215 protein-coding genes, 2 tRNA genes, 1 other RNA gene, 2 pseudogenes and 1 riboswitch (1 of these 221 only partly in view) are annotated in these 230686 nt (G+C 49.4%); of the genes and pseudogenes, 168 read left to right on the top strand and 52 right to left on the bottom strand.

Going from position 1 to position 230686, the window contains the following annotated elements; genetic code table 11:
• The 4 genes from M2277_RS03050 to M2277_RS03035 all read left to right on the top strand — a co-directional run.
• Nucleotides 1-554 carry the 3' portion of a TRAP transporter substrate-binding protein gene (locus M2277_RS03050; RefSeq protein ID WP_006211867.1) on the top strand. It extends 433 nt beyond the left edge of the window, so 554 of the gene's 987 nt are visible here — the last part of the coding sequence; the start codon falls outside the window, past its left edge; the stop codon is at nt 552-554.
• A 29-nt stretch (nt 555-583) separates the two neighbouring features.
• Nucleotides 584-1084: a TRAP transporter small permease gene (locus M2277_RS03045; protein WP_006211866.1), complete on the top strand. Its 501-nt coding sequence runs from the start codon at nt 584-586 to the stop codon at nt 1082-1084.
• Entirely contained in the window at nt 1084-2364 is a 1281-nt protein-coding gene (locus M2277_RS03040) for a TRAP transporter large permease (RefSeq protein WP_006211865.1), read from the top strand. The genes M2277_RS03045 and M2277_RS03040 overlap by 1 nt, the downstream gene beginning before the upstream one ends.
• A 90-nt stretch (nt 2365-2454) precedes the next feature.
• A complete protein-coding gene (locus M2277_RS03035) occupies nt 2455-3114 on the top strand; it encodes a class II aldolase/adducin family protein (protein WP_036641482.1) in 660 nt (219 codons plus the stop codon).
• 232 nt (nt 3115-3346) lie between these two features.
• Here the strand turns inward: M2277_RS03035 and M2277_RS03030 are convergent, their stop codons facing one another.
• The gene (locus M2277_RS03030; RefSeq protein WP_006211863.1) at nt 3347-3535 is read right to left on the bottom strand and encodes an HXXEE domain-containing protein; all 189 of its coding nucleotides are present in this window, start codon (nt 3533-3535) and stop codon (nt 3347-3349) included.
• 304 nt (nt 3536-3839) lie between these two features.
• Here M2277_RS03030 and M2277_RS03025 point away from each other — a divergent pair, with 304 nt between their 5' ends.
• The 4 genes from M2277_RS03025 to M2277_RS03010 all read left to right on the top strand — a co-directional run bounded on the left by M2277_RS03025 (nt 3840) and on the right by M2277_RS03010 (nt 8044).
• The gene (locus tag M2277_RS03025; RefSeq protein WP_063480261.1) at nt 3840-4766 is read left to right on the top strand and encodes a carbohydrate ABC transporter permease; all 927 of its coding nucleotides are present in this window, start codon (nt 3840-3842) and stop codon (nt 4764-4766) included.
• Entirely contained in the window at nt 4763-5587 is an 825-nt protein-coding gene (locus M2277_RS03020; protein ID WP_006211861.1) for a carbohydrate ABC transporter permease, read from the top strand. The genes M2277_RS03025 and M2277_RS03020 overlap by 4 nt, the downstream gene beginning before the upstream one ends.
• A gap of 76 nt (nt 5588-5663) precedes the next feature.
• Complete coding sequence (locus M2277_RS03015) at nt 5664-7025, top strand: ABC transporter substrate-binding protein (RefSeq protein ID WP_481857760.1); 1362 nt, start codon at nt 5664-5666, stop codon at nt 7023-7025.
• 125 nt (nt 7026-7150) lie between these two features.
• The gene (locus tag M2277_RS03010; RefSeq protein ID WP_280754097.1) at nt 7151-8044 is read left to right on the top strand and encodes a DUF4097 family beta strand repeat-containing protein; all 894 of its coding nucleotides are present in this window, start codon (nt 7151-7153) and stop codon (nt 8042-8044) included.
• A 125-nt stretch (nt 8045-8169) separates the two neighbouring features.
• On the opposite strand, the gene M2277_RS03005 is transcribed toward M2277_RS03010, so the two are convergent.
• A complete protein-coding gene (locus M2277_RS03005) occupies nt 8170-8871 on the bottom strand; it encodes a MerR family transcriptional regulator (protein WP_063480258.1) in 702 nt (233 codons plus the stop codon).
• Between the two features lie 303 nt (nt 8872-9174).
• Here M2277_RS03005 and uvrA point away from each other — a divergent pair, with 303 nt between their 5' ends.
• The 15 genes from uvrA (at nt 9175) to M2277_RS02930 (ending at nt 31337) form a co-directional block, all read left to right on the top strand.
• A complete protein-coding gene (uvrA, locus tag M2277_RS03000; protein WP_280754096.1) occupies nt 9175-11676 on the top strand; it encodes an excinuclease ABC subunit UvrA in 2502 nt (833 codons plus the stop codon).
• Nucleotides 11677-11706: 30 nt separating this feature from the next.
• Nucleotides 11707-13473, top strand: coding sequence for an ABC transporter ATP-binding protein (locus tag M2277_RS02995; protein WP_280754094.1), 1767 nt, complete (start codon nt 11707-11709; stop codon nt 13471-13473).
• Nucleotides 13474-13637: 164 nt separating this feature from the next.
• Entirely contained in the window at nt 13638-14027 is a 390-nt protein-coding gene (locus M2277_RS02990; RefSeq protein ID WP_280754093.1) for a tautomerase family protein, read from the top strand.
• Between the two features lie 506 nt (nt 14028-14533).
• Nucleotides 14534-15436: a LysR family transcriptional regulator gene (locus tag M2277_RS02985; protein WP_036641496.1), complete on the top strand. Its 903-nt coding sequence runs from the start codon at nt 14534-14536 to the stop codon at nt 15434-15436.
• Nucleotides 15437-15809: 373 nt separating this feature from the next.
• Nucleotides 15810-17000, top strand: coding sequence for a glycine C-acetyltransferase (locus tag M2277_RS02980; RefSeq protein ID WP_063480255.1), 1191 nt, complete (start codon nt 15810-15812; stop codon nt 16998-17000).
• A gap of 18 nt (nt 17001-17018) precedes the next feature.
• On the top strand, nt 17019-17987 hold the full coding sequence (locus tag M2277_RS02975) for an NAD-dependent epimerase/dehydratase family protein (protein WP_063480254.1): 969 nt from the start codon (nt 17019-17021) through the stop codon (nt 17985-17987).
• Between the two features lie 33 nt (nt 17988-18020).
• On the top strand, nt 18021-18590 hold the full coding sequence (locus tag M2277_RS02970; protein WP_006211849.1) for a helix-turn-helix domain-containing protein: 570 nt from the start codon (nt 18021-18023) through the stop codon (nt 18588-18590).
• A 1949-nt stretch (nt 18591-20539) separates the two neighbouring features.
• Entirely contained in the window at nt 20540-21187 is a 648-nt protein-coding gene (locus M2277_RS02965; protein ID WP_006211778.1) for a TetR/AcrR family transcriptional regulator, read from the top strand.
• A gap of 9 nt (nt 21188-21196) precedes the next feature.
• Nucleotides 21197-21715 carry a DUF4188 domain-containing protein gene (locus M2277_RS02960; RefSeq protein WP_280754092.1) on the top strand — a complete coding sequence of 173 codons (519 nt, stop codon included), beginning with the start codon at nt 21197-21199 and terminating at the stop codon, nt 21713-21715.
• A 229-nt stretch (nt 21716-21944) separates the two neighbouring features.
• Nucleotides 21945-24203 (top strand): helix-turn-helix domain-containing protein, encoded by a 2259-nt coding sequence (locus M2277_RS02955; protein ID WP_280754091.1) that lies wholly within the window; start codon nt 21945-21947, stop codon nt 24201-24203.
• A 243-nt stretch (nt 24204-24446) separates the two neighbouring features.
• Entirely contained in the window at nt 24447-25415 is a 969-nt protein-coding gene (locus M2277_RS02950) for an ABC transporter permease (protein WP_280754090.1), read from the top strand.
• Nucleotides 25416-25425: 10 nt separating this feature from the next.
• Nucleotides 25426-26322, top strand: coding sequence for a carbohydrate ABC transporter permease (locus M2277_RS02945; RefSeq protein ID WP_280754089.1), 897 nt, complete (start codon nt 25426-25428; stop codon nt 26320-26322).
• Nucleotides 26323-26469: 147 nt separating this feature from the next.
• Nucleotides 26470-28098 (top strand): ABC transporter substrate-binding protein, encoded by a 1629-nt coding sequence (locus tag M2277_RS02940; protein ID WP_280754088.1) that lies wholly within the window; start codon nt 26470-26472, stop codon nt 28096-28098.
• Nucleotides 28099-28120: 22 nt separating this feature from the next.
• Nucleotides 28121-29545, top strand: a complete 1425-nt coding sequence (locus tag M2277_RS02935; RefSeq protein ID WP_036641519.1) for an alpha-L-fucosidase — start codon at nt 28121-28123, stop codon at nt 29543-29545.
• Between the two features lie 127 nt (nt 29546-29672).
• Complete coding sequence (locus tag M2277_RS02930; RefSeq protein WP_280754087.1) at nt 29673-31337, top strand: DUF4091 domain-containing protein; 1665 nt, start codon at nt 29673-29675, stop codon at nt 31335-31337.
• Nucleotides 31338-31430: 93 nt separating this feature from the next.
• Here M2277_RS02930 and M2277_RS02925 read toward each other — a convergent pair whose 3' ends face one another.
• Nucleotides 31431-32717, bottom strand: a complete 1287-nt coding sequence (locus M2277_RS02925; RefSeq protein ID WP_280754086.1) for an acyl-CoA thioesterase/bile acid-CoA:amino acid N-acyltransferase family protein — start codon at nt 32715-32717, stop codon at nt 31431-31433.
• Between the two features lie 197 nt (nt 32718-32914).
• On the opposite strand from M2277_RS02925, the gene M2277_RS02920 reads away from it, so the two are divergent.
• From M2277_RS02920 to M2277_RS02910, 3 genes are read left to right on the top strand one after another with little or no spacing between them, the layout of a single operon-like run.
• On the top strand, nt 32915-34372 hold the full coding sequence (locus M2277_RS02920; protein ID WP_280754085.1) for an aminotransferase-like domain-containing protein: 1458 nt from the start codon (nt 32915-32917) through the stop codon (nt 34370-34372).
• A gap of 48 nt (nt 34373-34420) precedes the next feature.
• Nucleotides 34421-35419, top strand: a complete 999-nt coding sequence (locus M2277_RS02915) for a D-alanine--D-alanine ligase (RefSeq protein ID WP_063480247.1) — start codon at nt 34421-34423, stop codon at nt 35417-35419.
• Nucleotides 35346-36554: an aminotransferase class I/II-fold pyridoxal phosphate-dependent enzyme gene (locus M2277_RS02910; RefSeq protein ID WP_148246758.1), complete on the top strand. Its 1209-nt coding sequence runs from the start codon at nt 35346-35348 to the stop codon at nt 36552-36554. Before M2277_RS02915 ends, M2277_RS02910 begins: the two co-directional genes overlap by 74 nt.
• Here the strand turns inward: M2277_RS02910 and M2277_RS02905 are convergent.
• Nucleotides 36540-37445 (bottom strand): AraC family transcriptional regulator, encoded by a 906-nt coding sequence (locus M2277_RS02905; RefSeq protein ID WP_036641525.1) that lies wholly within the window; start codon nt 37443-37445, stop codon nt 36540-36542. The genes M2277_RS02910 and M2277_RS02905 overlap by 15 nt on opposite strands.
• Before the next feature lie 258 nt (nt 37446-37703).
• On the opposite strand from M2277_RS02905, the gene M2277_RS02900 reads away from it, so the two are divergent.
• A complete protein-coding gene (locus M2277_RS02900; protein WP_006211765.1) occupies nt 37704-38591 on the top strand; it encodes a sugar phosphate isomerase/epimerase family protein in 888 nt (295 codons plus the stop codon).
• A gap of 24 nt (nt 38592-38615) precedes the next feature.
• Complete coding sequence (locus M2277_RS02895; RefSeq protein ID WP_036641528.1) at nt 38616-39647, top strand: Gfo/Idh/MocA family protein; 1032 nt, start codon at nt 38616-38618, stop codon at nt 39645-39647.
• A gap of 148 nt (nt 39648-39795) precedes the next feature.
• Here the strand turns inward: M2277_RS02895 and M2277_RS02890 are convergent, their stop codons facing one another.
• From M2277_RS02890 to M2277_RS02880, 3 genes are read right to left on the bottom strand one after another with little or no spacing between them, the layout of a single operon-like run.
• Complete coding sequence (locus M2277_RS02890; RefSeq protein WP_006211763.1) at nt 39796-40692, bottom strand: sugar phosphate isomerase/epimerase family protein; 897 nt, start codon at nt 40690-40692, stop codon at nt 39796-39798.
• A 38-nt stretch (nt 40693-40730) separates the two neighbouring features.
• Entirely contained in the window at nt 40731-41588 is an 858-nt protein-coding gene (locus tag M2277_RS02885) for a sugar phosphate isomerase/epimerase family protein (RefSeq protein ID WP_036641529.1), read from the bottom strand.
• The gene (locus M2277_RS02880; protein ID WP_006211761.1) at nt 41585-42643 is read right to left on the bottom strand and encodes a Gfo/Idh/MocA family protein; all 1059 of its coding nucleotides are present in this window, start codon (nt 42641-42643) and stop codon (nt 41585-41587) included. The genes M2277_RS02885 and M2277_RS02880 overlap by 4 nt, the downstream gene beginning before the upstream one ends.
• 126 nt (nt 42644-42769) lie before the next feature.
• Between M2277_RS02880 and M2277_RS02875 the strand changes: the two genes are divergently transcribed.
• The 5 genes from M2277_RS02875 (at nt 42770) to M2277_RS02855 (ending at nt 48181) form a co-directional block, all read left to right on the top strand.
• Nucleotides 42770-43627, top strand: coding sequence for a helix-turn-helix domain-containing protein (locus M2277_RS02875; protein WP_036641530.1), 858 nt, complete (start codon nt 42770-42772; stop codon nt 43625-43627).
• A gap of 214 nt (nt 43628-43841) precedes the next feature.
• Nucleotides 43842-45605 carry a glycerol-3-phosphate dehydrogenase/oxidase gene (locus M2277_RS02870; RefSeq protein WP_006211759.1) on the top strand — a complete coding sequence of 588 codons (1764 nt, stop codon included), beginning with the start codon at nt 43842-43844 and terminating at the stop codon, nt 45603-45605.
• Between the two features lie 335 nt (nt 45606-45940).
• Nucleotides 45941-46753: an HAD-IIA family hydrolase gene (locus M2277_RS02865; RefSeq protein WP_006211758.1), complete on the top strand. Its 813-nt coding sequence runs from the start codon at nt 45941-45943 to the stop codon at nt 46751-46753.
• 66 nt (nt 46754-46819) lie between these two features.
• Nucleotides 46820-47425, top strand: a complete 606-nt coding sequence (locus M2277_RS02860; RefSeq protein WP_036641597.1) for a glycerol-3-phosphate responsive antiterminator — start codon at nt 46820-46822, stop codon at nt 47423-47425.
• A 42-nt stretch (nt 47426-47467) separates the two neighbouring features.
• Nucleotides 47468-48181 (top strand): MgtC/SapB family protein, encoded by a 714-nt coding sequence (locus M2277_RS02855; RefSeq protein ID WP_006211755.1) that lies wholly within the window; start codon nt 47468-47470, stop codon nt 48179-48181.
• Between the two features lie 103 nt (nt 48182-48284).
• Here M2277_RS02855 and M2277_RS02850 read toward each other — a convergent pair whose 3' ends face one another.
• Nucleotides 48285-48968 (bottom strand): lysoplasmalogenase, encoded by a 684-nt coding sequence (locus tag M2277_RS02850; protein ID WP_063480241.1) that lies wholly within the window; start codon nt 48966-48968, stop codon nt 48285-48287.
• A gap of 144 nt (nt 48969-49112) precedes the next feature.
• On the opposite strand from M2277_RS02850, the gene M2277_RS02845 reads away from it, so the two are divergent.
• From M2277_RS02845 to M2277_RS02835, 3 genes are read left to right on the top strand one after another with little or no spacing between them, the layout of a single operon-like run.
• On the top strand, nt 49113-50804 hold the full coding sequence (locus tag M2277_RS02845; RefSeq protein WP_063480528.1) for a spore germination protein: 1692 nt from the start codon (nt 49113-49115) through the stop codon (nt 50802-50804).
• A gap of 15 nt (nt 50805-50819) precedes the next feature.
• Nucleotides 50820-52034, top strand: a complete 1215-nt coding sequence (locus M2277_RS02840; RefSeq protein WP_280754083.1) for a Ger(x)C family spore germination protein — start codon at nt 50820-50822, stop codon at nt 52032-52034.
• A gap of 17 nt (nt 52035-52051) precedes the next feature.
• Nucleotides 52052-53200 carry a GerAB/ArcD/ProY family transporter gene (locus M2277_RS02835; protein ID WP_148246761.1) on the top strand — a complete coding sequence of 383 codons (1149 nt, stop codon included), beginning with the start codon at nt 52052-52054 and terminating at the stop codon, nt 53198-53200.
• A 22-nt stretch (nt 53201-53222) separates the two neighbouring features.
• On the opposite strand, the gene M2277_RS02830 is transcribed toward M2277_RS02835, so the two are convergent.
• Nucleotides 53223-53459 carry a YczF family membrane protein gene (locus M2277_RS02830; RefSeq protein ID WP_006211749.1) on the bottom strand — a complete coding sequence of 79 codons (237 nt, stop codon included), beginning with the start codon at nt 53457-53459 and terminating at the stop codon, nt 53223-53225.
• 285 nt (nt 53460-53744) lie between these two features.
• Here M2277_RS02830 and M2277_RS02825 point away from each other — a divergent pair.
• Both M2277_RS02825 and M2277_RS02820 read left to right on the top strand, forming a co-directional pair.
• Nucleotides 53745-53828 (top strand) — tRNA-Leu (locus tag M2277_RS02825).
• A gap of 202 nt (nt 53829-54030) precedes the next feature.
• Nucleotides 54031-54729 carry a WD40/YVTN/BNR-like repeat-containing protein gene (locus tag M2277_RS02820; RefSeq protein WP_063480237.1) on the top strand — a complete coding sequence of 233 codons (699 nt, stop codon included), beginning with the start codon at nt 54031-54033 and terminating at the stop codon, nt 54727-54729.
• Between the two features lie 144 nt (nt 54730-54873).
• On the opposite strand, the gene M2277_RS02815 is transcribed toward M2277_RS02820, so the two are convergent.
• A complete protein-coding gene (locus M2277_RS02815; protein ID WP_006211747.1) occupies nt 54874-55065 on the bottom strand; it encodes a hypothetical protein in 192 nt (63 codons plus the stop codon).
• Nucleotides 55066-55235: 170 nt separating this feature from the next.
• On the bottom strand, nt 55236-55838 hold the full coding sequence (locus tag M2277_RS02810) for a helix-turn-helix domain-containing protein (RefSeq protein WP_036641533.1): 603 nt from the start codon (nt 55836-55838) through the stop codon (nt 55236-55238).
• Nucleotides 55839-56123: 285 nt separating this feature from the next.
• Nucleotides 56124-56223: riboswitch (purine riboswitch) on the top strand.
• Nucleotides 56224-56297: 74 nt separating this feature from the next.
• On the opposite strand from M2277_RS02810, the gene M2277_RS02805 reads away from it, so the two are divergent.
• The 5 genes from M2277_RS02805 (at nt 56298) to M2277_RS02785 (ending at nt 59808) form a co-directional block, all read left to right on the top strand.
• On the top strand, nt 56298-57734 hold the full coding sequence (locus tag M2277_RS02805; RefSeq protein ID WP_036641534.1) for an NAD(P)/FAD-dependent oxidoreductase: 1437 nt from the start codon (nt 56298-56300) through the stop codon (nt 57732-57734).
• Between the two features lie 207 nt (nt 57735-57941).
• The gene (locus M2277_RS02800) at nt 57942-58229 is read left to right on the top strand and encodes a Dabb family protein (protein WP_006211743.1); all 288 of its coding nucleotides are present in this window, start codon (nt 57942-57944) and stop codon (nt 58227-58229) included.
• Nucleotides 58230-58274: 45 nt separating this feature from the next.
• On the top strand, nt 58275-58697 hold the full coding sequence (locus tag M2277_RS02795) for a DUF86 domain-containing protein (protein ID WP_036641536.1): 423 nt from the start codon (nt 58275-58277) through the stop codon (nt 58695-58697).
• Nucleotides 58698-58974: 277 nt separating this feature from the next.
• Complete coding sequence (locus M2277_RS02790) at nt 58975-59427, top strand: DUF948 domain-containing protein (protein WP_280754082.1); 453 nt, start codon at nt 58975-58977, stop codon at nt 59425-59427.
• Nucleotides 59428-59442: 15 nt separating this feature from the next.
• Nucleotides 59443-59808: a YtxH domain-containing protein gene (locus M2277_RS02785; RefSeq protein WP_006211740.1), complete on the top strand. Its 366-nt coding sequence runs from the start codon at nt 59443-59445 to the stop codon at nt 59806-59808.
• 123 nt (nt 59809-59931) lie between these two features.
• Here M2277_RS02785 and M2277_RS02780 read toward each other — a convergent pair whose 3' ends face one another.
• Complete coding sequence (locus tag M2277_RS02780; protein ID WP_052649307.1) at nt 59932-61059, bottom strand: nitric oxide synthase oxygenase; 1128 nt, start codon at nt 61057-61059, stop codon at nt 59932-59934.
• 199 nt (nt 61060-61258) lie between these two features.
• Here M2277_RS02780 and racE point away from each other — a divergent pair, with 199 nt between their 5' ends.
• The 9 genes from racE (at nt 61259) to M2277_RS02735 (ending at nt 67488) form a co-directional block, all read left to right on the top strand.
• Nucleotides 61259-62065 carry a glutamate racemase gene (gene racE / locus M2277_RS02775; RefSeq protein WP_006211738.1) on the top strand — a complete coding sequence of 269 codons (807 nt, stop codon included), beginning with the start codon at nt 61259-61261 and terminating at the stop codon, nt 62063-62065.
• Between the two features lie 186 nt (nt 62066-62251).
• Nucleotides 62252-63454: a M14 family metallopeptidase gene (locus M2277_RS02770; RefSeq protein WP_152825515.1), complete on the top strand. Its 1203-nt coding sequence runs from the start codon at nt 62252-62254 to the stop codon at nt 63452-63454.
• A gap of 201 nt (nt 63455-63655) precedes the next feature.
• On the top strand, nt 63656-63901 hold the full coding sequence (locus M2277_RS02765) for a hypothetical protein (protein WP_006211736.1): 246 nt from the start codon (nt 63656-63658) through the stop codon (nt 63899-63901).
• Between the two features lie 131 nt (nt 63902-64032).
• Nucleotides 64033-64335 carry a hypothetical protein gene (locus tag M2277_RS02760; protein WP_006211735.1) on the top strand — a complete coding sequence of 101 codons (303 nt, stop codon included), beginning with the start codon at nt 64033-64035 and terminating at the stop codon, nt 64333-64335.
• A 30-nt stretch (nt 64336-64365) separates the two neighbouring features.
• A complete protein-coding gene (locus tag M2277_RS02755) occupies nt 64366-64587 on the top strand; it encodes a YuzB family protein (protein WP_006211734.1) in 222 nt (73 codons plus the stop codon).
• 124 nt (nt 64588-64711) lie between these two features.
• A complete protein-coding gene (locus M2277_RS02750; protein WP_006211733.1) occupies nt 64712-64978 on the top strand; it encodes a hypothetical protein in 267 nt (88 codons plus the stop codon).
• A 136-nt stretch (nt 64979-65114) separates the two neighbouring features.
• Nucleotides 65115-65480 carry a PadR family transcriptional regulator gene (locus M2277_RS02745; protein WP_051449253.1) on the top strand — a complete coding sequence of 122 codons (366 nt, stop codon included), beginning with the start codon at nt 65115-65117 and terminating at the stop codon, nt 65478-65480.
• Nucleotides 65477-66031 carry a hypothetical protein gene (locus M2277_RS02740; RefSeq protein WP_280754081.1) on the top strand — a complete coding sequence of 185 codons (555 nt, stop codon included), beginning with the start codon at nt 65477-65479 and terminating at the stop codon, nt 66029-66031. Before M2277_RS02745 ends, M2277_RS02740 begins: the two co-directional genes overlap by 4 nt.
• Nucleotides 66028-67488 (top strand): serine hydrolase domain-containing protein, encoded by a 1461-nt coding sequence (locus M2277_RS02735; RefSeq protein WP_280754080.1) that lies wholly within the window; start codon nt 66028-66030, stop codon nt 67486-67488. The genes M2277_RS02740 and M2277_RS02735 overlap by 4 nt, the downstream gene beginning before the upstream one ends.
• Before the next feature lie 350 nt (nt 67489-67838).
• Here M2277_RS02735 and M2277_RS02730 read toward each other — a convergent pair whose 3' ends face one another.
• Both M2277_RS02730 and M2277_RS02725 read right to left on the bottom strand, forming a co-directional pair.
• Entirely contained in the window at nt 67839-69824 is a 1986-nt protein-coding gene (locus M2277_RS02730; protein WP_280754079.1) for an LTA synthase family protein, read from the bottom strand.
• Nucleotides 69825-69943: 119 nt separating this feature from the next.
• Entirely contained in the window at nt 69944-71092 is a 1149-nt protein-coding gene (locus M2277_RS02725; RefSeq protein WP_006211727.1) for a THUMP domain-containing class I SAM-dependent RNA methyltransferase, read from the bottom strand.
• Nucleotides 71093-71254: 162 nt separating this feature from the next.
• Here M2277_RS02725 and M2277_RS02720 point away from each other — a divergent pair, with 162 nt between their 5' ends.
• Complete coding sequence (locus M2277_RS02720; protein WP_280754078.1) at nt 71255-71887, top strand: O-methyltransferase; 633 nt, start codon at nt 71255-71257, stop codon at nt 71885-71887.
• A gap of 317 nt (nt 71888-72204) precedes the next feature.
• Here M2277_RS02720 and M2277_RS02715 read toward each other — a convergent pair whose 3' ends face one another.
• Complete coding sequence (locus tag M2277_RS02715) at nt 72205-73416, bottom strand: MFS transporter (protein ID WP_006211725.1); 1212 nt, start codon at nt 73414-73416, stop codon at nt 72205-72207.
• A gap of 236 nt (nt 73417-73652) precedes the next feature.
• On the opposite strand from M2277_RS02715, the gene hemE reads away from it, so the two are divergent.
• The 7 genes from hemE to M2277_RS02680 all read left to right on the top strand — a co-directional run bounded on the left by hemE (nt 73653) and on the right by M2277_RS02680 (nt 81447).
• Nucleotides 73653-74711, top strand: coding sequence for a uroporphyrinogen decarboxylase (gene hemE, locus M2277_RS02710; protein ID WP_036641552.1), 1059 nt, complete (start codon nt 73653-73655; stop codon nt 74709-74711).
• A gap of 35 nt (nt 74712-74746) precedes the next feature.
• A complete protein-coding gene (gene hemH / locus M2277_RS02705) occupies nt 74747-75688 on the top strand; it encodes a ferrochelatase (RefSeq protein WP_063480229.1) in 942 nt (313 codons plus the stop codon).
• A 149-nt stretch (nt 75689-75837) separates the two neighbouring features.
• On the top strand, nt 75838-77154 hold the full coding sequence (locus M2277_RS02700; protein WP_280754077.1) for a CapA family protein: 1317 nt from the start codon (nt 75838-75840) through the stop codon (nt 77152-77154).
• 38 nt (nt 77155-77192) lie between these two features.
• Complete coding sequence (locus M2277_RS02695; RefSeq protein ID WP_006211721.1) at nt 77193-77966, top strand: glycerophosphodiester phosphodiesterase; 774 nt, start codon at nt 77193-77195, stop codon at nt 77964-77966.
• A 3-nt stretch (nt 77967-77969) separates the two neighbouring features.
• On the top strand, nt 77970-78593 hold the full coding sequence (locus M2277_RS02690) for a fumarylacetoacetate hydrolase family protein (RefSeq protein ID WP_006211720.1): 624 nt from the start codon (nt 77970-77972) through the stop codon (nt 78591-78593).
• Nucleotides 78594-78623: 30 nt separating this feature from the next.
• Entirely contained in the window at nt 78624-79430 is an 807-nt protein-coding gene (locus M2277_RS02685; RefSeq protein WP_076150979.1) for a DUF92 domain-containing protein, read from the top strand.
• 61 nt (nt 79431-79491) lie between these two features.
• A complete protein-coding gene (locus tag M2277_RS02680; RefSeq protein ID WP_280754076.1) occupies nt 79492-81447 on the top strand; it encodes an ABC-F family ATP-binding cassette domain-containing protein in 1956 nt (651 codons plus the stop codon).
• A gap of 81 nt (nt 81448-81528) precedes the next feature.
• Here M2277_RS02680 and M2277_RS02675 read toward each other — a convergent pair whose 3' ends face one another.
• The 5 genes from M2277_RS02675 to M2277_RS02655 all read right to left on the bottom strand — a co-directional run bounded on the left by M2277_RS02675 (nt 81529) and on the right by M2277_RS02655 (nt 85468).
• Nucleotides 81529-82566, bottom strand: coding sequence for a M42 family metallopeptidase (locus M2277_RS02675; RefSeq protein ID WP_063480226.1), 1038 nt, complete (start codon nt 82564-82566; stop codon nt 81529-81531).
• 55 nt (nt 82567-82621) lie between these two features.
• Nucleotides 82622-82951, bottom strand: coding sequence for a LapA family protein (locus tag M2277_RS02670; protein ID WP_006211716.1), 330 nt, complete (start codon nt 82949-82951; stop codon nt 82622-82624).
• A gap of 106 nt (nt 82952-83057) precedes the next feature.
• Complete coding sequence (pepF, locus tag M2277_RS02665; protein ID WP_063480225.1) at nt 83058-84848, bottom strand: oligoendopeptidase F; 1791 nt, start codon at nt 84846-84848, stop codon at nt 83058-83060.
• A gap of 202 nt (nt 84849-85050) precedes the next feature.
• On the bottom strand, nt 85051-85233 hold the full coding sequence (locus M2277_RS02660; RefSeq protein WP_006211713.1) for a hypothetical protein: 183 nt from the start codon (nt 85231-85233) through the stop codon (nt 85051-85053).
• A 1-nt stretch (nt 85234) separates the two neighbouring features.
• Nucleotides 85235-85468, bottom strand: coding sequence for a hypothetical protein (locus M2277_RS02655; protein ID WP_006211712.1), 234 nt, complete (start codon nt 85466-85468; stop codon nt 85235-85237).
• Nucleotides 85469-85664: 196 nt separating this feature from the next.
• Between M2277_RS02655 and M2277_RS02650 the strand changes: the two genes are divergently transcribed.
• Nucleotides 85665-85862 (top strand): cold shock domain-containing protein, encoded by a 198-nt coding sequence (locus M2277_RS02650; RefSeq protein ID WP_006211711.1) that lies wholly within the window; start codon nt 85665-85667, stop codon nt 85860-85862.
• 194 nt (nt 85863-86056) lie between these two features.
• Here M2277_RS02650 and M2277_RS02645 read toward each other — a convergent pair whose 3' ends face one another.
• Entirely contained in the window at nt 86057-87247 is a 1191-nt protein-coding gene (locus tag M2277_RS02645) for an MFS transporter (protein WP_036641570.1), read from the bottom strand.
• Between the two features lie 241 nt (nt 87248-87488).
• Between M2277_RS02645 and M2277_RS02640 the strand changes: the two genes are divergently transcribed.
• Both M2277_RS02640 and pfkA read left to right on the top strand, forming a co-directional pair.
• A complete protein-coding gene (locus tag M2277_RS02640; RefSeq protein ID WP_036641571.1) occupies nt 87489-88571 on the top strand; it encodes a tetraprenyl-beta-curcumene synthase family protein in 1083 nt (360 codons plus the stop codon).
• A 22-nt stretch (nt 88572-88593) separates the two neighbouring features.
• Nucleotides 88594-89565, top strand: a complete 972-nt coding sequence (pfkA, locus tag M2277_RS02635) for a 6-phosphofructokinase (RefSeq protein WP_036641573.1) — start codon at nt 88594-88596, stop codon at nt 89563-89565.
• A gap of 82 nt (nt 89566-89647) precedes the next feature.
• On the opposite strand, the gene M2277_RS02630 is transcribed toward pfkA, so the two are convergent.
• From M2277_RS02630 to M2277_RS02615, 4 genes are all read right to left on the bottom strand, one after another.
• On the bottom strand, nt 89648-91027 hold the full coding sequence (locus M2277_RS02630) for an MATE family efflux transporter (protein ID WP_280754075.1): 1380 nt from the start codon (nt 91025-91027) through the stop codon (nt 89648-89650).
• A gap of 281 nt (nt 91028-91308) precedes the next feature.
• Nucleotides 91309-92493, bottom strand: coding sequence for a putative glycoside hydrolase (locus M2277_RS02625; RefSeq protein ID WP_006211705.1), 1185 nt, complete (start codon nt 92491-92493; stop codon nt 91309-91311).
• A gap of 319 nt (nt 92494-92812) precedes the next feature.
• Complete coding sequence (locus M2277_RS02620) at nt 92813-93007, bottom strand: hypothetical protein (RefSeq protein WP_006211704.1); 195 nt, start codon at nt 93005-93007, stop codon at nt 92813-92815.
• 173 nt (nt 93008-93180) lie between these two features.
• On the bottom strand, nt 93181-94002 hold the full coding sequence (locus tag M2277_RS02615; RefSeq protein ID WP_063480221.1) for a YitT family protein: 822 nt from the start codon (nt 94000-94002) through the stop codon (nt 93181-93183).
• Nucleotides 94003-94288: 286 nt separating this feature from the next.
• Here M2277_RS02615 and cshA point away from each other — a divergent pair, with 286 nt between their 5' ends.
• The gene (gene cshA / locus M2277_RS02610) at nt 94289-95914 is read left to right on the top strand and encodes a degradosome RNA helicase CshA (protein ID WP_081742797.1); all 1626 of its coding nucleotides are present in this window, start codon (nt 94289-94291) and stop codon (nt 95912-95914) included.
• Between the two features lie 193 nt (nt 95915-96107).
• Here the strand turns inward: cshA and M2277_RS02605 are convergent, their stop codons facing one another.
• Nucleotides 96108-96212 carry a hypothetical protein gene (locus M2277_RS02605; protein WP_006211701.1) on the bottom strand — a complete coding sequence of 35 codons (105 nt, stop codon included), beginning with the start codon at nt 96210-96212 and terminating at the stop codon, nt 96108-96110.
• A gap of 186 nt (nt 96213-96398) precedes the next feature.
• Here M2277_RS02605 and M2277_RS02600 point away from each other — a divergent pair, with 186 nt between their 5' ends.
• The 3 genes from M2277_RS02600 (at nt 96399) to M2277_RS02590 (ending at nt 97974) form a co-directional block, all read left to right on the top strand.
• A complete protein-coding gene (locus tag M2277_RS02600; RefSeq protein ID WP_036641578.1) occupies nt 96399-97199 on the top strand; it encodes a YesL family protein in 801 nt (266 codons plus the stop codon).
• 45 nt (nt 97200-97244) lie between these two features.
• Nucleotides 97245-97436: non-coding RNA, 6S RNA (ssrS, locus tag M2277_RS02595), on the top strand.
• 145 nt (nt 97437-97581) lie between these two features.
• Nucleotides 97582-97974 carry a DUF1499 domain-containing protein gene (locus M2277_RS02590; protein ID WP_006211699.1) on the top strand — a complete coding sequence of 131 codons (393 nt, stop codon included), beginning with the start codon at nt 97582-97584 and terminating at the stop codon, nt 97972-97974.
• A gap of 74 nt (nt 97975-98048) precedes the next feature.
• Here the strand turns inward: M2277_RS02590 and tpx are convergent, their stop codons facing one another.
• The gene (tpx, locus tag M2277_RS02585; protein WP_006211698.1) at nt 98049-98567 is read right to left on the bottom strand and encodes a thiol peroxidase; all 519 of its coding nucleotides are present in this window, start codon (nt 98565-98567) and stop codon (nt 98049-98051) included.
• Between the two features lie 120 nt (nt 98568-98687).
• Here tpx and M2277_RS02580 point away from each other — a divergent pair, with 120 nt between their 5' ends.
• Both M2277_RS02580 and gltC read left to right on the top strand, forming a co-directional pair.
• The gene (locus M2277_RS02580; protein WP_006211696.1) at nt 98688-99302 is read left to right on the top strand and encodes a rhomboid family intramembrane serine protease; all 615 of its coding nucleotides are present in this window, start codon (nt 98688-98690) and stop codon (nt 99300-99302) included.
• A gap of 91 nt (nt 99303-99393) precedes the next feature.
• Nucleotides 99394-100329 (top strand): glutamate biosynthesis transcriptional regulator GltC, encoded by a 936-nt coding sequence (gene gltC / locus M2277_RS02575; RefSeq protein WP_006211695.1) that lies wholly within the window; start codon nt 99394-99396, stop codon nt 100327-100329.
• Between the two features lie 116 nt (nt 100330-100445).
• On the opposite strand, the gene M2277_RS02570 is transcribed toward gltC, so the two are convergent.
• Both M2277_RS02570 and M2277_RS02565 read right to left on the bottom strand, forming a co-directional pair.
• Nucleotides 100446-101126 carry a zinc metallopeptidase gene (locus M2277_RS02570; RefSeq protein WP_006211694.1) on the bottom strand — a complete coding sequence of 227 codons (681 nt, stop codon included), beginning with the start codon at nt 101124-101126 and terminating at the stop codon, nt 100446-100448.
• A 42-nt stretch (nt 101127-101168) separates the two neighbouring features.
• On the bottom strand, nt 101169-101621 hold the full coding sequence (locus M2277_RS02565; RefSeq protein WP_006211693.1) for a MerR family transcriptional regulator: 453 nt from the start codon (nt 101619-101621) through the stop codon (nt 101169-101171).
• 323 nt (nt 101622-101944) lie between these two features.
• Here M2277_RS02565 and M2277_RS02560 point away from each other — a divergent pair, with 323 nt between their 5' ends.
• From M2277_RS02560 to M2277_RS02550, 3 genes are read left to right on the top strand one after another with little or no spacing between them, the layout of a single operon-like run.
• Nucleotides 101945-103384, top strand: coding sequence for an ammonium transporter (locus tag M2277_RS02560; RefSeq protein ID WP_280754074.1), 1440 nt, complete (start codon nt 101945-101947; stop codon nt 103382-103384).
• A 48-nt stretch (nt 103385-103432) separates the two neighbouring features.
• Nucleotides 103433-104512, top strand: coding sequence for a DUF294 nucleotidyltransferase-like domain-containing protein (locus tag M2277_RS02555; RefSeq protein ID WP_280754073.1), 1080 nt, complete (start codon nt 103433-103435; stop codon nt 104510-104512).
• A complete protein-coding gene (locus tag M2277_RS02550) occupies nt 104509-105249 on the top strand; it encodes a 3'-5' exonuclease (RefSeq protein ID WP_006211690.1) in 741 nt (246 codons plus the stop codon). Before M2277_RS02555 ends, M2277_RS02550 begins: the two co-directional genes overlap by 4 nt.
• Before the next feature lie 14 nt (nt 105250-105263).
• Here the strand turns inward: M2277_RS02550 and M2277_RS02545 are convergent, their stop codons facing one another.
• Nucleotides 105264-105797, bottom strand: coding sequence for a M67 family metallopeptidase (locus tag M2277_RS02545; RefSeq protein ID WP_280754072.1), 534 nt, complete (start codon nt 105795-105797; stop codon nt 105264-105266).
• A gap of 103 nt (nt 105798-105900) precedes the next feature.
• Here M2277_RS02545 and M2277_RS02540 point away from each other — a divergent pair, with 103 nt between their 5' ends.
• Entirely contained in the window at nt 105901-106452 is a 552-nt protein-coding gene (locus tag M2277_RS02540) for a TlpA family protein disulfide reductase (RefSeq protein ID WP_006211688.1), read from the top strand.
• An 80-nt stretch (nt 106453-106532) separates the two neighbouring features.
• Here the strand turns inward: M2277_RS02540 and cimA are convergent, their stop codons facing one another.
• The gene (gene cimA, locus M2277_RS02535) at nt 106533-108149 is read right to left on the bottom strand and encodes a citramalate synthase (protein ID WP_006211687.1); all 1617 of its coding nucleotides are present in this window, start codon (nt 108147-108149) and stop codon (nt 106533-106535) included.
• 237 nt (nt 108150-108386) lie between these two features.
• Here cimA and M2277_RS02530 point away from each other — a divergent pair, with 237 nt between their 5' ends.
• The 4 genes from M2277_RS02530 to M2277_RS02515 all read left to right on the top strand — a co-directional run bounded on the left by M2277_RS02530 (nt 108387) and on the right by M2277_RS02515 (nt 112582).
• Entirely contained in the window at nt 108387-109223 is an 837-nt protein-coding gene (locus M2277_RS02530; protein WP_280754071.1) for an MBL fold metallo-hydrolase, read from the top strand.
• Between the two features lie 35 nt (nt 109224-109258).
• The gene (locus M2277_RS02525) at nt 109259-110602 is read left to right on the top strand and encodes a DNA polymerase IV (RefSeq protein WP_280754070.1); all 1344 of its coding nucleotides are present in this window, start codon (nt 109259-109261) and stop codon (nt 110600-110602) included.
• Nucleotides 110603-110775: 173 nt separating this feature from the next.
• On the top strand, nt 110776-111015 hold the full coding sequence (locus M2277_RS02520; RefSeq protein ID WP_006211684.1) for a ferredoxin: 240 nt from the start codon (nt 110776-110778) through the stop codon (nt 111013-111015).
• Between the two features lie 169 nt (nt 111016-111184).
• Nucleotides 111185-112582, top strand: coding sequence for a L,D-transpeptidase (locus tag M2277_RS02515; RefSeq protein ID WP_280754069.1), 1398 nt, complete (start codon nt 111185-111187; stop codon nt 112580-112582).
• Here M2277_RS02515 and M2277_RS02510 read toward each other — a convergent pair.
• Nucleotides 112579-112716 (bottom strand): hypothetical protein, encoded by a 138-nt coding sequence (locus M2277_RS02510; RefSeq protein ID WP_006211682.1) that lies wholly within the window; start codon nt 112714-112716, stop codon nt 112579-112581. The two genes, M2277_RS02515 and M2277_RS02510, sit on opposite strands and share 4 nt — an antisense overlap.
• 195 nt (nt 112717-112911) lie before the next feature.
• Between M2277_RS02510 and M2277_RS02505 the strand changes: the two genes are divergently transcribed.
• The 3 genes from M2277_RS02505 to M2277_RS02495 are packed head-to-tail and all read left to right on the top strand — an operon-like array spanning nt 112912 to nt 115278.
• Nucleotides 112912-114006, top strand: coding sequence for a quinone-dependent dihydroorotate dehydrogenase (locus M2277_RS02505; protein WP_280754301.1), 1095 nt, complete (start codon nt 112912-112914; stop codon nt 114004-114006).
• Nucleotides 114007-114032: 26 nt separating this feature from the next.
• A complete protein-coding gene (gene yjbM, locus M2277_RS02500; RefSeq protein WP_006211680.1) occupies nt 114033-114845 on the top strand; it encodes a GTP diphosphokinase in 813 nt (270 codons plus the stop codon).
• Nucleotides 114835-115278, top strand: a complete 444-nt coding sequence (locus M2277_RS02495) for a DUF309 domain-containing protein (protein ID WP_280754068.1) — start codon at nt 114835-114837, stop codon at nt 115276-115278. Before yjbM ends, M2277_RS02495 begins: the two co-directional genes overlap by 11 nt.
• Nucleotides 115279-115373: 95 nt before the next feature.
• Here M2277_RS02495 and M2277_RS02490 read toward each other — a convergent pair whose 3' ends face one another.
• Complete coding sequence (locus M2277_RS02490; protein ID WP_006211678.1) at nt 115374-115829, bottom strand: PCYCGC motif-containing (lipo)protein; 456 nt, start codon at nt 115827-115829, stop codon at nt 115374-115376.
• On the bottom strand, nt 115826-116353 hold the full coding sequence (locus M2277_RS02485) for a thioredoxin family protein (protein ID WP_006211677.1): 528 nt from the start codon (nt 116351-116353) through the stop codon (nt 115826-115828). The genes M2277_RS02490 and M2277_RS02485 overlap by 4 nt, the downstream gene beginning before the upstream one ends.
• 159 nt (nt 116354-116512) lie before the next feature.
• Here M2277_RS02485 and M2277_RS02480 point away from each other — a divergent pair, with 159 nt between their 5' ends.
• The 16 genes and pseudogenes from M2277_RS02480 to M2277_RS02405 all read left to right on the top strand — a co-directional run bounded on the left by M2277_RS02480 (nt 116513) and on the right by M2277_RS02405 (nt 140090).
• On the top strand, nt 116513-118117 hold the full coding sequence (locus M2277_RS02480; protein WP_280754067.1) for an RsmB/NOP family class I SAM-dependent RNA methyltransferase: 1605 nt from the start codon (nt 116513-116515) through the stop codon (nt 118115-118117).
• On the top strand, nt 118114-118875 hold the full coding sequence (locus tag M2277_RS02475; RefSeq protein ID WP_148246779.1) for a pseudouridine synthase: 762 nt from the start codon (nt 118114-118116) through the stop codon (nt 118873-118875). Before M2277_RS02480 ends, M2277_RS02475 begins: the two co-directional genes overlap by 4 nt.
• A gap of 31 nt (nt 118876-118906) precedes the next feature.
• Nucleotides 118907-119707 (top strand): Cof-type HAD-IIB family hydrolase, encoded by an 801-nt coding sequence (locus M2277_RS02470; protein ID WP_006211674.1) that lies wholly within the window; start codon nt 118907-118909, stop codon nt 119705-119707.
• Nucleotides 119708-119954: 247 nt separating this feature from the next.
• Nucleotides 119955-121172 (top strand): AraC family transcriptional regulator, encoded by a 1218-nt coding sequence (locus M2277_RS02465; protein ID WP_280754066.1) that lies wholly within the window; start codon nt 119955-119957, stop codon nt 121170-121172.
• Between the two features lie 48 nt (nt 121173-121220).
• Nucleotides 121221-122291 (top strand): ABC transporter substrate-binding protein, encoded by a 1071-nt coding sequence (locus tag M2277_RS02460; protein ID WP_280754065.1) that lies wholly within the window; start codon nt 121221-121223, stop codon nt 122289-122291.
• A 10-nt stretch (nt 122292-122301) separates the two neighbouring features.
• Nucleotides 122302-123144, top strand: a complete 843-nt coding sequence (locus tag M2277_RS02455) for an alpha/beta hydrolase (protein ID WP_280754064.1) — start codon at nt 122302-122304, stop codon at nt 123142-123144.
• 13 nt (nt 123145-123157) lie between these two features.
• Nucleotides 123158-123943, top strand: coding sequence for a 2,3-dihydro-2,3-dihydroxybenzoate dehydrogenase (locus M2277_RS02450; protein WP_280754063.1), 786 nt, complete (start codon nt 123158-123160; stop codon nt 123941-123943).
• 67 nt (nt 123944-124010) lie between these two features.
• Nucleotides 124011-125255 (top strand): isochorismate synthase DhbC, encoded by a 1245-nt coding sequence (dhbC, locus tag M2277_RS02445; protein WP_280754062.1) that lies wholly within the window; start codon nt 124011-124013, stop codon nt 125253-125255.
• Nucleotides 125256-125258: 3 nt separating this feature from the next.
• Nucleotides 125259-126911 carry a (2,3-dihydroxybenzoyl)adenylate synthase gene (locus M2277_RS02440; protein WP_280754061.1) on the top strand — a complete coding sequence of 551 codons (1653 nt, stop codon included), beginning with the start codon at nt 125259-125261 and terminating at the stop codon, nt 126909-126911.
• 20 nt (nt 126912-126931) lie between these two features.
• Nucleotides 126932-127909, top strand: a complete 978-nt coding sequence (locus M2277_RS02435) for an isochorismatase family protein (RefSeq protein ID WP_280754060.1) — start codon at nt 126932-126934, stop codon at nt 127907-127909.
• A 15-nt stretch (nt 127910-127924) separates the two neighbouring features.
• Nucleotides 127925-135157 (top strand): non-ribosomal peptide synthetase, encoded by a 7233-nt coding sequence (locus M2277_RS02430; RefSeq protein WP_280754059.1) that lies wholly within the window; start codon nt 127925-127927, stop codon nt 135155-135157.
• Entirely contained in the window at nt 135141-135368 is a 228-nt protein-coding gene (locus tag M2277_RS02425) for an MbtH family protein (protein ID WP_006211666.1), read from the top strand. The genes M2277_RS02430 and M2277_RS02425 overlap by 17 nt, the downstream gene beginning before the upstream one ends.
• A complete protein-coding gene (locus tag M2277_RS02420) occupies nt 135365-136816 on the top strand; it encodes an MDR family MFS transporter (protein ID WP_280754058.1) in 1452 nt (483 codons plus the stop codon). Before M2277_RS02425 ends, M2277_RS02420 begins: the two co-directional genes overlap by 4 nt.
• Before the next feature lie 675 nt (nt 136817-137491).
• Nucleotides 137492-138438 (top strand): annotated as a pseudogene (locus tag M2277_RS02415) (ring-cleaving dioxygenase).
• Nucleotides 138439-138453: 15 nt separating this feature from the next.
• The gene (locus M2277_RS02410; protein WP_280754057.1) at nt 138454-139527 is read left to right on the top strand and encodes an LLM class flavin-dependent oxidoreductase; all 1074 of its coding nucleotides are present in this window, start codon (nt 138454-138456) and stop codon (nt 139525-139527) included.
• Nucleotides 139524-140090, top strand: a complete 567-nt coding sequence (locus M2277_RS02405) for an NADPH-dependent FMN reductase (protein ID WP_148246790.1) — start codon at nt 139524-139526, stop codon at nt 140088-140090. Before M2277_RS02410 ends, M2277_RS02405 begins: the two co-directional genes overlap by 4 nt.
• Nucleotides 140091-140259: 169 nt before the next feature.
• Here M2277_RS02405 and M2277_RS02400 read toward each other — a convergent pair whose 3' ends face one another.
• Together M2277_RS02400 and M2277_RS02395 are read right to left on the bottom strand one after the other, a co-directional pair.
• Entirely contained in the window at nt 140260-141645 is a 1386-nt protein-coding gene (locus M2277_RS02400) for an RsmF rRNA methyltransferase first C-terminal domain-containing protein (RefSeq protein WP_280754056.1), read from the bottom strand.
• 195 nt (nt 141646-141840) lie between these two features.
• Nucleotides 141841-143004: a GGDEF domain-containing protein gene (locus M2277_RS02395; protein ID WP_280754055.1), complete on the bottom strand. Its 1164-nt coding sequence runs from the start codon at nt 143002-143004 to the stop codon at nt 141841-141843.
• 108 nt (nt 143005-143112) lie between these two features.
• Between M2277_RS02395 and M2277_RS02390 the strand changes: the two genes are divergently transcribed.
• From M2277_RS02390 to M2277_RS02380, 3 genes are read left to right on the top strand one after another with little or no spacing between them, the layout of a single operon-like run.
• On the top strand, nt 143113-144249 hold the full coding sequence (locus tag M2277_RS02390; RefSeq protein ID WP_040680853.1) for a glycosyltransferase family 4 protein: 1137 nt from the start codon (nt 143113-143115) through the stop codon (nt 144247-144249).
• Between the two features lie 9 nt (nt 144250-144258).
• Complete coding sequence (locus M2277_RS02385; RefSeq protein WP_280754054.1) at nt 144259-145566, top strand: metallophosphoesterase; 1308 nt, start codon at nt 144259-144261, stop codon at nt 145564-145566.
• On the top strand, nt 145563-148769 hold the full coding sequence (locus M2277_RS02380) for an AAA family ATPase (RefSeq protein ID WP_148246793.1): 3207 nt from the start codon (nt 145563-145565) through the stop codon (nt 148767-148769). Before M2277_RS02385 ends, M2277_RS02380 begins: the two co-directional genes overlap by 4 nt.
• A 73-nt stretch (nt 148770-148842) precedes the next feature.
• Here the strand turns inward: M2277_RS02380 and M2277_RS02375 are convergent, their stop codons facing one another.
• The gene (locus M2277_RS02375; protein ID WP_036641641.1) at nt 148843-149889 is read right to left on the bottom strand and encodes a YkvI family membrane protein; all 1047 of its coding nucleotides are present in this window, start codon (nt 149887-149889) and stop codon (nt 148843-148845) included.
• Between the two features lie 254 nt (nt 149890-150143).
• Between M2277_RS02375 and M2277_RS02370 the strand changes: the two genes are divergently transcribed.
• The 4 genes from M2277_RS02370 (at nt 150144) to M2277_RS02355 (ending at nt 151995) form a co-directional block, all read left to right on the top strand.
• Nucleotides 150144-150713, top strand: a complete 570-nt coding sequence (locus M2277_RS02370; RefSeq protein ID WP_006211655.1) for a xanthine phosphoribosyltransferase — start codon at nt 150144-150146, stop codon at nt 150711-150713.
• 210 nt (nt 150714-150923) lie between these two features.
• On the top strand, nt 150924-151253 hold the full coding sequence (locus tag M2277_RS02365) for a hypothetical protein (RefSeq protein ID WP_006211654.1): 330 nt from the start codon (nt 150924-150926) through the stop codon (nt 151251-151253).
• 125 nt (nt 151254-151378) lie between these two features.
• The gene (locus M2277_RS02360) at nt 151379-151597 is read left to right on the top strand and encodes a hypothetical protein (protein WP_006211653.1); all 219 of its coding nucleotides are present in this window, start codon (nt 151379-151381) and stop codon (nt 151595-151597) included.
• Between the two features lie 68 nt (nt 151598-151665).
• Entirely contained in the window at nt 151666-151995 is a 330-nt protein-coding gene (locus M2277_RS02355) for a carboxymuconolactone decarboxylase family protein (RefSeq protein WP_006211652.1), read from the top strand.
• Between the two features lie 78 nt (nt 151996-152073).
• Here M2277_RS02355 and M2277_RS02350 read toward each other — a convergent pair whose 3' ends face one another.
• Complete coding sequence (locus M2277_RS02350) at nt 152074-152493, bottom strand: YhjD family protein (RefSeq protein ID WP_006211651.1); 420 nt, start codon at nt 152491-152493, stop codon at nt 152074-152076.
• Nucleotides 152494-152670: 177 nt separating this feature from the next.
• Between M2277_RS02350 and M2277_RS02345 the strand changes: the two genes are divergently transcribed.
• The 3 genes from M2277_RS02345 (at nt 152671) to M2277_RS02335 (ending at nt 154353) form a co-directional block, all read left to right on the top strand.
• Nucleotides 152671-152754, top strand: a tRNA-Leu gene (locus M2277_RS02345).
• Between the two features lie 150 nt (nt 152755-152904).
• A complete protein-coding gene (locus tag M2277_RS02340; RefSeq protein ID WP_006211650.1) occupies nt 152905-153228 on the top strand; it encodes a DUF6944 family repetitive protein in 324 nt (107 codons plus the stop codon).
• 237 nt (nt 153229-153465) lie between these two features.
• On the top strand, nt 153466-154353 hold the full coding sequence (locus M2277_RS02335; protein WP_280754053.1) for a divergent polysaccharide deacetylase family protein: 888 nt from the start codon (nt 153466-153468) through the stop codon (nt 154351-154353).
• A 172-nt stretch (nt 154354-154525) separates the two neighbouring features.
• On the opposite strand, the gene M2277_RS02330 is transcribed toward M2277_RS02335, so the two are convergent.
• Together M2277_RS02330 and M2277_RS02325 are read right to left on the bottom strand one after the other, a co-directional pair.
• Nucleotides 154526-156754, bottom strand: coding sequence for a methyl-accepting chemotaxis protein (locus M2277_RS02330; RefSeq protein ID WP_280754052.1), 2229 nt, complete (start codon nt 156752-156754; stop codon nt 154526-154528).
• Nucleotides 156755-156954: 200 nt separating this feature from the next.
• A complete protein-coding gene (locus tag M2277_RS02325; RefSeq protein ID WP_280754051.1) occupies nt 156955-157758 on the bottom strand; it encodes an N-acetylmuramoyl-L-alanine amidase in 804 nt (267 codons plus the stop codon).
• Nucleotides 157759-157910: 152 nt separating this feature from the next.
• Here M2277_RS02325 and M2277_RS02320 point away from each other — a divergent pair, with 152 nt between their 5' ends.
• Complete coding sequence (locus tag M2277_RS02320) at nt 157911-158102, top strand: YqzE family protein (RefSeq protein ID WP_006211646.1); 192 nt, start codon at nt 157911-157913, stop codon at nt 158100-158102.
• Between the two features lie 160 nt (nt 158103-158262).
• On the opposite strand, the gene M2277_RS02315 is transcribed toward M2277_RS02320, so the two are convergent.
• The 3 genes from M2277_RS02315 to M2277_RS02305 all read right to left on the bottom strand — a co-directional run bounded on the left by M2277_RS02315 (nt 158263) and on the right by M2277_RS02305 (nt 162170).
• Entirely contained in the window at nt 158263-159303 is a 1041-nt protein-coding gene (locus M2277_RS02315) for a hypothetical protein (RefSeq protein WP_280754050.1), read from the bottom strand.
• A 145-nt stretch (nt 159304-159448) separates the two neighbouring features.
• A complete protein-coding gene (locus M2277_RS02310) occupies nt 159449-160411 on the bottom strand; it encodes a YqhG family protein (protein WP_148246795.1) in 963 nt (320 codons plus the stop codon).
• A gap of 1 nt (nt 160412) precedes the next feature.
• Nucleotides 160413-162170: a DEAD/DEAH box helicase gene (locus M2277_RS02305; RefSeq protein ID WP_006211643.1), complete on the bottom strand. Its 1758-nt coding sequence runs from the start codon at nt 162168-162170 to the stop codon at nt 160413-160415.
• Between the two features lie 422 nt (nt 162171-162592).
• On the opposite strand from M2277_RS02305, the gene M2277_RS02300 reads away from it, so the two are divergent.
• From M2277_RS02300 to M2277_RS02245, 12 genes are all read left to right on the top strand, one after another.
• Entirely contained in the window at nt 162593-165238 is a 2646-nt protein-coding gene (locus M2277_RS02300) for an adenosylcobalamin-dependent ribonucleoside-diphosphate reductase (RefSeq protein WP_253806177.1), read from the top strand.
• Between the two features lie 294 nt (nt 165239-165532).
• A complete protein-coding gene (locus tag M2277_RS02295; protein ID WP_076150926.1) occupies nt 165533-165886 on the top strand; it encodes a hypothetical protein in 354 nt (117 codons plus the stop codon).
• A gap of 384 nt (nt 165887-166270) precedes the next feature.
• A complete protein-coding gene (locus M2277_RS02290; RefSeq protein ID WP_280754049.1) occupies nt 166271-167017 on the top strand; it encodes a class I SAM-dependent methyltransferase in 747 nt (248 codons plus the stop codon).
• A 40-nt stretch (nt 167018-167057) separates the two neighbouring features.
• Nucleotides 167058-167483, top strand: coding sequence for an NUDIX hydrolase (locus M2277_RS02285; protein WP_063480188.1), 426 nt, complete (start codon nt 167058-167060; stop codon nt 167481-167483).
• 516 nt (nt 167484-167999) lie between these two features.
• Nucleotides 168000-168617 (top strand): alpha/beta hydrolase, encoded by a 618-nt coding sequence (locus M2277_RS02280; RefSeq protein WP_280754048.1) that lies wholly within the window; start codon nt 168000-168002, stop codon nt 168615-168617.
• Nucleotides 168618-168657: 40 nt separating this feature from the next.
• Nucleotides 168658-169749: a glycoside hydrolase family 32 protein gene (locus tag M2277_RS02275; RefSeq protein WP_148246799.1), complete on the top strand. Its 1092-nt coding sequence runs from the start codon at nt 168658-168660 to the stop codon at nt 169747-169749.
• 497 nt (nt 169750-170246) lie between these two features.
• Nucleotides 170247-171089: an alpha/beta fold macrolide esterase gene (mle, locus tag M2277_RS02270; protein ID WP_036641659.1), complete on the top strand. Its 843-nt coding sequence runs from the start codon at nt 170247-170249 to the stop codon at nt 171087-171089.
• Between the two features lie 50 nt (nt 171090-171139).
• Nucleotides 171140-171580, top strand: a complete 441-nt coding sequence (locus tag M2277_RS02265) for a hypothetical protein (RefSeq protein ID WP_036641661.1) — start codon at nt 171140-171142, stop codon at nt 171578-171580.
• A 413-nt stretch (nt 171581-171993) separates the two neighbouring features.
• Complete coding sequence (locus M2277_RS02260) at nt 171994-173175, top strand: alanyl-tRNA editing protein (protein ID WP_280754047.1); 1182 nt, start codon at nt 171994-171996, stop codon at nt 173173-173175.
• Between the two features lie 281 nt (nt 173176-173456).
• Nucleotides 173457-173975 (top strand): DinB family protein, encoded by a 519-nt coding sequence (locus tag M2277_RS02255; protein ID WP_280754046.1) that lies wholly within the window; start codon nt 173457-173459, stop codon nt 173973-173975.
• A gap of 297 nt (nt 173976-174272) precedes the next feature.
• Complete coding sequence (locus tag M2277_RS02250; protein ID WP_280754045.1) at nt 174273-175025, top strand: GNAT family N-acetyltransferase; 753 nt, start codon at nt 174273-174275, stop codon at nt 175023-175025.
• A gap of 129 nt (nt 175026-175154) precedes the next feature.
• Nucleotides 175155-175616 (top strand): hypothetical protein, encoded by a 462-nt coding sequence (locus M2277_RS02245; RefSeq protein WP_006211625.1) that lies wholly within the window; start codon nt 175155-175157, stop codon nt 175614-175616.
• A 67-nt stretch (nt 175617-175683) separates the two neighbouring features.
• On the opposite strand, the gene M2277_RS02240 is transcribed toward M2277_RS02245, so the two are convergent.
• Nucleotides 175684-176286, bottom strand: coding sequence for a TetR/AcrR family transcriptional regulator (locus M2277_RS02240; protein ID WP_280754044.1), 603 nt, complete (start codon nt 176284-176286; stop codon nt 175684-175686).
• A 203-nt stretch (nt 176287-176489) separates the two neighbouring features.
• Between M2277_RS02240 and M2277_RS02235 the strand changes: the two genes are divergently transcribed.
• From M2277_RS02235 to M2277_RS02200, 8 genes are all read left to right on the top strand, one after another.
• Nucleotides 176490-177227: an SDR family NAD(P)-dependent oxidoreductase gene (locus tag M2277_RS02235; RefSeq protein WP_280754043.1), complete on the top strand. Its 738-nt coding sequence runs from the start codon at nt 176490-176492 to the stop codon at nt 177225-177227.
• Nucleotides 177228-177282: 55 nt separating this feature from the next.
• Entirely contained in the window at nt 177283-178056 is a 774-nt protein-coding gene (locus M2277_RS02230) for an SDR family NAD(P)-dependent oxidoreductase (protein WP_280754042.1), read from the top strand.
• Nucleotides 178057-178469: 413 nt separating this feature from the next.
• Entirely contained in the window at nt 178470-179117 is a 648-nt protein-coding gene (locus M2277_RS02225; RefSeq protein ID WP_036641680.1) for a FusB/FusC family EF-G-binding protein, read from the top strand.
• Between the two features lie 263 nt (nt 179118-179380).
• Nucleotides 179381-180028, top strand: coding sequence for a TetR/AcrR family transcriptional regulator (locus tag M2277_RS02220; protein WP_280754041.1), 648 nt, complete (start codon nt 179381-179383; stop codon nt 180026-180028).
• Nucleotides 180009-181319, top strand: a complete 1311-nt coding sequence (locus M2277_RS02215) for an MFS transporter (protein ID WP_481857749.1) — start codon at nt 180009-180011, stop codon at nt 181317-181319. Before M2277_RS02220 ends, M2277_RS02215 begins: the two co-directional genes overlap by 20 nt.
• Nucleotides 181304-183625, top strand: coding sequence for an ABC transporter permease (locus tag M2277_RS02210; RefSeq protein ID WP_280754040.1), 2322 nt, complete (start codon nt 181304-181306; stop codon nt 183623-183625). The genes M2277_RS02215 and M2277_RS02210 overlap by 16 nt, the downstream gene beginning before the upstream one ends.
• Nucleotides 183626-183629: 4 nt before the next feature.
• On the top strand, nt 183630-184388 hold the full coding sequence (locus M2277_RS02205; protein WP_006211618.1) for an ABC transporter ATP-binding protein: 759 nt from the start codon (nt 183630-183632) through the stop codon (nt 184386-184388).
• A 117-nt stretch (nt 184389-184505) separates the two neighbouring features.
• The gene (locus tag M2277_RS02200; RefSeq protein ID WP_280754039.1) at nt 184506-185012 is read left to right on the top strand and encodes a DinB family protein; all 507 of its coding nucleotides are present in this window, start codon (nt 184506-184508) and stop codon (nt 185010-185012) included.
• 76 nt (nt 185013-185088) lie between these two features.
• On the opposite strand, the gene M2277_RS02195 is transcribed toward M2277_RS02200, so the two are convergent.
• The 4 genes from M2277_RS02195 to M2277_RS02180 all read right to left on the bottom strand — a co-directional run bounded on the left by M2277_RS02195 (nt 185089) and on the right by M2277_RS02180 (nt 188478).
• On the bottom strand, nt 185089-185814 hold the full coding sequence (locus M2277_RS02195) for a hypothetical protein (RefSeq protein WP_036641690.1): 726 nt from the start codon (nt 185812-185814) through the stop codon (nt 185089-185091).
• Nucleotides 185801-186346, bottom strand: coding sequence for an RNA polymerase sigma factor (locus M2277_RS02190; protein ID WP_036641691.1), 546 nt, complete (start codon nt 186344-186346; stop codon nt 185801-185803). The genes M2277_RS02195 and M2277_RS02190 overlap by 14 nt, the downstream gene beginning before the upstream one ends.
• Nucleotides 186347-186636: 290 nt before the next feature.
• A complete protein-coding gene (locus tag M2277_RS02185) occupies nt 186637-187515 on the bottom strand; it encodes a carbohydrate ABC transporter permease (RefSeq protein WP_006211614.1) in 879 nt (292 codons plus the stop codon).
• A gap of 36 nt (nt 187516-187551) precedes the next feature.
• Complete coding sequence (locus tag M2277_RS02180) at nt 187552-188478, bottom strand: ABC transporter permease (protein WP_006211613.1); 927 nt, start codon at nt 188476-188478, stop codon at nt 187552-187554.
• A 478-nt stretch (nt 188479-188956) separates the two neighbouring features.
• On the opposite strand from M2277_RS02180, the gene M2277_RS02175 reads away from it, so the two are divergent.
• The 7 genes from M2277_RS02175 to M2277_RS02145 all read left to right on the top strand — a co-directional run bounded on the left by M2277_RS02175 (nt 188957) and on the right by M2277_RS02145 (nt 200150).
• Entirely contained in the window at nt 188957-191233 is a 2277-nt protein-coding gene (locus M2277_RS02175) for a helix-turn-helix domain-containing protein (RefSeq protein WP_148246808.1), read from the top strand.
• A 234-nt stretch (nt 191234-191467) separates the two neighbouring features.
• On the top strand, nt 191468-192985 hold the full coding sequence (locus M2277_RS02170) for a DUF3502 domain-containing protein (RefSeq protein WP_280754038.1): 1518 nt from the start codon (nt 191468-191470) through the stop codon (nt 192983-192985).
• 360 nt (nt 192986-193345) lie between these two features.
• Nucleotides 193346-194719: an alpha-L-fucosidase gene (locus M2277_RS02165; RefSeq protein ID WP_280754037.1), complete on the top strand. Its 1374-nt coding sequence runs from the start codon at nt 193346-193348 to the stop codon at nt 194717-194719.
• 3 nt (nt 194720-194722) lie between these two features.
• A complete protein-coding gene (locus tag M2277_RS02160) occupies nt 194723-197845 on the top strand; it encodes a glycoside hydrolase 5 family protein (protein WP_280754036.1) in 3123 nt (1040 codons plus the stop codon).
• 391 nt (nt 197846-198236) lie between these two features.
• Entirely contained in the window at nt 198237-198704 is a 468-nt protein-coding gene (locus M2277_RS02155) for a DinB family protein (RefSeq protein ID WP_006211607.1), read from the top strand.
• A gap of 130 nt (nt 198705-198834) precedes the next feature.
• The gene (locus M2277_RS02150) at nt 198835-199257 is read left to right on the top strand and encodes a VOC family protein (RefSeq protein WP_280754035.1); all 423 of its coding nucleotides are present in this window, start codon (nt 198835-198837) and stop codon (nt 199255-199257) included.
• Nucleotides 199258-199310: 53 nt separating this feature from the next.
• Nucleotides 199311-200150, top strand: a complete 840-nt coding sequence (locus tag M2277_RS02145) for a PIG-L deacetylase family protein (protein WP_280754034.1) — start codon at nt 199311-199313, stop codon at nt 200148-200150.
• Between the two features lie 105 nt (nt 200151-200255).
• On the opposite strand, the gene M2277_RS02140 is transcribed toward M2277_RS02145, so the two are convergent.
• Entirely contained in the window at nt 200256-201062 is an 807-nt protein-coding gene (locus M2277_RS02140; RefSeq protein WP_280754033.1) for a lipase family protein, read from the bottom strand.
• 245 nt (nt 201063-201307) lie between these two features.
• Between M2277_RS02140 and M2277_RS02135 the strand changes: the two genes are divergently transcribed.
• The 22 genes from M2277_RS02135 to M2277_RS02030 all read left to right on the top strand — a co-directional run bounded on the left by M2277_RS02135 (nt 201308) and on the right by M2277_RS02030 (nt 219291).
• Nucleotides 201308-202858 carry an SAM-dependent methyltransferase gene (locus M2277_RS02135; RefSeq protein ID WP_006211603.1) on the top strand — a complete coding sequence of 517 codons (1551 nt, stop codon included), beginning with the start codon at nt 201308-201310 and terminating at the stop codon, nt 202856-202858.
• 215 nt (nt 202859-203073) lie between these two features.
• Nucleotides 203074-203877 carry a glutamate racemase gene (murI, locus tag M2277_RS02130; RefSeq protein ID WP_148246814.1) on the top strand — a complete coding sequence of 268 codons (804 nt, stop codon included), beginning with the start codon at nt 203074-203076 and terminating at the stop codon, nt 203875-203877.
• A 309-nt stretch (nt 203878-204186) separates the two neighbouring features.
• Nucleotides 204187-204342 carry a hypothetical protein gene (locus tag M2277_RS02125; RefSeq protein ID WP_280754032.1) on the top strand — a complete coding sequence of 52 codons (156 nt, stop codon included), beginning with the start codon at nt 204187-204189 and terminating at the stop codon, nt 204340-204342.
• 91 nt (nt 204343-204433) lie between these two features.
• Nucleotides 204434-204580 carry a hypothetical protein gene (locus M2277_RS02120; RefSeq protein WP_280754031.1) on the top strand — a complete coding sequence of 49 codons (147 nt, stop codon included), beginning with the start codon at nt 204434-204436 and terminating at the stop codon, nt 204578-204580.
• Between the two features lie 191 nt (nt 204581-204771).
• Nucleotides 204772-205308 carry a hypothetical protein gene (locus M2277_RS02115; RefSeq protein ID WP_280754030.1) on the top strand — a complete coding sequence of 179 codons (537 nt, stop codon included), beginning with the start codon at nt 204772-204774 and terminating at the stop codon, nt 205306-205308.
• 79 nt (nt 205309-205387) lie between these two features.
• Nucleotides 205388-205942 carry an NUDIX hydrolase gene (locus M2277_RS02110; RefSeq protein WP_063480164.1) on the top strand — a complete coding sequence of 185 codons (555 nt, stop codon included), beginning with the start codon at nt 205388-205390 and terminating at the stop codon, nt 205940-205942.
• Between the two features lie 419 nt (nt 205943-206361).
• Nucleotides 206362-207129 (top strand): Nif3-like dinuclear metal center hexameric protein, encoded by a 768-nt coding sequence (locus M2277_RS02105; RefSeq protein ID WP_063480162.1) that lies wholly within the window; start codon nt 206362-206364, stop codon nt 207127-207129.
• 61 nt (nt 207130-207190) lie between these two features.
• Complete coding sequence (locus tag M2277_RS02100) at nt 207191-208021, top strand: class I SAM-dependent methyltransferase (protein WP_006211597.1); 831 nt, start codon at nt 207191-207193, stop codon at nt 208019-208021.
• 185 nt (nt 208022-208206) lie between these two features.
• On the top strand, nt 208207-208650 hold the full coding sequence (locus tag M2277_RS02095; RefSeq protein ID WP_063480161.1) for a GNAT family N-acetyltransferase: 444 nt from the start codon (nt 208207-208209) through the stop codon (nt 208648-208650).
• A 235-nt stretch (nt 208651-208885) separates the two neighbouring features.
• Nucleotides 208886-209626, top strand: coding sequence for an SDR family NAD(P)-dependent oxidoreductase (locus M2277_RS02090; RefSeq protein WP_082834432.1), 741 nt, complete (start codon nt 208886-208888; stop codon nt 209624-209626).
• Between the two features lie 123 nt (nt 209627-209749).
• Entirely contained in the window at nt 209750-210103 is a 354-nt protein-coding gene (locus M2277_RS02085; protein WP_331000355.1) for a DUF6886 family protein, read from the top strand.
• Nucleotides 210104-210175: 72 nt separating this feature from the next.
• On the top strand, nt 210176-210601 hold the full coding sequence (locus M2277_RS02080) for a GNAT family N-acetyltransferase (protein ID WP_063480158.1): 426 nt from the start codon (nt 210176-210178) through the stop codon (nt 210599-210601).
• 36 nt (nt 210602-210637) lie between these two features.
• On the top strand, nt 210638-211159 hold the full coding sequence (locus tag M2277_RS02075; protein WP_063480157.1) for a GrpB family protein: 522 nt from the start codon (nt 210638-210640) through the stop codon (nt 211157-211159).
• A gap of 47 nt (nt 211160-211206) precedes the next feature.
• Nucleotides 211207-212097 carry a class I SAM-dependent methyltransferase gene (locus tag M2277_RS02070; RefSeq protein WP_063480156.1) on the top strand — a complete coding sequence of 297 codons (891 nt, stop codon included), beginning with the start codon at nt 211207-211209 and terminating at the stop codon, nt 212095-212097.
• A 226-nt stretch (nt 212098-212323) separates the two neighbouring features.
• Nucleotides 212324-213019 (top strand): response regulator transcription factor, encoded by a 696-nt coding sequence (locus tag M2277_RS02065; RefSeq protein ID WP_063480155.1) that lies wholly within the window; start codon nt 212324-212326, stop codon nt 213017-213019.
• Nucleotides 213016-214554, top strand: coding sequence for a sensor histidine kinase (locus M2277_RS02060; protein WP_280754029.1), 1539 nt, complete (start codon nt 213016-213018; stop codon nt 214552-214554). The genes M2277_RS02065 and M2277_RS02060 overlap by 4 nt, the downstream gene beginning before the upstream one ends.
• 175 nt (nt 214555-214729) lie before the next feature.
• Entirely contained in the window at nt 214730-215938 is a 1209-nt protein-coding gene (locus tag M2277_RS02055) for a WD40 repeat domain-containing protein (protein ID WP_280754028.1), read from the top strand.
• Between the two features lie 91 nt (nt 215939-216029).
• Nucleotides 216030-216719 carry a stalk domain-containing protein gene (locus M2277_RS02050; protein ID WP_280754027.1) on the top strand — a complete coding sequence of 230 codons (690 nt, stop codon included), beginning with the start codon at nt 216030-216032 and terminating at the stop codon, nt 216717-216719.
• 234 nt (nt 216720-216953) lie between these two features.
• The gene (locus tag M2277_RS02045; RefSeq protein ID WP_006211589.1) at nt 216954-217187 is read left to right on the top strand and encodes a hypothetical protein; all 234 of its coding nucleotides are present in this window, start codon (nt 216954-216956) and stop codon (nt 217185-217187) included.
• A gap of 194 nt (nt 217188-217381) precedes the next feature.
• A complete protein-coding gene (locus M2277_RS02040) occupies nt 217382-217846 on the top strand; it encodes a hypothetical protein (RefSeq protein WP_280754026.1) in 465 nt (154 codons plus the stop codon).
• A gap of 94 nt (nt 217847-217940) precedes the next feature.
• A complete protein-coding gene (locus tag M2277_RS02035; protein WP_280754025.1) occupies nt 217941-218846 on the top strand; it encodes a GNAT family N-acetyltransferase in 906 nt (301 codons plus the stop codon).
• 1 nt (nt 218847) lies between these two features.
• Entirely contained in the window at nt 218848-219291 is a 444-nt protein-coding gene (locus M2277_RS02030; RefSeq protein WP_280754024.1) for a GNAT family N-acetyltransferase, read from the top strand.
• Between the two features lie 138 nt (nt 219292-219429).
• Here M2277_RS02030 and M2277_RS02025 read toward each other — a convergent pair whose 3' ends face one another.
• A complete protein-coding gene (locus tag M2277_RS02025) occupies nt 219430-220614 on the bottom strand; it encodes an S-layer homology domain-containing protein (protein WP_280754023.1) in 1185 nt (394 codons plus the stop codon).
• Nucleotides 220615-220870: 256 nt separating this feature from the next.
• Between M2277_RS02025 and M2277_RS02020 the strand changes: the two genes are divergently transcribed.
• Genes M2277_RS02020 through M2277_RS02010 form a run of 3 tightly spaced genes read left to right on the top strand, consistent with a single transcriptional unit; the run spans nt 220871 to nt 221996 of the window.
• Nucleotides 220871-221011, top strand: a complete 141-nt coding sequence (locus M2277_RS02020) for a hypothetical protein (protein WP_280754022.1) — start codon at nt 220871-220873, stop codon at nt 221009-221011.
• A complete protein-coding gene (locus tag M2277_RS02015; RefSeq protein WP_280754021.1) occupies nt 220984-221481 on the top strand; it encodes a class I SAM-dependent methyltransferase in 498 nt (165 codons plus the stop codon). The genes M2277_RS02020 and M2277_RS02015 overlap by 28 nt, the downstream gene beginning before the upstream one ends.
• Before the next feature lie 41 nt (nt 221482-221522).
• Nucleotides 221523-221996: a DinB family protein gene (locus M2277_RS02010; RefSeq protein WP_006211583.1), complete on the top strand. Its 474-nt coding sequence runs from the start codon at nt 221523-221525 to the stop codon at nt 221994-221996.
• An 80-nt stretch (nt 221997-222076) separates the two neighbouring features.
• On the opposite strand, the gene M2277_RS02005 is transcribed toward M2277_RS02010, so the two are convergent.
• The gene (locus M2277_RS02005) at nt 222077-223636 is read right to left on the bottom strand and encodes an acetamidase/formamidase family protein (RefSeq protein ID WP_280754020.1); all 1560 of its coding nucleotides are present in this window, start codon (nt 223634-223636) and stop codon (nt 222077-222079) included.
• A 224-nt stretch (nt 223637-223860) separates the two neighbouring features.
• Nucleotides 223861-225345, bottom strand: coding sequence for an endonuclease/exonuclease/phosphatase family protein (locus tag M2277_RS02000; RefSeq protein WP_280754019.1), 1485 nt, complete (start codon nt 225343-225345; stop codon nt 223861-223863).
• A 212-nt stretch (nt 225346-225557) separates the two neighbouring features.
• Between M2277_RS02000 and M2277_RS01995 the strand changes: the two genes are divergently transcribed.
• From M2277_RS01995 to M2277_RS01955, 9 genes and pseudogenes are all read left to right on the top strand, one after another.
• Complete coding sequence (locus M2277_RS01995) at nt 225558-225920, top strand: hypothetical protein (RefSeq protein ID WP_148246828.1); 363 nt, start codon at nt 225558-225560, stop codon at nt 225918-225920.
• Nucleotides 225921-226090: 170 nt separating this feature from the next.
• The gene (locus M2277_RS01990) at nt 226091-227353 is read left to right on the top strand and encodes a LamG-like jellyroll fold domain-containing protein (RefSeq protein ID WP_280754018.1); all 1263 of its coding nucleotides are present in this window, start codon (nt 226091-226093) and stop codon (nt 227351-227353) included.
• 46 nt (nt 227354-227399) lie between these two features.
• Nucleotides 227400-227684: pseudogene (locus M2277_RS01985) on the top strand (NUDIX hydrolase); the annotation flags it as partial.
• 115 nt (nt 227685-227799) lie between these two features.
• A complete protein-coding gene (locus M2277_RS01980; protein ID WP_280754017.1) occupies nt 227800-228348 on the top strand; it encodes a YfiT family bacillithiol transferase in 549 nt (182 codons plus the stop codon).
• A 298-nt stretch (nt 228349-228646) separates the two neighbouring features.
• The gene (locus M2277_RS01975; protein WP_280754016.1) at nt 228647-229012 is read left to right on the top strand and encodes a hypothetical protein; all 366 of its coding nucleotides are present in this window, start codon (nt 228647-228649) and stop codon (nt 229010-229012) included.
• Between the two features lie 51 nt (nt 229013-229063).
• A complete protein-coding gene (locus M2277_RS01970; protein WP_280754015.1) occupies nt 229064-229195 on the top strand; it encodes a hypothetical protein in 132 nt (43 codons plus the stop codon).
• Between the two features lie 45 nt (nt 229196-229240).
• Complete coding sequence (locus M2277_RS01965) at nt 229241-229720, top strand: alpha/beta fold hydrolase (RefSeq protein ID WP_280754014.1); 480 nt, start codon at nt 229241-229243, stop codon at nt 229718-229720.
• Nucleotides 229657-230148, top strand: coding sequence for an alpha/beta fold hydrolase (locus M2277_RS01960; protein WP_280754013.1), 492 nt, complete (start codon nt 229657-229659; stop codon nt 230146-230148). The genes M2277_RS01965 and M2277_RS01960 overlap by 64 nt, the downstream gene beginning before the upstream one ends.
• A 103-nt stretch (nt 230149-230251) precedes the next feature.
• Complete coding sequence (locus M2277_RS01955) at nt 230252-230677, top strand: methyltransferase domain-containing protein (protein WP_280754012.1); 426 nt, start codon at nt 230252-230254, stop codon at nt 230675-230677.
• Nucleotides 230678-230686: the final 9 nt, after the last annotated feature.

Below are 230686 nucleotides of genomic sequence, written 5' to 3'. Positions count from 1 at the left end.
TGGAGTTCTGGATGAGAACCCCGCGCGAGTTGACCGCGAACAAGAAAATTGAAACGCCAAGCGATCTGCGCGGTTTGAAAATCCGCGTGCCCGAGATTCCGGCTTCCATTGCAGCTTGGGAAGCGATGGGCGCTACGCCGACGCCAATGGCCTTCGGAGAAGTCTACTCCTCGCTTCAAACCGGAGTTATCGATGCACAGGAGAATCCGGTTGCTTTTACGGCAAGCTCCAAAATTCAGGAAGTCCAGAAATATATGATGATGACGGATCATGTATACGGCTACGTGATGCTTGCTATGAGTGAAGTGACGTACCAACGCTTGAATGAGTTCCAGCGGCAAGCGGTTGAAGAGGCTGCCAAGGAAGCCACCGAATATGAGAATCAGTTGGTGTTTGAACAGGAAGAGCAGATCATCAATCAACTGAAGGAGTTTGGAACCGAGTTCGTTGAGGTTGAAAAAGGTCCATTCGAGGCCGCTGCCAAATCCGTGCATGAACGCTTTGCCAACATGTACGGAAGAGAGCTTTACGACAAAATTATTAATACGCCATAACCATTTTTTCTCAATAGGGGGGATAAGCCATGCGGCAGACATTAAAAGCGATCGACGCGCTCAACAAACTCGTGGGCATCGCAGTGGCCATGATCCTGGGTGTAATGTCCATCCTGATTATCATGCAGATTATTTACCGGATTATCGGTTATCCACTTCACTGGTCCGAGGAACTTGCGAGATATTTGATGGTTTACCTCGTATTCCTGGGTTCCTCGCTTGCACTGCGGCATCACCGTTTGGTTGCGATCGAGCTGCTGCCGGAGCTGGTGAGTGAAGTAAACAAGAAGGTTATCCGCATTACCGTGATGGTGATATGCATTGTGTTTTTTGTTCTTTTGCTGGTCCAGGGCATTGATATTCTGAATCGGGTATCCGTGCAGTCGTCGGCAGCCATGGGACTCAGCATGTCGATCCCTTATGCGGCGATTCCTGTCGGGGCCATGCTGCTCATTATCAATGCGGTAGCAGTCATTCTGGAAACGATTGTTTCCGAGAAACTACCGCCAGCGAAGGAGGAAGGATTATAATGCCTATCATACTATTCGGATGTCTGATCCTTTTCTTCGCTATCAGCGTACCGATAGCCGTCTCAATGGGAATGGCTTCGGCGGTGGCGATCTGGTGGGAAGGCGGCACGCCGCTGCTTGTTCTGGTTCAGCGTTCATTCACGTCAACGGATTCATTCCCCTTAATGGCGATTCCATTCTTCGTATTTGCAGGGACATTAATGGAATTTGGCGGAATTTCAAGAAGGCTCGTGAATCTGGCCAATGCACTGACAGGTCATTTACCCGGCGGACTTGGACTTGTAACGATTGTAACGTCGATGTTCTTTGCTGCGATATCAGGCTCTTCCGCTGCTGCAACGGCAGCACTTGGCAGCATTCTGATTCCTGCGATGATCTCCCGAGGATATCATAAGAACTTTACGGGCGCCCTTCAGGCAACATCGGGTGAGCTGGGGGTTATCATTCCGCCAAGTATTCCATTGATTCTATATGGGGTAGCGGCGGAGACTTCAATCGGTGATCTGTTTATGGCGGGACTTATTCCGGGACTGATGATTGGATTGTCGCTGATGATAGCCGTTTACATGATTGCTAAGCGCAAAGGCTACGCACGGGAAAAAAGAAAGACGCGCGCAGAGGTATGGCAGGCTTTCAAGGAGTCGTTCTGGGCAGTTCTTATGCCAATCATTATCCTTGGCGGAATCTATGGCGGTATCTTCACGCCAACGGAGGCCGCAGGCGTTGCTGTAGCCTATGCCTTCATCGTTGGCGTATTCGTTTACAAAGAGATTAAATTCTCCAAGCTGATTAACATTCTGACGCAATCTACGATTACGACCTCTGTCATTATGTTCATCATTGCAAGCGCCGGATTGTTCAGCTGGATTATGACGCGCGAAGGAATTCCACAGGCAGTTGCTGGCTTCTTCGTGAACATATCCGATAATCCAATCGTATTCCTGCTGTTGGTTAACGTATTCCTGCTCATCGTAGGAATGTTCATGGAGTCCAATGCATCGATTATTATTTTAGCGCCGCTGCTGGCTCCTGTAGCTGCCGAGTTCGGTATTGATCCAACCCATTTTGGGATTATCATGATCGTCAACCTGGCGATTGGGATGTGTACGCCCCCGCTTGGCATCAACCTGTTTATATCCGCGCAGATTGCAAAAATCCGGCTGGATCAGATCAGCAAAGGCATGGTGCCGTTCTATATTGTGCTGATTATAGACTTACTGTTGATTACGTTTCTTCCGCAATTGTCGATGTTCCTACCAAACTTGTTGGGCGGTAAATAAGGGACTCACGAAGTCAACGTGTAGAAGTCAACGTGTACTAGTAAGGGAATCTCAAGTGAAAAATATAAACTGATTCAGGAGGTCGATCTCATGGCTAACGTGGAGACGATTAGAAAAGAACTGCAGCATACCGGTAAATATATGATGCAATACGATCTGGCTTGGGGAAATGCAGGCAACATCTCTGCCAGGAGCGAAGGTGATCGTTACGTGGTCACGGCCAGCGGTACCTTCCTCGGAGAACTGGAGGAGGCGGACTTGATCGAATGCGATCTGTCCGGGAATGTATATGGAGCTGAGGGACGTAAACCGTCCAAAGAAACCCCCATGCATCGAGCGATTTACGAAAGCCGTCCGGAGATCGGAGCCGTGCTTCATGCATCCCCGTTCTATACGACGCTTATTGCGTGTTCAGATCTGGAAATTCCTTCGAACATGTTCGTTGAGACGATGTATTACCTGGAGCGAATAGAAAGAGTGCCGTATTGTCATCCAGGAAGTGATGCGCTGGGTGAAGGCGTTCGGAAAAAGGCCAAGCTTGCCAATGTGCTGCTGCTTGAGAACCATGGCGTGGTTGTTTATGATACCACCATCCGCGAAGCCCGGATGGCACTGCAGACGCTGGAGGTTGCCAGCCGTATGTTGATTACTTCGATGAGCGCGAAGGTGGGCATCCAGGGACTTGGCCCGGAGACGGAGCTGGAATTCCTGGAGAAAGCCGGATACAAGCCTAGACGTAACTGGAGCTAAACACAGAGCTTTGGATACATGATGAATAAGTAATGTAATGCTGCCGGATGATGAGATCCGGCGGCATTTTTTTAAAAAACACCAGTAGGCATCAACTTCGAACGTTTAACAATCTCTGCGAATGGGCGCATCTGCTTCCCAAGCGTTAGACCAAACCATACCAAACAAAGTACGACGGGTAAGGAAATCATAGTTCCAATTGGGAGTGCAGCAGGTTCAACGAAATCTTCGTTCAGGAAGCGATAAAGGTATAAATGCCATATGGGATTTCCAGAAGCGCTGCCGTAATGACACCGGGCGTATACGCTTTAAGCGCGATAGAAGCTCCTACCTGCTTCACTCCGTCCAGCAGGAATACTGCAACAAAGCCGGTAAACAGGGCATTTAGGCCGCTGTCGGGTTCAAAGTGCAAGGCAGTCACGAAGGTAATACTGGTGAGTCAGAGCCGATCAGAAGTACAGCCCATGTAAATTGCAGGGTGATGTTCTTGTCCCACCGAAAATTACAATACATGGGATTATATGCATATGTGAATATTCGTTGACAATATTTGAGAGCCGATTGTAATATAGGAGCAGCTACATATGTGATGGAGAACAGGAGAATCACATCATTGCTTGTCTGTTTAGGCATGCAGTTTTGTGATTTTTTTGTTCTCTTTTTTTGCGGAATTTTGCTTTCCATTTCGGTTTGAGGGGAATATCCCAAAGAAAGGGGAATGGCAATTGCCTAATTATGAAAGCGTTTTAAATGACAGAAAATCTAAGGAGGTAAGAAAAAGAGTTTGGAAAGAGCATGCTTTAGCCTATGGATTTTTGGCACCCTCCGTCATCGTATTTATGATGTTTCTGTTCTATCCGATGTTGAAATCAGTTTATCTTAGCATGACCATTACCGATCCCCGAGGTCAAGTGGTCGAATTTGTGTGGCTGGAGAACTTTATCCGGCTCTTATCGACAGGACAATTTTATAAAAATTTAGGTGTCACCTTGATGTTTATACTGTTCACGGTCCCTACCTCCTTAATCTGGTCGCTATTCCTGGCTGCCATTACCCACAACAAGCTGCGCGGCATGAAGGTGTTTCAGTTTATCTTCTCCTTGCCCATCGTGATTTCGGTCGGAACCGGCTCGATTATTTGGTTTCTGTTGTTTCATCCTACGGCAGGGATGCTGAATTATTTTCTAAGTCTCGTTCATGTCGGGCCGATTCCCTGGTTAACCGATCCTTCGTGGGCGCTTATCTCCATTTCCATCATGACCATCTGGATGAACATGGGATTCCTGTATATTCTGCTGTCAAGCGGATTACAAGGGGTGCCGGAAGAGATTTACGAAAGCGCTAGAATGGACGGCTCCGGGCCGATTCGGACATTTCTGCAAATCGTGCTGCCACTGCTGTCACCGACCATCTTCTTCGCCTTGATCGTTTCGGTTATCAGTGCATTTCAGGCGTTTGGGCAAATTCACATTTTGACGAAGGGCGGCCCGATCAATTCAACCAATGTGATGGTTTACTCCATCTATCAGGATGCCTTCGTTAATTTCCGATTTGGCATTGGCAGCGCGCAGGCTTTGATTCTGTTTGCGATTATTCTGCTCTTGACTCTGCTGCAGTTCAAAGTACTGGAGAAGAAGGTGCATTATCAATGATCCTGCGAAGAGCTGCGTCCGCATTCACGTATCTGCTGCTTTTGCTCTTGTCTTTGGTCGTGTTGTATCCGCTTATCTTTACCGTGTTCTCTTCCTTTATGACGGAGAAGGAGGTAGCTAATTTTCCGCCGCCGTTGTTCCCGTCGAGCTTCTACCTGGGCAATTTCGCGGAAGCCATTTCAGGGTTTCCCATCGTCCGCTTTATTCTGAACAGCTTTATTGTTTCTACCGCTATCATGCTCTGTCAAGTTATTACTTCGAGTCTGGCGGCTTACGCATTCGCATTTTTGAATTTTAAGGGGAAGGCCGTGCTGTTCGGACTCTTCCTGTCCACGATGATGATTCCATGGGAAGTGACGATTATTCCTAACTATCTGACAATTAAGGATTGGGGATGGATGGACAGCTACCAAGGGTTGATCGTACCTTTCATGGCGGGTGCTTTTGGGGTGTTTCTGCTCCGTCAGTTCTTCCTGCAGCTTCCGCGCGAGCTGTTTGACGCGGCCAAGATCGACGGATGCGGTCATATTCGTTGTTATTTCTCCATGGTGCTCCCGTTGTCCCGGTCGTCCATTGCCACGCTGGCAGTGTATACATTCCTTACCCATTGGAATCACTTCCTGTGGCCGCTGCTCATTACGAACAAGGCATCGATGCGCACGGTACAGATCGGGGTCGCCATGCTCCAGCATGCCGAAGTGATGTCATGGAATCTGATTTTGGCGGGCGTGACGATTGTGCTGATCCCGTCGTTTGTGCTGCTCGCTTTTGGCGTAAAACAACTGGTTCGCGGAATTACGGCAGGTGCGTTGAAGGGCTAATGAAGTGGTGCGCTTGCACTTATGCAGGCTTATCATAGGTTGTCATTTTGAATAGAAAAGGGAGGGCATTGGTGTGATGAAGAGAAGAATCAGGATGATTGGTGTGGTGCTGGCTGCGGTCATGGTGCTGCTGAGTGCATGCAACGTTAATATGGGGGAGGAGCCGGCGAAGGGGACGGATACTGGCACCAAGACAGAAGCTGGCGTGCAAAAGGTTGTGTTCTGGCATGCGATGGGTGGAGCGACAACCAAGGTGGTTGACCAGCTTGTCGCCAACTTTAACGAGTCCCAGGATAAGGTACAGGTTGAAGCGGTGTATCAGGGGACTTATGATGATTTGTTAAGCAAATTAAAGGCGTCGATGGGTACAAACGAGGGGCCGTCCGTTGTGCAGATGTACGAGATTGGCAGCCGTTTTATGATTGATTCCAAACTGATTACCCCCATGCAGGACTTCATTGATGCGGACCAATGGGATGCGGCTCAACTTGAACCGAATATCAGCGGCTATTATACATTCGAGAACAAACTGTACTCGATGCCGTTCAACTCATCCAATCCTATATTGTATTATAACAAGGACTTGTTCAAGGATGCCGGACTAGACCCGGAGAATCCTCCGAAGACGTTTGAAGAGTTGACGATTGCGGCCGAAACGATATCGAAAAAGGGGAAAGCCGTGGGCGCTAATTTTGCGATTTACGGCTGGTTCATGGAGCAGCTATTCGCGAGCCAAGGTGCTGAATACGTGAACCATGGGAATGGCCGTGATGATCTGGCAACGGAATCACTAGTAAACACGGAACCTGGAGTAAAGGTGTTAACCTGGTGGAAGGAATTGGTTGATTCGAAGGCTGCCAACAATCTGGGACGCAAGACCGACGATTCCAAAAAGGCTTTCTCGGCGGGCCAAGTTGCCATGATTCTGGATTCGACTGCGGCATTGAAAGGACTGGTTGACAGTGCGGAGGGGAAATTCGAGGTAGGAACGGGGTTCCTTCCCAAGCCGGCAGGCTCGGCTGAAGGAGGAGTAATCGTTGGCGGAGCAAGCTTGTGGATGATGAACAGTCGTCCTGACACAGAGCAAGAGGCCGCATGGGAATTCATTAAATTTCTGACTTCTCCATCTCAGCAAGCGTACTGGCATATCAATACCGGGTATTTTCCGATCACAACGAAGGCGTATGAGGAGGACAGTGTGAAGGAAAATCTGGAGAAATTCCCGCAGTTCCAAACCGCGATTGATCAGCTGCATCAGACGAAGCTGGTCAAGGCGACACAAGGTGCGGTGATGGGGGTTTTTCCGGAAGCGAGGCAAATCGTGGAAGGCGCAATCGAAGAAGTGCTTAACAATAAAAAGTCTCCGCAGCAGGCACTAGATGATGCCGCCAAAGAAATCACGGCTAAAATTCAGGACTATAATCGAACCGTGAAGTAGCACTTTCAATCATTTGCCCCCGACTAAAGTCCAGGAAGCAACCAGTCCAGGGAAGCGTGTTAAATCCTGCCATCCAGTTATAATGGATTTATACATAAACAGGAATGGACTGGGAGGATCATAACATGAAAAAGCAAAGAACGATGGCGGTTAAAATCGCATCGCTAATGGTTTTTGCCGTGCTGGTCGGGTGTGATGCAGCCAATAACGCAGATGAAGCCGTCATTCAGGAGCTTGATAAATTAGCACAGGTTGGGAACCTTGCAGGAGATTCCGCGGTGGCAATCAGCGATCATGTCAAGCGGGAGGGGAAAGAGTTCGAATTGACGGCGGCCCAGGAAATCGGCACAGCCGAGGGATTAGTTGTTGACCATGCCGTGGGCAATATCGAGCTCATCGCAGCATCCGGCAGCGAGATCAAAGTAAAAACAACCGTGTGGTTTAACGAAGCTTTCTTTAAGAACGATAACATCCGTACCCAGGTTACAGAGCAGGCGGCCAGCTCCTTTACACTCAAGGACGGCATGCTGCAATTAAGAACCCATCCTAAAGAGGACTCAAGCACGAGTCTGTGGGATTGGTCGCAGAAGCAGTTTGGCGACTCCGGGTTCATGATTGATTATGTGATCGAAGTGCCGGAAGCCCTTCAAGAGGTTCGCATGAATAATGATGTCGGAAAGGTCCTTGTGAACGATTTGAAGGGGGCTTTTGATCTTCGATTAGGGACCGGGGAGATTCAGCTCAACAAAACGGAAATTACGGGGAATTCCAAAATCGTAACCGAAGCCGGCAGCGTCAAGATGTTGCTTGAGGAGATCGATAAGGACAGCACCCTGGCGGTTAACACGTCGGCAGGGAGCATCACGACCACGTTTGCGCCGCAGATGAAGTATACGCTGGATACCCAAACCGAGCTTGGGCAGATTACAGGCGCAAGCCGGGGGCAGAGCGACGTGAACGGTGGCGGAGCTGCGATATCCCTATCGACCTCGGTGGGCTCCATTAAGGTTAATCCATAGAAATCGTGTGCATACGGTCACAGGAATCATAAGGTCATAGAATGCAAGAAACAAACCAGCACGGATGTGTTCCATCCGTGCTGGTTTGTTGTATGTGTACACCACAATATGAAAGGGAACTGGAATTACATTAATTTCAATACTCGGCATAACTGGTATAGGTAGTGTACGCCGCGCATTTGGTTGTGGTTGCGGTAATTCAGATACACCAGCGTGTCCTTCAGTACCCGCCTGGCGTTATGGACATGATGGTGCTCGAGTTCTTGCAATACATCCTTGATGACCTCCAGCGGGTAATTGGCCGAGCGGAGAATACGAATGATCATAATCTGCCGGATCTGAGCATCATCGAATTTCCGGTAACCGTTGTCCTGATCTCGAGGCAGGTTAAGAATGCCTTCCTTCTCCCAGTGGCGGATGGCCGAGGTGGGAACGCCGGTTTCAGCGGCAACATCACCGATCGTCAGCTCTTTTTTCCGGCCACGGGCATCTACAATATCAAGCTGCTCGGTATCCAGAATGCGGATCGTCCGCTCTGCAAGGATTTTATCCTGTTGAAGGCGGGCTTGTACCTCGCTTACGATCCAAAGCGCTTCATCCACTTCTTGTTCCTGCAGTTTGACCATCACTTTCTTAGTAACATCTACACCGAAACCGGGAAACATGGCCCTTATGCATTCAAAATAAGCGGCATGCTCCTCGGTATATACCCGGTATCCGTTCGGGGCACGTTCAGCAGGAGGGACGATTCCCCATTTCTCATAGTGCTTGAGTGCACTTGTGGTAATCCCCAGCTTTTTTGCTATATCAATCGGTCTGATGCCCATAATGGTCCCCCTTGCCTTACGCGGATCTGCCATAATCCTTTTTTCTGGGGGATTGTATCATGAAGTAAGGGTCAAAGAAAAGAAGCCTGATGGGAAAATAACGAAACGAACTATTTATAGCCCATTATCTAGTCCGTGCGATGGTACACGGATAAACCGCCAACAAACATTATACATAAACCTTAAAGTGATGTGACGGATTCCGCCTTTGAAAACGGTGATGGATCAACCTTTTTAATTGTGGAATTTTAGACTTGCATCAATGTTGTAAGATGGGTTTGTAAATCGAAGGAGGTTGGAATTATGAATGGAACGATTAAGATTCGCGGTGCGCGGGAGAACAATCTGAAGAATGTCTCGCTTGAAATCCCGAAGTACAAACTGGTTGTCATGACGGGCCCCTCAGGATCGGGTAAGTCCACACTCGCAATGGACACTCTTCAGCGTGAATGCCAGCGGCAGTATATGGAATCCATGGGCATGGTGTCGGACTCGGTCAGCAAGCCGAAGGTGGATTCGATTGAAGGTCTCTCCCCGTCGATCAGCGTGGGTCAGCACATTACGAACCGGAACCCGAGGTCGACCATCGGAACGGTGACGGATATCTACACGCTGCTGCGGATTTTATTTGCCAAGCTTGGTGAGCGTACCTGTCCTTCCTGCGGGGACACGGTCACGCCGAATGTGGAGGGGGAAACGTATCACGGTCCGTCGGACGCGGAAGAGATCAGCGACTCCCACGAGACGGTTCATTGTAGGCGATGCGGTCACAGTCTTGATAAGTTAACGATGTCGCATTTTTCCTTTAACAAGCCGGAAGGCGCCTGCGAAACCTGCAGCGGACTCGGCCAAACGGTCAGCCTGAATATGGATGCCGTGTTCAATCAGGAACTGAGTATAAGAGACGGTGCGGTCAAGCCATGGTTCAACGCTTTAGTTGAGTATCACACGAGTACGATGAAAGCAGCCGCGCAACATTATGGCTTCATGTTCGATGATCATTTGCCGCTGCTGGACTATAACGAAGTTCAGCGTGATCTTCTGTATTACGGCGTTGAGAGTGAGCAGTTCATTCGGCATTTTCCGGAAGTGAAGCCGCCGAAGTCCGTAGGGCAAGGCAAATACGAAGGTGTTGTAACCGGAATATGGAGAAGGTACCGGGAGAAGGGGAGCGAATCCGGTGAGGCGGTTCTGTTTCAGGAGCAGCAATGTCCGGATTGTCATGGAACGAAACTAAAAGAAGGCAGCCGCCGGGTCCTTGTTGCCGGGGCGGCTATCCATGAGGTCAATGCCTGGTCGATTGGGGATGCACTCGCTTGGATGGAAGCATTACTCGGAAAGCTATCCTTGGATCAGTTAATGATCGTGGAACCACTCATCTATGATTCCGTAGTGAGACTGAAACGCATTATGGATGTCGGCCTTGGCTATATGTCCATGGATAGACAAGTAGTGACGATGTCGGGCGGAGAAGCCCAGAGGCTTAGACTGGCATCGATTCTGGGATCGGGGCTTACGGGGGTCCTGTATATTTTGGACGAACCGACGACCGGGCTTCATCCCAAAGATACCCGTGGACTCATTCAGGTTCTGAAACAACTGAGGGATCTGGGCAACACGGTGCTTGTGATCGAACATGACGAAGAAGTCATGCGTGCCGCAGATCATATCATCGACATCGGACCGGGTGCGGGAACGATGGGCGGTACGGTGGTGGGTCAGGGAACACTGGAGGAATTAATCCACAGCTCCGACTCCGTTACCGGATCGTATTTCCGCGAGAATGGAATGCTTGCGGCACCGAGCCGGCGCAGGACAGGGAACGGCAGCCTGCTTACGATCGAGGAGGCGCATTTAAGGAATTTGAAGAACATAACCGCATCGTTCCCGCTCGGCTGTCTCATATCGGTGACAGGTGTGTCGGGATCAGGCAAATCCACGCTCTTGTTTGACCTTCTGGCGGAATCCGGAAGCGATCAATCAACTCCAACCGGCTGCAAAGCGATTACGGGCTGGGATTCCGTGGGACAACTCATTACAGTTGACCAATCTCCGGTATCCCGCATGCAGCGCTCCAACATTGCCACTTACACGGATGTGTATACCCATATTAGAAACTGGTATGCCGCAATGACGGAAGCCAAACAAAGCCAGCTGACAGCGAAGCATTTTTCATTCAATACACCAGGCGGCCGATGCGAGACCTGCCAAGGTCTTGGCGTGGTCTCGGTGCATATGCATTTTCTGCCGGAGCTGGAAGTGCGCTGCCCGGATTGCAGAGGGAGGCGCTTCAAGGAAGAGGTTCTGCGCGTGACTTACAACGGTTATACGATCTCCGATATTCTGGATATGACAATTGAAGAGAGCCTGACGCTGCTGGAGGAGCGGCCGAAAATCATGGAGTTGACCAAACTGCTCTGCGATGTCGGACTTGGTTATTTGAAGTGGGGTCAATCGGTTCGAACGTTGTCCGGCGGCGAGGGTCAGCGGATTAAGCTGGCGAAGGAACTGAGCAAGAAGACGAGGAACCACACGCTATATTTGCTGGATGAACCTTCAACCGGCTTGCACCCAGGAGATGTGTTGCAATTGCTGCTTCTGTTGAACCGCTTGGTGGATGCGGGAAACACCGTCATTCTGGTTGAACACAATCTGGACCTGATCTGGAACTCCGACTGGATTCTTGATATTGGTCCTGGCGGGGGAGCCTCCGGCGGATCGGTGGTTGCAGCGGGAACGCCTGAGGAAGTGGCGGCAGTGGAGGCATCGTTTACCGGCCGTTTCATCCAAGAAATCTATATGTGATCATAGCGAAAGAGATAGGAGGGATTCGATATGGAGCAAACCGTAGAAGAAGAGAAAGGCAAGGTAACGAAGACCACGATTCGCTATTTTATCCAACTGCTGCGTTCCGCGGGTATTCCGAAGCTGGTGCTCTTTCTTGCCATTCTGCTAAGTATGGTCGGGGCGGTGACCGGACTGGTCGTCCCGCTCATCACCGGCCAATTGATCGATAATTTTGCAGCGGATTCGTTTAATGTCCGCACGGTCGGATTTCTGGCGATTCTGTTCCTGCTGGAAGCCGTAGCAAGCGGACTCTCGTATTATATGCTTGCCTTTGTCGGAAACCAGACGGTGAACAAGATTCGCAAACGGCTCTGGAGCAAAGTGCTGGCGTTGCCGGTTCCGTTCTTTGACAAGCATCGCTCGGCGGATACGATGAGCCGGGTGGCCAACGATACGAATGAAGTGAAGACGCTGATCACGGATCATCTGATCGCTTTTTGTTCGAATCTGCTGACCGTGATCGGTGCCGTTGCGATCCTGTTTTATCTGGATTGGCGGATGACCCTCATTATCCTCATCGCAGTCCCGGTAGGGTTCGGAATCTTAATGCCCATCGGCGGTAAAATGTACAAAATCTCCATCAGCATGTATGGACAGCTTGCCCAGTTGTCGGCCATGCTGACCCAGGTGATCGGCGAGATCCGACTGGTGAAGGCATCCAATGCCGAGCGGAAGGAGGAGAAAAGCGGCTACGACGACATGGACAGCCTGTATCGCTTCGGTATGAAGGAAGCCAAAATCAACTCGGTCCTGATTCCGTTGATGTCCATGGTCATGGTCGTGCTGCTGGTCGTTATTATCGGGTACGGCGGTGTTCGCGTCTCTTCCGGTGCGCTCAGCGCAGGTGAACTGGTGTCGTTTATCCTGCTGCTGTTCCAGATCATGTTTCCGTTCAGCCAATTCGCTACGTTCTATTCCCAGCTGCAGAAGGTAATGGCAGCTACCGAGAGATTGCGGCTTATTCTCGAATTCAAGCCGGAAACCGATGATCGAGCCATACGTCTTGCACCGCAAGGGCATCGGAACATTGAATTTAAAAAGGTTGGGTTTGCCTATCATGAAGGGGAGACGATCCTGTCCGACGTATCGTTCGCGATACCTGCCAAGAAGGTAACCGCCCTGGTTGGGCCGAGCGGCAGCGGAAAAACGACGGTTTTTTCCCTGATTGAACGTTTTTATGCGCCTTCCGGCGGGGAGATTTGGTTTGGTTCGGACGAGATTCGCGATTATACGCTGGACTCCTGGCGGCGAAAGCTCGGGTATGTCTCCCAGGACAGCCCGCTGATGACCGGAACGATTCGGGACAATATCGTTTATGGAAGGGAGGAGACAGTCTCCGAGGAAGAAATAGCTGAGGCGGCAAGACTGGCTTATGCCGAGGGATTTATCGAAGCTTTGCCAAGAGGGTATGACACGGAGGTTGGCGAGAGAGGCATCCAGTTGTCGGGAGGCCAGCGTCAACGGATTGCAATTGCCAGGGCGCTCTTGCGGAAGCCGGATATTCTGCTTCTGGACGAGGCAACGGCAAGTCTGGACAGTGATTCCGAGCATGAAGTGCAGAAGGCCTTGAATAATCTGATGGTGGAGCGCACGACCGTGGTCATCGCCCACCGGTTATCTACCGTTGTTGAGGCCGATCAGATTATCGTCCTTGAGAAGGGTCATATTACGGGGAGCGGTACGCACGAGGAATTAATCGAGAGCCACCCATCCTATGTGGAATGGGCGAAGAAGCAGTTCCAGACCGGTGAATAGAGGTAGTAATAGAAATCGGGGAACAACCGGATTGGGGAGAATGATCCGTATACCGTATTCAACATATTCACCGATATAAGAAGGGCTTTCGGACAGCCCGAACGAATAGGAATAATAGGTAACATAGCTTGAGCTTAGATGAGAACAGAGGAGATGAGTTGAGCGTGGCACAGATTAAGATTTATGGCGTCAGGGAGCGCCTGAACCCCGTGAAGGAAGAATTATCGGGAGTGATCCATTCGTGTGTGGGTGAAGCGTTTGGACTTCCCGTTGATAAAAAATTTCATCGCTTTTTCCCCATGAACCGGGAGGATTTCTACTTTCCTGACGGGAGGACGGATCGTTACACCGTGATCGAGATCAGCATATTTGAAGGCCGGACCGTGGAAGCCAAGAAACAGTTGATTCGACTGTTGTTCGAACGGATTCAGCATGCGCTGCACATCTCTTCCCGGGATGTGGAGATCACGATATTCGAAACGCCGCAGCACAATTGGGGAATCCGTGGCCTTCCTGGCGATGAACTGACATTAGGGTATCAGGTGAATATTTAACAGTGCAGCTATTTCTGATACAACAAGAATGGAAGACGTGTGAGTATTTTTAAGATACGGAATAGCATGGAATACATGGATTAAACGGAATAAATGGAAGATAGGTAAGACAAATAAGACAAGTAAGACAAGTAAGGCATGTAAGACACGATAAGACACGTAAGACACGGAAGATACGTAAGGCATAGAAAACATGGAAGACACGGAAGACACATAAGGCATAGAAAACACGGAAGACACGGAAGACACGGAAGACACGGAAGACACTTAAAGGTCAGTCAATACGGCTGTCCTTTTTTTGTGTACAGTTCCATTTTAAAAGGGAGACCGGAGCAGCTTGAAATTTGAGTAATCTGATCTTGGCTTGTTCCTAATGGGCTTGTATAAGGTGAGCGATTCAGGTAATGAATCAGATTCCTTCATGCTGTAGACTGTATAATAGAGATATAGAAACATGAACGACCAGCTTCATAGAGAAGCGTGAAGTTTTGATGAGGGGGATCACATTGACCTTACAACAATTAAAATACGCCATCGAGGTAGCCAACCGTGGTTCCATGAATGAGGCGGCCAAACGATTATTTATTTCCCAGCCCAGCCTGTCCAATGCGATAAAGGATCTGGAAGAGGAACTGCGCATCACGATCTTCGAGCGAACCAATAAAGGCATCTCACTGTCCAAAGAGGGAGCCGAGTTTCTGGGTTATGCACGGCAAGTAGTAGAACAGGCGGAGCTTCTGGAAGGGCGTTACCTGAACGCCAAGCCGTCCCCGCAGCATTTTTCCGTATCGACCCAGCACTATGCATTCGCGGTGAACGCCTTTGTAAACCTCGTTCAGGAATACGGTCAGGATGAATACGAATTGGCTCTGCGGGAGACGAAGACCTACGAAATCATTCAGGACGTCAAAACGCTGCGCAGTGAAATCGGCATTCTCTATCTCAATGAATTCAACGCGAAGGTAATCAATAAGCTGCTGAAGGACGCGGGCTTGCAGTTCACCAGCTTGTTTACCGCGAAGCCGCATATTTTTATAAGCATCAACAATCCGCTCGCCAAGCAGTCCATCGTCACGATTGATGAGCTGCAGAATTATCCGTATCTGTCCTTCGAGCAGGGGGAGTATAATTCATTTCATTTCTCCGAGGAGATCCTCAGCACACTGTCGCACAAAAAGAGCATCCGGGTCAATGACCGCGCGACGCTGTTCAATCTGCTGATCGGGCTGAACGGTTATACCATCTCCACCGGGGTGCTAAGTGCAGACCTGAACGGGAATGAGATTATTCCGGTTCCGCTCGATTGTGATGAGACGATCAAGGTGGGCTGGATCAGCCATAAAAATGCATCGCTGTCCAAGCTGGCAACAGCTTATGTGGAGGCGCTCCATCAAGCGATAACAACTTGATTTTGCACGATATAGCTTCTTACTATAACTGGCTATAGTTTATTGGATTTACTATAGAGCAGCATCCATATGGTATACCTATCTTAACAGAGAGATTATTTTCGGGTGAGGTAGAGAAACCATAGAGGCAGAAAAAACTGAGTTTTAATTAAAGAAATAGCAGACCAGATCTGAAAATCGTAATGATTTATTGCCCCTTCAAGTTAATCATAGGCAGATGTTTTCCTATGAATGCTGAAGGGATTTTTTTTACCGAAAAATCTAATATAGCATATTTATGTGCGGGATATTGCATAGGTGTGACTTTTTGCATACAATGGAATGGTAAATGTTATGTACGTTTCAGAACTTCGGATCCACGGGAGGAATTTATATGGCCAGCAACTCGTTAAGCGCTTTCTTACAGGATAATCTAACAGAACTCAAGCAGCAAGGACTTTATAATACCATCCAGCCTCTTGAAAGTCCGAATGGTCCGATTATTACTATTCAGGGCCGTGAATTTGTGAATTTATCTTCCAATAACTATCTTGGTCTAGCAAATGATGAGCGACTGAAGGAAGCTGCAATTCAGGCAACAACCGATTTCGGAACCGGAAGCGGGGCAGTTCGCTCCATCAACGGAACACTTGCGCTTCATATTGAACTTGAAGAGAAGCTTGCTCAATTCAAAGGAACGGAAGCGGTGCTTACGTATCAATCCGGTTTCAATTGTAATATGGCGGCGATCTCAGCGGTGATGGGAGCAGGAGATGCTATCCTGTCGGATGAATTGAACCATGCCTCCATCATTGACGGCTGTCGCTTGACCAAGGCGAAGGTGATTCGTTTTAACCACTCGGATATGGACGATTTGCGTTCAAAAGCAAAAGAAGCGAGAGAGTCCGGGTTATACAGCAAAATTATGGTTATTACGGATGGTGTATTCTCGATGGATGGCGACATTGCAAAGCTTCCTGAAATCGTGGAAATCGCCGAAAGCTATGATCTGATCACTTATGTGGATGATGCGCACGGCTCGGGTGTTCTTGGCGGCGGTGCCGGTACAGTGAAGCATTTTGGGTTGTCGGATAGAGTGGATTTTCAGATTGGAACCTTGTCCAAGGCAGTTGGTGTTGTCGGAGGGTATGTTGCAGGATCCCGTGATTTGGTGGATTGGCTCAAGGTCCGCAGTCGGCCGTTCCTGTTTTCAACAGCGCTGCCCCCAGGCAGCATAGCGGCCTGCATTACGGCCATCGACATCCTGCAGAACAGCAAAGAGCTTCAAATGAAGCTTTGGGAGAATACCCGGTATCTGCAAGAAGGACTCAAGGATCTTGGCTACTCTGTCGGACGGACGGAAACCCCAATTACACCGTGCATCATTGGAGATGAAGCAACGACACAGAAATTCAGCACAAGATTGTACGAAGAAGGCGTGTATGCCAAAGCGATTGTATTCCCGACGGTGCCAAAGGGCACGGGAAGAGTTCGCAACATGCCGACCGCTATCCATACACAGGAGATGCTGGATCGTGCACTTTCGGCATATGAAACCATCGGACGCGAACTGGGTCTGATCTAACTTAAGGGGGCACGAACAATGAAACGAATTATGGTAACGGGTGCACTCGGTCAGATTGGTTCAGACCTGGTAGCAACATTGCGGCAGATTTACGGCGAAGAGGCGGTTCTTGCAACAGACATACGACAGATCCAGCATGAAACGTTACAGTCAGGACCTTTCCGAATACTGGATGTGACCGATCATCATGCATTTCACGAGGCGGCTCAAGCGCATCGGGCCGATACGATCATTCATCTCGCAGCCCTGTTGTCGGCTAAAGCCGAATCCAATCCGGCGCTTGCCTGGAACTTGAACATGGGCGGACTGTTAAGTGCCCTGGAGACGGCTCGCGCATTATCTTGCCAATTCTTTACGCCTAGCTCTATCGCGGCATTCGGGGCAGATACCCCAAAAAGCGCAACACCGCAAGACACCCTGCAGCGTCCGCACACGATGTATGGAGTCAGCAAGGTGTCAGGTGAACTACTGTGTGACTACTATTATCACAAATATGGAGTGGACACCCGGGGGTTGCGTTTTCCGGGACTGATCTCCCACTCCGCGCCTCCGGGAGGAGGTACCACGGATTATGCGGTTGAGATGTTTGGTGCCGCCATCCATAAAGGCAGCTATATCTCCTACATTAATCAAGGGACGTACCTTGATATGATGTATATGCCGGATGCGATTCGGGCTGTCATTGCATTAATGGAGGCCGATCCGGCAAAATTAAAGCACCGCAATGCCTTCAACGTAACGGCGATGAGTGTCGATCCTGAAGGTATTGCGGCCAGTATCCGCCGTCATATACCGAATTTTAGCCTTGGCTATGAGGTGGATCCTGTCCGCCAAGCGATTGCAAACGAGTGGCCGGATTCAATCGATGCAACTGCAGCACGCGAAGAATGGGGTTTTGATGTACAATATGATTTGAACCATATGACCGATGATATGGTGTCAAAGCTTATGGAGAAGTCGCAGGCTGATCAAAGCAAGATCAGTTAACGGCTTAGCATCAGAAGGAGGATATTGTTACACTTGGAACCCATTCATAAAAAGGTAGGGAGAAATCTGCAAGCCATTCGTAAATCCCGAGGCCTCAGCCTCGATAACGTAGCCGAGTTGACCGGCGTAAGCAAAGCCATGCTGGGACAGATCGAGCGCGGTGATTCCAACCCAACGATCTCCGTGCTGTGGCGTATCGTTAGCGGTCTTGGCATTTCATTCACCACACTCATTGAAGAGACGGAAACCGAGGTGACCGTGGTATCTCCGGATGACCTGGAGCCTTTTCACGAGGCAGAGGGCGCGTACCGGGTGTACCCGCTGTTCTCTTACAACCTGCGCACTAAATTCGAGTCGTATATGGTTATGATGGATCCGGGCTGCGACCATGGATCTGAAGCACATAATGAAGGTGTGGAGGAGTATATTTTTGTCCACCAGGGAGAGTTGGAACTCTGGCGCGAAGACGAGAGCTATACCGTTCCTGCCGGAAGTTCCGTTCACTTCTCTGCCAACCGGCCGCATCGTTACGTCAATCCAGGCAAAGAGACAACGAAGTTCTACACCATTATTTTCTACGCGGACGCCGCAGCCCGGGGATGATCACCACGTGCTGCTTGGGGTAGCCGTTCCTTCGGGGGCGGTGAATGACCAAGCGGACCCGCAGGGTGCTGTTCAACCTTTTGGTGGCTCAACTGGTAGGCGAGTATCCGGGCATGTTGCTGGGTCAGGATAGTGGACGAGTGTCCGGGTAGCGTGATGGGTCAGAAGGTAGGCAATTGTCCGAGCAGTGCGCGGGGGTAGCAGGTAATCGGATGTCTCCAGCAGTTTAGCGGACCCAGGATACCCTATTTCCTGGAAAAAGAGGTTTCGGCGGATGTAATGGACACGAGAGCCGTTATTCTCTATAACAGACGTCATTTTGGTCGCTTTCAAGCTGAATAGCGGCTGTGGAGTCCGTTAGAAAGTGTGATGGGCATAAATCGGGTGAATAACGTACCTGAGGTCCGTTAAGCCTCGGAGCTGTGCTCATCCACTGGCGTCAAGGTGACTACCGTGGCAGCAGCGGTTGCCAACAGTGGCTGGAACCGCCGAATCTTGAGAATTTTCGAGAATTATAAAGGCACCTGTTTGTGCCATACCAAAAATGTACTGAGGTAAGTACAGGAATATGTCCTGAACTTGCCTTTTTGTTTGTTCTTAAGCATTCCCATTCAACGTGTTTCCCGCCTTCACCAAGCGAGTGGTCCAAGCAGCGTGCGGGTTCAGAAGGTAATCGAGTGGTCCAAGTAGCGTGCTGGGATCAGAAGATAGACGAGTGTTGAAGTAGCGTGCTGGGTTAGAAGATTGACGAGTGTTCAAGCAGTTTGCTGGATCAGATAAGGTAATCGAGTGTCCTAGCAGTGCGTGGGGGCAGCAGGTAATTGAGTGACTCCAGTAGTTTAACGGACCCAGGATACCCTATTTCCTGAAAAAAGGGGTTTCGGCGAATCCAATGGACATGAGAGCCGTTATTCTCTATAACAGACGACTTTTTGGCCGTTTTCAAGCTGAATAGCGGCTGTGGAGTCCGTTAGATAGTCGGATGGGCATAAATCGGGTGAATAACGTACCTGAGGTCCGTTAAGCCTCGGTGGTATGTGCATCCACCGTCGTCAAGGTGACTACCGTGGGCAGCAACGGTTGCCAACAGTGGCTGGAACCGCCGAATCTTGAGAATTTTCGAGAATTATAAAGGCACCTGTTTGTGCCATATCAAAAATGTACCGAGGTAAGTACAGGAATATGTCCTGAACTTGCCTTTTTGTTTGTTTTAAGCATTCCCATTCAACGCGTTTCCCGCTTCACCAAGGGAGTGGTCTAAGCAGCGTGCGGGTTCAGAAGGTAATCGAGTGTTGAAGTAGCGTGCTGGGTTAGAAGGTAATCGAGCGTTCAAGCAGTGTGTTGGGTTAGAAGGCAAGCGAGTGGTCCAAGCAGCGTGCGGGTTCAGAAGGTAATTGAGTGTTGAAGTAGCGTGCTGGGTTAGAAGGTAATCGAGCGTTCAAGCAGTGTGTTGGGTTAGAAGGCAAGCGAGTGGTCCAAGCAGCGTGCTGGGATCAGAAGGTAATTAAGTGACGGAGCAGCGTGCTGGGATCAGAAGGTAATCAAGTGTCGGAGCAGTGTGCTGGATCAGATAAGGTAATTGAGTGTCCGAGCAGTGCGCGGGGGCAGCAGGTAATCGGATGACTCCAGCAGTTTAGCGGACTGAGGACACCCTATTTCCTGGAAAAAGGGGTTTCGGCGAATCTATCGGACATGAGAGCCGTTATTCTCTATAACAGACGACTTTTTGGTCGCTTTCAAGCCGAATAGCGGCTGTGGAGTCCGTTAGAAAGTGTGATGGACATAAATCGGGTGAATAACGTACCTCAGGTCCGTTAAGCCCCGGTGGTATGAACATCGACACTTCTGCTGGCACATTAAGCAAATAGCCCCTCTCACTTTACTTTGACAAAATAAATTAACTTATGTTAATTTATTTACATATGTTAATCTAAAAGGTGGTGCGAGCATTGACAACACATTCAGATATCCCATTAAGAGAATTAAAAAAAGCCAAAAACAAAATCACGCTGTATGAAGCGGGATTGTCCCTGATGCAGGGGCGGATGTTCAGCCAAGTCATGCTGGAGGACATCTGCCGGAGGGCAGAGCTATCAAAGGTTACCTTTTTCAAGTTCTACCAGCGCAAAGAGGATATCCTGGTTTATTTCATGCGGATATGGCTGACCGAGCGGATCATTGAGATTGAGACGGAAGGTAAAAAGGGATTTCAGGCATTTCGCCATCTGTTGTCCCAGGTGGCGAAGGAACATCAGGTGAGGCCGGGGATGATGCCGAGCCTGATCTCCTTTCTGGCCGAGCAGAACATGCAGCCCAGCATGCCTGAGCTTAGCCCGGCGGAGGTGACGCTGCTCTTTCCCGGCCAAGAGGAAGCCGGTAGCTTATCGCCCAATATGTACGAATTGTTCCAGCAATTCATGAAGGAAGAAGCCCAGGCCGGTAACCTCAATAAAGCCTTGACCTTGGAGCAGGCCGTGCAGATAGGTTTCACGGTTTTTTACGGCGCATTTCTAACGGCACAGCTGTACAATTCAACAGACATAGAACGTTTTTACGAGACCCATCTGGGCCTGCTGGAAACGAAAAAAGAGGAGTGATACACACGTATGAGCAAGGTAATCCCAGGGCGTTATACCGCACACATAGATGGACCCTTCGTTGTATTTGTGATCGGGATGCGGATTAATAAATGGTGGTCGGTGCATAAATGGCTGCCTGTGGTGAACGCCATGTCCCCCATGATTCAGGAGCTGTACCGGAACAAAGAGGAGCTTGGATTTTTGGATGGCACTTTTCATTTGTCGTGGCGGGGAGTGACCCTCATTCAATATTGGAGAAGTTTCGAACACCTGGAGCATTATGCCCGTCATGGAGCCAAACATCTGACCGCCTGGAGGGACTTCAACCGCAAGGTTGGAACGGGTGGGGACGTTGGTATTTTTCACGAATCCTATCTCATCGATCAAGGTCAATACGAATGTGTATATAACAATATGCCGAGGTTCGGTCTGTCGAAAGCCGGAGCCCATGTTCCAGCAACGGGACGCAGGGAAACGGCAAGCCGGCGGCTGGGCCGCGAGGGAGAACCCGCTGTGCCCACTCCTCCCAATCCTCCCAATCCGTAGTCTCCGAATATCGGCGGTGGGCGGATCCTCTGAATTACCACACAGCTAAGGGTAAGGATAAATACCATAGGATTAAGATCCAGTCCATGCTATGCAAGTAGTGATGCTTTAGATGTGTTTTTCATGACTTGTCCAAAAAAGTGTTGGTAAACCCCGGGCGTTCTTCTATGATGAAATTACTTCCAATCGATGAATCGGATTAGGAATTCTATCACTCAGGGGGATGCCTATGGGAAGAAAAGCGTGGTTTTACCGACAGCTTTTATCGTATATGCCGGTCTTCTTTATCGTGATTTCCTTTGTGTTTTTTGTATTTTTCCAAATGCTCGGCGAACAGTCGCGGCAAGGCGCGATTCAGGCCAATGAGATGATGATTCAGCAGGCGATGCGCTCGGTGGATAATTCGCTGAAAGCGATTGACCAGATGCTGGTGCAGGAACTGTTATTCAACCCGGATATGTCCGAGTTTTTCAATCATGAGGATCAGGATAATGTTTATTTAAACATGCAGGCGCTGAAGGCGATGAAGCAGTTCAAGGTCTCCAACCCGCTCGTGGATTCTATGGTGCTTGTTCGGGCACAGGACGAGTTTGTCTTAAGCACTTCATCCACCTTCAAATTACAGGATTATGCTGATTATAGCTTTCTCAGGCCCTATTTAAGTCAGGCCAACAGCGAAGCCAAATGGAGTGGCGTCAGGGATTTTCATGAATTCAGCTTTCATAACGCATCGAAGGTGCTGACCCTTGTACGTGAAGCGCCCTTCGTTACGCATGGCAAAGGCATCATAACGATTAATATCAAGGCAGATGCCATACATCAAATGATACTCAGCATGGTTAATCCCGAGGTGAGTTTTATTCATGTGTTGGATGCGGCAGGTTATGCCATGAATGCAAGCTCCTCCGCCTCGGAGGATGGGGAAATGGTCTCCCGTGCGGTGTCTCCGTATACCAATTGGGTTTATGAGGGAGGATTAACCCGGGGCAAGATGGCGGATTTCGTCAGCCAACTATACAATGTATGGTTTATGGTCGGCCTACTCATGTGCGCAGCCGGTATCGTCTGGATTATATGGGTGACCCGTAGAAATTATAAACCCATTGAGGCCATCGTGTCCCGGATTCAGAAATATTCGCAGTCCAAGACAAGCTCCTTGCTCCATGGCAGTAAACAGGATGAATTTGCTTTTATCGAATCTGCGCTGGAGAGCATTCTGGAGCAGTCGAACAGCTTCCAACAGCAGCATCGGGAGGATTTGCATCTGCGAAAAGCGTATTTGTTTCAGCAGTTGATGGAAGGGCAGTACCCGTCCAGCCTGGAGCAATGGAACGTGCAGCACGATGTCATGGGATTGCCTGACTTGTCCAAACCGCTAACGGTTCAAGTGATCGAGATCGACAAATACACACTGTTCTGCGATCAATACCTGCAGCAGGACCAATATTTGATGAAGTTTGCCCTGAAAAGCGCAGTCCAGGAAATTGCTGCAGGACAGGGAGCGGTCATATGGACAGAATGGATATCTGCCTCCAAGCTGGGCGTCATAACGGAAGCACGGGAGCAGAACGCTGAACAGCAGATGGTTGCGCTGTTTGAGCATGCCCGCCTGTGGACGGAAGAGTATCTTAAACTGACCATTACAATTGGCATTGGGGAGATAGCGGAGCGGTACACGGACATCACGGAGTCCTACGAGCAGGCACTTACCGCATTGAAGTACAAAATGATCCTCGGCGAGAACCGAATCATTCATTATACACAAGTAACCGGCGAGGAGCGGGGCCATGCCTTTGATTTTCTGAACCTGATCCGGTCCATGGCTCAATCTTTCCGGCTTGTTAACGGGGAGTGGCAGGCGAAATACGATACCCTCATCCATAACATTGAACAGAATATGCTGGACCGGGACGGCGTGGTGAGTTTGGCCGATTACATGATGTATTCGCTGGGCCGGGAAATGTCGTGCATGGCCAAAGAGTTTCAGGATTTGTGGATACAGGAGGGACAGCCGGCCTTAAGGAGGGCTCTTCAATCTTCCGAGACGCTGGAGCAGCTGGAGCATAGCTATGGGGAAGCTTTATCCAGCCTGTTCAAGAGGATGTCAGCCCTGATGCAAGGGCGCAATCATGCGGATGCGATTTTGAAAATACGCTTGTTTATGGAGCAGAACTCGAGCAACCCGGACCTATCACTCCATTATTTGAGCGAACGCTTCGATATAAACTGGAAGACGCTGAGCAAGCTGTTTCGCGAGGAGACTGGACAGAAATTTGTGGATTATTTAATCGAGCTGCGGATGAATCATGCCCGGAAACTGCTTCAAGAGACATTGCTTCCCGTGCAGGATATAGCCACCGAAGTCGGATATTCGAATGCCATCTCGTTTGGGCGGATGTTCAAAAAAATGACGGGAATGTCGCCGGGTGACTACCGGGAGCAAGCGGCTTCAGACACTCGGACTACGGGTGCCGACCGTTCGATCTAACCCTTCTAATACATGACCTTGCCATATAGAAAGTCCTGCGGATTTTGCGTCCTGCCGGGCTTTTTTGCTATAACGCGAGATTGGTTTAGTGGAGAAAAAGGTTTATCGCTCGACGTTACATGTATGGATTGTGCTGCGTCTCTTTTAGCGGAAATACGTTGATCCGGAGAATCTTGTTTATTGAACGGGGCGAGGCGTTCCCCCTAAACTTGAGGTCATCACGAAGCGAAGGAGGGTGACCTGATGGCTCGTATGAGCAAAGTCATGACATTACCTGCAGGTGCATCTGCACCACCGAACAAGCCCGTAAACCGAACGAAGAAGAAGCTGATGAGGCACTGGCAGTTTTACCTGCTGATATTCTTCCCGCTGCTCTATATCATCCTCTTCAAATACGTTCCGATGTTCGGCGTCTTGATTGCGTTTAAGGAATACAACGTGGTGCAAGGCATATTCGGCAGCCCCTGGATCGGTTTCGATTATTTCAGTCAGCTGTTTGAGGCACCGTTCTTCTGGCAGTATGTCCGCAACACGCTGGAAATCTCCCTGTACGGTCTCCTAGTCGGTTTCCCTGCCCCCATTCTGTTGGCGTTGGCGCTGAATGAGATCAGGAACGGCCGATTCAAGAAAACCGTCCAGATGGTTACCTACGCCCCATACTTCATATCAACAGTTGTGATCGTCTCCATTCTGATTGTGAATCTCTCGCCGAATACCGGGCTGATGAGCAATTTATACCGGGCGTTGGGGCTTGAGACTGTGGATTTCCTGGGCGTTCCAGGGCTGTTCAAATCGATTTATGTCTGGTCTGATGTATGGCAGTTCACCGGATATGGCGCCATCATCTATATTGCGGCCTTGGCTGGAGTTAACCCCGATTTGTATGAGGCAGCAAGGGTGGATGGTGCAACCCGCCTCCAAAAAATCATCCATATCGATATTCCCAGCTTGGTTCCCGTCATCGTCATCCTGTTGATTCTGAATCTTGGCAACCTGATGAGCCTCGGCTTTGAGAAGATTTATCTCATGCAAAATCCGCTCAATCAGAATACGTCCGAGGTCATCTCCACTTATGTATACAAGGTCGGATTGCTTGGAGCAAACTTCAGTTTCTCGGCCGCAATCGGCTTGTTCAACTCGTTGATCAATTTTATTTTGCTGGTTATTGTCAATTACGTATCCCGAAGAGTCTCATCCACAAGTCTATGGTAGGAGGAATCGCATGAGCAGAACCACAGTACGGGAGTCCGCTGCAGACCGGATATTTCTTGGCATCGTATATTTGTTCTTATCCATCATTCTGATCGTTATTCTGTTTCCGCTGCTGCATATTGTAAGCGCATCCTTCAGTTCTCCTTCGGCAGTATCCTCTGGCAAGGTGTGGCTGTGGCCCGTGGATGTTACGCTAATGGGGTATAAAGCTGTATTTCAGAATTCCAACATTCTGATCGGGTTTGGCAACTCCTTGTTCTATGCTGTCGTCGGCACAGTGGTTAATGTTGCGTTCACGGTGATGCTTGCTTATCCGCTGGCCCGAAAGACGTTTTACATTCGAAATATGGTGATGATGCTGCTGGTGTTCACGATGTTTTTCGACGGGGGATTGATTCCTAACTATTTGCTCGTGAAGTCGCTGGGCATGCTCGATACGCGCTGGGCCATGATTATACCGGGTGCGCTGGCCGTATTTCAGGTCATCATTGCCAGAACCTTTTTTCAGACCACCATTCCAGAGGAACTGGCCGAGGCTGCGGAGATGGATGGGAGCAGCGACATTACCTTTTTTATTAAAATCGTCCTGCCGCTTTCCAAGCCGATCCTGGCTGTGCTCGCACTTATGTATGCGGTCGGTCATTGGAATTCTTATTTCAACGCCTTGATTTATCTCAAGGACAGCAGCCTGTTTCCGCTTCAGATATTCCTGAGGGACATTTTGATTCTGAATTCCGTCAGCTCGGAGATGGTGACCAATGTGAATGAGCTTCTGGCTCGTGAGGGACTGAAGGACTTGCTGAAATATTCGCTGATTGTGGTTGCAAGCGCGCCGGTGTTGATCATCTATCCGTTTGTGCAGAAGTATTTTGTCAAGGGTGTCATGATCGGCTCCCTGAAAGGATGAACCTTAGTTAACCGGATGTTATAGAGGGGGTGAGGCCGACATTGCAGAATAGGGTATTTCTGATGTTCAGACAAACCTGGGGGTTGTTGCTAAAGCGGTTTCATACAAGATCAATGGGCGGGTATTCCATATTAAGGAGGAATTGATTTGAGAAGGTTCACTGGATTATGTTTAAGTCTGATTCTGGCCGTTGTACTGGTACTATCAGCTTGCGGTAAGGCGAGTGAAACAGGAACTGAAGGTTCGGCAAGTTCCTCGGCGTCAGGCGCACCCGTTGAATTATCGGTGTTTGCTCCTCAGACAGCGGGAATTGAAAGTCTGGATGTCAATCCGTTCTCCAAGCATATTGAAGATAAGCTGGGCATTACATTTAAATGGAATACAACGCCCGACGCGGTATTCAACGATAAGAAACTGTTGATGCTGGCAAGCGGGGATTATCCGGCCCTCATCATGAATGCCGGCATATCCAAGGCGGATCAGATCAAATATGGCATGCAGGGGGCTTTCATTCCGTTAAATGACTTAATTGACCAGCACGCACCCAACATCAAAAAAGCGCTGGAGGAAGTTTCCTATTTAAAACCGGCCATAACTGCGCCGGACGGGAATATTTATGCACTTCCGAAGGTGAATGAGTGCCTGCACTGCACATATGGTCAGCGGATGTGGGTCAATACGACCTGGCTTGATAAGTTGGGGCTGGAGATGCCCACAACAACCGATGAGTTCTATGAAGTGCTGAAAGCCTTCAAGGAGCAGGATCCGAATGGCAATGGCAAGGCGGATGAAATTCCGATGACAACCTCCCTTGATGTGTGGGGTGGAGGTGTAGATGCTTTTTTGATGAATGCCTTCATCTACAATAACGGCACAACCTATTTAAGTGTCAAGGATGGCAGGGTGATCTTGTCCGCGGCTGAGCCCGAATGGAAGGAAGGGCTGAAGTACCTCCGCAAGCTATACAGCGAAGGACTGATCGACAAGGGAGCCTTTACGCAAAATGGGGATGCCGTGAAGCAGCTCGGGAACAAAACGGACAATGTAGTCGGTACCGTTGGGTACGCACTGATCAGCAGTGTGCTGGAACCGACGGAAGCGAAGCCGCGTCATAAGGAATACGATGTCGTGCCTCCGCTGAAAGGTCCGGGCGGGGTACAGCTTGCAGGGTACAGCGTAGGTGCTGGTGACGGATCGTTTGTCATTACAAACAAAGCGACAGAGGAGCAGCGGGTGGCAGCGATTAAGCTGGCGGATTACCTGTTCTCCGAGGAAGGCACTGTGATGACCTCGTGGGGCTTTGAAGGAGACGGCTGGCGGAAGGCGGAGTCCGGGGCTCTCGATTACAATGGCAAGCCAGCCGTATACGAAGCGCTGAAACGGGATGTGCCCGATGGATCGCTTGACGTGACCTGGTGGCAGCTCGGCACGATGTTGATGGTGAACTCGCTTCGGGAATCCTTTGTGGCACCGGCGGATCCGCTCGGCAACGGAGCCTATGAATATCGCCTATGGCTTGCCGCGAAGAAATACGAGCCATTTGCGAAGCCGGATGCGGTCTACCCGACGGACGTATTTATCGATCCCGCCGATGCAACCTTTATCGCTCAGATTCAGAAGACTATTCAAGATTACGTGAAATCGAACCTGGCCCAATTCGTGACCGGCAGTAAGGATATTGAGAAGGATTGGGATGCATATGTTAGCGGGTTTAAAGGACTGCAGCTGGATAAGTATCTGGAAATTCACCAGAAGGCATTAGACAACCAAGGATAGATAGGAATGGGAGGTTTATCGCGTGCACAATTTCATTGAATACGCTGCCAACATTAAGCCCTCGGAGCGCCAACTGGCCGTACAGGAGATGGAGTTTTATGCTTTCTTTCATTTTACAATCAATACGTTCACGGATATGGAATGGGGCACCGGAAAAGAGGATCCCGCATGGTTTAATCCCGAGCAGCTGGATGCTGACCAGTGGGTTGAAGCCTGTATCAGTGCCGGCATGCGCGGCTTGATCCTCACATGCAAGCATCATGACGGGTTCTGTCTCTGGCCAAGCCGCTATACGGAGCATACCGTGAGGAACAGCCCTTGGCGAAGCGGGCTCGGCGATGTGGTGAAGGAGGTTGCCGATGCTTGCAGAAGAGGCGGAATCAAATTCGGGATTTACCTGTCCCCTTGGGATCGGCATGAACCGTCATATGGAGATTCAGCGCGATACAATCAATTCTTCCTGAATCAATTACGAGAGCTGCTGACCGGCTATGGCGATCTATTCTGCGTCTGGTTTGACGGTGCCTGCGGTGAAGGACCGAACGGCAAGCGTCAGGAATACGACTGGGAGGCGTATTACTCGCTGATTCGCGAGCTGCAGCCGAACGCCGCCATCTCGGTATGCGGGCCGGATATCCGCTGGTGCGGGAATGAGGCGGGACACTGCAGAGAATCCGAATGGAGCGTAGTTCCTTCGTCATTGCGCCAGAATGAAGCCATCCAGGAAAAATCGCAGCAAGCCGACGATCGGGAGTTTGCGCGCCGTTATGAGTCGGATGAAGAGGATCTGGGCAGCCGTGATGTCATTCAGGGCGAGCAGGAGCTGGTGTGGTATCCGGCTGAAGTCAACACGTCCATCCGTCCGGGGTGGTTCTACCATGCTTCCGAGGACGGTAAGGTTAGATCTCTGAAGGAACTGCTCCATATCTATTACGGATCGGTTGGCGGCAACGCGACTTTTCTGCTCAATATTCCGCCGGATACCCGGGGACTGGTTCATGAGCATGACATGCAGCGGCTGCGGGAGCTTGGAGATGCCATTCGCAATACGTTCAGGACCAATCTCGCAGCGGATGCGCATATAACGGCATCGGAAAGCAAGCAGGGATGGGACGCGCGTCATATGCTGGATGGCAGCAGAGATACGTATTGGAGTCCGGAGGACGGTACCGAGTATGCCGTGATTGAGCTGGACTTCGGACGTGAGATCGATTTCGATCATATTGTACTGGCTGAATACCGGTATGGACAACGAATCGAGAGGTTTGAGCTTGAATATATCGCAAATGGAACCTGGCATCCGATTCAATCCGGCACCGTTGTTGGTCACAAGCGCATCTGTCGATTTTCTGCCGTGCGTTCTCAGTATATTCGGCTGACCATTATGGAATCGAGATGGTGCCCGCGCCTGTCCAGCTTTGAAGTGTACAGGGGCGCTGGGGATTGATAGGCTGATTACGAAACCGAATCATATTTTTCCAAAAAAAGATTCGTTCACCTTCCGCTCCCTCCAGATTAGTGTAAGATGTATGTGAGACCAGACCTTACTCCACAGTAGAGAGGATGTATCGCGCATGAGCCAATCCGTAACGTTCCAGACCCGGCTTCTGAGCTCCTTGTCCAAAGTGTTTGCCGATGAAGAACTGTTGCAAGGTTCGTATAACAACGGGTCCGCATTTTGTAATGAGACGTTTTCGTTTCAGGTCGCTTACCGTTCCAATCGCTTGTTGAAAAACATCCGTGTCATGCTTCAGTCGGAGATAAGCCCGCACATTATCGTCCGTTCCGTTGGTCTGGTTCCATCAGAGCTGCCAGCGTACCATGATCATGACGAATTTGTCTTAAGATCCACGTCGGGCCTGTATCCGGACCCGCTGCTGCCCTTGACCGCAGAATCTGTTGTGACAGGATACCCGAACCAGTGGAGAAGTCTATGGATTACGGTGCAGCCTGAGGATGAGGTAAAGGGCGGTACATATGAAATAGGAATCCGCTTTGAAGCCGATTCGGGGGAGTCGCTTGGTGAAGAGGTCTTCACACTGGAAGTCATTCCGGCATTATTACCCGCCCAAACGCTGATTCATACAGAATGGTTTCATGCCGATTGTCTGGCTGCCTATTACGGTGTCGAGATTTTTAGTGAGCGTCACTGGGCCTTGATGGGACAATTTATGGGGACTGCTGCCCGGCATGGGATCAATATGATCCTTACGCCTTTGTTTACGCCTCCGCTGGATACGGAAGTGGGCGGGGAGCGTCCCACGGTACAACTGGTTGATGTGGCTGTTAGCGAAGATGGAACGTATGCGTTTGCATTCGATAAACTCGACCGCTGGGCGGACTTATGCGATGCTCATGGAATTCAATACCTGGAGTTCTCGCATCTCTTCACGCAATGGGGAGCCCGGCATGCGCCGAAGATTATGGGCAACGTGAACGGCAAGAGCGAGAAGCTGTTCTGGTGGGATACGGATGCGATGGGATCTTCGTACCATGCCTTCATCAGGCAATTCATTCCGGCGCTGATCGGCTGGATCGAAAGCCGGGGACTGAAACAGCGCTGCTATTTCCATGTATCCGACGAGCCGTCTGTCTCCCATCTGGAGGCATATGGTCATGCGAGCCGATTGATGAATGAACTGCTGCCGGATTATCCAATTATTGATGCCTTATCCGATATTTCGTTCTATGAGCAAGGACTGGTGAAGCGACCAATTCCAGGCAGCAACCACATCGAGCCTTTTCTGGACCAACAAGTAACGCCATTGTGGACCTATTATTGCTGTTCCCAGTACAAAGAGGTATCGAACCGCTTCTTCAATCTGCCGTCGGCAAGAAACCGGATTCTCGGCATTCAGCTGTATAAGTACAACATCGAGGGGTTCCTGCACTGGGGATACAACTTTTGGAACTCGCAATACTCGCGCCGCGCCATTGATCCATTCCAGGTGACGGATGCGGACGGCGGTTTTCCTTCCGGGGATGCTTTTGTGGTATACCCTGGCGAAGAAGGGCCTATCGAATCCATTCGGCTGAAGGTATTTCAGGAGGCACTGCAGGATTTGAGAGCGCTTCAGCTGCTCGAGACGCTGATCGGCCGAGAAGCCGTCATGCAGTCGCTGGAGGAAGGGCTGAAGGAGCCGATCACCTTTAAGTGCTACCCCAGGGATATGGAATGGCTGCTGTCGAAGCGGCAGTGGATGAATGAGGAGATCAAGGCGAATATGGTTGTGAAGTAAACGGGATGGCAAGTGCAGCTCCATCCAAACCCGTGTGAATATATTGAGAATGCCCCGCATTCACCGTTTAACGGTGAATGTGGGGCATTCGTTTTATGTACATAACCTCTGCTTAAAGAATTCGATCGTTTTTTTCCACGAGTCCACACTGGCTTCCGCAAGTTGCTGCTTGGTTCCCGGATCGGGGGAAATCGCACGCAAGTAAGGTATGCCGATGTAATGGCCTGCCCCATCATAGATTAGATGCTTGGATATCGCTGCTGGATCGTTTTGTGTTTTTCTCCGTAATCCTTGCTCCGATAGAGCAGCAGAATCCCAGCTTTCATCGGCTGATCCCGATATCATTAAGATTTCGCCGTTTATTTTTTCTAAAGGGATGGTTGCCCTCTCCAGCCATTCGATGTTAGCGGACAACCCGTCGTGCCATTTACGGAAAGGATTTCCCTTTTGGCTAATCCACATTTCTTTGCATTCATTCGCCAATTGGACTGGATTATCTGGCTGCAGATAGGGGAGCGGCTGGCCTTGGTAGGTCCATGCAGGTGGAAGCGTTGGATCATTACTCCATGGGACAATTCCGCTGAACGATACGGCTGATCCGTTCAAGGAGACAACGGCTGTGATTTCAGGAAACAAGGCGGCTGACCACAGAGCAAGTTCACTGCCCCTTGACGTACCGTGAATTCCGAATCCTCCTGCCTGAACTTCAGATCGCTTCTGCAGCCATTTTATGGCCGATTCAACGTATTCAAGTGGTATATCCCTTAGCTGCTTTTGGAGATTCTCCACGCCGAAATAGGCAAGCGCGAATACCGAGAATCCGTGCGAGGCCAGAAGGGCAGCAGTTTTCTCGTTCATTCCTCCCTCGGATCCGCCCACAACGATAATGCCGGGTCTGGGTTTCAAATCCTTGTTATAAAAAAAGTTCCCAATCAGACCTGCTTCCCGCACGGTTTGCTTCACAGTATCATTGCTTGTCCAATGGCGGGTTACAGCTTGATGTGCCACAATCTCATCATGAGTTTCCAACAGCATTAGCGAGGTTTGTGGCGACAGTTCATCACGAGTGTCGGGTTGATTATATTTTTCGTCCAGAACATGCGTCAGTGCATTCTTTACGGTAGGCTCCATGGACCAAAACAAGGCCATTTCATCCACGCCGCAGTATGTGCCATGGATGGGTGCTTGATGGTCCAGCTCTACTTTACCTTCAGGGTCTGCAACAAAACTCGCCTGTGAGGCTAAATATCGTTCCTCATTTATTTTTTTGATCAGATGGAATGTTACGGTTTCTTGCGGCTGCATCCCAGCGGCAGATATCTTTATAGGAGCATCTACCATGGAATGAGGATCACTGATTATAATTTTAGATCGGTTCACAAGCAACAATCGCCTCCTTATTTGAGTGAAGATGATATAGTTCTGCTTATCAACGTAAAAGTCCTTTTTTAACCCATAGAGGTGGTTGAGGGATTCATGGGCGATTAAGGCCAACCACGCCTTCGGCGAAAGAGGTCTGCTGTGGTTCTAGTGGTGCAGCTGAATTTATGCCATCATAGAGGCAAGGGGGTAATACGATGTATTTGGATTTCAAGTTTGCGGATGACCGTCCGGCGTATATTCAAGTCAAGGATTACATGAAGCGCTTGATGACAACCGGTGCGCTGCAAGCGGATCAGAAGCTTCCCTCCACGCGAGAGCTGAGTGCTTTACTTCGGGTTAGCCGTAATACGGTGCTCAGCGCTTACTCGGATTTGGAGGACGAAGGCTATATCTACGCGGTCAAAGGGCAGGGACATTTCGTTGTCCCGTCGGTAAGTGGGGTATCTGTACAGCTAGAAGGTAAGCGGCTGGATTGGGCTCCGCGTCTGAATGATTACGCCCGGCTCGCGGAAGAGAATGATCTGATGAAGCATGGCATCCGCGCCGAGAAGGGCGCCATATCTTTTACAAGCATCGCTCCCGATGAGAAGCTGTTTGATCTGCAAAATGTAAAGCGTGCATTTCTGGACCGGATGTCGCTTGAAGGGGAGGTTCTCCTTAACTACGGTTATGCCAAGGGTTATAAACCGCTCATCGATTATCTTCTCCGTTATATGGAGAACAAGGGCGTGAATATCCAGGGCAAGGATCTGCTTATCACAAGCGGTTTTACAGAAGCGCTGAGCCTGGTCTTATCGACCTTGAACCAGGGGCATGGACGCATTCTGTGTGAGAATCCAACCCACCATACAGCCATAAAAAATTTTAAAATGCACGGGTACGACATCACCGGCGTCGAGATGGAGCCGGACGGCATCAGCCTGACAGGGCTTGCACGCGAGCTGTCGAAGCGCCCTTACGATCTGGCGTACCTTGTGCCTTCCTATCATAATCCTACAGGAATTGTTATGTCTCACCAGAAGAGGCTTGAAGCTCTGCGATTGCTGAATGAGTATCAGATTCCCGTTATTGAAGATGGTTTCAATGAGGAGCTCCGTTATTCGGGCTCGCATATTGCCCCTCTCGTTGCATGTGCAGGGGGGGAGAACAACAGCGTGATCTATTTGGGCAGTTTCTCGAAAATTTTGTTCCCTGGCCTGCGCGTCGGTTGGGTGCTTGCCGACAAGACGCTGATTCATTATCTCGAAAGCGTGAAGCGTGCCCGCAGCATCCATACGTCGACGCTGGATCAATCCCTGCTCTATCAATATCTGTACAACGGCAACTTCGAGAAATATTTAAAAAGGGCCAAGGCGGAGTATAAGCGAAAATATGAGCTGGCGATCCGCTGCTGTGAGGAATGGATTCCGATGGAGCGCTTGTCCGGAGACGGTGGACTTCATCTGTTTGTTGAATTTGGTCCGGATTTCCGGACGCGGGAGCTGCTTGCTGCCTGCTCCGCCCAGGGCGTCGTATTCACGCCGGGTGATATTTTCCATACCGATGGCGGAGGTCATCACACGATGCGCCTCGGCTTCTCCCGCGTCTCGGACGAGAACATCGAGAAGGGGATCCGCATTATCGGTGAAACGGCGAGGAAGCTGCTCAACTAGCAGGGCAAAAAAGAGATCGGAAGAATAACAGTTTAGGAGGACAGCATCATGAAGGTTGGTGTCATCATGGGAGGCGTATCATCAGAAAGGGAGGTTTCGCTGGCTACCGGCAGGGAGATGCTCTCCCATCTGGATAAAAACCGCTACGAGGTTTGCCCGATCGAGATTGATGACAAACGCGAGCTGATCAGCAAAACCGAAGGCATCGACATCGCCCTGCTCGCGCTGCACGGCAAATACGGGGAGGACGGCACGGTGCAAGGCACGCTGGACTCTCTCGGGATACCGTACACCGGCAGCGATGTCCTGTCCAGCAGTGTCTGCATGGATAAAGATCTGAGCAAGAAGCTGCTGCGCTGCGAAGGTTTGTTTACCGCAGACTGGGTCGTGGTGGGCAGTATGCAGGAGCTGGCCGCCGCGGATGTGGAAGGGCTGGGCTTCCCCGTTGTTGTGAAGCCGAATGCAGGCGGGTCCAGCATTGGCACCCGGATTGTCCGTATCCAAGATGAGCTGGCATCCGCTGTCGAGGAGGCGCTCCAATGGGATCGCGCCGTGATGATTGAACAATTCATCGATGGTGAGGAGATCACTTGCCCGATCCTGAACGGGGAAATGCTTCCGATTGTGTCGATTAAACCGAACTCCGAATTTTTTGACTACACGTCCAAATATGTGGAAGGCGAAGCGGATGAGCAGGTGATCGAGCTGCCCCCCGAACTTCGGAAGGCAGTGAATGCGGCGGCGATTCAATGTTACAAGGCACTGAAGTGCAGTGTGTATGCCAGAATCGATATCATCCTGAAGGATAATATTCCTTATATTTTGGAGGTTAACACCCTCCCGGGTTTAACGCGGACCAGTCTGCTGCCAAGAAGCGCGGAAGCAGCGGGATATTCGTTCAGCAGTTTGCTCGATGCCATTATTGAATTCTCATTAACGGAACGAAAAAGCGAAAAACAAGGAGTAGAAGGATATGAATACAACGAGCAGCTTTATATCGCCGACTGTGCAAGATATGCCCCCATCCGGAATTCGACAGTTTTTTAATGCGGCCGAAGCGGACGATGATGTCATTTCTCTGGGCGTAGGTGAGCCGGATTTTGTGACACCTCAGTGTGCGATAGAAGCCTGCAAGCGCGCTTTGGAGCATGGGCGTACGATGTATACGCCAAACGAGGGTCTTCTGGAGTTAAGAGAAGCAATCGCGGAATACCTGCACAAGGGCTTTCAGCTGGAATATGAACCGTCACGAGAGGTTCTGGTCACCGTTGGCGGCAGTGAAGCGATTGATCTTGCTCTGCGGGCGCTCATCTCGCCGGGAGACGAAATCATCATTCCGGTACCCGGGTACATTGCCTATGCTCCGCTTGTTCAGCTGAATGGGGGGAATGTGGTAGAACTGGAGCTATCGGCAGAGGAGGGCTTCAAATTAACCGCGGATGAACTTCAGAAGGTAATTACACCCCGGACCAAAGCGATCGTTGTTAATTTTCCGACCAATCCGACAGGTGCCGTCATGACTTATGAGGATTGGCTCCCGATTGCCCGCCTGGCCGTTTCGCACAATTTGGTGGTCATCTCCGACGAGATGTACGCGGATCTTACCTATGGCCGCACACATACCAGCATCGCTTCACTGCCTGGAATGCGGGAACGCACCATTGTCATCAGCGGCTTCTCCAAAGCGTTTGCGATGACGGGCTGGCGTGTCGGCTACCTCTGCGGAGATCGGGACTTGGTGAGCGCCATGGTCAAGATTCATCAGTACACTGCCCTATGCGCACCCATCATGGGACAGATTGCCGCTATCGAATGTCTGCGGAACGGACTCGGGGATCGGGATGCCATGAAGCTGGCTTATGATGAACGCAGAAGGATGTTTGTACAGGGTCTGAGCGATATCGGCCTGACCTGCCGCGATCCGCAAGGTGCTTTCTATGCCTTTCCCAGCATTGCAGAAACCGGCCTTGGATCGCAGCAGTTCGCAGAGCGGCTGCTTCGGGAAGCGAAAGTCGCTGTTGTACCGGGTCATGTGTTCGGCGCTGGCGGCGAAGGTTTTATCCGCTGCTCGTATGCCGCTTCCTCCGCTCGGCTGACAGAAGCGCTTGATCGAATAGATCTTTGGCTTAGGGCACACTCATCCCGTGCAGTCCAGGACCTGCACATCCTACAGAATTCTTGAGAGTTTACGGTAATCCGTAGCGGTGATCCCCTCTAACCTGCGGAAAATCCGGCTGAAATAATGAATATCCGGGTATCCGACGCCTTCGCCAACCGCCTCGATCGAAATATCGGATTCCCGGAGGAGCCGCCTTGCTTCCCGGTGACGAACGGATTGCACAAATTCACTGGGTGGCATTCCGGCAAATCGTTTGAATAATTTCGCGGTATGATCGGCACTTAACATTAAATGCTCGGCTATTATTTTATTGCTCCAGTCTTTGGCTGGAGTTTTTTCGATTTGGCTCATCAGATCAATCAGTTTGGCATCATGCGGTGACGTTTCCGTCAGGGCCTGGAAAGGATGCGTCCGACACAATTGAACCAGCACGTCCAGCATCAGTCCTTTGCAGGCGAGTTCATATCCGGCAGGACGGTAGGTGAACTCTTCAACGATGCGTTCCATCATCTGAACACAAGGCAATGGAGGCGTGTAGATGGTCCGTGAGGACAGCGGAAGGAAAGCGGATGAAACCGCTTCTTGAGCAAATTTATCCGGAGCCAGCACGGATTCGTTCACAATCATGTCCGCTTCGGTCTGAATGTCCAGTTCATCAAAGAAATCAAAATGAATTCCCAAAAATCGCGCATCAGGCTCAGATATCACCTCATTCTGATGGTAAACACCGGAGGGCAGGAAAATGAGCTGCCCGGCTTCGATGACATACCGATTCCCGTTCATCGTTGTGGCGGCTGCGCCATGGCATACGTAGAGCAGCTCGAAATCGTACAATCTTCGCCTCGGGAGAGCCCCCGTCGCCATGCGTTGGAATTGAGCATAATGAATGCTGGGCGACCATTCCCGGAAGGACGCTTCACGCTTTATCGGGTAATCCGAGTTTGTATCGTTCATAGATAAATCACTCCAGAAAGGGATGAAATAAAATTTTTGAAGAGAACGGAATTGTCCAAATAATCACTTTTCTATCTAAATCATTTGATGGAATATTTATTTATTATATAAGTATTATTACATCCTGATGGTTTATTTACAACTTGACGGAAAAAGTCAAATGTTGCGTTACATGAATCTTTCAATTTATTTTCAAAGACTTCCATGTGAAAGCGGAAGCTGCATCAATCAACCTATTGATTTGAGGAGGGATTCGTCATGAAGAAAGGGATTAACATTTGGTCATTCCAAGGGGATGCGGCCATCTCCGACTGCATCCGATTGGCAAAAGAAGCTGGGTTTGACGGAATCGAATTGTCATTAAACCAAACGGGCGAGCTTGGGCTCCAAGCCGGTGATAAGGAAGTGCAGAACATCGCTGCACAGCTGAAAGACGCGGACCTGGAAATTGCAGGACTGGCAACAGGCCTTTATTGGGATTATCCAATGACAAGCGAAGACCCGGCTGTCCGTGAAAAAGCGATGGATGTTTGCAAGAAGCAGCTGGAACTGGCTGCCGCATTCGGCGTGGACGCCATTTTGGTTATCCCCGGCGCGGTCGGCGTCGATTTCATCCCTGGCTCCGCCGTGATTGATTACGAATATGCATACGATCGCGCTCAAGAATCCATTCGTAAGCTGGTGCCGTTTGCAGAGAGTGCCGGTGTTGCCATCGCGCTTGAGAATGTGTGGAACAAATTTCTGCTGTCGCCGCTGGAATTGCGAAATTTCATTGACGAGATCGGTTCCGATTATGTCGGCTCCTATTTTGACGTAGGGAATGTTGTTCATAACGGTTATCCCGAGCAGTGGATTCGGATTCTGGGTCAGCGGATCAAAAAAGTCCATTTCAAGGACTACCGCAGGCAAGCTGGCGGGCTGCACGGCTTTGTTGATTTGCTGGCAGGAGACGTTGATTACCCGGCCGTGGTGGAAGCGCTGCGTTTAATCGGCTATGACAACTATGTTACGGCAGAGATGATCCCGGCCTACACCCACTATTCGGAGCAGATCATTTTTAATACATCCAATGCAATGGATGCGATTCTCGGACGTACACCGTCATTGCGCCAGCCTGACGCGCGCCAGCGTCAAGGCCAATCATAATAAGGGATACGGAGGGAATATAGGATGCTGAAAATCGGAATATTGGGTTTTGGTTTCATGGGACGCATGCATTTCGACAATTATGTCCGTCTCATGGAAGAAGGTGCCGACATTAAGCTGGTTGCCATCTGCGATCTGCGTATCGATGAGCTGAAAGACAGCAAAGCCAATGGCAATATGGCCACTGAGCGTGATGTATATGATCTGGAGCCCTATCATCTCTACGATCATGTAGACAGTATGCTGGAGAATGAAGAGCTTGATATCGTGGACGTATGTCTGCCGACTTATTTACATGCGGATATGACCTGCATGCTGCTGGAGAAGGGGATTCACGTCATGTGTGAGAAGCCGATGGCAGGCAGTGCAGAAGAAGCCTGGCGCATGGTGAAAACAGCAGAGCGTACAGGCAAAACGTTGATGATCGGACAATGCCTGCGTTTCTGGCCCGCTTATGAATATTTAAAAGCCTGCGTGGAGGACGGACGATACGGAAGCATCGTAGCGGGGGAGTTCTTCCGCGGCTCCGAACCGCCGAAGGGCTGGTTCCTGGAAGGGGACAAAAGCGGTGGCTGCATCACCGACATGCATGTCCATGACGTGGATATGATCCACTGGCTGATGGGCAAGCCGGAACGGGTATCCACATTCGCCAAAACCATCATTGAAGGCAGCCTGTACGATATCGTGTCCACTCATTACAGCTATCCGGATGGTAAGGTGATTAACGCCCATGCGGACTGGACACTGAGCGGTGAACACGGATTCCATATGGGATACCGGGTGAATCTGGAGCAGGCTACGCTTGTGTTCCAGAATAATGAATTGAAGGTTTATCCTGAAGATGCTCCGGGCTTTACGGCTGAGCTGTCCGGTGATTCCGGTTACTATCGCGAACTCCAGTATTTCCTTGAGCATGTTGCACAAGGGACACCCGTAACGGTATGCACACCGGAAAGCGCTGCCGGATCACTGGAAATTATCGAGGCCGAGATCCGTTCCGCGAATGCGAACGGCTCCTTGGAGACATTGCCTGGGAAGCAGACCGTATCTTAACTAAGTTCATCAACATGGCATGAATAAAAAAAGCAGGCAGATCGGGAAATATCCTTGATCTGCCTGCTTTTGCATATGGAGCCCGCTGCGTGAGGCTCTTATTAGGCCCAGACCCGTTGCAGCGAGACTCTGTATGGTAATGAATCGGTTAGGCTCTGAACGTCTTCAGAAAATCTACGGCGAGTTTGATGTCAGCCTCCGGATTTGCTTTCACTTCGCGTTCGATCGTCAGATATCCGGTGTAGCCAATGTCTTTGAGGGCTTGCAGATATGCCGACCAGTTCACGCCGCCTTCGCCGAGCGGAACCTCACGGAACTTCTCGCCGGATTCTGCCATATCGGCGATTAAGTCATGGTCCAGCGGCGGCGCTTCGTATCCGAAATCGCCGTATACATCGCGAGGATCGATATAGTCGGCGAGCTTGATTCCGTCCTTCGCATGCGTATGGACGATATAATCCTTCAGGTTGTACACGCCCTGTACCGGATCATCCCCTGTAACCATGACCATATTTGCCGGGTCGAAGTTAACCGATACGCCGTTGGAACCCAAACCGTCGAGGAATGCCTTCAAGTGGGCGGAAGGCTCGGGGCCCGTCTCGATGGCAAAGAATGCGTTCATGGAATTTGCGAAGGTGCTGAGCTCCACGCAGGCATTGTGCATCGTTTCGTATACGCGGCCGTTGTGGTCCTGCGGAACGATACCGATATGGGTTGTGATAATATTCGTTCCAAGCTCCAAACCAAGCTCCATGATCCGTTTGGATTTTTCGATCTTGGCCGCATTTTCAGCAGGGTCCTGGAAGCCGTGTCCGCCAAGGTCACCCACGAGTGCGGAGATTTCAAGTCCGAGTGATTCGATATAATCCTTCAATTCTTTGCGAGCGGAAGCAGACAGGTTGGCTGGGTCCATTTCGCCATGAACGGCATAAATCTGAACACCATCGGCACCAACATCCCGAGCCTTGATAAGACCTTCTCTTACGCCAACACGAAAGCTGTCCACAATAACGCCAATTTTGTTAGGCATGATAGGCTTCGACATCGTTATATCCTCCTTATATCATCCATCGTCCGTCTGAATTAAACTTCATTCCATGCTTTGCGGACATATTCCAATCCAAATTTGGCTCCCGTACGGCAATCTTCCAATCCTTCGAATTCGATCGAGATGTAGCCGTCATAACCGGATTCTTTCACGATGCGAACGACTTCCGGCATATCGATATCGCCTTGGCCGACAATCGCGCCCCGGAGCCAATTGCCGCTCGAGGTGTTGAACCAGCCGGATCCAGGCACACGCTTGGCCGGGCGATAATAGAAGTCCTTGAAGTGAACCATCGAGGCCAAGCCGATATTGTTGGCTACAGCCACGGTGGATACCTCATCCGCACAGAGGAAATTCCCGATATCCAGGGTTGTTTTGAAGTTTGGATGATTTACGGTTTGGACAAGTGTTTTTACACGGTCGCTCTGCTGTATGAAATATCCGTGGTTCTCCACGCTGGTGGTGATGCCGTGTTCTGCCGCGTAATCGGCAATGATACGGCAAGCATTGGCCAGACGCGGGAGTTCCTCCAGAAAATGAGTAATGGACAAGTCCTTGGAAGAAGCAACGTCATGGCGCATCAGCTTAACGCCAAGGGCCGCCGCTATGTCCACTTCGCCTTTAACTCTTTCAATTTCCGCTTCATAGGCAGCGTCATCCAATTCCGCAAAATTGGCGCCGATGGCATAATTGGAAATCTCAAGCCCTTTGGATGCAGCATGGGATTTGATGGTATCGATCAGCTCCGGCGTTTCCTTCAGGTTAAAGCCGAGCGGAACGATCTCGATATGCTCTCCGCCGATCTCTGCAACGTAGTCGATGACATCGGTAATGGTCATCTCGCCTTTGTTCATGGCCTGATACAGGCTGTATGAGCTCACTCCAAGTTTCATAGCAGAACTTCAGCTCCTTTCTCAGCGGATTCATAGATACCGCACAGAATCTTCATGATCTCAACGCCGTCTTCAACCGGGCTGAGCGGTGTCGTGCCGTTCTCGATACAGGAAATGAAGTGATTGACTTCGCTTTGGAAAGCGGCATCGAAGTCGAATCCTTTGTTGTCTGTTTGCGGCTGGATATTGATGATGGTATCGTGTTTCTCGGTTACGATGGAAACCTCAGGATCAATCTCGAATCCGCCCTTGTCTCCATACAACTTAACGGATTGCAGGTTTTCCTTGGAGTGCAGGGTGAAGCTCACGTCCACCAGCAAAGAGGCACCGTTTTCAAAACGGATCATCGCATTTGCCATATCTTCAACCGTATTCTTCTCCGCGTCGTAATCAGCTGCCTTGTAGAAGGACAGGTTGCGAACATTGGAGCGGTTGCCCAGTTTCCGGTATGTATTTGCACTGACGGCAACTGGCTTTGGACGTCCCATCATATACCAGCACAGGTCAATGACATGCACGCCGATATCGATGAGGGGGCCGCCGCCGGAACGTTCGATGTCGGAGAACCAGCCGCCCGGATTACCGAGACGACGGATGGAGGACGCCTTCGCGAAGTAAATATCCCCGAATTCCCCCTTGTCTGCAAACTCACGCAGCATCTGGGCGTTAGGGTCGTAACGTCTTACGAATCCGACCTGAAGCAGCTTGCCCGAGGATTTCACGGCTTCCTGTACTTGAAGCGCTTCCTCAACCGTACGGCAGAGAGGTTTCTCAACCAGAACGTGTTTGCCGGCATTCAGTGCCGCGATGCTGATTTCGGCATGGGTATTGTTCCAGGTACAGATGCTAACCGCATCGATATCGGGATCAGCCAGAAGTTCGTTATAGTCTGTATAGACTTTGGTAGCGCCGTATTTTTCAGCTGCACGCTGTGCTCTTTCTTCATTTAAATCACACACGGCGAGCAAATTCGCGTTCGCATGTTTTTGATAGGATTGCAAATGCATAGCAGAGATCGATCCAGTGCCAATGACGCCAACATTAATAGATTTCATGATTTCACTCCTCTGAATTTACTGCATTACACTTTCGTATTATAATCCTTTTAGAGGAAGACACCATGATAAACCGTGCTGTTTGTTTGTACAATTGTGCTGTCTTACGGGAAGGAGATCAGAGCATTGGACAAAACACTGCGAGAACCGATGACGATGCCGGATCCTCAGTTTCCAATCAAGGTTCATCGTTGCGAGTTTGATGGCCGGGGACAGGTTTTATTTAACCATCATTGGCATGAGCATCTTGAAATTCTGTATTTTGTTTCGGGGGAAGCGACGCTGGAATGCGGATCGTCCACCTTCACCGCCAAGGAAGGCGATATGATCGTCATTAACCGGAATGAACTGCATTACGGGCTCAGCCAGTCGGAACATTTGTTTTATTATGCGTTAATCGCTGATTTCTCGCTGCTGCAGAGCCATTCCCTGGATGCGCCCGAGATGAAATTCATCACACCGATCACCCAGAACCGTCTGATCTTCGAGAACCGAATCAACGGGGATGATGCGCTGGCACCCATGCTATCCATTATCAAGGAGCTGGAACGGCAGGAATTCGGCTATGAGCTGGCCATCAAATCGGAGCTGTACCGGCTGCTTACGCTGCTGCTGCGAGGTTATGTCGCCACGGTTCTCACACAGGACGAATACGTGGAGCGAATGAAAAATGTGGAGCGGTTTGCGCCGATATTCAAATACATTGAAGAGCATTACCGGGACGATCTGTCCGTGGAGCTGTTATCCGGCATGGCCGGTCTCAGCCGTTTTCATTTCAGCCGGTTGTTCAAGGAGATCAGCGGCCGGACCGTGACGGAGTACGTGAATGAAACCAGGCTTAACCGGGCGGATTACCTGCTCCGCGAAAGTCCGCTTACGGTATCAGAAATTGCGGCGGCTACCGGATTCAACGATATTTATTATTTCAGCCGGACCTTCAAGAAATATAAGCGAATGGCTCCATCGGCTTTACGAAAAAAATGACATTAGACCTGCAAAGTTCTAATAACAGGTTCTATGTAGACATAAGCATAAAAGCAACATATAATGAATAATCATATTTATTGCATAAACGGGCAGAGATCATGGAGAACCCTTTTGCTTCAATGCGTACTGTATTTCAGTATGCATTCAGCAGATGCGGTTCTTTTTTAGATTTATACGTTTTTCTTAATAGATTCAGGGAGGGGAATGTCAGGTGGGCACAAGCTTATCCGCTAGGATGCGGACCCAATATTTGCAGGACATGTCGGCTAGCAAGCTGGATGTGCTGGTGATTGGCGGCGGTATCACGGGTGCGGGAATTGCTTGGGACGCCAGCTGCAGGGGGATGGCTGTCGGCTTGGTCGAGATGGGCGATTTGGCTTCGGGAACAAGCAGCAGATCGACGAAGCTGATCCATGCCGGTCTCCGGTATTTGCGGCAGGGAGAGCTTGGCTTGGTACGTGAAGCAGGCTACGAGCGGGCGCTGCTTCACCGGAGCGCTCCGCATCTTGTGGAGCCGATTCCGATGCTAATGCCTATTTATAAGAAAGGCACCTACGGTTATTTGGCCAGAGCCATCGGACTGTATCTGCATGACTGGCTGGCGGGGGTCAAGGGCAGTGAGCGGGGGACCATGTTCCGACGCGAGGGAACCCTAGCGCTGGAGCCGCTCCTTCGTAAGGAGGGGTTACGAGGCTGCGGTTATTATTATGAATATCGCACCGATGATGCACGGCTAACGGTTGAAGTGATGAAGTCTGCACGGGCCAGGGGAGCACTGATCGCGAATTACGCTAAAGTATGCGCATTTATTTATCGCGGGGGAAGAGTGGTAGGCGCTCACGTGGAGGATCAATGGAGCGGGGAAACCTATGAGGTATTCGCCAAAAAAATCGTGAATGCAACCGGTCTATGGGCAGATCAGGTCAGGCAGAAGGACAATTCGCTGAAAGGCAGGTCATTATTATTCACCAAGGGCGTTCACCTGGTGGTGGATCATGCGAAGCTCCCGATACGACAAGCTGCTTATTTTGATGTGCCCGGTGGCCGAATGATATTCGTTATTCCCAGGGAGGGCAAGACCTACATCGGAACAACCGATACCGTATACGAAGGTGCAACGGAGACGCCGGGCGTTACCGCTGAAGATCGGCGGTATCTCCTTGATGCGGTTCGTCATGCTTTCCCGGATGTCCATTTGAAGATAAGCGATATCGAAGCGGGCTGGTCTGGACTTCGTCCTCTCGTGCGCGAGGAAGGGAAGGGGCCCTCGGAGATATCCGGAAAGGACGAAATGGTTGTATCCGATTCCGGATTGATTACCATTGCAGGCGGAAAGCTGACCGGATTTCGGAAAATGGCCGAGAAGGTTGTGAACCTGGCTGCCAGACAGCTTCAAGAGGCAGATGGCACCATCTATCCTCCTTGTACAACAGACCGGGTACCGATAAGCGGCGGAGAGTTGAATGGTCTTACTTATGAGGAATTGCGAGAAATGCTGGTTAAGCAGGGGAAATCGCTTGGCATCCCGTCGGAGCTCATGCTGGGCTTGATGACCCGATACGGCTCTAATACAAAAGAGCTGCTTCATCGGATTCATGCTGCTTCGCAGGCGTCGGAATCGATGGAAATTAGAGTGCTGCGAGCAGAAATCCAGTACTCCATAGAACATGAGATGACAATAACCGCTGTTGATTTTCTGCTAAGAAGAACGGGCTGGGTGCTGTTTGACCGGCCAAGGGCCGAGAGGTTAATCGCTCCCGTAATCGAGATGATGAGGGATTATTTAGAATGGAGTCAAGAGGAAGTTGACAGACAGCTGGAGCTGCTGCAGGATCAATTGCAGTTGGCATGGGGGGCTCCTGCAGGCGACAGGACGGAGCTGTTTCCGTATCCTTTGGGTAGGGAACATGTAGAAATGGTGGACACCCAAGAGAAAGAGGAGGATTCTCCCACCATCTCAGCCATGATTCGATAATTCTGAATTATTATCATCTTGTCAAATGTAAAAGCTGGATGTAGTATAACCATATGAAGTTATAGAGCTGGGCAGAGATGATGAGAAGCCCTTTGCATAACGAACCTTTCATTTGTCATGGATGAAAGCGTTTTTAATGCGAAGTGTTTCTCTTTTTTTTGTATCCGTATGATCGCTTGTCCAAGGACTAAAGGGAATGGTGCTGTCATATGTATACATACGGATGGGGGCTGTGATTGCATAACAGAACTGATCTAACCAGAACATGTCCCATTTACGTCCCATTTACGTTTGCAGGCGGAAGTTACAGATTGAACATGCAGAGGAGAACGACAATGGATCATTTTTCAGGTTATATTTTTGATTTGGATGGTACGATCTATCTGGGGGCCGAGGCGATTGATGGGGCTGTTGAGACCATTCACTATTTGCAGGGGCTGGATAAGAAGCTGTTGTTTTTAACTAACAAAACGATTGATTCCAGAGAAAATTATTTGAAGAAATTAGCGAAGCTTGGCATTGAGGTAGAACTGAAGCATATATTGAACCCTGCACTCGTTACGATCCATTATCTTCAGAAGCATCATCCGGGTGCACAGGTCTACGTGATCGGTGAGGACATATTGAAGAATGAACTGCTGGATAACGGAATTTCATTCGCATCTACGCCGGAGGAAACCGATGTTGTGGTCGTTTCGTGGGATCGGGAGTTTCACTATCGGCATCTGGATTTCGCATATCAGGCAATTAAACACGGCGCCGATGTTATTGCAACCCATCCGGATCGAACATGTCCCATGCCCGGCGGGGATATTCCCGATTGTGGCGGCATGATTGGTGCCATCGAAGGTACAGCGGGCATCCGAATTACGACCGTCATGGGCAAGCCCTCCGTCTTGACGGCATTGACGGCACTTGATATTTTGGGAGTGAAAGCGGAAGCATGCCTGATGTCAGGGGATCGGCTGGATACGGATATTCGGATGGGAAACGAGGCGGGAATGAGTACGGCATTGGTGCTGACTGGCGTGTCGGGCAGGGATGACCTGATCGGCAGCAGCGTTACGCCTACCTACGTCCTGAATTCGGTCCACGATATTTATCTCGCAGGTCATGCCTTGGAGCAGGCAGATGAAGCAAAGTCATGATGGATATAAAAATATGCCGGGGCAACGGGAGAATTGGAGATGCTGCTGCGGCAACGAGGTGAAGACATGAGAACCAGTGTAGAAGGTGCACAGCGAATTTCGTATTGTTTGAAGCGAAGGCCCATTATCACATCATTAATGCATGCCGAAGAACTGCCCGCCGTGCTGGCAACCGAATCGAATATCGTTTTTATTCTCAAGACCGATATCTTTATGATTGAATCGATTGTCGAGCAGATTTCTGAGGCTGGCAAGCTCTCATTTGTTCATTTTGATCTCATTGAAGGAATCGGCAAAGACAAGACGGGAGTCAGGTATTTAGCCGAGAAGGCAGGTATTGACGGAATCGTTACAACAAAAAACACAGCGATCGTGGAAGCAAAAAAATTGGGCTTGTTGACAGTTCAGCGTCTGTTTGTATTTGACTCCGTCTCACTGGATAACGGAATCAAGATGATTAAGGCCTCCAATCCGGACGCAATCGAAGTTCTGCCGGGCATGGTATGTCAGCGTATTATGGACCGTATTCGTGCCGAGGTGGACGTGCCTGTCATCGCGGGAGGACTCATGATCGATTTGGAGGATTTTGATACAGCTCTGAAGAGCGGTGTAATCGGCATATCCACCTCCAGCAAAGAGTTATGGCGCTGGCAGGATGAACATATGGCATAACGAAGAGCCGCCTTAAATGACAAGGATGGGTGGAGATTAGGAATGGATGTGTTTCAACTGGATACAGGGACCATGCTGATGCGGCTGTTATTTGCTGCGCTGCTTGGCGGTTTAATCGGTTGGGAGCGCGAACGCAGAAACAAGCAGGCCGGTCTAAAAACGCATCTCTTGGTAGCCGTCGGATCAACGCTGATTATGCTGACTTCCATTTACGGGTTTGATTCAGCCCTGATCAATCATCCCAATGCGAGGTTTGATCCTGCCCGGCTGGCCGCACAAGTTGTAAGCGGTATCGGTTTTCTTGGAGCCGGGGCTATCCTGCGGCGTTCGAATCATATCATTTCAGGTCTCACCACGGCGGCAACCTTATGGGTAGCGGCGGCTATTGGTTTAAGTGTTGGTTCCGGGTTTTATTGGCCAGCGATCATAACAACGGCGATTGTTCTGGTCAGCACGCTGGTGCTGAATAAACTGGAATCGAGGTTTCTCTTTATTAAGAAATCCGGCAGCCTAAAAATCATGATTGAGACCGGGGACCGTCCGGTTCATGTCAGCACCATTACCGATTTGCTGCAAAGGGCGAACATGACCGTTGAGGGCATGATCGTCAACAACGATACATTGGAAGATGATTCAACCAAGGTGACGATGGAATTTCGGGTCTATTCGTTTAACAGCAAGGGAATTAACGGATTGTTCGAGCAGCTGTGGCAGGTTGAGGGAATTAAGCAGGTACGCATGAATTGGCGGGATTAAAGAGGGGCCGGTACCAGTTAGGTCCTTAATAGGATAAAGCAATGAATGATAACAGGGCTGAGCCCGGGTGCAAGATGGACCCGGGCTCAGCTTGTTTTGTGTTCTATTTAAAAACCGATGTGTTAAGGGCTGCGCTGCTTGCGGATTGCATGTGAGGACTATCGAAGGCTGCAATGCTGCGTGCAATGAGAAATTGGGCGGCGTAATAGGTTGTCATGATCCACACGCCGGAGTAGCGAATATCTGAAACAAACATGTTCCAGGACAGGATCGAATCCGAGATGACAAACAGCAGGCTCCCGAGCATCGCCCACCGGTTCCCGGTCATAATGGCCGACCAGAGCATAAGTGAAATGACCGTGATATAAGCGATAACCGGAATAATCAAGCCGTGATCTCCATTGGCCTTAATCGAAGACACCAATTCGCTGCCCATGAATAACGAGTAGATTGCGATTGGAACGATGCTGAGGAAACGGAGGAGCGAGTAGCGCCATTGTGTGAGGAAGCCGGCCGCATAGAACAGATGTCCAATCAGAAAGGCGGTGAGACCGACCACGAACCAGATCAGTGTTCCATCACCAATCATACAGAAGAACAGCCCTATCACCAGAAGATAATGAACCTTTGATTTATATGGCGGGAATTGCCAATAAGCAAAGAGTATGATGAGCCACATCGGAATCAGCTTGAACAGCAGTTTGACCGCTAATGGCTCAGATGGAATCAAGAAAATGTAAATGACGCTCATGATCAGGATGACCAATGGCAACCCGTAACGCTTCAAAATAGTATCCTCCCTGTGAATATAGTCTTCATGCATAGACAATTCTTCGCTCCGTATCTGAATTCCTCTTTGCTCTCCGCATGAAATAGGAATGTAAAGCAAATAATGGAGATAACTTGAGTTTTGAAGGATGAGGATACCAACATGATAGGCTACCGATCTCGTAACCGCCGTAAAGCTCCAAAGAAGGATTCAGAGGAACTGGAGCTATCCTCGAAGACGAGGCCATCCGTAATTTCGGGCAATATGGAAGAACAACTGGCTCGTATACGAACTGAATCCGGAGACAGCCCGGATATCGTTATCCGCCGTTTGAAACTGGGCGGTCAGCCTGAGGATAATTGCGCCATCGTTTATCTGAACGGGCTTAGCGATCCCCAAATGGTCAACCATTTTGTGATGGAATCCCTGCTGCATGTAAATCCTGACCTATTGAATAAAGAAGACCCTGAAGCCATGCTGAAGCGGATCATGGAGGATGGGCTCGCGATGGGTGAATCCAGGACCATGACCGAGTGGAATGATATTATGCTTGCCATACTGTCTGGCGATACCGCCATCCTGATCGAAGGGTCGGAAAAAGCCATCGTAGCTGGTACGCAGGGTGGCGAGTGGCGGTCTGTGACGGAGCCGACTTCACAGCTTGTTGTCCGGGGCCCGAAAGACAGCTTTGTAGAGTCCATTGCCACGAATATATCCTTGATCCGGCGGCGGATGAAATCTCCTGATCTGTGGCTGGAGACGATGAAGATCGGGTCGGTAACCCATACGCATGTGGCGATTATGTACGTTAAGGGGAAGGCAGATCCTGAGATTGTGAAAGAAATCAAAGAACGGATACACGGAATCAAAATTGAAGGGATTCTGGAGTCCGCATACATTGAAGAATTTATTCAGGACAAAACGGTGACGCCGTTTCCGACGATCTATAATACGGAGCGTCCCGATGACGCAGCTGGCAAATTGCTGGAGGGACGCATTATCGTTTTGGTTGACGGAACGCCATTTGTCCTGGTGCTCCCAACGGTATTCGTTCATTTCTTTCAGTCGCCGGAAGACTATGCACAGCGATTTGATATTGCCATTGTGATGCGGATTGTCCGCTATCTTTGCTTCATTATTTTGATCTTGGGCCCGTCGGTGTACATTGCACTCACTACGTTTCACTATGAGATGGTACCAACCTTATTGCTGATTAGTTTGGTGGCTCAGCGGGAAGGTGTGCCTTTCCCTGCCTTTGTTGAAGCAATGCTCATGGAGATTGTTTTTGAAATACTGCGGGAAGCCGGCGTGAGGATGCCGAGAGCCATCGGGCAAACCGTTTCGGTTGTGGGTGCTTTGATCCTGGGACAGGCAGTGGTAGAGGCTGGACTGATTACGCCTGCGATGGTCATCGTTGTCGCCCTGACCGGTATCGCAAGCTTTGCGATACCGGCGTACAACTTGTCCATTGCAGGCCGATTGATCCGGTTTGGATTTATGGTGCTCTCAGGCATGTTTGGCTTTTATGGGCTCACCTTGGGATTAATCGTGCTTGTTGCGCATATGAACAGTCTCCGTTCCTTCGGTGAACCTTACCTGGCGCCCATAAGCCCGTTTCGGTACAAGAGCCAGAAGGATGCCGTCCTGCGGATGCCCTTTAAAACGCTTCAGTCTGCTACTCTCACCGCTTCGGCTTCCGGATCCGGCAAGCAGGGAAACCGTTCATCGACACAGCAAGGCATCGGGGCCGGTTCGGGCACTGCAGAACAGAACAACGGCAGCGAGAGAGGGGGCGGGGGCAGCAATCAGCATGCCGTCGCTCCCAGTGCCGAGGGGAATCGTAACTCAGGTTAGGAGCGATCATGAGATATGTTGAAACACAGATGGTTTGCCTTCCTTGTGCTTGGCTGCTGCCTTGCCATGATGACCGGCTGCTGGGATGCGGTGGAGTTAAACCGGCGGGCGATCGTATCCGGGATCGGTATCGATTGGATGGAGAGCAAGAGTCAGTACTTGATCTCTTTTCAAACAGTGGTTGCCGATGAGATCTCCGGAAAAGCAGGAAGAGGGGCCACACCGACATCAGTCTACCAAGCATCCGGTAAAACCGTTATTGAAGCGATGCGCAATACATCCCGAAAAGTACCGCGAATTATATCGCTGGCGCATACGGGCTTAATTGTCATATCCGATGATGTCGCGAGGAACGGCATCGTCGATTTATTTGATTATCTGGATCGGGATTCCGATATCAGGTTGACAGCTGAAATTCTGGTTGCCGGGAAGGGGCAGCGGGCCGAGGAGGTTGTCGCTGTATTGACTCCTATCGGGAAGATTACAGCCTTCGCATTGGCACAGAAGATCGATTTGACCTCCAGACAGTTAAGCGAGAACTTTCGGGTTGAAGTGGATGATGTTATCCGGGGGATGCTTACGCCTGGAGGTGGACCGATTATTAATGGTGTTATTATCGAAGGGAGCAAAGAGGGGGCAGCTAAGAAATCGAATTTGGAGAGTGCGAAGAGCGACGGGTTAGCCGTCATCTCCAATCTGGCTGTTTTCAAAGGCGGAAAACTCAAGGGCTGGATGACGAAGGAAGAGAGCCGCGGGACCGTGTGGATCAGGGATAAAATGCAAAAAACGCCATTGCATATCAAACTTGAAAATGGACAAGGTGAAGTCGCTTTCGATGTCATGCGCTCCAAGACCCGAATTGAAGCCGAATTTCAGGATCCGCTGCAGCCAATCATTCGAATTTTTGTTGAGCCGAACCTCTCGATCCGGGAAGTGAACAGCAGTATTGATCTGAGGGACCCTCATACGATGAAGATTCTTGAAGAGGCTGTCAACAAAGAGGTTGTGCGAATTTTGAAAAAAGCAGTAGAAAAAAGCAAGAAATTGGATAGTGACATTTTGGGATTCAGTCACGTAATCGAACGGACCAAACCGGCGGTCTGGCGGGAATTGAAAGACCGCTGGGATGTGATTTATCCGCGAATTCAGGTTGAATACCAAGTGAACTCGGTCGTGCGAAATTCACAGATGAGAGATCGTTCCTTTAAACACGACATCCACATCGAGTAACGAAAAGGAGGAGCCGTATGGAGAAGGTGAGAATTAGTCCGCTCCAATTCTTCTCACTGTTGGTCCTGTTTCAATTTGGAACCACGCTTGTCGTGAATCTTGGATTGCAAGCCGGTAAGGATTCATGGATCGCGATGCTGATCGGCATGATCATGGGTCTGCTGCTTTTCTCAATGAACGCTTTTCTCTACTCCCTGTTTCCCGATAAACTTCCGACTGTATATTACCGAATATTGCTTGGGAAATATTTAGGTGGATTTGTCGGATTGTCGTACGGTGTGTTCTACTTGCATACGGCTTCCAGAGATGTTGTTGACGGAGGACTTCTGGTGATGGCATCGGCAGCGCTGAAGGAAACTCCCCTGCTTATCGTAAATCTTATCATGGTGATGACGGTTGCGTATGTGCTGGGCAAAGGGATTGAGGTGCTCGCCCGTACTGCGCTGATCTTCTTAGCCGTCGTATTGATTATCGGAGGGTTTAGCTTGTTGGTCATCCTGTTTGCCGGGATTGTGGACCTGCAGCGTTTGCTGCCTGTGATGGGAGAAGGCACGGGGCCGATCTTGGAATCCGTAGTGGAGAAAAACATTCACTTTCCATTCGCGGAGCTTATTGTTGCTACAGTCTTAATGCCTGCCTTGAATCAGAAGAAAACAGGGATTAAGGCCGGTTATTTGGCGATATTATTTTGCGGCGTCATGCTGGCGCAGACCTCAGCCATTACCATTTCAGTGCTGGGAACGAATATTACCGAGCGTTCGGTATTTCCGCTGCTTACCATGGTCGGCAAGGCCAATATTTCCGAGTTTATCGAGCGAACAGAAATACTCGTGGTGATGGTATTAATCATTGGCGTGTTTTTCAAAATAAGTTTGTATTATTATGCGGCGCTGATGTGCACATCGGAGCTGTTTAAGATTCCGTACAAAAAACTAATCTATCCCTATGCTGTAATCATACTGGGGAATTCGATGGTTCTGTCGCGCTCCTATAGCGAACATCTTATGAAAGGGAGCAAGTATCTGTATACCGTGCTCCCTGTATTCACGATTGTCATTCCTGCTGTCTTGGTTATTCTGGGGATGATCCGCATCCTGGTACGGAGGATGAAATCCAAATCCAGATCCAAATCCGAACCTAATTCCAATTCAAGTCCCGCTTCGTGAGCCACATCCTATTATAAGAGGATTAGGATTGGCTTGCATGTCGGGACTTTTTCTTTTTGAAGAATTGATATACATCCGGAACGAACAATAAGATCAGCAGCAGGATAACAGTCCATTTTTCTACAATGGAGAACAGCGTGAATTTCCAATTGATGATAAAGTTAGTCCATGGGAAACCGAACAGGATGTCGGTGATTACGGTGAAGGCAAGACAGAGTGAGCCCATCAGGAAGGTGATTCCATATTTCTTCATATACATCGTTATGTCCTCGCGCTTCGTAAAGTATATATTACAGGTTCCAGAGCTTGGTTGTTTTAGTATGAGGGGTTTCTCGAATAAACATACCCTGTGGAGGATGAGTAAACGAGGGTATTCTCCAGAATCATTCTTGACCAATGGACGATCTGGCGTCGGGTTGAAATGTTGAAATTATGCGGAATATCCGGTTTCGACATTTTCTTAAAAAATAATGCTTGCTTTTTAACTTCTGGCGTAATATACTCTTAATTACGGTGATCAACACAACACCGGCTTACATAATACGCGGTCGTGGCGGAATTGGCAGACGCGCACGGTTCAGGTCCGTGTGGGCTAACCCCCGTGGAGGTTCGAGTCCTCTCGACCGCATCCAAGAACTTAAGCTGTTTTTCAAGTGAATTTCTACTTGAAGAGCAGCTTTTTTCGTTCCTATTCAGAGAGAAATCGCGTTATACTAAAGATGAGAGTGTGTTCTTCATTTGGGTGAAATTGATGGAGTTGGATATATAGTATAGAGGACCCGTTAACCGTTGTAGCCGATTAATACTTTGAATGTAAGGGGTGTGATCATATGATAAAACCTCGAATTGGGTTTGGCTTTATTTTACTGCTGCTTATCGTTGTGGGCCTGGTTGCAGGCTGCCAGCCATCGGATGGAGGGGATGGGGCCCAAGCTCCGGTGCCGGAGCAATCCCCGAATGCTCCGAACAGAGCTAACCCTGAGGGAGAATCTCCTGCCAATTCGAATCATGCTGCGGGTGAAGCTGATGACGCCGGAGATCATAGTGCCGATGCAGAACAGAATCATACGAATGACCAGAAAGCTTCGGCCTTACAGCCCGATGTGGATTTAGCGGATGTGACGGCAGTCAGGCTGGTTAATCATAAAACGGGATGGATAGGCGGAGAAGGCTGGATTGCATATAGTGATAACGGTGGTACGGAATGGGAGGTTCAAGCTCAGCTGAAGGGAACCGTGCGTCAAATCTTTGCACTGAACGGCAAGCAGGCTTGGGCCGTTATGGAGAATAACGATCTCTACCGCACAACCAATGGCGGGCAGACATGGGACCGGATTGGAAGCACGCCGAATGGGGATTTTCTCCATTTTATATCACCAGAAAGTGGATTCAGTGGTCAGGCCATAACAGAGGATGGAGGCAAGACCTGGAGCGAAAAGGATATACCGGATACAACCTTGGGCGAGGATTATTTTCATGAGTATTCAACGGGCTATGCAGGGGAGCCGATGGATGATAAATCGCTTTGAATTGTGAAAAACCGCCGATGAGGGTTTTCTCAAAATGAGAAAAAGCAGATGGGGAAGCGAATGGTTTCCTTGTCTGCTTTTTTGCTGCACTGCATCTTGGGCAGGGGGTTGTAGAATGTGGAGCTTGGCAATTGATTTTTACGTTTACGGAAACTCTTTGAATACAATGCGGGAGCCAGCCCACCGCCCGGCTGTAATTCCGAATAAACCGAAGAAGGCAACCAGAACTATCAGATCGTAAGAGTGCCAGCCGAGCAGAAATCCGATGCCGCTGCCCATCGTAGTTCCGGCCAATAATCCCAATGCCCCGCCAATTTCCTTATGGCGCAACTTCATGCGTGAGTCACCTCCATTCTGGATGCCGCGATTCTCGATGTTACTTGTATTCCCTGATCTCTTCCAAATATGCCTTAACAAAAAATAAGCCCAGCCAAGCCGGATCAAATCCGGCCTGCTGGGCGTTTGGTTCGTCATCTTAAGTATGGTTATTAAAAATCATGATAACTTCATTTAGGAGAATCTTGCTTCAATGCGCAATCTGCGAACAGAACAGATTTAGGGATACGGAAGAACTGTTCCGCTTTTTCCTGAAATGCCGCGGATGGTACGGTGCCTTGATGCAGCCATTTGCGGAACGTGCCGGGATGGACGCCGATCCAGCGGCTGACATCGCTTACCGACAAATCATGAACCATGCACAGGCCTGTCAGAATTCGATTGCTGACCGGAGAACGTGTCAGGGTGCGTTTCATGAAGCGGGAAGGTGCAGGCTGACAGATCAATGGTGATTTCTCCAGCAGTTCTTCTCTGAAGAGGATATGACGGGGATAACCCAAGTAGCTGCAGGCTTTCTCCAGGTTGTTTTTTCCGGGAACGCGTCCCTCATACACCCAGGCACTGACACTACGGGAGGATACTCCCAGTTCTTCGGCCAATTGTGACAGCTTGATGTCGTTGGCCATAAGTATGGCTAGCAGGACGCGGTTACGAATTTGGCAGCGGGTCGGCCGGCGAAAGCGCTTGACTCGCACACCTTTCCCCAAATATTTACGATTGATCAGGGACCACGCCTCTATGGAGTGTTTTTCTTGCTGCAGTTGTGTAGGCATAATTCCTCCGATTTTTTTAACACAATACTACAATATTCGACACTCACTTTTCAATAGCCAATCGTTAAACATTTGTTTCCATTTCGTTGTTACGTGATTTGTAAGGGCAGTGTAATAGTCTGAAAGTCCTGGTTTAACAATTTGTTTACAGATGTTATTGTTCGTCTTTTAGTCATTATATTATTTTATATCAGAATTTATTATTTGTTTATGCTTAAAACACGAACGATAAATATGATTATGTTTGACATATTCGTAATTAGAGTTTATATTAACTGTGGTTGTTGAAGTTGAATGATGCTTATTCGTATATCCCTGATAATAAGGTTCAGGGGTTTCTACAAGGGACCTTAAATTCCTGACTACGAGTAGGATGCGCAAGCATACCTATTCGTAGCAGGATTTTTTTGTGCCTGGAGTCGGTGTGCAAGAGTACAGTCAAACACACAGGGGGATATGATGAGCAAATATGATGTTATCGTGGTTGGCGCCGGACCGGCGGGAATATTCGCGTGTTATGAACTGACATTGAAATCACCGGGCAGCAAGGTGCTGCTGGTGGACAAGGGGCATGATATTTATCGGAGAAGCTGCCCGATTCTGGAGGAGAAAATCAAGCTCTGTCCGCCAGCCATAGGGCGCAAAGAATTTGCCGGATGTCTGCCGGCTTGCTCGATTACGGCTGGTTTTGGCGGAGCTGGGGCATACAGTGACGGCAAATTCAACATAACGACAGAGTTTGGCGGCTGGATGACTGATTATTTGCCTGGCTCCAAGGTAATGGAGCTTATTCAATACGTGGATGCCATTAATCTGGAGCATGGAGCGACACCGGCGATTACGGATCCAACCACGAATGCGATTCGGGATATTGAGCAGCGAGGATATGCGGCCGGACTTAAGCTGCTTCGCGCTCAGGTAAGACATCTTGGAACCGAACAAAATTTGGAGATTCTGAAATCGATCTACGAATATTTGAAGACCAGGGTCGATATGGCCTTCCGGGCAGAGGTAGAGGATCTGGTTACCGTCAAAGAAGACGGAACGTACCGCGTTACCGGCATTGCAATGAAGGGCGGAGAGGTTCATGAGGCGAATTTGGTTATGGTTGCCCCGGGACGAGACGGCTCTGCCTGGTTGACCAGCATATTAAAAAAACGCAGATTGAAAATGCATAACAACCAAGTGGATGTGGGCGTGCGTGTTGAAACCTCCGACGTGGTCATGAGAGAAATTAACGAGCACTTGTATGAAGGCAAATTCATCTTTAATACCTCGGTTGGAACCCGCGTGAGAACGTTCTGCAGCAACCCTTCGGGTCATGTTGTCGTTGAGAACCACAGCGGTGTGATGGCAGCCAACGGCCATTCCTATAAGGATCCGGCATTAGGCTCGGCCAATACGAACTTTGCGCTGCTGGTGTCCCATAAGTTCACGGAGCCGTTTGACAAGCCTAACGAATACGCGCGGGAAATCTGCAAGCGGGCTAACGATTTATCCAGCGGCGGTGTTATTGTACAGAAATACGGAGACGTGCTGCGCGGTCGAAGATCAACCGAAGGCAGAATCCGCGAAGGTTTTCTGGAGCCGACTCTTAAGGAAGCAGTCCCCGGAGATCTGGGCTTGGTTCTGCCCTACAACACGATGAAGAGCCTGATTGAGATGGTTGAAGCGCTGGATAAAGTCACGCCGGGCATTGCATCCGAGCACACACTGTTCTACGGGGTAGAGGCGAAGTTCTACTCCGCTCGGCCGAAGCTGACGGAGTCCTTCGAGACGGAGATCAAGGGTCTATTCTGTGGTGGCGATGGAGCCGGAATTACGAGGGGACTTGCTCAAGCCGGGGCGGCGGGCATATGGATTGCCCAGAACATGCTGAGCCGTCTAAGTTCATGATATCAATGACAATTATCAAGAACAGGAAGTTCTATCAGGAGCGCGTTCCGGCAGCAGCACTACGATGCTCCTGTTTTGTTTTCTCGGGCTCCGTATCGGGACGGTTTACCGGCCTGCATGTAGGTGAGAGCGATTTCTTTTTTTGGTCGAACGGGTTATGATAGATACGGGAGAAATACATAAACGCGAGAGATGGAGGAACGGGCGATGATTAAACATATTGTGTTTTTTAAATTGAAGGAGCCGACGGCTGAGAATATTGAGAAAACAGTTCAGGTGCTGCGCGACATGGATGGGAAGATCCCGATGCTCAGATCCATAGAAGCGGGGGCTGATGTTATTCGTTCCGAGCGCTCTTATGATTTGGCTTTGATAGTTGAAGTGGATAACCTTGAAGATCTGCAGGCTTATGCCGTTCATCCTGTTCATCAGGAAGTCATCCGTTACATTAATACGGTGAAAGATCATACGCTTAGCGTCGATTTTGAAGTGTAGGCGGTTTACAATAGACATACAACAACAGGCTGGAGGAGATTTGCCGTGTATTATGTGAATCAAGAGCAAATTGAACGGCGGCTGAAAGCGATCCCTGAAATAGCTGAAGGATTGCGGACTGCGGCGCAATCATGGGATGGGGGCCTGGTGCTTGGCTTGGTACAGGAGCGCGGGCTTCATCTGGCGATTGAGGTCGTTACGGATGTCGGAAGTTATCTGATTGATGGGTTTATTATGCGGGATGCCAGCAGTTATGAGGATATTATGGACATCAACCATGAGGAAAAGGTGTTCCCTCATGAGGTTCATACCGTGCTGCTGGAGCTGGTCAGACTGCGTAAACCGCTCGTTCAGGACTACTATGAATGGGACAGGCATACACTTCATCCTTTAACTGCCGCTCTGCCTGATGTGCTGGAGCAGTTTGCTGAGAACGTACGCCATTATCTGAAAAATGAAATGTATTAACTGCTTGCTGTATCTCTTTAGAAGCAGTTCCCATGTTAGTTAATATAGGCTCGACTCTATAACTATTCGCAGCAGACCGCCAAGAATCCCTTGAGCGGTCTGTTTCTATGTGGGGATCCATCCATAAACACACGTTGTCCGAAGCCCTGCCGATTCCGGTTTTGTTCCTTGCCGGAAATAAAAAAACTTGTGATGTTGTGTCAATACAAGCCCATCCTGCTTATAATGCATCAAGCGACTAGGCATTCGCCCGGTCGGACGAAAGGAGGAGTTCCCTATGACAGAGTGGAGTGCGCTGGTGGCTGGCGTCGGCATCGTTCTGATTGCGGTAGCAGCGATCATCGTGATGCTGTCGATGAAGAAACTGCTGAACCGGACCGAGGCCATGCTGAGCAGGCTTGAGGAAGACAGTACTCAATTAGCAAAGGAGGCCTCGCAGGTGCTCCGGCAAACGTCTGTCTCTTTAGAGATGATTCAGCGTCAGCTGGCAGCTGGCGAGGCTTTTGCCGCTTCCATGACTGATGCTGCATCGGCGGTAGCCAAGACGGCAGATGCCGTTCACGCCGTAGGGAAAAAAGCCTCTATCACCGCCATCGAGCATTTGGAACGTGCACGCCTCGATAATGAACGTCAAATCGGGGAGATGTTCCGATGGGTGGATGCCGGAATGACACTCTGGCATTCATGGAGCAGGTACACCTCCAAGTCCGGCGAAGGGCAGGCCAAATAGAAGGAGAGATGGGATATGAAAGAGAAGGGCAAAGGACTCCTCTGGGGAGTATTAATCGGCAGTGTTGCAGGTTCCGTTACAGCGCTTCTTCTGGCTCCGAAATCCGGCAAAGAGCTTCGAGGGGATATTGCTGACGGCGCCCGGGGTATCGGCAGCAAGGTTCAGGAGGTAGCGGAGAAGGTAGGAGAGCAAGGCGTTAATCTGATTGGGATCATGACCGATCGGGCAGAGAACGTAATCTCCGACATTCAGTCATGGCGTAACCGGCAAGAGAGCTGGCTGGCTGAAGAAGAAGTTGCGCAGGTCTCTTCATTTGATGACGAGGATTTTGAAGAAGAGCCGTTTGCGTCCTATACTTCGGATGTGAAGGTCAACGATTAACAAGAGTTTAGCATTCGGTATCTAGCCATCATTCATGAGGATAAGCAATATGCCAAAATACATGAAAGCCGGTGTCTCATTTGAGACCCCGGCTTTGCTGTGAATTGGAGATGAGAGATGATATTACTGCCCCTTGTTCCTGTAATGAAAATACGGCGAACGGATTTCGTTATTATAGGATTTATGAAAAATATGCGTTGTCGCTGGTGAGACTGGAGGGATCAACCAGCTCCAATCCCCGGTAAGCTCACGCTTCGCCTGCTCTTCCCGTCGTTCAAACAAGCCGAACTGGGTTGCCGCCGTATGGTGATCTACGATGCTGACGCCTGCTTTTTTGAAGGAATAGAGCACGGCATAATTCAGTTCAACCAGTGCGCGATCCCGCCACAAGGTGGATTCGCTGGACGTATCCTGCCCCATAAGCTCGGCAATAAGCGGAAGTTTGTTGTAACGTTCCTTATCTGCCAAATTGCGGGCTCCAATCTCGGTTCCCATATACCAGCCATTAAACGGGGCGGCCGTATACATAATTCCGCCGATCTCCAGCAGCATATCCGATATGATAGGCACCCCGTACCATTTTAACCCCTGGTCGATAAGGTCCGGCAGTTCCGGATGCTCCAAGGAAACCTCCAGTACAGAGGAGTGTGGAATCGACAGCCATTCCGGCGGTTCGTTGCCCTGCTGAACAACGAGCGGCAGGACATCATGATGGGTCAAATCACCTTGCCACCCAAGCTCCATGCATTCCTTCGTGAAGGATATGGAAGCCGGGTCACCTACTGTACCGTCAGGCGTTTCGTAGCCCGCATATCGTATTAATTGATGGTTTTTGATCGTGAGCGGGGGTTCACCTGGACGGGATGGTCGGAAAATCGTAATGGTCGGTACGATCTTTCCGCCATTGGTGGCATTCTCGATATGCCGGATAAGCTCCGAAAAGATGTCAGAAGTCTTGCTCAAGTGTCTGGCATCGGTTACTTTGAGCCGATCCCAGAATAATCTGCCGATGCAGCGGTTGCTGTTTCGCCAGGCCATTTTGGCTCCGTGCGTCAGCTCCTCTGACGTATGCTCATATGTACCTGTGAGCTCGATCTGTGAGCGGATGTCCATGAGCCGGGATTCCGCTTCTTCCTGAGTCCGGTTTAGTTCTGCATAACAGAGCCCGATAAATTGTTCCGCCGACTTCATAAGTTCGGATGGATGTATGTTGTCATTCACGTGATATTCTCCTTTACTATGCGCACTCATTATAGTATAAACTACCCACGTTTGACGAATAGCACAAGAGTCCTACAATTGCATGAACAAAGTAAGAGGAGGGCTCTACAGCGGCGTCCTCATTGAAGACAAAGGTAAATTGGGGTAAGATTTAAGGTACATTTCGATCCGAAATGACATATGGTATCACTGTAAACCATGAATTTGATAAGAAGGAAGCGGTGGGTTCGTGCAGCAAGCAATCGCAATACTAGACTCGGGTGTGGGCGGGCTGACTGTCGCTAAAGAAGTGATGAGACAGCTCCCGAGAGAGAAGATTATTTATTTCGGAGATACAGCCCGCGCACCCTACGGACCCCGTACGCCGGAAGAAGTCCGATTATTTACGGAGCAAATTGTAGATTATTTAATTCAATATGATCCCAAAATGATTGTTATCGCCTGTAATACAGCAACGGCGGCGGCGCTCGATTATATTTCGTCTAAAGTGTCTGTTCCGGTAATCGGTGTTATTCACCCCGGTGCCAGAGCCGCAATCAGTGCAACCAAGACCGGTAATGTCGGCGTGATAGGCACAACGGGTACCATTGGCAGTGGAGCGTATACAGCGGCTCTGAAACAGCTGTCACCTTATGTCGAGGTGCAGAGCCAAGCCTGCCCTAAGCTGGTGCCGCTCGTCGAACATGGATTATTTCGCTCTAAGGAATCCTTGCAGGTTGTGCAAGAATCCCTGAGAGGCATCAAGGACACGTCCATAGATTGCCTTATCCTGGGCTGCACACATTATCCGTTTCTCAGGAATACCATTCAGACCGTCATGGGTCCGGCTGTCAAGCTGATCAGCTCCGCCGATGAGACAGCACGTGAAGTCAGTACCATTCTGTACGATAAAGGCCAACTCGCAAGCAGTGAGGAAAGCCCGGTGCATCAATTCTTCTGTACAGGAGATCCGGTGATTTTCCAGAGCATCGCTACGGAATGGCTCGGGGATCATATCAAGCGGACGCCGGTTGTTTGGCAAATTACGAAGCTATAATCTATGGTTCATTTCCTTGGGCTTATCAGGAACGATGAAGGTCATCAACATAAGCAGGCCGGACAAGGGATATCACCTTAGCGGTCTGCTTATTCAATTTCACAGCATACATGTTGGACAACCAGCTGCTCATATACATGGAATGGACGCTAATCGAAGCGGCCTTGCCGCGGAAAGGAATCCATTATGCAGCAATATGTCGTACAGAAAGGCGATACGCTTAGACGCGTGGCGGCCAGATACAGTCTGGCGTTTGAACAGCTGATTACGGCGAATCCATGGGCGGCGCAGCAGCCGTACCTCCAGCAGGGACAAATGTTATATCTTCCTACTTCATTGCGTCGACGGTATGTTATTCAGGAACATGATACCTTTGATAGTATTGCCGGAACCTTTCGTTTTCGGAAGGAAGCTCTGGAAGAGCTGAACCCCGGGTTATCGGCGAACCATCTGCCACAGGGAAAAACGATTGTCCTTCCGGCAACAACGCATAAACATTGGATACGATTATCCGGCGAATATGGACCGCGGGATTTGGAGCGGGATATACAAGAGATGCAGCTGCATTATCCTGCAATCGAGTGGAGTATCATCGGCAGGAGTGTTATGGGCAAACCGATTTATGCAGCTAAAATCGGTAGAGGCCCTAAAAACCTTCACATCAATGCCGCTTTGCATGCCAATGAATGGATGACGAGCCCCTGCCTGATGCGGTTTCTGGAGGAATACGCACAAGCCTTGACGGAAGGTTCATCGGTTTATTCTTATGAGCCGGATGAGTGGTACCGAAACTATACATTATGGATTGTGCCGATGGCGAATCCGGACGGCGTAGAGCTTGTACAAGAAGGGGTTACGCCTTCTCATCCATATTACGAGCGTCTTATTGAATGGAATAGCGGGCGTGAGGATTTTCGCCGCTGGAAAGCCAATATTAACGGTGTAGATCTGGGAGACCAATTCCCTGCCCACTGGGATGAGGAAGTGGCGCGTAGGGGGAAGGTCAGGCCTTCGCCGCAGGATTATGCGGGAAGCGCACCGTTATGCGAGGCGGAAGCCATCGTGTTGTATCAGCATACCCTGGACATCTCACCGGATCGTGCGATCTCGCTTCATAGTCAGGGGAAAGAGATCTATTGGAATTATCGGGATTACGAGCCGCCGGAAAGCGAGGGTATGGCCAGAACATTGGGTCAGGCAAGCGGTTATCGTCCGGTTAAGCTGCAGGGCAGTGATGCGGGTTACAAAGATTGGTTTATTCAGCATTTTCGGAAGCCGGGTTTCACCGTGGAGATTGGTTATGGCATTAATCCGCTGCCGCTCGAAGATTTCGAAGATCTGTGTGTAGAGGTGGGATCCGTCCTGGCTGCGTTCATGTCTTTGAGATAGGCTGTTTTGAAACGAAAAAGGCACTGCAACGTATAGCATATACAGAGAAAGACGGCCGCTGCTATAATGGATCATGGCAGTGGTCTCTTTTCGCCTATACCGAATGTAAGGGTCTCGAATACCGTGATGCTAAGGTTTTCTTAGAGATTCGTGAATTGGGTAATGATATATAGACATGCAGTTGAAATGGAGGGAAACACCATGAAGTGGAGAAGATTATGGTCGCTTCGGCGCTGGTCGCACGTATTCCAGCGGATATTCGGTTACTTGACCTCTTCCCAGGTTGCGCTAGGGGACAAGCTGTTATTCCTGATTCCGGTTGCGCTGTACTGGGTGCTGCCGGACTTGATGCCTCTGCTGCCGATTGATGATATCGGATTTACGATGCTGCTGATGAACTGGTTTGTATCCCGTGTCGAGCGCAAATACCCGAGTCTGCCCAGCTAGATAACAAGGTACCTGCAAGCGTGCCCGATAGGCGGAATTCAGGCTCCGGAATAGACAGGGCCCTTGCGAAAAAGTCGGCTGGGGTCTACAATAACATATTGAATGAACCATCCGTGAGGAGATGAATATACGTGAAATGTAAAATTACCCGCAATGCGGCCAAGGTTATAAAGCGAGAGCTGGACAAGGAAGAGAACACGGGCAAGAAACTTCGCGTCGTGGTTACCCACGCGCATGGAGATCATGCCCATTACGGGCTCGACATGGATACACCTAAGGAAACGGATGTCGTTGTCTCCACAGATAAAGAGATCGACGTCATCTTGGAGGCTGGACAACCCTTCCTGGACGGTGTCAAAATCGACTATCTTTATTTCCCTGAGGAAGGTTTTGTGATTACAAATCCGACCCAAGGCAATCACGGCGACCACTAGGTCACTTCAGAATGAAGAAGGTAATATTCCATGGCTAACGATATCCGCGTCTGCGAGAAATGCAGACACACAAGGTTGAAAACAATGATCCCGAAGATTCAGAAATTGGTCCCGGATGCCGATATTAAGATCGGCTGTAAATCCTATTGCGGTCCATGCGGCAAACGCGCGTTTATTTATATTAACGGCCGCTATGTCAGCGCACCAACAGAGGATGAGGTGCTGGCGAAGGCGTTAGCGTTTGTCAAATAATGATCCATATGCATTCAAGTTGAAGTATTCACGGAAATTCCCATCCTGCGGGTATAGTTCCTGACTCAGCCATCCATGCTAAGAGGGCAACAGGAACCAACAACTATTGAAGGGAGTTTCCGTCATGAACAGTCACGATTCCAGTCTTCATTCCAACAGTCCCAGCAACAGTGCGCTTGATTCCGTGGAGAAGCTGCACCGTGCCGTATCTTCGGCATTGTCGCATCCGACGGACCAGTTAATTCAGCAAGCGGAGAATTCGTTGTCCCACACAGAACGCGCGGTCGATCAGGTGATCGAACAAGGGAATCCGAACGCCGTTGAATTGGCGGAAGAGTTGTTAGGTGAGGAGCAGGAGCGTCTGTCCAAGCTTCGTTCAGCTAAAAAGTAGTTATAAATCCTGTGCAGCCCGTTTAAGAGCCTGTAAGCTCTTGAACGGGTTTTTTAAATGTTTATTTTTTGAGATCAAATATATATCTTAGAAATATATACTTGATTCCGATATATATTTCTGTTAAATTCATGTCATGGATAGAACAAGTCTAATTAAAGGACATTTGGAGATGTGTGTGTTGGCCATTCTGAGCAATGGCAAGAGTTACGGTTACGAGATTATGAAGGAGCTTGAGAAACATCAACTGAAATTGAAGGGAGTAGGCAGCATTTATCCGATCTTGTCGAAGCTGAAAGACCAGAGGTGGGTCACGGATACAAGAGAATTTAGTGATAGTGGTAAGGCCAGAGTGTATTATGAAATAACGCCAAATGGAAGGGTATTTCTGGACAACAAGATTCAGGAATGGCAGGAGCTGCAACAGGATATTCGGTCACTGTTATCAGCGAATGTGCAGCTATATGCAAACGGCGAGGAACGGGAGAGCGGGAGATCATGACACTATCCTATGAAGAAGAACAATTTATAACCATAGTCCGTCAAGAATTGAAAAACTACGATATTACGCCTCATCAGATGGAAGAAATGGTAGCCCAAATTCAGGAACACTTGGAGGCATGCAGGGAGCACGGAGAGATGGGACTTCAAGATTTGGACTCTCCCATTATTTATGTCAGAGACTATGCAGAGGTACAAGGCTTTTCAAGAGTAAGTGACCCCAGTCAATCCACCCCTGCTCCGAAAGACTCCGGAGAGCGAACCAGCACAGGAAGGTTGTGGGGATTTCTGAAGCATCCGCTTATTTTTGCTGCGGTATACGTCATTTGCCAGTTGGCATTTTCCTTCTCATTAACAACGGCATGGGTAAATGGGTATGAGATTACGGGCTTCCATTTACTATATCGGATATCTGATCAGACGTGGTGGAATATGCTTCTGATATTATTCAGCCTTTTGATATCTTCTGTTATTACGCTGGTGGCCTATGTTTATGACAAAAGAAAACATCGACGTCCTTTCCCGGAAACGGAAGCTGGGAGCGTAACATGAGAAAGAAGTGGATGTTTACGATCTTGTCCGTACTGGTATTCCTGTTTCCAACATTCGATCATGCAGTTGAAGCGGAAGATGCACGATTTGGAAAGATTGATCTGTATATGAAAGAGATTATGGAGGAATACAAGATTCCTGGTCTTTCTGTTGCAGTCGTGCAGGATGAGGATATTGTATTTACGAACAGCTATGGTGTAACTGGGGAGGGCAAGACTGTCAGTTCCAAGACCCCGTTCTTACTCGGATCAATTTCTAAATCCATGACGGCTTTGGGGATTGTTCAACTTTTGGAGTCCGGTCAGGTGGATCTGGATGGGTCTGTTGGAGATTATCTTCCGTGGTTTACGGAGGAAACTTCTCCCGAGGTATCATCGATAACGATAAGACAATTGCTGGCACAAACGAGCGGCTACAGTACATTTACGGGCTTGGAGTATTCCGATGTGGCTGCCAAGGAGGCTTCTACCTTGAAAGAGAATGTTCGTAATCTCTCCAGGGAGAAGCTTAGCAAGGCGCCTGGGGAAGAGCATCAATACAGTAATGCCAATTATATGATTCTGGGTGCTATTCTGGAGGAAGTGTCCGGGCAATCCTATGCTGATTACATGGAGAAGCATGTGTTTGGACCGCTGGGTATGAGCATGGCTGCGGCGGATGAGAAGCGGGCTGCCCAGACCGGATTTGAGAAGGGGTTTCAATCCTGGTTTGGTTATCCTAGAGTAAGCAGTATACCGTATGATAACAGCGGTGCTTCATATGGTTACATCACAGCCAGCATTGACGATATGGCGCGTTATCTCCAGTTTCTGCTTCAGGAGAACGAAGGCTTGATCCGCCGTGAATACAAGGAGCTGTTCCTGTCACCACTGGTCCAGTATAGGACTGATCGTGCCTATGGATTAGGCTGGAGAATAAGTGAGACAGACCAAGGGGAGGCCATGTTATGGCATTCAGGATCAACACCTGAGGCTCGCGCGGAGATCTTTTTTATCCCGGATCGGGGTATGGGTGCCGTCATTCTGAGCAACAAGGACCATATTCTTGAGGAAGCCAGACTAATACAGGTATCAAAAGATCTGAGGAGCATAATTGATGGGCAAGACCCGAAGCCGCTTTCCGTGGGGACCCATCCATTGATTTGGCTGTTAGCAGGAATATGGATCATCTTGATGATCATCGTTGTATGGATGCTTATCATAACGAATAAACGTAGCTTTAAGCTACACCTTGCTCTTCCGTTTAGCTTGATTCTCTTTGTTATTTCAGGTGGTATCATTCCACTGTTTACGAGTTTGTCAAGTTCGCCGTGGAACTCCATCCGTCTTTTTGCACCCGACATTGCCTACTTGACGCTGGGGATCGTTGCCTGCGTTGCAATCATGGGACTCTTGCTCTTGTACGGAGCGCTTGTCAGCTGGAGAAGACGTCAGAAGTCAATATCCCATCGGGCTTGAATTGTGAGCTGTATGGAGCAGCTAGAATAAATGACTTTATGCGCGTGATCAGTTGCTGCAGCATAATAAAAATACCGGCAAAAGTAATACAATTCAAATAAACCATAGCGGTGCTCAGGATGTTACTCACGCCGTTATGGTTTATTTTTTATTGTGGACGCTTGATAAAAGATATGGGCGAGCGAAATCGTTCTGGCTTCCGGGCTTTCTTGCGATCAACCAGCAGGAACGATTCGTACATGGAGCGGCTTCAAACGCAAAAAGGGCTTCCCGCAAGATCTAAGATCTTTTGAGAAACCCTCGTTTTTGCAAAGAGAACAAAGGTAAGGATGCCTGGTCTGGCTGCCTTGTTACTTCGTTTCTGCTCCGCCCTGTGTTTTGAATTGCTTCAGCAAATCATACGTTATGACTTGATCCGATATCTTAAGCTGCTTTTGCGTCTCATCATATCCATCACGACATGCCTGGATGTCGGTTGGCTGACGCGTCACCAGATCATAACAGGTTCCACCTTCAAGCCCGGCCGTTTCGGAAGGCAGGTAGAACACCTTTTCATCGGAAAAAGCGCCGCTGCGAAGCGGAATCAGACGCGGCTCCTCATCAAACAAATGACTTCCGATCCAGTAATACGGCTCGCTAGACACACCCAGCAGATGCAGGATGCTCGGCGTCACGTTCATCATGCCGGCGGCATCTGAATATACTCCCGCATTTTCGCCGTCCGGCAAGCGGATCAGCAGGGGAACCTGGTTCATGATTTGTTCCATGTCGAGAGCGTTCAGCTCCCGTCCGAGGAACTTCTCGTAGTCCGCTTTGTCCTTGATCGAATTGTCGTGGTCGCCGTAGATGATCAGCATGGTGTTATCCCATAATCCTTGCTCTTTCATCTGGTCCACGAACTGGCCGAAAGCTTCGTCAACATAATGGATCGACTGTAAATAATCCCCGAACATCGTGCCTTCAAAAGCGCCTGTATCCAGCTTCCGGGCATCCTTCGGCACATAATACGGATGATGGCTCGTTAACGTGATCAGGAAGGAGTAGAAGGGCTGCTTGATGCTGTCCATCTCATTCAGCGATTGCTCCAAAAACGCTTTGTCACTGAGTGACCATCCCAGCACATCGGTCATATCAAAATCTTTTTTGCTGTAAAACCGATCATACTTCATTTCCCGATACATCGTCGTCCGGTTCCAGAAGCTGCTGTCATAGGCGTGGAAAACATTTGCGGCATAGCCCTGTTCCTTCAGAATCTCCGGAAGGGTATCGTATTCACGATCGGCATACCGCGTAAACACGGAACCCGTGGGCAGCGGCAGCAGGGAACTGTGTGTGACAAAGTCCGCATCGGACGTTCTTCCCTGCCCGGTTTGATGATAAAAATTGCTGAAATACATGCTCTCTTTCATCAATCGGTTGAAGTTCGGCGTGATTTCCTGACCCTCGATGGACTGGCCAACGACAAAATTCATGAAGGCTTCCGTCTGAATCGTAATAACATTACTGTTTTTATACTTGCCAAACCAAGCGTCAGAACCGGATGGCTTCATACGTTTGGCATCAAACCAGGCCTTGACCTGATTGACCTCCTCCTCAGCCAGCTTGGGCTGGCCAATCAGGTGATCCCGGCCATATCGGTAAATATCATATCCGTGGAAGCCGATCAGCCCCGTCACGTTATAAAGCGTGATATTCCACCAATTGCCCTCAAACAAGCCTACCGCCCATGTATCCGAAGCTCTTTTGATAGGAACAAAAGTCATGACAAGACCAAGGATGAGAACGAGCGTACCTGTTACCAAACGGCGATTGATCCGCTTGTGACGCTGCTGGCGTTGTTCACCAGGGAACAGGTAACCATTCGTGATCGATCTCCGTTTGCGGAATACCATGACTGCCGTAAACGGAACGATGATCAGCCAATCCAGGAAAAAGAACAGGTCATACCCGTGAATAAGAGAACGGATGCTGTCTCCGAGGGAGCCGACTTGCCCGGCCTGCAGGAGCACCGGTACCGTGATGAAATCATCGAAGTAACGGTAGTAGATCAAATCGGCGTACAGGATGCCTGTCCACAGCAGATTCAGTAAAGTTAGAGATGCGAGCCTGCCTCTTGGCGGAAGCCAAAAGGTCCAGAAGGAGACCAGCAGAAGCGAGCCCACGGCTATGATATAGTCTGCTTGATCGAGCTTCATATTGGAAATATGGAGATGATGATCCAGCAGGATGAGCTTGTACATCATAAGGACAAGGAATAATAAATATCCGGTATATCGGTAATGGAGCCCTTTGGAGGCCCGTCTTCGGATATCAATCCATGAATGGGATGAGAGCAATGGCATATCCTCCTTCACCAGCATTATTCTTTAGATTATAGTTTGGGCCGGCATGAATTCAAACGGAGCCCTCGCAAAAAAAACCGCCCGTGGGCGGCGATGGCAGTAGGATCATTATATTATTCTGCCGGTTTATTACGCGGCGGCAGGGGACCCAGATATTGATAGTACTGGCATTCAATCCGGCCATTGAACAGCTTGCGGCGCTTGTCTGCCTTGCGGCCGAAGTAATGCTCGAACTGTTTGGTCGGGCTCAGTGCGAAGAAGGACCAGGTCGGAAGCGAGTGCGTCACAGATCCGAGCTGGCGGATCAGACGTTCAACCTCCTCTTTCTCGCTCAATCGTTCCCCATAGGGCGGATTGGTTATGATACATCCGAATTCACCTTCAGGAATGGCCTTGGCTGCAGGAAGAACGTTGAACTCGATTTCTCCGGCGAGACCGGCACTCTTGGCAGACGCCCTGGCGACTTCGATGGCTTTCGGATCGATATCGCTCCCAGCAATCTGCAGCGGAATATCGTCCTTCACAGCGTCAAATGCTTCCTCGCGCGCATCTTCCCAGAGGTCGTTCCCGATGATATCCCAATGCTCGGACGGGAACGAGCGGCGCATGCCGGGAGCGATGTTCCAGGCCAGCATAGCGGCTTCAATCAGAATGGTGCCTGAACCGCAGCACGGGTCATACAGCGGGCGATGCGGTCCCCAGCGGCTCAGCTGCAGTAGAGCGGAAGCCATAGTTTCCTTCAGTGGAGCTTCCGTTACCAGCTTGCGGTAACCGCGTTTATGAAGGGCAGGCCCCGTCGTATCGAGCGTCAGTATGGCGCGATCCTTCAGCAAGGACACTTCAACTACATAACGGGGACCGTCCTCGGGGAACCATTCCGTACGATGCGAGAGCTTCAGCTTCTCCACGATCGCTTTTTTCACGATGCCTTGGCAAGCAGGAACGCTGCTAAGCTGCGATTTATGGGATCGGCCTTCCACAGGGAACTCGCCATCCGCCGGAATCCATTCTTCCCATGGAAGGGCCTTCGTTCCTTCAAACAGCTCATCGAAGGTGAAAGCCTTGAACTCACCCATTTTGACGAGGATACGATCTGACGTACGGAGCCACAGATTACAGCGGCAAATATCAATCAGGTCACCCGTAAAGGTAACTCTACCATTCTCTACTTCCATGTCCGTGTACCCGAGCTCTTTCAGCTCGCGGGCAACAACGGCTTCAAGCCCCATCGGGGCTGTCGCGATCAATTGTAATCGAGGCATTAACGATGTCAACTCCATTTAACATGTGTACGGCGATAGTCGCCGCCGGTTCAATCTATATAGTATAGGCGATTGCATTGACTAAGACAATTATCATATGATAGATCTCGTTAGGTTTAACGGGAAATAAGGTATGCTACTAAGAAAAAGGAGGCAGCTTCATTGCTTACGACCCCTGATGATTATGTTAACCAATTATATCCTGAAGATGAAGAGCTTCAGCTTGTGATAGAGGCCATTCGCGAACATGGCATGCCCGAGGTTTCGGTGGCACCGGCTTACGGCCGGCTGCTGACCCTGCTCGTACAGACAGCCGGCGCACGGAATATTCTTGAGATCGGTGCGCTTGGCGGATATAGCGGAATCTGTCTGTGCCGCGGGCTTCCTGCTGACGGTAAACTCACTTCACTGGAATTGAAGGAGGAGTACGCGGCGCTTGCGGGCACTCATCTGGAGAAGGCCGGCTTCAAGGATCGGGTGGAATACCGGATCGGTCCGGCTGCCGATAGCCTGGCAGCGCTGAAGCGGGAAGGGCGGACATTTGATTTTTTCTTTATTGATGCGGATAAGGAGAATTATCCTCTGTACTTGGAATATGCGATGGAGCTTGCAAATCCGGGTGCCATGATCGCCGGGGATAACTGCTTTTTGCGGGGAAGAACGTTGAATTCGGAGAAAAACGGACCTTCGGTTCAGGCGGTACGCCGCTTTAATGAAATCATTGCCACCGACGAGAGGCTGGTTAGCACGCTGCTGCCTGCCTATGACGGGTTGATCCTTGCACGCGTTAAATGATTAAACACACCATGATGTTGTGTACTGAACGATAAGATGACCATGGGAAGGAGTGCACCCATTGGACTGTCGACTGGAAGTCAGATTTGGGCCAGTGTATGAATTCTTTAACAGTATCCACACCTATATGTGTCCGTATGCCGTGGATATATGCAAACAGCAGATCCCTGATTTCAGGGAGGTTTCCACAGGTCATTTTGCTGCTTGCCATCTGATCTGATTCATAACAAAGGGGCTGTCCTCGGGTCGATTGTGACCACGGACAGCCCCTTGCAATTTGGAGCGATATTGGAGCGGTGCCATCAGGAATTGTATATCTAACGGTACTTGGGCGAGGGTTTGTCTGAGAACAGCTTCCGCCTCACCCAGATCATGTTGATGATCAGCAGGCAGCCTGAAGTAATAAACAGCCCCTCAATTCCGATGAATCCGGACAAGAACCCGCCGATCACTGCTCCGAGCATGTTGCCAAGCGCAAGTGAGCTTGTGTTGAAGCCGAAGGAGCGGCTTTCCATGCCGTCCGGGGTATAGGAGCGAATCAGCGCGTTGACACTCGGCAATAATCCGCCCATAAAGACCCCCATCATAAACCGTACGATGATGAGCTGCCATACGGACTGCACAAAAGCCTGCGGGATCAGCGTAAGTCCCGTTCCGATCAAGGCATACGTCAAGATCCGGTGTGCCCCGACCTTGTCGCTGAGCTTGCCGAGAATCGGCGAGGCGATCATGTTCGAGAGCCCTGTCACCGCTACAACGAACCCGGCCCATATGGCGATATCAACCGCCGACCCATGCAGCTTCTGAACATACAGCGGGAGCAGCGCCATCGGACTGATCATGGCGAATTGAAGCAGGAACGTGACCGCGAACAAGGACGGCAGCTGCGGAATGTGGCTCAGCTCCTTCAGTCCGGCGATAACCGAAGTCTGCGGCGCCCGGGCCGCCTGCTCACGGTTGAAATTCTCTTTGACGAGGAACAAAGCGAGCAGCGAAGCTGCAAATATCAGTCCGCCCGTAATATAGAAGATTGGCCGGAACCCGACCCAACTGGCCATGAGTCCGCCAATTAACGGACCGAGTATCGTGCCGGCAACTTGTCCGGACTGCATGATGCCCATGGCAAATCCCATCCGGTTCTTTGGCGTGGTCCCCGATACGAGGGAGATAGCCGCCGGGTTAAATCCCGATATGGTACCGTTCAGAAGACGGAGAACGAGCAAATGCCACGGATGGGTGGCAAAGCCCATACACGCAATGACAAGCGCCATGCCGAATCCGGAACGCAGCAGCATCAGTTTACGACCGTACTTGTCCGCGACTTTTCCCCAGATCGGCTGAAAAATGAATGAGGTCAGGAAGTTGGCTGCGAATATCAATCCTGCCCATAGTCCTATTTCCCGGTCCCCTACAACATTCAGGTCCTGCGCCAAATACAATGTCAGGAACGGGGTGATCATCGTCATCCCGGAGTTGACCAAAAACTGTCCGAACCAAAGCACAATGAGATTGATTTTCCAATTGGTCAATGTGCCCGTCACTTCCTTTCTAAGCTGTCGAGCCCGGAATGAACCGGACGAATGGAGTCTTACCCTAAAATTGCCGTTCTTCCAGTATAACATATTTGAAAAATGCCAAAAGCTAACAATGTCATAAGATTGTCATGCGATTTTCATAGGATGTCCATGTAAGACGGTTGTTACTTACTTTTAAAAAGGGCATAATGTTCTATAGGAAACTTTATACACTGATGGGGGCCGTAATCATGACCTATAACGATCAATTTATCCGCGCTTGCCGTAAGCAGGAAGTAAGCCATGTTCCTGTGTGGTACATGCGACAAGCGGGACGCTATGACCCGGAGTATCGAAAGATCAAAGAAAAGTACTCCCTTCTGGAAATATGCAGTCAACCGGAGCTGGCGGCTGAAGTAACCTTGATGCCGGTACGGAAGCTCGGTGTGGACGCAGCTATTTTATATTCCGATATTATGAATCCCGTTGCATCGATCGGGGTAGACTTCGATATTGTGAAAAATATCGGGCCTGTGATCGACAATCCGATCCGATCTGCAGCGGACGTAGAGAAGCTTCGCCCTATTGATGTGGAAGGCGATCTTGGACATGTGCTGGAAACAATCCGCATCTTGGACAAGGAGCTTGAAGTACCGCTGATTACATTTGCCGGTGCTCCGTTTACAATTGCCAGCTATCTGATCGAAGGAAGACCATCCAAGAACTATCTGCGTACGAAAGAGCTCATGTACAGCGAGCCGAAGGTATGGTTCTCCCTGATGGATAAACTCGGAGACATGGTGATTGCTTATTTGCGCGCCCACGTAGCGAACGGAGGGAAAGCGTTTCAATTGTTCGACAGCTGGGTGGGGGCCTTGTCCCCGCAGGATTTCCAAACCTTCGTGCTTCCTACCATCAAGCGTATTTTTGCAGAGCTTCAGGATCTGCACGTTCCGAAAATTTATTTTCCTGGCGTAAGCTCAGGAGAGCTGCTGCCTACGCTAACGGATCTCAGCGTTGATGTGATCGGCCTGGATTGGAGAGTGTCCATTGCGGAAGGACGCCGCCGTTTAGAGCATAAATATGCTGTTCAGGGTAACCTGGACCCGACCGTGCTGACCGGACCGATGCCGGTCATTCAGCAGTATGCGAAGGAGATCATCGATCAAGGGATTCAGGAGCCGGGCTTTGTGTTTAATCTAGGGCACGGTTTATTTCCGGAGGCTTCCCTGGAGAAGCTGCGTGAGCTGACATCCTACATCCATGAGTATTCGGCACAGGCACTACAGGCAGGTGCACAACGTTCTTAAAAGGTGAATATTTTATTAGTCAGAGGTGAGATGGTATGAAGAACAAGATTGGTGTATTGGTTATGTCCTATGGCACACCTGAGAACATGGAAGGAATCGAGAGTTATTATACCCATATCCGTCGCGGAAACAAGCCGACGGAGGAGCAGCTTAAGGAGCTGACCGACCGCTATGAGGCGATTGTTGGAGGTGTGTTTCCGCTCCGTGAGAACACAGATCGTCAGGTTCGGACGCTGCAGGATACATTAAATGTAGATCCGCGCAGTGCCGACCTTGAATTTGTATGCTATCAGGGATTGAAGCACGCTGCCCCGTACATTGAAGACGGTGTTGAGCAAATGGTGCAGGACGGCATTAAGGAAGCTGTCGGCATCGTGCTTGCTCCCCATTATTCCACGATGAGTGTGGGTTCCTATGTGAAGCGTGCTCAAGCCAAAGCGGATGAGCTGGGACTTCAGATTTCGTTCGTGGAGAGTTATCACATGCACCCGAAACTGATCGAGGCTTTTGCAGACCGCGTGTCTGCCAAGCTGAATCAGTTCGAAGAGGCAGGCGCTGATCGGGACAGCGTGAGAGTGCTGTTTAGCGCGCACAGTCTTCCTGAGCGTATCTTGTCCGTAGGAGATCCTTATCAGGAGCAGCTGCTTGAGACTTCCAAAGCCGTAGCCGAAAGAGCTGGCGTGAAGAAATGGCAGTTTACTTGGCAAAGTGCGGGCCGGACAGCCGAGCCTTGGCTTGGCCCGGATATTCTGGACACACTGCAAACTCTGAATAAAGAGGAGCAGGTTGAGGATGTGCTGGTTGCACCGGTCGGATTCGTATCAGACCATCTTGAGGTATTGTATGATCTGGATATCGAAGCCAAAAGCATTGCCAAGGAAATGGATATGCGGCTTGAGCGTATCGATTCGCTGAACAGCGATCCGCTCTATATGGAAGCGCTCAGTGATTCCGTGATCACGCTGATTGGACTGTAAAGCCGTTATTCGCAAAATTTGAATATGAAACATGGATATAGAACTCCCCGGTGACGGGGGGTTCTATTCTTTGCCGGGAAGCTGGTATAATGGGGGGAGCGACTTATTGCACTATTGCGCGATCTCATAAGTGAATAAAGGAGTGACCTATGCAACTGTCACGATCAGAGAAGAGCAAGGCCGAGAAGAAGGCCCGTAAGCAGCGAACCGGACAGGTTTGGATCATACTCAACCTATGTCTGATTTTGATGATTGCTGCTTTGCTTGTCTATCATTTTAAATTTAGAGAAGATCCTGTTCAGCAAACGGCACATCTGCCTGGTATGCCGGAATTTGGCGTGGAAGAGAACGATCCGGATCAGCCGGGTTCCGGGCAGCAGTCCGGCGGCGAGGGAACGGATTCGGCCCACCCGAATACGGATGAGCCCGATGAACAATGGGATCCCGATACATCCGAACCTGCAGACAGTGGAGCCGATGAACCAGCCGGCACCAATGACAACCAACGGGTGATCATGCATTTTGCCGGGGATACCTTATTCTCTGGCAAAGTGGAGGATGCGCTGAAGAGACATGGGTATGACTATCCATACAAGCACTTGGGCACCGCATTCCTGGAGGATGATTTGACCGTTCTCAATCTGGAGACCCCGGTCACGACCGGGGGAGTTGGCGCGGCCAATAAGAAATTTGTATTCAAGTCCTCGCCTGAGGTTTTGCCTTCCCTTCGAGAAGCAGGGATAGAAGCTGTTAATCTGGCTAACAATCACATTCTCGACCAAGGTCAGGAAGGACTTCTGGATACCTTGAAACATCTGAAGGACCATGATATCCGCTATGTTGGAGCAGGTCGTAATGAAGAAGAAGCCTTTGCGGCACAGTATTTCGAGCTGCAGGGCATGACGGTTGCACTGCTTGGATTCAGCCGTGTCCTCCCGGAGACGTCCTGGTATGCCCTGGAGAACAGGCCGGGCGTAGCGGGGGCCTATGATCACGTTCTGCCGAAGGCGGTTGAAGCGATTCAGGACGCGCGTTCCAAAGCCGATCTGGTCGTTGTGATCGCCCATTGGGGAGAAGAGCTTCACAAGACGCCAAATTCATACCAGATCAATCTGTCGCGTGCGTTCATTGACGGTGGAGCGGATCTGATTATCGGAGGGCATCCGCATGTGCTGCAGGGCTTGGAGCAGTATAAAGGCAAATGGATCGCGTACAGCACCGGTAATTTTATATTTACCAAATCGGGGAATGCCGATACGTGGAGCACTGCCGTATTCCAAGCCTCGTGCAGCCGTCAAGGAGACTGTGACCTGAAGCTGACGCCATACCGAACGGAGATCGGACAGGTCATTCCGCTGGAAGGCGAAGAAGCTCAAGCTTTGCTGCAGGAGGTACAGAAGCGATCCATCGGCGGTGTCAAAATAGCACCGGATGGTGAAGTTATAACAGGTAAAACAGTGGAATAATGTTAATTCGTTAACAGTTACACCAAGGAGGTCCCACCATGAACAATTTATGTGTGGCTCACCGGGGATTTTCCGGTATCGCACCTGAAAATACGCGCGCAGCCATTCAGATGGCGATGGATGAGCCTTTTGTGCACTGGATGGAAATCGATGTGCAGCTGACTCAGGATGGAGTCCCTGTAGTCATACATGATTTCAGCGTAGATCGTACGACAACAGGCCGGGGCAAGGTGAAGGATCTAACTTGGCAGGAAATCCGGAGAATGGACGCTGGAGAATGGAAGGGACGTCAATTCAGGGGGGAGCAGGTTCCTTCACTGGATGAAGTCTTGCAGCTTGTCAAAGGACGATTGAAACTTAATATCGAGCTCAAGACGAGCGGAGATATGTATCCAGGTCTGGAAGAGGCTGTGCTGGAGCGGGTCCATGCTCACCGGATGCTCCCGGATGTGGTGCTCACCTCCTTCGAGCCGAAAGCCTTGATTAAAGCGAAGGAACTGGATCCCGAAGTGAATACAGGACTTATTATCGATGCTCATCCCCGTAATTTGTTATCACGCTTGAAGCAAATGAAATGCTCTTTTTTATCCATCGGTTATTCTCATCTGGATGCAGCCTTTGCGTCGGATTTGGTGAAGAATGGCATCACCCCCATGGCGTGGACGGTGGATGATGCGAAGAGTATGAGATCACTGGCAAGAATGAATCCGGCCATCATGATCTGCACGAACCGGCCCGATACTTGGGGTCAGATTTTTATTCATAAAATTGCACCAAAAGTTCCATTCTGGCGAAGAAAATGGAGGTTTTAATGTATGTGTGCCCTAGTCAATAACGTATATTGCGTTGGTCGTAATTATCAATTGCATGCCGCCGAACTCGGCAATGCCGTGCCGGAAGAACCGATGATCTTTCTCAAGCCTTCCCATGCGGTCGTTCCGCTGGACGGAAGCGTGCTGCAGCTGCCCCTGGATCGCGGCAGTCTTCATTTTGAAGGGGAGCTTGTCATTCAGCTCGCGGAGGATTACTCTCCAGGGATGACGGTTGATGAGCTTGTAAAAACAATGGCCCTTGGCATTGATTTCACACTGCGTGACGTTCAGACGGTGATTAAGGAGAAGGGGCATCCATGGACCGCGGCGAAAGCCTTCAAATCCTCTGCGCCCCTTACCCCATCCATAACATTCCCGGGAACCGCAAAGCTGGCGGCTACGGATTTCACCGTATTGAAGAATGGCGATGAGGTGCAGCGAGGGAACGTGAAGGATATGATCTTCTCCCTTCAGCGCATTATTGATTATATTGGCGAATTTTATGGTCTTGGCAAAGGGGATTTAATCTTCACGGGAACGCCGGCAGGTGTCGGTCCAACTGAATCGGGGGATGTATTCGAGTTATTCTGGGGAGACATCCGTCTGGGCCGCTGCGAAATCGGGTAATCTGGCAAGCTATCATGGGAGGGATTGCAGATGGATTGGCTGATTGGAGCCGCAGGCGCCATCATTGTTGCGGGAGCGGCCTACCGGAAACGATCGCTATCGGAATCCGGAGCCGCCGCCGCTATTCTGATGGGCACCATATATTATGGAGCAGGGAACGTGTTTTGGTTCGGGACCCTGCTTCTTTTTTTCATTACTTCTACGCTGCTTTCCCGATATGGAAAGAAACGCAAGGCTGATCTGGAGAAATCTTATGCCAAGACCGGCCGGAGGGATGCAGGACAAGTATTCGCCAACGGCGGTATCGGCATGGTGCTGTGTCTGTTAAACGCATGGGCCCCGTCCGAGTTGTGGGTGCTGTTGTTTATAGGGGTCATGGCTACGGTGACGGCAGATACCTGGGCGACGGAGTTAGGAAGCCTCAGCCGGCGGCCGCCGCGTTCTGTCCTTAACGGAAAGGTGCTGACTGCCGGAGAATCGGGAGGAGTATCCTGGGCGGGCTCCATAGCGGCAGCGGCAGGGAGTGTACTGATCGGAGCCGGGGGATGGCTGCTGGCTGAATGGAGCGGTATGAGCGCGGAGTTACTCTCATATGTTCTGGCGGCCCTTGCCGGGGGATTGGTCGGTGCATTTGCTGACTCATATCTCGGAGCGGCTGTACAGGTGATGTATCGCTGCCCGGCGTGCGGTAAAACTGTCGAGGTGGCGCAGCACTGCGGACAGGAGACCGAACGCATGCGAGGGTATTCGTGGATGTCCAATGATGCCGTCAATCTGCTCAGCTCACTTCTTGGCGGGGCAGCAGCATATGGGACTGCAGTGCTGGTTGCGTTATAATGCAGTTCATTCATCGATTAACGATTAACGAAATCTATAGATGTAAGTAGGGATCAGACCAATGAATATCTTGACCGTAGAACAGGTAAACAAAAGTTATGGAGATAAAATACTGTTTCAAGATGCATCCTTCGGCATGGAGGATCAGGACAAGATTGGCATCATCGGTGTAAACGGTACAGGAAAATCTACGTTTCTGCGCGTTGTCGCAGGACTTGAACCGCCTGACTCCGGTAAAATATCGATGGGCAATCGCATCCGGGTGCGCTATCTTGCTCAGAATCCCGAGTTTGATCCGGATAAAACCGTTCTGCAGCAGGTGTTTGAAGGGGATCTCCCCGAGATGAAGGCCGTCCGGGAATATACCGAAACAATGGAGCTGCTGGAGCTCCATCCGGGCCATGAAGAGCTGCAGCAGAAATTGCTGAAGCTCAATCAGACGCTGGATTCGCTGCAGGCATGGCAGCTGGAGAGTGATGCAAAGACCATTCTGTCCAAGCTTGGAATACGCCATTATGAGGCGAGAATGGGGACACTCTCGGGTGGACAGCGCAAGCGGGTGGCTTTAGCCGCTGCCTTGATCCAACCGTCGGATTTACTCATATTGGACGAGCCGACCAACCATATCGACAACGAATCTGTTGCCTGGCTGGAGCAGTACTTGCAGAAGCGCCGGGGCGCCCTGCTTATGATTACGCATGATCGGTATTTTCTGGACCGGGTGGCCAATGTCATGCTGGAGTTGGATCATGGACGGCTGTTCCGATATGAGGCGAATTACAGCCGTTTCCTGGAGCTGAAGGCAGAGCGCGAGGAGCGGGAAGCCGCATCCAAACAAAAGCGCCAGAATCTGCTGCGGAACGAGCTTGCCTGGATTCGCAGAGGAGCAAAGGCCCGTACGACCAAGCAGAAGGCGAGAATCGACCGTTTCGAGAAACTGAAGGATCAGGAGATCATACAGGGCTCCGGTGATCTGGACGTATCGGTTGCTTCCACCCGTCTCGGCCGCAAAATTCTAGAGATTGAAGGTCTCCGTAAGACGGTCGGCGACAACATATTGATTGAGGATCTATCTTACATCGCCGTGCCCGAGGATCGGATCGGTATCGTGGGTCCGAACGGGAGCGGTAAATCCACGCTGCTGAATCTCATTGCCGGAAGGCTTCAACCGGATGCCGGCGAAGTCGTGCTTGGGCCAACAGTTAAACTGGGTTATTTCACCCAAGAGCATCAGGAGATGGATGGCAGTCAGCGCGTGATCGAGTATATCAAGGATGAGGCAGAGGTTGTTCGTACGGCGGACGGCTCTGCCATTACCGCGGCCCAGATGCTGGAACGCTTCCTGTTCCCGCCTGCGCTGCAGTGGACGCCGATAGCGAAATTGTCCGGAGGCGAGAAGCGCCGGTTGTACCTGCTGCGAGTGCTGATGAGTGCACCGAACGTGCTGCTGCTGGATGAACCGACAAATGATCTGGACATACCGACATTGTCCGTTCTGGAGCAGTATCTGGATGAGTTTCCGGGTGTTGTCATCGTGGTATCCCATGACCGGTTTTTCCTGGATCGAACCATGGATAAAGTCATGGCGTTTGAGGGCATGGGGCAGATTCGTGTCCATGTTGGCTCTTACAGCGAGTACGCAGAGTGGATGCAGCGTCATGGCAGCGAGGCTGCCGGAAGCAAGACGGATGCAGCCGGTAGCAGTGGCGCTAAATCAGCTTCGGGAAGCAACACGGTGCCGGGCGGCAGTTCAGGTAAAGATACACCGCGCGAACGTCTGAAATTCAGTTATAAAGAGCAGCGGGAATTTGAGCAGATTGATGGTCTGATCGAAGCTGCCGAGAACAAGCTTGTATCCGTTCAATCGGAGATGGAAACCGCCGGTAGCGACGCAGCCAGGCTTCAGGAGCTGATGCGGGCTCAGGAGGAAACGGAGCGTGAACTGGAGCATCTGATGGAGCGCTGGACCTATCTAAACGAGCTTGCCGAGAAGATTGAGCAGAGCAAGAAATCCTGATGCGTCAGGCAGGTTCAAAGAGAAAATAAGGGGCGTCCCCAGGCCTTGTGCCTTGGGGACGCCCCTTACCTATAGAACGGTTTATTTCACGTAGGCTGCCAGCAGTTTGACGGTGTTAAGAACCGCCTGTTTGTGCGTTCTTTCCATCGCGTGGGATGCATGGACGCCGGGACCGATCAACGCAGCTTTGATGTTGCTGCCTGCGGAGAGCGCCGCCGAAGCATCGGAGCCGTAATGAGGATAAATATCAACGGCATATGCAATGCCTTCGCTCTCGGCCAGTTCAATCAAACGACTGGTCATGTCGTAGTCATAAGGGCCGGACGAGTCCTTGGCACAGATGGACACGTCGGTTTCCTTGCAGCTCAAATCATCGCCGATACAGCCCATATCCACCGCAATCATTTCATTGATGTCGGCAGGAATGTAGGCTGCGCCGTGTCCAACCTCTTCGTAGTTGGAGATAAGGAGTTTTACATTATATTTGGGCTTCCAGTTATCGCGCTTCATGCTTTCGAGCAAGCCGAAGAGTGCAGCGACGCTGGCTTTGTCATCCAGATGACGTGATTTGATGTAACCGCTGGGAGTAATGACCGCACGGGCATCAAAGGAGACGAAGTCTCCAACGCCGATGCCGAGTTTTTTTACATCATCGGCTGATTCAACTAATTCGTCGATCCGAACCTCCATATTGGCTTCCTGGCGCTTTAAATCACGGGCGTCACTGTATACGTGAACCGAAGGATGGGTGGAGAGGATGGTTCCGGTATATGTCTTGCCGCTGCGTGTATGGATGATGCAGTATTCATTCTCAATGCTGTTCATCATGTATCCGCCAACGGAGGTAAGCCGGAGCGTACCTTCCGATTTCACGGCACGAACCATCGCACCAAGGGTGTCGACGTGAGCGCTCAGCCCGATCGTACGGCTGCTGTCTTGTCCAGCGATGGACAGGATGGCGCCGCCTTTTTCGTTCCATGTAAGAGGAACATCAAGGGAAGCGGCTTCCTGTTCAATCCGCTTCATAATGGTGTGGGTATAGCCGGTAGGACTCGGTGTATCGAGCAATGCCTTAAGCAGGTCCAATACGTATGTTTCATTCGGTTGTATAGCAGACATTAGATGTCAGGCCTCCTTGTTTCTTTCATTCATATTGATTCATCATCCGGGGACATCAGGGTTCAGCAGGAGTGTCCTTCGGATCTTTTTTCATTTCCTCGTCCGCAGCTTGCATTTCAGGAGTGTATCCCGTTACTTCACGGATATGTATAAGTTGTTCCGCTAACGAACGGATTTCCTTCTGCATTTGATATTGACGGTAAATGCCGAATGTACCGACAATCAGTCCCCCGATCAGAGAGCATCCGATAATGAGTAGAATCAGCGGTACGTTGACTGTACCGAACAACAGGTTTACTGCAACGGGATTGACATTGATCACGGCAAATACGGCTGTAATAAGGGCAAACAATAAAGCTGCGATTAGTGACCATTGAATTTTCATAGGGAACACCTCCTTCCTCAAACAGTATAAAATCCCTTGCCTGTAAAGGGCAAGGGATTTTATTCCACTGGTCAATTGAGAATGATGCATCTCGCTCAAGCGTTGATTATTTTGTCAACTGCTCCATTTGGCTGATGATGTCTTCGAACACACTCATGGCCTCGCGGATAGGCTCCGGAGACGACATATCCACGCCAGCCTTCTTGAGGATGTTAATGGAGTAGTCGCTGCCGCCGCTCTTCAGGAATCCGAGATAGCGGTCCACCGCAGGCTGGCCTTCCTCCAGAATCTGCTTCGAGAAGCTGGTTGCAGCCGAGAAGCCGGTTGCGTATTTGTACACATAGAAGCTGTTGTAGAAATGAGGAATCCGTGCCCATTCCATTCCGATTTCTTTATCCACTTGCATCCCTTTGCCGTGATATTTCACGTTCAATTCATAGTAGATGTCGGAAAGATCCTGAGGTGTCAGGGATTCGCCGCTCTCAGCGCGCTCATGAACGATTTTCTCGAACTCGGCAAACATCGTTTGACGGAAGACCGTTGTACGGAACTGATCGGCATAGTAAGTCAGCAGGTACATTTTTTGTTTGGGATCCTTGGCGTTTTTCAGCAGGTAATCCATCAGCAGGGCTTCGTTGGTGGTTGATGCCACTTCAGCTAGGAAAATGGTGTACTGCGCATCCCGATATTTCAGGGCGTTGTCTGAATAGTAGGAGTGAAGGGCATGCCCCATCTCATGAGCCAGGGTAAACATGCTGTTCAGGTTGTCTTTATGGTTCAATAATACGTAAGGATGGGTACCGTATGCACCCCAGCTGTATGCGCCGGTTCGTTTGTTCTCGTTCTCGTATACATCGATCCAGCCGTTGTCATAACCTGCTTGCAGGCTGCTCAGGTAATCCTCGCCAAGCGGCGCAAGGCCTTCCTTGGTCATTTGTTTTGCTTCTTCGTAAGTGATGTCCCATTTGTACTCTTCCACGAGGGGAGCGAACAAATCGTACATTTGAAGCTCATCCACGCCCATCAGCTTCTTACGGAGCTCCATGTAGCGGTGCAGGAGCGGCAGACTCTCATGAATGGTGTCGATCAGGTTTGTGTAAACTTCCTTCTGGATGTTATCGCCATACAGGGCCATTTCCAGTACAGAAGGGTATTTGCGGACACGGGAATAGAAAATATTTTTGTTTACGTTGGCATTCAGCGTAGCAGCAAGGGTGTTTTTCTGCCTGCCATAGGTGTCGTAAACCGCTTTGAAAGCACGCTCGCGCACTTCGCGATTCGGGCTTTCCAGGAATTGAATATAGTTGCCGTGTGTGAGTTCAACTTCCTTGCCTTCTTCGTTCTTGATTTTCGGGAATTTCATGTCCGCATTGTTGAGCATGCCAAAAATCGTTTGCGGTGCAGAGGAGAGGTTGCCGACTTGAGCCAGCAGCGCTTCTTCCGTCTTGGAGAGAACATGTGCTTTCTCCCGTTTCATCTCCGTCAGCGTGAACTTGAATTCCTTGAGGGCAGGGTCCTCGATCAATTTGTCCAGTTCCGCTTCAGACAGGGACAGTATTTCAGGCGTGATGAAGGAGAGTGCTTCTCCAGCTTCGACATTCAGTTTTTTGGCTTTGGCGGATAGCGATTGATATGTAGGGTTTGCTGTATCTTCATCATGATGCATGTGAGCATACACGTATAGACGCTCGGCATGATAAGAAATTTCGTCTTCGAGCTCGAAGCATTCTTTGATGGATGCCGCGTTGTTTAATTTGCCTTGATACTCGTCTGTGCGTTTAAGAAGATTCTTCAATTCCGCAAAGCTTGCATCCCATGCTTTCTGGTCGGCGAACATATCCTCGAGTTTCCATTGATGCTCTTTAGGGACATCCGCGCGTTTCAACAATTGTTCCATAGAGATCCTCCTTGAATGATGTGTATTATTTGGAGTCCGGGTTTCTTCAGATAAGGCTTGGGAGCGGGCAGTAGAAACAGCGATCAGGCTGATAGCAAGTGTAATGCACATCACCTTGGCGCCTCTCATGGCATAACCTCCTCGGATTAAGCTATCCGAGCGATAGTATGCCGCGTACCCGCTACTTTCATCCTAATAAAATTTACGAGGAACCCAGATTAAAGAAACTGTATACAATAAGGTAAAAGGCAAACAGGATGAAGGCGACCGCAGTCACGGCCATCCCTCTTCTCAGTTTTGTTGGAATCCGATCCCGGTTCATGATCATAATGGCACCCAAACTGAAGGCAAGAATAATGAAGATGACAATATTCGTATAATCCATGTTACACCTGCTTAAAGGCAGCCATCATTTGTCGCCATTCATCTTCCCGGCCTTCAAAATCATCCTTGGGGAAGCGGTTTTGAGCCCAGTGCATCAAAGCTGGCCGGCTCATAAACGTATGTGTCTCCTCACCCCATTGGTCAGAAATTTCTCGGAGAACGATGTATCGGCCCTGTACTTCAACCGTCATCATGTTCCATTTGTCTTTTTTGTATATTTCATGTTTTTTGATCATATTCAGTCTCCGTTTGCTACTTAGGCTTTTGGGTAAATGATAACGCACTCGCGGTCTTAAAAGCAAATAATCTTTACATTAAAATAGCGGCCCAAAAAAGCATTGCGGGGTGATTTGACGGATTGCATTGTCATAAAACATGGGATATAATATGGATATTCGCCATAGATGGCGGTATTTTTAGGAGGTTGTTCATTTGAAAGGTACAGTTAAATGGTTCAATGCAGAAAAAGGTTACGGCTTCATTTCCGTTGAAGGTGGCGAGGATGTATTCGTACACTTCTCCGCAATTCAAGAAGAAGGCTTCAAGAGTTTGGAAGAAGGTCAAGCGGTTGAATTCGACATTACTGAAGGTAACCGTGGTCCTCAAGCAGCCAACGTAACAAAACTGTAAGCTAACTCCTGATACGGAGATCTTATAGAATTACCAAGGCATGAAGCGCAGTTCTCCCCCGAGAACTGTGCTTTTTTGTATTGTAATGGGACAAGCCCATACTTGTGAAAAAAAGGGGAAGCCCGGATTGCCAATCGCCATGGGGTCCGGACTTGCCCTTTTTGAGGTTAAGGCGCAAAGGAATCTGCGCTGCATTATGCGCTTATTCCACTGATATTCATATCCTCCGGTTTGGCAAAAAGGTGCCGGTAGAGAAACCCGACAAAGGCCACGAAGGCTAGAAAGGCGGCAAGCAGGTAAAAGGCCGGTCTTCCCGCAGCTTCAAACAGCAATCCGCCGAAGGCTCCGCTGAGAAGTCCCGAGGCGCTCGACCAGAAGATGATGAAGAGCGCCATGCCTGTCGCCCGGTACTGCCAGGGAATGATCCTTGTAATATAACGGACGGCGGTTACATAGAACACGCCAAAGGTAATGCTGTGAAGCGACTGAACCGCAAGTACGGACAGCGGGTCGGATGCCAGCGACATGAGCAGAAATCGGAGTGCAAACATCAAGCTTGCAAAGCCAAGGAGCGGCAGTTCCTTCATCTTGTCACCATATTTGCTGAGCAGAAAGAAAATGGGGATTTCACTTGCAGCCGAAATCATTAAGGACCAGCCGATGAGACCCTCGCCGGCACCCAATCCGGATAAGGTGAGGGTAAGAAATGCTTCATTCATGCGGTGTGCGATGGCAAGGCAGAACGAGCAGCCGAAGAACCACAATATCTCTTTGGAGCGCAGAATTTTGAGGAGGGCGGACAGCTCCACCGGCTCGGATTTGGTTGCAACTCCGTCGCGGAGAAGAAAGGAACAGAGCAGCGTAAACACACCGATCCCGATGCCGATAGCCAGTGTCGCTGAAGCGCCGGCAGCTCCGACAGCATAGCCAATCGCCAGCGCGAAGAAGGCATACCCGAGAGAGCCGAATACCCTGATGACCGTAAAGCTGCGGCCGTACCGCTGAGCCGTTTGGATGGCCATGGTATCCGCCAAGGGATAAACCGGATAGTAGAAAAAATAAAACAGGCTGATCGTGATCAGCACAACGCCAAAACTGGAAACCTGCCACAAGACGAGCATCGTCACAAGCTGTCCGATAATCAGAATGTTCATGATGCGCTTGATGGTCCGGTACTTGTCGCTTGTGTAGCTCCATATCATATTGGAGAACATGGATATAAGCGGACCGACCGCATACAAATAACCGATTTGCGCGCTGCTGAAGCCGATCTCTTTGTAATATAACGGAAAATAAGATATGACAAGGGCTGTTGTACCAAATATCGTAAACATAAAGGCGCGCAGCCAGTTCTGATCCGGTCTGGACGAAGCGGGAAGTTGCATGATGGGATCTCCGATCTCTAATGAACCCGCTTGTACAGCGGCATTCACGAGGTAAGTGGTCTGTTATTTAGCTCCGATTAGTATATAACATACCACGAAATGGAGATAGTTGGACTAAAGCTGACAATAAACGACATACAGGCGTCAATGATATGTGTTATTTGTGCAAAATGAACGATCATATTATAATAGGTTTGATTTGGATAGGTATAAAAAGACAACCATGTGGAGGCAGAGTTCATTGAATAATCAAGAGCTAAGCCGTAAAGTTCCGCGCAGTCCGGTTGGGCTGATGAGCCGGGTGTACAAATTTATACTTCCGGAAGTGCGGATCGAGTTGGAGAAGTGGCGCCGGGAGGCTGAGCAAATTCCGGATGAGGAGCTACGAAAGCAGGCACTGGCCAGTTTAGATACCAAAAAATTTCACTGCCAGGGCGGTGCAGTTTATGCCGCAGCCAATCTGCCGGAGAGGCATATTCTCATTCCATTGATTGTAGCTTACCAAACAATTAGCGATTATCTCGATAATTTATGTGACCGCAGTACTTCGCTGGACCCAGCGGACTTCAGACAGCTCCATCAGTCGATGCTGGATGCCGTTACACCTGATACGGAACCTGTTGATTATTACGCTCTTCGGACCGAGAGGGAGGACGGAGGGTATCTTCTTCGTCTTGTCCAGAAATGCCGGAATTGCATCGGCGAATTATCAGGATATGAAGCGGCAAAGCCCTACATAAGGGATTTGGCTGGGCTGTACACCGATCTTCAGGTGTATAAGCACATCCATCCGGATAAGAGAGAAACGGCATTATTGGAGTGGTGGTCCCGGCATGCCCACCGTTCACCGCATCTGCGGTGGAATGAGTTCGCGGCTGCAACGGGATCGACCTTGGGCGTGTTCATGCTATTCTTGGCTGCAACTGATCCGTTTTTGGATGACGAGGATGCTTCGTCCATTCATGCGTCTTATTTTCCGAATGTATGCAGTCTCCACATTATGCTGGATTATCTTATTGATCAAGACGAAGACAGGCTGGGTGGCGATCTGAATTTTTGTAATTATTACGAAGATGCCGATACGATGCTGAACCGTATAGCTGCCATTGTGGAGTGGGCCCGGAAGGATGTCAGAACAATTCCCTCGACCCCTTTTCATCGTATGATCATTGAGGGGTTACTGGCGTTATATTTATCCGATCCAAAAGTCAGCGAGCAGCACTTGGTTCGCAACGTATCCAAACGTTTGATGAAGAAGAGTCCGATGACCCGGATCTTTTTCTACGTCAACAGCCGATGGATTCGCAAGCATAAGCATGAGTGACATTGAAGGAGGAATAAGAAACATGGCAGAGGTTAAAAAGATTGCAGTTCTTACAAGTGGTGGCGATTCCCAAGGGATGAACGCGGCGCTGCGAGCGGTTGTACGCAGCGGTCTGTATTATGGTCTGGAGGTATACGGGATTCAGCGCGGATACCAGGGGCTGCTGGAAAACGACATTACACAAATGGACCTGCGCAGTGTCGGAGACATTATTCAGCGTGGCGGTACCATCCTGCGCTCAGCGCGCTGTGAAGAGTTTAAGACACCCGAAGGGCAGCAGAAGGGTGCCGACATTCTGAATCAGCACGGCATTGACGGTCTGGTCGTTATCGGAGGAGACGGTTCTTACCATGGGGCGAACAAGCTCAGCAAGCTTGGGATCAAAACGATGGGTCTTCCAGGAACCATTGATAACGATATTTCCTTCACCGATTACACCATCGGCTTTGATACGGCTGTAAGCGTCGTTGTGGACGCTGTAAATAAATTGCGCGACACCATGTCCTCCCATGCCCGTTCGTCTGTTGTAGAGGTTATGGGGCGCCACTGCGGCGACATTGCTCTTCATGCCGGCCTTGCTTCGGGTGCAGAGACGATTCTGGTGCCGGAAGTGGAGTACAACCTGGATGAAGTGGCTTCCCGTTTGCGTGAGAATTTTGCAAAAGGCAAACGCCACAGTATTATCATCGTAGCTGAGGGCGTTGGACGCGGCGAGGATATCGTATGCGACCTTAAAGAGTGCCACGCATCAATCGATGCGCGTGTAACGGTGCTCGGTCATATCCAGCGCGGGGGAGCTCCAACACCTTTTGACCGCAACCTCGCAAGCCGCCTTGGCGACTTTGCGGTTCGCAGTCTGATTAATGGGGAGTCCGATAAAGGATGCGGCATTATCAAGGGTGAACTGGTTCTCACGGATATTGACAAGGTCGTTAACACAAAGAAGGAATTTGACCGCGACTTGTACGATTTGGCACTGCGTTTGTCTCAATAAGCAGGGTCCGGCGTATAACGGAGCAACCCCTAAAAAAAACCGTCTCCAATGGCAGAATGATTTCTGCATGGAGACGGTTTTTTTATGATGGTGCGGATACGGTCGAAGAGGCTGCCTGGCGTGCAAACTTTCCCTGCACCTTGACCAGGCGGAGGAGCATCAGGACTGCACCGACGGCAAGTCCCGTTATTAAACCGATCCAATAACCGAAGGCCTGCCAATCGGTGTAATTGGCGAGCACATATCCGACAGGCAAGCCGATTACCCAAAATGACAGGAAAGCGAGCATGAAGGCCACGTTGACGTCTTTGTAACCCCGCAGCGCGCCTTGGGTCGGTGTGGCGATGGCATCCGAGATCTGGAAGAAAATCGCGAACAGCAGAAAGTGCTGGATCAACGCTACAACGGCAGGTTCATTAGAGTACAGTCCGGCAACCTGGTGACCGGCCACAAACAGAATGACAGCCGTAATCAGCGAGAGGACAACGGCTGTACTTATCCCGAGCTTCGCGTACTTCCAGGCGTCCTTCATTCGTCCCGAGCCGGCTTCATAACCAACAAGAATGGTCAGGCTCATACATATGCTTAACGGCAGCATATACAGTGTCGTGGCAAAATTCAAGGCTGCTTGATGGGCGGCAATGGTCGCCGTATCAAAGTTGCTCATAAGCAGTGTTACGGCTGCAAACACGGCGGTCTCGAGAAAGATGGAGAAGCCGATGGGGACGCCAATCTTTAGCAAACCTTTCCAAGCGCTCAAGGAAACTCCCTGCAGCTGCCTGAAGACAGCAAACGAAGAGAACGGGTGTTGTCTGTGAATCGTAATGATCGCGATCACCAAGACCGTCCAATACGTAATAGCAGAAGCAAGACCAGCACCTACACCTCCCATTCTTGGGAAGCCCCACAAGCCATAAATGAGCAGGGCATTCAAGCCCACATTCACGGGAAGGGAGATCAGCGTGATCACCATGGAAATCCTGGTTTGCCCCAGCGCATCGATAAAGCTGCGGAGCACCGTATAAGCGAACAGCGGGATGATGCCTAACGATATGGCGGCGAGGAATTGCGAGGCGATACGCCGCACCTCAGGCTCCAGGCTCATCGCACCGAGTATGCCGGGTACTGCGGCATACCCGATAGCGAGTACGACAATGGCGAGTAAAATGGACAGCCAGAGTGCCTGATTGACCTGGTAAGCGACCTTGTTTTCCTGGCGTCCGCCAACGAGCTGTGAAACGATGGGGGTAATCCCCATTAAGATACCGCTAAGGCCGGTCTGAACTGGAATCCAGATGCTTGTAGCTATCGCTACGCCTGCCAAATCGACTGAACTGAACTTTCCTGACATATTGGTGTCAAAAAAAGTAATGGCAGATAAAGAAAGTTGTGTAACCAGGATGGGAATCAGAATGATCGCGAATTGCTTCAGTTTTCCCCAGGTTGTTGTTGTCGGCTGCATGTGTGATTTGGCCCTTCTTTTTTCAAGGTGATTTTATGATATTGCTCTCATAATTCTAGGTGGATCCTATGATGTGTACAATAACCTGTTCATTGAGCGGTGAGAAAGAACTCAACCAGCGGTTGAACGGGAAGTATCAACAAGAGTTCTCAGGGACCTTGTCAGGTCCCAACCACCATCATAGCACCTGCTGTCAAGAGGAATGCGGCCTTCAAAGATACGATAATGATCAAAGGGCCAGCCGTTGGATGGCTGACCCTTTGTTCTGATGATCGATGAATTTATTTATGTGTAACACCTTCGGTGTACCGGTTGGAAGCATTCCAGAGCAAATATTCATCGACATTCGTATCCTTGAGGGCACGAATCTGCTCCTCAATTTCTTTTTTACCGTACTTGGCATAATTTCCGCTTCCGAGCCAGCTGGCGGTAAAGTCCTGAATCCAAGGTCTGATGATCGGTTTCTTCTCTCCCAACTCGTCAAGCTTTTTGTGGGTATCCTCCATGGAGCCTTTAATGGTCTGGTAAGGAGCTTTATCCGGAACGGGGGAGCCGAACCAGCCTGCCGTGTAATGGCTCGGGTACACCATCGGACTGATGATATCCACGTTTTTGGAAATCTTGACAAAGTCCTGGCCAATGCCTTCTGCGGCCGGGACCGAAGCTGCATATCCGAAAATATCTACGGATACGCGGATGCCAAGCGGTGCCAGTTGTTCACGGGTATACTGCACGAAGTCGGATACCACGTCCACGCGGGATTGATCCGTCTTGGTATATTTGAGGGAATCGGCGCGTTTCTCGAAGCCCTCTGGAAAACGAACATAATCAAACTGGATTTCCTTGAATCCGAGTTTTGCTGCTTCTTTGGCAATTTCGATGTTGTAATCCCAGACCTCTTTGCTGTACGGGTTGACGAAGCTGTCGCCGCCGCCATTGGTCCATACGCTGCCATCTCCTTTACGGAAGGAGAGCTCCGGGTTTTTCTTGGCGAGAATGGTATCCTTGAACACAACGACCCGGGCAATAGGATAAATATCGTGTTTCTCCAGACGCTTCATCAATTGGTTGATGTCTTTGATAAAAGGCTGGGATTTACCGAGCTCCTTCAGTTTCGGATTATCGGTCTTGTACGTTATGTATCCCTCATCATCCTTGATGTCGATGACCATGGCATTGAGTTCGGTCTTGTCCATCAGATCGACAAGCTGATTCATTCTGGAGCCGCCTGCGCTATAAGCTGTTACATAAATGCCTTTGACTTTAGGCGCATCAACCTGCGGGTCGATCTCGGTGGTGTTTGGCTTGAGGCCGCTCTGGCCTTGAGTTTGATTGTTTTGATGCATGCCTTGAATCATGGCGGTATTTAATGATGCCTGAAGTTTGGCGGTAAGCGTGCTGTCCTGTGGACTGGAACCGCCGAAGCCCGCTGACGCCAAGATGAATAAAGCCAAGATGATATTCATAATTACTCTCTCCCTTGTGTACATTCACATCATGATTATAAAGGAACGTATGCCTTCAAAAAGAACAGGTTTGTTACAATCGACAATAAACTTAGAAGCGGCGGTAAACATACCTTGTCTACATTAAACGGTTGAAGGGCGTTTTAAACGATAAAAGGGACTTTTGCTGTAGAAGACGGTGAACAACATGTGAACATGGGGAAGTAACCGTTATAGTAACGACGCGAGAGTTGCGGATAAAAAATGCCGTTATTCACCGGTCGATATATCCCCGGAGAAGAACGGCATTCGTCGTGCAATTTTCACGTATTGCTTAAAATTAATGCAGCGGAGTTTGGTTCTGATGCTCGCAAATGCTGAACTGAATGATTTCAAGAGCGTCCTCCTGCTCCAGAATACTCAGCCCGTCCCGCAAAACGATCATGGAGTTCAGTTCGTTCTGTCTAAAGAACGGTATCATTTCCGGGAACCACTTCATGACGATTTGTGACAATTTTACCGTTTCCATTTCCATAAAAATCACCCTTTCCTTCCAAGTTGGTTAGGTAGGACGTCTTCAGTAAAACGGAAAAACAATTAAAATTGGGCCAGGAGAGATGCCCGGGAAACAGATCTCATGAATTATTGTAGGAACCGCGCACAAATATTATACCACAAATTTGCCGTACCCTCACACGCGGCAAATATTTAGTTTTTGCGGAATTGTCCCATTACGGCTGTGGTTTCCACGATATTAACAAAAGCATGCGGGTCCGTTTCTGTAATAATTTGCTTCAGCTCGGCGAGCTCATATCGTGTGGTGACGGTCATAAGCATATCCTTCTCTTTATGACTGAAGGCTCCCTGGGTTTTGATCTTGGTAATACCGCGGGGGCGTTTGAGCAGCTTCTCAAGCAGGGCTTCCGTCTGGTTTGTCACAATGAACACGGTAACCTTGATATGGCTGACATGGAGCATATCCACCATTTTTCCGGCAACATAGATGGATGCCATGGAGGCGAGTGCCAGATTCCAGTCGTTTTCGAGATAAGCAACTGCCATGATGACGATAGCGTTCAAAGTGACAAGCACGCTGCCAACAGGAAAGTCCCGATATTTGGTCACAAGGGAGCCGATGATATCAAAGCCACCTGTCGATCCGCCAACCCGAAAGGAAAGGCCGGTACCAAAGCCGACAAGCACTCCACCGAATACGGAGGACAGCAGCATTTCGGTGGCAACCACCTTAACCGGGATGATCTCGAGGAACAGGGTTGTGACAACAACTGACAGTATACTAAGCCCGACGAATCGTTTTCCCAGCTTGAACCAACCCGTAAGGAGAATGGGAATATTGAGCACAAAATACATGATACTGATATTAAGCGGCGTAAAATAGCCGATAATTAAGGCGAGACCGGAAACACCCCCGCTTAGTAAATGATGGGGAATCAGGAACAGGTTGAATCCGCTCGCAATAATAATGCCGCCGAATACAATCGAGAAATAGGTCCATAGACGCTTCAACATAGGAATCACCTCCCGGTTATTATGACTTCTTTAAGCTTGCTGGTATTCCAGAATTGTTTTGTGATATAATGTATTGGATATTCTTGAGTAGTCCGTTACATTGATAACTTTGCAAGCTTATCAGGATGATTATACATTAACCAGTCCATACACTGGTGATAAGAGAAATATACCGGTTCACCTCGTGCAGAAAATCCTGCTGGCCGGGAAAGCCTATAAACGTTACCACTACTTAAGAATACAGATAAGAAAGTGGATGTCCACAGATAGAAGGAGTATGAACCTATTGAAAAATTTCGCAGATTTTGGCTTGGAGCCGCGCGTGCTGCAAGCAATTACTGAGCTTGGCTTTGAGGAAGCCACACCGATTCAATCCCAATCGATTCCGATTGCTCTTACCGGAAGAGATATGATTGGACAAGCACAAACTGGTACAGGTAAGACAGCAGCATTCGGCCTACCTCTTATCCACAAAATCGCTAAGGAAGAAGAGCGTATCGTCTCTCTCATCATGACGCCTACCCGTGAGCTTGCCATTCAGGTTGCAGAAGAAATTGGCAAGTTGTCCCGCTTCAAAGGAATTCGTTCCTTGGCTATTTACGGCGGACAAGATATCGGGCGCCAGATCCGCGCTTTGAAAAAGAAGCCTCAAATTATTATCGGTACACCGGGTCGATTACTTGACCACATCAACAGAAAAACAATCCGACTTGACGATGTACAAACCGTTGTACTGGATGAAGCGGATGAAATGCTGGACATGGGCTTCATGGAAGACATTCAGTCGATCCTTAAGCTTGTTCCTGAAGAACGTCAAACCTTGCTGTTCTCCGCAACTATGCCGGCTAACATTCAGAAGCTCGCATCCCAGTTCCTGAAAGATCCTGAGCATGTATCCGTTATTCCTAAGCACGTAAGTGCACCTCTGATTGATCAAGCATATATCGAAGTTCCTGAGCGTCAAAAATTCGAAGCGTTGAGCCGACTTCTGGATATGGAGTCTCCTGAGCTTGCGATTGTATTCGGACGTACCAAGCGCCGCGTAGACGAGCTGGCAGAAGCTCTGCAAAAACGCGGATATTCCGCAGACGGCCTTCATGGCGACCTGTCCCAGCATCAACGTGATACCGTTATGCGTAAATTCCGCGATGGAAGCATCGATGTCCTGGTGGCAACAGATGTGGCAGCACGTGGTCTCGACGTATCGGGCGTTACCCACGTTGTGAACTTTGACTTGCCTCAAGATCCGGAGAGCTATGTACACCGTATCGGTCGTACAGGCCGTGCGGGTAAAGAAGGTACGGCATGGTCTTTCGTAACTCCTCGTGAGATGGATCACCTCTATTTCATCGAGCGCGTTACACGTCATCGTATCCCTCGTAAGCCTTTGCCAACGATTGCTGAAGCGATTGAAGGCAAACAGCGCATCATCGCGGAGCGTGTGCTTGAGATCATCGAGCAAGGCGAATTGACGGAATACAAAGGTCTGGCTATTCAATTGCTGGAGCAGTATGACTCCGTACAATTGCTGGCAGCAGCAATGAAAATCCTGACTGGCGACAAGAAGGAAGCATCTGATATTCATCTGACACCAGAAGATCCGATTCGTGCGAAGCGCCGGAAGCCGGATATCCGCAGTGGCCGCAAACCAAGCGGTGGCTATGGTGGCCGCAACAACAGCGGTGGCGGCGGATATCGCCGTGAAGGTGGCAGCGGCAGTAGTGGCAGCGGCAGCAGCGGTAACCGTGGCGGCTACTCCAAAGGCGGATATAACCGTGATGGCGGCAGCAGCTATGGCGGCAATCGCGACGGTGGTGGTTACAACCGTGACCGCAACAACAGCGGTGACCGTAAGCCGCGCTCTTACAGCGGAGGCGGCGAGCGTCGTCCTAACCGGAGCGGAGACGAATAATGGGTTCTGACGGTTAATTCTTTTGACCGAAATAACTGAATTCAAGACGAAGCAGCTCCCCGTCTAAGGTGGAGCTGTGCTTCGTCTTTTTTTCATGGTTAAAGAAGGTACACCACCAAGGGTGTACCTTCTTTTTAACCGCGCAGTTTTACGCATAACAGCGGATCTGATTCATTACATCATTCGGGAGACATTAGATATAGAATGTGCTCAGAATAATTACAAGCAGAATGAACAGAACCAGGACAATACCAACATTATTTCCGTAGCCATAACCGCCTACACCTTCACAAGACATACATATCCCTCCTCTTAATTTTAAAAATTGAATCTTGTTAAATGGATTACGTGATATCCTATGGAGAAACAGCGGCATTGGATTGGATATACACCTAGCACTCTTCAAATTAGGCTCTGGCAATGCATGTGCAAAATAAGGTATATTAATAGATACATGCATGATTTGAGTGAGGAGGAAACGGATTTGGAAATGAAAGGAGCCATGGGTGGCTTATATAAGCTCACCGAGTGGATTACCCGTATTGCTTTTTCTAACATCTTGTGGGTTATTTGTACATCGCCTTTCCTGTTTATCGTACTAACCAAATTCCTGATGGCCGTTCAGACACCGGATGCGCATAATGAGCAGCTATTGTCGAACTGGATGCTGGGAATCTTGTCACCGTTTGTGTTGTTCCCGGCTACAGCAGCTTTATTCAACGTTGTACGCAAATGGGTTATGGGTAATTCGGATGTATCCGTATTCAAAACATTCTTCAGGGGTTATAAGGAAAACTACAAACAGAGCATGATCGGCGGCATATTTTATACGCTGCTGTTCGTGATTATGTATGTGGATTACACGGTTTATATGACGCAGCTCGATGGCTTCCAGCTTGTCGGCATTGTCATGCTGGTGCTGCTTATTGTGTTGTTTGTCTCCTTGTTCAATTTCTTTTCCATGACGGTTCATTATGAGATGAAGACCCTGCAATTGCTGAAAAACGCAGTGCTGTTGACCTTGATTCGTCCGTTTCGTGTATTTTCGACGTTGATCGGAAGCGCTGTCTTGGTGTATATCGGTACACAGATGCCGGTGCTCTTCGTGTTCTTCCTGTTCTGCCTGATGGCATTGTTTGCATTCTTCAACTTCTATGCGACCTTTACGAAGATGCAGGAACAGCAGGAGAAGATGAAGAAGGCCGAGGAGGAGTCGGAAACGGAACAGGCGCTTCTGGAAAGCATGGATTCCGTCAAAAAGGAAGAGAACGGGTCGAAGCCTTAAATAACGAGAGGTTTACTTTTCCGGCAAAACCTCCTATAATAAGACTACATCCTGCGATGTTCGTTTCGGTTTTCCGTTGTTTTGAACCAATGACGATGTCTAGGGAGATCAATACGTAATCGTGGCTGGAATGCCCTGTCTATATGACAAGGGGAATTCATAAGCGATTCTGCGGTCACCCACCTGCTAATGCAGGTTCGAAGACAATGTTTACCGGACGGCATAGGCGGGTTTCGTTAAACCAATGAATAGGCATCTCTTCTATTTCGAATTCGAAGTGAAAGAGGTGCCTTTTTGCTGTATATAAAGGTTTGCTGAAAGCATAAACAATGTTAAACTAGAGTATGGAAAGGAACGGTCATTTATAAAGGAGGAACGGTCTTTGTCATTAAAACGAGTTCTAATTGGTATCGTGCGCAGCTATGACGGCACAAGCGACCGTGCTAAAGATCCCAAGCTGAAGACGCGTTATTACAATCTTTCAAAAGAAAAGTGTTTTGAAGAGGTTTCCTCGACACTGAAAAAAATTCCGGGCTACAAAGTTCTGCATGAGGTTAAGTCCGTTGGAGAAATCACACTCGAGAAAAGAACCTCATTCGGACGTACACTGGACATTACCGTATCCGTGCTCGGCATCAGTCCGGTTCGCAGTGCAGTTGATATGTATTCGGCGTCTCGCGGTTCCCTAGGGGATCTGGGGGCGAATTACCGGGTCATCCTGAACCTGTACGCCGTACTTGACAAAAAACTGAGCAAGTATAAAGTGGATGCTTAGTAGAATAAGAAAAAAGCGGGAGAGCTGCTCTCCCGCTTTTTAAAAGTGTACAGTGTATGTAGCCTTTGGCGGTGTTATCTAAGAGATTTAACCGCTTCTACGGCAGCCTCGTAATTCGGGTGCTCTGTCATTTCGCCAAGGTATTCTACATAGGCGATTTTATCGTTGGCATCCACTACGAAGATCGAACGCATGTCGAGTTGGAATTCCTTGATGAGCACGCCATATGCTTCGCCAAAAGAGCGAGATTTATAATCGGACAGCGTGACGACACGGTCAACACCTGCTGCTCCGCACCAACGGGCTTGGGCAAACGGAAGGTCGGCACTGACGGTGAGAACAACAACGTCATCGCCCAGTCCAGCGGCTTCTTCATTGAAACGGCGTGTCTGCGCGTCGCATACCCCGGTGTCGAGGGAAGGGACTACACTGATCAGCTTGATTTTACCTGCAAAATCTTTAAGAGATGCGTCTTCCAGCAGGTTTTTGCTCACTGTAAAATCTGGAGCGTTGTCACCAGCCTTGAGCTCTGGTCCGATGAGTGTAATAGGATTGCCTTTAAAAGTGGCAGCTCCTGAACGTTCTTGAGCCATGAAAAATCTCCTCCTTGGATATCAAAGTTTGGTGATCAGGTTCATGGTACATTATAATCTTTTTAAAAAGGGAATGTCCACTAAGGGCGCCCTTGGCCTGGTTAGGATGAGGAGGATGCTATGATTTTCGTACGTTATGAAAACTGGAAGAGTTATTTGCGTTATTATCCTGTGACATCGCTGCTGCTTGTGATCAACCTTGTAATGTTTGTGATTACAGCGTTTGACGGAGGATCCAGAAATCCGGTTACGCTGCTGAAATACGGCGCTTTGTCGGATTTGCCGGAATTCGTAGATCAGGCATGGAGATATGTCACGGCGATGTTCTTGCATAACGGCTTTGATCATCTATTGTTCAACAGCTTTGCACTGCTGGTATTTGTTCCTCCGCTGGAGAGAATCATGGGGAGCTGGAAGTTTGCTATTCTGTATCTGCTCAGCGGTGTTCTCGGTAATGTAATCGGATTGGCTTATTATGAGCGCATGGAACACTACACATTCCTTGTAGGCGCATCAGGAGCCATCTACGGAGCTTATGGCGCTTATCTGTACATCGCCCTGTTCCAGCGGCATGTCATTGATGAGTCGTCCCGCAAGACGCTGTATACCCTGCTTATTCTGGGGATTCTGTTCTCGTTCACCCCTGGGGTCAGTCTTGTAGCCCATGTCGGCGGATTGGTAGGCGGATTTTTCCTCTACGGCCTCATGATTCGATTATTTAAACGTCGGACATAATCGGACCTTAGAGGGTCTGTTATAATAGAATTGGATGATTTGGATAAAGTCTTCAAGTCTTCTAGGGAATAAGAATGGAGCGATAAAAGGCGTGGAATTACGACAGTTGCAATACTTTGTAAAGGTTGCGCAAAAGGAACACGTTACCCAAGCGGCAGAAGAGCTTCATGTGGCTCAGTCAGCCGTCAGCCGTCAAATTCATCAGCTGGAAGAAGAGCTTGGTGTTAATTTGTTCATGCAAAAAGGCCGGAATCTGCAGTTAACTCCGGTAGGTCAGCTTTTTTGCAAACGGGTGGAGAGCATCATGAAGGATTTGGACCGCGCGGTCGTCGAGATACATGAATTTCTGGATCCGGAGCAGGGAGAGATTCGCATCGGTTTCCCTCACAGCCTGGGCATTCATCTGATTCCGTCCATTGTGGCTGAGTTCCGCAAAAAGTACCCGAACGTGAAGTTCCGCTTCAAACAGGGGATGTTCCCGACATTGATCCGGGACGTGGTCGGGGCCGAGGTGGATTTGGCCTTTGTATCCCCTTTTCCGGATCGACATGATCAAGTGGATGGGGATATCGTGCTGACAGAGGAGCTGTTTGCGATCCTGCCGCCGAATCATCCGCTTGCCGGAGAGCAGTCCATTAAGCTGGAACAATTGAAAGAGGAGCGCTTTGTGCTGTTCAGCAAAGGATATTCCCTGCGTCCGATTGTGTGGCACGCATGCCTGGAAGCTGGATTTACGCCGAAGATTGCCTTTGAAGGCGAGGAGACGGATACGATTCGCGGACTGGTTGCTGCCGGCATGGGGGTCAGTCTGCTTCCTGAAATGGCGCTCTTCCAGACGAACCCGCTCCAACCGGCTCGCGTTCGGATTTCCGAGCCGAAGGTAACGCGTTCGATCGGTCTGATTCACCGTGCCGATGAGAAGCTCCCGCCGGTTGCTCAGGCTTTCCGCGCGTTCTTGCTTCAATACTTTGGTATTGACCCGTCACCAAAAAAGGAAGGGAAAGCGGACACCGCTTCAGCTCCCTAGGTTGGCTTCATTAAATTACGAGAAAAACATCATCAAATATAAAAAGAGGGCTTTCCTCTCCACCGATCAATGGTGAGAGGAAAGCCCTCTTTGTTTGTTCTTATACCGATGTTATGTTAGTCGCGGTTGCTTGTAAAGATCATAATATAACGAATCAGCTCCAGCAAGGAGATCAATGCAGCAGCGACATAAGTCAATGCAGCAGCGTTCAATACCTTAGCAACTCCACGTTCTTCGTCATTGGCAATGTAACCTTCCTGTACCATGAGCTGGCGAGCACGGTTGCTCGCGTTAAACTCGACCGGCAGGGTGACAAGCTGGAAGGCAACGGCACAAGAGAAGAAGATGATGCCGAGACCGACAAGGTTCATGGCCTGGAACAGGAAACCGGCAATCAAGAGAAACGGCGCGATACCGGATGCAATGTTAACGACCGGGAACATCTTGTGACGGGCAACGAGCATCGGATAATGCTCGGCATGCTGGATGGCATGGCCGACCTCATGACAAGCAACAGAGACAGCTGAGATGGAACGCTCGTAATATACAGGCTCTGACAGACGGACAACACGCTTGGTCGGATCGTAGTGGTCAGACAGCGCGCCTGGCACCGGTTCAATGGGAACATCGTGAAGACCGTTGGCATCCAGCATACGCCGGGCTGCATCGTAGCCGGTCATGCCTGTGCTGTTCTCAACCTTGGCCCACTTATTAAATGTGCCTTTAACACGGAATTGAGCCCATAGTGAGAAAATAAACGCGATTATAATGAGAATAAACATCCAGTCAGAATACATTTATCATACCCCCATACTAAGTTGTAATTTGGCGCGGCATTGTTACATCGAAGTGAACTGATTCAGCAAAATTTGAAGTGACTCGATACAAGCAGCTCCTTTGGGAAGAATATTAGCAAGTACCTCCTTGGCTTGACTGGGCTTTAGTTCGCTCAGGAGTGGATTGAGTTCCTTAACATCCCGTTCCAGCTGTTTCATCTGTATTTCGAGCTTGGTCAGTTTTTCCGTCATTTCGGAATCATCGGCAACTGACTTCCACCGATCCAGTCTTTCCTTAATCTCATCGAGAGTATATTTCTCTTGCTTTAACTGATTAATACGTTCGAGAGTGCTTAAGGTTTCAGAACTGTACAACCGGTAGTTTTTTAACGTCCGTTTTTCAGGGGAGATCAAACCCAGCTTAGTATAGTAGTCAATGGTTCTTTCGCTGATTCCGGCAGCCTTAGCCAGTTCGCCTATCCGGAAAAGGTTTCCGCTCATGATCCCCATAATCATCACCTCACAAGCCTTCATTGAATTGGACATTAATGAATGCATTTATATTTTCATTTTAATAGAAATATGATACATGATCAGGAACCATACAGTCAAACGTCATAGTTGTGACGAAAAAACCTTGCAGTTAAGCCTTTTTTTAACTACATATGATGTAAGGTCATTTGCACTGTATGCGCTTAATGTTATATTACATTACATAATAGACGTATTTTGGACTTTTTTTTGAAAAAAACCGTTGCGAATTTTCAAGCGTCCCCCTATAATGACAATATGAATTCAAGGAGATGTTATATTAGTTAACACAAAGGGGAGTGTAAAACATGAAAAAAAGATGGCTAGGTTTAATGGCGGGAGTAATCTCACTACTCGCATTCCCGGCGAGCGCGTTCGCCGCTGATGGGGGAGCCACAAACGTTGAATTAACGGCTGGTTTGAATTCCGTGTTCGTATTCTTGGCAGCTTTGCTCGTATTCTTCATGCAAGCAGGATTCGCTCTGCTGGAGGCCGGATCGGTTCGTATGAAAAATGCGGGGCACGTTGCAGGTAAAACATTCCTGACTTTCGGTATTTCGATCGTAGCATTCTGGGCGCTAGGATTTGGTCTAGCATTCGGTAACGGGAACAGTTTTTTCGGATTTGAAGGTTTCTTCTTAAGTGGTGACAATGCATCGGGTTCATTCGATTCATTATCGGCTTATGATGTGCCTACCACGATAATGTTCTTGTTCCACTTATCCTTTGCGGCCGTATCCCTGGCTATCGCTTGCGGCGGTATGGCTGAACGTGCAAAACTGAGCGTTTATATCGTGTTCGGCTTACTGTTCACCATCGTGATTTACCCGATTGTTGCTCACTGGGTATGGGGCGGTGGATGGCTTGGGGCTCTGGGCATGCAGGACTTTGCCGGATCGACCGTTGTTCACTTGACTGGTGCTACGGCAGCTTTGGTGGCTACCATTCTTCTGAAACCTCGTCTGGGCAAATATAATAAAGACGGAAAGCCTAACAGCATCCCGGGCCACAACCAGGTCCTATCTGTCCTCGGCGTATTCATCATCTGGATCGGCTGGTTCGGATTTAACCCAGGCAGCACCATCTCCGCACTTACGGACGGATTCTTCGGTTTCGTGGCATTGAATACAAACATCGCCGCTGCGGCAGGTGCACTTGCAGCGCTGCTGATCTCGTGGGCGGTTCTTGGCAAAGCAGACATTCCTAGCATGCTGAACGGTATCCTTGCTGCATTTGTTGCGATTACAGGCGCTTGCGCATTCGTAGAGCCGTGGGCGGCCGTTGTTATCGGTGCGGTTGCGGGTACGATTACTTTCTTTACCGCTCAGTGGTTTGATCGCAAAGGCATTGATGATCCGGTATATGCATTTTCCGTACATGGTATTGCAGGTATGTGGGGCGCAGTGTCCACCGGCTTGTTCGCAGCACCAAGACTTGTTGAAATTACGGGTGTAGGTAAGGCAGGGCTGTTCTACGGCGGCGGCTTCGGACAGCTTGGGGTTCAGCTTCTGGGTCTGATCGGTACGTTTGCATTCGTTCTTGTGATCTCATTCATTATTCTGTACATCATGAAAGTTACGATGGGTATCCGTGTAACGGAAGAAGAAGAATTGATGGGTCTAGATATTAGTGAGCATGGTACTTATGGATATCCGGAGCAAATGAAACTCCTGGTGGAATCGGAAGGCAAATCTCCCGAATTTCGTTCCGGAAGCAAAACAATTCCTGGAAGCGATGCGTCATTATAAGTCCTAACCATGAATTGCTTATGAAGCATGTAATAAGGAGGCCGCGGCATGAAACCTCTGAAATCCGTAAATCTGTTTCCGGTATTCTCGGAAATTCAGAAAGCAGTATCAGCCCAGCAATTACGAGATGAACGGATCGCTTGTCAGAATCATCTCCTTGAGAAGCGTAGTGACATGGAGCTTAGAGAATGGATCGCTTCTGTGAACCGGATGCACGATCTGATTGGGCAGCGTGCCGCGGCTATCTGTGAGCAGGACATGTGGGAGGCTGGCTACGGCCGGCCTCCTGCACGTTATGCGTTTGTTGCTTTTGGCAGCAGCGGAAGGCAGGAAGCTACGTTGTGGAGCGATCAGGATAACGGTCTGATCCTTGGCGATGAGCTGGGTGAGGAAGACCTTCCATTTTTTTGGGAATTTGGACTTCGTCTATCGGATCTGTTGGAGTATACAGGCTACCCTAAATGTTCGGGAAAGGTGATGTGTTCCGAACCGTTGTGGAGTAAACGCCTAGAGGATTGGAAGAATCAGATTAGTGATTGGTGCAGCGACCAGCAGTGGGAGCCGATTCGCAATTTCATCATCGCTGCGGACCTGCGCCACATCTCGGGTGCTGGCGAGCTTACGGAAGCCTGGACGGAGCATTTCCGCAGTTCCGTTGAACAGCATCCGGACATCGGCAATGCCGTGCTTCGGAACACTGTCAAGCACAAAGCAACGCTTAATGTGATGGGAAGGATTGTCACGGAGCGGTTTGGTGAGCATGCCGGAGATTTTGATGTGAAGTATGGCGTGTATATCCCTCTTGTAAACAGCATTCGAACGATGGCATTACAGCGAGGCATCATCGAAACCTCCACGCTGAAGCGAATGGAGAGGGTCATGCTGCTGGAAGGAGGCAACCTGCTTCTGGAGAGTGTCCAGCGTGCCTTCCTGACGGCGCTTCGTTTAAGAAACGACACACCGTATCGGATCGAGAATGGACTGATCACAAGCAGCGGTTATATCCCGCAGGAGCAGCTTAAGAGCAAAACCATGCAGTATGAGCTTCGCGATACACTTGGTGTTGTCAGGCGGATACACCGGTCATTGCAGCGCGAGCACCGTTTTGCGGAAAGGAGGAACTCATGACGGAACCGGTACAATCAAACGGCGGCTTCTGGAGATCGCTGCGCTCAGGTAACATTAATTCCGCAATCGCCTCCATGCGCGGGGCACAGACAGCGCAGCAGCTCGCCTTCATCCGGTCCCAGATGAAGGATAACCGGAGACCGGAGGTCCTTGGAACTCCACTGGACGAGCTTGAGGTTGTTGTATTCGATCTGGAGACAACGGGGTTCAATCACCAGCATGGCGACGAGATTTTATCATTCGGTGCAGTCCGGGTCATCGGGGAACAGGTTATCGAGCAGGAGTCCTTTCATATGATCGTGAACAGTGGTTCCCCAGTCCCTCCATTTATAACCGAGCTGACAGGTATCACGCAGCATATGGTTGATGCAGCCCCGCCTTTAATGGAGGGGCTGCATGATTTCATGGCTTTTGTAGGGGGCAGGGTTCTGGTCGCCCATGCAGCTGCGCATGATCGGGGATTTCTGAATGCAGCTCTGTGGAAAACTTCAAAGGTTCGCTTGACCCACAGGCTGCTCGATACGATGATGCTGGCGCAGAGGCTATATCCGGAACAGACGGATTACAGCCTGGATGAACTGCTGCGAAACTGCAGCATTCCGGTGGAGGGCAGACATCACGCACTCTCGGACGCGCGCATGACCGCCAGGCTGTGGGCGGACTATATAAAAGAGATTCAGGCGCGCGGGGATGCAACTACACTGGGAGATATGTACGTTTATTTAAGCGAGGCATAACAGCGGGGAGCCCGTTATCCTTCATGGATATCAAAAGGAATCGGGGCAAGGGCGTACGACTCCGCATTGTGCTGTGCCAATGTGTTTACTTTACAAGGGTCAGGGGATTCCATGTGTGTTTTTCCTCTGGTGATCTTGTAAGTATGAAGCTGCAGGGAATGGTTGCCAGAGGCAACTGAAACTGTCGGTCTTGCGATGGCATACACCTGAAGCAATCCACCGAAGGATGGAAGCTGCAGCATATCTTCTCGGGATGGCTCGGGCGAAGTGTGCGGGTGGCTATGAAACAAGCCGACGAGTCCTTTTTCGGTTAAAGCCAGACGGGTCCAATGAACCGGATCCAGATGAAATGAATGCAGCGGAGACTCCGCTGTATTTTTTACGGGAATAAACTGTGTAACGGTCAACGTCCGGCTTGCCGCCAGTGAATGCCCGATAAGGACCCCACAAGCTTCCTGCGGCAGGCAACCGTACATATGCTCCGTTATATGTTCAATAACCTCTGCGTGCAGCAGGAGCTGCTCCAGGGGCGTGTCGCATGGTGTCATCTTTTTTCCTCCAGACAAAATTCAGGTCGTGGTGTGTTTGAAAGATTAGGGTTTCAGGGTACAATAGGGACTATAACTAAGATAAGCAAAGGAACCTATGCCTATGAAACGTAACCTGATCATTATCGCTCTGCTCATCGTCGCAGCAGGTGCGGTTATCTATAATCAAGCCGGTGATCAAATTCAAGCCGTATTCATGCAGGAAAAACCGCTCCCGACAGAGACCGGGGCCCGGGCAGGGCTTCTGGCTCCTGCATTTACCCTGAAGGGGATGGACGACAAGTCTTATGCCGGCGGCGGAGCGCGCGATAAAGCCATGATCATCAACTTCTGGGCATCCTGGTGCGAACCATGCAAGCAGGAAGCCCCAGAGCTTGACAAGCTGGCAGAGAAATATGCAGATGAGCTTGAAATCTATGGCGTGAACGTGTCCAAGTACGACAATGAGAAGAAAGCTCGTCAATTCGTCAAGGATTTTAAACTTCGATATCCGATCCTGCTTGATCCGAAGGGAGAGGTGTTCGAGAATTTGTATAAAGGGCAAGTGTTCCCGACCAATGTCCTTATCGATCGAAATGGCGTGATCCAAGAAATTATTCTTGGCGCTCCTGCTCCCGAGGATCTTCACAAGAAGGTTGCCAAGCTGGTGAAGTAATCGTCAGATGGAGGTAAGACATCAAAAAGCGCGTTCCCTATGTTCATAGCGGATACGCGCTTCTATTTATATTTCAGAAATCAATGATTAATCAAGCCTTGCCTTGCGGCGGATTCATGTGTCTGCTCCGGTGAAATCTGGCCTAGCAGCGCATAGCGCATACTATCCACAAGCGCTTCCCAGCTCGCCTCAATGACGTTGCTGGATACACCAACCGTGTTCCAGGCATTTTCGAAGTTCTTGGATTCGATCAGAACCCTTACTTTTGCAGCGGTTGCGTCCTTGTCATCCAGCACACGGACCTTATAATCAGCAAGATGCATTTCCTTGAGTGTCGGGAAGTATTGGACCAGTGCTTTACGCAGTGCATTATCGAGCGCGTTGACAGGACCGTTGCCTTCCGCTGCGGTATAGATGCTCTCGCCGGCCACGTTGACTTTGACGAAGGCTTCGGAAACGACCGGCTGTCCGGCTGACTTCTCCACCAGCATTTTGAAGGATTCAAACGTGAACAGCTCCTGAAGCTCTCCGTTTGCTTCCCGAAGAAGCAGCTCCAGCGAAGCATCCGCGCCTTCGAATTGATACCCTTCGTGCTCGAGCTCCTTGATCTTGCCAATAATATGCTTGGATTGCTCGCTGGCCGGATCAAAGGCCAGACCCATGTCCTGCGCTTTGGATACGATATTGCTCTGTCCTGCCAGCTCCGATACCAGCACACGCTGCTTGTTTCCGACCTTCTCCGGCTCGATATGCTCGTACGTTCTGGAATCGCGCAGAATCGCAGAGACATGGATGCCTCCCTTATGGGCAAAGGCAGCGTTGCCAACATACGGCTGATTAACCGGCATATTCACGTTGGCGATTTCGCTGATATAACGTGCGGTATTTGTCAGGGTGCGGAGTTTATCGTCCCCGATGCAATCATAACCCAGCTTCAGCTGGAGATTCGGAATGATGGAGCACAGATTTGCATTGCCGCATCGCTCTCCGTATCCATTCATGGTGCCTTGGACATGCTGGACACCAGCCTGTACAGCGCTCAGGGTGTTGGCAACGGCAAGCTCGCAATCATTGTGTGTATGAATGCCGAGTGGAGCGCCAGGGAGCTGCCCGGTTAAAGAAGTGACGATGTCCGAGATTTCATGCGGCAGACTCCCTCCGTTTGTGTCGCACATAACGAGCCAGTCAGCACCTGCATCCCGTGCCTTGGACAAGACGGCAACGGCATATTCCGGATTGTTCTTAAAGCCGTCAAAAAAGTGCTCGGCATCAAAAATCACTTCCAGGCCTCTCTGTTTAAGGAAGGCGATGGAGTCATAGATCATGGCCAGATTCTCTTCAAGTGTCGTCTGAAGTGCGGTGTGAACGTGGAAATCCCAAGACTTCCCGACCAGGGTAGCCGCTGAGACTCCGGATTCCAGTATTCGAAGCAGATTGGCATCCTGATCAGCAATGGAACCTTTGCGGCGGGTGCTGCCAAAAGCGGTTACTTTTGAAGTCAGGCCGAGATCCTGGACTCTTTTGAAAAATTCGATGTCCTTGCTGTTGCTTCCCGGGATACCGCCTTCAATATAATGAACACCAAGTGCATCGAGTTTCTTGGCGATTTTGACCTTGTCGTCCGCTGACAAGCTGATTCCTTCGCCTTGGGTTCCGTCGCGAAGTGTCGTATCAAAGATGGAAATGGACTTAGACATGATGTCCTCCTTTGGGTGTCCGGGATTGGACCGCATTGTTTATAATTTTGTATTATAGCATTTCTTTGCGGGAAAGTAACAGAGTAAAAAACTTTTCACAAAGCGTCTCCATTGTTGACCATCGTCAGGCGTGAGCGTTATGCTGAAGGCATTGGTACCGTATTCTTTGATTCCTGATGAAATATAACATAGACACTCCGATGTCTAAACCAAATATAATGGAATGGAGTTCTTGCCATGATTCAATATTCTGATGATCAGGTGACGGTTTTTCAAAGTGCGTTATTTCAGACCACTTCAACGGTCATCCAGCTGGATGAGAGCATCATTATCATCGATCCGAACTGGCTGCCGCACGAAATCGATGAAATCCGTGAACATGTTAACGGGGTTCGGGGAGGCAGGGATTGTTATCTCATCTTCACGCATGGAGACTATGACCATATAATTGGATATAAAGCTTTTCCGGATGCCAAGACGATTGGAAGTGCCGGACTCCGAGATCACCCGGACAAAGAGCGTAAACTGAAATTAATTCGTGATTTTGATGCTTCCTATTATATTACTCGCAACTATCCCATAGAATTCCCTGTGCTTGATGTCGTTATCGAGGAAGATGGACAGCAGCTCGCACTAGGTTCCACGACACTTACGTTCTATAAAGCGCCGGGACATACGGCTGACGGTCTGTTCACCGTGATTGACTCCGTGGGCGTATTTGCAGCCGGTGACTACTTATCCGATTTTGAGCTCCCGTTTATCTACCACAGTGCATGGGACTATGAGGGGACGATTCGCCAAGCTGCAAGGATACTGAAAGAGCATCCGGTAACTCTGCTCATCCCGGGGCATGGCCAGCATACGACAAGCCAATCGGAGATGGATCGAAGAGTGGAGATCGCCCGGAGCTATTTGGAGCGGCTGCGTCAGGCTGTGGTTGATGGCGATGATATGGCCCTTGATCAGCTGCAGGAGGAGCACGGATTTGTCTCCGAATTTACGGCGGAGTGTCACAAGGAAAATGTGAGAATCATTCAAAATGAGTTTCAAGCTGAGGGCAGTCATCAGAGTTAAGTAGAACCGAACCGAAAGAAAGAAGGAATCCGTCCGTGGGACATATCGACCATTATTATCCGGCCAGCGGCCGCGTTATTCTTCATGTGGATATGAATGCTTTTTACTGTTCCGTGCATGAGGCGGAGGAGCCGGAGATCTATCGGGGCAAGCCTACGGCTGTTGCAGGCAGCATCGAGCTGCGAAAAGGCGTCATTGTGACATGCTCCTACGCCGCACGGTCACTCGGCATACGCACCGGAATGAATGTGAGACAGGCCCTGCGGATCCACCCTGACTTGATGATTATCCAGCCTGATTTTCATCTCTACCGCAAGTATTCCAATGCGTTTATGAATATAGCTTATGCGTATACCCCGTTATTGGAAGCGACTTCGATTGATGAATGTTATCTGGATATTACGGGCTCGAAGCAGTTCGGCACGCCGCTGGATATCGCCCGGGAAATCCAGGAACGCATTCGCGAGGAGCTGTCACTGCCATGCTCCGTCGGCATTGCTCCCAACAAACTGCTTGCCAAGATGGCCTCGGATATGAAAAAGCCTAACGGGCTGTCCGTCCTGCGGATTCGGGATGTGCCGCAGGTGCTGTGGAACAAGCCATGTGCGGAATTGTTCGGCATCGGCAGCAAGACCGCCGAGAAGCTGCGGAAGCTGAATATTCAGACCATCGGCCAGCTCGCCGCTGCTGAAGAAAGCCTGCTAACCGCCACGTTCGGTGTCATGGGATCGTGGATGAAACGCGCGGCCAGCGGCATAGACCATGCGCCGGTGGTCGCAGAACGGGAGCAGAGCAAATCGATCGGGCATACGACCACGCTCCCGCAGGACGTTACCTCGGCACATGAGGCGAGAAGGGTGCTGCTCAATCTGAGCGATCAGGTGGCACGCCGGCTTCGCAGGCAGGGGCTGATGACCAGCGGTATACAGATCACGCTCCGTACACCGGATATGAAGACCATTACCAGATCCAGACATCTCGCTATCCCGACGGAAACGACGGAGGATATCTACCGCGAGGCGTGTAAGCTGTATGATCGGCACTGGAAGCAGGACAAGCCGCTCCGTCTTCTCGGCGTTACGCTGCAGCAGCTGATCGCCAAGGAGGAATCTGCGATTCAGCTGGACTTGTTCGATTATGAGAAACAGCCGAAGAAGGAGTCGCTGACCCGGGTCATGGACGAACTGCGCAATAAATTCGGCGAGAGTGCGGTGCTGACCGCGGGAATGCTTGGCGATGATCCATCGTCACTCATCCGCAATCATAAACGGCGAGGGACTTCCTTGCAGATGGATTTTGTAAGGGATCTTGAGCAGGGTAACAAAAAGACCGAGCGACCCTCCTCCGAGGAGGCAGATCGCAAATCATTTGACAACTAGTTAAAGTTGTTGATTTCCTTAGGTGCAGAGCCGATTTTTGTCGGAAAATCTTAGGAAATATATTTGTATTCCTAAAAAAATTGTATTAATATATGTAGATGGTGACGGGTGACCCGTCATATTATACTATGTCTTATAGAGATGTTTATAGATATACAGGAGGAAGAGAGACTATGGCGAAGTTTACTTGGGTAGATAAAGATACCTGCATCGCTTGCGGCGCATGCGGCGCAACGGCACCCGATATTTATGATTACGACGACGAAGGCCTGGCAGAAGTTATTTTCAACGGAGACAACAACCGCGGGGTAACCGAAATTCCGGAAGATATGCATGACGATATGCTGGATGCTTGCGACGGCTGCCCGACGGATTCAATTCGGATTGCAGACGAGCCGTTTGACGCAGAATAAGAACACCGCTCGATCCCTGATATTCCATCTTAATTGAACTTATACCGACGTCCTCTGCTCCTCAACGGCAGGGGGCGTTTTTTCGTATATAGGCATTCATACATATTTGGTGTCATTATACCGATATACAGGATAATAGAGGTAAAAATGTCATATAGGAGGCTCTCGAATGAACAATTCGCTGTACCTCAAAAGGTATGTGGAGACGCATCCTGATAATAAAATGGCCTGGTATTTGCTGGGCAAGGAATATGAGCAAGCCGGTGAACAGGGGAAGGCCAACTATTGCTACAATAAGGCGGAGGGAGTCTACGAAGCCTTTGAGCTCAGTCAGGTTCCGTCTGATATATGGAAAAATTATGAGCAGCGTTTATTGGAGATGGAGAGAGATAAGGACCTCAAACGGAAACGCATCCGGCGTTTGCTTGCAGCGCTGGTGTTATTGCTATTGGTATTCATTCCGCCAGCCCAGGCGCCAGGCTATTCTTCAGCGGAAGTTGCAGAAGGCAGATTCCCGCCGGATGAGCCGGTTTCAGCTTCTTCCGCCAATAAAGGGAAGAATCATTCCCGTAACGAACCCCTATACATAGCCGTTGCATCCGGTCAGGCGAATAATTCCTCCGGCATGCTGCCCTCACTCCTCCAGCAGCCTCGGCAGCTGCCTGCCTGGTCTGTTGCGCTTGGAATGAAGCGCTCGGGCAAATGGCTGCTATGGAGCAAGGATATGGAGCGATTATACGGACTGCACCGCAATGATCAAGGGGCTATCGCCATTCAGCCTTATGAAGGAGCAGCAGGAGAATGTAATTGTGAACCCGCGAGCAGCTCGGCGCTTAAGCGGGGGGCGGAACGATGGGCGAACTTGCAGGTCGAAACGGCGGTTCTGCAGGAGGCGGCCAACAGGTATAAGGCCAGGCATGACCAGCTGCCGAAGAGCTTGAATGATCTGACACAACCGTATCCTGACAATTGGCTGTCGGGACGCTCCAAGGCGATGGAGGACATGTTCGGGGCTCTGATGAAGCAGCAGTCGCAGGGAGCAGGCGGACAAGGGAATCAACAAGAGCACATGACAGAAGAGCCGGGGTACTGGGGAACTTCACCGAAAGGCGATCCTTTTTTTGAGCAGCCGCTTCAGGTTATCATTGATCGCAAGCATCATCGTCTTGCCGTTGTAAGCGGCTCTGTCCTGCTGCGTAATTATGCTGTCGGGCTAGGCGGAGCGAAGACGCCGCTGGGCGATTTTCATATCAGTGATAAGGTTGTGAATCCGAACGGGACCACGAAGGGTCCCTATGGCACGCGGGGAATGCAGCTTTCCGATACGTTATACGCTATACACGGCACTGAAGATGTGGACAGCATTGGAGCGAATGAATCCGAGGGGTGTATTCGAATGCTCAAGCAAGATGTGGAAGAGCTGTTTGACATGATTCCGATGGGGACAGCCGTGAAAATCCGGGAAGGGGTCCTTCCTGAAGAACTGTGGACGCCGAAAGAGCGCTTTAAGCTCAAGCATTCCCAGGGTCAGACTAACCCCGGCAAGGTGTACCACTGGCTGGATTAAGGCTGGGCAATAACAATCAGAACGATAATCAGGATAATAAGAAGAGCGATGCCGGAGCCGATCCATACGAGGGCCTTCTTATTAACCTCTTCTTTTTTCTGCTGCAAAGTTGGAGGTTTACGTTTGGCTGACATGGTCTTTCCCCTCTTTCTCTTATAATCGCGAAAATATTTATACAACCTTCTATTATTGTATAAGGTTTGTCCTAAAATTACCATATCACTTCCTCATTAGTCGATAGCCCGGTTTATGCTGAAGAACTTTCTTTTTGAGACAGAAACGGATAAACTGAAGGATAGAGAAATAACTGGATGAGAGGAAGAGTGGATGTGCTGTACCGCAACATAGGCAAACCTATATTTTTTAAACTGGATCCCGAAAAGGCTCACCACCTTGTCGTTGGCGGGCTTGGACGTGCCTCCGGCGTGGTCGGCGCAGACGCTGTCATGCGGGGGATGTACGGTGTTAGCGAAACACCGGATTTGGCTGTGGACCTGTTCGGGCTTCATTTCCCGACACCGGTCGGACTTGCCGCCGGGTTGGATAAAAATGCACAGGCCGTCAAAGGATTCTCCTCCATCGGCTTCGGATTTATGGAAGTAGGCACGGTGACCCCGAAGGGACAACCGGGCAATGAACAGCCGCGATTGTTCCGGCTTCCTCCGGATGAGGCGCTCATCAATCGGATGGGCTTCAACAACGAAGGTGCAGAGGCGATGGCAAAGAGGCTGTCAGCACTCAAGGAACGCCGTATTCCGGTTGCCGTGAATATCGGGAAGAACAAAGCGACTCCGAACGAGAAAGCCAACGGTGATTACGAAGCTTGCATCCAAGCTTTATTTCCGTATGGTGACTTTTTTGTTGTCAATATCAGCTCACCCAATACGCCGGACTTGCGCAGCCTTCAGCATGGAAGCGAATTGGCATCTTTGCTGGAAGCCGTTAAGAACGAAATGTCACGGCAAGCCCAAATCCATGGAGGCGATAAGGCCGTTCTGGTGAAGATTGCGCCGGATGTAAGTGATGCCGAACTGGAGTTCATGGTGGATACGATTAGCACAAGCGGCGTTTCGGGTATTATCGCAACAAATACAACGCTTTCCCGGGAGGGTCTGACTCACGGTCATGCCAAGGAAATCGGCGGCCTTAGCGGGAAGCCGCTGCGTGAGCGCTCTACAGAGATTGTATCCCGCATTTATAAGCAGACGGGCGGTTCGCTTCCGATTATCGGGTCTGGCGGGATTTTTTCGGCGAGAGATGCATATGACAAAATACGCGCAGGCGCAAGCCTGGTGGAGATTTATACAGCACTTATCTATGAAGGGCCTGAGGTGAACCGCAAGCTGCATTCCGGTCTTCGGGATCTGCTTGCACGGGATGGATTCAACCATATTTCCGAAGCCGTCGGGGCTAATCATCGGTAAAGGGGTTAAAGACAGGAGGCAAGGCGATGGACGTTAGAGACTGGGGGACATTTTTGCTTCCGTATGAGCAGACCGTTGAGGAATTGAAGGTCAAATTCAAGACGATGCGCTCCGAGCTGAAGAAGCGGGAGGAATACGCACCTATCGAATTCGTAACGGGTCGGGTCAAACGGATCTCGAGCATACTGGACAAGGCGAAGCGCCTCAATGTGCCGATGGACGAGTTGGAAACCGGGATTGAGGATATCGCAGGCATTCGAATCATGTGTCAGTTCGTGGAGGATATCCGGCGGGTTGCCGAATACATCCGGGCACGGAAGGACCTGACCGTATTATTTGAGAAAGATTATATTACCAACTTCAAAGAAAGCGGCTATCGTAGCTTTCATATGATTATCGAGTACCCGGTGCAAACTGCCCTGGGACAAAAGAAAGTTCTTGCCGAAATCCAGGTCCGCACATTGGCCATGAACTTCTGGGCGACGATTGAGCATTCGCTCAGCTACAAGTACCGGGAAAGCCTTCCGGATGATATCCGGGCACGGCTGAAGAAGGCCGGAGAAGCAGCCAACACGCTGGATACGGAGATGTCGAGCATCCGCGAGGATATTTTGGAGGCACAGCGCAAGTTCGAGGATGACTCGAATATTACGACGCAGGTGCTGAATGCGATTCACAAGCTGTATTTCTTTCATCTGGTTAATGAGGCGATTGCATTTCAGAGCCGGTTTAACGTGATTTGGCAAAATCACGACATGGATGCGATGAAGGTACTGCTCGACGAGGTCAAAGAGCTGCTCTCCGAAGCGAAGAAGAAAGTAAACGAACATGAGTTATGAACCGTTATACGTAGCTTACCTGGTATATTTCAACCGCGATCAGGATTATTTCGAATGTCATGAGGTGCTTGAGGAGCTGTGGCTTGAGCAGGACCGCGATCCAAGATATAAGGGACTGCTGCAAGTGGCTGTGGGGCTCTTTCATTTTCGGAACAACAATGTAAGAGGAGCGTACAAGATGTTCACCAGCGCCGTATCCCGGCTTGAGGTGTATCCTGAGGATGAACTGGGAATCTCCCTTGGGAAGCTGGTGAGTGAGGTGCGCCGTTATGCCAAGCAGCTGTCATCCTATGACGCTCATCCTTTTCCCTATAGGGATCTGACCATAGAAATTGGGGATACTGAGCTTAGGCAGGCGGTTGAGATGGCTTCGGAGAATATAAAACCCAACATTCCGCAGCGGCGAAAGCCGGAACGGTCACATTCCCATTGAATGGGAAGTGCCAAGGGGAAACAAGGTGAAAAAAAGAGCTGCCCGTCTGTAGAGTGATCTACTCCGGGCAGCTCTTTTATGCGGAAATGCAGCGATCAGGATTCGGTGCCTTTGTATTTGTTATCGATGAACTCTTTGATCTCCTCGACGGATTTTCCTTCATCATGAAGCCGCTTGGCATCCTGCAGCTCGGTCAGACAGATGCCGCATTGGGCGCCATGGTCCGTCCATTTGACTTCGCCGTCCTTGCTCTCGGCGATGAAGCAGCGGTGGAGGGAATCGTGATAGCCGGTTTCCTCATCCATACAGCCGCAATAACATTTGATATCCTTGATGATGTCCTCTAATTCGGCGACCGTGGCATAGGTTGCTTGCGTATTGTCGGTATAACTCGACAGGAATTCCGGCATGACCGTCAGGCTCGCAGTTGTCTCGTATCGTTCAGAATCGGCGCCGTGCTGATGCCCCACAGCGGATTCTTTGCCGCCGCAAGCGGTAAGCAGCATGCCTGAAATGACGAAGGTAAAGAGTATAGCGCGAGTGCGGTTCATGGCGTCACGCTCCCCTTGTATTTATCAAGGAATTGCTTGAAGTCATCCACCGAGTAGCCTTCACTGGAGCCTTCCGGCTTCAATCCGCCAATCATGCGTTCTTTCTCCACACCGTTCTCATAGTAGACAAGCGTTGGGGTGAACTCAATGTTGTATTCCCTCCAGCCTTCCTGGTACTCACGGAGGTTATACTGGTGCATCGTAATGCCGGCATCATCTGCTAAAGGCATCAATTCCGGGGTTGTCGCCCGGCAGTGCGGACAGTCGGAAGCAAAGAAGTATACGAAAAAGTTCTCTTTGTTGTCTACCTTGCTCTTCAGCTGATCCGGCAAAATAATTTGCTGGTAGTTCGGATCATTAAGGAGTTCCTGCGTGGCTGGGTTCAGGCTGGAGACCTTCTTACCGCCATACAATTCGCTTGCTTCTCCTTGACCGTTCAGGAAAAAGAGTGCAGCGACCAATACAATAAAGACTCCGCCAAAGGCGTATAACGCGGTGTATTTATTCTTTTTTTTGCGGTTCATGGATCCACCCCCTAATGATTAATAATAACAAGGACTTGTCCTTTTTAATGTAGTTTATTATACAATATTAAAAGTCGGAGCGGAACATGCGAAAGTCCGCTTCGGTAATGGGAAAATATCATTTAAACCGATACGATACAGAACAGGTAGGTACTTAGTATGGCATTACGTCTGCCTTCGCCGTTTCTGGCGAAGATGAAATCGCTGCTTGGCGAAAACTATGACAATTTTATGAAGTCGTATGAACAGCTTCCGTATGCAGGCATTCGGGTCAATACGCTGAAGATCAGCAGAGAGGAATTCCTGAAGGTATCGCCCTTTGAGCTGGAGCCCATTCCCTGGTGTTCTACCGGTTTTTATATTCGGGATGGGGAACGCCCGGGACGGCACCCTTACTATCATGCAGGGCTTTATTATATACAGGAGCCCAGCGCCATGGCGCCGGTTGAATTGCTGGGCGTTGCCCCTGGGGATATCGTGCTGGATCTGTGCGCAGCCCCTGGCGGCAAATCCACGCAAATTGCGGCCAAGCTGAAGGGGGAGGGAGTACTGGTCAGCAATGATCTTCATCCCGACCGGACAAAGGCGCTGGCCAAAAACCTGGAGATGTACGGCGTCCGGAACGCCGTCGTGCTTAATGAGGACCCGGAGCGGATTGCCGGGGCTTTCCCCCGATTTTTCACGAAAATATTAATTGATGCTCCCTGCTCCGGCGAAGGAATGTTCCGTAAAGACGAATCCATGCTGAAGTATTGGGAAGAATCGTCTCCCCTTAAATTTGCAGAGATGCAGCGGGAAATCTTGACGTCGGCTGCAAAAATGCTTACGCCTGGAGGTCGGCTCGTGTATTCCACCTGCACCTTCTCACCGGAGGAGAATGAGGGGATGATTGCGGAGTTTCTGAACAACCATCAGGATTTTCGCTTGGTCCCAGTGGAGCATTCGGACTATTTCTCCCCGGGTGAAACCAAGTGGCTGACAGGACAAGGGCACGTGGGGGACGACGTACTGATACAGCTGACCGGAACGGCCAGGTTGTGGCCGCATAAGGTGAAGGGTGAAGGGCATTTTATGGCTGTGCTTCAGCGGGAGGGCGAGCTGACTTCAGGGGATGACGAATCGAAACGGGCTGCCTTGATGCTGCAGGACGACGGGACGCTTGCCGTCTCCTCCCGAACAGATAAACCGCGCGAGCGCAAAGGGAAACTGTCACTCCGGGAAGAAAAGATGGGGCAATCCGGGAAAAACAGTAAAAGCGGTAAAAGTGCTGCTCGTCAGCAGACATCACGCCGGGGCAGTGGGGATCGTCAGGCGGATTACATCTCAATCGATCCGTTTTATGACTTTATCCGCGAGCAGCTGCATGGAAGTCTGTCAGGATACCCTGTGTTGTATGGAAACCACGTGTATATATCTTCGCTGCCGGAAGATCGGCTGAAGCAACTGAAGGTGATCCGTCCTGGATGGTATATGGGACAACTGAAGAATGAACGGTTCGTGCCCGGTCATCCCCTGGCGACGGCGCTTCATCCGGAGGAGGCTGCAAGATATGTGAGTCTGTCCTCCGAGGACGGGGAAGCGGTACGTTATTTGAAAGGCGAAACCCTGTCGATCTCTGAGGAGCGCGTGGTATGCCGTCAGGGTGCTGAAGCTAAGGGTTATGTGTTAGTCTGTATAGACGGGTACTCAGCGGGATGGGGCAAATGGCAGGCAGGCATGCTGAAGAATGAGTATCCGGCAGGTTGGAGGTGGACATCGGTATGAGTACAAAGGGAAGAACAACGCAAAGATTGGACAAGGTGCTCTCTAATCTGGGTTTCGGCTCACGTGCCGAGCTGAAGAAAATGGCCAAACAAGGAAGCATTGTTGTTAATGGCACGGTGATGAAAGATCCCGGCAAACATGTTGATCCTTATACGGACATCATTGAGTTTGAGGGTGAGACCATTCAATACCGGGAATACGTGTATATAATGCTGCACAAACCTCCGGGTGTCGTTTCGGCAACAGAAGACCTTCGGGATCGAACGGTGCTGGATCTTCTGGACAAGGATTATCTTGTCTTCGAGCCGTTCCCGGTGGGCAGACTGGATAAGGATACGGAAGGACTGCTGCTGCTGACAAACGACGGTAAATTGGCCCATGAACTACTGTCACCGCGAAAGCATATCCCCAAAACCTATGAAGCGATTGTAGAAGGCCGCGTCGGGGAAGAAGATGCCCGGCTGTTTGCTGCGGGGGTCACCCTGGATGACGGGTATGCTACCATGCCAGCGGAGCTGGTGATCCATTCCCATGAGGAACGGGATGACGGAGTCATTCTGTCGCGCATCTCACTGACGATTCATGAGGGAAAATTTCATCAGGTAAAGCGGATGTTCGAGGCGGTCGGCAAGAAGGTCGTGTATCTCAAAAGAGTCAGCATGGGTGAGCTTCGACTGGATAAAAGTCTCGAGATCGGGACATATCGGGAGCTGACCGAAGAAGAGCTGGCTTTGATTGGAAGAACAGCGTCATTATAGAGAAATAGATATTTAAAAGGATGGATGGAGAATGGCATACAAGTTGGTGGCACTGGATGTTGACGGAACGCTGCTGAACGATGATCATGAAATTACGGAAAAAACCAGAAACACCGTCATGGAAGCTGCAAAACAAGGGGTAGAAATTGTACTGTGCACAGGAAGAGGTCCGCTGAATTCGATTCCTTTTATGAAAAGTATGGGTCTTGGCGGTTATGTTATCAGTCATAACGGCGCGGCAACGGTCGAAGTGGAGACCCAGAAGATTGTGCATCAGTTCGGCATGGATCCCCTTCAGCTCGAGCCCTTCATGAAATACTGCCGTGAGCATGGCGTGCATTTTGACGTGAATACTGCATTTGAGATGTATGTGGACCAAGTGGAGGAGCTTGCTGGCCCTGTTCGGTTTATGTATGAAAACTACTTGATGCTGCCAAGCAACCTCCCGGCATGGGAGGAGCTGTCGGGCCCGGTGGTGAAACTTACGGCTTTCGGCGAGTCGGCCGATATGGACCGGGTTTACGGGGATTGGAGCAAGTGGAACCTTCCACTCAACATGCTGCGAAGCGGGGAGTTCTTTATCGATCTCATGCATCGTGATGCATCCAAAGGAAATGCGCTGAAGCAGCTGGCAGCCAATAGAGGTTATCAACAGGAAGAGGTGCTTGCCATCGGCAATTACTTTAATGATATCACGATGCTGACTTTTGCCGGTATGGGTATTGCGATGGATAATTCTCCTGTGGAAGTAAAGGCTGCTGCCAATGCGGTGACGACTTCAAATAACGAGGATGGCGTACACGAAGCGCTGGTAAAATACTGCTTGTCATAAATCGAATAGGCTAAACAATGAACCCCGCCACAGACACTTGAATCAAGTGCCTGTGGCGGGGTTTTTGTGTGGAATGGGTCTCTTCACAGAGTCCATTCGGAACCGAATGTCATGCATATCCTTCCAAATTTGGATTGACACCATTATGTTGGCATGCTATTTTTATGAATGAAAATGATAATCATTATCAATTATTTCGAGATGGAGAATACATCTGTTCATCGATTTGATCCAAGGGAGGCTGCTCATGCGTACAGAAGAAGAGCTGAAAATAGAAGATTACATGTTGGATTCGGACCGGAATGGAAAAACCAGCCTGGTTGAGATTAAGGAATATATAGATCGTCATTATAACGAAGCGTTATCCATTTCCCAATTGGCGCAGATGGCTAATATTTGTCCTAAATATTTTGTGGATCTGTTCAAGAAGACCTTTGGTCAGACGACCATTGATTACTTGACCGATGTGCGTATTAATCACGCGAAGCGCCATTTGGTTGAATCCGACGATCGGCTAAGAGATATTGCGCTGAAGGTCGGTTATAAGGATGAATTCTACTTCAGTCGTAAATTCAAGAAGAAGGTGGGCATGTCCCCGACGGAGTATGTCAGAAGTTCAAGACAGCTGATTGCGGCTTGCTCTTCGTCCATCATTGGGCAGCTGGTGGCACTGAATGTCATACCCGCGGCCGCGCCTCTTGACGCCAAGTGGACCCCGTACTACTACAATGCCTACAACTCGGAGATCAAGTCCCGGCTGAAACTTACGTCCCCCTACCCGGATAGCCGATTCGAAGAGAATATCGAGCAGTTATTTCGCGCAAAGCCTGATGTCATTATCGGTATGGATCATCTTGGTCCAGACGATATCAGCAAGCTGAAGCATATTGCTCCTACCTTGATCGTTTCATCCCGTGCAGGATGGAGGGATCAGCTTAGGACGATCGCCGCTTTTTTGAGCAAAGAAGAACAGGCGGCATTATGGATCGAGCAGTATGAACAGAGAGTCCGGTATGCACGCTCGCAAATGCTGCAAGTGGTTGGAAAAGAGAAGGTCATCGCGCTGCGGATATACGGCTCGAACCTCTATATATATGGTAACCGGGGGCTTGGGGAAGTGCTGTATCAGGATTTGCAGCTGATTGCTCCCTGCGCTTTGGATGCCAACCATAATCAGCCGATTTCGCTGGATGATCTGCTGGAGTGCAATCCTGACCGGATCCTGATTGCGGTATGCCCTGAAGCCGCCTCTCGCCGCAGTTGGCTTGCGCTTCAGTATTCTGCCAAATGGCACAAACTCAGAGCCGTCGCTCAAGGTGGTGTATATATGATCTCGTCCGATCCCTGGTTTGAATATTCTGCGCTTGCGGTTACGAGAATGCTGGACGAGGCGCTGCTGCTGTTTACAGGAGATAGTCCAAATGGAGTTCTGGATAAAAGCCATGGTGAATCTTTTGCCACATAATATATACTCGACTTAATTGAGAATCATTATCACAGGAGGAGATTGATTGTGGCAAAACGTGTGAACCGTGTAAAGGGTAGTTGGAGAATCAAAATATCAGCACTTGTGTGCTGTGTACTCGTCATAGGCTTGCTGTCAGGCTGTGGGGACAAGGGCGATTCCGGGACAGCGGATGGTGATCAGCAGGCAACAAAGAATGCAGCGACTGAAGTCTCTAATGCAGGAGAAGGCGGCGACAAATCGACAGAGGAAACGCAGACGCCTGATGAGGTGGCAGCTGCAGGGGAGGAACGGACGGTTACGGATGAACTTGGGCATGAAGTTAAAATTCCGGCCGACGTGAGTAAAGTATTCGCACCTAATATGGAGGATTCATTGTTGAAGCTGGGTGTGAAGCCTGTTGCACAGTGGGCTAACGGCAAGATCGGACATGCCTATTTGCAGGAGGAGCTGAATGGCATCCCTCTGATTGATTTTTCAGGAGGCTTGCCTTCACCGGAAGCGTTAATGTCCTATGAGCCGGATCTTATCGTACTGCATACAGAAACTTACGCAGCGGATGGAACTTATGAGAAATATGCCAAAATCGCGCCGACGTATGTGTTTAAGAATGCCTCCGGCAATGTTGAGAAGTCTCTGGCAACGCTGGGGGATCTGCTGGGGAAAGCTCCAGAGGCTGACGAAGCCCTGGCCAACTATAGGCAAAAAGCAAGCGAAGCGAAAGATAAGCTCAGTCAGGTGATTGGGGACAAGAAGGTTGCCATTATTCGTTTTGCACCTAGAGGTGTTAGTCTGATGGGCGGAAATTATCTGTGCGGGTTCGTTATCCATCAGGATCTGGGGCTTGGCAAGTCCAAGCTTGTCGAGAACGAAAATGCGGCTAACATCTCATTAGAGATCCTTCCTCAGCTGGATGCGGACTATGTTTTTGTAATTAACGCTTATGATCAAGGAACCGAGCGCATGAAGGAAATGACGGAAAGCCAGATCTGGAAGAGCATGCCTGCTGTCAAGAATGGGCAGGTGTATGAAGCAAATAACGCTTACTGGCTTGGAAGTGGCCTCATTGCATACGAGAAAATCGTAGACGATGTCGTTCGCTCCATTACGGGTCAATAGGGAGGGCATCATGAGCAATCCTATACTCCATCTGGATATGATGCGTCGCAGTGTCGAGCTGCCAAATGCAGAGCATTGGGTAAAACAGTCGAGTGCAGGGCATCGCCGCTATCGGATCATGGCCGCACAGCCGATGGGGCAGGCTCCTCCGGCAGGGTATCCAGTTATTTATTTGTTAGACGGTAACAGCGTGTTCCATACGATGGTCGAAACCCTGCGTCTACAGTGTCATCGGCCGGATAAAACGGGGATTCTGCCTGCTGTCATCGTCGGTATCGGTTATGACACGGAGGGGCAGTACGCTCCGGACCGGTTCTATGATTACACGCCTTTTCCCAATACGAAATTCAGGAACAAGTTTGATGGCAACTCGGTACCGGAACAGGGGGGAGCGGCTGAATTCCTGCAATTTATGGAGGAGGACTTGAAGCCGCAGATCGAAAGCGAGTTTAACATTGACCGTAATCGCCGGGCGATATTCGGCCATTCACTTGGCGGATTGTTCACGCTGTATGCCATGTTCAGCAAACCGCAGGCATTCAGATATTACATTGCAGGGAGTCCTTCCATTCATTGGAATCAGGAGTATCTGCGTGAGATGGAACAGCGCTTTACCGAGCGTGTGAAGGAAGATCCGCTCCAGGTGCGGCTGATGCTTGGCGCGGGAGAACTGGAGAGGTCTCATGTGACTGGCAATTGCATAAGCGCTTGTCAGCTCGCAGAACGCTTGGCTCCTCTGTCGGGATACGGCATTCATGCTGAATTTAAGGAGTTTGAGAGCGAAGGGCATCTCTCTGTGCTGCCCGTCCTCATAAGCAAAGCCTTGAGGTTTGCGCTCAATCCTGATGACTAAGGAGTTGAATGATATGGAGTATGCAGGTATCCGAGGAAAAGTGGCACTCGTGACCGGGGCTGCCCAAGGTATTGGGGAGGCGGTGGCACGAGCTCTCGCTCAGCAAGGAGCCATTGTGGCGGCTGTCGATCAGAAGGAGGCTGAGCTGATCAGCCTCACCGCTGATTTAAGCCAATCGGATGCGCTAGCAGCCGCTTATCAAGTCGATGTCGGTCACAGCGCCGATGTCGAAGCCGCTGTTGAGCGAATCGAGAGCGAGCTTGGTCCGATTGATATTCTCGTTAATGTCGCGGGTGTGCTGCGAATCGGCGGGATTGATTCACTGGATGACGAGGATTGGCAGACGCATTTTAACGTCAATACAAACGGCGTGTTCTACACGTCGCGTTCCGTTGTGCGGCGTATGGCTAGACGCAATAGAGGGGCTATCATAACGGTCGGATCGAATGCGTCCAAAGTTCCGCGTGCACAGATGTCTGCCTATGCTTCCTCCAAGGCAGCATCGACCATGTTCACGAAATGCCTGGCACTCGAATATGCCCGTCATCACATCCGATGCAATGTCGTTTCTCCCGGCTCTACCGATACAGAGATGCAGCGTTTGTTATGGAGGGGCGGTCAAGGGGCAGAGTCTGTCATTGAGGGTTCGCTTGAATCCTTTCGTGTCGGCATACCGCTGGGCAAAATCGCACTTCCTTCCGATATTGCGGATGCTGTTCTGTTTCTGGCATCCGATCAGGCAGGACATATTACGATGCAGGATTTATGCGTAGATGGCGGTGCGATTTTGGGCTGCTGAGGATTCTCGGATTGTACGAGATTCCAAAAAAAATATGGGTAGGCTCATAAGCAGAGAGGAGACTGTAATGTTACGCTATGATGCTCCAACCGCAGCCGAGGCTGCGAAACTTATGGAACAATATCGGTCGGGTTCGTCTTTCTTCTTCTCATCGCCGCGCAAGACGTTATTAACGCATGGAGAGTATTCGAAGCTGTCTATCCCCTCGGGAAACGACAACAGGTCGCTGCCGGAACGTGTAGCGGAGCTGCTGGGAGCAGCGAAGCAAGCGGGACGAACGGAAGCCGTGGTTGTAGGTGCCATCCCTTTTAACACATTGCAACCGGCAAACCTGTTTATCCCCCTTACAGCACAGTGGTATGACTCACTTCAATTCACAACGGGAGAAGCGCCCGAAAAACCGCAAATTTCCGGTTATGAAGTACAGCCTGTTCCGGGACCCGCGCAATTCAAGCAAGGCGTGGACCGTGTGCTGGAGCTGATCCGGCAAGATGTACTCCAGAAAGCCGTGCTTTCCCGAACATTATACATCCAACTTCCCCAGGCCTTGCAAATTCCTCAAATCTTGTATCACTTAGCATATTATCACGCTCATGGTTATACCTTTGCGGTTCCATTGCTGCCGGAATTATCGCTCTCCACCAGTCCTGATGCCATTGCATCGACACGAACGCTATTCGGTGCAAGTCCCGAGCTGCTCGTTACGAAGAAGGGGCTCCGGATTCAAGCTAATCCATTGGCCGGCTCTGCAGCGCGCAGTGAGGATCCGGTTGAAGATGAGCGGCGGGCGGCGGCGCTGCTGTCCTCCGCGAAGGACAGATACGAGCATGCGGTTGTCATTGATGCGGTGGCAGCTGCTTTACAGCCTTATTGCAGCAAGCTGGACGTTCCCCCAGGCCCTTCGCTTATACAGACGAAGGCCATGTGGCATCTGTCTACTGAAATCAACGGCGTGCTGAAGGATGATGCGGTGACGTCACTGGATCTTGCCCTGGCAATGCATCCGACACCAGCGATATGCGGTACGCCCAGCGATGCGGCCCGGAATGCCATTCAAGAGATCGAGCCGTTTGATCGCGGCTTCTATTCGGGAGCCGTGGGCTGGTTGGATGCAAACGGGGACGGAGAGTGGGCTGTCACGATTCGCTGTGCGGAAACGGAAGGGCAATTCATGCGGGTATTTGCGGGGGCCGGCATTGTGACAGGCTCAGATGCAGATGCAGAGCTGGCCGAGACGTCAGCTAAATTCCGCACGATCCTGGCTGCTATGGGCTTGAACGAACAACAACCGATGACTCTGAAGGAGGAATAAGCCATGTTGGCAGGATGGAGGGCTTGGCCTGAGGAATTTGCGAACCGTTATCGCGCGGAAGGATGCTGGCAGGGAGAAACTTTCGGACAGCTGCTGCGGAAGCGGGCCGCAGCAGACGGGGAACGGATCGCAGTCGTGAGCGGTGATCAGCGGATCAGTTATGCGGAGCTGGACCATCGAGTGGACCGTTTGGCTGCCGGTTTTCTTAAACTCGGAATTAAGGCCGAGGATCGAATTATCGTTCAGCTCCCGAATATAGCGCAATTTTTCGATACGATATTCGCGCTGTTCCGGATCGGGGCGCTGCCTGTCTTTGCTTTGCCTGTTCATCGCAGGAGCGAAGTCGTCTATTTATGCGGGTTCAGCGAGGCGGCTGCCTATATTATTACAGACAAGGACTCGGGATTTGATTACCGGGAATTAGCGTCTCAAGTCCAAGCATCGGTCCCATCGCTTCGTCATGTCATCGTGGCAGGCGACCCGGGTTCGGGGGCATTTACCTCCCTGGACGATTTGTATATAGATGACGCGAACGAAGTGTACGACCGGTTAGACGCGGAGGGTCCTGATTCTGGCGACGTTGCATTCTTGCAGCTGTCGGGAGGAACGACCGGGCTTCCAAAGCTCATTCCGCGCACGCATGACGATTATATATACAGCCTGCGCGTTAGTGCGGAAGTATGTGCTCTCCATAAGGAGAGCGTCTACTTGGCCGTACTTCCGGTCGCCCATAATTTTCCGCTCAGCTCGCCGGGCGTGCTGGGGACATTGTATGCGGGAGGTTGCGTGGTGCTTGCCCGTTCAGCCAGTCCCGATGTCGCATTTCCTCTAATAAGATCAGAGGCAGTGACGATTACGGCTGTCGTTCCGCCACTGGCCTTGATCTGGCTTGAGGCGGCTCAATCCCGTCATTATGATCTGTCTCATCTGCAGGTGCTGCAGGTTGGCGGGGCCAAATTCAGTGCCGAGGCAGCCAAGCGGGTGAAAAGGGTCCTGGGCTGCACGTTACAGCAAGTATACGGAATGGCGGAAGGCTTGGTGAATTATACCAGGCTGGATGATCCTGAAGAAATCACGGTGAATACACAGGGGCGACCGATGTCGCCGTTCGATGAAGTGCGGTTGGTCGATGAGGATGATGTTGAGGTACCTCCCGGTGAGGTAGGGGAGCTGCTGACACGAGGACCCTATACCATTCGCGGTTATTATAAAGCGGATAAACATAATGAGAGGGCATTTACGTCAGACGGCTTTTATCGTACGGGCGATCTTGCAAGCATGACGCCTTCCGGTTACTTGGTAATTGAAGGCCGTTCGAAGGATCAGATTAACCGCGGAGGCGATAAAGTAGCGGCAGAGGAGGTTGAGAATCATCTGCTTGCCCATCCGAACGTGCACGACGCAGCTGTGGTAGCCATGCCGGACGAGTTTCTTGGCGAGCGGACCTGTGCTTTTGTGATCGTGCATGATCCTGCCATCAGCGGCAATGAGCTGAAGGCTTTTCTTAGAAAAAGAGGGCTGGCTGCATATAAAATCCCCGATCGGGTGGAGTTTATGGAATCCTTCCCCCACACCGGGGTAGGCAAAGTGAGCAAAAAGAGTCTGCGTGAACTTGCGGCACAACAGCAGGATGAACGGGTGAACGTTTCAAAATAAACGAGAAAAGAGGAGATAGGATGGCACTTCCTAAGATATTACCTTATCCAATGCCTGTGGAGACAGATTTACCCAAGAACAAGGTGACGTGGACGGCGGACCCGAGTCGTGCCGTGCTGCTCATCCACGATATGCAGCAATATTTCGTTGATGCATTTACACCTGATCAATCTCCTGTCGTGGAGTTGATCGCCAATATTCAGAAGCTGCGTCTTTACTGTACAGAGCTGGAGATTCCGGTTATCTATTCCGCACAGCCTGGCGGCCAGGCGCCCGAGCAGCGCGGCCTGCTGCAGGATTTCTGGGGGTCCGGCATCGATGACGGACCCTATCAGAAAAAGTTCGTTGATGCGGTTGCGCCTGCTGAACAAGATATGCTCCTAACCAAATGGAGATACAGCGCATTCCAAAAAACGAATTTGCTGGAGATTTTGCGCGAGCAAGGGAGAGACCAGTTGATGATATGCGGCATCTATGCGCATATTGGCTGCTTGTTGACTGCCAGCGAGGCCTTCATGAAGGATATTCAGCCCTTCTTCATTGCGGATGCGGTTGCGGATTTCTCGGAAGAGAAGCATCATCTGGCGCTTACCTACGCTGCAGAACGATGCGCTGTAACACTGACGACGGAACACCTTGTCACCTCGCTGACCCAAGCTTACCGGCCTGAGTCTGAGGGGGTTGGATCGTTCAGCGGAGGAATGGATGAAAGGGTAGCTGTGGAAGAACAACCCCCGCTGACACTGCAAAGACTTCGAGATGAAGTGGCAGCCCTATTACAGGAGCAGTCGGCTAATCTGGGCGAAACCGACAATCTGATCGAACACTGGGGACTGGATTCCATTCGAATTATGAGTTTGACCGAGCGTTTGCGTCGCGACGGCATCGATATCAGCTTTGTGGAATTAGCTGAACATCCCACACTGGCCGATTGGTGGAAGCTGCTCTCAATCAAGATGAGTGTGTCGCCGCCTAATTATGATTACTATACGGTATAGAGGGAGGGGATTTATATGCTTGAGGAGAAGAGGGGGCGCTGGTCTCTGTCCGGAGCTCAGCTGGGTATTTGGTTTGCGCAGCAGCTTGATCCAGACAACCCGATATTCAACACAGCGGAATGCATTGAGATACGCGGACCTGTAGATCAGACTCTATTCGAAACGGCTGTACGACAAGCGGTGGGGGAGGCGGAAGCCTTACACGTTCGCTTCGGTGAAGATGCGGACGGTCCTTGGCAGTATATCGTTCCTTCTCCGGAGTGGCAGCTTCAGGTTATCGATGTCAGCGGGCAGGATGACCCGGTTCATGCTGCCCAATGTTGGATGGAGCACGATCTTGCCCAGGTTGTAGATCTGAGCCGAGGGCCGTTGTTCACGGAGGCACTGCTCAAGTTGGCATCCGATCGCTACTATTGGTATCAGCGCATTCATCATATCGTAATCGACGGTTTCGGCGTATCGCTGCTGTTAAAAAAAGTTGCCCAGGTTTATACGGCATTAGCAGGCGGTGGTTATTCTGAACCAGCTGCTTTTGGCCCATTTCGTACGATCCTGGAAGAAGATACGGCTTATCGCATGTCCCAACAGGTCGAGGCGGATCGTCAGTTCTGGCTGAAGCGCTTTGCTGATGAACCGGAGGTTGTCAGTTTAGGCGGCCACGCCCAGCGGTCTGCACGGAGCTTCCTGCGCCGATCTGCGCAGCTTCCCGAATCTGCGCTGCATCGCTGGCAGTCAACCGCCCAAGCAACAGGGACAAGCTGGCCGGACGTCGTTGCAGCTGCAGCGGCTCTGTACGTACATCGTATAACAGGGGCAAATGAGGTTGTGCTTGGCTTGCCGGTCATGTGTCGACTAGGCTCAGCCTCGATCCGTGTTCCAGGCATGATGATGAATTTGCTGCCGCTTCGCGTGTTTGTACGGCCCGATATGAGTCTGATGGAGCTGCTGCAGCAGGTCGCAGCAGAGATTCGCGACATCAAGCGTCATCAACGCTACAGGCATCAGGACATTCGACGTGATCTTAAGCTGCTGGCGGATAACCGCAGGCTGTTCGGGCCGATGGTGAATGTGATGCCCTTTGTAGAGGAATTAAATTTTGGAGGATACGGCGGCAGCGTCCGCAATCTTGGCTCCGGTCCCGTGGATGATCTGTCATTGAACGTGTATGGTAGCATGGATGGGAACGGGCTGAGGATGGATATGGATGCCAATCCGTCCATTTACAGCGAAGAGGAGTTAGAGTCCCATTTACACCGCTATTTGTATCTGCTTGATAGTCTCGCAGACGCTGAACCGGCTGATCCTGTCGGAGGCTTGTCGATTATCCTGCCAGAAGAACGGGACAGAGTGCTCCTGGAGTGGAATGATACAGCGCGTCCATTACCGAGGCTAAGTGTACCGGAATTGTTCGAAATGCAGGCCGCACGCACCCCGAAGGCAGAGGCGGTCGTATGTGAAGCGTTAACGCTTCGTTACGAGGAGCTGAACAGGGACGCTAATCGCCTGGCTCATATGCTTATTGCTCGCGGTGTAGGTCCTGACCGAATCGTTGCCCTATCGCTGCCGCGTTCTCTGGATATGGTTGTTGCGATTCTGGCTGTGCTTAAGGCCGGAGCGGCCTATTTGCCGATAGATCCGGATTATCCGTCCGAACGGATCGCTTACATGCTTGAAGATGCGGAGCCGATGTGTCTGATTACGGCACAGGAGCTGGCTGAGGATTTTGGCAAAATGATAAGAACAGAAGCCATTGTAGAGCTGGATGCACCGGCCACCCTCCATGATCTGGAGCGGCAGGCCGTTCATAATCCCGGAGATGACGACCGCATTAGCTCGCTGTTGCCGCTTCACCCTTCCTACGTCATCTACACCTCCGGTTCGACAGGGCGCCCCAAAGGGGTGATGCTCACTTTTGAAGGACTTGCCAATCTACTTCTGGATATGCAGGAGCGCATTGAGATCGGTGAACAGGATCGCCTCCTGTCGGTTACTACCATTTCCTTCGATATCTCGGTGATGGAGGTGCTCCTGCCGCTGACATGCGGCTCGACACTCGACATTGTCATGAGGGATACCATTCTCGACGCACCGGCTCTTATTCGCAGAATCCATGAGACGGGCGCTACCATTATGCAGGCTACTCCGACGTTATGGCAGTCGATTGTTGCTTGCCGTCCCGGGAAGTTTAAGGGGCTGAAAGTCATTACAGGCGGCGAAGCCCTGCCGGTTGGACTTAAGCTTGCGCTTCAGGAACTGAACTGCGAAGTGAATAATCAGTATGGCCCGACCGAAACGACGATTTATTCAACGGCTGCCAAGCTTGACCATGAACGCGAGAAGCCATCCATAGGGGGGGCGATCTGGAACACGAGGTTATATGTGCTCGATACGTCACTCTCTCCGGCACCTCCTGGCGTAGCTGGCGAGCTGTATATTGCAGGTTCCGGACTGGGCCGGGGCTACCTGGGCCGACCCGACCTGACCGCAGAACGGTTTGTGGCCGATCCCTTCGGTCCACCCGGATCCCGAATGTATAGAACAGGCGACCTCGCCAGATGGCTGCCGAACGGCTGGATTGATTATTTGGGGCGTGCCGATCATCAGATCAAGCTGCGCGGATTCCGTATCGAGACCGGAGAGATTGAGTCTGTGCTTGTCACTCATCCGGATGTGGAGCAGGCTGCCGTCATCGTTCGCGAGGATCGTGCAGGTGATCGCCGGCTAGTTGCTTACATCGTACCGGCATTATCAGCTTCATCTGGTTTGATAGATACGGCAGAACTGCGGCGCTACGCCTCCCTGAAACTGGCCGAATATATGGTGCCGTCTGTCATCGTAAGACTTGAGACCATGCCGTTAACTCCGAATAAGAAGGTGGATCGTAAAGCGCTGCCTGTGCCCGATCATCATGCGGCGATTGGCCGTATGCCGCGAACTCCGCAAGAGGAAATGCTCTGCAGAATTTTTGCTGAGGTGCTTGGCTTGCCCCGGGTAACGATAGATGATGATTTCTTCGCGCTTGGCGGTCACTCCTTGCTTGCCGGTAGGGTGATGGTTCGTGTCCGCGAGGCTTTCGGCGTAGAGCTGAGCATCGGAAGTTTGTTTGAAGCTTCAACAGCAGCGAGTCTGGTGAAGCGGCTTGACCATGCACAAGAGGCAAGACATGCGGTTCGCCCGGCTGAGCGGTCAGAGCGTCTCCCGCTGTCGTTTGCCCAGCAGCGATTATGGTTCCTGTATCGACTGGAGGGGCCAAGCCCAACCTATAATATTCCGCTTGTGGCTCGCCTGTCGGGTACGCTGGATCTGGATGCATTGAAGTCGGCACTGGGGGATGTAGCCGCTCGGCATGAATCGCTGCGTACGATATACCCGGATGATCTGGGTGCTTCATATCAGTTTATCTTAGCCTTTGAGGAGGCAAGGCCTGAGCTGATTGTATCCGAAATAAGCGAAGCAGACCTGCCTGAGCGGTTAGCTGAGGCTGTCCGATACCGTTTCGAGTTAGCAAGCGAGATTTCCTTGCACGTAGAGTTATTCAAGCTGGATGATGATGAATATGTGCTTCTGCTGCTGCTGCATCATATTGCAGGAGATGGCTGGTCGTTAACCCCGTTAACACGGGATCTGTCCCACGCCTATGCGGCACGGTGCCAGAGGAGTACCCCTGGGTTGCCTCCGCTTCCAGTTCAATATGCAGACTATGCGATCTGGCAGGAAGAGCTGCTTGGCAGCTCGGGAGACGAGAGCAGTCTGATCAATCGCCAGCTGGATTATTGGAGAGGCGCACTTCGCGGCTTGCCGGAGCAATTGGATCTGCCAACCGATTATCCAAGACCGGCAGTGGCCAGTTATCAGGGAGGAAGCGTGTCGTTTCCGATTACGCGCGAGCTGCATCAACAGTTAAATGCGCTGGGGCAGAACAACAGGGCTACTTTATTTATGATATTTCAGTCTGCCATGGCGGCACTGTTCACCAACCTCGGCGTGGGAACGGACATCCCGATTGGCAGTCCCGTCTCGGGCCGGAACGACGACAATTTGGACAACCTGATCGGCTTCTTCATTAATACGCTTGTGTTTCGTGTCGATACCTCAGATGATCCGTCATTCACTGAACTGCTGCAACGCGTACGGGAGATGAGCCTGGCTGCGTTCGAGCATCAGGACGTGCCGTTCGAACGCCTAGTAGAGGCACTGAACCCACCGCGTTCCCGGGCGCGGCACCCGCTCTTCCAGGTGATGCTGGTTCTGCAGAATACACCAGAAGCCTCGCTTGATCTGCCTGGAATTACGTCCAGCTTGCAGCTGCAAAGCGTGGGTACGGCGAAGTTTGACTTAACGTTCGAGTTGACCGAGCGCCGGGATGCAAACGGCGAGCCTGACGGATTGGACGGATGGATCGAATTCAGCACAGACTTGTTCAAACATAGTTCTGTGGAAGCGATGGCGGAACGGTTTGTGCGTGTGTTGGAGAGTGCTGTCATTGAACCAAGTAAATCAATCAGCAAACTTGATATTTTGACTGGACAAGAACGTGAGGAAATGAGACAGCAGTGGAGCACTCCGCTGCCTGTCTCGAAGCAGGCTACCATACCCCAGCAGTTTGAAGCACAGGTAGGCCGCTCGCCTCTTTCGACAGCCATCGTCTGTGATGGCGAATCGCTGAGTTATGAGGAGCTGAACGAGCGTGCGAACCAGCTTGCTCATATGTTAATCGCGTCAGGTGTCGGTACGGAACAGATTGTGGCTCTGGCACTCCCGCGTTCTATCGAAATGGTGATTGGTATTCTGGCTGCACTCAAGGCGGGAGCCGCATATCTGCCGCTGGATCCGGAATATCCGGCGGATCGACTGGCTTATATGATGGAGCATGCTTCTCCAGTATGTCTCCTGGCAAGTGTTCAGGTGATGGATCAGCTCCCGAATTCAGCAAGTGTGCAGCGTATCGTAATCGATGAGCCTGAGCAGGCTCTGCGACTGCAGCGCTATTCCAAGCAGAATCCAAGCGATCTTGAGCGACACCGGCCGCTTATGCCGCAAAGTGCGGCCTACATCATCTATACATCCGGATCTACGGGCAAGCCCAAGGGTGTGCTTGTACCGCATCAGAATGTCATCCGGTTATTTACGTCTACTGAGCATTGGTTTCATTTTGATGAGACGGATGTGTGGACTTTGTTCCACTCCTATGCCTTTGATTTCTCGGTATGGGAAATATGGGGACCGTTGTTGTACGGCGGGCGACTTGTAGTTGTTCCCCATACGATCAGCAGGTCGCCGGATGAAATGCTAAGCTTGCTGTCCCAAGAAGGCGTAACGGTGCTGAACCAGACTCCATCGGCGTTCTATCAATTGATACAGGCGGATCGGGAGCAACCGGAGACGGGAAGGAATTTGGCGCTAAGGTACGTTGTATTCGGCGGCGAGGCTTTGGAGCTTGGGCGGCTGGACGACTGGTACCAGCTTCATGCTGATGATGCCCCGCGCCTTGTTAATATGTACGGCATAACGGAGACGACCGTTCATGTCAGCTATTTGGAGCTGAACCGATATAGCGCGATGCCGGGAGCTAGTAGCCTCATCGGAGAATCCATCCCGGATCTTCGGGTATATGTGCTGGATTCCAAACTCCAGCCCGTTCCGTATGGCGTAACCGGCGAGATGTACGTCGCGGGGGCGGGGCTGGCACGTGGTTATTGGGGGCGTCCCGACTTGACAGCCGATCGGTTTGTTGCAGATCCTTATGGTCCCCCAGGTACGAGAATGTATCGGACCGGAGATTTGGCGAAGCGATTTGCCGATGGCACACTGGATTACTTGGGACGTTCTGATCATCAGGTCAAAATACGCGGCTTCCGCATTGAGTTAGGGGAAATTGAATCGGTTCTGATACGCCATGCTGACGTCGCCCAGGTTGCCGTTATCGTGCGTGAAGATCAGCCCGGAGATAAACGGCTTGTCGCCTATGTCGTCAGCCATTCCAATGAGACGTCCTCGGGTGCAGAGCTGCGCCGTTATGCCGCTTCCCTGCTGCCTGACTACATGGTTCCGTGGGCGATCCTATTCATGGACAAGCTGCCGCTTACGCCCAACGGCAAGCTGGATCGCAAGGGGCTGCCAGCCCCGGATATAACGTCTGATGCAGACGGTCGTAATCCGAGAACTCCGCAGGAAGAAGTGTTATGCGAGTTGTTTGCCGAAATATTGGGTGCCAAGAGGGTTGGCATTGACGACAGCTTCTTTGAGCTCGGCGGCCATTCCTTGCTGGCCGTTCGATTGATCAGCCGTGTTCGAGAAGCGCTGGGGAAAGAATTAAGCATTGCGGCTTTGTTCGAAGCGCCCACGGTTGCGGGGCTTGTTGACAAGCTCGAGATGGGTGGTGGGAACAGCGCGCTGCAGGTCGTTCTTCCGCTTCGGACACACGGTAATCAAATCCCGCTGTTCTGTGTGCATCCGGCCGGGGGATTGAGCTGGTGTTACGCCGGCTTGATGAAGCATCTTGGCATGAACTATCCGATTTACGGCTTGCAGGCAAGGGGGATCGCCCAAGCGGAGGAGCTGCCGCAATCTTTGGAAGAGATGACGGCAGATTATATCCGCCACATACGTTCCATTCAACCAACGGGACCTTACCGGCTGCTTGGCTGGTCCTTAGGCGGTAACGTCGCTCAGTCCATTGCGGTACAGCTGCAGGAAGCGGGCGAAGACATCGAGTTACTCGCCATACTGGACGCTTATCCCAGTCATTATTTGCCGATCAAGGATGATCCCGATGAAGACGAGGCTTTGACCGCGCTGCTCGCTCTTGGCGGTTTTGACAGGGAAAGTATTGAGGAGGGGCTCGGCGACACGCCATTAACCATTGCGACGGCGCTTGAATTATTGCGTAACGAGAGCAGTGCACTGGCATCCCTTGAAGAAGAAACGATGATGAATCTGAAAACGACCTATGAGAATTCGGTTCAATTGTTGAAGGCCTACGTTCCGAAGCGATTCGAGGGGGATATGTTATTCTTCCATTCCACCATCATTCCCGATTGGTTCGATCCCATTGATCCGGAGATGTGGAACCCTTATGTGGGCGGAGTGATCGAGCGGCATGATATCGAATGCCGGCATAAGGATTTATGCCAGCCGGGTCCGCTTGATTATATCGGCAAGTGTATTCTAGGCAAGCTGGAGGCAGCTGCACATCAAAAGCAGACAACTGATGACGGGAGGGAGCTAATTTATGACAAATCCTTTTGAACAAGCCGATGGCAAATATGTCGTATTGATGAATCATGAGGGACAATATTCGCTTTGGCCGGCTTTCGCGGCTATTCCGGATGGCTGGACTCAAGCGCTGGGGCTTAGCACACGAGAAGAGTGCATGACCTACATCAACGAAAACTGGGTCGATTTACGGCCGCGGAGTTTATATGCGAATGCCGGATCGGCACCGGAAAACAGGCCATGAGCCGTTGGATGAATCCGAAAAAGGTATTATGCATCGTCTATGTGGCAGCGATGTTTGTTGTTGCTATGGACGCTACCGTACTGAACGTTGCACTTCAGACGATCAGTCAGGAGCTTGATGTACCGCCAGCGGCTTCGGGTATTCTGAACGTCGGTTACTTGGTCAGCCTCGCCATCGTTCTGCCGATGGCGGGCTGGCTTGGCGACAAGTGGGGGACGAAGCGGACGTTTCTGCTGGCGCTGGCCATATTTACCGGAGCGTCCGCATTATGCAGTTTTGCCGACAGCTTAACGTCCCTGACGTTATTCAGGGTAATTCAAGGCATCGGCGGAGGTTTACTGACACCGGTCGGCATGGCGATGCTGTTCCGTACATTTCCTCCGCAGGAGCGTGCAAAAGTCTCCCGTTCACTCATTCTGCCGATTGCAATAGCACCAGCTATCGGACCGATTGTGAGCGGTTTGATGGTTGAGCATTTTACTTGGCGGTGGATCTTCTATGTGAACTTGCCAATTGGAATTCCAGCGCTATTGTTCGGGCTGTTCTGGTTGAAGGAACATAAAGAACCGAATGCGGGCAGATTGGACGTACCCGGTTTTCTTCTGTCCGCGCCGGGTCTTGCGCTGCTTATGTACGCGCTCAGCCAGGGACCGCTTCATGGATGGAATGCCCCGCGGGTATGGATCGCAGGACTGGCAGGCATGATATTGCTTGCTGCATTGGTCAAGGTAGAACTGAGCGTCAAGCAGCCGCTGCTGGATCTGCGACTGCTTGGCAACCGCTTGTTCCGAACGACGGGCTTCATTGCGATGTGCGCTTCCGCAGGGCTACTGGGCATGCTGTATGTATTCCCTTTAATGTATCAGAACGCATTGCATGTCTCAGCGCTGGAAACGGGGCTGACCACGTTCCCTGAAGCCATCGGTCTCATGATTGCCTCACAGCTCGTGCCCTGGACGTATCCCAGGCTTGGTCCGAGACGCGTCATTATCATGGGACTCTTGGCAACGTCGCTTATCTTCATCCTGCTCAGCATGGTGTACGCAAACACAAATCCGTGGTTTATCCGCTGCTTGCTGTTTGGCGTGGGTATTTTCCTGGGCCAAACCGTCGGATCTGTACAGATTGCTGCCTTCGCTACCATTCCGCCAACCTCAATGGGGCGGGCTTCGACTTGGTTCACCGTGCAGAACAGGCTGGGCCCTGCAATCGGCTTGGCTGTGCTGTCTGGCATCCTGGCGGCTGTCGGTACGGGAAGTGTGAACGCAGCAGGGGACATGGAGCCGAATCTGATGGCTTACCGGGCGGCATTGCTCGGAGCAGCAGGATTCCTGCTCATCGGTGTCGGTTTTGCGTGCTGGATTCGGGATTCGGATGCCGCGGCTACGATTCGCAAGCCCGTTGCTTCGAAGCCGGTGAAAGAACAGGCATCTCCGGTTGAAAGTTAAAACAAGATAAAAGTATTTTAGGGTTAGTGATGTTAAGCTCGAGCAGATCGTGTGCAAATGTTAATGATGAGAGCGGCCTTGGTAAGTTGGACAAGGTGGCTTTTTATCATTTATTGTACATCGTATGGACTTCTCCTCATCCGCACGATGCGTGGTTTTGGGGCATGCTAGGATGGCTGTCGACCATTGTTACTCTTTCGATTCAAGAGATAAGATCAGCAAGCTATAAGCATAAAATCTTTAATTAAAGATTCTCTGGCTTGACTTATAATCAGTTAACTGATAAATTGATAATAAGATAAAGCAACAGCAGCATGGAGGAGGGATGGGATGATATGGCGATGAACTTGATGACTCGGGGAACTCGGTTACGATTATTTCTATCCGCCCAGAACGCAGCTAAAGCTTGCAGAAGCGGTAATCCATGCCCAAGGTAGGCATGAGCTGGATTAGAAATTGCATATCCCTTAACCTCATGAAAGCTCGGATACTGACTAAAGAATAAACGGTATACAAACAGTGGAGTACGAAAATCATATGTTATCAATGTGAAAATTAAATCGTCCTAATATGTGCCATGACGCCGTGGCGGGGCGTTACAGATCGGTGTCGTAATGGATATATATTTTTTACAACATCACTTAATTAGTTAATTGAAAGAGGTGGGGGATTGTTATGCATCACATTCCAGGGCATCATCATATATCCATGCTCACGAAGAACGCTCCGTTAAATCATGAGTTTTATCATAAGAAATTGGGTTTGCGCAGAGTAAAGAAGACTGTCAATCAGGACAATCCTTCCATGTACCATTTGTTTTTTGGGGATTTAACGGGAAGTGCCGGGACCGAGCTCTCCTTCTTCGAAATGCCTGCTGCAGGCAGAACGGTCCGCGGCACCAATGCGATTACGCAAATCGGGCTGCTTGTTCCCTCCTCAGATAGTCTGAAGTATTGGAAACAGCGGTTTGAACAATATGAAGTTACCCATGGTGACATGACCGAGTACGCAGGCAGAGAAGCACTTCCATTCGAGGATCCGGAAGGACTTCGCCTCATTCTGATTAACCATGACGGTGCCGAGGTACCGGCTGGTTGGGCGGCCTGGGAAGATTCCACGGTTGAACTGGAGCACCGCATTCTGGGAATGGGGCCGGTTGAGATGACCGTACGCAATCTCGGAAAAATGGCGGCAACACTCACGGAAGTTCTTGGATATACCGAAGTTTCACGTTCGGAACATGAAGCGATATACCAGTCCGTTGAAGGGCAGGCGCTTGGTGAGATTGTAGTTAAGCAGCAGGATGGGCCAAGCGAAAAACCAGGACGGGGCAGCGTACACCATCTGGCGATCCGTGTAAACAACGAGGAGGAGCTCGCTTATTGGAATGAGGCTGTCATAGAACGAGGGTTCCAGTCGACGGGAATCATCGACCGCTTTTATTTCAAGAGTCTGTATTTTCGCGAAGCGAACGGCATCTTATATTTGAAATTGCGACGGACGGACCGGGCTTCACAGCAGATTCCAGCGTAGAAGAGCTGGGCAAGCGGCTGGACCTGCCGCCATTCTTAGAGGGCAAACGTGCTGAAATTGAAGCAAAACTGACACCATTAGATTCATAAAGGAGGCGCCACATCATGAAAGAATATCGTATTGATCCGGATAAAGGACTCGAAATCGGCATTTATTCCATCGGTGAGCATATGATCAATCCGCTGACCGGAACCCGCATTAGCGCTGAACAACGTATACATGAACTCATCGAGGCAGCGAAGCTGGCGGATGAAGCCGGATTGGACGTAGTTGCGGTTGGGGAAAGCCATCAGACTTATTTCACCACGCAAGCACATACGGTCATACTGGGCGCGATTGCCCAAGCAACAAAGAATATAAAAATCGCAAGCTCGGCCACGGTGCTGAGCACATCGGATCCGGTGCGTGTATATGAGGATTTTGCTACGCTTAACCTGATCTCGAAGGGTCGTGCCGAAATTGTAGCCGGCCGCGGTTCACGCGTCGGGGCTTACAGCCTGCTAGGTTATGACGTGCGTGATTACGAGGAATTGTTTGAGGAAAAGATGGAGCTTCTGCTCAAAATCAATGCGGAAGAAACCGTAACCTGGGAGGGGCAGTTCCGTGCGCCGCTGAACCATGCGGCTATACTTCCGCAGCCTCAATCCGGAAGATTGCCGATCTGGCGCGCCGTCGGAGGACCGCCCGCGAGTGCAATCAAAGCAGGTTATGCCGGGGTTCCGATGATGCTGACCACGCTGGGCGGCCCGGCCAGGAACTTTAAGCTTGCGGTTGATGCGTACCGTGAAGCGCTGCAGCGCAGCGGATATGACCCTGCTCTGCTTCCGATAGCAACCACCGGCTTGTTATATACGGCAGAGAACTCGCAGGATGCGCTTCGTGAATACTATCCGCATATTAATTCCGGCATGATGGCGCTCAAAGGCGGCGGTTATCCGAAGCAGCAATTCGCCCAGTCAACGGATCACCGTGATGCGCTGATGATCGGGAGTCCGCAGCAGATCATTGAGAAAATGCTCTATCAACATGAGCTGTACGGACAACAGCGCTTCTTGGCGCAGATCGACTTTGGCGGACTGCCATTTGATAAAATCGCCAAAAACATTGAGCTTATTGCTACGGTCATAGCACCGGCGATCCGAAAGCATACGGCTAAAACAAAGGAGAATATCGGATGAAAATCGTAGGAATCGCCGGCTCGAACGTCGGCACCAAAACCAAAACGGCGATGGACTATACCTTGAATGCAGCCCGCGCTCAATATCCGAATGCCGAGATTACTTTGCTGGATTTGGCGGAATACACCATCGTGTTTGGGGATGGAAGGGATTATCGCGAGTATGATGGAGATACGAAATATGTGGCCGAAACGATTATGGAGGCAGACGCAATCATCATCGGAACGCCTACTTTCCAAGCTTCGATTCCGGCAACGCTTAAAAATATCTTTGACTTATTGCCAGTGAACGCATTTCGCGGCAAGGTGGTCAGCATGCTGGCGACAGCAGGATCAGCCCGGCATTTTCTGATGATAGAGCAGCAGTTAAAGCCGATTCTGTCTTATATGAAGGCACATATCGTACCAACCTACGTGTTTATCGAGGAAAAGGATTTTCACCGCAATGAAATCGTAAATGACGATATTCTCTTTCGGATTGATCGGCTGGTGGAAGATACGGTAATGCATCTGAACGTGCTGACAGCCATTCAGGAAGCCAAAGATGCAGCCTATGATTTTTGATAAGATGAAGACACACAATAGATAAGGTAAGATGAACAAGGGGTTATCCTCTGCGTAATTGCAGAAAGGATAACCCCTTTGTTGGTGTTCCGTTGGACTTAAGATATCGGGAGATAATCATTCAGGCTCAGCGAACCGTGTCATTCTTGCAGTTCGTTGAATCAGAATATCACTTCGGATTCCGCAGGCCTTTAGGCAGATGATTCTTAAGCTGACCGCCGCTGGATTTGCCCCAGCCGATGGGGAGTCCATCTGTAGTCACTAAAGTCCACCCCCGGTATTCGGAAGGAATCGAAAGCACCTCTCCCCGCAGATAGGCGGCTACTTCCGCCGAATCTGAGGCCAGATCCCAGCTTCTCGCAGCTTGGTCGCGTTTCAAGGACATAGCAAGGGCATGTGCGGGCTCGATCCGGTTCTTCTTCAGATGCGCCAGGTGAAGTCCTGCACGGGGCATCTTCAGTCCCTTAAGCTGCTGGTCATTCCAATTCCAGCCTTCGCTGACCGGGAGCCAGTACAGCTCCTCGCCAAACAAGATCGGCCTGCCGCCGCTAAGCTCAAAGCCGGGGATGTCCTGCTTCGCCCAGTCCAGAAACGCGTCCAACGCGGACTGCGCAGGGGGTTGATTGCCGCTCTGTCTTGATTTAGCCGGAAGTTTGCTGTTTGTTGACAACGACTCCATGTTCTGACTTACAACTCCGGCAGGCGATTTGGTCAAGACGGCAACAAAATGCCCCTCGCCGCGTTCCAGATGCGGCCATAAACGCTTCATTTCTCTCAGTTCCATGTCGGGATACTGCTTGAGAATACGCCCGACCATTTCCTCGTTCTCGGCCTTATTGAATGTACAGGTGGAATAAGCCAGCGTTCCTCCGGGTTTGAGCATGTGGTAGGCCTCCTGGACAATGTCCCACTGCCGGGAAGCACACAGTTCCACATGATCGTGGGACCATTCGGCAATGGCTGCGGCGTCCTTTCGAAACATGCCTTCACCGGAGCATGGAGCATCAAGCATGATCCGGTCAAAGCAGGCAACGAAACGGCGGGATAGCTGGTCCGGGGCCGCACTCGTAACAACAGTATTCTTAATGCCCATACGCTCCACGTTCTCGGCCAGGATCCGTGCCCGTTCGGGGTGGATTTCGTTAGAAACGAGCAGCCCTTGCCCCATCATCTTGGACGCAATATGGCTTGTTTTACCGCCGGGAGCCGCTGCAAGATCCAGGATGGTCTCCCCGGGCTGAGGATCCAGCAGTTCTACTGCTGACATTGCAGAGGGCTCCTGAATATAATATAGTCCGGCGGCATGGTAGGGGTGCTTGCCTGGACGCTCGTTATCATCATAATAATATCCGCTGTCACACCAAGGCACCGCTGTCAGGTGGAATTGGCGAATCAGGTTCTTTAGGTTGTCTGCGTCATGAACCGCTTTCAGCCGGTTTAGGCGCAGTCCATGGGTGCGGGGCGAATCGTAGCTGTCCCAGAAGTCATATGAAGCATCTCCGAGTATTTCATTCATACTGGTAACATAGCCTACAGGCAATAGTTCCTTTCTCATTCGTTAAATAGCTCCTTCTATAGAATAAATAGCATCTTGAAGTGTAAAGGCAAAAAAACTCCTGTTCAGAGTTGATCGTTCTCTGGCTTTAAGGAATCGGTCATTAGTTTATCACGTTGTTGCGGTACTAGTAAAGAAATGTCAAGCTAAAAAAGGGCTGCCCTCTATACGAAGAGGGCAGCCCTGCCGCCTGTGTTATCCGGCAGATTCCTTCGGTTCTGCTGACGCGGTTTTCATGGACCGGTAATCGGACACCTTGTTCTTGCCGTTTGTCTTCGAATGATACATCGCTTTGTCTGCCTGTTTCATAAGCTCGTCACCACGAACGCCTTTGCGCAGCACGCTGTACCCGATACTGAGGGTTACGATGGTTTCGCTTGCCACCCTGGCCCGAATATTCTCGGCAACCTGAGCGGGCTTGACCTTGCGGTCAACCACCAAGGCGACCAGTTCCTCGCCGCCATACCGGCCTGTAATCCCGATTCCTTCAAGCTCTTCCTCCATAATGGCGGCGACTTGCTTCAGCACTTCATCGGCTCTGGCATGGCCCTGCGTATCGTTGAGTTTCTTGAAATTATCGATGTCACAGAAAATGGCGGATATTTTCAGTTCCTGCGACGTGTAATGATCAAGATACTTCATAAAATGCCTTCGATTGTATAGCCCTGTCAATCCGTCTGTGATGGCAGAGCGGTATATGGATTGCATCAGCTCGACGATGCGTCTGAATAAAATGAAAAATACAATGCTGTAGAACAGCACCGGCAGCGCGAGCGCAAACCCTTGAAGTACAGAAGCCAGGGTGTTTGAATAGGTATGTATGGATTGCAAAATACCCCAAACGGTGTACACGGCAAGCCCCATCGCATATTTAACCGGTTGTCCGATACGAGGGGTTACCTTGACAAAAGCCAGGTAGAGGGCAACGAATTGAAAACAATCAAAATATATGCTCTGCCATATCGGATCTAGGGTGAAAGGAAGGAAAGAAGGAAGAATGAGCGGAAGCACAAGCAGTGCGGCTGACAGCAATGGAAGCCAGTAATGCATGGTCTTGATTTTACGGTACAGCATGACAACCGAGACGTTCAGCAGGACAAACGAAAAAAGCTGGATAAAACGTAAAATGTCCGATTCCGGTGAAAAAACAGGCATTCCCGTCAATGCTGAATGGATGTTCAGACCCTCGTATGTCATAATAAAGAGGAAAGCTGCCGCCATATAAAGGTAAGCATTCTTGCGCTGCTTGCTGTACATAAACAGACACATGATCAGCATCATGAGGGCGATATACGCTCCGCAAACAGCAAATATGGTGGGTAGTGGAGAAGTGGACCAGTAGCTCAATTCATAGGACAAATCGATTCACTCCTGAAAAGGGATAGGTTTCCTTTGCATGAAACATATGTTCTAATATATCATATCGAAAAAGAATCTGAAAAGAGATTTAGAGAAAGGGGGATCCCCATGAAACTTCTTCAGGCATTATTTTTCCCTCCAGAACAACCAGGTGGCGTCTCGTCCATGATTCCTTATTTGCAGGAGCGTTTTCATTCTTCCCGTTGGGAGATGGAGATGTTCTGGCTGCCCAAGCGGATCCGCAACAAAGGCCATGAGGATCCAATATTCCATACCTTTGATTGGAGAGAATACGAAGAAAGTCCGATAGTTGCCAAATACCTTCAAACGTACCGGGACTATCTGTGGTGGACGCGTCTGCGCATTCAAAAGCCTTATGATCTCATTCATAGTCATCATCCCATTGCAGGCATGGCCATGAAAGCCGTATTCCCCGAGGTTCCGCTGATTCAAACCGTGCATTCCAGTTACGAGCGTGAGCTCATTCTGAACGGAAGGATCAAGGAGGGGGGGCTTGAGCACCGATTCCTGGTTTCTTTGTACAGGGAGCTCGAATATATCAGTGACCGCCTGCTGACGGTATCAAATTCCTTCAAGGCTTACATGTCGCCGTATGTGAACACGCCTGAATCGATCGGGGTTATCCATAACGGATTTGACGATAAGCGATTTAAGCCGGTTCCTCATGAAAATGCGGTGCCACAGCTTATTACGGTATGCCGTCTGGTGCCTGCCAAAGGATTGGATACTCTGCTTCAAGCCTGCGCGGAGCTGAAACGGAAGGGATACGATTACGTCCTTCATATTATCGGCGACGGACCTTCCCGTCAGGAGCTTGAGGAGATGGCGAAGGAGCTCGACATTTATCAGGAGACGATTTTTTATGGATATACGCTGCATCCTGAGGAATTTATGCCGTTCTTTGACATCTTTGTCCTGCCTTCAAGAGCGGAAGCGTTCGGCTCGGTGTTTGCAGAGGCTGCGTTAAGCTCGCTGGCCCTGGTCGGCACTGACGTTGGCGGTATTGCCGAGCAGATTGAGGACGGGGTGAACGGCTTGCTTGTACCGGCGGAAGACCCGATGGCATTGAGTGTTGCACTCGAGAAGGTCATCAGTGATCCGTTGTATCGTTATGAGCTTGCCCGAACCGCTTCGGATAAGGCGAAGAACCAGTACTCCCTGGCCAGGTCGGTGAATGAACTGAAGAAAATGTATTTGAAATTTCAACCCCAGATAGAGAGTTAGGGATCGGCTATGGCATCTTTTCGATTTATTCATACCGCAGATTTACACCTGGACAGTCCGTTTATCGGCATAAGCGGACTTGATGACAGCTTGCGGTCTTTCGTTCAAGATTCGACTTTTCGCGCGCTGGATCAGCTCGTTCGGCTCGCCATGGATCAGCAGGTTGATTTTATCGTGATCAGCGGGGATATCTATGACAGCTCCAACATCTCGCTTCGGGCACAGCTCCGATTCATGGAGGCCCTTGAGCGTTTGGGTAAGGAAGGGATTGCGGTATATGCGATTCATGGCAACCATGATCCGCTGGACAGTACCAAGCTCTCGATGACGCTGCCCTCCCATGTCCATGTGTTTGGGGGCGAGCCTGCCAGCGTAACGGCGGTTCGTCGTTCAGACCGTGAAGAGGTGGCGGTCATTACCGGGATGTCGTATCCAACCTCGAAGGTAACGGATAATATTGCGATACGATATCCAGCCCCAACCAGCGGGTTGTATCAGATTGGACTGCTGCATGCCAATGTGGATGGAGACCCGCAGCACGAAACCTATGCGCCCTGCTCAAAAAAGGATTTGATCCACGCCGGATTTCATTACTGGGCGCTCGGACATATTCATTCCCGTCGTACCTTGCAGGAATCTCCTTACATTGTCTATCCGGGCAATATCCAGGGACGCCACGTTCGGGAGACCGGCCCCAAGGGTTGTTATGTCGTCGATGTTGATGAAGATTTCAACACGAAGCTCTGTTTCCACGAGCTGGATTCCATGCGCTGGAACGTTGTAGAAGCTCCTATCGATTCTACCCAGGACGTCGATGCGTGGAGGCTGTCGCTGGAGCGGATTCTTACGCACACGGCCCGGGAGAACCCGGAGCAGCTGAGCATGATCCGGGTTCGGATCACGGGTCGAAGCCCGGTTCATCGCCAGCTTGAAGGCGGATATGTGCTGGATGAGCTGCTGGCCGATCTGCGTAGAAGAGAGGCTGCGAAGGGACGGATGTCCGGTTATCGCGGCTGCGTCTGGATTGAGAGCTTCACGCTTCAATCGGGGGACGCAATCGATACAGAGCGGCTGCTGCAGGAGGACAGCTTTGCGGGGGATTTGCTTCGGCTCGCCAGGCAGGAACAGGGAAGGCTTCATGAGCCGGATGGAATTGCTGCCAGGAGTGTGGAGCCTTTGCTCGAGCACGCCGAAATCCGGTCTCTGCTCGATGACACAAGCCCGGAAGAGATGCTGGATTGGCTTCGCAGGGCAGAGGAACTGACGCTGGGGTTACTGCTGCGTGACCGTTCGCAGGGGGAAGGTGCCGGAGCATGAGACTTGAGCGGATGAACATCCAGGGCTTTGGAGCAGTGCGTGACAAAAGCCTGACGATTGAAGCACCGGTAACCGTGCTTTACGGACCGAATGAAGCGGGAAAAAGTACCGTGCTGTATTTTATCAGAGCCATGCTCTACGGTTTTCCCGGCAAAGGCTCACCGGCGGAGCGCGGCGCGCCTGCTGATGAAGGAATTCATGGGGGTGAGCTGCGCTTTTTGGATGAAGAGGGTGTGCCATGGGTCATCAAGCGCTACAGCCGGTCCAGGGAGACCGGCTCGGCGGCTGGCAAGGGTGACCGTTTACATATTCATAAACAAATAGCAAACGGTATGGTCATGGAGCTTGGACAGCAGGAGCTGGAGCAGTATGCTCTAGGCGGCGTATCCAGGGATATGTTTCGTCAGCTGTTTGCCATATCGTTAAGCGAGCTGCAGGAAATCCGCAGCCTTCAATCCGCGGAGATGAGCAGCTATCTGTTTCATGCCGGAATTGGCGGCGGCGCCAATATACTGGATGCTGAGCGCAAGCTGTCTACGGAGATGGACAAGCTGTATAAACCTCGCGGGAAAGTGCAGCAGACGGCCAAGCTCCTGCAGTCCATAGAGCAATTGAGGGCACAGGTTAGGGAGAGCCAGGCCTATGTTCCCCGCTATAACGAGGTTGCTGCTTCCATCCAGGAGGCTGAGGAACGGCTGGATTTGCTGGAGCAGGAGCGCGCCAGGAATGCTGGAGATTTGGCATTGCTTCGAAAAGCGGTGGAGATCCGTTCTGTTTGGCTGGAATGGCGTGAGGCCAGGCTGGAATTAAAGGATCTGATGGACAGTGATGCCTTTCCTGCTGATGGAATAACCCGATACGAAAAAATGCAGGAGGAAGAGCGTCTTCTTCTTGCTCAGTCCCTTCGTGCCGAACGGGCGATAGAGGAAATAGAGGATAAGCTGAAGGCATTTGCCTCGAACGCTTTTATGGAACAGTATGGCGAAGCGATTGAGGATCTGTGGTCGAGGCGTAATATTTATGAAGCAGCGAATCGGGAACTCGCAGAGCTCACAGCCGAATATAAGTCGCAAGAGATCAGGCTGGAGCAGCTGCTTCGGGATATAGATCCGGCATGGACTCAGCAGGAGCTGCTGGCCTTATCGATATCCGCCGCTGAGCGTGACGAGGTGCGGAGAATCAGCGCCGCTTTCAGTGGATATGACCGCCGGATGGAGGCGTTGTTCATTGAACAGCGAGGCGCCGAGCGTTCGGCGGCAGCAGCTGAATCGGCGCTCCGGGAAACCCGGCGGCAGCTGCGTGAGGAGGCGGAGCGGGGGGAAGAGACGTTTGCCATAATAAAGCCGGCAGCGCCGAAGGAAACCGCTGCGCTATGGAATCAGCTTCAGCTGGAGATCGAGCGTTGGCGTGAAGCAAGATTGAGCCGGACTCAGCCTGAAGCGGCTTCCTCTAGCAGGCCGGTGAACAGCCGATTACCGCGAATGCATTCGGTGCTGCTTGCGGGTATGGCGGTCATGACACTGCTGCTGGCAGCGGTTTTGTTCTGGACGGCGACCCCGGAAGCCGCAGTAATCTCCAGCATTATGATGCTGCTCGGTATGGGGTATGTATACTGGAGCGGTCGCCGCGGGCTGGTCGTTGATGGAGTACCGCCTCAGGAAATATCCGCTCATGACAGGTACGGAACAGAAGAGATCAACCATCTATATTCCATGCTGATCGCTGCCCCCTATGCCGCTGCGAGCTCGAATCTGGGCAGCCGAAGGGACAAAACCGCAGCGATGGCACATGATCCCTTAACGGTAGAGGCACAGATGCGCGAGCTTCGGTCTGTGATGGAGGGATGGCAGGCCTGGCGGCAGCGGCTGGATCGATTAAGCTCGGACTGTGCGGCGGCCGAGGAGAAAGCCGCACTTCAAGCTGCTGAACTCAAAACGGTTCTTCAAACGATTCAGCAGGAGGAGCAGCGATACTTCGAGTTGGAGCGGAAGTGGGAGTCTTGGCTGATGTCCAGGGCTCTTCCACAGAAGCTTTCTCCGGATGTGATGCTGGATGTGTTCGTTCAAGTGGAGCAAGGGCAGGAGCTGATCCGCCAGAAGAGATCGCTTGGACTGAAAATGGATGTCCTGTTAAGAGAGACGGAGGATTACGTGTTCCGATGCCATGAGATATTTGCGGTTGATTCGGAAGGTGACCTTAACGATAGCAAGAGCCTGACAGTGGCTGAGCTTGGGAATCTCCATTCCAGATGGAAGCAATACCAAGAGGATACGCGGCAGCGTAAGGTGCTGGCAGAACGGATTGCCGAGCTGCGCAAGGAAGCAGCAGCGATCAATGAAGAGACAGATGAACTGCAGCAGCGCAAAGCGGGCCTGCTTGCGCAATCCCAGTCGCCTGATGAAGAATCGTTTCTCCGAATGGGGGCGGCTTCCAAGCGGCGGGAAGAGCTGATTCGCATCATCCGTCATCATGAAATTACGATGTTCAGCGGCTGGAACGATGCAGGCCGCGGGCAGCTGGAACACCTGCTGGAGCTGACGGATGCTGCGGAGCTGGAAGCTCTGTGCAACCAGAAGGAAGAGTCTGCTTCAACTGAGGCCCGTCTTCGGGATGAGCTTCAGGAGCGGCGCGGGCGGCTGCTTCAGGAGCGGGAGTCACTGGAATCCTTGGGCAATCAGGATTCGGCCCTGCAGCAGCTCGAGGAATTGCGATCCGCACTAAGGGAGTTAGTCTCCCAGTATGCGGTTCGTTCGATGGCCTCCGAATTCATAAAGCGCACACGTCGTTTATATGAAGAGGAGAAACAGCCTCAGGTGTTACAGCTGGCTTCCCGCTATTTCTCGATCCTTACCGGCGGCCTGTACAGCCGGATTGTGATGCGGATGGGAGACCAGAGTCTGCTGGCAGAACGTCCGGAAGGCGAGCTGATTGAAAGCAGCAGATTAAGCCGAGGCACGGCGGAGCAGTTGTATCTGGCCATGCGTCTTGGGCTGATCCAGTCGATGCCTCATGCAAAAGGCCTGCCGCTGCTGCTGGACGATTTGTTTGTCAATTTCGACGGTGAACGGCTGGGGCATGCACTGCGGCTGATTTCGGAGTTATCGCGTACCCGGCAGGTTGTGATGATGACCTGTCACCGGCATGTGGCTGAACAAACGCAGGCACAGATACCCGGTGCGCAGCTGATTTCATTGCAGTCATAAAGAATGGGGTTGTCCCAAGGCACTTGATGACGTGCTTTTGGGACAGCCCCATTTATTTTTATTTATTTGCTCCTTATTTGTCCCTCACCTGAGGTGTTCCGAACAGAGTCAGACGGAGCACCCACAGCAGGCACAGTCCTCCGAACGTGGGGTAGAGCAAGGAGAGCAGGGAGCTGAAACCGAACTGGCTGAAGAAATAACAGAACACCATGATACCCAGGGTAATCACTCTTGGCGAGAGGGAGGTGCGCTGCTGCACCTGCAGCGTGATCCCGTAGATGTTGGCAACAAACGTGCTGAATATTTCAAGGAAGATCAGAATGAGATAGATGATCTGAACAAGCCAGCCCAGCTGATTGGCGATGCTGCCCATCGGAATTTCATATTGGGAAATGCCGGGCATATGGGCGGACATCGCAAAATGGGCTGCCATCAGCATAAATCCTACGCCTGTACCTCCGATGATGCCGCCCCATTTTACGGTGCGAGCGCTCTCCGTTTGACTGCCCAGCGGGACCAGCACCGGCATCGCCATCACCAGGTTAAAGGCCGTGTAGAGCAGCGGCGCAAGCCAAACCGAAGGGAGACTGTGGTCGGTCGTCAATGTTAAGAACCGGGTGGCTCCCGGTGTGTGAATCGTTTGAGAGACAATAGCAACCGATAGGGTCAGCATCATGGGAACGACGAGACTGTTCATCGTCATGATGGACTGAATGCCTTTTCTAAGAATAAAATAAGTTCCGATCATCGTTACAAACAATCCGGTCTGATAATTTAAATTCAGATGCTCCACAAAAACGGATCCGGCACCGGCAAGCATAATGCTGTTCACACCAAGCAGGATGATAAACATAAAGAGGCTGATCCAGCTCCCGGCTTTCTCCCCAAACAGAAACTTGTTCAGGTCTTCGAAGGATTGGGCGCCGATCCGTTTGGATATCGTCATGATTTTGGTGCCGAGCCAGATAAATAATCCGGTAGTCAGCAGAATGGTAAGTGTTGCCCAGTGCCCATACTGGGTAAAAAATTGAAGGATTTCCCGACCGGTAGCAAAGCCAGCGCCCACAATCGTTCCAATATATGTAAAGGCGATCTGTAAAACACGCATATAATTACGCAAGCGCCGCGGCCCCCTTGAAAGTTATTAATTCTGCATAGTACAAGGTATGCCTCACACAGCTGGGACATGACTCCAACCTGTCCGAGCGTACGCTTAATAAGGGGGTTATGTCATTGGTTGGTCTGTTTATGGAGCTTGATGTTAGGATTTATGACGGAAACCGTACACTTAAATGACGGAGTGATCGTTTGTACTTGCCGTACAGGGAGGAATATGTTACTTTTACGACAAAGGAATCGTGGGAGGTCTTTTTGATGGAATGGTTGAAAGAGCGGATCATTAAAGAAGGTGTCGTGTTGTCGGAGCAGGTGCTGAAACTGGATGCGCTGCTGACACATCAGGTTGACCCGGCTTTAATTATGGAGATGGGCCGAGAGTTTGCGGCAAGATTTAAAGAAAGCGGTGTGACCAAGGTGGTTACGCTGGAATCCTCCGGCATTTCAGTGGCATTTGCTGCGGCTTTTGAACTGGGAGTTCCTATGGTATTCGCCCGACGCAAGAAAACACTGCTGGCTGACCCCGATGCCTTGTGTGAGCGCGTCCCGTCTTTCACCAAAGGAATTGTTACGGATATTATGGTGTCACGCCAGTTTATAGGGGAACATGATAAGGTGCTCTTCATTGATGACATTATTGCCAACGGGGATGCAGCAAGAGGTCTGATCAAAATCATTGATCGGGCAGGCGCTGAATTAATCGGGCTGGGTGTTGTGATCGAAAAGAGTTTCCAGGCTGGGGCAAGAACCTTGCGTGAGCAAAATGTTCATGTGGAGTCGCTAGTTACGATTTCCTCACTTGAAGATGGTAAAATTTCGTTCAGCTAAATCGTTAGAATCGGCATAGGCGACTCAACGTGCAAGTGAAGAGGGCTAGGCCTTAGGTCATGAACGTTTGTACCTGTGCCATGAGATATGAAATATGGAAATTCGTAGTTGATTTTAGATGGATTTCCGCCTAAAATCGCAACAAATTCTTTTCGCCTCCGTGATTTTCGCTTATAATAAAGAGGTAGGCAAGAGAGAGGAGGCAGCACCATGGGGAAACAACCTGTAACCGAGCCGTTTTTGATTGATAAGCTGAATGAAGCAAAGGTACATTTTGAACGTGCTTTGGATTGTAAACATACGGAGTTTGATGATCTATATCCCTATATGATTGAACATCCTCAGTTTTTCTGGTACAAACGCTATGTTGCCTGGTCAGAACTGCTGACGATTGCCGGATTGTGTGAGGAGGTTTCCTTCGAGTGGAAGGAACAGTTCACACCTCAGCAAGTGGAATATATCGAGAAGCGTGTGATGTCTTCAACCGTTCTGGACTTCTGGTACGAGAAGAATGACAGCATCGAGCCGGCACAGCGTTAATGGGTATATAGAACATCCCTTAATCAGGATGTTTATCGATAGCGTATGGCATCGCATTCAAAAGACCTAAATGATATTCATTTAGGTCTTTTTTTGCAGAGTAGGATGATGAAGGAGGCATGGCGATGATTAGTGATGAAAGACTTGATGAATTAAGGGTTTCCGGTGAGCTGGTTCGGGTTGTGCGGGACGGCTTGGAGAGCAATGATATTATCGGCTTTGTTGTCGCCTGGGACCCGGAGCAGGTTATCATCCGCCGCCGAAACCGGCGTGTAGTCAAGCTGGATCGCAGGTACAGCTATCAGTTGAAAAAAGAGCCGAGAGTGAGCCCGATTGAAGAGTAGGCATAGATTTGGAACTCGTCGGACAACTTAACCTCTAGAATATTTTATTTAGAAGAGGTGTTCAGACGATGGAAATGTCCAACGATAAGATCTCGGCATATAAAAATGAAATCCTGAATTTAAAGCAGAGCATGCCCGAGATGGCAGAGGCGTATCATCAGTTTACCGGCGTCTGTTTTTCGGATGGCGAGCTGGATGAGAGAACGAAACAGCTGATTGCGCTCGGGATTGGGCTGTTCGCCAATAATGAGCTGTGTACCTTCTATCATATGGAAGAGGCCCGTGCCAAGGGAGCCTCGGATGCTCAAATTATGGAGGCTGTAGCAGTAGCGTCTGCCGCTAGTGCTGGACATGCTCTCTCGCAGGGATTGACCCGTGTGCAGCATAATCTTCACTAAGGCACGATCAAATTAAACCGTCTTATCCGGCGTATTGTGCAGCCGGGAAGACGGTTATTCTCTGTTGAACGGCCGCAATTAGCGGGCGAATGCAGCGGCAGGAGCAACCGGATGCTCGGTCGTCTCGGTCTCAGGCGGAACCAGCCCGAGATAGGCGCGCATGCGGTCCATCATCTCCTCGCGGAAGGATGGCCATAGAATATTCATCGATCCGATGTAACCCCGGCATGCATACCGTGCCTGAATTCCGTCCTGGCTCTGTACGATGTCATAAACCTTGATCGTTCGCTTGGCGAACTCCTGCTTCACTTCACGAAGAAGGACAGCTGCCCGTTTGGCACCGTTACCTACCATTTCCACATACAATTGAGGGGTCTTGAAGACACCGCTCTCCTGGATGATCCGGCAATCCCGCTCAAACACTTTATGGATGAACCTCAGAAGCAGATAACTCTTGATCAACGCTCGCTCTTCCGTCGTAACAGCCGGTATGGCCATCAACTTCACCGCCTTTATATAGTAAATGGTTATTTAATGAGAACTTATGTTCTTATTTTAACCGAAAATCAGGTTTTTAATCAAGCTGAAAAAAAGTGTTGACTCCATTTATTCAGCGTGATATTATATATCTTGTCGCCGCTGATTAGAGATTGACTCGAGGCAGACAGGCAATATGCGGTCGTGGCGGAATTGGCAGACGCGCACGGTTCAGGTCCGTGTGGGCTAACCCCCGTGGAGGTTCGAGTCCTCTCGACCGCATCCTAAAGAAAAAAACTCGTAAACTGCTTTGCAGTTTACGAGTTTTTTTTGCGTGGAGATTCTATGGGACAGGGTTAATGACTTATACCAAAGAGATGGAATGCACGTATTATATTAGATAGTGATATAGATATAGGTAGTTGAGAGTAGGTGATTGCCTTGTCAGCCAAGGATTTGAGTCTCCAAGAGCAGCTTGCGGCTTATGCTTGGCTGCAAGCGTTGGGAACGAATATTGCTGCTCTGGGTCAAACCAAAAAGTTGTCCAAACGAAAGAAATTGCAGGCTGAAGGCCGAAGACTCTCTGTTCTTGGAAATGCGATGCAGTCGATAGCCAATGCGGCTCAGGCAGAGATTAGCACAAAAATGAGGGGCACAGCCATGAATAAGAAAGCTAACGATCTTACGGCTGCCGGCAATCTTCTGCAATCCGTCGGAAATGCGCTGCAGGTTATTGCGGGAGAGGAGCATCCTTGAATGACAACACTTTTAACACTTCTGAAGGAAAACTGAACATACTCAAAAAAAGAAACAAGGCGTTTACCTGTGACGGGAGGTGTCTTGTTTTTATTTTCTTGAACGGAGAGGTTTCTTGTGCCTGGTGTCCTAATGAATGTTAACATTCAGCTGCTGCGTTACATATTTGAATAACTTTTCTCAAATAATACGGTTAGGTCTGGTAAGTATGATGGTGAAAGGAAAGGGGCGTGAACAATGCGGAAGGTATTTAGAAATTCGGTTGTCTTCTTGCTGTGTATGATATGTGGGATCGCAAACGGAACACAGGGGGGCGGATATTTTGCAGGGACGGCCAACGCCGCTGAGCCTCCTGTTCAACTAACCAGGCAGTTACGTGAGGAGCCTCTGAACAACCAGTCTGGCAAAGGGCAGAAAATAAGTAAATTATCGGTCATCATTGATGACTTTGGCAATGGTCAGAAGGGCACTCAGGAGATGCTGAGTCTGCCTGTCAAGATTACGGTTGCCGTGATGCCTTTTTTGCCAACAAGCAAAAAGGATGCAGAGTCCGCGCATAAGATGGGACATGATGTTATTATCCATATGCCCATGGAGCCTAAACAGGGACGAGCTTCCTGGCTTGGACCTGGCGCCATTCTGAGCTCGCTTACCGATGAGGAGATTCGTAAACGAATGGAAGAGGCGATCGATTCCGTACCGTATGCGATTGGGATTAACAATCATATGGGCTCCAAGGTTACAGGTGATGAACGGATCATGTCGATTGTGCTTGATGTGTGCAAGGAAAGAGGATTGTTCTTTATCGATAGTAAAATCAATTACCGCAGCGTGGTCGGCAAGCTGGCGGCAGAGAAGGGGATGCCAGCGATTGCCAATGATATTTTCCTGGACGATGTTCATACGGTACAGCATGTAAGCAAGCAGCTCGTGACGGCGGCACAGCATGCGGAAGAAAGAACATCCTGCATTGCCATTGGGCATGTTGGCGTATTCGGCACCCGAACGGCAGAAGCACTGAAAGTTTCCATTCCGGAGCTGCAAAAAAAGGTTGAGTTTGTTGGTATTAGCGATTTGGTTAGAGAGCGTTCAAGCTGGAGGCCTAATCCGCTGCCGACGTATTAATGCGTCCCGTTTAATTGCTGGATTAGTCAAAATCGGTACGAAGATGAGGGAGGTTCGGGCTTAGATGCCCGAGCCTCCCTCATTGTTATAAACATACAGCCTTCCAACAAGACACAGGCTATTACCGACTTGATTGAAGCATGAAGGCCTGTTTAATTTGGTGAAACTGCAATTAACGGATGCGGGAATCGTTGAGCTTGAATTGTCCCACCAGCTGCTGCATGGAATTTGCAATGACTTCTACATTGCCGGAGGTGTGTCTTACGCTTTCGATTTCCCGGGAAAGCTCCTGAACCCTGCTCTCCACGTCCTTGGAGATCTTGCGGTTCTCCTTGCTGACCGAAGCAATCTTCTCCATCAGCTGAACCACTTCATCAACAGCCTGATGCTTCCGAAGATCATCCTCGGCCGCCGCCGTTAACAGCTCGGAGGCTGCGGAAACCAGGAGATTGCCTTCCTGCACCACCTTGGTCCCTTCCTCCATGGATTGAAACGCAAACTCGGCATCTTTGTAGATATGACTGATAATGCCATGGACTTCCTCTGTGGACTGTCTCGTCAGGTCGGACAGCTTACGGATCTCGGATGCAACAACGGCAAAGCCTTGGCCATGTTCTCCGACTCTTGCGGCTTCAATCGATGCATTCAGGGCGAGAAGATGTGTTTGTGATGAGATTTGCTCGATGACATGCAGCACACCTTTTATCTCCCGAACGGTTTGCATGAAGATGCGGATGGTATGGTTTGTTTCCTCGACTTTGGAAGAGATGTGTGACATCTTGTCCCCGATGCGGACCACCTCGTTCTTGGCCACATCGATCTGTTCATTGGCCTGCTGTTCAAGCTGGCGCAGCGTCTCCCGCATGTGCTCCGCGCGCTCCTTGACGGCATCAATATCCAGAAGCTGGCTGCGCATGCTGCGGATCATCTCGCTGATGTTGCTGCTGACCCGCTGTGCGGACGTCACAGTAACTGCGGTTGTGTCATTCATGATCTGTTGACTGGAGGAAACATCGCCTGCGGTCAATTTCACCTGCATCATGATACTCTCCAGCGAATCGATCATATTGTTGATCCATTTGGCTAACTCGCGGGTTTCGTCATGGTCGAAGTGACGGGTATCCAGCCGCTGGGTAAGGTCGCCTGTGCCTTCGGCATTAATGCGGATGAATCGGCTTAGACGGCGAAGGCGATCCGCCACCCGTTCAATTTCCTTGCGCCCCACCAGAGCAGAAGTGAGGAGACCGGTAATCAGACATGCGGCCAAGCCAATAATGGCGGCAGCTAGCGGAGATAAATGGGAGGCGGCAGCATATACAATCGCAGCAGTCATTACGCTGGAGAGAAGCGTGGACGCGCTGTGCAGCCTGGAATGTCTCCATCTTATGCTGCGAATCCGGTAGACCTCCTCCAAATCGCCTTCACACATCATCCCCCAGTCATCCGGACAATGGGGCAAGCGAAAAGTCACGCCCTTGCCAATCACCGGTATATGGCGGTAATCGGAGTAACCGGGAAAGGCAACAAACAGATTGTCGCCGTTGCGGATGGTGCTGGCCACCCCTGGATGGAGTTGACCTGTTGCCGGATCGGTGAACATAAGCTCAAGTTCAGTATGCTCTTTGACTGATACCGTACCCCAGTCGGTGGTAACGCCATCCTTCAAATTCTCGCCGTGGGTAAAGGTGCGATCTTCAAATCGGCTTCTTGAAAGGGCCGTCCCCGGAGCGATGTGAAGATTCAACTCAGGCTTCGCCATAAAAATATAGTTGTCACCGGAGTCAGGGTATATGTGTCCGGATTCCCGCTGAATTAAATCCCCAATGACGTCATTAGGCACTCGCCCGCACAGAATACCTGCAAAAGCTCCGTCTGTATGGAGCGCATTCATGAATAAAAGTGTCATTTTGTCGTGAAAAGTGGAGGTTCGAGGACCGATGGTTAATGTGATGGGGTCGCCGTAAGGTCCGAAGAGTAATTTGCCGGTTCCAAGACCGGTGAGATGATGGATAGCACGGCCCAACTGACTTCCGTCATCATAGGTTGTACCAATATGTGAAGCGTATGTAGAATACGTGACCTCACCGGAGGGGTTCAACACAAACAATTCAGTGAAGTCGGAAGCGCGCGAGTAAAGGGCAGAGAACAGCTGCTCTTGATTCATTCGAGAGTCTGAAGACAAGGAATGCGCGCTGCAATCTCCTGAAGCATGAAGCTTGTCCAGCTGCTCCTTGAGGCGGTCCAGATGCCCCCAATATTCATGACTCCACGAGAACAGCAGCTCTTTGCGTGTCTCGGCAATGCCTTCAAATATCTCTTCAACATCTTCCTTCAACTTACGATTCAGACGCCATGAAATCCAAAGCGGAAGTCCCTGGCGATAGCCAAGCCAGTCAAACATAGCGATCTCCCCCAATCCCTATTTGAGTAATGTATCTTTATACATGTTAGTTATACTACCACAGTTTCTTGAAATTTCGATAAGGAATTTTGAAAAAAATGATACTTTTTTCATATTGATGTTAGATTTATTAACGTATGATCGGGTTTTAGGTCCTAGATCGTTAGAAGTTCCCCTGTCTAAACAAAAACAGCTCTGAACTACAGAGCTGTTAAATAACTTATGATCCCGTCGGCAATGGCCTCGGCAATCTTCATTTGGCCGTTGCGGCTGGTCAACAACGTCCGATCCTCCACATTGCTCAGAAAACCGGTCTCTACAATAACCGCAGGCACCTTGGTTTGATTCAGCAGATAATAGGGCTTGCCCAGCATGATGTGATTGCTGTTGTTATACACCAGATTCAACTGTTCCTGGATAGTATCGGCAAGCAAAGTGCTCCGGCCTTCGGATTGATGGAGCACGATCCCGCCTCGTTTGGAGGAATTCTTCCCCCAATTCACATGAACGCTGACCACGAGCTTGGTCGGAATTTCGCTGCTGAGCTGCTTGCGCTGCGACAGATCGCGGCGGTGTCTGGAGGAGGTTCGATGCCAGCGGTTGTCATCGCTAAGGGCATAATCGGCATCGCGATTCAGCACGGCATGATAACCTTCCTGGCGAAGCAGCATGAACAGTCGGCGTGAGATGGCCAGATTGATATCTTTTTCTAGAATGTCGCCATAGGACGTACCGCCATCGATTCCGCCGTGACCTACATCAATCAGAACGACATCATAAGGAAAAGGGTGCAGATGCCGAAGCTGGGTGTGGTCGGTTTCTTTACCGGAGGATTGGGTGGATTCCGGCGTTTCTGACAGAAGCTGGGTTGACTGTATTGAACTTTGATAAACGGATTGAGCGGGGGGCGCCATGGCTTGTTCTTTTGCTTGGCAAGCCTCCGCGACAGAACTCGGAATTGCCAGTGCAAGGAGGAGCATGCATACCCCTGCTGCCTTAACCATGATGGATTCCTTCTTTCACGTAAAAAATTTCGGCTTGATTAGAATGTGCATTTTGCGGAAAATTCATGCCGATCATATTCCAGCGTCTAGAATCCATTGAAACGGAGCAAACTGATAATGGGATGTGGATAAACCATAAGGAGTGAATTCATATGGCTAGCGGCGATGAATTAATTAAGTACATTACGGAGCGCGTAGTTCATTATATAGATACACCTAAGGATATCCGGCGCAAGGCAAGGGTCAAGGAATCCTGGACCACCCGTTGGTTCGGTATGATTCCGTTCTCTATGTCGTTATGGAAAGAAGACGTAACCTCCAAACGTAAAAAAAGGCAAAAGTAGCTGGAGCTTCATGCTCACAAAATTCCGAATTTACATCTTATACAGTGTAACAAAGGACGCTGCCCTTCAGAGGGCAGCGTCCTGTTTAGTCTGTATGTTTAAAACGATGAGGGCAGATGGTTGAATTACATTTCAGAAGGAGTGCTTAGATTGAAACCCTCTATTCCGGCTGTGCATAGAATTGGCCTTGCCCGATCAGATGAGATGCTGGCAAAAAGCGAAGGGTGTCGCTATCCCGCAGAGGAACCGATACATAAATCGCAGCCGGATTCTGCTGATTCCCCGAAGACCAGCGATGCCAGCCAGTTAAGCTGAAAGGGGATCCGAAGGCGGCATTGCTTTTTTTGGACTTGAATATCAGAGCAGAGTGCTCCTGTAGTAGATTCCGGAGATCGGCACTACTGCCAGCGTTTAGATGGGCTGACGTCAGCCAGAGCAGATTATCGTAAGGATCCTCGGAGGCTGCGGCTGATAGATTGGGTGTCTCGGCAAGCCAAGCATTCGAAGATGTCGAAGTGACGATCCCTTTTGTCGCTGCTAACAGAGGTGTTGGTAATGCCTTGATTCTGCTCGACTGAGGTTCATCCGGTAATGCCTCACTGTTCAGCGCGCTAAAATAAACTGGCTTCTTGCCAGGAAGCTGAACCTGCCACACAGGTGATACATCATACAGTTTGCGGACGATACTTCCTTGGGGTAATACCCCGCCTGTCTTCAGAAGACCTTCTGCTGCGAGGCGCTCATTCAGCGGCGCCTGGCTGAAGGGAAGGGTGGAGCCGATCCCGTACTCGCTTAGGATGTAACTACCATCGTCTGCTGCACTAATAATCATATATCCTTGCGGAATACCCTCGCTCGAAATTGTGATCAGCCAGCCGTGTGTGCCCGGACCGAGGGGGGTGAATTCCATCTCTGCTTCGTCCCAAGCGGTAAACGGTGCATGTACCGATAAATGATCCACGGTCTCCTCGGCAAAATCAACCAAACTGCCCGGTATCTGAGCCAGAATGGGGCTGCTTGACGTTGGCGTACCATGGATACCTCCATTACTGGCTGCAGCCGTGCTGGTCAGTGGATTTACCGCACCTAACCACAGAATGGCCGTTATCATGACAGAGGCTGACAACAATTTATAACGGAGAGACCGGTAGTTGCAGGGTGAATCCGATTTGCTGAAGATTCTTACGTTCCAAAGCTTCAAATCATCAACCGCCTTTCCTTGGCTCTACGCGCCGTGGATGTGATAACAATGATCATATCGGACAAGCTCTGCAAAGGCTGTTGCAAGCTGTCGCGGCAGGGGAAGGGGGACAGGTTCTTTTTTTGCCTGCTTTTGTAGAGGGGCGTCATGAAGAGGCATCCACGGGCGAACAGAGGTGAAACAAGCCGCAGGTTATGACGGACAAGCTCACTTTTGGCTCGTACTGCCACTGCATTTCGGACCTTCTGTTCCGGTATTGCTCCTCAATGAGTACCTTTTTCTCTTCGTCCTGCTCCTTGAGCAAGTCCTCGTAATAGCCATCGATCACCAGAAACTCATCCTTCAGACGTTCTCTTGCCTTCTCAGCCCAGTCGTAATCCAGCTTGCTCAATTTGTCGATCAGATGGTTCTCCAGCGTGGATACGGCCTGCTGAAGGGTAAGCACGGCAGGGCGTACATGAACGCTCTCCGGTAATCGGGGCGTAAGGTCGCGGCCCTTCAGGATAGCCGGGAAATCTTGAGCAATCGTTCGGCTGGATAGTGAGATTCCTAGAAAGAACAACTCCTCACGCTTCAGATCGCAGCTGAACTCTACCTTAAAGCAGACGCTAAGCCACTGCTCATAAGGGGTCGAGCGCCCTCGGGGGCGAGGCTCGGTATCGCGCTGCTGGAACAGATAAACGCATTTGCCTTCCTCGCGGGCTGCATTCCAGATTTGGGCGAGCCGGCTGCTGCCATAACCGATATTTTCCCGTTGAATCCGGCCAGGTCCAAGGACAGGGAGTACCGGCGCATTTCCGTAATAGCGGGCCAGCAGCGGATCCTGCGCTGGTGCCGCGAGCTGAGCTTTGACTTCCGCCTCTTTTGTCTTCGCGAGCCGTTCATCGTATTTATCCGGATCAAAGACGAAGTTGAACGACAACGTTTCGGCTGGAGCGCCGGTACGTTCCACAAAGCCCCAGTAGTACGGGCGGTTGGTGAGCATTTTATCGGCCTGCGGGGACAGTTTCACCGTGACATGCTCAGGTGATTTTTCAATGACGGTGCATTCGGTGGCTTCCAAATAGGCCATGAAGTGCTGCTGCACCTGCTGCGGCGTCATGGTCATATTAGGCCTCTTCCTCTCTAAGGGTTTCTTCTTCGCTGCTTTCGAGCTCGATATCCTGTTTGATATGGTGTATCGTTTCGCCCAGTGTACTGATGCGCTGCCGGATTTCATCGTCGTTGCCGGATTCCAGCATGATTTTGTACAGGCTCTTCTCAATGGATTCCTTCTTCTCAAACCGCTCCAGAATGACATCCAGTCCGCCGATGACCATCTCGAACATATTAATCTTCTCATGCAGCAGGTTCAGGATATGTTCTTCAATCGTTCCGGAGGTGGATAAATTGAAGATTTGCACATCGTTGGTTTGACCGAGACGGTGCACGCGTCCGATCCGCTGCTCCACCCGCATGGGATTCCACGGCAGGTCAAAGTTGACCATATGGTGGCAGAATTGCAGATTAATACCTTCTCCGCCCGCTTCCGTAGCAATCATAACCTGTGCTTTACCGCGAAAGAGATCCATCATCCAGTCCTTCTTGCCTCGGTTCATCCCACCGCGGTAAGGTACGGAAACGAGACCGTGATCACGAAAATAATTAAGCAGATATTCCTGCGTTGCCCGGTATTCCGTGAATACAATAACCTTCTCATTCATTTGTTGAATGAGCTCAATGGTTTTCTCGGCCTTGGTGTTCGCTTTTATGGCCTTGATCAGATAAACCAGCTCCCAGATTTTATCGCGGAGGGGGGAGTCCTCCGGGAGCTTCTTGGACAAATTAACAAGCGTAACGAACACCGCATCCCGGCTGCTGCACACCTCCCGCTGCAGCGTAACGAGGGACAGCATACTGCTTAAATTTCCCCCGGCTGCCTGATACTGATCTTTGACGAAGGATGTGACCCCGTCGTATAATGACTGTTCTTCTGGCGAAAGGCTGAGCCCTACATTGCGGACGGACCGCTTCGTGAATTTCACTTCGCCTTCGCCGCGGCGGTTGCGGATCATGACCTTGGACAGCTCGTCCTTGAGCTGGTCCTGATTCTTGGGTCTCCGTTTATCGACAACGAAATTCGCGGCAAACTGTCCTTGGCCGCCAAGCTGGCCCGGTTTCAGCAGCGTGATGAGATTGAAGAGCTCACTCAAGTCATTCTGCACGGGCGTGGCCGTCAGCAGCAGGCAGTATTTTTTGCGCAGCTTTTGAATGAATTGATAATTGGACGTTTTCTTGTTCTTGAGTTTATGCGCTTCATCGATGATGAGCATATCGTATTCTTCGTTTAGCAGAATTTCCTGATGAGGATCGCGTTTGGCCGTATCCATGGAGGCGACAACGATATCGTTGCCCCAGGAGTAGGCTTTTTTCTGTGCGACCGCAGGTATGCCGAACTTGGAGTTCAGCTCACGGACCCATTGCAGCACAAGGGAAGCGGGAACCAGTATCAGAACTTTGGATACGAGTCCGCGCACGAGGTATTCTTTTAAAATAAGACCGGCTTCAATTGTCTTCCCAAGTCCCACCTCATCGGCCAGAATCGCTCTGCCCGACATCTCGAACAAAACGCGTCTTGCCGTATCCGTCTGGTGGGGAAGCGGGGATAAGGTGCCAAGATGCTTGAGGCATTGCAGCTCTTCGAAGCTTGTAACGAGGCGGGATTTCTCGCCTTCTACGGCAAGCTGGGCCAGTCGATAGTCACCCCAAGGTCCGCCTTTGTCCAGGCGTCCGGCGAGATCGTCAAACCAGGAACGGTCGATCTGCAAGGGAACGGGAATGCGCGGGTCGATGATCATGCCTGAATCGGCAGATGGCTGATGGTTCATGTCGATCTCCTCCTGTTGTGAAATATTCCGGGCCAGCGGTGTATATGTAGTATGGACGAAAAAAGAAGTCTTCATAACCTTGCTTGGATTTGGGAGAAGCGAAATCCCCTGAGGGTGCGCGGCTGCTGGAATTGGATATTTTCATCCTTTTTTTCATAGGGAAGAGTGAAAAAGAGAGCGAGAGGAAGAAAGCAGAAGCTTGCGAGCGGGAGCTTGGAACAGTCGGCTTAATTTTCACATTATCGGCATAGTTAACCTATATATAGTGTAGTATAATGAATAAATAGCACTATATATAGTGTATATAGTGGTTTCGGATGTTTGACCGGCTACATAACAGGTTATGTTGTTGGTGAGCGCATACACTTGGGAATCTTTTTGATTTTATAACTTATATTAGGAGGTAGTTGCTCTTGACTACGATGCAGAATCAGCGGCTGGAAGGTTTAAGCGAGAAGATCTTTTTGGACCGGTATGCCTGGAAGGATGCGGACACCAACAACGCGAAGGTCGGCGATGTGGTGCTTGTTCTGACGAAGGATGATCCTAAATTTCCGACTAAGGAAGTTGGCGAAATCGTGAAGCGCGAAGGCCGCAAGGTCACGGTGAAGACACGGAAGGGCGAGCTTGTGGAATCGGATGTGGAGAAGCTGACGTTAACCATCGAGAAAACGCCGGAAGAAATGTGGGATCGACTCGCAGCTGCTATGTCATCGGTGGAAGCAACGCCGGAACTGCAGGAGGAGTGGCGCGGGAAATTCCGCGAGATTCTGGATGATTGGAAGCTGGTGCCGGGCGGTCGGATTGCGGCTGGTGCGGGTGCAAGCGATGAATTGACGCTGTTCAACTGTTACGTGATTCCTTCGCCGAAGGACAGTCGGGGCGGGATTATGGAAACTCTGTCCGAAATGACCGAGATTATGGCGCGCGGCGGCGGTGTCGGCATCAATTTGTCCTCCCTGCGTCCTCGGCGGGCGATTGTGAGAGGTGTGAACGGTTCCTCCAGCGGTGCGGTATCGTGGGGCGGATTGTTCAGTTATACGACAGGCCTGATCGAGCAGGGCGGAAGCCGCCGGGGCGCGCTCATGCTAATGATTAACGATTGGCACCCGGACGTGGAGGATTTCATTACGGTGAAGCAGACGATGGGACAAGTTACAAATGCAAACCTGTCAGTATGCGTCAGCAATGATTTCATGAAAGCCGTGAAGGAGGATCTGGACTGGGAGCTCGTGTTCCCGGATACCACCGATCCCGATTATGATGAGTTGTGGGACGGTGACCTGGAGAAATGGAAGAATGCCGGACATAGCGTTATTCCATATAAAACGGTAAGAGCACGCGAGGTATGGCATACGATTATCGAATCTGCATGGAAATCCGCGGAGCCGGGTGTTGTCTTCATGGAATACTACAACCAGATGTCCAACAGCTGGTATTTCAACCCGATTATCTGCACGAATCCTTGCGGTGAGCAGGGACTTCCTGGCTGGGGCGTATGCAACCTGTCGGCGATGAACCTGTCGAAGTTCTATGATGAGGCGAATCATGACGTCGCTTGGGAAGAGCTGGCTACCACGACGCGTTACTCCGTGCGCTTCCTGGATAATGTCATTGACCGGACGCCGTACCATTTTGAAGAGAATGAATTGAACCAGAAAAAAGAGCGCCGCGTGGGCCTTGGAACGATGGGTCTGGCCGAGCTGATGATCAAGCTGAACATCCGTTACGGCAGCCCGGAATCACTGGAATTTCTGGATAAGCTGTACGGCTTCATCGCACGCGAGGCGTATCTGGCTTCCGCCGATATTGCCGAAGAGAAGGGTTCGTTCCAAGCATTTGATGCCGAGCTGTACCTGCAAAGCGGCTTCATGAAAAATATGGCGGAAGTGTATCCAGAAGTGGCGGATGCGGTGCGTGAAAAGGGCGCGCGCAACGTGACCGTGATTACCCAAGCGCCGACGGGCAGCACGGGTACGATGGTTGGAACGTCGACGGGCATCGAGCCGTACTTTGCCTTCAAATACTTCCGTCAAAGCCGTCTTGGCTTCGACGAGCAGTTCGTGCCGATTGCCCAGGACTGGCTGGACAGTCATCCGGGCGAGGAGCTGCCGGATTATTACGTCACGGCGATGACACTCTCCGCCGAGGACCATATCCGCGTGCAGGCGGCGATTCAGCGCTGGGTGGACAGCTCCATCTCGAAGACGGCCAACTGTCCGGCTGACTTCACGGTTGAAGATACGAAGCGCCTGTATGAGCTGGCATTCGATCTGGGATGCAAAGGCGTAACGATCTACCGTGACGGCAGCCGCGATGTGCAGGTGCTGCAGACGGAGAAAAAAGAAGATAAAGCAGCCGAAGCAGTGACCGCCCCTTCGGCGGAAACGGCCTTGGAGCAAAGCGCGGCAGGGCAAGCGGCAGAGGATGCGGCGAGCGTGGAGCAAGCGGGTGCAAGCGTAGCAGTGACAGCATCCACAAGCAAGAGCGGGCTGGATAAACAATACAAGAAGCGCCCGCAAGTCCTGCGCGGAGCTACCTATAAGATGAATACGCCGTTTGGCATGGCGTACATTACGATCAATGATCTGGACGGCATTCCCAGCGAAATCTTCCTGAATGTCGGCAAGGCCGGCTCGGATGTATTCGCGATGGCGGAAGCCTTGGGCCGGGTCTGCTCCCTGTTCCTCCGGTACGGGGACCACGGCAATAAGGTGGAGCTGCTGATCAAGCACCTCAAGGGCATTGGCGGCACCGGCGCGATCGGCTTCGGTGCGAACCGCGTGGAATCCATTGCCGACGCCGTAGCGAAGGCGCTGGAAACGCACGTGGCGAACAACGCGGAGGCGGATCATGACCATGATCCGGCACCGGTTGCAGCCACGATGGCGCCTGTCGATGCAGGCGAGGCTGGTGCAACGGCAGCCGCAGGGTATGGCGGCCACGGCTCGCAGGCAGGCGGCGGCTCCATGTCGCTCGATCTGTGCCCATCCTGCGGCGGTGCATCCTTGATTAACATTGAGGGATGCAAGACGTGCGGTAACTGCGGGTACAGTAAGTGTTCTTGAGGGATTGCCAAGACTTAAAATCATTTTGAAGACTACGGTAGAATAGAATCTGCACCCGAATCGAATATTTAAAAGCTGGAAGCACCAGTTCCTCTGCCATGCAGATGGAATTGGTGTTTTTTGCAATAGATTAACCGTACCATTAACACCCAACATTTATTATTCGGAAAATTTAATATATATGCATAAAATCTTTATTTTGATATAATAGTTAAAATATTACTTATGATATGACCATTACATAATTTCTCTACTGACGTTCTAAATCAAGAAGGAAAGAAGGGAGGTAAATGAATGAAGAAAGTAGTATTGATCTTGTTAATAGCATGTTTCTCTTTCTCTACTAGCGCATTTGCTGCGTATACTGCAACATCGCATGATTTGACAGTTTACCAACCAGCTCAACATAAATTAAGTGTTGGCCTATGGAGCTCTACGAATGAAACCGTTGAGCTAACGCTATATTCCAAAGGACCAGCCGGTCAACTTAGTACAGTATTCACGACAACCGTGAATATCGGGCCAACCTCACCAAGTCCTGTCGAGTATTCAGTAGGTTATCTTAGTCCCGGAACATATGTACTCAAAGGACAGTTTCAAGGGTCTTATGGTAGTCTAGGACCTGTTAGTTTAAACCAAGTCTATTAATAAATGCATAGAGATCCAAACGGCCAAGCCCCATCGATTGGCCGTTTTATTTTTTAAATTGAAAAAGGATCGGTTCCTAAACGGAGTTTGAGCGAGCCCAACAAAGGTTCACCCTTCGGGTGGCATTCGTCGCCCCCCGGTCCACCAGAGGTTTTTTAAGGAAGTGGAATCAGCCGGACATACCTGCGTGGCTAAGTCCTGTCTGACCTGGTCGCAACGCGACCTTAAGACTCTCGGCGCCGTGAATCGGGAAAATGAAAACTATGGTTATTGCAGTAAGCGGTTACTCGGGAGCAGGCAAAAGCACCGTAGTGTGCTTTGATGGTATAATCAGGAAAAAGGGTAGTTCAGGTAACCAAATTTGTATAAGAGGAGGTCATCAGCATGAACATCCATAGTGTTTATGAAACAAACAGCTCTTATTGGAATACCAAAGGAAATGACCACTTAAGAGCAATTGTGCTTCCTTTTTATGGAGCATTCATCACGGAAGAAAAATGCCAACTTTTTGGCGATGTCTCAGGGAAAAAGATGTTAGAAATAGGCTGTGGAAATGGACAATCCTTGCAATATCAAGGGGAGCGTCATGCATCTGAACTATGGGGGATCGACATATCAGAAAAACAAATTGAAAAGGCAAAACAACACTTGACGGCGTGCGGGCTTTCAGCAAAATGGATCTGTTCTCCGATGGAAGAAGAATGTAGCATCCCTGAGGATTATTTTGACTACGTTTATTCGATTTACGCCATAGGATGGACAACCGACCTTGAAGGTACTTTTCGCCGGATCGCTTCTTATTTAAAAAAAGACGGCATATTTATTTTCAGTTGGTCTCATCCGATACACAAATGTGTTGTTGAAGAAAACAATACATTTTCGTTTAACAAAAGTTATTTCGATGAATCTTGGTATTCGGTATCTCCTGATTTTTGTCAAGGCGTGCTAACCTTATCAGATCGCAAACTATCAACCTATATAAATGCGTTGGCAAAATCAGGGTTTGTTATTGAACAAATGGTTGAAGAAACCGAGAATGAAATCACACAACTACACGATGAAAATAACGATTTTGTCAAAAGAGCCAAGATGTTTCCTGTAACCTTCGTTATTAAAGCGAGAAAACTTTAAAACTTCGCCCGTCGTGTGAATAGGGGAAAGGAGAATACAGATGAGCCCTCCGAAACATATTGTTTCTGCAGCAGCAATTGTAATAAATGATAACAATGAGATATTACTTATTAAGGGACCAAGAAGAGGTTGGGAGATGCCTGGGGGTCAAGTTGAAGAGGGAGAATCATTGAGTAAAGCCGCAATCCGAGAAACCAAAGAAGAGTCAGGAATTGATATTGAGATCATCAGATTTTGTGGGATATTTCAGAACGTTGGAAATTCAATTTGCAATACCCTATTTCTCGCAAAACCAATAGGCGGAGAATTGACACCATCATCTGAAAGCTTGGAAACGGGATTTTTTCCGATTGAAGAAGCGTTAGCGATGATTACATGGAAAGATTTCAAGAAGAGAATTGAGTATTGTCTAAGAGCAGAGGTACAGCCTTTTTGCATCGAGTTTAACGACAAGATGAATATTTGAAAGGATCACAGGAAGTGTCACTAAATATAGAGTCCCGACTGACTTGTTACAAGTTCAGCAGCCCCTTGCGCAGTCTAAATCAGGGGGCTTTTCTAAACCTATGGAAATCAACGAACAGCTGTGTAACATAAAGGAGTTAGTTATGAAAATTAAAATCAGTGCCTTAAGCACATATATGATCACTCTAAATTTTATAATATTTCTTAATCTTTTGAATATGACTTACAACTTTGTTCGTAATATTACGAGCGATTTTAAACTTATACAATACGAGGGTTTTGTTATTAATGATGTTGAATTTAATAATTTATCTTTTAGGATACATACAGATTCCGAGGTGTTCAGTCATTTTTGTCACCCAATGCTACTAATCCTTTTTGGAATAACATTAAATATTGCTTATTACATAATCAAAGTAATAGTCGAAGGCAAAAAAGCAAATTCTGATAAACCATTCAGCGTAATCAAATAGTGTATCGAAATCCAAATCACCTGAAGCGGAAAGGATGGAAGGCAATGAAATTTGAGATTTTAACGATACCCTCGTTCTGGAAAACGGACATGAAACAAAAGTATTATCAGCTATATGAGGAAAACAATAAACTCGTTGTTCTGTTTCCCGGAAAAAACTATCCTTGTGATAAGCCATGTCTGCATTTTGCTGGAACTTCCTCAATCCAAAGTGGTTTCGATTTATTGGTACTTGAATATGGGTATCAAGCAGCGAGAACGGATTTGGATATGAATGAGCTGCAAAGAGTAATAGAAGATAGCTATGAATCGGTTCAACGAATCATTAGCAAGTATAATCAAGTTGTTTTTATCAGTAAGAGCATTGGAACAATAGTTGCTGGAGAAGTGCATGAACAACTTGAAATCCCAGTAAAACATCTGTTCTTGACACCAATTAAAGACACCATTCACTATGTTAACAAGTTTAATGGCCTTGTGGTTTATGGAACAAAGGATGAAGTGTTCAATCATGTGCTTGCCAACCAAATTAACATAGACAAAGCCAGAGAGGTAATTGAAATTCCGAATGCAAGTCATTCTTTAGAGGCCCCTAGTGTTGAGGAAAGTATTGAGATTCTAAGTAAACTTGTAAAGATATATGTGAATTTTCTAAATAAGTAATCCCATTAGTAAGGCAATATCAATAAGGAGCTGATATAAATTGCCAGAACGTCTTAAATATCATTTCGAGCCGAAAACCGGTTGGATCAACGACCCCAATGGTCTAGTCTTCTTTAAAGGGCGATACCACGCTTTCTTTCAGCATTATCCATTTGCTCCCCGTTGGGGTCAGATGCACTGGGGGCACGCTGTTAGCGATGACCTTGTTCATTGGGAAGAATTATCGATAGCTCTCTACCCTGACCAGGAATACGAAGACAGTGAGCAGGGTGGGTGCTTTTCTGGCTGTGCTGTCGTCAAGGACGACATCCTTTATCTCATCTATACCTCGGTATCAGATGTGCACGGTCAGACACAATCGGTTGCAATTAGCCATGACGGAATACACTTTGAGAAGTACAGTGGTAATCCTGTTATCAGGGAGTTTCCTCCAGAAGCGAGTGCTGATTTCCGTGATCCCAAGGTCACCTTCATGGACGGAGTTTACTATATGGTAATCGCGTCAGGCAAGGAGGGCATTGGTAAAATACTTCTTTATCAATCACAAAATCTGCTGGATTGGGACTACGTAGGAGTCCTGTTTGAGGGCTCTGAATATGGAGGCGTCTTGGAATGCCCTGACTTCTTCCCTTTTGAAGGAAAGAATCTGCTGATGTTCTCACAAATAAACCGTGACACCCGTGCGACGATGTTTGCTTATGGTAATTTTGACGGAAAGCAGTTGACTGATTTTTCATTGCATACGCCTCATATTGGGCCGCACTATTATGCACCACAGACTTTTCTGGATCCTAAAGGCCGCAGGATCATTATCGGCTGGTTATTCAACAAGGATGAGAAACTAAACGGGGGAGCCGATTATGCTGGGGCATTGACGATTCCATGCGAGCTAAGCATGAAGGACGGTAAATTGCTCGCCTACCCTGTAGCCGAAGCACAAGAGTTGCTAAACAATTCTGATGAACTGGTTGTTGTCGAGAACGATAAAGTTTGGATCAAAGCAAACAATATTACCTTCCCTGTAGAATACGGCGGTGCAATAAACTCTATCAAGGTGCTGCGTGACACAAAAACCATTGAGGTGTTTGTTAACAAAGGAGAGGCCGTGTTTACCTACTGGTATGCAAAATAAATAAGCCGAGGAAAATGTGTGATAAGCACTTTATCTAACAATCTATATAAACTGAGGGCTTACCTTTTATGTTAGCTTGAACAAAATCCCCAAGTATTGACATGGAAATTTATCGTATGTTAGCATTGCTGTATCTGGTACGAACGGAGGGGTTACGTGTGGCAAACTAATTCTCGATATTCTTCGCACAATGAATTGGATAGTGGTTTAAGGCTATTTTGTGTGCAAAGTAATCGAAGAATGGTTTGCCTTCACGGTAACCTAATTTAGTTATATGCGATTAGAGACGGGGGATTTTACTCTCCTATCGCGTTGACTGGACTTGAAGAAAATGTAATGAACCCTTTAAGGATCTATCTGGTGACTGGACTGCGAGTCTATCATAGGGTGATTATCTTATTTGTTCATTTTCAAATTCTTTTTCGATTACAGTATGCATAGGCCGATATAGCCTGTGTTTTTTTATTTCGTATAACATATTGGAGGTAGGAATTCACATGAACGAACGATTCATAAATGCAGATGGAATTAATATATGTACAGACAGTTTTGGAGATCCCGTTAACCCGGCCATTTTGCTGATTATGGGTGCCCAATCCTCCATGATTTGGTGGGAAGAAGAATTCTGCCAGCGTCTAGCTGATACAGGGCGTTTTATCATTCGTTATGATAACCGCGATGTTGGACGCACAACAACTTACGAACCTGGTCAACCCGATTATACTTTCGAAGACATGGCAGATGATGCTATTCGTGTGTTGGATGCTTATAAAATGGAGAAAGCGCATATCTTAGGCATGTCGATGGGCGGCATGTTGACTCAAATGATAGCTCTGCGTCATCCGGAGAGAGTTCTAACGATTACCCTCCTATCCACGTCCAATTTTGCTCCACATCTTCCCCCGATGGAGGAAAAGATAATGGACTTTTTCTCGAAAATGGGGGTTATCGATTGGTCCAACGAACATTCGGTAACGGAATTTGCTGTGGAGAGATCGAGAATTCTAGCAGGTTCAAAGCATCTTTTCGATGAGAATAAAGTTGGCATTTTGGCTAAACGAGAATTTGCAAGAAGTAATAATATCGCGAGCATGAGTAATCATGGCTTAATAGCAGGTGGCGAATCGTACTTGGCTAGGACGAGTGCAATAAATGTACCCACTCTGGTTATACACGGTACGGAAGATCCCATAATTCCTTATGAACATGGTGAAAATCTTGCTAACGAGATTCCGGGTGCGGTTTTACTAACATTGGTGGGGACAGGACATGAGCTTCATTATGATGACTGGGGTTTAGTCATCGATTCGATCTCAAAGCACACTTCAATTTCTGAATAGTTCAACTGACGGGTACGATAGCAACCATTGAGCGGAAGGGAGCCTATATTATGAAAGAATTACTTGAAGAGCCAAAAGGGACAACATACAAAGACCTGTTAGAGGTAGCGTTTAGCACATGTGACGAGTTTCTGTTAGTTAAAAGGGACCAACTTGATTTAAACAAAAACGCTAAACAATGGATTGAAGAGATAAAGCCGCACATAAAAGAAATAAGAAGGCAGGATGCATGGCCAGGGACAACTTTACTTGGACACTATGCGGATGTTTATTATTTTAATTGCAATCAAGAATTGAAAGAAGTGCTGATAAGGAAAACTGAACGCTTATATCAATGGCTCCAGCCAGAATTGCTTGAAGACATATGCTTTTTTAAGAACGGGAAAGAATGGTTGGCTACTGTAGCACATGAACAAATAGGTGTTATTATGACTGAAGATGAAAATGAAATTGAGAAAATTAGAGGAATAAAAGGAATTAAAATGTCATGAAAAATTAAAATGATTTAGTATTTTATAACAAGTCTTATACGCATATAAAACATAACAATAGTCAACAAGAGGAAGTAAGAAACCCACCCAAGGTCGAGGCCAGAGGTGGGTTTTTTCACAGAAGAGGTCTTCGTCTGACGGACTTTTGATAACGGCACCTGCAAAAGACAGAGTAGAAGCATCGAATTTATCTGGAAAATTAATGAGTAGGTAAGCCTCGGTCAGGATATATGTTTGTCTATGGTTGCTTAGAATCTTGTGTCATGCAGCATCTGTCCACCAATTCCCTTATATGGGTGTTGAGGTCGTCTTTTCACTGCACATTTTGTAGCAGGAGGCTTGGCGCTTGGGGACCGTTTTATAGTAAGCTTATACATAGTGATTTTTAAACTTGGAACTGTGAGGAAATGAAGATGACGAAGAAGCTGTATTACGAGTCCGCTTATATTAGGGAGTGGGAAACAAGAATCACGCAGAAGTTGGAACGGGAGGACGGCATCTATCTGGTATTGGAGGAGACGGCCTTTTACCCTCATGGTGGGGGACAGCCCTGCGACCTGGGGTGGATCGATAAAATTCCGGTTCTTGATGTCGTTCTAGAAGAGGGAGCGATTCTGCATAAAGTCGAGTTTTTTCCGGAAAAGGAAGAGGTTGGCTGCCATTTGGACTGGGACCGAAGGTTCGACCATATGCAGCATCACAGCGGCCAGCATCTGCTGTCAGCCATGTGCCTGGAGGCATTCCAAGCCGAGACGCTCAGCTTCCATCTGGGTCAGGATTACGCGACTATTGATGTCGCGCGATCGGGTCTGTCTCAGGCTGAGCTGATGATGCTGGAGCTGGAGATCAATGATCAGATTTACCTGAATCGAAAGGTATCGAATTATTTTGTGAGCCGGGAGCAGGCTGCTGTTCTGCCACTGGTGAAGCAGCCGAAGGTAACCGATGATATCCGGATCGTTGAAATCGAAGGTATCGAATATAACGCTTGCGGCGGCACACATGTCTCCGCAACGGGTGAGATCGGAATGATCAAGCTGCTTAGATCGGAAAAGCAGAAGGGGCACGTGCGTATTTATTTTAAGTGTGGATATCGAGCGTTAAAGGAATTTAATATTGGAATGGAGATTCTCGGCAGCTTGTCGGCCAGGTTCAATACCGCCAAGGAAGAGATTCCGGACCGGATAGCGAAGTGGGATCTGGAACAGAATCAGCTCCAGGCTGAATTGAGTGCAGTGAAGGCTGAGAATGATGTTTATTTGGCTGAAAAGCTATTGGCTGATCGTCAGGGCAGGCTGATCCAGCACGTTTTTGCGGACAAGCCGCTGAAGGATATGCAGAACCTGACGGCCAAGCTCACCGAACAAGCTGACGTTATCGCACTCTTCGTGTCCAAAACAGACCAAAAGGTAGTTCTCGCCCAAGGAGAGAGGGGACCTGCTTGCGGAGCTTTTTTCAAGTTGCATCTGGCCGATTATGGCGGTAAAGGCGGAGGCAGCGATAAGATGGCACAGGCCGGTTTTGCCACTGCGGAGGATGCCATGTCGTTCTATCATTTTACGTCGGAGTCATTAATGGCGCTTGAAGAGGAGTAAGCGGCTTTGGTTGAAAGCTTCATCTGAGGGCATGCTCGAAACCAGGGTTGGCTGTGTTCACGGTTTATTAATTAATATAGTGCAGAGTTATCGCGGATGACCTGCAGCGATGTCATGGAGATGACCTGCTGCGGGTCTTTTTTTCGATATATGATACGGAGATATTCCGGTTAATCGTTATATACACGGGTATTTACGAACTGCAAGAACAGGGATATTATGGAAGTGTCTAAAGAAGAGGATAGGGATGCCAAGTATTTTTAAAGGAAGGATGTGTTAGGATGCTTCACGATTTACAGGGCGAAGAGAATATGTCAACGATTGTGGGGATGTTATATGGCGCGGTAAAAGAGAATAGTCAACGACTAAAGTCCATATCGGAAGGCATGTCGCAGGAAGAAGTAGATTACAAGGGCCCAAGCAGCCATTATAATAGCACCGCTCAGTTAATCCAGCATATCCTGTACGTTGATCTGAATTGGATTTATAGATTAGAAGGACAGCCGCTTCCACAGTCATTAAAGGACAAATATGGTCCCATGATCGATGATAATAACAGGCTTCCAATGGTCAAAGGAATACCTCTGGAGACACTTATGTCTAATTACGAAGATGTACTAAATAGGTTGAAGGAAACATGCACGCAATTAACGGATGCTGATCTGGATAACATCGTCACATTTGGTCATGAAAATGAAAAGCAAGCAACCATCCGCTGGGGATTATGGCATATCGCAGATCATAACCGCTATCATCAAGCCCATATCAACCAGCTTAGAAAGTGGTACAGTGAAAAGTGAAATCGATTTTTCATACACTAATGGACAGTTAAGGAGCATTGTTATAATGAAAAGAATACTTTCAATCTTTGTATTTTCATTGAGTCTGATATCATTCGTGATTTCCTTAAAGTTATTTTGGAATATGGCTATTTTTTCGGATGAACATGGTTCGAGTCCTAGTATCGTGAATGGCGGCGACTTCTGGCTGTTAATGGATTGGTTAAGACTATTTTTACTGTTTTTGCTATGCGTTGTTTCGGGTGTGAGTGTCTTTAAAAGTTATGATAAATAACCACGAGGAGAGAACATATCCCCATGATGACACAAAAAGAAATGCTACATATCGTGCAAACACAGCTAGCCATCGACTTGAACTGTACCGTTGACGACCTGAACAGAGAGAAAGACAGCGTTATTTTTGTAGACGCCAATGATAATCCCGGACGCAGGCCGTATCCGAGGAAAGAGCGTTATTTTGAAATTTTGTCCATGGGTAAGTCCATTGTGGTATCGGCTACGCCGGAACGACTGGAGATTGCCAAGGCGCATATGCACGGAAAAGATAGAGACGCTATTTTTTCCTTACCGTTCATTAGAGGTCTCTACTTACACTTTCTCCCTGACTTGGAGAGAATCAAGCCGGTGTCGCCACCAGCCGGTTTTTCATATGAAGTGGCCGAGAAGAATGAGATTGCGAATTTCATGGGGATTAAGGGACTGGAAAATGCTATTATATCTGACACGAATCTGCCTATACAGACGGTGTTGGTTGTAGTCGCCAAGCAGAATGGGAAGGTCGTTGGTTTGGCAGGGGCGTGTAATGCATGTGCCACGATGTGGCAGATTGGAATCGAGGTGCTTCCAGAATACCGCCACTTGGGATTGGCGTCTTATCTTGTAAGCAGCTTAACTTTTGAGATATTAAATCGGGGCTGCGTACCAACATATGATGTCATCTCAAGCCATATTGCCTCACAACGAGTGGCTTACCGGGTAGGATATTATCCGGCATTCGTGACGGATTGGCGAGTTGACTTCAAGGATTATGAAACTGGGGCAAACAGATAACGAAGAATTCGATACATAGTAAATGAAGTTAGCTGTCAATCTGAAGATAAAAAGAATACTTGGTTCGGGTATGCATTAGTTAGCCCCATTGAATCAATGAGGCTTCGGTCTATGCGGAGGTTGCGTTTAATGAAAAAGGTACGCCTTCTTGTGTTTAGTGTAGCTGTATTATTAATTGGAATTGGACTAGTTTGGTATTATGTTTATCCCATTAAGATTCAAGAGGTTATGAGACATACAAACAAGATTGAGAAGATGGATTTTGTATCGATTTCAGAGGGTGAATCCAATCATTATTCTATAGCATTTCATGAGCAAGACAATACGAATGAGTTGATCGACATCCTAGATGCTGTAACGTATAGCCGAGAATTGAACCATTATAAAGGAAGTACGGACAGGGTAATTATGATGATTATCTTTTATCGGAACAGGGATGGAGAAATAAGTAACTATTCCTTCGATATCAATGAATCCGGAATCATTATTAGTCATCATAAACAATATCAGATGAATGGGGATACACGAAGGGTTTTTGACCGTCTTTCTGGATGGATCGAGAATAAAGGTACATACATTCGAGTGCAATAGAGGCTCGTTCCATCAACCAACAACCCGGAGGGATATTCCCTGCCGGGATGTTGTCCGCCCCCGGGACCTACTCCCTTACATACTCCACCGAGTAAATATGCGTCTTGGTTAAATCAATGACCTCTTTAATAAAATCCTCCCGGGATTCCCTGAAACCGTTTCGGATCCAGCTCAGAATCAGCCCGTGGAAGCCGTAGGCCGTATACTGTTTAAAATAATCCATGTTAACCGGGATGTTGTTAATCGTTTCGAATATGAATCGTTCCTTGTAGATTTTTAGAATCGTTTGAGGGAATTCGGTGTGCAGACCCGGTAAGGTATCCTCGTAGGTAATCAGTTCAAAAAAATCACGATTCTCGTAAATGTAGGCAACGATATTGAAGGAGGGTGTACCCAGATTTGCCGTATATACTTTGTGTCCAGGTATATAAAGTTTGCCCACCGATTCTTCCAGACCCCGGAGCATGGAAGCCCGTAAATCCTCGGCCAATTCGATTTTATCCTGGTAATGCACATAAAAGGTGCTGCGATTATATGCGGCCTTATCCACGATGTCCTTCACCGTTACGGCATGATATCCCTTTTCTTTTACAAGTTTGATAAAGGCCGATTTTAGATGTTCCTTTGTACGATTTTTTCGCTCCGATGTTCCGGTTTGTTCATGATTCACGAGATGCGTGCCCCCCTAAAAAAAGACAGTTTTGTTGTAAGTGTTGACTAGATAGACACTTCATAACATCTTACTGATTGTTAAATGTGAACAGAATAGTACAATTAAATTGTAGACAAAATAGTACTAAATTTAAAATCTTAAATTGATTCCATTTGAAGTGAGTTAGTACTATTTTAATAAATTTTACGGGGGTATCCAAGATGGGCAAATTACAAAACAAGGTTGCTGTAATTACTGGTGGTGCATCCGGCATCGGTGCAGCGACTGCACGCCTCTTCGCTGAAGAAGGTGCCAAAGTGGTGCTGGTTGATCTGAATGAGGAAAAAGGCAAGGCGTTTGAAGCTGAATTGAAAGCGCTGTATTATGAGGCGCTGTTCGTGAAAGCGAATATTACGAGTGAAGAAGAAGTAGCGAACATCTTCAAACAAGGTATTGAAGCCTTCGGCAAAGTGGATGTTGTATTTAACAATGCAGGCATCGGGCGCGTTCATTCTTCGCATGATCTGGCGTACTCCGAGTGGCGCAACACCGTAAACGTGGACTTGGACGGCGTATTCTTGGTTGCACGCGAAGCAATCCGCGAAATGTTAAAAGCAGGAGGAGGCACAATCGTTAATACGGCATCGATGTACGGTTGGGTCGGCTCTCCAGGTTCCGCGGCTTATAATGCCGCTAAAGGCGGTGTCATCAATTTGACACGGTCCCTGGCGCTGGAGTATGCCGAGCATAATATCCGAATCAACGCGCTATGCCCCGGGTTCATCGATACACCGATCATTCCGGAGGAGAGCAAACAAGCCTTGGCTGCGGTCACTCCGATGAAGCGTCTGGGACAAGCCGAGGAAATGGCGAAGGCCGTTCTCTTTATGGCTTCGGATGACTCTTCTTTCATGACGGGAAATACCCTGACGGTTGACGGTGGATATACAGCCAAATAAGAATAGGGACCAAGACACCTAGAGAAGTATAAATCAATCCGGGAGGTCTATACAAATGAGTAAATTTGATGGAAAAGTGATTGTCATTACAGGTGCAGCAGGTGGGATCGGTGCGGCAGCAGCGAAGAAGCTGGCGGAGCAGGGTGCCAGCCTTGCGCTTGTTGACTTGAACCTGGAAGCCGTTCAACGAGTCATCTCCGATCTGGGTATTGACGCTTCCAGAGCGATTGCGCTGCAAGCCAATGTGGCCAAAGAGGAAGAAGTTAAAGCTTATGTGGATGCCACGATTGAAAAGTTCGGCAAAATCGACGGTTTTTTCAATAATGCGGGGATCGAAGGCATCACTGCCAATGTAGAGGATTATCCGACTGAGACGTTTGAAATGGTCTTTAATGTCAATGTTAAGGGTGCCTTCCTTGGGCTGAAATACATCGTTCCCGTCATGAAAAAACAAGGGTACGGCAGTATCGTGAACACCTCATCCGGTGCAGGTCTGATCGGTTCGCCCGGATTTGTCGGTTATAATAGCTCCAAGCATGCCGTAATGGGCATGACGAAAGTGGTTGCCTTAGAAGCTGCTCCGTTCGGTGTGAGAGTAAATGCGGTTGCGCCTGGAGTGATCAATACCCGCATGATGCGCCAAATCGAGAAAAATACGGTTCCTGAGGATGCGGAAGGAGCAAAAGAAGCATTCGGTGCCGCTGTACCGCTGGGAAGATACGGAGAAGCGGAAGAGGTAGCGAGCGTAGCTGTCTTCTTGTTATCCGACGATGCCTCCTATGTAACGCAATCCATCTATACGGTGGATGGCGGTCAAATCAATCAGTAAAACAGACTGGATTCAGAAGGTCTTGGTCAGGTGTTGTATACCTGACTGAGGCTTTTTTGTTTAGCCTGCGTGTGGCTCAGGGGGGGCTGTGAGGTTGGCATTCACCTGAATAGTCAGGTACAGCTCTAAGCTGATTATAAGTGTGAAATTATGTTATTCCATCCAGCCAGATGAATTGCGGCTTGTGGGATTTTTTGCTATACTTTTTTGAATAAAATATGATTGGGGGTTATATAGATGGCAAAATTGAATTGCTCATTAGCTAGGGAGTCCTCACGCAAAGCCTAATCTGGGGCGATACTTTGTGTGAGGTGCGATAGGATGAATTCGGTCGCCCAAACGAACTTTATCGTTTCTAATAACGGGCTTTGCACCTTATGGATTTTTCATAAAAAATAAGGGGCTGAAGACCTATGAGTACAGCATTTATTAGAAACTATCAATTCAACATCATTAAAAAACAAGCGGAATTCCTTCTGAAAACATTGCGAACCGTGGCGGATCGGAAGGTTATAGAGACCGTAAGATATCGTTCTGCCGTAAACGTGATAGAGGCGTTCCCTTACCTTGAAGGGGATCAGCAGCAGATGCTGGAACAAATTTCGGCTCTCGAGACGGCATATGATTTCCAGAGATATCTTGAGACATTAGAACCGTATCTGGATCCATTTCCGCCGATTACGGTGAAGCAGATTGAGAAGCTATTCCCTAAAAATAAAAAATTGAAAGTGCCTGATCTTCAATCCATTGATTTTCGATATGTGACGTATCTAAGCTGGGTTGATATTGCCACGAATAGACTATTCATTGTGTATCCGTTCGAAGGACGGTTTATCGGTATTGAGGGAAGAATCACGCCGACAAACAAGAAAGGGTACTGCCTGTTCTGCAATCGTCATCAGGAGCTTGCTTTCTTCTCGGTCAAGACCAAGCCTGCGAACGCATCACCGGATAATTACGCTGCGATTGGTCATTACGTATGTATGGATAACCATGGATGTAATCAGGTGATTACGGATACAGGATCACTGGAGAAGTTCATTCTCTCCGTACGTAAATAACGCTATAACCCCAAATACGGCTGCCCTGAAAGGCAGCCTGTTTTATTTTATAAACAAAGGATGATTTCGGTAGCTGAGCGTGGCAGACTATAACTACGCATAACAACATGCTTTGGCATGCTGCGAGGGAGGAAGTCATAAAAATTCCTCATATAAATGAGTTCACCATCAGTTCACTTCATGTAACAATATCTTGACAACTCAAAGCAGCATGTTATCATATTACCGACAGGCAGTCGGTCTATGCAAAAGGAGGTGTAGCCATGAGGGTCGTAAAAAAAGCGGAGGATCGCAAGAACGAAATCCTTGACGCGGTGGATGAGCTTTTTGGACAGAAGGGTTTTGACGGAACAAGTACCAACGATATTCTTGAAAAGGTCGGCATTGCCCGCGGAACCTTGTATCATCACTTCAAGTCGAAGGAGGATATTATGGATGCATTGATCGATCGGTATGCGGTCCGATTGATAGATGGGGCACAGGAAGTTGCCGCAGACAAGAGCATACCAATCGTCGAGCGCATCATCCGTGTTGTAATGGCACTGAACCTAAGCGGGAGAAGCAGCGAGCAAATTATGGAGCATATTCATAAACCCCAGAACGCACTGATGCATCAAAAAATACAAAAGGTTATCATCAACGGCGTCCCCCCGATCCTGACAGAGATCATCCGCGAAGGCATCCAGCAGGGCCTGTTCAGCACACCCTTCCCGTACGAATGCATGGAGATGGTTGTGATTTATGCGAGTACCGTTTTTGATGATGATCTGGTCGTTATGACAGAGAAGGAGCGCAGCTCGCGAATTGTGGCCTTTGTTTGCAACGTGGAGAGGCTGCTCGGAGCAGAAAGCGGAAGCCTTATGGACGTTATGGGGATGTTTGGAGAGGGAGATGAAAGCAGCCGTGATTAAACCAGGGAAGTCTTTCAAGAAATTTCTCCTCTTATGGTCGGGACAGCTGGTTTCAACAATAGGAAACGGTCTGACTTCGTTCGGGCTTGGGATCTATGTTTTTCAGCAGACGGGAAAGGCATCGGCTATGGCGCTGATAACCTTGCTTGCGTTTATGCCGTCGCTCTTTTTGAGCGCTTTTGCCGGAGTGCTCGCGGACCGGTATGACCGCAGGCTTTTAATGATATTAGGGGATAGCCTTTCCGCGATAGGGCTTGTATTCATCCTCGTTTGTTTGCTTCGCGGAGAAGCGCAGCTATGGCAGATATGCGTCGGGGTTGCCATGAGCTCCGTGTTTTCATCACTGCTTGATCCTGCATATAAAGCTACGGTTACGGATTTGCTTACCGAGGAGCAGTACACACAGGCAAGCGGTCTTGTCCAGCTGGCGGGCTCAGCCAAATTTCTGATTTCTCCGATCCTTGCGGGTTTTTTGCTCACGATTGCAGACATAAAGCTGCTGCTTGTTATCGACATTTGCACTTTTTTTGTTACCGTGGGTACTACGCTCGCTGTCCGCAGCGGCATTGCTTCCAAGACCGGTCATCAGGTTACATCGTTTATTCGCGAATTTATAGACGGGTGGAATGCGGTTTCCAGAAACAAGGGTGTGTTTGTTCTGGTGATCATGACATCGGTGCTGACATTTTACCTTGGGGTGATGGAGACGCTCACGATACCGATGCTGCTTACCTTTACGAACAGCTCGATGATCGGAACGATTGAAACTATTGTGGCTTCAGGAATGCTCGTGTCCAGTATGATGTTAGGATTTCTTCCGATAAAAAAAGATTATGTGAAAATCCTTTCGATTTCGCTGTTTTGCGTAGGCGCGTGTATGGCAGCTTTTGGAGCTCGTGAAAATATCGTCTGGATATGTATTTCGGGATTCCTGTTTTTTGCCATGCTTCCGTTTGCCAACATGAGTCTGGATTTTTTGGTTCGCACCAACATGGATAATGCGGTTCAAGGCAGAGCGTGGGCGTTTATCGGAATCCTGTCCCAGCTTGGATTTGTTGCCGCTTATACGCTATCGGGTGTTATGGCAGATTATGTGTTCACTCCATTATTGGTTGAAGGCGGAGCGCTTGCTGGGAGTGTGGGGAAAGTCATCGGCATCGGCCTTGGCAGAGGAATGGGATTTCTCATCATCATCGCCGGGGTGCTGTTATGCGTAACTTCGGCCGTTCTGTATAAGCTGCGATCGGTCAGAATGCTAGAAGACAGAGGTGGCTTATGTATTCCAGAATAATTCGCAATGATATATCCAAAAGCAAATTAATCACGTTGACAACCATGATATTTGTTGCAGCAGCAGCGATGCTCGTTTCGCTGGCCGTGATACTCGTTGTCAATCTTTCCGGTGCGATAGATACACTTATGAAACGGGCGGAAACGCCGCATTTTATGCAGATGCATTCGGGTGAGATCAATACGGATCGACTTACAGCTTTTGCGGAGCAGCATGGGAATGTTGATGAATTTCAGGTGCTTGAATTTGTCAACATGGACGGCGCACGCATCATATTAGGCGACAACTCGCTTACCCATAATGTTCAGGATAACGGGTTCAGCATGCAGAGCGACAAGTTCGATTATCTTCTAGATCTTGACGGAAACGTCATCCATGTATCCGACGGCGAGTTATATGTTCCCATCCATTATATGAGGGACAACACCACGAAGGTCGGTGACAAGGCACGAATAAGTGGAAAGGAATTTACCGTTGCGGGATTTCTCCGCGATTCGCAGATGAATTCCACACTCTCCTCCTCCAAGAGATTTCTTGTAAGCAGCCATGATTACGCGGTAATTCAAAACCTCGGGACCACAGAGTATCTGATTGAGTTCAGATTAAAGGATCTATCGGCGCTTGGCGCATTCGAAACCGATTATGCCTCCGCAGGTCTTGAAGCGAACGGACCCGTGATTACATATCCCCTGTTCAAAACAATCAACGCCATTTCCGACGGGATGATGATTGGGGTAATCCTTCTGGTGAGCGTGCTGGTCGTTGCTATCGCTTTGATGTGCATACGCTTTACGCTGCTTGCCAAAATCGAAGACGATTACCGCCAAATTGGCGTTATGAAGGCAATGGGGATGCGTATCTCCGACATGAAGAGGATGTACCTTGCCAAATACGCTGTGATTGCGGCTGCGGGCAGTATTCTCGGGTTCGCACTTTCATTGGTGTTCAAAGGCATGCTTCTTGAGAATATCCGGCTTTACATGGGGGAAAGCGAACATTCTTCTTCAGCATTGTTGTACGGAATCATCGGCATACTGCTGGTATTCCTTGCAATGATGGCTTATATAAATGGAGTGCTGAGGCGCTTTCGAAAAATATCAGCCGCGGAAGCCATACGTTTTGGCAATTCACAGGGGCATACCGCCGCAGGTGCTAAGCATCTGAGATTAAGCAGGAACAGGCTGCTTAACACGAATGTTGTTCTCGGTATCCAGGACGTTCTCGCAAGGAAAAGACTTTACGCCACCATGCTAACGGTGCTGGTCATTTCGGCATTTATCATGATTGTTCCCCATAACCTGTACAGCACGATTTCATCGAAAGGCTTCATTCAATATATGGGTATCGGAAACTACGATATGCGTATGGACATTCAGCAGACTGACAATATATCCGAAAAAGCCGCAGAAGTACTAGAAAAGATGACAAGCGACAGTGCCATTTCACAGTATGCCGTGCTTGCAACAAAATCGTTCAAAGTGAAGACATTGGATGGCACGGAAGAAAATATAAAAATTGAGCTCGGCGACCATTCGATATTCCCCATTGCGTATTCCCAAGGCAAAGCACCCGCCGCAGAAGATGAAATTGCGCTTTCTTCTCTGAACGCCGATGAACTGGGCATAGGGGTCGGAGAAACCATGACTGTAGTTGTTGAAGGGAAGGAGAAAATTCTCACGGTTAGCGGCATCTATTCCGACATCACCAATGGAGGCAAAACCGCAAAGGCTGTTTTCCCTGACCAATCGGCGGATACGATGTGGTACGTGATCTGTGCGGAGCTTTCCGATCCATCTCTCATCAATAGCATGGTTTCGGAATATGCGAGCAAATTTAATTATGCAAAGGTTTCGGACATTGACAAATATATTGCACAGACATTCGGCTCGACGATAAGCGCCGTCCATAAGGCCTCCTATGCCGCCATTCTTGTCGCGATAATGATAACGGTACTGGTTACTCTGTTGTTTATGAAAATGCTTGTTGCAAAGGACAGATACTCCATCGGCGTTATGAAGGTGTTAGGCTTTACAAGCTCAGATATTAGGGCGCAGTATGTCACGCGTTCGGTATTCGTTCTGATACTCGGAATGGTGCTTGGCATACTTCTGGCGAACACGCTCGGAGAAATGCTGGCGGGGGTGGTCATCTCCATGTTTGGAGCGTCGACGTTTCATTTTGCGGTCAATCCGCTTTCGGCGTATCTGCTTAGCCCGCTGATGATGATCGGCTCGGTACTTATTGCAACCATAATCGGCACATCGGGCATGGGTCACATTAAAATTTCTGAAAACATAAAGGGGTAGGCATATGAAAAAGATGTTGATCGGTGACCATATCGTAAAATCTTTTGGCGAGGGTGATGAGAAGCACCATGTTCTGGACGGAGTGTCCGCCTATATCAATGAGGGCGAATTCGTTGCGGTTATGGGACCTTCCGGCTCGGGAAAATCAACGCTGTTGTTTGCGCTGAGCGGAACGGATGTCGTTGATGACGGTAAGGTAGTATTTGACGGCAGGGATTTAACGACGGCTTCGGAGAATGAGCTGGCTGATATACGCAGAACCCAGATGGGGTTTGTGTTTCAACAGCCGACGATGCTGAACAACCTGAATATCCTCGACAACATCATTCTCCCGTCTCTGCGGGACAACCGAAAAAACGTTGCAAACATAACGGCAAAAGCAAGAACGCTAATGAAAAGGGTAGGTATCGCGGAGCTTGAAAAGCGCGACATTACCCAGGTATCGGGAGGCCAGCTCCAGCGTGCCGGGATATGCCGCGCGCTGATGAACAATCCGAGAATCATCTTCGGCGATGAGCCTACGGGCGCGCTCAACTCAACGTCCGCGCAGGAAATGATGGACTTGTTTTCCGAGATCAACGCGGAAGGTACGGCGGTTATGCTTGTCACTCATGACGCCAACGTGGCTGCCCGAACGGAGCGAATTATGTTTATGCGCGACGGCAGCATTGTCAGTGAGCTCCAACTTCCCAAGTATGACGGAACGGATATGGAGGGCAGGATTGAACACGTTACAGTGAAAATGCGTGAAATCGGAATATGACACGATCTCATCGATAGGGTCAATATGAACTTTTGAATGCATTCAAGGCGCAGCCCTAGCGTCCTTTGTTCAACGGATGTATAATCATGGAAAATGCTCGAAAAGGGAGTGTTTTCCATGGAGCTTCAAGAAATTAATCGAGAATTAAAAGAGACAAGGAACGAGTTACTTGGCATCCTCAAGGGCTTGGATGGAGATCAACTAAACAGACGGCACGACTCCAACAGCTGGAGCATCAGTCAGATATGTCAACACTTATGTAAAACAGAAGAATTATATGTTGCAGCAATAAAAAGAGGACTAAAGAGCACGGATGATTCAATCTTAGAGAATAAACCTTTGGAATTTCTGCTGGACAGAAGTAAAAAGCTAGTGGCTCCCGACATTGCCAGACCAACGGATGAGATTATGGAACACAAGGAAATGGTGGAGAAGTTCCATCAGTCAAGAGCAAAGTTAACGGAACTTCTAAATTTATTAGAAGATCCGTCCATCCTAAGCAGAAGACATTTTGTCCATCCCGTCTTTAAAGAGATGTTATTGATTGAATGGGTTAGGTCGCTGTACCTGCATGAACAAAGGCATATTCAACAAATAAATGAAATTATCGAAGGATTTAAGTGATGCTTTGAAAATTCCCACAAGGGTTGGAACATCTATTGAATTCATACATGACAGCCCTTGTTCAAGTTTGGTTTTTTTATTTAATTGATCCTGCTAATTCTATGATTTCTTGTTCGCTCATAACATCATCTTCTGTATAATCAGTCACCGTGACTACTATTTTCCAATCTCCTTTTTCAAAATAAAGGTGTGGAACATGGATGAACTCTGGACTAGTAATCAATGTAGCCGTGACGTCTTGAATTGAAATTTCCTTCACTAGCGCTGTACCAGTAGTTTGTGCGTAAAACTCAGGCTGTCTATTGTTTTTATAATTAGCTATGACTTCATAGTAGCGGTCATTCGTACGTATGGTATAGTCATACCCAAGAGGTGAATCATCCTCTTTTCTAGTTCTAATTTCTCTTTGCCCAGACATCCCATCTAATGGATCAGGCCATGGAATAGAGATTCCAAGCGACTTCTCTGCCTCCTCCTTGTTTAAAACTAGAGATCGGGCATCACCTGCAGTATTCGCCCATGAATAACCGATTTCAGCATTTTTCACGTTTTTAATCCATTTAACCTCTATAAACTGCTCAATGAACGCCCGTACTGGGGATTGAGATAGGGTAAGAAAGCATAGTGAGCCAAGAATAGATAAAACAATGATTCGTTTTCGATAAATACGACGATTTGGATGACCGCCTGATTTTCTGTTTGAATATTTTTCCCATATATTCTCGAATAAAACAGATGCGTGTTTAGAGTCAATATGGGTATGTAATGCATCCTTAATATCCGACCGGTTAATTTGTTTCATGGTAAGCTCTCCTTTTGCGAAATTCAAAAACTTCATTTTCCAGCATCTGTTTACGAAGCGTAGTTAAAGCTGCATTGAGTCTTGATTTGCAAGTACCTAATGGTATACCTAAGGCTTCAGAAACTTCACTCAGCTTCAACTCAGCATAATAATGAAGTACGATGATTTCTTTGCTTTTCAATGATAGCTGGTTAATTTCTTTCCAAAGTTGCAGAGATTCTTCATTTTGTATGATCTTGTTTTCAATTAAATCCTCATCAGCCGTTTCTGGTGTGACACCGATGAATTTCAACCATTTTTGCTTGCGAAGCATGTTACGCATCGTATTTATCGTTATTTTATAAATCCAAGGCTGTATCGACTTAGTGGAATCGTATGTATTAAACTTTCTGAACACTCGGATAAAAGTCTCTTGCGTAATGTCATCAGCAAGCGCTTCCGATCTTGTTATCAGCAATGCGGTTTGATAAACATACATAGAATATTCGGTAAATAACTGTTTGGCTTCATCCTGTGTTATTTCAGGTAACATCAAATCACCCCCTTTTTGTTTGTTTTTCACCTTATATACACACTCAGACAAGATTTGGTTCGGTAGATTTTGATTTATATCGAATCCTATCAACATGTACTCTTGAGTTTATAGGGATCGGTCGCATATTTCGATGGTCAATTTCGTTAACGTTGAGGAGATGTATCAACCATTGTTCATCAAAAAAAGGCTAACCGCACGCGGTTAAGCCTTTTTGGTTTGCATACAGCTCGATTCCCGGCTATGTGCCATGAAACCTTGAATACGAAGTAGTTGTTAAATCGCAGCTCTTACTCCTTCACAGAGCCAATCAGCAGGCCTTTAATAAAATACCGCTGCAGGAACGGATAGAACAGCACCACCGGGCCAATCGTCAGAATGGCGGTGGCCATCTTCACCGATTCCTGAGGGAGCGTCTGGCTGCCGAGGATGGCTCCGCTGCTCTGCATCTGCTGGATCATGCTGATCTCGGAGTTCAGCTTAAACAGCAGGTATTGCAGGGGATACAGCTTCTCGTTGTCCACCAGCATGATGGCGTTAAACCAGTTGTTCCAGTAGGCGATGCCGTAGAACAGCGTGATGGTGGCAAGGACGGGCATGCACAGCGGGAAGAAGATCCGAAACGCGATATAGAAATCGCTGGCTCCATCGATTTTGGCTGCCTCCGTGAGGGACGGCGGAATCTGGGACATGTAGTTGCGCACGAGGAACAGATTGAACGGGTTGAATACCAAGGACGGAATGATCAGGGCCCAGATCGTGTTGTTCATACCGAGATTGAGGTTGATCAGATACCAGGGCACCAAACCCGTATTAAACACCATTGTAATGAAAAAGAACAGTCCAAGTCCGTTGCGGTAACGGATATGCTTGGCGGCCAGCGTATATCCGGCCATGGACGTAATCGTGACGGCAAGGATTGTGCCAATCACCGTCACGAAGATCGAGATCATGTAACTCTGGTACAGCGGCGTGCTGCCGAACAGGAGCAGCTTGTACGCATCCAGTGACAGCTCACTCGGAAACAGCTGGTACCCGAATTGTTTAATGCTGGCTTCATCCGTGAAGGAGACCATAAGCACGAGCAGCATGGGCAGGATGCAGAGGATGGAGATGATACCGATCAGGGCGGCGTTTACGGCGTCGAAAAATTTAGGTCTGGACGTCATCTAAGTTTTGCTCCTTTCCGAATGGTTCCGGCACATCTAGAACAAAGCATGATCCGGATTTACCTTCTTCACGATTTTGTTGCTGCCCCATACGAGAATAAAGCCGACCACGGATTGATACAGTCCGACGGCCATCGCTTGAGCCGGATTTCCGATGGTGCGGAGAGAACGGAACACATACGTGTCAATGACGTCGACGGTGGGATACAGCAGCCCGTTGTCCTTCACGATGGCATAGATCATGTCGAAGCTGCCGTACATGATTTTGCCCAAGGCCAGCAGGGTCAGGATGGTTATGGTCGGCAGCATGAGCGGTATGGTGATATGACGGATAAGCTGCCAGCGGCTCGCCCCGTCGATCCGGCCAGCCTCGTAATAACTGTCGTCAATTCCCGTAATGGCTGCCAGATAGATGACGAGGTTCATTCCGATGTCCTTCCACACCGCCGCGGTCGTAAGAATCCACGTCCAGTATTGCGGAGAGGCGTACCAGTTGACGGGATCGACATGGAAGAACGCCAAGATGCGGTTCAGGATGCCGTAGTCGGTAGACAGCAAGCTGTAGACAATGTAGCTGACGATGACCCAGGACAAAAAATGCGGAAACAATATCGTGGATTGGGTCACCCTTGAGAACCAGCGGCTGCGGAGCTCATTGAACAGAATGGCCAGTGCCATGGCTGCGAGCGTGCCAACCATGATGAATAAAAAATTGAGCTTCAGGGTGTTGAACGTAACCTCAAGCGCCCTGGGAGACGAGAAGAAAAACTTGAAATTGTCAAAGCCGACCCAGGCGGAATTAAAGAGACCTGTCTTGAAGTTGAATTTTTGGAACGCAATGAGCATGTACGGAAGCGTGAAATAACCGAAGACCAGTGTATAGATGGCAGCCGGTACGACGAGCAGGTAGGCGGATCCATTCGAGCGGATTTCGCGCAGGAAGCCGGAGCGGTTTTTTTTCACAGGTAGCACGTCCTTTCGTTTGTGATGGGGGCTGCAAGCTTCAGCGGTTCTGATTCGAGTGTAAAGAGAGTTGCCGTGTGCAGTAAACTATGAAAATGGAGTTTGGGCGGATTGAAGGGAGATAAGGCTGCTTTAAAAAACGGCAAAAACTTCAAATTTGAGTGTTCAGCACAGCGTCGTCCGGATTGAATAATCCCGAAAACCCCTTATACTGTAAGGGTTCTGGCTAATGATGCTCCTAAAGAATAGCCTGGGGATCAAAATAAAGAATGCGTTTTCATATTGATGAATGTCCTAAGCAAATGTAAGATGAGAGTAAACCAATAATCCGGTCCAAGTATTCGAATTGCTAGAAAACATGATTAAATTAACATATAGACTACATATAATGTTAGTAATGTTCATGGGTGATGGGAAATTTTGTAACTCCGAGAATTTCATTTTAACTTATAACAACCAGATGGCAAGGAGGGAGAAAATGATCCGGCAGCGATTATTCCGTTATGCAGTCTACCGAAATATGTTTCTCAGCTTTATTTTGCTTACGGCAGCCATGATTGCCCTCGTAACCGTTGTCCTGTTCATGATGTTCTCCTGGAGCACCGCGAAGGAGGTAGGAAAAATATCCGAGTCGATGCTGAAGCAGAACAGCGCCGTATCGAGCGTAATCCGTGATCAGGTTTATAACGTAGGCAATCTTCTGCTCAGCGACAAGGAGATCGTGGGCGTCCTGTTGGACAAAGAGACCGATCCGGTGAAGCAGTATGGGGTGTTTGGCACCCTTAACCGAATTCAGTCCACGTATCCGTTCATCCATTCAATCGGAATTTATAATGGCTCGAATAACACATATCTGAATACAAAAGGGATTACCAAGGATCAGGAGAAGGCATTGCTGGAGGAGATCAACCGCAAGAACACATCCTATTTCCACCTGTTCCCGCGCAGGATCTCTTCCGCTACTTCGGCGAACCGGAGCGAAGATGTCCTTACCTTCGTCCTCCTGCCGAGCTATTATTCGCCGCTAAGCTCCAAAGGCGCAATCGTGATCAACATGAGTACCGACACTATTCAGGATCTTATCGGGGGTTATCGCAACGAAGCGGTGGATTCACTGCACGTCATCGATGACAAGGGGACCATCATTACCCATTCGGATCGATCCCGGTTCATGGAGGATATTTCGCAGGAATCCTACGTCCAGTCGATTCTGGCATCGGACAAGGAGAGCGGTTATTTCACCCGCTCCATTGACGGACGCAAGAGTCTCGTCACTTACGTCAAGTCCAAGGATATGAACTGGACGTTTATCAGCGTAAGCCAGTATCAAAATCTGCTGTTCAACATGCAGGCCCTGCGGACGTCAGCGCTGGTTCTTGCTCTGGCATGCTTCGCCGTCAGCATGTTCCTCTCGATTTGGCTTACGCATCATGCTTACAACCCGATCCGCCACCTGCTGGAGAAGATGAGCGCCATTCCGAAAGTGAAGGATCGGCGGCAGATCAACGAATTCGCCATATTGGACATGACTTACGCCGAGATGACCGAGAAAATGCGATCGATGGAGTCCGAGGCTTCAGTCGCGCGTCAGGCCCATGTGCTGCAGCTGCTCAAGGGCGGCGACGAGACGGCATTCCGCCGTCTGGCCGGAGAAGGCAAGGGGCCTTACTTTCTGGCAGTAGCTCTTCTACTCGATAGCGAGGACGGATCGCCCGGCGGTGAGGACGAGGAGCTGCAATCGTATGCATGCGCAGCTGTAGCCCGGGCAGCCCAGCACATGCTGGAGCCGGAGGGAGCCAGCGTGGCGGCCGTGGGGGATGGGACGGTAGCGATCCTTCTCCCTATGAAGCAGAGCCGTCCCCCGCTTCATGTATTAGGCATGTTGGAGGAGCTCCAGGGTGAGATTCTCCGCACGCTCCGCGTGTCCGTTACCGTCGGTATCGGAACCGCTGCGCAGACGTACGAGGAGCTGCGTGAATCGTTCGATTGTGCGCAGTCCTGCTTCCGGCAGCGCTTCTTCGAAGGCAAGGGCAGGCTGTTCCAGGCCGATCCGGTCATTATCGCCGTGACCGAGCCTTCCGAAGCGCAGTATCCGGACAAGCGTGAGAAGCGTATCATCGATGCCATCAAACTGCAGCAGAGCGATAAACTGGAGAAGGAAATCGATCAGTGGATCAAGGAGATTCGCGATTACAATTACCATGAAGTTATGTTTTTCATCAATCAATTCATTGGGGGCCTGTACAAGCAGCTCAATGTACACACGGTGAAAAATAGGGAAAGCGCAGACCTCTTCCTCGGTTTCACGCGTCGGATTACGCGCTTCCAGACGCTTCAGGAAACCGCGGATGCCTTGAAGGAACTCGCTCTGCAGCTCTGCAGCCTCTCCGAGGAATCGGGTGCGGTTCGGCATGCGGAGGTGGTGGATTTTATCCAGATGTACGTACGCAAGCATTACGCGAGGCCGGATATGTCGCTCGAGCAGGTTGCGGGCGAGGTGAAGCTGTCCCGGAGCTATGTCGGCAAGCTGTTTAAGGCGCATTGCGAGCTGTCGTTTAACGATTACCTGAATGCCGTCCGACTGGAGAAGGCGAGGGAACTGCTCGCCAGCACCGAGGATTCGGTTCAATCGATCAGCGAACAGGTAGGCATTCTGAATACAACCTATTTCTATACGCTGTTTAAGAAGCACTATCAGATCTCGCCGGCACAGTTCCGAAGCCAGCATGCAATCGAGACGAAAAAGGCGCAGTGAGGGGCAGCTAAGATGCGGGTTCAACAATTCGGATTTTGTTCGACGCCGAGATTACTTCCTGATCTGATTCGTGATCAAAGAAGGCTTCCTGACAGCCGTTTAAAGCGTTTTAAAATGGCGAAAACCATGATTTTGAAGTATACGCCATCCCTGATGTCTCCTTAAGATAGGAATCGTACAGCATGATAGGAATTACAGCATGACAAAACCAAATGAAGTCAGGGGGAGACACGCATGAAAAAAAGGAAAGCGCTAGCACTATGGTTGGCCGCAATATTTATGGTTTCTGTGATCGCGGGCTGTTCCGGTGGAGGCGATTCCGGCGGCGAGAGCGGATCGGCGAGCGGAGAGAACGGCGGCGGGGATAAGCTCCCGGTCCGGTATTTGCTTCCGGGCTCCGCGCCGCAGGGTTTGGAAGCAGCGGTCCAAGCGATTAACGAGAAGCTTGAGGCCGATGGCCTGAACCTCACGTATGAACCGACATACATCGCGTGGGACGTATGGGATCAGAAGACCAATCTTATGATGTCGACGGGCGAGGAATTTGAGCTGATCGCGATCATGCATGATACAAAAGGACCGACGGTTCTTGCCGGCAGCGGCGGGATCATTCCGATCGACGATCTGCTGGATCAATACGGCAGCGAGCTGAAAGCTTCCATGCCGGACTGGATCTGGGAATCGTCCAAAATAAACGGCAAGATTACTTACGTGCCGAACTTCTGGGCGGATACCGCTTATAATGACGGCATGTTCACGATTCGGACCGATCTGCTCGAAGCGAATGGTTTGCAGGCTCCAACATCCCCGGAGGAGCTGCTGGATGCGGCGGAGACGCTGCAGAAGAACTGGCCGCAGGACAACAAGAACGTGTATATCAAAATGCTGGAGGAGCCTGCCTACTTCCTGCATACAACGTACGACACGTATCCTTTTACGGTGGCGGACAACATGATCTACATCGATCAGCAGGGGAATGTGAAGTCCTGGTTTGAGACCGAGGAATTCAAAAAAGACGTGCAGTTCATGAATGAGGCGTACCAGCGTGGACTGATCATGAGCGATCTGCTCACGACACCATCGGAGGTTATTAACCAGGAGGAGCTGGTCGGACGTTATCTGTATCGTCCGGGAGACGTTGGCGTGAGCGACACGATCCGTCAGTCGTTTCCGGAAGCCAAGCTGGATATTTATTATTTGGCTGAACAGCCGAAATTCAGATCCTACGCGATCCGCAATTCCAACGGAATCTCGGCTACGTCTCCGCACCCGGAGGCCGGTGTTCAATTCTTGAACTGGGTGTACAGCAGCCAGGAGAACATGGACCTTGTCCAAAGCGGTGTGAAGGATGTGCATTGGAAGGATACCGGAAAGAATACGAAGGATTATCTTGCGAAGAACGAGAACGGTTCCCCAGCTTATGAGCTTCCGTACTGGCTGCTCGGTCATGTGGAGATGAATCGTTATCCAACAAATACGGATCCTGCACGACTGGAGCGGCGGACATCGATTTCCGACGATGCCGTAAATAGCATCACGATCGGTTTCACCTTCGACCCGACAAACGTCGCTTCCCAGTACGCGAATTGTATTGCCGAGTTGAAGACCAGCGTCTATCCTGTGATGCACGGGGTCGTGAAATACGAGGATGCCTACGATAAAATGCTGGCTGCGATGAAGTCAGCCGGTCTCAATGAGGTCGTGGCGGAATATAAACGGCAATTCGATGAGTGGAGAGCCGGTCAATCGTAAATACAGTCGCAATAGGCGCAGTGCAACATCATATAACCGGGCAATCCCTGCCCCGGCCTTAGTGCCGGAGAGGGATTGCTTTTTTTGTGCATAAACCAATCATAAAGCAGGCTGCGAGGGGAGGCTTGGCGGAAGCAGGTGTTCAGACGTTACCCGCAGCCCCGCCCCATAGCTTCAATTTCCCGATATTGGCGTATTTCAAAGTTTTCTCTCAAAAGTAAAGTGTTCAAGACAGGAATTCCCGAGCTAGAGTAAAGGTCAGACGAAGCCTGGAGGCTTCTCGCAGGACAAATAGACGACAATTACGATCGGGGCTGTCCGCATAACAAGAGCTGGGGCAGCATAAGGAGGACGTTGTTCATGACCAAGCAAGCACAAGCCATCCGGAAGGGCTGGCAATGGTTTACGGAAAGCCGGTACGGCATGTTTATTCATTTCGGACCTTATGCCCAATATGGGCGAGGCGAGCAGGTTCTGTTCCGGGAGCATTTGGACCAGGCGGAATACGTAAGGAAAGCCTGCGAGTGGAATCCGGAATTTTTTGACGCCGAGCTGTGGGCGTACACGGCACGCAAGGCGGGTATGAAATATGCCTGCTTGACGACTCGTCACCATGACGGATACTGCTTGTGGGACACGGAGACGACGGATTATTCGAGCGCGAAGCAGGCGCCGGGCAGGGATCTGGTCCGCGAATTCACCGATGCATTCCGTGCCCAGGGACTTCGGGTCGGCTTGTATTATTCCTGGATCGATTGGCGCATCCCGGCTTACTTCGACGGACCGGAGAAGGATCCGGAGGGCTGGGAAACGATGAAGCGGTATTTGCATGCCCAGGTAGAGGAGCTGGTCACGAAATACGGGCGCATCGATCATTTCTTTTTTGACGGGGTCTGGCCGCGAACGGCGGAGGACCTTGAGAGCATCAAGCTGGTCGAGCGGATGAAGTCGATTCAGCCGGATATTCTGGTCAACAACCGCCTCGGTCTGTCCGAGGAGGAGAAGCTGCATGCGGACGGTGGCGGCGGATCGGGTGATTCGGAGGTGCTAGGCGACTTCGGCTCCCCGGAGCATGTCATCGTCCCGGATCAGAAGCGTCTGTGGGAATCCAACCAGGTGACAACGTGGCGGCTGTGGGGTTACACGAACGGCGAACGATGGCGTCCTGCCGATGTCCTGCTCGACATGCTGTGCGAATGCGCGGAGAAAGGCGGAGCTGCTGGAGGGAATTTGCTGCTTAATGTTGGGCCGCAGCCTGACGGACAGCTTCCTCCGGCATTCGTTGAGCGTGCGCTGAAGATCGGCGAATGGCTGGACGTTCACGGGGAGGCCATCTACGGCTCCGACGGCGGGAACCTTACAGAGTTCATTTCCTACGGGCGGCAGACGCTGAAAGGCAACCAGCTGTTTCTCATTATCCGTTTCTGGGACGGCCGTCCGATGCTGAGGCTGGCGGATTTGGTGACACCGGTATCCCGGGTTACGCTGCTGACGACGGGACAGGAGTTGTCGTTCCGGCAGGAGGACGATGTGCTGTATATCGAAGGGCTGCCGCGGGAACGTCCGACCGAGTTGTTCCCGGTTATCCGTATCGAATGCGAGAGCCGGCCGCAGACCAATCAATGGGGCTTGGAGCGCCTCTGGACCGGTGATCCTTCCCGAATCGCCGACTGGGCCAGGAAGCGAGGGACATCCGTTTATGTCGATGGTCAGCCTAGAGCGAGAAAGGAGTAGTCCATGAGAACGCTGGTATTTTACGATGAACATTTTCCTTATGAAGGCGAGCGCCCGTCCGAGAAGGCGCTGGAACAATTGCGAGGATGGGGGGAGGTTGCTGATGTTGCGGCTGTAGGAGAGCGGCTGGCGGAAGGCGGCTGGGACGTGCTCCTGCATCTGCATGGACCGTACTTTCCGAAAGCGGCATGGACGACCATCGAGGCATATCTGAAGACCGGTGGAGGTTTAGTGCATGCGGGTGGTGTGCCTTTCCGCAGACCTGTTCGAGAGCTGGACGGAGCCTGGCATATCGAACGCGAACAGTTGGCTTATCATCAGCGAATGGATATCCACGATGTGCTGAAGGTCGATGTGTCGCGCGTCCAGGGGCTGAAGACCTCCGCCGAGTATCCAATCCTGCAGGGGCGCGGGGATCTGTTCGGCATCGAGCCGACCTGGGGCTTGACGCTGCATCCGACCAAAGCAAGTGATATTCCGTCCGAGATGGGGGCAGGCGGTCCGATGGACGCCGTTATCTCACCGCTGCTGACAGGTGTGGATCGAGATCAGCGCGAGCGGTCTGCTCCGATTGTCATGTTAGAGCAGCATAAAGGTGATTTCGCAGGCGGGCGCTGGATTCTGATCAACCAGCAGCTGCGGGCTTCGTTCTGGGAGACGGAAGGGCTTGACGTTCTGAAAGATTTGGCCGAATACGCTGGAATGGGCGTTACGGAGCTGTGGCTGAAGCCGAATTATGCTTCCTACGAGCCGGGCGAGGAGATGCGATTGACGGTTCAGCTTCAGGCTCTGTCCAGAACGTCCGTCCCGGCATCACGCTGGCATTTTGCGGTTTGCGTCATGAAGAAAGACAACGGAGAGATTGTCTGGACCGGGCACGCGAGGTCGGAAGCCGGTATGGAGCAGCGGGATCTGCAGCAGCTTCACTTGTCTGTGCCGGTAAGGCTGGAAGCGGGCCTGTACCGGATCGTGTGCGAAGCCGAGTCCGAGTCCGGGGAGCGTCGCTGCCTGACCCAAGCGGTCTGGGGTGTTGACCGTCCTCTGCTGCAAGCTGGGGAAAGGCTGGAATGCGGGCGCGATTACTTCCGCCGCGGAGGCCGATCTGTTCCGATCGTTGGGATGACATATATGACCTCCGACGTCGCGCGGAAATTTCTCCATCTGCCAAACGTTCAGCGGTGGGATGCGGATATGGCGGAGATGAAGAGGGCAGGGATCAATCTGATCCGGACAGGCATTTGGACAGGATACCGAATGATCATGTTTGCCGACGGCCATGCGACTGAGGACGTGATGCGGGCGATCGATGCCTTTATTCTGACCGCCAAGCGACATGAGCTGGAAGTGACATTTACCTTCTTCTCCTTCGCTCCAGAGGCTTGGGAAGGCGTGAATCCGTATCTGGATCCGCGATCGGTGGAAGCACAGAAACGCTTCATTGCTTCTATCGTAGGGCGTCACAGGGGAACGACCAACGTGCATTGGGACTTGATCAATGAGCCTTCGCTGTTCGATCCGAAGCGGATCTTCGAGGGGCCGGTATCGATAGGGGACCGGTTCGAACGACAAGCCTGGTCCGAGTGGCTGCGGCAGCGCCATGGGAATGATCTCTCGCTGCTTCAGGAGCGCTGGAACATGACGCCGGGTGAACTACCGTCATTCGACTCCGCACCGACGCCGAGTCCTGACGATAAGCTGTTCAACAGCGTGCTGCAGCCGAAGAAGTGGGGGCCGTGGCTTGACTTCACGCTGTTTACCATGGATATGCACAACCGGTGGGCATCTGAGCTCATCGGCACTATTCGCCGCTCCGATCCCCGTCAGCTGGTGACGGTCGGGCAGGATGAAGGCATCTGCTCCCAGCGCCCGTCGCCGTCGTTCTACGGCCCTGTCGTTGATTACACTACGGTCCACTCCTGGTGGCAGAACGATCACCTGGCGTGGGACGGCATCTTTACCAAGACGCCGGACAAGCCAAATCTGGTCCAGGAGACCGGCATCATGCACGTGCAGCGTCCGGACGGCATCGCCAAGCGGACGGAGGAGGAGCTGCGCAGCATCCTGGAACGCAAGTATGCCTATGCGTTTTCGACCGGAGGCGCGGGGGCCGTGCAGTGGATATGGAATATTAATTACTTCATGGATAACGCCAATGAATCCAATATCGGGGCGCTTCGGGCGGATGGAACGCAGAAGCCCGAGGCCGATGTGTCCTATGACTTCGGCAGCTTCATGAAGGAAGCATCCGTCCTGTTTGACGATGAGCGGCAGCTTGAAGATCTCGTCGTCGTTTACCCGTACTCGAATGATTTTTCCAGCAGGAAGCTGGCATACGAAGCGACAACGAGGGCCATGCGCACGCTAACGTTCGGGATGAATGTCCATCCACGCGGTATCGGCGAATACCAGTTGGCAGACCTGAAGCGCTATCCGGCCAAGCTCATCATCGTGCCAAGCGCGCACAACTTCGACGATGAAGCGTTTGCCATGCTCCTTGAGCTGGCAAGGGAGGGCAGTACCGTCCTGTGGACCGGACCGCTGCGCACCGATGCTTATTGGGGGGAGGCACTGCACCGCCTGCAGGCAGAGATCGGCGAGACCGTCCAGGCCAACGTGCTTCGGGAAGAAATGCTGGAGCTGGCGGGTGAGCGGTTTGCCGTTTCATATGGTGAGCGGAAGATCAATGCGCTGGCAGTGGATCGTCCGCTGAGTCGGTTGGATGGAGCGCTGGAGCCCTTCACGGTAACCTTGGGCAAGGGACGATTTATCTGGTGTCCGCTCCCGGTTGAAATGAATGAGCGCTGGGAACCGATCCAGGCTCTGTATGCGGAAGCCCTTCGCTCCGCGGCCATTTTGCCCGAGCTGGAATGGCTGAAGGGGGGCGAACTCCCGGGGATATATGGCCGCAAGCTGGCATTCGGACAAGGAAGCCTCTATGTCTTTGTCTCCGAGCACGCGGCAAGCGCAGAAATCGAAGTAAGAGACCCGGTTTCCGGGACGGGTTACGCCTTCGTGTTGGAACGGGAGCGAACGGTCATGTTCATGACCGATGCGGAGGGACAGGTGCGAACGGTATACCGGCCGGAGGAGGTTCATATTTGGCAGAGCCCATCGTCCAGACCTTGAGTCGTACGCCCTTCCTCAACAGGCAGGAAGAGGGCTCGATGGAATTCGACTTAGGTACTGCGCGGTGATGCAGCTTTACTGAAGGACACGTTGAGGGAGGTTTTCTCGGCTGATGAATCAGATCGAGAAGCCTCTTTTTTCGTATCGGGGAACATATCATAGGGCAACCCCCACTGTGGTTTTGCGGGTGACGGTGGAAGGGAAATCGGTCAGCTGAAGTGCTGAACGATCACAAAAAGGATTTCCGGAACCCATGGAGAATACGCTTATACGGGCGGTTCCATGCTCATATCGAAGGAAAATTCGGGTTTATTAGACGGAATCGAGTGTTGTTATCTGCATCGTAAATTGCTGAGCGGTCGATATCAGGAATAAGCGAGGAGTGATATGAATGAACGAACAATTCCTTCAATTATACGACTATAACGTTTGGGCGAATGATAGAGTATTGGAACATCTTCAAACATTGCCGGACGACGTGTTCTTTCAAGAAGTGAATGTAGGCTTCAAATCCATTGCGGAAGTTGTCGGCCATCTTGCAGCCGCGGATGAAGTTTGGTTTGCCCGGATCAAGGAAGAAGTTTCTCCTGCCCTAGTCTCGAAATCATTTGCTAGCATTGAGGCAGCTCGTCATTATATGAGCCAGACCCAGACACAGAACCGCGAATACTTGGCATCGGTTCACGATATGGGAAAGCACGTGACGTATAACAAGCATCAGAATTCGATTTCGGAGATTGTTCAACAGGTCGTAAACCATGGAACCTACCATAGAGGCAATATCACCACGATTCTTCGGCATTTGGGACATAAGGGGATATTAACGGATTACATTGCCTTTTTATGGGCGAGGGCGTAATTCCATTATTACAGTCTAAATAAAGGGACTCCCTGTTACATGACAGACTTTTATGTGGCTGGCGTTCAAGCAGGACCTGAATGTTATGTTAATATAGTTGAAGTATGATGGAATTGAAAGGATGGTTAACATGATTCAATCGATTGTCCATATCGCATTGGTCGTGAAGGATTATGATGAGGCCATAGCCTTTTACACCGGGAAGCTGAACTTTACCTTGGTTGAAGATACCTATCAGCCTGAACAAGACAAACGCTGGGTGGTCGTAGCTCCTCCTGGGTCAGTTGGCACTACGATATTGCTTGCCAAAGCGTCCAAGCCTGAACAAGAGCCTTTTATCGGAAATCAGTCTGGAGGCAGAGTATTCCTGTTCTTGAATACGGATGATTTTTGGAGAGATTATCATGAAATGGTATCGAGAGGTATCGAGTTTGTGAGAGAACCCAAAGAGCAGGATTACGGCATGGTGGCTGTGTTCAAGGATTTATACGGGAATCTGTGGGATTTGCTGGATCTGAAAGAGAATCATCCATTGATGAAACGGATGAAGTAAGCCAAAATACATAGATTGTATGTCTAAGAAACGTACAGGAGGGGACTCACAGCATGTCCAACATTCTGAATGTGATTGTCATTGCAGCTCACCCGGATGAGCCTGAAATTTACGCGGGGGCCATTTCGGCTTTATATGCAGAAATGGGCCACAGGGTGAAGTTTGTTACGTTAACGGATGGATGCTGCGGTCATCATGAGATGTGCGGAGAAGAACTAATCGCTCGCCGCAAACAAGAAGCGGATGAAGCGGCGAAGCATCTTGGCGTCCTGGAATATGTCGTACTGCCCATTCCGGATGGGGAGTTGATGCCGACACCGGAAGTACGCAAGGAAGTGATTCGTCAAATTCGGGGCTGGGAGGCGGATATCGTCATTACCTTCCATCCGGATGGGCCGGGTCATGTGGACAACCGCAACGCAGGGAAAATCGTACGGGATGCGGCAGATTTTGTGGCAAAGGTGCCCAATGCGGTACCGGAAGTGCCGTCCTTGAAGAAATCCCCGATATTCTTGCTGATGCCGGACTATGCGGCAAGGGCAGCCTATTCACCGGATATCGTCATTGATGCGGGAAGCGTGATCGAGAAGAAATTGCGGGCCTGTGACGCGCATGCTTCCCAATTCTATGAATTTGCTCCATGGCAAGGCGATTTCTTGCATGAAGTACCAGATAATTGGGAAGAGAAGCGGACGTTCATTCTGAAGTATTGGGATCGTTTCCTGCGTGTGTCCGATGAAGTGCTGCCAACGCTTTCGAAGCTGTATGGTCAAGATTACGCAGCAAGCGTTCGATATGCAGAGCCGTTCGAAATCGCGAATTATGGCAGAAGACCGAATGAAGATGAAATGAAGACCTTGTTTCCTATGTTAACAACGAGTGCACGCGTGTGATCTAATTCAAGATAATTAAGACATACAAAAGAGCGGATTCCTCTCAAAGGAAATCCGCTTTCTTTTATGATCGAGCAATCCAACATATGCATTTGGCCATCTCTACTAGACTTTTTCTATAGGTGTTTCTACAGCAGGACAAAACCCGGGGTTCGTCGAACATAAGAGCTCGGCAAATTGCGGTTGGAGTTTGGTTAGTTCAGCAAAATAACTTCCAATTACATGATTGGCGCTAACCGAACCATTCTGGAAGTTGAGCGGGTTGTGGGTGTGGACATGACTGTAATAATATTTTTTTTCCCGTTTTGGCACCTTGTAGATATGCGGGGGTGCATGTGTCACAACGTCGAACAGGTTGGCGATGCGGAAGCTGCTCCGAACGTACTTCGTATAGGCCATAGCAAAATCGGGATCGCCTACACGGGGTGACCCATATGTAAACACATAGGGGGTAGTGTGGTCCGTGTTGGCGGCAATATCTACAGCACACAGCGTCGCAAGTGCTCCGCCAAGACTGTGGCCTGTGATATACAAGGTCTTGTCATGAGGCAGCCTGTTAAGCGCGGACATAATCTGGCCTCGGGTGGAGGCGTAGATGTTGGTGAAGCCGCGATGCGTGAGAGAGGGCTCTTTAATATATTTGAAGTTTTTTTGGGAAGCGATGGCATCTGAGATCCAATCTGTTGTGGAGAGAGTCCCCCGAAAGGCAATAATAATCTCATCCGGAGATTCAAGGATAAACCCGAAGCGTTCCGCCACGCCGATTAAGGAGTTCGCTTCAATGGTGTCGTGGAGCGAGTAACGCAGCGGCAGGACAAATGAGCCATCCGTATTGGTGAATTGTGTATAGGTCTGTCCACAGATGGCTGCCAGGAAAATGGCCCACTGTTCTTGTTCCATGCTTGTACCCATGCATATCCCGCCCTTCTGTTCTCCTACACTATATTAGGGAGCGGAGGGAATGGTGCCTAGATGCTCCAAAATGGCGAGTTACACCTCGATCCAAAGGGAATTTGCCGGATTTATTACTCAGAAGGTTTTGGAACAGGCAACTTATATGGTACGATTCAAGAGACATTCATAGGACGACCGATGTATAAGCATATGTGCGCCTTCAGATTGTACTTAATGATCACTAGAGAGCAGGGTTATATAGAATGACAGACAATACTCAACAACGCTTCCGTTTCAGCGAAGCGCCCATCTGGGATTTACAACGGACTTATTATGAAGAGCTGGGGATGAAAGCCTGGAATAATGACCAGGTCCCGCAATATATTACGAGCAACCCCATGATTGCAACGGCTTACGCCGAAGTTATATTCGGATTCCTTCGGGACCGGGCCAGTCAAGGGGATATGACCGAGCCCGTTACCATTTTGGAGCTAGGGGCCGGAGCGGGGCGGCTCGGATACCATATCCTGCATAAGCTGTGCGAGCTGAGAGATTATGCAGGAATTGCGCTGCCCCCTTTTCGCTATGTCATGACCGATCTGCCGCAGAAAAATGTCTCCGCTTGGAACCAACATCCTGCGATGCAAACTTATATCGAGCAGGGACTGCTGGATTTCGCAAGGTTTGATGCCGTGCATGACAAGGAATTGAATTTGGTGGTATCGAAGACAACGATCCGACCCGGGGACCTGAAGCAGCCGCTGCTGATTATTGCTAACTATTTCTTTGACGGCATTCCGCAAGAGCTGATTTACGTGGGGGAAGGGAAGATTTTTGAGAGCGATGTTGTCATCGACTTTCCGGAGCAGTATGAGAAGCTTAAGCCGTCTGAAGCGCTGGAGCGAATGAAGCTGGCTTTCGAGCACCGGCGGGCACCCAAATATGAAGAGGAAACCTATCCGTATCGCGATGTGATTGCCCATTACCAGCAAGAGCTGGAGGATTCCCATATCCTGTTTCCGGAGGTGGGGTTGAACTGCCTGGAGCGACTGAATCAGTTGTCAACGTCAGGGTTTCTGCTCCTTACGGCAGATAAGGGAGATCATCGCCTCGAGAACTGGAAATTTGCAGAACCGCCGCAATTGATTTACCATGGCAGCTTCTCGTTAACAACGAACTATCATGCCTTGCAGCATGTGTTCGAGCAAAGAGGTGCGGAGGCGATATTCCCCACCCAGCATTATAAAAATATTAACATCGGCTGCATACTCATGCTGGAAGAGCCAACGACATATGCTAATACTCGGCTGGCTTACCGCCAGTTTATCGAACGCTTCGGACCTGATGAGTTCTTCCTCTTGAAGGAATGGATCGATCGGAATATTGAAAGCATGGGGATTCAGCAGATTTTGTCCTTTTGGCGTTTGGGTGGTTATGACGCAGAGTTCTTCATCCAGAGCGCCAAGCGCATCTCGAATCTGCTGCCGGAAGCCAATGATGAAGAAATGCTGGATATCCGTAAGGGCATATACATCATGTGGTCATCGTACTACGTGATGGAGCAGCGTTATGACCTGGCTCTGGATGCGGGGCTGGTGCTCTTTGAGATGGATATGTACGAGGATGCGATGTTCTTCCTGAAAGAATCCGTTGAAACGGATGAAGATGAACCTGTGCCCACGGTTTTATATTGTCTCGCAATCTGCTGTTACGAGCTTGAACTCGACGAAGAGGCACTGGAATACACGCGCCAGGCGCTCGTTCTGGAGCCGGATCATGAAGAGGCATTAGCTTTGTTGAAATGCTTTGAGTAAATTCAGGAAAAGAATAGAAATAGCACACTCGACCCGGCCCAGAGAATTTCGCAGCCGGGTTGTGCTGCGTAAACCAGTCTGAGCTGGCAGATCAATTAGTACAGATAGCATCTGCGAAGATTGAAGTAGTGGAGTATAATGAATAAGGCATGGATAACAAAATGATGCTGACAGAAATAATACTCACAGAAATAATACAATGATAGGTGAAAACAATGAGAATAGCTTTTTTTGATTCAGGGTTAGGCGGATTAACCGTGTTGTCAGCGGCGATGAGGGAGCTGCCGCAGGAGGACTTTTTATTTTTTGCCGATACCCTGCACGTTCCTTACGGTACCAAAGCCAAGGAGGACGTCAAATCCTACATACATGATGCCATAAAAACCATTATGCAGGAAGAAGTCAAGGCCATTGTGATTGCGTGCAACACGGCTACAAGCATGGCGATATCCGAGCTTAGGAGGACTTATCCTATTCCGATTATTGGTATGGAGCCTGCCGTAAAACCAGCTGTAGAAATCAATCGGTCCAGCGGCAAGCGAATCCTGGTGTTTGCCACCCCATTAACACTAAGGGAATCGAAGTATCGGGATCTGGTCAGACGAGTTGATAGCATGCATATCGTGGACTCCTTGCCTCTGCCAGAGCTGGTGGAATACTGCGAAGCTTTGAATTTTGACCAAAAAATCATGAATGCTTACTTTACCGAGAAGCTTGACGGCTTCGATCTGAACGAGTATGGGACCGTAGTGCTGGGCTGCACCCACTACCCTTTTTACAAGAAGATCTTATCGGATCTGTTGCCTGAACACATCCAAATTATAGACGGCAGTACAGGAACCGTGAACAGGCTGATCCAAGTCTTGCGTGCGAATGATCTGCTCAGCTCCAGCGGTACGCAGGATGTCAGGCTATTAAATTCGAGCCAATCGATGGAGTACGCAGAGAAGATGGAGAAAGCACTGAGCATATACAGGGAAATAGAGAATAGGCAACAGGGATATCCAGAGAGGAATTGAACCCGCTCGCAGCGTCCTCAGTGGCTATTGACCAAAACAACGAATAAAATATGACTGACTACCCATGACCCGACCTAGGATAAGCTTTATTCTTAAGGCCGGGTTGTGTCGTATGGAGGGAGTTATGGCAGGTATTCGCTATTGATCATATGAAGGAGGTTTCATCCAAAGCGATATGAGTCCTATTCTCCATCGCGAGGAGCTTGGAAGCAATCTGTCCCCGTAAACAAGTACATCGAACATGGGGAAAATATTGAACTGACAACAGGCAGGTTAGTTCACTCTAGCATGGAAAGGATGCAGTTACACATGATCGAATTCATCGTTATTATCCTGATTGTGGGTTTGGCCGGGATAATCAGCAATCAATATTCTGCACTGAGAAGATTGGATCGTATGCAGCGTTCACTGGATGAGCTAAACGTCCGGTTGCAAGAGATGAAGGATAATGAGCACAGACGATGACCCGAACAGCCGGATATTCGTTTTCATGAGGTGACGGTTTGCATAGGAAGTTGAGGCGTTTAATTCAGATAGAAGCGGGAGTATGACGATCATGACCCCTTTTAAGAATGGCAAAAAAGAAATCAGAACGCAGTTTGAGATCAATCTGCTGCAGCAAGCACAGGCCAAAGTACCAGGGAAACCTCATCTCCCTTGGACATATGAAGTTATTAGGCGTGACTATACAAATGTAGGGTGAGAGGTCAGCATGTCCAAACGAAGTCTCAGAGATTTGATCTATGTGAATGGGAAGGAGTATCATGCTTTTATTCCTATGGTATTGAGTTCTATGAATTTATGTCCTGTGTCCGTCATCGACCGGAGCATCTGATTCTCCTTAAACACAAGTTCGATGATGCGCGGCGGAATATTCATTCCGGATTTGATTATGTGACACCTCAAGAAATTTCAAGATTATTGGAAGATGACGTATACGGTTATGGAGATTTTTGCTGGGTTGATGTGCAGAAGGAAGAAGCTCTTGATCAATTAACCAAAATGAAGATTGGGGAATTATTAACCTTTGCTCATCTTGCCGAACCCTTGCAGGTAATACCTAAAGTAAGATTTTCTTACTACGCCCATGATGATGGGTGGTTTAATAAGCTGTATGTGTCTGATCTTGAAGATTATAAGATACTGTTGTCTAAAGTAATCGTATCCAAATTACATAGATTAACGCGGCGAAAAATTGGGGATATCCCAGATGATGTTGCCAACGTTCTAATGGAGTCTACGAAAGAAGGATTGTTTATGGATTTTTCCAAGATAGTGAGGAGCAGAGTCAGCCTCAGATTGCCTATTACTGCAGTAGGACATTATCAGGATATGGACAAGGTGTATGAATATAGAGATGAGATAACCGAGCACAAGCTGTGGTTGTCTTACACGAACAGAAAATGGAGTCTAGTATATCATCTGGGATGAAGACGAACAGAAGCAGAGCGAGAGAAGAACAGAAGTTTAAGATGCATTTGCAGCATATTAGAACGGGAGACAGCAATCTATGATAAAATATAATATTTGTTTTGTTCGACGTGGTCATGAGATTTTACTATTAAATCGGGATTACGCGCCATGGATGGGGTGCTGGAATGGAGTAGGGGGCAAGCTGGAGGGCAATGAAACGCCCAGGGAATCGATGATTCGTGAGCTGTATGAGGAGACTCAGATTCAGGAATGCAGCTTAACATTCAAAGGTCTTATCACTTGGACAGCAGATGGCAAAAATCCGGGTGGGATGTACCTTTATGTCGCGGACATACCTGAGGATTACAGCTATGTTACTCCGATTAAAACAGACGAGGGGATATTGGATTGGAAGTCCACGGAATGGATTTTGTCCAAAGGGAATGTTGGAATCGCTGCCAATATTCCGGCATCACTCGAAACGATCTTGCATGATCCGAATTGTTACGAACATCATTGCATATATAAAGATGGTAAATTATGGAAATATGTACCGACTGTGATTAGTGAATTGGTTGAAACGAATGAGAAACAGCGAGCCTCGTTATTTGAGAAGTACCTACATACATCACACGATCCGATTTATCGGTAAAGAGGACCATCTAGCTGAAGCTGAACAAATCATGAGCTGAATAATTAGTTGGTGATGTGACAAGGCCCCTTAAATTGAATCTGGATCGAAAATAAATTCATGGAGATATAAACATGAGGTATACATTACTGAAAAACAGTTTCGTTCCCGTATCATTTGGATTGCTGCTTGCGGCGATCTGGGTGCCGATTGGTATCATAACGTACATGAACACGTTGGCTGCAAGCATGACTCTAAAATACATCGTGCATTTTTTACTTGGACTTCCCTTGATTGTGGTCATATTTGGGCTTATTCTACTTAGAAAAAAATCCGCATATCACATATTTTCGATTTCATATTTGATCTTAACCTTCTTGATTACGGTGCTTATTCCCATAATTGCAGAGTCTCAAGTTTGAATGAGGGAGGGAATGCAGTTGGACACATTGCTTTTCAAGTCTTATATTCAGGAGATTTTTGGATCGTTGCTGGATGATTTTGAAGAAGATGACGAGTATGGCTTTCATCAATTTTCATCGGGTTCCTATAAAAGAATCGGCTATGCAACAAACATAACGCCAGAGATCGTCCAACAAGCCGCTGTACATAAGGTTGATCTGATCATCACGCATCATGATGCGTGGAGTTTTATGTATGGAATGAAAGAACGCTGCCTGGAGTTACTGAGGGAACATGGCATCGCCCATTTTTATGTTCACCTCCCTCTGGACTATGCTGAGTTTGGAACCTGCAATTCGTTACTGCTTGAGCTTGGGGTAGAGCGTATTGTTCAACCATCCCGTCATGTGGAGGGTGACAGTTCGGTAGGCATTGGGCAGCTCAAGTCCCCGACCACGATGGAAAAGCTCGTAGAAACCATGTCCTCTGTGCTAGGTGAGAACGTGTTCTATCAGAAGAACAGCGAAAAAGCGATTCAGAGAATCGGCATGGTAACGGGGGCAGGCAACGGCACCAATCAATTGAGAGAGGCTTTGAGCCATAACTGTGACGTTTACATTACCGGTGAAAAAACGCTCTATACCGTTCAATACGCCAGGTTTATCGGATTGAATATCATCGTGGGCAGTCATACCTTCACCGAAATTTTCGGTGTGCGTTCATTGGCGCAGAAACTTCAGGAAAGGTTCCGGGACATTGAAGTTATACAGCTTACCGAGGAGCATATTGAGGTTGTACATACTTAAAATGATGTCTATTAAACACGTTCCATCCAGTGGCTGAATGGAAAATAGGAGATGATGATCGTTGAACAAAGTAATCGATTATTATAATACGTTTGATGAATGGGGACGGTTGGATAGGGAGCCTGTTGAATTTATCGTTAATCTGCACCATATTTTGGCTATGTTACCTAAGAAAGGCCATGTGCTGGATAATGGAGCTGGTCCTGGGAAATATTCGATGGAGCTGGCGAAGAATGGTTTCGATGTTACCTTAACGGATCTTACGCCAAGACTGGTAGACATTTCGGTTGCAAAGGCAAAGGAATTGAATTTAGAAAAACAGTTTAAAGGCTTTCACAGTGCAGATGCCAAGGATTTGAGTATATTTCATGACGAATTATTCGATGCCTCGTTAATGATGGGACCGTTGTATCATTTGCAGTCGAGGGAAGATAGGGATACGGCAGTACAGGAATTGTACAGGGTTACTCGATCCGGCGGTTACGTATTCGTGGCTTTCATGACGAGAATCCGGCATTTAATGACTTCGTTAATGTACCCTGAACATTGGAAGCCTCATGATCATGTAAGCAGCATTAAGGAGTTTATGAAGACGGGAGTCTTTAATCATAGCGATGAAGGAAGGTTTACCGGAGCGTATTATTACAATATCGAGGATATCAAGCCGTTCATGGAATCGCATGGATTCGAAAGCATCAAGTTGATTGCGTCATCAAGCATAGCGGGGGCGCTCAAGCCGGAGCAGTTTGATTATTGGCGTTCTCGTGGGGAAGACGAATTCCATGAGGTTATGAAGATGATATACCAAGAAGCTGAGAATCCAAGCATCCTGGGGGTTTCATCTCATTTGTTGTATATTGGGCGGAAAAGAACAGAGCATCCGAGCATATAGAGGTTCTTGAATGAGAGAACTTTAGGAGGAATATGAAGATACGGATCCGAAGACTTTTTTTAAGTTACTAGGAGATATTAGAGATCATGTCTGTTGATCGGGTGAGGAAATAAGTGGATTTCAATGTACCGGTTTCGTGGGATACCTACATGATCATACATTGAGAAGGGGAGAACCATGAAAACATGACAAACCTAATCGTACACGAAGTGGCTGACCTGAATGCAGCAGACCTTACCGAGATTTTGAGGGAAAGTACGGAGGAAGGACATAGACACATCAATCGTTTACTCCGAGAATACATAACAGGAACGAACAGGTTTGATCAAGAGTCTGAGGCGTTGTTCGCATGTCGAATGGATCATAGATTGATCGGGATATGCGGATTGAACAGAGATCCTTATGCTGAGGCGAACATTGGCAGGGTTCGAAGGCTCTATGTGTTGAAGGAATTCCGTGGACATGGCGTAGGGCGAAGACTGGTTGAAGCTGTCATTCATATGGCAAGCAGCCATTATAGTAAACTTGTATTAAAAACAGATAATCCCCAAGCGAGTGAATTCTATAAGCGTTTAGGTTTTCGAGAGATTAGCAATAATGGCTTGGTCACACATGAACTCCAGTTTTGATCTAGTCTGTGAGATAAGCCACCTAACATTAGAAAGATGGAATTGTTGGTATCCCAACAGAAGCGTAACGGTTGGTGATTCTTTAGGAACAAAAAAGAAGGTACTGACATCTTAAGTCGCCATAATGGCGACTTTTTCATCATCTGGGATGAAGACAGGGGATTTGCCAATATTCGCGGCGAAGAAGTAGAAGAATATATTCTGAAGCAATCATTTTAGGATCATGGAGGTTCACATGAGCGGAAGTCAGTTCATCATCACAGGGACATCGAAAGGAATAGGCGAGCAACTGGCCTGTATGCTTGTCGAGAACGGGAATGTCGTGTATGGCATAGCGAGGGGAACATCGGATCGGCTAAGCAGCTCTGCCAATTATAGACACATTGCATACGATCTGAATGATACTTTGGGTCTTGAGAATGTAATGGACAGGCTATTTGAGTTGATTGACCCAGCCCATGCGGATATGATATGTCTCATTAATAATGCGTCGATGCTCGAACCGTTGAAGAGCATTGACTTGTGCGAACCGAAGGATATTCAGATGAACCTGCAGATCAGTCTGATCGCGCCAATGATCTTAACTTCCTCGTTTATCAAGAAAACGGAGGGGCTTTCCATTAGGAAGAAAATCATCAATATCTCGTCAGGATCAGGTGTTTATCCAGCACCCACCATGAGTGTGTATTGTACGGCGAAAGCCGGTATGAATATGTTTACGCAGAGTGTTGGAGCCGAGCAACGGAACCGACAGCACCCGGTAGAGATAATTGCGGTTAATCCCGGAATGGTGGAAACCGATATGCAGAGATTGGCCAGAAGCAAAAATGAGTCCGAATTTGACATGGCCCATGTTTTCGCGCAAGCGCACGAGTCTGGACAGCTGTTGTCTACGGAGGAAATCGGGTTGCATCTGCTGCATATCATCGACAAAGAGTTTGAACCTGGCCAGATTGTGAATTATAACGAGGTTTAAGGCGAAGGTGAAACAGTATATATAGGGTTTCTCGAATAGAGAAACTAGTCATTCATAGGAGGGATATACTCGTGCTCTATCATTTTAGCCAGGATTCGGATATTCAGAGATTTGAGCCCATGTGTGGAGGCTGGTGAGAAGACGAGTGAATCGGATATAGAGATGTTCTTCGGGATGTCAGGAACCCGCAGGATGTTTGCGATCGAAGCGGGGTGGTACGAAAGGGTTAGAAGAGGATACATTTGCCGTTATAGCTTTGATCCCGCTGATTTTGAATTATTTGATGCCAATGCAGGATATTATGTTGCCACGAACACAGTTGTCCCCATACATGTTGAACGGATGGATGATCTGGTGGCTTCAATATTGCAGGAAGGGATTGAGTTACGGGTTACCCCATCTCTCCAATTGCTGAAAGAGCGCATACTGTCTTCAACTGTGAATTTTTCGATGATTCGGATGAGGAATGCTGTTTAAGATTTTACAGTGGAAGAATGGAAGATGGTATATGTATGCCGCTGGATGGATGATTTGCTCTGACCAAGATGAATGATGATTAAACTGCCTAATTTGCTGCAATTGTACAGACATTTGCATGAACAAGATCCCGAATTGGAGCATAATGAACATTTGGCTGGATTATGGGATGAAATGATGCAGGATGATTATATTAACATTCTTGTGGTTGAGCTGGACGGGGAGCTGGTAGCAACGCGTGTACTGAATATATTGAAGAATTTAACTCGTAATGCAAGGCCGTATGCCTTGATTGAGAATGTGGTCACACATAAGGATTATAGAAGGCGAGGGCTTGGACGGAAGCTTCTGAATAAAGCCATTGAGATCTCACAGCAAAGAAATTGCTACAAAATGATGCTGCTGACAGGGCAGCCAGGGGAAGAAGTTCATCAGTTCTATCAAAGCCTAGGCTTTAGAAAAGATGTGAAGACAGGATATAATTTAAAACACGATTGAAGTAGATGATATATCAATTATCGGAGGAATAGGAGCATGGAAGAGGTCGTTGTCGCAGCGTACGATCCGGTATGGAGTCAAGCGTATGAACGGGAAAAATTAAAAATCATGTCTGCTCTGGAAGGACTCGATGTTCACATCGAACATATTGGGAGCACGTCCATCGAGGGCTTGGGATCAAAGCCGACCATCGATATGATGGCCGGTGTTTTTGAATTATCGCAGGTAAACGATCACTATATAAAGCGTCTGGCCGAGAGCGGATATGAATATGTTTTCAAACCGGAGTTCCCGGAGCGCTTGTTCTTTCGAAGAGGTCCATGGAGAGCGGGTACACATCATTTACATATCTACAAGTATCAAGGCTCGCAGTGGCACGATCAGATTCTGTTCAGGGAGTACCTGAAGAAACATTCGAAGACAAGGGATCAATACTATATGCTGAAAAAAAATCTCGAAATGCAATTCCGGCACGATCGGGTGGCCTACACCAACGGTAAGGCAGATTTCATCCGTGGCGTGATCGAACAGGCTCGAAGGGATATGGAGCTGTTTTAGCTTGTAGAAGATGAGGGGCATGTGAGTTTAAAAAGGGAGTGAGAGAGTTGGCCGAATATGAGTGGGATTCGAGGATTGAATACCTCAGAAATACGAGAGGGTTATATTACAATGATGACTACCTCGAGTTTCTTGTTACGACGGTGTGGAAGATAAACCGCGCCGTGAATATCGTTGATTACGGATGTGGTTATGGATATCTTGGACTTAAACTGCTGCCACTGTTACCTGCAGGCTCAACTTACACGGGCATCGATAAAGGTAATGATTTGCTGGAGGAAGCCAGAGATGTTTTTGGGAAGCTTCCTTATTCGACTGCATTCATTCAAGGAGATATTGAGCACATCGTAGCAGAGCGTGAATATGACATCGCACTCTGTCATGCTTTTCTGCTGCATATGAATCGTCCACAGACCATCCTTCAAAAGATGATCGACAGCGTACAAGACGGTGGCCTTGTTGTTTGTTTTGAACCACATTGGATCGCCAATGCAGCTAATTATGGCTTCGATGAATTACAGCATTCGGAGGTTGTACGTCTAGGGATATTGCAGAAGCTGTACGAAGCGGGTGCAAACGACAGTGGTAAAGACGGAAACATCGGCATCAAACTCCCGATACTTCTGAGCCAGCTCGGGCTGCGAAACGTCGAGTGCAGAGTGAGCGATAAAGTGAATTTTTTACATCGAAACATGGACGTTTCCGCCAAAGAACAGCTATTCCAATCGCTAAGAGAAGAGGGGATCGGACAAGAACCGGATGATCCCGCAACCATTGTGAAGCAGTTGATGCGGAGAGGTTTAACCGAGGAGGAAGCACAGGCGCAATACGCGGCAGAGCTCAGATTATTTCAGGAGTTTGATGAGAATTCGTATTTAACTTATGCACCGAATATGAAGATTTCTTTTGGCATGGTTAGAACAAATTCAACTTCTTAAGGAGTCCTATGCGTATTGGAGTAGCACGACATTTTAGAGTCAACCATAACCCGCAGCAAACTTGGATGACATCAAGCCAGTTCTAGGACAAAATGATTCCAAAAATAATTCATGGTTACAATTGTAATGAAACGGCTGCCCGCTTGTTGAAATATGATGCCGGATACGTTACCATCATTGAACTAACAATTGTCGTAATCGGCCAGGTAAAGGAGTCGTGAATGCGATGACCAAGGTACTTGTAGTAGATGATGAAGTCAGTATATCAAGCGCTGTGGCTTATGCGCTGCGAAGAGAAGGATACACGGTTGAGACGGCAGGGGATGGGCAAGAAGCGCTTGAACGAGTGGAATCGTTCCATCCCGACGTGATGGTGCTGGATGTGATGATGCCAAGGCTTAGCGGATATGATGTTTGCCGAAAGCTTGAGAACCGGCAGCGTCCGGCCATCCTGTTATTGACCGTAAAGGACGATATCGTTGATAAAGTGCTGGGATTGGAGCTCGGCGCGGACGATTATATGACCAAACCCTTTGATATGCGGGAGATCATTGCCCGAGTGAAGGCGTTGTCACGAAGAAGCCGAACAGTTGAGAGTATTCAGCAACCAGCCTCGCCACAGAATGAAATCCGAATTTCGGGGCTTGTCATTAACCTGTTAAACCGTACCGTGCATGCCGAAGGCAAGCTGCTGGAGCTGACTCCGAAGGAGTTTGATCTTATAGCTCTCCTGGCACGGAACCCGGAGCGGGTATACTCCAGGGAGGCTTTGCTGGAGCAGGTATGGGATATGGACTTTGCAGGCGGGACACGTACGGTAGATATCCACGTTCAGAGACTGCGTAAGAAACTCGGAGATCTGCATGACGTGATTCAGACCGTGTATGGCATCGGATACAAAAGCACGGAGAGTCCAGCATGAGTCTAAGAAAGGTGCGTTTCGGCTTGAAGTGGAAGGTCGCACTTCTTCTTGCCTTGCTGCTGATCTCAGTGCTCGTTGTTCTGAGCACATTGGTTCTTGCGGGCATACGAGAGGACCAGCGCGTCCGCCTGGAGCAATCCTTCGCTCATGAAGCAGAAGCGGCCAATCTTCGGGTTCATCAGGAGTTTCTGACGAATACGAATAATGAAATGCAGCCGGATGCCTTTATGGAAAGCGTGGGTCAACGGCTTGCAGTGGATCTTGGATCGCAGAGCGGCATGGCTGTCACCTTGTATAAGCTGGATGGTACATTCACGGGGACCTCGCTTCCATTCCAGCCCAAAATGGATGTGAAGGATGCGCTTGCCCACACGGCAGAAGGACGTTCGGCTTATATTACCGAGGGTGATCAACTGCTCTACCTTGCTCCGCTTCGCAATATGGACGAGCAGGTCGGAACCATTCAATTCCATGCTTCGCTTGCGGAGCAGCATGCTTTCTATGAGCGAATCCGCAAGCTGTTTCTCGTAACCGGCATGTCAGTACTGGCTGCCGGCTTCCTGATCGGTTATCTGTATGTCTGGCGCCAGGTTCATGTCATCAGCAGACTGAATTTGGCTGCGCAGCAAATCGGCGAGGGAGCCTATCTTAGCGAGCCGACGGTCAAGCGGCAGGATGAGCTTGGTGAGCTGGCGCAAGGTATTTTTGAGATGAGCGGGAGAATATCCTCCTCTGTGAGCCAGCTCACAGAGGAGAAGTTGAAGCTGCTTGATGCGATTGAACGGCTGCAAGAGCTGGAACAACAGCAGAAGCAGTTTATCGGGAATATCAGCCATGAATTGAAGACGCCGCTCACTTCGATCCTTGCTTATGCAGATTTGCTTGATTTATATCGTGACGATCCTGAGCTTCTGGAAGAAGCGAGGACTCGGATTCGCAAGGAGGCCCAGCGTTTATACGGCCTGGTGGAGAAGGCGCTTCAGCTATCGTCCATGGATATTTATGAATTCGAAACCCATGCGGAATCCATAGAGCTGAAGCCGATCCTGGAGGAGGCGACAGCTCGTCTTCAGGCTAAGGCAGAGCAGAATAACATTACGATTGAATCCAATCTAACGGATGGCAAGGTATGGGCGGATGCGGATAATCTGATGCATATGATGTTGAACCTGCTGGATAACGGAATTAAATATAACAAGCCCGGTGGAACCGTTACGTTGACAAACGAGGTGCAGGATCAACAAGGCGTTGATCGTATGGTGATTCGTGTCAGCGATACAGGAATCGGAATTCCGGACCATGCCAGAGAACGGATCTTCGATCCGTTTTATACAGTGAGCAGTGACCGATCCAGAGTTTATGGGGGGACTGGCCTGGGGTTATCGCTGGTACGCAGCCTGGCCGAGAAACAGCACGGCTCTGTACATTTAACGGAGACGGGACCGGGCGGCTCTACCTTTATAATTATCTTGCCGATGGATCGGCCGCGTCCAGAGGAGATTAGATCAGCAGAAGAAAGTCCAGACTTGGAATAAGGGTCTGGGCCTTTTTTGTATAGCAGCACATATGTTTACAAGTTCGTTACAAGCCCGATATGTTATCGATATATTCGCACTCTATACTGAGATCAACAGGGAAACATGAGGCATGCTAAGACATGGTGCTGCTGCCGAAGCTCCCTTTAGGGACCATTTGTAGGAGGAACCTGTTATGAAAAATGTAGTAGGAAAGCATTGTGCCCGATTATTGCCGGTTGTTGTTCTCGCCGCTGCGCTGTCTGCCTGCCAGTCCCAGGATCGGTTAACGATTGTGGAACCGGGCGGCAGCCCTAATATTCAACCACCTGTCTCAAACGCTGGCAGCAATGCTTCGGAGGAGCGCAAGCTCACGGTAGTGGAAGGATCAACAGGGGGGACGAGTCGGGAATTGGTTGTGAATCAGACCCATCGAATCCCATCATCGAACATTGAGGCGTGGTTGTCCGAGAATGAAGTACGGGTTACCACCACCAAAATGGTGAAGGAAGCAACCGAAACGGAAGAACCGAAGTATGCTTATACCACGGAAGCCGTGAATGTAAGCACAGGCGAGCGCCGCGAGATCAAGAATCATGAAGAACAGCATCCAGGTGAACATTACGTCAAGGAAGATGCATCACCGGACGGTAAATACAGTTTCATTCAGAAGTGGAGGGATAAGTACACGGCGGACAATTATATGAAGGATTTGAGCACAGGCAAAAGTGTACTGGTGAAGGGTAACAATTATATGGAGGTGGGGGGTTGGCTCAATTCCGATACCTATGTCCTTGCAGCAGGCTCCATGAGCGGCAAAGGGGAGATTCGTCTTATTTCCACGGACGGTTCATATGAGACCATTTCAATCGAAGATGAGGATGTTGAATCGTATAACCAATTTGGGGCTAGTAAAGGCCGGATATATTATACGGATGTGAACCAAGTGCTTAAGGTTGTTGAACCGGGACAGTCGAAGCCTGTGAGACTCATTGAAAACGTATGGAGCTTTGAAATATCGCCGGACAGCGAATACATCGCCGTCTCTACCGCCACGAAAACGGGCGGAGAACAAGGCAGCGAGCTGTTAATTTATGACGCGGCTGGTCGTCTGCAAGGCACGCTTATCGGAAAAGGCGATATGATCTCTTATTTATCCTGGTCGCCGGACTCCTCCAAATTAGCCTTCGACGTCTATTCTGAGAATGAGAGCGGAATGAACGGTGTGTATGTTTTTAATACGGCTTCCGGTAAAGTAAGCTGGATGGCGCCCTATTATTCCTCGGTTCATCCTGCCGCCCATCCTCAATATCCTCTGAATTGGAGTCCGACTGGAAAGAGACTAGGGATTACGATTGAGGATAAGGAAGCTTTAATTGCGACTCACGTCATCGATTTTAAATAAAAATATCGCATATAACCATTTTATGGATGAACGATCAACCATTTACTCATCGGCTTGAAATGTCGGTGAGACTACGAGAGGAATGAAGCGAATGAAACAGCTGAGAAAATCAATGGTGGCAGTTGCCGTATTAGGTATGACATTAACGGGAGCAGTCGGCGTATATGCAGGAGCGAACCTGGAGAAAATCTCGGCTTACCTGAATCATAGCATTGGCATCAAAGTCGAAGGTACAGCCTATAACACAGGTGGGAAGCTGACCCCTATCACCTATAAAAACACTACGTATCTCCCTGTTCGCGCGATTGCGGACGTGCTGAATGTTCCTGTTCAGTACGATGCGAAGAATAACCAAGTGCTGATCGGAAGCCATTCTGGAAACGGACAGACGTCCGAGCTCACCACAGTGAAATACAGCGACGCCCAGTTAAAAGAAATCAAAAGCGCATTCGCTAAATTCGATGGTTTCACAACACCCTATGCTCCTAATCAGATGATCCAAGGGGATGTGTACCAAAAGACAGGGGCATCGGAAGATGGAGTCAATATGGCATTTAAACATATGACGGTCTATATCTCCCCAAGAGACTACTCTCACGGGTATGACAGCACACCCGTAACACTGTCCAACGGAACCAAAGCTAAATGGTATACGCCGGATGATACGGCTATGCTGGGATTCCAATTCCATGATCGCTTCGTAACGATCAGCTCACCGGATCATTTCTTAAGCAAAGCACAGCTGGAAAAGGTGGCTGTAAGTGTCGCTCAAGTGAAGTAATATATAGAGACTATAGAAGAGATATGAATGCGAGATTGAAAAAGGTTGAACAGCGGTTCATACAATGAAAAAGCAAGCAGGATCCTGTACAGGATCCTGCTTGCTTTTTCATTGTACTAGAATAAGTCCTCAGAGATATTTCCTGGGCAATCTATTCTGGTAAACGATGGGATTTCATGGAGCGAATAGTTCAAATAGAGTTTTCAAACACGTTGCAATAACAGGTATCCGCTAATGTTGGATGTTCTTTTGCGGAATACGATTTTGAATCCTACATCATTATCCAGCAAGCAGGCCAAGGCTGTGCTTAATAACGCATTCGGTGTCAAATCTGCTCTGCAAGGTGAAGAGCTGCCGATTACGCGCGCAGCAAGAATTCTGCGAGGAGAGCCAACAACGAGAGGGTTTCTTGACCAGTTGATTAATACAAGATCCGGCTGGGGAACAGCATTGACAGAAGCCATATGAATCACCTCTTCACTATAGTAGAATCACTATAGTAAATGATAAAGTGATCCGATATGTGCTAAATAAAAGGCGGAGCGGTTTATATAACCTGCCATTTGGGACGGGAAGACTTTATCTAAATCCGTTTAATCCCACATAAACTCGGAATCTGTATGGTATTATTTGGATGGGTGTGTTATGGAAGGAATTTGTGGGTGAGTATGAGAACAGTTAAATTTATCATGATCACGTTGAGCTTATGCATATTCGTCCTGGGAAGTACATGGTATGTATTATTTACAGGAGAGGATGCGAATACGGTCATCATTGAACGATCGGATATTCCTGCAACGCTGAATGTCCCGGATGAACCTGCTATACCTTCTTGGCAGATTGATAGAATAGAAGCCTATAACGATCATTTCACCTCGCCCTATTGTCGCATTTTTTTCTCAAACGGGATTGTATTAGTTATTTCCCAGGGCTCGATCCAGTACCCTGAAATGACGGAGCAGGCAGAGGATTTTGGTAATTTTTCAGTGACGGTTTATACAGATTTCAACAATAAGGTATATCAATATCGTCTGAGCGGACTGCTCTATTCATACCTAACGAAGCAGGGAGAATCCGAAGAAATAATGAGGGAGTACCTCGAATTCAAAGAGAGATCACTTATTTAAAGGATATGCCTTAGGGGGACATACGTATTATTTTCTTATAAAATGCCTGATGTAGAAACATGCCGTCAGGTTAATGAAGGAAGGATATGGATATATGGAAGAGTCAGTGCAGCAGACTCATCGGGTATTTTCTTTGCTTCAAGCTGATCCTATCATGTATTCCAAGTACTTTGCGACTTATCGGAAAAATGTTTGGTTCAGGCCGAGTTGGTTGCACCTGCAGCAGATGATGCGGGATACGGATGGCTGCTATTGGATCATGTCAGAAGGCACTATAACGGCTGGGATATCCATATCGGAGAATGCACTGGGCTCACTGTTTGTAATCCCTCCATTCCATTTCTCTCAATCCATAGCCGCTTATTTGAAGGAATATATCATAGAGAGAACAAGCGGGATTGACAGAATACATGCATACAATGTATTACCTGAACATATTGCTGCATTCGCAGCAGAAGGCTTCGAGCCTGTGCAATCAAGGAAATGCATGATTCGTCCTACTGAGGATATACCGATTCAGCTTCTTCCAAGGACGTATAAGTGTCTGCAACCATCGCCTGCTATTCGGATGCACATAACAAGGCTTATACTGGATTCCTATCATGATCATATAGATAGCAGGGACCATCAGTGTTTTACTCAGGACATCCTTGATTATTTTGAGCATCATTCAACTTCCGATCTATTGGAAGCTTCATCAATGATCGTTGATGAGCAAACCGAAGAATTCGTAGGTGTTTGTTTAGTATCGCTATGGGAAGGTCTTCCGTTAATTTATGAAATTGCAATTAAACCTGGCCACAGGGGGAAGGGACTAGCGAAGCATATGCTGCGTAAAGCCATTCATGAATTAAATAACCATTATTATGTACTGCGATTATTTGTAACTACAGGGAATCCTGCGGAGGGATTGTATCAGAAGCTGGGTTTCTTGCCGGGAGACGAATTGACGAGCATGGTCTGCACAACCAATCCAATGAGCAAGTCAGAAGGAGTATGACATGATTAAACTGCAACCTGTTAACCAGGAGAATTGGACGGAATGCATTAAACTGAAAGCGAGACCGGAGCAGGAAAGCTTTATTGCTTCCAATCTGTATTCGATTGCCCAGTTCCAATTCCTTGAGAATTTTGAGGCGATGGCTATTTACAATGATCAGACGATGGTCGGTTTTGCAATGTACGGCTTGGATTCGGATGACGGAAACTACTGGATTTATCGATACATGATAGATGGGCATCATCAAGGGAAGGGGTACGGCAAAGAGGCTTTGCGGTTCATAATTGAAGAAATCCGCAACAAACCTGATCGGACGAATGTCCTCATGCTGAGTTTTGACCCGAAGAACGAACAGGCAAGACAGCTGTACGTGAAAGCAGGTTTTGAGGAGATCGGGGTTATGACGTGGTCTGCAGGAGAATCTGTAGCCAAACTTAATTTATAATTCGAGAGGTAACCTGAGGGAGACTGATGTAGCAGGATGCAAACAACGAATCGCTGCAGCTGTTTTCTAATAGGAAAGGGAGTGTTAGCTGTATACAACAGCTGCACTCCCTTTGTATTGAGCTAATAGATTGGGCTCTTATTCCAATAATTTGGTGAAGTCCTGTAAGGTATCGGCATAATAATACTGAACTTCAATGCTATTATTATCGTCGGTGGCTTTTTGACCCTTGCTCCGAATGATTGGAAAGAATTCTGCATAGTGTGCGCCATTCAGGGATATTCGAACAGGCTGTTTAGGATTGCTCAATTGTTCGTAAGTGTAATAGGAAGGCTCCCCGTTTATGTTGATCTGCAAGTCGAGTTTCTCTGAAGCGTTCATGGCGAGATAGAACTCCGAGGCGCCATCGGGATTCATCAGAGCAAAATCAGAAACCGGACTTACTCCGTGTCCCGATCGCGATCCTGCATACATGTAGACTTTTGTTCCGTTCGGAATGAGATCGTCCTGCGACGGTGCCTTAATATAGCTGGCGCCTTCATAGTAGTTGTATATGCGATGCAGAATAACCGAGGTTTCGGCTAAGGTCACCTTTTGATTTGGACGAAAATATCCTTTTGCGTCGGGCTTCATGATGCCAGCCTCGGCAAAACCGAGCAGGGCATAGGCTTTGACGTAATCAAGGTCCGAAGCTAGCGAAGGCCCCCATTTTTTGTCTTGCAGCAACCCAATTTCAGGCGCTAACGGCTGATAAGCATACTTCCATTTTTCATATTGGTTGTAGGAATTGAAATATCTCTTGGGGATATCCTTAAACGAACGAAGTCTGGCAATATCTTCACCCTCCGGTAGTACCAGTGCGTAACCGATATCTTTAAAGAGCGCATTCAGCGTAATCAACAGGTCCCAGCGTGTTAACACTTTCTCCGGCTGGTAAGTGAATGTTTCATTGTGATAATTTATTTTGTCGGCTGCTTCAATTAGCCCGCTAGACATGCTGCCGTAAACATCCTTGAAAATGGGATAGGACGAGTGTCCATTGGGCACGCCCGGAATGTTGACTTTCTTGTCGCTGGGAACCCGGAACTCGGGAAACAGCCGATGAACCATAAGTGTAAGATCGGTCTTGGTCACCATCTTGCCTAATGTTTGGGTTCGATACTCCATATTCTCAAATACCCCTTGAGACCTAAGAAAATCAACGGATTTCTCGGCCCAGGCATATTTGGATGTGCTGGGTTCCGCTGCACTTGCCATAGACGTCATGCATAGTGATAGAATAAGAGTTAAAGCGAATAATCGGCGCCACCTTTTTAACAACATGATTGCCTCCTGTATGTCTCTATGTATTGGTTTTATATTCCACTATTGTAGACGACAAATTATGACAATATCAATTGTTTTTTATTACGAAAGACCTATTCAGGGATTTTTAATAGAAGAGTGGCCGTTGACTTTATCATTCAAAATGGTAATATTTTAAGTCATTAGATCAAGTGAGTATTTCTGCTTATTCATATAACAACAGGATTCTGCTATCTTTAAATAGGATTGCATCTGATGACGGAGGAGGGAACGCATGGGAATAGATTGGTACGACATGATCGCACGCCGGAACGGTGGATACCAAGGAAGAGCGAAATACACGGTGGTCGGAAGGTCGGCTGAGGACATGGTGAATTCACGCTCAAGATGTCCAGACATGCAGAGCAAATCATAGGTTGTGACAACTCCGCTGAGATGATTCGAATATCCCAATCCCTACTGGAATCCAGCGGAATCGGTAATGTTGAATTTGTGTATGCCACCACGAAGGCGGAGCTGCCTTTTCATGATGGCCAGTTTGATTTCATCTATGATCGGCGGGGTCCAACCTCCATCCTGGAGCATCCGCGAATTCTGTGTTCTGGCGGAACCATCTTCGGCATACATACTGATGTGACTGACGTGAGAAGACGATTGTCCGAGAATGGCTACGTTGATGTAACGATCGAAGAATTTAATGAAGCGGTAACTTACTTCCCGAGTGGGGTTGAATTTGCATTAAATTTGTCGGATACGCCTGGTAATCCCGATTTCACCTTGCCGGAACGAAAGGGTGAGCTTGAAGCCAAGATACGGGAGAATCAGATCGATGGGCGGCTGGGGATCCGTGAGCTCAAATATATATGGAAGGCAACGAAGGCATGAAACAAAGATCTTTTATCATACCTGATAAGGAGTGATTGGATATGGATCATGATTTCAACCGACAATGGCTGATTACGAAGTTCGACAACATCCGCAGCCGTACGCTCAAAGTGCTGGTGCAGTTGAACGATGAGCAAGTCAATTGGAGGCCAAGACCTTCAAGTTTAAGCATATCTACGCTGATCAGGCATATCGATGGCAATATGAAGGAGCGAGTAACGAAGGGGATTCTGCATCAAGACGTTATGCGGAACCGGGAGGAAGAATTGACCCAGACGTTTGTAAGCCGGGATGATTTGATCCAAATCGTGAAGAACCGGTTCCAGTTCCTTATAGACACAGTAAGCTCCATGTCGAATGACGATTTTGAACAGGTTCAATCGGTAAGGGGGACGGAGAGAACGAATCTGGATATTCTGCATCAATGCGCCACGCATTACTCGGAGCATATGGGTCAAATTTTTTATATCGCCAAACAGTGTTTAGAGGTCCAATATAAATCCACATCGATTTAACATGAAAGTCCCAGCTGGCGTGTCCAGCTGTTTAGGGGGACTTTTTGAATTGAGAAATATTCAACTAAGAAAAAATGAAATCAATCCAGCGCAGGGGTTACGCTGGCCTTCAGCTCATTCCCGCTGGTGGTCCAGTTCACATGGGCTCCAAATAGAACGGGAATACTCCGGATCGGAATCAGGGTGACGCCGTCCTTCATCATTGCGGCATCGCTGTTGTAGACCGCCTTGCCATCCATTTCAAAGATAGCCTGCCCGATCGGGATCGTCACAGTCTTGCCGTCGGCTGAAGCAAGGGCGGCATATTTCTTAGGGTCCCACTTCACTTCATATCCCAAACCCTCAGCCACCGAGCGAAGGGGAACGTAGAACTCGTCATTAATGATGGAGGAAGGCAGGGTGGAGCCATGGATGGCGATGGAGAGCTTGAGATTGTTGATGAAATGCCTCTTATGGATGAGGGCATGTATTCCCTTCGTTTTGTCCACAACCTGGGAGACTTCGTAGTCCGTGGCGGCACTCATGTAAGCATAGGCTGTTGCGCGATCCATTCCAAGCTTCTCATTCAGGAAACCAAGCGCTTCACGTACCGCTTCCTTCATGGCCTCATCCAGATCTGCGTCAAGACCGACGGGAATCCAGTAATCCTCGGTTTCGGCAAAAGGCTGCTTGAGCTCGGCTCGCGGAAGGGAGGGATCTCCCGGCTTTAGCACAGTTAATCGGAAGGTACCGCGAAGGGAGGCCTCCATCGCAGTCAATGCGACTTCGCCGTCTCCTTGTGCAAAGTGAGGGTCTCCGGTATAGAAGAGTCCGCCTTTAACCTGGATCGGCAGATACAGGGTCGAGCCGACACCGAGCTCGTTGATATCGATATTCCCTCCCGTTTCGATCGGCGGGACACTGCTTACTTTTTCGCTGGTATCTGGCGCCACGCCCATAAGGCCCATGAAAGGTTTAAGGGGAAAGCGCACCTGGCCGCCCTTTTCAATGGGAAGCACGCCATAGAGCTTGCCGTTAATTTCTTCTACCGGTGTAAATTTGGATATATTTTGATATAACTCGGGATTCGATGCGTTTGCTCCTTCCTTGCGCCCCTCATTCTCTGGATACTCACCGGGAAGAGCGCCCTTGTAATGCCGGTTGGAAATGACGCCATAGGGAACTCGGGGAGTAAGAGACAGCACTTCAACCTTCAATACGTCACCAGGCTCAGCCCCCTGAATGTCGATGGGCCCCGTTACCACATGCGGACCATCTGCGTCAAAATCATGCGGAAGATCAGATGCGGCAATCGCTTTAGCATCATTAAGCACCTGATCCGGCTGGATACCGAATAAAGCAAAATACTTCTCCGGATCCCGTCCTTGGTCTTCGAGAATTCCCTCATGGGATAATGTATCAAAAGTGATGGTACTGCCGGAGGAGACAGTCAGGATGGATTGGCTGTCCCGATTCGGCAGAAACCCCCAGCTGATGTTCTCCAGGGAACTGGGAACGTAATAATCCGCTTTGATCTGATCTTTGCTAACGGATTGCAGGATAGGAAACGACGTATTCCCTGCGGCATGTGCAGGTACAGCTGTCAACAAAGTGAGGCAGCATAAAGCAACAGTTAGTGATCTACGCGTTGTTGTTCTCATTAATGGCATATTATCTCCCCTAACTCGTATGTATAATATCAATCTAGCAGCATTATACATCGGAATTATGAGAATTAACAATATTCATGTAATATATTATAACATAAATAGGATGAATTAATTACATAGAACTAAATGGTATAAGTTGAATTACCTAAAAAACCTTCCATACCCCTTGTAATACGGAAGGTTCATGGAAGGTTTGAGTGATCTTCATAATCATTTTAAGGCTGACCAGGCGAAGGGGCTTGGTGAGTCTCCTTTTTCTGCATGATGCTGGTAAGCGGCAGAGGCTCCAGGTAGGTGATCGATTCGTTGACGCCGGCATCCAGCTGCCCGTTATTGAATTGCACTCCGACGAGATGCGTACCCGAAGGGGATGAAATACCTAACGAGCGTCCACTGGTGGAGGTGCCGTTCAATCCCTGATTGTTGCCCGGCGTGAAGACGGCAAGCAGCTGAGAAGGCGAGAGGTCGTTCTCATTCGCGTTATAGTTGGCAAGGAACTGCTCCCTGCTCAGGTCATAACAGCAAGGCTGCTTCTTGATCCAGATGACCTTGGTTTCGTTGGGACGAATGATGGTGTCCGTGCTGTATCGGTCCTTTGCAATCGTCCAGCGGTTGGACTTCGATTTGTCGAATGGAAGAGCAGGGTCGTAATAATAGTAGATTTGGTACCCTTCCAGATCGATCTCCCGGTCATGGGGATTGTAAATCTCCACATAATTATAATTGCCTTGATCGCTGGAGTTAGCCACGACTTCCGTGATGTGCAGGGCGGTGGTCAAAGGGAGCTTGGGTACTGTTTCCTCCGTGGTTTTGTTGGTCTTCTGCAGCGTGCCCGTGATCATGATCGGATAATGGTCGCTTGGGTATTGCCCCTCCTCATTGTAATTAATAATCTCGCTGTGCAGGACATTCCATCCCGTGCTATGCAGAATCCAGTCAATCCGGTTACCGCTGCCGCCACCCGTAGGGTCCTTGTAATTATGGAAGGTCCCCAGGTCATCGTTAGTATGCTTCTTGGCGGTGATGTGTCCATCCGACAGCCCATTGCTTGTAAAAATAGAATACGTATCGCTTCCCGGAACGGTATTGAAATCGCCCGTCATAACCACGGGGATATCTGGTGCAAAGCCCTTCATTTTATCGATAATGAGCGCTGCGCTCTTCTGCCGGGAAACCTCGGATTGATGATCCAGATGCGTGTTTACCATATAAAAGGTTTTGCCGTTCCTCAGGTCCTGGAAGCGGACCCAGGTTACCATGCGCGGGATCTGATTTCCCCAGCTTGCAGAGCTGATGATCTGCGGGGTGTCCGACAGCCAAAAGTGCGACTGCTCCAAAGGCTTAAGCCGATCCATTTTATAAAAAACAGCCATATATTCTCCGAACTCCCCGCCTTCGCGGCCAACTCCGATTCGGCCATATCCCGGGAGGTCGTTCTCCAAATCAACCATTTGGCGGTGAAGGCCTTCCTGAGTTCCGATGACATCCGGTTGATTCTCTAATATCAAGTTCCTCATCACCGGTCGCCGGTTCTCCCATGGCTGATCATCATTCGCAGCATAGCGCAGGTTAAAACTCATGATCCGCAGTGGACCTGATGAAGTTTCAGCTGTGCCTGCCGGCGCACTGGCAGCGGAGAGAGACGTTGTTGTCAGAAATGTAAGCATCATGAACAGGCTGGTGATTTTGGGGATTCTCATAAGGGTTCCTCCTTTGTCATGTGCGAGACTCGTAAATCTTCTAAAAATTAGATGTATCCTGCTGTCCTCCTTTCCTGATTTGCCCATATCATAACCTATTTCTGGCAGGCAGCGTATTTACAATATTTTAGGTTTTTGCTTTGGTTTTGGATGTTCGTGGAGGAAATGGGTGAGCGTATACGGAATATATGGATGAATCGAGGTGATAAATTTTGAAGCCATTGAATTACAGCGCATTGATCAGTTCTTTGATTATCGGAATATCCATCGTTGCCGCCAGTTTCATCCTTCAGGGTGCTGAGGATTCAAAGTATGTGCCTGCCGTTACAGAAGGAGCTGATTCTGTGCAAACCGATCCTCCGTTAATGACTCTTGAACAAACAGCGGAGTTCTTGAACCTTACCGAGTATCAGGTGAAGAGCATCATTTCATCCGACAATGCGCTAAGAGAGCAGGGAGCATCAGAAGGTAAGCCTTTTCCTTATATAGTAGTACAAAACGAAATGTACGTTAGCAAGCTGGGACTTATCTCATGGCTTGATGAGGCAACGCGGAACAGACGAAGATTTGAATAGAATCTTGCAAGTGCCTGAGGTCAATAAACTAAAGTTAAGCCGAGAGTAATAATCGACTCAACCGGAGGTTGAATATCAGGAACCGGCGTTCTACTGCTGCGTTATACTTTTTGGTTAAAGATTGGTTTATATTAGATGCATCTCATGGAGAACGAGGTGATCTTGGATTCATGAATCAGGCAAACAACGTGATGGGCAACAATATCGTCAGGCTGCGAAAACAGCTTGGTATGACACAGGAGCAATTGGCTAATGGGCTGGGTGTCAGTTATCAAGCGGTAAGTAAATGGGAGAATGGGCAAACTTGCCCGGACATCATCCATATACCACTGCTGGCAGATGTATTTGGAACCACGATTGACGAGATATTTGGCAGATCCGTACATCCTATCGATTTACGAAGCGGCCTTGTTCTGGAATATTTGTTCGACGGTGATGTGCGGGATACCAGCGGGGAGGGGCGTCATGGACGGCTGGAGGGCGGGGAGTATGCTACCGACCGCTTCGGCAGGAAGGGTGGAGCTTTAACGCTGAACGGCAGAAGTGACTATGTTCAAATGGATAAATCGCCAATGCTATCGAAGGATGCTTTCTCTATATCAGTATGGTGTTATTATGACGCACATCAGGTGCTGCGGGGGTGGCATAGCGCGATTGTCTCTCAGGACGGTCACCATCAGAACCGGGCGTTACAGCTCAGCACGAAGGATGAATACATTACGTTCCATGGTTTCCTGCGGGAGCCGGACCTGATGATGAATGCCAGAATTGTGAAGGAACACTGGTATCATGTGGTCCTGATCTATGAGGACTCCCGTTACCGAATGTATGTGAATGGCCAACACACAGCCGAACGATCAGGCAGCTTCACACCTTATCCTGACGAACCCATGTATGTGGGCAGAAAATGTACCGATGAACCTTACTTCTTTTTTCAGGGGCGCTTGGACGATCTGCGGATCTATAATCGTGCCATCGGGGAGCGTGAGGTTGAAGCCCTCTATGTTGAGAATGGTTATAAACCTCTTCCTTTACATCATAATGATACGTCGACCGACCCAATTCCTGTGTTGGATCGTCTGGATGACATCCGTATGATCTTCACGAAGGATACCATCGGGCTGGCGGCGGATTGGTACACTCGGAATTTAGGCTTCAAGATATTAATGCAGGATGAGGGCTTCTATATGCTGACGCTCTACAACAGTCCCAATCTGTTATTAGAGAGCGTGGACGAAACAAGAGAATTGGAATTAACGACGGCGGCTTCATTTATATTCAGAACCAATCGGGATATCGAAGAGCTGCATTCCTATCTGTCCACGGCCGGAGCAAGAATGGAACAGATTCGGGACGAGGGTTTTGCGTGGTTTTTGGATTTTAGGGACCCCTTTGGACGCGAATGGATGATTATGAGGGAGAAGAGTGGATAACGTCAGGGTGGGCTTTATTTTAGAACATGTGTAAAGGGAGGGAACTATGACGAAGAAGGGTATCGTACTTGTGGTAAGCATTACTCTTTTTCAAGAAGATCAGGTGTTGATCATCCAGGAGAACAAACCCGTGGTACAGGATAAATGGGGCTTTCCGGGAGGGCGGATCGAGCCAGGGGAAGATATTGTTGAGGCAGTTATAAGAGAAGCGAAGGAAGAGACAGGTTATGATGTCAAATTGACAAGTACGACAGGCGTGTATCATTTTCTCAGCAGTTTGAATCATTATGTGGTTATGTTTCATTTTACAGGAGAAGTGGCGGGGGGCACTCGCTTGCCCTGTTTAACCCGCCTTTGATTCTAACTTCCGGGTAAGTGCATATTCATATGTCTTAACTTGTTGCGTTGGTCAATGTTGTTCAGAAACGTTGGGAGGATGTATAAAAGTGGATGCCATCCGTTATCCGATTGGTCCGTTTACACCTCAGGAAGAACCCACCAAGGAAGAAAGGCAGCAGTTCATTGGTCAGATTCCTGCTATCGTACCGACCCTTCGGCAAATCATTATGAACCTGACTCCGTCCGAATTGGATGCCTCTTATCGGGAGGGCGGGTGGAGCATTCGGCAGATTATTCACCATTTGGCGGATAATGATATGAACGCTTATTTGCGTTTTAAACGCGCACTGACCGAGGATGAACCCATGGCGAGTTCATACCGGGAGGATTTATGGGCGGAGCTGAGTGATTACAGCGAGGTTCCCATTGAGAACTCGCTTACGCTGCTGGAAACACTTCATTTCCGTTTTTTAATTTTGCTCAAGGAATTAAAGCCTGAGGATTTCCAAAGAACCATGAGAACCCAAGTGCTTGGCAGCATTACCCTTGATATCGCGCTGCAGCGATTCGTATGGCATAGCCGCCATCACATCGCCCAGATTACATCTATATCGAAGCGTGAAATGCGTAGTTTGTTAGAGGAGCGACGGCCATGAGCTGGAGGTCGGAGTATGCATATGGTGGAATTGTGTTTGATCTGGATAATAAAGTCCGTAAGAATTGGGGTTAATACATAGCTTGGAGGTGCACAACGTATCGCAGATCATAGTTCGTCTGGAATTCGCATGCCGCCGTTCTAGGGTTGGTCGTAGGAATATATGTTGTGATTTACGCCGCAGTTGTTATCCGGTTAATCTATCATTATCATATTGCGTTATCTTTTGTATCGGTATCGTGGGTGTCCTTACCCGTACTGCTGCTGTTGTTCATTCTGTATCGGGAACAACATGGAGCATGTTACTGAAGCAGCATTATGCGTCTACCATCATAATCGGTGTGCTGCTCCTATTTTTCTCAATCTACGCCTTAAGTTACAACCTGTCGTTGCAGCGTTTTGATTACAATCGATGGGTGGGTTATCCTGAGCAGCGTGCGCTGATGGTGAACGATTTTCTACAGGAGCATAACCTCGTGGGCTTAACCCCGGCGGAAGTGATGGATCTCCTCGGTGCCAGCGATAGTGCCAATAGGGCTGACGATGATGATACAGTGGTGTATGATCTTGGCGCATTGCGTAGGATGGATTACAAGAGTGAGAAGCTCTTCATCTATTTGAATGAACGTGGTTATGTAAAGAGTTACGAGATCGTAACGAGGTAGGGGAAAGCAGGGTGTCTATGACAATAAAAGCGATAGGGAGCACGGAGCGGCTTGCAAGCCATATGGTGTTCAAGAGACAGGGAGCGATGGGATGACACTCTTGAAGCCAAGCCATATAAGACGATACATAAGCTGGAGGAATTGATCAGCATCTACACCCATCACCATGAACAACAAGAATAGCGATAAATCGTTAGTTAAGTTCAATTTCATGGAGGTGGACAGGGATTGCGACCGCGTTATAAAACCGAGAATGGACAACGGCTCATCTATGAATCCTATGATCGATTATTGGCAGGCTTGTCGGTTCCCCTAGAACAACAGAACATTCCTACGACATACGGCATCACTCACATTATAACGGCAGGCTCATCGGAGAATCCTCCCCTGCTGCTCTTGCATGGGACGGGAGATAACGCAGCCATGATGTGGGTCTATAACATGGAAGAGCTGTCCCAAGCCTTCTATGTCATTGCAATTGACAACATCGGCGGTTCAGGGAAAAGCGAACCGAATGACAATTACAGTCAGCCATTTGATCAGGCGAAATGGTTGGACGAAATCCTTGAGGCATTTTGCGGATCAACTCCGTATATATTGCAGGAGTATCCTATGGAGCTTATCTCGCTTATCATTATGCCCTTATGCGACCGGATCGTGTTGAAAAAATCGTATGCATGGCCGGCAGCATTGCCGGGAGCCAGCTAGAGGTTATGAGCAAAATGATGAAAGCTTTTCTACCGGAGGCCTTATTTCCTTCAGAACGAAATGCGCGCAAATTGCTGCGAAAGCTGTGCGGACCGCAGATCGCTCCATTCGAGGAACATCCCGAGCTTATGCAGCACTGGATCTATCTGCTCAAGTTCTTCAACAATGCATCCATGAGGCATCATAAGATTACGATTTTCCCTGCGGAAGACTTTCGTGTGATCCGGCATAAGGCCCTATTTCTCATTGGCGACCAAGACATGCTGAGCAACTATCCCAAGGCCATCCACCGATTGATTGATTATGGCATGATTTATCGGATCGTGAAGGATGCGGGACATGCCATCAATCATGAGCAGCCGGAGATTATTCATCGAGCAATCCAACAATTCTGTCTGGGTAACAACGATACACAAAACACCATGTAGGAGAGAGAAGAGGGACAATAATTTAACAGGACTAGCACTATTCTGACAGGAGTTGAGCACGTTATGGCGATTGATGATATATACAACAAACAGGCTGAGGCCTATGAGATCATGGTTAGCAGACAGCTTGCCGCTTGCTTCATCGAGCGTGGACCTGGTGGTGTCGGGCTGGACCATCAGTTATCTGGCTCATTCAAACCAAGAGAACTGCCGTCAGAATCTGGAGCAGGTGATGGCTGAGCTGCAGCGTGTCTTGAGGCCGGGCGGGACGATAATCATTCTGGAGACGATGGGAACCGGCACAGATACGCCGAACCCTCCTGACTTCCTAGTGGATTATTATGCACAATTAGAGCGTACATATGGATTTAACCATCGGTGGATCCGAATGGACTATGTGTTTGATACGGTGGAAGAGGCGCAGCAGTGCACAGGGTTCTTTTTCGGAGAGGAGTTATCAGATAAAATCCAGGCAAACCAATGGTCAACCGTGCCGGAGTGTGCGGGGGTATGGTGGAAGCATGTTTAAGGTTTGGAG

Origin of the sequence: Paenibacillus sp. LBL (assembly GCF_029893715.1) — a bacterium.
GTDB classification, from domain to species: domain Bacteria; phylum Bacillota; class Bacilli; order Paenibacillales; family Paenibacillaceae; genus Paenibacillus_AQ; species Paenibacillus_AQ glucanolyticus.
The sequence above is the reverse complement of the archived record's forward strand: the minus strand, read 5'-3'. Positions and strand labels throughout refer to the sequence as shown.

Coding starts and splice junctions, on each gene's coding strand:
- M2277_RS03045 (WP_006211866.1), top strand. CDS start 584: ATGCGGCAGACATTAAAAGCGATCGACGCGCTCAACAAACTCGTGGGC.
- M2277_RS03040 (WP_006211865.1), top strand. CDS start 1,084: ATGCCTATCATACTATTCGGATGTCTGATCCTTTTCTTCGCTATCAGC.
- M2277_RS03035 (WP_036641482.1), top strand. CDS start 2,455: ATGGCTAACGTGGAGACGATTAGAAAAGAACTGCAGCATACCGGTAAA.
- M2277_RS03020 (WP_006211861.1), top strand. CDS start 4,763: ATGATCCTGCGAAGAGCTGCGTCCGCATTCACGTATCTGCTGCTTTTG.
- M2277_RS03015 (WP_481857760.1), top strand. CDS start 5,664: ATGAAGAGAAGAATCAGGATGATTGGTGTGGTGCTGGCTGCGGTCATG.
- M2277_RS03010 (WP_280754097.1), top strand. CDS start 7,151: ATGAAAAAGCAAAGAACGATGGCGGTTAAAATCGCATCGCTAATGGTT.
- M2277_RS03005 (WP_063480258.1), bottom strand. CDS start 8,871: ATGGGCATCAGACCGATTGATATAGCAAAAAAGCTGGGGATTACCACA.
- uvrA (WP_280754096.1), top strand. CDS start 9,175: ATGAATGGAACGATTAAGATTCGCGGTGCGCGGGAGAACAATCTGAAG.
- M2277_RS02995 (WP_280754094.1), top strand. CDS start 11,707: ATGGAGCAAACCGTAGAAGAAGAGAAAGGCAAGGTAACGAAGACCACG.
- M2277_RS02980 (WP_063480255.1), top strand. CDS start 15,810: ATGGCCAGCAACTCGTTAAGCGCTTTCTTACAGGATAATCTAACAGAA.
- M2277_RS02975 (WP_063480254.1), top strand. CDS start 17,019: ATGAAACGAATTATGGTAACGGGTGCACTCGGTCAGATTGGTTCAGAC.
- M2277_RS02960 (WP_280754092.1), top strand. CDS start 21,197: ATGAGCAAGGTAATCCCAGGGCGTTATACCGCACACATAGATGGACCC.
- M2277_RS02955 (WP_280754091.1), top strand. CDS start 21,945: ATGGGAAGAAAAGCGTGGTTTTACCGACAGCTTTTATCGTATATGCCG.
- M2277_RS02950 (WP_280754090.1), top strand. CDS start 24,447: ATGGCTCGTATGAGCAAAGTCATGACATTACCTGCAGGTGCATCTGCA.
- M2277_RS02945 (WP_280754089.1), top strand. CDS start 25,426: ATGAGCAGAACCACAGTACGGGAGTCCGCTGCAGACCGGATATTTCTT.
- M2277_RS02930 (WP_280754087.1), top strand. CDS start 29,673: ATGAGCCAATCCGTAACGTTCCAGACCCGGCTTCTGAGCTCCTTGTCC.
- M2277_RS02920 (WP_280754085.1), top strand. CDS start 32,915: ATGTATTTGGATTTCAAGTTTGCGGATGACCGTCCGGCGTATATTCAA.
- M2277_RS02915 (WP_063480247.1), top strand. CDS start 34,421: ATGAAGGTTGGTGTCATCATGGGAGGCGTATCATCAGAAAGGGAGGTT.
- M2277_RS02910 (WP_148246758.1), top strand. CDS start 35,346: ATGAATACAACGAGCAGCTTTATATCGCCGACTGTGCAAGATATGCCC.
- M2277_RS02905 (WP_036641525.1), bottom strand. CDS start 37,445: ATGAACGATACAAACTCGGATTACCCGATAAAGCGTGAAGCGTCCTTC.
- M2277_RS02900 (WP_006211765.1), top strand. CDS start 37,704: ATGAAGAAAGGGATTAACATTTGGTCATTCCAAGGGGATGCGGCCATC.
- M2277_RS02895 (WP_036641528.1), top strand. CDS start 38,616: ATGCTGAAAATCGGAATATTGGGTTTTGGTTTCATGGGACGCATGCAT.
- M2277_RS02890 (WP_006211763.1), bottom strand. CDS start 40,692: ATGTCGAAGCCTATCATGCCTAACAAAATTGGCGTTATTGTGGACAGC.
- M2277_RS02885 (WP_036641529.1), bottom strand. CDS start 41,588: ATGAAACTTGGAGTGAGCTCATACAGCCTGTATCAGGCCATGAACAAA.
- M2277_RS02880 (WP_006211761.1), bottom strand. CDS start 42,643: ATGAAATCTATTAATGTTGGCGTCATTGGCACTGGATCGATCTCTGCT.
- M2277_RS02865 (WP_006211758.1), top strand. CDS start 45,941: ATGGATCATTTTTCAGGTTATATTTTTGATTTGGATGGTACGATCTAT.
- M2277_RS02860 (WP_036641597.1), top strand. CDS start 46,820: ATGAGAACCAGTGTAGAAGGTGCACAGCGAATTTCGTATTGTTTGAAG.
- M2277_RS02855 (WP_006211755.1), top strand. CDS start 47,468: ATGGATGTGTTTCAACTGGATACAGGGACCATGCTGATGCGGCTGTTA.
- M2277_RS02845 (WP_063480528.1), top strand. CDS start 49,113: ATGATAGGCTACCGATCTCGTAACCGCCGTAAAGCTCCAAAGAAGGAT.
- M2277_RS02840 (WP_280754083.1), top strand. CDS start 50,820: ATGTTGAAACACAGATGGTTTGCCTTCCTTGTGCTTGGCTGCTGCCTT.
- M2277_RS02835 (WP_148246761.1), top strand. CDS start 52,052: ATGGAGAAGGTGAGAATTAGTCCGCTCCAATTCTTCTCACTGTTGGTC.
- M2277_RS02830 (WP_006211749.1), bottom strand. CDS start 53,459: ATGTATATGAAGAAATATGGAATCACCTTCCTGATGGGCTCACTCTGT.
- M2277_RS02820 (WP_063480237.1), top strand. CDS start 54,031: ATGATAAAACCTCGAATTGGGTTTGGCTTTATTTTACTGCTGCTTATC.
- M2277_RS02815 (WP_006211747.1), bottom strand. CDS start 55,065: ATGAAGTTGCGCCATAAGGAAATTGGCGGGGCATTGGGATTATTGGCC.
- M2277_RS02810 (WP_036641533.1), bottom strand. CDS start 55,838: ATGCCTACACAACTGCAGCAAGAAAAACACTCCATAGAGGCGTGGTCC.
- M2277_RS02805 (WP_036641534.1), top strand. CDS start 56,298: ATGAGCAAATATGATGTTATCGTGGTTGGCGCCGGACCGGCGGGAATA.
- M2277_RS02800 (WP_006211743.1), top strand. CDS start 57,942: ATGATTAAACATATTGTGTTTTTTAAATTGAAGGAGCCGACGGCTGAG.
- M2277_RS02790 (WP_280754082.1), top strand. CDS start 58,975: ATGACAGAGTGGAGTGCGCTGGTGGCTGGCGTCGGCATCGTTCTGATT.
- M2277_RS02785 (WP_006211740.1), top strand. CDS start 59,443: ATGAAAGAGAAGGGCAAAGGACTCCTCTGGGGAGTATTAATCGGCAGT.
- M2277_RS02780 (WP_052649307.1), bottom strand. CDS start 61,059: ATGAGTGCGCATAGTAAAGGAGAATATCACGTGAATGACAACATACAT.
- M2277_RS02770 (WP_152825515.1), top strand. CDS start 62,252: ATGCAGCAATATGTCGTACAGAAAGGCGATACGCTTAGACGCGTGGCG.
- M2277_RS02765 (WP_006211736.1), top strand. CDS start 63,656: ATGAAGTGGAGAAGATTATGGTCGCTTCGGCGCTGGTCGCACGTATTC.
- M2277_RS02755 (WP_006211734.1), top strand. CDS start 64,366: ATGGCTAACGATATCCGCGTCTGCGAGAAATGCAGACACACAAGGTTG.
- M2277_RS02750 (WP_006211733.1), top strand. CDS start 64,712: ATGAACAGTCACGATTCCAGTCTTCATTCCAACAGTCCCAGCAACAGT.
- M2277_RS02745 (WP_051449253.1), top strand. CDS start 65,115: ATGGATAGAACAAGTCTAATTAAAGGACATTTGGAGATGTGTGTGTTG.
- M2277_RS02740 (WP_280754081.1), top strand. CDS start 65,477: ATGACACTATCCTATGAAGAAGAACAATTTATAACCATAGTCCGTCAA.
- M2277_RS02735 (WP_280754080.1), top strand. CDS start 66,028: ATGAGAAAGAAGTGGATGTTTACGATCTTGTCCGTACTGGTATTCCTG.
- M2277_RS02725 (WP_006211727.1), bottom strand. CDS start 71,092: ATGCCTCGATTACAATTGATCGCGACAGCCCCGATGGGGCTTGAAGCC.
- hemE (WP_036641552.1), top strand. CDS start 73,653: ATGACCTATAACGATCAATTTATCCGCGCTTGCCGTAAGCAGGAAGTA.
- hemH (WP_063480229.1), top strand. CDS start 74,747: ATGAAGAACAAGATTGGTGTATTGGTTATGTCCTATGGCACACCTGAG.
- M2277_RS02700 (WP_280754077.1), top strand. CDS start 75,838: ATGCAACTGTCACGATCAGAGAAGAGCAAGGCCGAGAAGAAGGCCCGT.
- M2277_RS02695 (WP_006211721.1), top strand. CDS start 77,193: ATGAACAATTTATGTGTGGCTCACCGGGGATTTTCCGGTATCGCACCT.
- M2277_RS02690 (WP_006211720.1), top strand. CDS start 77,970: ATGTGTGCCCTAGTCAATAACGTATATTGCGTTGGTCGTAATTATCAA.
- M2277_RS02685 (WP_076150979.1), top strand. CDS start 78,624: ATGGATTGGCTGATTGGAGCCGCAGGCGCCATCATTGTTGCGGGAGCG.
- M2277_RS02680 (WP_280754076.1), top strand. CDS start 79,492: ATGAATATCTTGACCGTAGAACAGGTAAACAAAAGTTATGGAGATAAA.
- M2277_RS02675 (WP_063480226.1), bottom strand. CDS start 82,566: ATGTCTGCTATACAACCGAATGAAACATACGTATTGGACCTGCTTAAG.
- M2277_RS02670 (WP_006211716.1), bottom strand. CDS start 82,951: ATGAAAATTCAATGGTCACTAATCGCAGCTTTATTGTTTGCCCTTATT.
- pepF (WP_063480225.1), bottom strand. CDS start 84,848: ATGGAACAATTGTTGAAACGCGCGGATGTCCCTAAAGAGCATCAATGG.
- M2277_RS02660 (WP_006211713.1), bottom strand. CDS start 85,233: ATGGATTATACGAATATTGTCATCTTCATTATTCTTGCCTTCAGTTTG.
- M2277_RS02655 (WP_006211712.1), bottom strand. CDS start 85,468: ATGATCAAAAAACATGAAATATACAAAAAAGACAAATGGAACATGATG.
- M2277_RS02645 (WP_036641570.1), bottom strand. CDS start 87,247: ATGCAACTTCCCGCTTCGTCCAGACCGGATCAGAACTGGCTGCGCGCC.
- pfkA (WP_036641573.1), top strand. CDS start 88,594: ATGGCAGAGGTTAAAAAGATTGCAGTTCTTACAAGTGGTGGCGATTCC.
- M2277_RS02630 (WP_280754075.1), bottom strand. CDS start 91,027: ATGCAGCCGACAACAACAACCTGGGGAAAACTGAAGCAATTCGCGATC.
- M2277_RS02625 (WP_006211705.1), bottom strand. CDS start 92,493: ATGAATATCATCTTGGCTTTATTCATCTTGGCGTCAGCGGGCTTCGGC.
- M2277_RS02620 (WP_006211704.1), bottom strand. CDS start 93,007: ATGGAAATGGAAACGGTAAAATTGTCACAAATCGTCATGAAGTGGTTC.
- M2277_RS02615 (WP_063480221.1), bottom strand. CDS start 94,002: ATGTTGAAGCGTCTATGGACCTATTTCTCGATTGTATTCGGCGGCATT.
- M2277_RS02605 (WP_006211701.1), bottom strand. CDS start 96,212: ATGTCTTGTGAAGGTGTAGGCGGTTATGGCTACGGAAATAATGTTGGT.
- tpx (WP_006211698.1), bottom strand. CDS start 98,567: ATGGCTCAAGAACGTTCAGGAGCTGCCACTTTTAAAGGCAATCCTATT.
- M2277_RS02580 (WP_006211696.1), top strand. CDS start 98,688: ATGATTTTCGTACGTTATGAAAACTGGAAGAGTTATTTGCGTTATTAT.
- M2277_RS02570 (WP_006211694.1), bottom strand. CDS start 101,126: ATGTATTCTGACTGGATGTTTATTCTCATTATAATCGCGTTTATTTTC.
- M2277_RS02565 (WP_006211693.1), bottom strand. CDS start 101,621: ATGATTATGGGGATCATGAGCGGAAACCTTTTCCGGATAGGCGAACTG.
- M2277_RS02560 (WP_280754074.1), top strand. CDS start 101,945: ATGAAAAAAAGATGGCTAGGTTTAATGGCGGGAGTAATCTCACTACTC.
- M2277_RS02555 (WP_280754073.1), top strand. CDS start 103,433: ATGAAACCTCTGAAATCCGTAAATCTGTTTCCGGTATTCTCGGAAATT.
- M2277_RS02550 (WP_006211690.1), top strand. CDS start 104,509: ATGACGGAACCGGTACAATCAAACGGCGGCTTCTGGAGATCGCTGCGC.
- M2277_RS02545 (WP_280754072.1), bottom strand. CDS start 105,797: ATGACACCATGCGACACGCCCCTGGAGCAGCTCCTGCTGCACGCAGAG.
- M2277_RS02540 (WP_006211688.1), top strand. CDS start 105,901: ATGAAACGTAACCTGATCATTATCGCTCTGCTCATCGTCGCAGCAGGT.
- cimA (WP_006211687.1), bottom strand. CDS start 108,149: ATGTCTAAGTCCATTTCCATCTTTGATACGACACTTCGCGACGGAACC.
- M2277_RS02530 (WP_280754071.1), top strand. CDS start 108,387: ATGATTCAATATTCTGATGATCAGGTGACGGTTTTTCAAAGTGCGTTA.
- M2277_RS02520 (WP_006211684.1), top strand. CDS start 110,776: ATGGCGAAGTTTACTTGGGTAGATAAAGATACCTGCATCGCTTGCGGC.
- M2277_RS02515 (WP_280754069.1), top strand. CDS start 111,185: ATGAACAATTCGCTGTACCTCAAAAGGTATGTGGAGACGCATCCTGAT.
- M2277_RS02510 (WP_006211682.1), bottom strand. CDS start 112,716: ATGTCAGCCAAACGTAAACCTCCAACTTTGCAGCAGAAAAAAGAAGAG.
- yjbM (WP_006211680.1), top strand. CDS start 114,033: ATGGACGTTAGAGACTGGGGGACATTTTTGCTTCCGTATGAGCAGACC.
- M2277_RS02495 (WP_280754068.1), top strand. CDS start 114,835: ATGAGTTATGAACCGTTATACGTAGCTTACCTGGTATATTTCAACCGC.
- M2277_RS02490 (WP_006211678.1), bottom strand. CDS start 115,829: ATGAACCGCACTCGCGCTATACTCTTTACCTTCGTCATTTCAGGCATG.
- M2277_RS02485 (WP_006211677.1), bottom strand. CDS start 116,353: ATGAACCGCAAAAAAAAGAATAAATACACCGCGTTATACGCCTTTGGC.
- M2277_RS02480 (WP_280754067.1), top strand. CDS start 116,513: ATGGCATTACGTCTGCCTTCGCCGTTTCTGGCGAAGATGAAATCGCTG.
- M2277_RS02475 (WP_148246779.1), top strand. CDS start 118,114: ATGAGTACAAAGGGAAGAACAACGCAAAGATTGGACAAGGTGCTCTCT.
- M2277_RS02470 (WP_006211674.1), top strand. CDS start 118,907: ATGGCATACAAGTTGGTGGCACTGGATGTTGACGGAACGCTGCTGAAC.
- M2277_RS02465 (WP_280754066.1), top strand. CDS start 119,955: ATGCGTACAGAAGAAGAGCTGAAAATAGAAGATTACATGTTGGATTCG.
- M2277_RS02455 (WP_280754064.1), top strand. CDS start 122,302: ATGAGCAATCCTATACTCCATCTGGATATGATGCGTCGCAGTGTCGAG.
- M2277_RS02450 (WP_280754063.1), top strand. CDS start 123,158: ATGGAGTATGCAGGTATCCGAGGAAAAGTGGCACTCGTGACCGGGGCT.
- dhbC (WP_280754062.1), top strand. CDS start 124,011: ATGTTACGCTATGATGCTCCAACCGCAGCCGAGGCTGCGAAACTTATG.
- M2277_RS02440 (WP_280754061.1), top strand. CDS start 125,259: ATGTTGGCAGGATGGAGGGCTTGGCCTGAGGAATTTGCGAACCGTTAT.
- M2277_RS02435 (WP_280754060.1), top strand. CDS start 126,932: ATGGCACTTCCTAAGATATTACCTTATCCAATGCCTGTGGAGACAGAT.
- M2277_RS02430 (WP_280754059.1), top strand. CDS start 127,925: ATGCTTGAGGAGAAGAGGGGGCGCTGGTCTCTGTCCGGAGCTCAGCTG.
- M2277_RS02425 (WP_006211666.1), top strand. CDS start 135,141: ATGACAAATCCTTTTGAACAAGCCGATGGCAAATATGTCGTATTGATG.
- M2277_RS02420 (WP_280754058.1), top strand. CDS start 135,365: ATGAGCCGTTGGATGAATCCGAAAAAGGTATTATGCATCGTCTATGTG.
- M2277_RS02410 (WP_280754057.1), top strand. CDS start 138,454: ATGAAAGAATATCGTATTGATCCGGATAAAGGACTCGAAATCGGCATT.
- M2277_RS02405 (WP_148246790.1), top strand. CDS start 139,524: ATGAAAATCGTAGGAATCGCCGGCTCGAACGTCGGCACCAAAACCAAA.
- M2277_RS02400 (WP_280754056.1), bottom strand. CDS start 141,645: ATGAGAAAGGAACTATTGCCTGTAGGCTATGTTACCAGTATGAATGAA.
- M2277_RS02390 (WP_040680853.1), top strand. CDS start 143,113: ATGAAACTTCTTCAGGCATTATTTTTCCCTCCAGAACAACCAGGTGGC.
- M2277_RS02385 (WP_280754054.1), top strand. CDS start 144,259: ATGGCATCTTTTCGATTTATTCATACCGCAGATTTACACCTGGACAGT.
- M2277_RS02380 (WP_148246793.1), top strand. CDS start 145,563: ATGAGACTTGAGCGGATGAACATCCAGGGCTTTGGAGCAGTGCGTGAC.
- M2277_RS02370 (WP_006211655.1), top strand. CDS start 150,144: ATGGAATGGTTGAAAGAGCGGATCATTAAAGAAGGTGTCGTGTTGTCG.
- M2277_RS02365 (WP_006211654.1), top strand. CDS start 150,924: ATGGGGAAACAACCTGTAACCGAGCCGTTTTTGATTGATAAGCTGAAT.
- M2277_RS02360 (WP_006211653.1), top strand. CDS start 151,379: ATGATTAGTGATGAAAGACTTGATGAATTAAGGGTTTCCGGTGAGCTG.
- M2277_RS02355 (WP_006211652.1), top strand. CDS start 151,666: ATGGAAATGTCCAACGATAAGATCTCGGCATATAAAAATGAAATCCTG.
- M2277_RS02350 (WP_006211651.1), bottom strand. CDS start 152,493: ATGGCCATACCGGCTGTTACGACGGAAGAGCGAGCGTTGATCAAGAGT.
- M2277_RS02335 (WP_280754053.1), top strand. CDS start 153,466: ATGCGGAAGGTATTTAGAAATTCGGTTGTCTTCTTGCTGTGTATGATA.
- M2277_RS02330 (WP_280754052.1), bottom strand. CDS start 156,754: ATGTTTGACTGGCTTGGCTATCGCCAGGGACTTCCGCTTTGGATTTCA.
- M2277_RS02325 (WP_280754051.1), bottom strand. CDS start 157,758: ATGGTTAAGGCAGCAGGGGTATGCATGCTCCTCCTTGCACTGGCAATT.
- M2277_RS02320 (WP_006211646.1), top strand. CDS start 157,911: ATGGCTAGCGGCGATGAATTAATTAAGTACATTACGGAGCGCGTAGTT.
- M2277_RS02310 (WP_148246795.1), bottom strand. CDS start 160,411: ATGACCATGACGCCGCAGCAGGTGCAGCAGCACTTCATGGCCTATTTG.
- M2277_RS02305 (WP_006211643.1), bottom strand. CDS start 162,170: ATGAACCATCAGCCATCTGCCGATTCAGGCATGATCATCGACCCGCGC.
- M2277_RS02300 (WP_253806177.1), top strand. CDS start 162,593: ATGCAGAATCAGCGGCTGGAAGGTTTAAGCGAGAAGATCTTTTTGGAC.
- M2277_RS02295 (WP_076150926.1), top strand. CDS start 165,533: ATGAAGAAAGTAGTATTGATCTTGTTAATAGCATGTTTCTCTTTCTCT.
- M2277_RS02290 (WP_280754049.1), top strand. CDS start 166,271: ATGAACATCCATAGTGTTTATGAAACAAACAGCTCTTATTGGAATACC.
- M2277_RS02285 (WP_063480188.1), top strand. CDS start 167,058: ATGAGCCCTCCGAAACATATTGTTTCTGCAGCAGCAATTGTAATAAAT.
- M2277_RS02280 (WP_280754048.1), top strand. CDS start 168,000: ATGAAATTTGAGATTTTAACGATACCCTCGTTCTGGAAAACGGACATG.
- mle (WP_036641659.1), top strand. CDS start 170,247: ATGAACGAACGATTCATAAATGCAGATGGAATTAATATATGTACAGAC.
- M2277_RS02265 (WP_036641661.1), top strand. CDS start 171,140: ATGAAAGAATTACTTGAAGAGCCAAAAGGGACAACATACAAAGACCTG.
- M2277_RS02260 (WP_280754047.1), top strand. CDS start 171,994: ATGACGAAGAAGCTGTATTACGAGTCCGCTTATATTAGGGAGTGGGAA.
- M2277_RS02255 (WP_280754046.1), top strand. CDS start 173,457: ATGCTTCACGATTTACAGGGCGAAGAGAATATGTCAACGATTGTGGGG.
- M2277_RS02250 (WP_280754045.1), top strand. CDS start 174,273: ATGATGACACAAAAAGAAATGCTACATATCGTGCAAACACAGCTAGCC.
- M2277_RS02245 (WP_006211625.1), top strand. CDS start 175,155: ATGAAAAAGGTACGCCTTCTTGTGTTTAGTGTAGCTGTATTATTAATT.
- M2277_RS02235 (WP_280754043.1), top strand. CDS start 176,490: ATGGGCAAATTACAAAACAAGGTTGCTGTAATTACTGGTGGTGCATCC.
- M2277_RS02230 (WP_280754042.1), top strand. CDS start 177,283: ATGAGTAAATTTGATGGAAAAGTGATTGTCATTACAGGTGCAGCAGGT.
- M2277_RS02225 (WP_036641680.1), top strand. CDS start 178,470: ATGAGTACAGCATTTATTAGAAACTATCAATTCAACATCATTAAAAAA.
- M2277_RS02220 (WP_280754041.1), top strand. CDS start 179,381: ATGAGGGTCGTAAAAAAAGCGGAGGATCGCAAGAACGAAATCCTTGAC.
- M2277_RS02215 (WP_481857749.1), top strand. CDS start 180,009: ATGAAAGCAGCCGTGATTAAACCAGGGAAGTCTTTCAAGAAATTTCTC.
- M2277_RS02210 (WP_280754040.1), top strand. CDS start 181,304: ATGTATTCCAGAATAATTCGCAATGATATATCCAAAAGCAAATTAATC.
- M2277_RS02205 (WP_006211618.1), top strand. CDS start 183,630: ATGAAAAAGATGTTGATCGGTGACCATATCGTAAAATCTTTTGGCGAG.
- M2277_RS02200 (WP_280754039.1), top strand. CDS start 184,506: ATGGAGCTTCAAGAAATTAATCGAGAATTAAAAGAGACAAGGAACGAG.
- M2277_RS02195 (WP_036641690.1), bottom strand. CDS start 185,814: ATGAAACAAATTAACCGGTCGGATATTAAGGATGCATTACATACCCAT.
- M2277_RS02190 (WP_036641691.1), bottom strand. CDS start 186,346: ATGTTACCTGAAATAACACAGGATGAAGCCAAACAGTTATTTACCGAA.
- M2277_RS02185 (WP_006211614.1), bottom strand. CDS start 187,515: ATGACGTCCAGACCTAAATTTTTCGACGCCGTAAACGCCGCCCTGATC.
- M2277_RS02175 (WP_148246808.1), top strand. CDS start 188,957: ATGATCCGGCAGCGATTATTCCGTTATGCAGTCTACCGAAATATGTTT.
- M2277_RS02170 (WP_280754038.1), top strand. CDS start 191,468: ATGAAAAAAAGGAAAGCGCTAGCACTATGGTTGGCCGCAATATTTATG.
- M2277_RS02165 (WP_280754037.1), top strand. CDS start 193,346: ATGACCAAGCAAGCACAAGCCATCCGGAAGGGCTGGCAATGGTTTACG.
- M2277_RS02160 (WP_280754036.1), top strand. CDS start 194,723: ATGAGAACGCTGGTATTTTACGATGAACATTTTCCTTATGAAGGCGAG.
- M2277_RS02155 (WP_006211607.1), top strand. CDS start 198,237: ATGAACGAACAATTCCTTCAATTATACGACTATAACGTTTGGGCGAAT.
- M2277_RS02150 (WP_280754035.1), top strand. CDS start 198,835: ATGATTCAATCGATTGTCCATATCGCATTGGTCGTGAAGGATTATGAT.
- M2277_RS02145 (WP_280754034.1), top strand. CDS start 199,311: ATGTCCAACATTCTGAATGTGATTGTCATTGCAGCTCACCCGGATGAG.
- M2277_RS02140 (WP_280754033.1), bottom strand. CDS start 201,062: ATGGGTACAAGCATGGAACAAGAACAGTGGGCCATTTTCCTGGCAGCC.
- M2277_RS02135 (WP_006211603.1), top strand. CDS start 201,308: ATGACAGACAATACTCAACAACGCTTCCGTTTCAGCGAAGCGCCCATC.
- murI (WP_148246814.1), top strand. CDS start 203,074: ATGAGAATAGCTTTTTTTGATTCAGGGTTAGGCGGATTAACCGTGTTG.
- M2277_RS02125 (WP_280754032.1), top strand. CDS start 204,187: ATGATCGAATTCATCGTTATTATCCTGATTGTGGGTTTGGCCGGGATA.
- M2277_RS02120 (WP_280754031.1), top strand. CDS start 204,434: ATGACCCCTTTTAAGAATGGCAAAAAAGAAATCAGAACGCAGTTTGAG.
- M2277_RS02110 (WP_063480164.1), top strand. CDS start 205,388: ATGATAAAATATAATATTTGTTTTGTTCGACGTGGTCATGAGATTTTA.
- M2277_RS02095 (WP_063480161.1), top strand. CDS start 208,207: ATGACAAACCTAATCGTACACGAAGTGGCTGACCTGAATGCAGCAGAC.
- M2277_RS02090 (WP_082834432.1), top strand. CDS start 208,886: ATGAGCGGAAGTCAGTTCATCATCACAGGGACATCGAAAGGAATAGGC.
- M2277_RS02080 (WP_063480158.1), top strand. CDS start 210,176: ATGATGATTAAACTGCCTAATTTGCTGCAATTGTACAGACATTTGCAT.
- M2277_RS02075 (WP_063480157.1), top strand. CDS start 210,638: ATGGAAGAGGTCGTTGTCGCAGCGTACGATCCGGTATGGAGTCAAGCG.
- M2277_RS02065 (WP_063480155.1), top strand. CDS start 212,324: ATGACCAAGGTACTTGTAGTAGATGATGAAGTCAGTATATCAAGCGCT.
- M2277_RS02060 (WP_280754029.1), top strand. CDS start 213,016: ATGAGTCTAAGAAAGGTGCGTTTCGGCTTGAAGTGGAAGGTCGCACTT.
- M2277_RS02055 (WP_280754028.1), top strand. CDS start 214,730: ATGAAAAATGTAGTAGGAAAGCATTGTGCCCGATTATTGCCGGTTGTT.
- M2277_RS02050 (WP_280754027.1), top strand. CDS start 216,030: ATGAAACAGCTGAGAAAATCAATGGTGGCAGTTGCCGTATTAGGTATG.
- M2277_RS02045 (WP_006211589.1), top strand. CDS start 216,954: ATGTTGGATGTTCTTTTGCGGAATACGATTTTGAATCCTACATCATTA.
- M2277_RS02035 (WP_280754025.1), top strand. CDS start 217,941: ATGGAAGAGTCAGTGCAGCAGACTCATCGGGTATTTTCTTTGCTTCAA.
- M2277_RS02030 (WP_280754024.1), top strand. CDS start 218,848: ATGATTAAACTGCAACCTGTTAACCAGGAGAATTGGACGGAATGCATT.
- M2277_RS02025 (WP_280754023.1), bottom strand. CDS start 220,614: ATGTTGTTAAAAAGGTGGCGCCGATTATTCGCTTTAACTCTTATTCTA.
- M2277_RS02020 (WP_280754022.1), top strand. CDS start 220,871: ATGGGAATAGATTGGTACGACATGATCGCACGCCGGAACGGTGGATAC.
- M2277_RS02015 (WP_280754021.1), top strand. CDS start 220,984: ATGTCCAGACATGCAGAGCAAATCATAGGTTGTGACAACTCCGCTGAG.
- M2277_RS02010 (WP_006211583.1), top strand. CDS start 221,523: ATGGATCATGATTTCAACCGACAATGGCTGATTACGAAGTTCGACAAC.
- M2277_RS02005 (WP_280754020.1), bottom strand. CDS start 223,636: ATGAGAACAACAACGCGTAGATCACTAACTGTTGCTTTATGCTGCCTC.
- M2277_RS02000 (WP_280754019.1), bottom strand. CDS start 225,345: ATGAGAATCCCCAAAATCACCAGCCTGTTCATGATGCTTACATTTCTG.
- M2277_RS01990 (WP_280754018.1), top strand. CDS start 226,091: ATGAATCAGGCAAACAACGTGATGGGCAACAATATCGTCAGGCTGCGA.
- M2277_RS01975 (WP_280754016.1), top strand. CDS start 228,647: ATGTTACTGAAGCAGCATTATGCGTCTACCATCATAATCGGTGTGCTG.
- M2277_RS01960 (WP_280754013.1), top strand. CDS start 229,657: ATGCGACCGGATCGTGTTGAAAAAATCGTATGCATGGCCGGCAGCATT.
- M2277_RS01955 (WP_280754012.1), top strand. CDS start 230,252: ATGAGATCATGGTTAGCAGACAGCTTGCCGCTTGCTTCATCGAGCGTG.